Raw genomic sequence first — 230,686 nt, 5'->3', positions numbered from 1 at the left:
CGTTCTCGCCCAGCCGGCCCTCGAGACCGGAATCACCCGGCAGCTCCGGATCGCCGAAAGTGACCTCGGTATAGCCCAGCTCTTCGGCGAGCTTGCCGGTGAACGTGCGGCGCGCCGATTCTTCCGGCGTGAAGCCGTCTTGCACTCCCGCGTTGAAACTGTCCAGATTGTCGGTCAGCGCCCCGCCGTCGTACCACTCGTCCTGGATCGCTTCGACCCGGTCGCCGAGCTCGTTCATCAGATCCCGGAACATCTCCCGCCCGGACGGCGTGTCCGGACCGACGTTCACCTCGTAGTGGAGCACGCCGTGCTCGTCGACCCACCCCTTGATGCCGTAGGCGGTATCGCCGCCGTAGGTATTGATGTAGGTCGATCCGCCCGGCTCGGGTGGTCCGGCTGCCGGACGAGCGGACTGCCCGTCGGTCGACTCGTCCCGGGGCGGATGCGCGGAATCCCACGCCTCGCCGTAACCGTGCGCGTAACTCGCGCCGCCGTCGGGCGCATGATCACCCACTGCCGGGCGGATGGCGTCGACACCGGCCTGGTTCGCGATCCGGTCCAGTTCGGCGGCCCGCGCCGTCGCATCGCCCGGCAGGTCGTCGCGCGCGGCCGCCCGTTCGCGCGCCGCGGTGAACGCGTCGCGGTAGATCCGCTCCAGCGGACTCGTCGCGATGTCGTGGCCCGCATCGCGCAACTGGGCGAGCGCGTTGAATTCCATTGCGTGCGCGTCGGTTTCCTCGTCCACCATATGGTCGACGTATTCCTCGCGCGACATCCGATCGCGGTCGAGCACACCGTCGGCGGCACTGCGCTCGTGTGCCCGCTCGGCATGGATGGCGGCGTGGACCAGAGCGGCCATCTGCTCGCCGTCGGTGCCGCCGATATCGAGGGTGAGCCGGTTGCGGGCGGGCTCGTACCGATGACCGCCCCCGGAGTCGTGTTCGATGGTCACACCCCGGGCGTGCAGCGTGTCGACCGCCCAGGCGCCCACCGGCACATCGGCCAGTGTGCGCTCCAACTCGGTGACGATCGCCTCGGAAGCCCGGGCCGCGAGGTCCTGCGGCTCGACGGTTTCGGCCGGTTCTTCCCGGGCGGGCCCCGGTTGGTCGGCCCGCTCGTAGCGGATCTCGCCGTTGTGGCGGGTGTCGACGGTCAGGTATTCGGGCTCGACACCCGGGCGGGCCACTCGCTCCACGATCTCGGGCGGCGCCGCCCGCATGACCCGCTCGTGATCGCCGGGCCCCGCGGCGACCATGATCCGTTCCGGTTCACCGGGAATCATCGCGAAGTGGTCACCGAACACTTCGGCGCCCGGGGCATCGGCGATCATGTCGCCGAGCAGCCGGCGCGCGACGTCCGCGGCGGCGGTAGCCCGCAGCCGGTCGACCTCGGCCAGCGCGTTGTGATGCCGATCGACGAGATCCGACATCCGCCGCAGATCGTGGGCCAGCCGACGCAATTCGGCGCGGCGTTCGGGTGGCAGCCCATCGCGGCCGAGTTCGCGCTCGACGGTGCGCAGCTGATCGGAGATCAAGTGCTGCACCATATCCCGGCGCATCGTCGGGTCGTAGGGGATGCGATCGGCCACCCGGTCGGCGACGTGGGCCAGCTCCTGCGCATGCTCGTTCAACCGTACGGTGGCGATATGCCGCTCGAGTGCGGCCGAGCGGATGCGGTCGCGGACCATCGGATCGTCGGGCACGTAGCGGATGCTCTGATCGGTCGGAGTGCGGGCGCCGTCGTGCGCGCGATCCCAGATATCGCGGTAATGATCGGCGTAGGTTCGGCCACTGTCGTTCGGCGGGACGTGCTCGAGGTAGTTGCGCAGATGGTCGACCGCCACCTCATGTGCGATCTCGTGCGCTCCCGGCCCCTCGAGTCCGCGCAGCGCGCGCTCGTAGGCATGGCGGTAGGCGACCTCGGCGGGGTGTTCGGCGATGTCGTAGCCGAGTTCACGCAACTCCGCCGCCAGCTGGAAGCGGCGTCCGGAGGCCATCGCCTCCTCGTGCACCATCTCGCGCACATAGTCGTCGCGCGACAGCTCGAGGGGGCGATCGGCGGGGGATTCGCCGTTGAGATACCGCTCGGCGTGCACGCTCTCGTGCGCGAGGGTGAGTGCCTGAGCGATCTGGCCGCGTCCCTCGGCGTACAGGACCGCCGTGATGTCGCGGCGCCGGAACGACCCGGATCTGCCGTCGCTGTGCGACCCCTGATCGATGTGCTCGCGATAGCGGCGATCGGTGAGTTCGCCGAGAATCCTTCTGCCGGTGGGTGTTCGGAGCAGCAGTTCGTGCACGCGGCCGACGTTGTCGTCGAGCGCCTGCCGGATGCGCACGGCGGACGGATCCTGCTGCCGCGCAAGGGCTTCCCGATGTTCCGGGGTGAGCGGATGGATGGGGCGCCCGCGGTGGTCGAACAGGATCATGTGGGTGTCGTGCAGATCCGAAGGCACACTCGCCGGGTGGTCGGTCACCACCCCCGTACTCGGATCGCGCACCACGATCCGCCCGCCACCCTCGTGGACCATGACGTAGGCGTGCGCACCGACGACTCGGCGGCCGGGACCGGCGTGATAACCGTCGACCACCAGTGCCGACGCCCCCTTGCGCATCCGCGAGAGCCGCCGGGCGATCGCATCGTGGTCGCCGACCTTCACCATCCGGCCACCGGCGTCCGCCTGAACCTCCGCGGCCGTCATCCCTTCCGGTCCGACGGCGCGCTCGGCCAGCCGGATCGTCTTGCTGCCGGTGAGATCGCGAATCAGCTTCAGCGCCAATTCGGCACAGCGGCCGCGGGTCGACTCCGGCCGCGGGGTCGCCGGTTTCGCCGCCTCCGGAGCACCGGTGTGATCGGGCTGCTCGCTCCGCGCGGAACGCGCCGGCTGATGGTCGCCGACCGGCGCCGGCATGGGCGGGGCGCCCGGCACAATCTGGTCTTTGGGCCGGTCATCGCTCGTCTCGTCGCGGTCGTGCCGGGTGCCGCCTTCGCCCGCCTCGTGAACCGGTTTGCGCACCGTACCGTCGTGGTTCGCGTCGGCGGCGGGGCGCCGTCGTGGTCCACCCGGTTCCGCATTCGATTTGTCCTGCGCCGCATCGTGTTCGGATCGGGCCTCGTCCGGATGCGACGGGTCTCGCGCCGGATCGCCGGTGTCGTCGCGCGGCGTAGCCGCATCGTCGGCCGGGTCGTGCCGCACACCCGGCTCGTCCGGATGGTTCGAGACGCCCGAATCCGCGTCTCGGGGTACCGCCGCATCGGCGTGAACCTCCGAGTCGGCGTCCCGGAAGGCAACGGACTCGTCGGCCCCAGGTACAGCCCTGTCGGAATCGCGGGTAGGCGCGCGGTCGTCCAGCGGGAGGGCACCGTCCGAATCACGCGGACCGGCATGTTCGGCATCCCTCGGGCCGGCATGCTCACTGACCGGAGGCTCGGTGCTGTCGGAATCGCGCGGGTCGGACGCGTCGGTGTCACGCTGCTCGGGGTCCCGCCGGCCCGTCTCCTCCGTATCGCGCGGGGTGGAGGTGTCAGCATCGCTCTGCTCGGGGTCGCGTTGGACCGTCTCCTCCGTATCGCGCGGGGTCGACGTGTCGGCATCGCGCCGCTCGGACTCCCGTTGCGCGGGCTCGGTCGAATCGACCTCATGGCTCGTCGCGTCGTCACGCGTTCCGGCCTCGTCCGCATCCCTCCGCGGCGCGGGCTGACGTTCGGGTGCGCGTACCTCGTCGCGGGACGCCGGTCGGTCCGGCCGCTGCGCGGTGGGCTGCTCGGATTTGCCTGGAGTGCGGGTGTTTTCGGGACGGTCGCTCGCGCGTGTCGGTTCGGAACCGCGTGGCTGGTCCGTGCGCGGGCCGGCACCGGCGCGGTCTCGCGGCTGGGCGGAATCCGCGCGGTCGCGTGGCTGGGCGGTGTCCGCGCGGTCCGGTTTGGCGGTGACCCGCTCGCCCTCGCTCGCGCCGGGCCGGGTCGCGGCGCGCGGGCCCTCGGAGTCGCCGACTCGAGCCTGCACCCGCGGATCGGCAGCGGGGCGGGCCGCGGACGGGTCGGCCGCACCGGCTCTGCCCTGCGGCCGGGCATCGGTAGCGGAACCGCGGCCGAGATCGGAGGCAGCACGTCCGTCGATGCCCGCCTTGGCGTCGGGCGTGCGCACCTCGCCGGTCCGGGGCGCCTCGGCACCGCCGGACGCGGGTCCTCGAGCGTCGACCGGCGACGCTCCGGATGCGGCCGTGGAGCCCGTCGACGCACCGGCTGTCGTGCTCGAACCGGTCGACGCTCCGGTGCCCGTCGCGCTCGATCCCGACGACGCGCTCGATCCCGACAACGCGCTCGGCCCCGACGAAGCGCTCGATCCCGACGCGCTCGGCCCCGACGAAGCGCTCGGGCCGGACGATGCGGCCGGTCCCGAGGCGGCGGCGGAACTCGCCGACTCGGCCGGTCCGGACGATGCGGCAGGACCGGCGGCCGTACCCGCTTCGCTGCCGGCGGGTGCGGCCCCCGATGCATGGGACGCCGATTCGGAGGCGGGAGCCGTTGTCGGCGTGACGTTTTCGTGCGTACCGCCGCTCGGCGGCGCGGCGGTGCCCGCGGTCGTGGAATCGTGCGTGCCGCCCGGCACCTCGCTGCGAGCCGGCGGAGTCGGCGACGAGTCGGATACCGGTCCGGTGGATGTCGCGGATTCGGACGGCGAACTCGAGCCCTCCGACCCGGAACGCTCCGTCGGCGGAGTCGACGGTGTGGTCTCGGAGGTATCCGAACGATCTTGTGGCGCAGTCCGTTCCGGCGTACCACCGGCATCCGATGCCGTGCGCTCGTGAGTGCCGGCCGTCGTAGTCGGCGCACCCGCGTGGCTGTCGTGACCGTTCGTCACCGGCCCGCCGCGCACGGACCCGGAGGATCCCGGCTCGCCGTTCGCACCGGTAGTCGAATCACCGTGCGGCACAGATCCATTGCTGTTGGACAGGTCGACATGGGCGTTCGGCACGGTGCCGTCGTGGGTGGAGCCGTGCAGATCACCGATATTGCCCAGATCCGGCCGCGGCGCGTTCAGCTTCCAGAACGGCGAGTTCTCGAAATGGCTGTGCGCCATATTGTGATTCACCGCCGACGCCCCGCCGGTGATCGCTCCGGCGCTGAACATGCGCCAATCGACGTGCGTATTCTTCAAATTCTTCAGCGCGGTGTCCAGATCACCGTGCGCCAGATCGGAGGCGAACTGCCAACCGACCGACCCCCCGAAGGCCGCCGCCGAGTTGACCAGGCCTGATCCGGCGCCGATCCCGGCGCGGGTGAGATTGACACCCCACTTCGAGGTGACGTCGCCGACCTCGTTGCGGAAGGCGTTGCCGAACTTCTTGCCCATCGCCTCACCGAAGGCGCCGCCGGCCGCGCCACCGACACCCGCGGCGAAGGTGGTGACCTCGAGCTGCTGCCAGTCGATGCTCTTGCGGTGCCCCTCCCACACCTGCCACTGCTGCACCGCGAAATCCTGGATCGCGCCGAGGGCCGCATTCAGCAGCACATGGCGGAACATGAAGCGCACCAACGCGTTCTCGGCCAACCGGCCCGCCCAACCGGCCATCGCGTCGAGTACCCGGCGCATCATCATCCGCACGGCGACACGGGTTGCGACGATGATGCCCGCTTCCTCCGCGGGAGCCGTCGGCGGGAAGATCCACACCGCGGCGATATCGGCGGCGGTGATCACCAGCGTCGAATAGAACATCAGCTTGGTGTATTCGATCTGCGTACCGCCGCCGTAGACCGAATCCCCGACCTGATCGAAGTATCCCGCCAGCGCCTCCAGCGAATCCTTGCCGTGGCGCATGCTGTCGAAGGTGTCGATCATCTGCTGCTGGCCGTCGCCGGACGGGTACGCGGCCAGGGTCGCGGACTTGGCGTCGTCCATCAGGCTCAGAATGTCGCGCAGTTCGCCGGCGGCGGTGTGCCAGTCGCCTGCCAGCGACCACATATCGTCTTCGTTGCCGTGCGGCCACTCCATCCCGATGGCCGCACCCAGCCACTCGAGCCAGCTGGGAAACTCGATCATGCGCTGTTACCCCGGGTCACCAACTGGAGTCGGTGACCCGGCGTTCCGGTTCGACCGGATAGGTCTCCGCATCCGCGAACCGGAGCTCGTCCTCGCCGTAGGCGGCGGTTCGATCCGGTGAATCCGGCGGCGCCAGTGAGGGTTCCGGTGCGGTCGGCAGGCGCATATCGGGCATGCCCTCGATCAGATCGGTGAGTTTGGGCAACCGGGCCCGGCGTTCCTGCAGCGGCGCCACCAGTTCCCGATGCCGCTGCGCCAGATTCTTCGACGCCTGCTGGGCAGCCTCGGTCACCGCCCGAGCGATCTCGGAATAACTGAGATCCTCGATTCCGGCGCCGAATTTGGTCTCGATGACGGTACCGTCGGCATTCACGCTGACCGTCACCCGGTTCTTGCGCACCGACGCGGTGCCGGTCAATTCCGCACGGTCACGCTGGATTTCGGCGATCACGCGCAGTTGCTCTTTGGCCTCGCCGATGATTCCCGCCAGCTCGGCCTTCATATGCTCGTTCGTCATGGGCGCTCGATCCGCGGCTGTTCGATCACTTGAAGCCGTAGGTGTTGCCGTGCTCCATGGTCTCCAGATAGGTGGCACTGTCGTTCTGGCCGTCGGAGAACTTCTCGAAGGCGGTGGAGAAGTTGCGCGCGCCGGTGACCATGTTGTCGTGTGCGGCGAGGTAGCCGTCGCCGCTGCCGGTGCCGGCGAACTGCTTGCCCAGACTGTCGTCCCCCCAGCAGTTTCCGTAGCCGGTGGTCTTACCCTGCAGTTTCGTCAGCACCTGTTCGATGTGGTCACGCACATCCTGCGTCTTCCCGGCGGCCGTGCGGAGTTTCGCCACCTCGACCTCGATCTCGTCCGCCATCGTCCGTCCCTCCATCGCACTGCCGGCCGGCGCCCGTCGACGCTGGTCTTCGACGATGGCAGTCCCGGGAGAATCATCAGTGGCGCCGACGTGAACTCCGGGTGGCCGGTCCCGAAAGCCACCGCGAAACCCACCGCGGCGGCCGGTATCCGATGATGGAGGGCATGCGAATCCTGGTACAGCGCGTCAGCTCGGCCCGGGTCACGGTCGACGACGAGGTGGTGGGCGAGATCGACCCGCCCGCGATGGGAGTGCCGCACGGCCTGCTCGCCCTGGTGGGCGTCACCGGCACCGATACCGCCGCGCTTGCGAAGACGCTGGCGGACAAGTTGTTTCGCCTGCGCATTCTGGAGGGCGAGCGCTCGGCCGCCGACCTGGGCGCGCCGATCCTGGTGGTCAGCCAGTTCACCCTCTACGCCGATACCGCGAAGGGCCGGCGGCCCTCCTGGTCGGCCGCAGCACCCGGATCGGTCGCCGAACCCCTGGTCGGCGAATTCGCCGCCGCACTACGCGATCTCGGCGCCACCGTCGCGACCGGCCGCTTCGGCGCGCACATGCAGGTGTCACTGGTGAACGACGGGCCGGTCACGCTCCTGCTCGAGGCATGAGCGGCGCGCTCACTCGTCCACCTCCTGATAGTCGTTCATCCGCTGCACGATGTGCTCGGCCTCGGTGTCGATCCAGTCGGCCAGTCCCGCCGAGCCCATCCCGACGGCCACCGGCGCCGGTTCCTCCAGGGGAATCACATAGCGACCGTCGTCGGGCAGATCGCGCCACAGCCGGGCCACCGAGATGCGGCCGCGGGGACCGAATTTCGATCTGCCCTGGGTCAATCGAACGGTGCCGGTGTGGGTCGCGGGAATGTCGAAGAAGGCCGCACTGGTGAGCCCGCGGTAGTCGTCATCGTCGTCGGCGACCATCGAACCGCCACCGGAGGACCGGCCGGTGCGCTCGCCGATCTCGATCTCGATCGGTCCACGCCGACCCGGTCCGGCCGCCGGCAGCAGTCCGACGACCGTCTCACCGAGCGCCCGCGGATCGCAGGCGGTGATGGTGAAACCTTCGGCGTGTCTGAGGGTTTCGCCCGGCAACTGCACCACGACGAACCCGCGGGAGCCGAGCCGCCCGGCATAGAAGCGCACCCGCTTGTCCGGATTGTCGAAATCCGAATCCTCCCACGCCTCACCGCCGACCAGCACCTCCGGCAGCACCATGGTGTCCACGATCGCCTCGAAGGCGCTGTCACCGCGGTTCTCCAACTCCGCTCGGATGCGACGCCATTCGCGCTCGTAGTCGTCCAGATACGGGATGCGGCTGGTGATGCTGAACATCGACGGCACCAGACCGAAGAATCGGGTGTCGCACAACACCTTGAATTCCAGGTCCGTCAGGGTCCACCTGTTCACATTTCCTCGTTCATGGTTCGATCACCGGCTTGACCCGGAACGGGGTGTCGCCCATCGCGTCGTCGAGCCAGTCCGTGGACGTCAGGTATTTCGGCCGCCGGTGCTGACCCTGCGGTCCGGAATTGCCCGCGCTCGACGCCGGGGTACCCGCCATACCGGGCTGGCCGGGTTGTCCGGGCTGACCGGCCTGCTGATCGTACGAATCATGGTGTCCGGCACCATAGGTGGAGACGTCCGCCGGTAGCGATGCGCGCGGGAACTTGTCCGGTTGCCGCGGTTGATCGAGTTGCTGGGGCGGTGTCGCATCGTCGGGCCCGACACCGCCACCGGCTCCACCACCGTCACCGGCTCCACCACCGGCGTCGGCGCCTCCCCCGCCGGCGCTGTCGCCGCCGGGGTCCAGTTGTGCCGCGATATCCGACAGACCCTCCATACCCGGGGTGTGGCTGAGGTCCCGCAGCCGTTCCGCCAGCGAGTGCAGCGGATCGGTGTCGCCCGTACCGGCCAACAGTTGATCCAGGCCGGGAATCCCGGAAAGCAGGTGACTCAGATCCGGATTGCCGGAGAGCAGTTGGTCCACCCCGGTCGATCCCGAGACCAACTGGTCCAGACCGGGGATACCGGACAGGAGATGACGCAGATCCGGATTGCTCGCCAGCAACTGGTCGAATCCAGGAATGCCGGAGAGCAGTTGCCCCAAGCCGGACAGGCTGTCGTGGGCCGTCTGCCCGAGCTGGTTCAGTGCCTGTTCGCCGCCCGAGAGCAGCGATTCGAGCGGATTGGAGCCACCTGTGCTCCCTCCGAGCAGCGACGCGAGCGGGTTCGAGGTGCCCGTCCCGCCGGATAGCAGCGACTCCTGCGGATTCGCACTTCCCGTCGTCGCCGAATTACCGAAGGACGGCACCGTCTGACCGGCGCTGTCGCCGGTGGTGCCGGTTCCGGCCTCCGTATTCTGTTCTCCCGCAAGGCCGGACAGGAGATCGTCGAGTGACGGCAGCTGCTGCTGACCGTTCTTGGCCGCGCCCGCCCCGGACTGCTGGGTCTTGCCGAGACTCGACGGAATCGACGACGAACCCGTCCCCGAGGTGGATCCGGTGCCGGTCGACGAGCCGGTGCCACTGCCGGTCGGGCCGGAGTACGGCGTGCTGCTGGGACCGGAACTGCCACCGGAGGATCCGCCGGTGTCGCCGAGTCCGGCGGAATTGAGCAGGTCGCTCAGATTCGGGAGTTGCTGGTTGGACTCGCCGCTGCCCGGCATGCTGTCGTAGTTGCTCGGCATCGGCGAACTCTTGCCGGTGCGACCCGAACCCGAGCTCGCCCCGGATCCGGCGCCGTAACCGCCGCCCGTACCACCTCCGTAGCCGCCGCCCGTGCCACCTCCGTAGCCCGAGCCGTAGTCGGAACCGCTGCCGTAGCCCTCGCCGCTGCCATAGCCTTGGCCGCCGCCATAGCCCTGGCCACTCCCGTAGCCGTCGCCACTGCCGTACCCGGATCCGCCGCCGTAACCGGAACCACTGTCGTAGCCCGAACCACTGCCGAAACCGCCTCCGTAGCCGGAGCCACTGCCGGAACCCGAACTGTGCGAACCCTCTTCGTATCCGGCCTGGTAGCCCTGCTGGTAGGCCTCCTGCAGCTGCTGCGATGTGGCGCCACTACCCGACCCACTGCCGTAACCCGAGCCGCTGCCATAACCCGACCCACTGCCGTAACCCGAGCCGCTCCCGTACCCCGAACCGCTGCCGGAGCCGTAACCCGAACCGCTGTCATATCCCGAGCCGCTGCCGGAGCCGGATCCGCTGCCGTAACCCGAGCCGCTCCCGTATCCAGAACCGCTGCCGTAACCCGAACCACTGCCGTATCCAGAACCGCTCCCATAGCCCGAACCACTGCCGTAGCCCGAACCCGAACCACTGCCCGAACCACTGCCGGAACCCGAGCCCGAGCCGCTGCCCGACCCGGATCCACGACCCGACGTGCTACCCCCGCTCGCCTGGCCCGGAATGGCGATCGTCGGAATCGTCGAGATCGTCGATTTCATCGGTTCCGCGTAGTACTTCTTGTAATTCGCGCGGTATTCGTCGGTGTGGTGATGTTTGCAGCCCGTCTTCTCCGGCTGTCCGGGAGTGGGCATCGACTTGCGCGTGGCCTCGAGCCAGTCGCTGGTGTACCGCAGACTGGCACCGGTCACCTTGATGGCGTCGATCAGATCCTGCGTACTGTCCCTGTAATTGCGCACGGCGGTCACCGCCGCGGCCGACGCGGTACCGGTCCAGCTGGCCTGCAACTTCGCGATCTGGTCCGCGTAGGTTGCCATATTGCTGGAGAGCAGCTTCGACATCGAATCCCAGAATCCGGACAGATCCATCGGCGGCTGGGCGTGAATCGTCTGCCCCAGCTGGATCATCTGGTCCCAGTCCAGACTGTCCGGGTTCTCGATATTGATGGTGACCGAATCGGTCTTACCGCCGTAGCCCTGGATCGCCTCCGGGAAGCTCGGCATCGACCAGCTGTCGTCGACGAGATCCTGATTGAGGTCGGCGACCAGACTCCCACCGTTCGAGGAGAGTTTCGGCGGCGTCACATTGCTGGTGACGTCCTTGGGTTTGGCCAGCGTGTCGAAATTGAACGTCGAACTGTGCTCGTGCGCCGCGAAGGTCTTCCCCGCGGCGACGAAGGTGTCGAACTGATCGCGGACCACATTCGCGTGGGTCATCAGCGAGTTGTACAGTGCCGCACCGTGATTGCTGTAGACACCGGCCAGATCGCGGCTGGACTGCAGAATACTGAAGGCGCCGACCTCGTGCGCGCGGGTGTCGTGGACCGATTGCGCCAGTGCTTCCAGATTGGCGATCAGCTGCGCCGCGGCATCGGTGGCGGCCTTGATGTCCTTCGTATCGAACTGCAGCACACCGGAATTCGCCGCACCCAGAATTTGGGTCCATTCGGTGGTATCCGCATTCGGCAACGTCATGATCAGCCTCCGAGGCCTTGGGTCGAACCTTGTTCGGCGGCTCTGAACTGGTCGGCGGCCGACCGCTCACCCTCGGCGAATTGGAACAGGGCATCGGCCATGCTGTAGCCGCCGTCGACCATATTGGCCCGCGTCGCCTTGTATCCCTTGTCGCCGTCGGCGAACTTCTTGCCGGACTTGTCGTTTCCCCACGGCTGGTTGGTGGAGTCGTTCTCGATTCCGGCCAGCGTGCTGTGCAGGGTGTCGATCACGCCCCGAACCTTGTGTGAGACTTCCTCGGGCAGGTCGGCGGCTCTGGTCAGCGCGTCGACATCCACCTCGATCTTCTCCGCCATTGTCAGTCCCTACCTGTGTGCCTACATCTGGAACGGCTTGTCGACATTCGGGTCGCCCCCACCCGGATCGCTCGCGCCCGGATCGTCCGAGGCCGCCGCGCGCGGCGCGGGCGGAGGATCGGCCGCGTCCAGCCACGCTTCCTCGCCCGGTGCGTCCGGGGCGTCGTAATGCGCCGGCATCGGACCGATGTCCGGCACCTTCTTCGGCCGCGACTTCGCGCGATAATCCTTGCCCGGCCCCAACGGCCTCCCCGGATCCTTCGGCTCATCCGGGTCAGCGGGCGGGGGCGGAGCCGGCGCCGGACGCGACGGGGTCATGTAATTCGGGTCCGACGGGTCCCGGAAACCACCACCGACCGGCGGCGCCGGTGCGGGACGCGACGGCGTCATGTAATTCGGATCCGACGGATCCCGGAAAACACCACCCTGCCCACCATTCACCGGCGGCTGCGGCGCCGGACGCGACGGAGTCATATAGTTCGGATCCGACGGATCCCGGAAGCCACCGCCCTGCCCTCCGGTGGAGGGATTCGACACCGGGGCAGTCGGCGGGCCTTGCTGTGTGAACGGTCTGGAAAAGTTCGGCGGGCCACTCGGATCGCCCGTCGAATTCCCCACCGGCGCAGCGTGAACCGGCGCCGACGACGAGCTCACCGGCCCGCCCCCCGACCCACCCGGCTGCGTGAACGGCCGGGAGAAATTCGGCGGATTGCTCGAATTAGCCACCGGCGCAGCGTTGATGGCAGGCGCCGGGCGAGAGCCGGGGGCCGCGCCCGCGGAATTGCCGATCGGATGCGGCACCGATCCGTCACCACCGCTTACCGGCGGGGCGGGGGCCGGGCGCGACGGCGTCATGTAGTTCGGATCCGAGGGCGAACGGAAACCACCGCCCCCCTGCCCACCATTCACCGGCGGCTGCGGAGCGGGACGCGACGGCGTCATGTAATTCGGATCCGACGGATCCCGAAAACCACCACCGCCCTGCCCACCATTCACCGGCGGCGCAGGAGCCGGACGCGACGGCACCATATAGTTCGGATCCGACGGATCACGGAAACCACCACCACCCTGCCCACCATTCACCGGCGGCTGCGGCGCCGGACGCGACGGCGTCATGTAATTCGGATCCGACGGATCCCGAAAACCACCACCCGCTGTGGACGTCGACTGATGCTGTCCACCGAAACCCGCTGGGCCCGAATGCGTTCCGCCCGTTCCTGATTGTCCGCCCGCCCCCGCTGCGTGCGTCGGCGGTGCGGGGGCCGGGCGCGACGGCACCATGTAATTCGGATCCGAGGGATCCCGGAAACCACCACCTTGCTGTCCGCCGTTCACCGGTGGCTGCGGCGCCGGACGCGACGGCGTCATGTAATTCGGATCGGACGGATCCCGGAAACCACCACCTTGCTGGTGGTTTCCGCCGTTCGTCGTCGAGGTATTCGTCGTCGACGCCGCCTCGGTCTGTCCCAGCACCGGTCGCGGCGTCAGCGGATTGTTCGTGGGTGGCGTCTTCGGCGGGGCCCAGGGCGCCTTCGCATTCATCCAGAGGTTGAATCTCGGGTCGCCCTCGGTATTGGTGGTCGTCTTCGTTCCCAGACCGCGCATACCGCCGACCATTCCGCCGCGGGCCGCACTACCTACCCAGCCTTCCGGTCCCGCGAACGCGCCCGCGATATCACCGGTCACCGCACCCGCGCCGATATTGCCGAATATGTTGCCGAAGACACCGGCCGTGGCACCGATCGTCGCACCTTGCAGGAACATTCCGGACCGGAACGGCATATTGGTGATCGCACCGCCGAATTTCTTGTCGAGATTGCCGATCCCGAAGCCCATGTACCGGCCGAGTTCGCGGCTGGGAATGGTGCTCAACGCCGAGGCCGCCCAGGAGGCGCCGAATTCCTTCCAGTTGAATCCGTGCCGCTTACCGTCCGCGATCTGCGCGCCCTGCACGATCGCATTGGTCACCGGAGCCCAGAGCGCGCCCTCACCGAATTTCAGCGTATAGACGCCCATGCCCTTGGCCGTGGGCAGAATCGTCTTGGCCTTGTACTTCCAGGTCTGCCCCTTCATCCCCTTCCAGGTATCGGCGGAGAGGATGTGCTTGAACCAGTACCGCGAGGCGCCGTTGAGTTCGCCGCGGGTGGCGAATCCCAGTTTCGCCCAGGCACGTTCGAGCGCATTCTGCAGTGCGTCGGCGATGAATTTCACGATCGATCGGGTGGTGCCGATCGCGGCGGCCTCCACCGCCGGCGCGGTCGGCGGGAACAGCCACGCCCAGGCGATCTCGACCAGCAGAATGCACAGCGAGACGATGATGTTGATCTTCGCCGACTGCAGTTCGGTGCCGACGTCGAAGGTCGAATCGCTGATGGTCTTGAACGATTCGGCCAGCGTCGCGAGCGACTGGTCACCCTGCAGAAAGGCATCGAACAACTTGCCGATCTGATCGGCGGCATCCCCGGCCGGAAATGCCGCCATCGCCGCTGTTTTCGCGCTCTCGATACCGGGAACCTGCGCCGCGAGATCCTTGGACGCCTGCTCCCAGGCCCGCGAAACCGCCCACATCTTGTCTTCGTCACCGTCGGGCCAGCTGGCGCCGGCAACCCAGGCGATCGGACGTACGGGCGGGGGCAGGTACAGGCTCACGGGGGATCAGTCCTCGTCGGACACCATCGAGCGGTGCGCGCTGCCGTCTACCGGATGCGCGGGCGGAACGTCGCGATAATCCTCGATCCGGGTCGGCGCCGGTGGCGCGGTCGGCATCATCTGCCCGAGATCCGGTGCGCCCTCGACGAATTCCGACAATTTCGGCAATTGCAGCTTCCGCTCGCGCAGCGGCTGCATCAGTTCGGCGCCGAGTCGCAGCACCTCCGCCGCGGCCTGCTGCACCGCCGCGGTCATCCCCGCGGCGATCTCGTCATAGGTCAGATCCGCGATATCGTCGGCGAACTTCGTGTCGATGAGCAGTCCGTCGGCATTGACGGTCACCTGGATTCGCTGCTCACAGGTGTTCGCCGTGGCCGTCAGCCGGGAGCGTCGCAACTGGATCTCGGCGATGCCGCGCAATTGCTCGTCGAGCCCCTCGAGCACCGTCATCATGTCGGCATGGAGCCGTTCGTTGACCACTGCCACCTCCACCGTCGACGCGCGCAGTAGCAACAACAGCACACCAGATTGAATATCCGGTGGCGCCCAAGGAAATTCAGTGTCGGCTACCGCCGTGCACCCGGGTCGGGCGGGCGACGGCGGCGCCGGGTAGCTGTGGCACACCCGCAGCGCCTCGCCGCACCGCTTGTGAGATGTCCAATGCGCAACCCGGAACGGAACGATCGGACCGGCCCGAGAGTTAGGTTCTCGACCAGCAGATATTCATCCCCACGTGCGGTCTCGACTCCGTGCGCCGACTGTGAGGAGGGCCCGTGACCGAACGCAGTATCGCCATGAACCCCGGAATGCACGAGGTTCTCGACTACTTCGGCAAATGTCCCGAATGCGGTTATCCCGCACGGGCTTCCGCCGATTTCGCCGGGGCGCCCACCGTCGTCGCCAGTTGCGACCGCCCGTGCGGCTGGACCGGCGTGGTTCCGCTCACCACCATGACGGGACGCACGGCGTAACAGCCCGCAGACAGCACGACGCACCCGCGCCGACGAGGCCACGGGTGCGTCGCGAAACGAATTACTCGGGTCGAACGGTCAGGATCCGCGGACCGTCCTCGGTGACCGCTACCGTGTGCTCCCAGTGCGCGGCGCGACTGCCGTCGGTGGTAACGACGGTCCAATCATCGTCCAGCACAGTCGTTTCCGTGGTGCCGAGAGTCAACATCGGCTCGATCGCCAGCACCGAACCGACCACGAGTTTCGGGCCACGTCCGGGCGCGCCCTCGTTGGCGAGGAACGGATCCATATGCATCTGGCGGCCGATGCCGTGTCCGCCGTACCCGTCCACGATGCCGTAGGCGCGGCCGTGCTCCTTCTCCGCGGCGCGCGTCCCCAGCTCGATCGCGTGCGAGACGTCGGTCAGGCGATTGCCCGGCAGCATGGCCGCGATACCGGCGTCCATCGACAGCCGGGTGGCCTCGCTGAGCAGCCGATCGGCCTCGATGACCTCACCGATGCCGAACGTCCACGCCGAATCGCCGTGCCAGCCCTCGAGAATCGCGCCGCAGTCGATGGAGACCAGATCGCCCTCGGCGAGCACCTCGTCCTTCGACGGAATCCCGTGCACCACACGGTCGTTCACCGACGAGCAGATCGATCCCGGGAAGCCGTGATAGCCCTTGAAGGACGGGACGGCGCCCGCCTCGCGAATGGTCTGCTCGGCGACTTCGTCCAATTCCCAGGTCGACACCCCGGGCTTGGCGGCCGTACGCACGGCAACCAGCGCACGGCCGACGATCGCGCCGGCCGCGGCCATGGCATCGAGCTCACCGGCGGTGCGGAACGGCACCACCTTCTTCTGCTTGAGGCCGAAAACCATTCGCCTCAGCGACCCAGAACGTGGAGCACGCGGGCGTTGACCTCGTCGACCTCACCCACGCCGTCGATCGAGACGACCAGGCCGTCGTAGTGCTGCAGCAGCGGTTCGGTCTCGTCGCGGTACACCTGCATCCGGTTGCGGATGACTTCCTCGGTGTCGTCGGCGCGGCCGCGGCCGCGCATCCGCTCGACCACCACATCGGTGGCCACCTCGAAGCTGATCACGGCGTCCAGCGCGTGACCGGACTCCTTGAGCATCTTCTCCAGGGCCTCGGCCTGGTCGACGGTGCGCGGGTAGCCGTCGAGCACGAATCCGTTGACGGCGTCGGGCTCGGCGATGCGGGACTCCACCATGCGGTTGGTCACATCACTGGGCACCAGGTTGCCGGCGTCGAGGTACTTCTGCGCCTCGCGGCCCAGCGGGGTCTGCTGGGAGATGTTCGCACGGAACAAATTCCCCGTGGAGATGTGCGGAACACCCAGCTTGTCCGACAGCAGTTCGGCCTGTGTCCCTTTACCAGCACCCGGCGGTCCGAGCAGTACGAGTCTCACTTGAGGAACCCTTCGTAATTTCTGTTCATCAGTTGGCTCTCGATCTGTTTGACCGTATCGAGGCCGACGCTCACGACGATCAGCACCGACGTGCCTCCGAACGGCAGGAAGTTCGAACCGCCACCGCCGGCACCGATGTGCAACAGCAGGTTGGGCAATACGGCAACAGCACCGAGGTAGATCGAACCGGGGAGGGTGATTCGGCTCAGTACATAGTTCAGATAGTCGGCGGTCGGCTTACCCGGACGGTAACCGGGAATGAAGCCACCGAACTTCTTCATCTCGTCCGCGCGTTCCTCCGGGTTGAAGGTGATCGCGACGTAGAAGTAGGTGAAGAACACGATCAACGCGAAGTAGATCAGGACGTACACCGGGTTACCCGGGTTCACCAGATACTTCTGGATGATCTTCTGCCACCAGCTGTCGGAGTTGGAGGACTGGGTCAGCTGGGCGACCAGATTCGGCAGATACAGCAGCGAGGACGCGAAGATCACCGGGATCACACCGGCCTGGTTGACCTTCAGCGGTAGATAGGTCGACGACCCGCCGTACATCTTGCGGCCGACCACGCGCTTGGCGTACTGCACCGGTATTCGGCGCTGGCCCTGTTCGACGAAGATCACGCCGACGATCACCACGAAGGCGGCGACACACACCAGCCCGAAGATCAGGCCGCCCTTGCTGTCGAGGATCTGCTTGCCCTCGCTCGGGATGCGGGCGGCGATACCGGCGAAGATCAGCAGCGACATACCGTTGCCGATACCGCGCTCGGTGATCTGCTCGCCGAACCACATCACCAGCGCCGCGCCGGCGGTCATCACCAGCACGATGATGATCATGCCGAAGATGCTGGTGTCGGCCAGGATCTCGTCGGGGCAGCCGCGCAGCAGCTGGCCGCGCGAGGCGAGCGCCACCAGACCGGTGGCCTGCAGAATCGCCAACGCGATCGACAGATAACGCGTGTATTGCGTCATCTTGTTCTGGCCGGACTGGCCTTCTTTTCGCAGTTCCTCGAACCGCGGAATGACCACCGTCAGCAGCTGGATGATGATGCTCGCGGTGATGTAGGGCATGATCCCGATCGCGAACACCGACAGCTGCAGCAGCGCACCACCGGAGAACAGATTGATCAGCTGGTAGATGCCGGCATTTTCACCGCCGGAGACGACGTCGATGCAATGGCGGATCGCCTTGTAGTCGACGCCGGGCGACGGTAGCGAGGCGCCGACGCGGTACAGCGCGATCAGGCCCAGCGTGAAGAGAATCTTCCGCCGCAAGTCCGGGGTCCGGAAGGCCGACACGAAGGCGGAAAGCACAGATCCTCCTGGCTGACGACACGGGGGTCACGCCCACTTCCGTCACCTCGGCACATACCGGTGCCCTACAGGGCAGGGCCGGTCCTGTGCCACGACGACGGGGCAGACTGGTTGGCAGACAACACTTGAACTCTAACAGCGACGCCGGACGGGCTCTCACCCGTCCGGCGCCCCGACTGTATTACCAGTAACTGTCAGCCCAGTTCGGTGGCGGTACCACCGGCGGCGGTGATCTTCTCCTTGGCGGAGCCGGAGAACTTGTCGGCGCTGACCTGAACGGCCACACCGATTTCACCCTCGCCGAGCACCTTCACCAACTGGTTCTTGCGCACAGCACCGGCAGCGACGAGCTCGTCCTTGCCGATGGTGCCGCCCTGCGGGAACAGCCGCGCGATATCGCCGACGTTCACGACCTGGTACTCGACGCGGAACGGGTTGGTGAACCCCTTCAGCTTCGGCAGGCGCATGTGGATCGGCATCTGGCCGCCCTCGAAACGGGCCGGCACGTTCTTGCGAGCCTTCGTACCCTTGGTACCGCGACCGGCGGTCTTACCCTTGGAGCCTTCACCGCGACCCACACGGATCTTCTCGGTCTTGGCGCCCGGGGCTGGCCGCAGGTGGTGGAGCTTGATGGGGGTCATGCGGTTTCCTCCTCAACGGAAACGAGGTGGCGCACGACGTTGATCAGCCCGCGGTTCTGGGCGTTGTCCTCGCGGACCACGGTCTGGCGGATACCGCGCAGGCCGAGGGTGCGAAGCGACTCCCGCTGATTCTTCTTGGCGCCGATCGTGGACTTGATCTGGGTCACCTTGAGCTGTGCCATGTCAGACTCCCTGTCCGGCACGCGCACGCAGCATGCCCGCCGGGGCAACGTCCTCGATCGGCAGACCGCGACGAGCGGCCACCTCCTCCGGACGCTGCAGCATCTTCAGGGCAGCGACGGTCGCGTGCACGACGTTGATGGCGTTGTCGCTACCGAGCGACTTGGCCAGGATGTCGTGGATACCGGCGCACTCCAGCACGGCACGCGCCGCACCACCGGCGATCACACCGGTACCGGGCGAGGCCGGACGCAGCATGACGACACCGGCGGCAGCCTCACCCTGCACCGGGTGCGTGATGGTGCTGCCGATCATCGGGACGCGGAAGAAGCCCTTGCGAGCTTCCTCGACACCCTTCTGGATGGCCGCGGGAACTTCCTTGGCCTTGCCGTATCCGACACCGACCAGGCCGTTGCCGTCGCCCACGATCACCAGGGCGGTGAAGCTGAAGCGACGACCACCCTTCACGACCTTGGAGACGCGGTTGATCGCGACGACGCGCTCGAGCTGGTTCTTCTCGGCGGCATTGTCGCGACGGTCACCGCCGCCGCGACGGTCGCGGCCACCGCCGCGCTGATCGCGCTCGTTGCTGTTCTGTCCGGCGGGTCCGCTGCCGCCGTCACGCCGCTGACGTCCCGGCATCAGACGTTCCTTCCGTTCAGGGTCATTCGGTCCATGAGCTGAATCTGCATCAGAACTTCAACCCACCTTCACGAGCGGCATCGGCCAGAGCGGCGATGCGGCCGTGGTAGTCGTGGCCACCGCGGTCGAACACCACGGCCTCCACACCGGCGGCCTTCGCGCGGGCGGCCAGCAGCTCGCCGACCTTCTTGCCCTTCGCCGACTTGTCACCGTCGAGCGCGCGCACATCGGCCTCGATCGAGGACGCGGAGGCGACGGTCTTACCGACGGAGTCGTCGATCACCTGGGCGTGCAGATGCCGCGAGGAGCGGAACACGACCAGACGCGGACGCTCGGCGGTGCCGAGGACCTTCTTGCGCAGACGGAAGTGCCGACGGGTCTTCGACACCCGGCGACGAGTCGACGCATCCTTGCCGACCGGCTGGCGGGCGGCTTTCTGAGCTTCAGTTTGTGCCATGGCTTACTTACCCGTCTTTCCGACCTTGCGGCGAACGACCTCACCGGCGTAGCGGATGCCCTTGCCCTTGTACGGGTCGGGCTTGCGCAGGCCGTGGATCACTGCGGCGATCTGGCCGACCTTCTGCTTGTCGATGCCGGACACCGAGAACTTGGTGGGGGCCTCGACCTGGAAGGTGATGCCCTCGGGGGCCTCGATCGGAACCGGGTGGCTGTAGCCGAGGGCGAACTCGAGGTTCGAACCCTTCTGCTGCACGCGGTAACCGACGCCGAAGATTTCCATCTTCTTCTCGTAGCCCTGGGTCACGCCGACGATCATGTTGTTGATCAGGGTGCGGCTCAGGCCGTGCAGCGAGCGGTTGCGGCGCTCGTCGTCCGGACGGCCCACCTCCAGCTCACCGTTCTCGGCCTTGGTGACGGTGATCGGCTCGGCGACGGTGTGCGAGAGGGTGCCCTTCGGACCCTTCACCGACACCTGCTGGCCGTCGATTGTCACCTCGACGCCGGCGGGAACCGAGATCGGCTTCTTACCGATACGCGACATTGTTCCTACCTCCCTTACCAGACGTAGGCGAGGACTTCCCCGCCCACACCCTGCTGCTTGGCCTGACGGTCGGTGAGCAGGCCCTTCGACGTGGAGATAATTGCCACGCCCAGACCGCCCAGCACCTTGGGCAGGTTGGTGGATTTCGCGTACACCCGCAGACCCGGCTTCGAGACGCGGCGCACACCCTGCAGGCTGCGTTCCCGGCTCTGGCCGTACTTCAGGTCGACGATCAGGGTCTGGCCGACGGGCGCATCCTCGGTGCGGTAGTCGGCGATGTAGCCCTCGCGCTTGAGGATCTCGGCGATGTTCGCCTTGAGCTTCGAGTGCGGAGCCTTCACCTGATCGTGGTACGCCGAGTTGGCGTTGCGCAGACGGGTCAGAAAGTCTGCGATCGGATCAGTCATGGTCATGTGTTGACCGTTACCTTTCTCGCCGCGGTTCCCATACAGCACCGTCACGCGGGGCGGTCGTGGGCCTACGACAATTTCGGCTGGTCCGGCCGACACCGTTGCCGACCGGATTGGAATGCTGTCACCCGGAGCAACGCGCACGCATATGGGCACGAGGGTGCCCGAGCAACCGGTCTAGTGTAGGCGAGCGGTATGAGCGGGCAAAATCGGGGTGACCACCACCGACTTCGTCACAGCGCGCCGCACTCCGCCGCGCTTCGGCTCGGGTCAGAACGGTGCGAAGCTCGGCTGAATCGCCCTGTCGGCGATCAACTCCGCCACATCCTCCGGCTCCAAGAACGTCAACTCGTCGGGACCGGCGACGTCCCGGGGTTCGGGATTACGCAGCCGGTCGACGAAGCGAAGCACGAATCCGGTGAACGGTCCGTCGAAGACCTCGGTGCCGACCTCGTGCACCATCGTCACGACCTTCCAACGCTCCGGGTCCGGATCACAGGGCAGGAAGAAATGTTCGTCGCCGCTGTGGTCGTAGCCCCAGGAAATGAGACCCCCCGGCTCGGGGTGAATCGGATACGGCACGTCGTCGGGATCGTCTTCTCGCAATTCGCCGAACGTTTCGTGGATGAGCTGCATGCGCTCCAGCAGCGGACTCGGTCCCTGCGGATGAAAGACGGCAAGCTCTCCGGAAATCACCCCGCTGCCGTAGGCATCGAGAAAAGCCTTGAAGTCACTGGGCAACGCGGCGCCCACATACTTCTCGACCTCCGCCCAATCGCCGGCCGCGCGCCGCGGCGCCGGAGCGCCCAGCAACTGCACGAGTTCATCGAATTCCGTCACGCACTTCCCCATTCCATCGACAGCCGAGCGGTGGACAAGGTAGCCGTGCGATATGAACTGCGTCGGCGATTCGTTGCCAGCAGTGAGAAGGACGCGAACGGCATTGATAAACCGGGACTTTCGGCCCCACTCTCCTCAACAGCAACAGGCAGACAGATCTCACAACATTGAAAAGCTCTCCTGGACAACGGTTTCGACACCGAAGCCGATATCAGCGACGTTGCGTCCGGCGCGGCACCGGTCGCGACGGATCCGAAACCCGGGTGTCGCCTTGTGGACTCGCCAGCCTCCGTTCGAGAGCAGTGAATGCAGTGATCGCCTCGGGTGCTTCGAAGGCGCGATTACGGCGGCCCACGGTCACCTGCCGTAGGATGCCTGCGGCGACGAGGCGCTCGATGGCGGCGTTCGTGGCGGGAAAACTCCGTCCGATCAGCGATGCCGCAGTGGTGGTCGTGAGGATCGGCATCCCGATCAATCTGCCGAGGAGCAAATCCAACGCGGAGTTCGCTCGCACGGGAGCCACTCGCGCGCGCCACGACTGCTGGAGGTCAGCGGCCGACGCCTCGAAAAGCGTGGCATCCGCGGCCGCCCGGGAACAGGCCGCCGCAAAACGCGCGACCCAGATGTTCAGACCCGATACAGCCTGCGCCGACTCAGGGGAACCGATATACCGGAATTTCGTCAGCCCGTCGACGTAACTGTCGCTCCAGGTGGCAAGCACCAATGACACCGGGGCGACCACCTGCTCTGCGACCCCGCGGCGACGCAGGATCAGGTGGATCAATGCTCGGCCGGTTCTTCCGTTTCCATCGATGAACGGGTGGATCGTTTCGAACTGAGCGTGCGCGATCGCGGCCTGCGCGACAGCCGGCAGATCATCTGTATTGCAGAAGTCGATCAGATCCTCGATCAATCCAGGGACGTATTCGGGCGGCGGGGGAACGAACACCGCCGAACAGGGATTGAATGAGCTGCCACCGATCCAGTTCTGCATCACGCGCAACTGCCCGCCGTGCGATGCGAGAGTGGTTCCAGCGAACAGACGGCGATGAACCTTCAGAAGTATGTCCTGGGTAATCGGCTCACCGGGTTCGACAGCATCGGCCGCCACCGCCATGGCATCGATATTGGCCAGCACTTCGACAGCCGTCACATCACCGGAAGCACCCTCCAATTGCCGGGCCGCGTCGGCTCGCAACAGTCGACGAGCCCCGATCTCCAATCCTTCGATCCGGGACGACGCGATGGCCTCCGCTCTCAGTAGCAGCCGCGACAACACCTCCGTTTCGACGAGTGCGCTGGCCTCGGAATCGAGGCGGCGGACAGCGACTTCCGCGTCGACAACATCAGCGGCGGTGTCACTTTCGAGCACAATGGACCGGCCGACCAAACGATCGGGCACATACGCCTCATAACTACCTGAGCTGCGATCTCGGCGAGACAAGCCGGCATCGAGATTGCCGGTCCAGTGTTGCCGAACAACCTTGGCCATTGCACCTCCTTATTTAAGGTTAGCCCATAACCTTAAATAAGGAGCGTTCATGTTCAATGTCTGCCAGACTCTCGTGTGCGAAGACGAAGTCCTCCAACGCAAGAAAGGGTACGGACTCGGATGAGTCCGTACCCTTTCTCGATTCGATTGTCGCGCTCAGCGCGGGCGCTGCGTCAGCAGCGCCGGCTCACCAGGAGCTCTTGTGCACGCCCGGCAGCTCGCCGCGGTGCGCCATCTCACGGACGCAGACGCGGCACAGGCCGAACTTGCGGTAGACCGCGCGGGGGCGGCCGCAGCGCTGGCAGCGGGTGTAGCCACGCACGGCGAACTTCGGCTTCGCGGCGGCCTTGTTGACGAGAGCTTTCTTAGCCATGTGCTCAGTTCTCCTTGAACGGGAAGCCGAGGTGCTTGAGCAGGGCGCGGCCCTCCTCATCGTTGGTCGCGGTAGTGACGACCGTGATGTCCATACCGCGCGGACGGTCGATGGAGTCCACGTCGATCTCGTGGAACATCGACTGCTCGCTCAGGCCGAACGTGTAGTTGCCGTTGCCGTCGAACTGCTTCGGCGACAGGCCGCGGAAGTCGCGGATACGGGGCAGCGCGATGGACACCAGGCGGTCCAGGAACTCCCACATGCGGTCGCCGCGCAGCGTGACGCGCGCACCGATCGGCATACCCTCACGCAGCTTGAACTGCGCGATGGACTTGCGGGCCTTGCGGATCTCCGGCTTCTGACCGGTGATCAGGGCCAGGTCGTTGACGGCGCCGTTGATCAGCTTGGCGTCGCGGGCGGCGTCACCGACACCCATGTTGACGACGACCTTCACCACGCCCGGGATCTGCATCACGTTGGCGTAGTTGAACTCGTTGTTCAGCGCGTCCTTGATCTCCGCGCGGTAGCGCAGCTTCAGGCGGGGCTGAATCTTTTCAGACGTGGTCATGCTCAGATGTCCTTCCCGTTGCGACGGGAGATGCGCACCCGCTTGCCGGTCTCGTCGGTGCGGTAACCCACCCGGGTCGGCTTGCCGTCGGAGTCGACAACCATCACGTTGGACACGTGGATGGGCGCCTCCTGGGTCACGATGCCGCCGGAGCTGGCGCCGCGCTGGTTCGCGGAGTTCGCGACGTGCTTCTTGATCCGGTTCACGCCCTCGACCAGGACCTTGTCGGTCGCCGGGTAGGCCTGGATGACCTTGCCCTTGGCGCCCTTGTCCTTACCCGAGACGACGATCACGGTGTCGCCCTTGTGCACCTTCATGTCAGAGCACCTCCGGGGCCAGCGAAACGATCTTCATGAACCGCTTGTCACGCAGCTCGCGGCCGACGGGGCCGAAGATGCGGGTGCCACGCGGATCGTTGTCCGCCTTGATCAGCACCGCGGCGTTCTCGTCGAACTTGATGTACGAGCCGTCCGGACGACGACGCTCCTTGACGGTGCGCACGACGACCGCCTTGACGACGTCACCCTTCTTGACGTTGCCGCCGGGGATGGCGTCCTTGACGGTGGCGACGATGACGTCGCCGATACCGGCATAGCGACGCGACGACCCGCCGAGCACGCGGATGCACAGAATCTCCTTGGCACCCGTGTTGTCGGCGACGCGCAGTCGCGACTCCTGCTGAATCACTTCAGCTCCTCCTAGACCTGGACGTAATGCACGCCGGATTACCGACCCGACGGGCATGGTCAGTTGCCCTTCGACGGACCTTGACGGCCCGCTCCCGCAAGCTCAGCGGGGCAGCGCCTGCCAGCGGTTTTGCATGATCGGAAGGATCAACCACTGTGGGTTCGCGGCCGAAGTGCGGGCACAATACCCGCAGGCAACCCGACAAGTGTAGCGAAGCCGCAGGTCGCGCCCAAATCAGGGTCGAACGGGGTCCGGCACGGCCACCCCACGGGTGGCGGCCGAACTCAGCCGAGTCTCAGCAGGTTCGGTTAGCCTCTCACGGACGCAACCGGCCCGGCCTCCGCGTGGAGCCGCCGTGACGGTCGTCGCGCAGGTGCACGATGAGTCGGGGAGAGGATTTTCTGTGACATCGTCCGGTCGCCAGGTCCGCCTGGGTCGCCGCTCGTTCCTGATCGCCCTCGGCGCGGTGCCGGTGGCCACCGCCCTGGTGGCGTGCAACAGCGACGACGCGAAGCCGAAACCCCTCACCGGCCCCGATCTGTCGGGCGTCGATCCCGCGGTGCGGCCGCAGGACGATCTGTACCGCAATATCAACGGCGCCTGGCTGCGCACCTACCAGCTGCCGCCGGACAAGGTCTCCTACGGCACCTTCGCCGAGGTGTCCGATCGGGTCGAAGGGCAGCTGCGCGAGGTCATCGACGGAATCCACGATCCGAAGGACGGATCGGAGGGCCAGCAGATCCGCGACCTCTACGACGCGCGGATGGATCTCGACACACTCGAGAAGCTCGGCACCACCCCGCTGCAACCGCTGTTCGCGCGGATCGACGGGGCGCAGACCAAGGCCGATCTCGCGAAGGTCATGGGCGCGCTGCCGCTGGGCGGCCTGATCGGGCTCGGTGTGAGTATCGACCGCAAGAATTCGAATGCCTACATTCCGTCCGTGGGCCAGTCCGGTCTCGGAATGAGCGAGCAGTACTACCGGAAACCCGAATTCGCGCAATATCTTTCGGCGTACCAGACGCTGCTGCACAAACTGGCGACCGGCGCCGGCCTGCCCGATCCGGACGGCGCCGCCGAACGCACACTGGATCTCGAGAAGCGCATCGCCGCCGGTTACTGGGACAACGTGCGCACCCGCGACTCCGATGCCACCTACAACCTCCTGGCGTGGAACGAGATGACCACGCTGGCACCGGGTTTCGACTGGGAGCCGTGGCTGGCCGGCAGCACCGACCGGCCCAAGGAGCTGTTCGGGAAGATGGTCGTCGGCGAACCGTCGTTCGTCACCGCGGCCGGGCAGCTGTGGACCGAGGTGGATATCAACACCTGGCGGGAATGGCTGAAGCTCAGCCTGCTGCGCAAATACGCCAAGTACATGAACAAGGACCTGTCGGACGCGAATTTCGATTTCCTGAAGGCCACCAGCGGGATCGAGCAGCGCCCGGAGCTGTGGAAGTCGGCGGTCGCGGTGGTCGACGCCAATCTCGGTGAGCAGCTGGGCAAGTTGTACGCGGCGAAATACTTTCCGCCGCAGGCGAAGACGCGCGCCAAGGAGCTGGTCGACAATCTGCTGGCCGCCTACCGCGACAACTTCCGCAACTCGTCGTGGATGTCGCCGCGGACCCGCGAGGCCGCGATCGCGAAACTGGACAAGATCACGGTCAAGATCGGCTACCCCGACAAGTGGGTGGACTATTCGAAGCTGAAGGTCACCCGCGGCCGGCTGGTCGAATCCCTGCTCGCCATCGAGGCTTTCGAGGCGAAGCGTTCGATGGACAAGCTGGGGACGCCGGTGGACAAGGCCGAATGGGGTATGTCGCCGCAGACCGTCAACGCCTACTACGAGGCAACCTCCAATTCCATCAACTTCCCGGCCGCGATTCTGCAGGCCCCGTTCTTCGACACCGACGCCGAACCGGCGGTGAACTACGGTGCTATCGGCGCGACCATCGGCCACGAGATCGGGCACGGCTTCGACGACCAGGGCTCGAAGTACAACGGCGACGGCAATCGCGAGGACTGGTGGACCCCGGAGGACCGGGCCGCCTTCGAGGCCAAGACGAAGCAGCTGATCGATCAGTACAACGCCCTGGTGCCCGAGGGACTGCCGCCCAGCGATCACGTCAACGGCCAGCTGACCGTCGGCGAGAACCTCGCCGACCTGCGCGGGCTGATGATCGCGCTGGCCGCCTTCCGCATCGAGGAAGCCAAGAACGGCCGCAACACGCCCGACTACACCCCGATGTTCCAGTCCTGGGGCCGCAATTGGCGGGAGAAGCAGACCCAGCAGTCGCTCGAACAGCAGGTTGCCACGGATCCGCACTCCCCCGGCGAATTCCGTTGCAACCAGGTGGTGCGCAATCTGCCGGAGTTCTACGCGACCTTCGGCGTCCAGCCCTCGGACAAGCTCTTCCTGCCCGAGGACCAGCGCGTAAGTCTGTGAGGTCAGTGGGTGATCAGCCGCCAATCCTCGGGCAGGTTGGCGGCGGTCACCTGCTCACCGTCCACCGCCAGATCCACCGCCGTTCCGCCGAGGCGCAGATCGGTGAGCTCTACCCTGCCCCAGCGCGCGGGGACGTGCGGCAGGACGGTCACCGTGCGGTGCGGCACGTCGGGTTCGAGCCCCAAGAACGAACGGACCAGCAACAGCGGCGCGGCGCTGGCCCAGGCCTGCGGGGAACAGGAGGTCGGATACGGCACCGGCGCCGAGAAGCGGGAGCGCTGAAAACCACAGAACAACTCGGGCAGCCGGCCGCCGAAAGCGGTTGCGGCGTCGAGTAATCCGTTGGACAACCGGGTGGCCAGCCCGACCGCGCCCGGGATGTGGCGGTAACGCAGCAGACCGGCGACCGCGATGGCGGTGTCGTGCGGCCAGACCGAACCGTTGTGATAGCTCATCGGATTGAACGCGCCCATCCCGGAAGACAGTGTGCGCAAACCGAATCCGGAGTCCATCTCCGCGGTCGCCAGATGGTGCACAAGTTGTTCGGCGTGGTCGTCGGTCACGATGCCCGACCACAGGCAATGCCCGACATTGCTGGTGAGCGCATCGACGCGGCGCTTGTTACCGTCCAAAGCGACCGCATACCAGCCCTTTTCGGGAATCCAGAAGGCTTCGGCGAATTTCGTGCGCAATTCGGCGGCATGTTCGCGCAGCTTCTCGGCCTTGTCCGACTGCCCGAATTCCTCGGCCAGTTCGGCCCGGGCCAGGATCGCCGCGTAGACGTAGCTCTGCACCTCACACAGCGCGATCGGCGCCTGGGCGAGATGTCCGGCCGCGTCGTTGATGCCGTCGAAGCTGTCCTTCCAGCCCTGGTTGATCAGGCCGCGGTCGGTCGCGCGCTGATATTCGACGAAGCCGTCACCGTCGCGATCGCCGAAGTGCGACATCCAGTCGAGGGCCGCGTCCGCCGCCGGCAGCAGCGTCTGCACCGCCTCCGGCGACGCACCCCAGCGCCGGGTCTCGGCCAGCAGCATCACGAAAAGTGGTGTGGCGTCGACGGTTCCGTAGTACACCTCCCCGCCCAGGGCCAGTCCGCCCGCCGGGCCGCGGCGGATCTCGTGCATGATCCGGCCCGGCTCCTCCTCGGTCAGCGCGTCGACCTGCTGGCCCTGCATTTCGGCCAGCTGCTGCATGGTGCCGAGTGCGAGCGAGGAGTCCAGCGGCAGCGCCATCCACGCGGTGAGCAGCGAGTCGCGGCCGAACAACGTCATGAACCACGGTGCGCCGGCCGCGACGAAGGTGCGATGCCGGCGTTCCTCGCGAATCTGCAGTGCGCCCAGATCGCTTTCGGTGCGCTGCAGAATGGCGGTGAGCTGCGGATCACCGGTGGTGAGTTTGGTGGCGGTGTCACGCCAGGCGGCCATCTTGCGGCCCGGTTCGCTGCTGCGATAGTGCTCGCCGGGGCGCAGGGCGACATGCACCCGCTGATTGGCCACGGTCGGCTGCGCGAGTATCTCGGTCTGCCAGCGCCCGGTGGCGGGCACGACGATGCGCCAGGTCAGCGAGCCGGGCAGCACGGTCGGAAGTTCCGAGGAGGACACCGCCAGGCCGCGTGCGCGATCGGAGCGGTCGTTGAGCAGCAGTTCGTTGTCGGTGACCAGTATTTCGGCGCGTCCGTGCCCGGCCCGGCCCTCTTTGACGGCGAACAGATCCACGAAGTCGGCGTCGGCGCGCAGCTCGAGCACCACGGCCGTGGGTTCGCGGCCGAGATTCTCCAGGATGACCGTTTCTCTCATCCCGTCGGCGACGAGTCGTTCGCGCACCACCAGCAGACTGGAATCGGCGGCCCCGGACCGCGGCGGCCGCCGCAGAATGAAACGCGCGGTGAATGCCTCGGGGCTGAGCACCGACAGCGGTTCCAGCCGCTGCCCGTCCACCCGCAGCTCCCAGCGCGACACCACCCGGGCGTCGCGATAGAACAGGCCCTGCGAGGTTCCCGATTCCACATCGCCGACCCGGTCGGACAGGCAGAAGGTGCTGCCCTCGACCAGCGTCACCGAACCGTTCAGCAGGGCGGGTTCGCCGCCGTTGAGAGGTGAGGGCCCGGTCATCGCGCATCACCCCCTCGGGGGTGATGCGGCGCCGCGGTAGGCACGGTAGATCGTTTCGTCGACTCGAACATCACCATCGCGAACGGCTCCTCCCTGATCACCGGCGACACCCGATCCGGCTCGAGGTTTGCGTGGGCCTATCCGACAACGTTCGCACGAGAACGTCTCGATCATCGAGAGTAACCGCTGAACGGTGCTCGGCACGGCCAATCCCTCGACCAGGCCGCAAATCCGCGCTGTGGCACGGCACGGCGAATCGCCGAATAACTCAGCGCGAGCGCTCGCCGGTCCCCTCGATCGGCTGCTTGCGCCGCGTTTTGACGTTGACCAGGCCGAGGTCACCGCCGTAGTGGGCCAGCACGCGAGGATCGATCACGGCGCGCCACAGCGGCGGCACCGCGGCCAGCAGGACCATCCCGGCATAGCCCATCGGAAGCTGTGGCGCCTGCTCGACGCTGCGCAAGGTCTGGTAGCGGCGTCCCGGATTCGCGTGGTGGTCGCTGTGGCGCTGCAGATGGAACAGGAAGATGTTGGTGACCAGACTGTCGCTGTTCCAGCTGTCGCGCGGCGAGCAGCGCCCGAATGTGCCGTCGGCGCGGCGCGCGCGCAGCAGGCCGTAGTGCTCGACGTAGTTCACCGTCTCGAGCAGACCGGCGCCGATCAACGCCTGCAGGGCCAGCCATGGGATCACCCGCGGACCGAAGTACAGGATCATGGCGCCGAACAGCACGACGCTCATCGACCAGGCCTGCAGCAGATGATTCTCGTAGGTGAACCACCGCTTGCCCCTGCGTGCCAGCCGATCCCGTTCGAGCCGGAAGGCCGAGCGGAGCCCGCCGAACATGCTGCGCGGCAGAAACACCCACAGGGACTCGCCGAAGCGGGCGCTGGCCGGGTCCTCCGGGGTCGCGACGCGGGCGTGATGGCCGCGGTTGTGCTCGACGAAGAAGTGCCCGTACGCGGACTGCGCCAGGGCGATCTTCGACAGCCACCGTTCCAGATGCTCGGACCGGTGGCCGAGTTCGTGCGCGGCGTTGATCCCGATGCCGGACACCACCCCGAGTGTGATGGTGAGGCCGAGTTTGTCGACGAACGACAGCCCCGTGTCCACCCACAGATAGCCCGCGATGCACAGGCCGAGGAATTGCATCGGCAAGAACAGGTAAGTGCACCAACGGTAGTAGCGGTCGTTGGAGAGCGCTTCGTAGTCCTCGTCGTGCGGATTACTGCCGTCGTTGCCAATCGCCCAGTCCAGCAGGGGGATGACCACGAAGACGATGATCGGCCCGATCCACCAGAACACCGGTGAGCCGGTGACTACCACCAGCGGTCCGGGGAGCAGGGCACAGGCCGGTGCTATCAACCCCAGCATCCAGAGGTAGCGCTTGGGGTCGCGGGCATGGGTGTTTTCGAAGATCGCCATGTACTTCTCGCTATCCAGGAGTGACACCAGATGGAGAATGCGGCCGCGTGATGCGGCGTAGGCCTGAGATATTCAGCGTAGCCGTTCGTGCCAGGCTGTCCAGAGATCGCCGAAAAAGACCTACCGACGTGCAGATACCCCGAAATCACCAAGGTATGACAGCGATTTCCGGGTTTTTCCGCCACGAGACGACGCGACGCCGCCCACCCCGATCGGCGGGCGGCGTCTGTCGGGTTGTGGGCGCAGCTCGCTACGGCAGAGCGCCGCAATTACTCGGCGCGGGCAGACCGGCCAGCCGATCGGTCATCCACGAATGCGCCGTCGCCAGCGACGGGAAATAGGCCAGGTCGTGGGTGCCCACGATGCCGGTGATGGCGGGCAGCTGCGGATTCGCGTCCAGCTGAACCGGAGTGCCGCCGGCGCACCAACCGGCGGCCACGGCGCGAACCGGTGGATACGGTGTGCCTTCGTCGTTCACGGCCGAGGCGATGAGCACGGGCATCGTGGGCGCGATGGTTCCGATGCGCTGCTCGTCGAATGCCGCTTTCAGCGCCGGCGACCGGTCGATGACAGCGGTGAGAGGTTCTCCGCTATTGGTGATTTGCGTTATTCGCCGTATTTGAATGTCGACTGACGCGGCGATGGCGCACTTGTCCAGCGCGTCGCGCATCAACCCTTTACCGGCGTCGTTGATTTCGGCATCGAGGATCGGCCGCGTTTCGGGATAGTCGGCGGCGATACCGTTGAGGGTGAACGGCGCGGCGGATCCGACACCGGGCTGGCCGTAGTTGTAGCCGATGAAATTCTCGGGGTCGACGATCGGGCCGCCGATATAGGCCCCACGCACGTTCAATTCGGGCGCGTAGCTCGATTGCAGTTCGGCGGCCCCGGCCGAGGCCATACCGCCCTGGGAGTAGCCGAACAGGATGACCGGCGAATGCGGATTCAGTCCGGTGCCCGGCAGCTGCAATGCGGCACGCGCGGAATCGAGTACGGCATACGCCTGGGCTTTCCGGTTGAGGAAGTCGTGCACATCGGGCGTGCCCAGTCCGTGATAATCGGTCAGCACCACGGCCATACCGCGGGCGAGCAGCGAGACCAGCGCGATGACGTCGTATTCGGCGATGACGTCGTACGGCGGCCGGAACTGGGCCAACTGCGGCAGCACCTTCGACGGCGCGCACTGATCGCCCTGGCCCTGAGAGCCGACCCCGTAGGCGACCAGCGGACGTTCGCCCGGGCCGGTCCACGGCACCATCGGCTGCAGATACGTCGCCACCACCGCGGTCGGGGCATCGTGAGTATCGCTGCTGAGATACATCATTCGCGTCGACGCCGCCGGTACGACACCCGGCTGGCCGGGTGCCGACATCACCAGCGCCGCGGGTTGGGCACGAAGGATCGCGCCCGGCGGCATCGGCGGTGGCGGCGGCGGTACGTAGAAATCATCGGCGGCGACCTGCGTAGCCGGTTGCGGCGACGCGGGTGGCGCCGATATCGCCGCGCCTGCGATGACGACGAGCGAGCCGAACAGCACTGCGTTCCATCTGCGGATCAAGCCCCTCACGATCGATCCTTCCCTGCGTCTTCGGCGGATATACATCGAGCGTCGAGCGATCGAACATCGGTGGCCCGGGTGGGCGTCTGCGGCCCCTCCGGGCACGGCGGCCGCTACGGCAACGCGGCGCAATTGCTCGCCGCGGGTGCCGCCGCGAGCCGATCGGTCAGCCACATCTGCGAGGCCGCCAAGGACGGGAAGAAGGCGAGATCGTGGGTGCCGACGACACCGGAAATCGGCGGAAGCTGGGAGTTCGCGTCGATCTGCACCGGGACGCCGCGACTGCACCACGCGGCGGCCACATCTCGGATGGGCGCGTACGGCGCGCCCTCGTCGTTCTTCGCCGAGGCGATGAGCACCGGCGCCGACGGCGTGCCGCCACCGATGCGCTGATCGGCGAAGGCCTGGCTCAACGCCGGGGACCGATCGATCACCGTGGTGAGTGGCTGTCCGCTGGAAGTGAACTGGGCCGTCTGCCGCTGCGGATTGTCGATCGATACCGCGATGGCACATTTATTCGCGGCGTCGCTCAGCAGCGCCTTGCCGGCATCGTTGAGTTCGGCGTCGAGTTCCGGGCGCGTCTCGGGATAGTCCGCCGCGATGCCGTTGAGTGTGAATCCGACCGCCCCGGAAAGGCTCGGCTGGCCCTCGTTGAAGCCGATGAAGTATTCGGGATCGACCACCGGCCCGCCGATGTAGGCGCCGCGCATATTCAGCTCGGGCGCATAGCTCGGTTGCAGTTCGGCCGCACCGGCCGAGGCCATACCGCCCTGGGAGTAGCCGTACACGATGACCGGCGGCTGCGGCCCCAGGCCGTTGTTCGGCAACTGCTCCGCGGCCCGCGCCGAATCGAGTACCGCATAGGATTGCGCTTTCCGATTCAGGAAGTCGTGCATTTCGGGTGTGCCCAGTCCGTGGTAATCGGTGACCACGACGGCCATACCGCGCGACAGCAGCGAATACAGCGCCAATACATCGTATTCGGCGATGACGTCGAACGGCGGCTGGTATCGGACGAGCTGCGGGAGCAATTTCGAGGGCGCGCACTGGTCGCCCTGTCCCTGCGTGCCGACCGCGTACGCGACCAATGGGCGGTCACCGGGACCGGTCCACGGCAGCATCGGCTGCAGATACGTTCCCGTCACCGCGGTCGGCGCGTCGTGCGTGTCGTTGCTGAGATACATCATGCGTGTCGAGATCGCCGGGACGACGCCGGGTTGTCCCGGCGCCGAGAACATCAGCGATGCGGGCTGAGCTCGCACGATGGCTCCCGGAGGACCGGGGGGCAGGGGTGCCGGCGGAAGGTAGAAATCATCATCGGCGGCGGCCTGCGCCGGAGGCTGCGTCCAGGCATGCGGCGCGGAAACCATTCCGCCCGCGACGGCGATGAGAGCTCCGAACAAGACAGCGGTACAACTGCGTATCCGGCTCCGCACGATTCGTCCTTTCCTGAGCTTCGGGATGCCTATCGGAACGAACAAACGGATCTCGACAGTACCGAAAAAGACGGATCGATCTTCGGTGAATCAGAATGACACTCGGCGTGTCTCGCTAATGACGGGCTAATGGCTTGTCCGGAGGCGGAAGATGGGTCAGCTCTGGGCGGCGCGACGGTAGCCGCGAATGGCCACGGCGCCGAAAACCACCATCAGACCCACCGACCACGCCACGGTCTGCAAAACCGGAACCAGCAGCGGACCACCGAGAGTGAAGTCGCGCATCGCCTCGATGGCGCAGCTCATGGGCTGAGCCCGCACGATCGGTTGCAGCCAGCCCGGATAGTTCTGCACCGGCACGAATCCGGAATTGAAGAACATGCCGACCAACACCACGATCGCGAACAGCTGCACCACCTTGTCACCGGCGCTGCTCACCCCGACCGCGATGACCAGCGGGGTGAATCCGGCGATCACGATCACCGGTACCAGCAGGACGCCGATCGCACCGGCCCAGCCCTGTTGGAACCGCAGGCCCAGCGCCATGCCGACGGCGACGACCACGACCGTCGCCGCGAGCGCGCGGGCGCATTCGGCGGCCAGCCGGCCGGACAGTCCGGCCCAGCGATGCATCGGAAGCACCCAGAATCGGCGCAGCAGACCGCTTTCCCGCTCGGCGTACAACGACATGCCGGTACCCATCGCGCCGTACATCGCCCCGGCGACGGCGATCATCGGCACGAACCCGTAGATCGGGTCGGCCCCGCCGGCGGCGCCGAGGGATTTGTCGAGCACCAGGTCGTACATGAGCAGCAGCAGAATCGGCAGCACCAGCGTGCTGGTGATCACCTCCGGCTGCCGTGACCAGCGCCGCAGCAGGCGACCGGTCTCGATCCGGGTCTGCGACCACAGATCACCGATCCGGGTGCCGAGCACGGGAGAATTGTCCATAACGGTCGCACTCATCGCCGGTGCCCTTCCGCTCGCACTGCCAGGACCACGGCGACCACCAGCAGCACCGCGATCCAGATCGCGGCCACGCCGAGTTCGGCGGGGTACTTCCCCGCCGCCAGTCCGCGCAGCGCGTCGGTGATCTGCGAGACCGGCTGATTGCGTACATACGGCTGGATCCAGCCCGGAAAACCCTGCACCGGAACGAACCCGGTGGAGGTCATCACCAGCAGCAGTTGCGGGCCGAACAGGACGGTGCCGCTGAGTTCGCTGTTGCGGGTGATGGTGCCGAGCGCGTCGGTGGCGATTACGAGCGTGGCGCCGAACGCCAGCACCACCAGCACGAAGACCAGCGTGGAATCCGCGCCGTGGAATCGGAATCCGAAGATCGTGCCGATGATCAGCGCCCCGGCGAAGGCGGCGACGGCGCGCACCAGATTCGCCGACATCCGAGCGGTCACCGGAACCCACGGCGGCACCGGCATCGCCCGCAGCCGGGTGGCCATGCCGCCGACGACCTCTCGCGCCGCCCGGTCACCGGCGAACATGGAGGTGAAGAACATGGCGAAGACCGCGATCAAGGGCAGCAGGTACTGCGCGTAGTCGATACCACCGGCCTCCATCGAATGCCGCAGCGGCACGTAGAAGCAGACGAAGAACACCACCGGCGCGGCGAAGGCCAGCACCAGATCGCCCTCGCGCAGCGCGGTGCGAATCATGCGGCCGCTCAACGCCGTCCATTGCAGGCCGGCCGGAACCCGGAACAGTTCGGGGGTTTCGGTGCTCGCCGCGGTCATGCCGGGATCTCTTCGGCCGGTTCGGTCAGCTGGATGAAGACCTCGTCGAGGGAGGGACGGCGCAAGGCGATGTCGATCAATTCGATTCCCGCGCTGTTGATCCGGTCCAGCGCCTCCGACAGCGTCACCGCGCCACCGGGCGCGGGAACCGACACGCGGTCCTGCGATTCGGCGATCGTGACCTCCCCCAGGCTCGCCAGCGCGGCGGCCACGGCCGGCACATCGCCGGCATCGACCGGGACGACCTCGCAGTAGCTGTCGCCGGAGCGGGCCTTGAGCTGATCGGCGGTGCCCTCGGCGATCACGGTGCCCTTGTCGACGACAATGATGTTGTCGCTCAACGCATCCGCTTCCTCGAGGTACTGCGTGGTGAGCAGAATCGTGACGCCCTGTTCCTTGAGCGAGCGCACCAGCGCCCATAGGCTCTGGCGACTGACGGGGTCCAGGCCGGTGGTGGGTTCGTCGAGGAAGACCACGCGCGGCGGCCGGACCAATCCGCAGGCGATATCGATGCGCCGGCGCATACCGCCGGAGTACTGGCCGACCCGTCGTTCCGCCGCCTCGGTGAGCGCGAACTGCTCCAGGAGTTCGTCGGCGCGCTGCGCGGCGGCCTTGCGCCGCAAGCCCATCAGACGGGCGAAGAGCACCAGATTTTCCCGGCCGGTGAGCATTTCGTCGAGCGCCGAGTACTGGCCGGTCAGCATGATCGAGGACCGGACCTGCGCGGCCTGGGTGACGACGTCGAAGCCGGCTACCCGCGCAGTACCGGCATCGGGACGAATCAGCGTCGACAACACCGATACCGTGGTGGTCTTACCCGCGCCGTTGGGCCCGAGCACGCCCAGCACACTGCCCGCGGGGGCGCTGAAGCTGATGCCTCGCAACGCGCGCACCGCGCCGAAGGTCTTCTCGACACCGTCGACGACGATCGCGTTGTCCGTATCCGCCGGACTACCCATTGAATTCGACACCATGCTCTCCGTCCGAGCGCCCGCCCAGTTACTTTGGTAAGGCTAACTTGATAATTCGATGAACTCCACCGCCTCGGCCTCAACCGAGCAGCGCCACCACCTCGTCGAGGGAGGCGCCGCCGAGAATGGCGGTGACCGGGAGATCCCGCCGCAATTCGGCCTCGACCCGCTTGCGGAGGTCGAGCGCCTGCAGCGAATCCAGGCCCAGCGCCACCAGCGGGACCGATCCGTCGACGGCCTCGCTCGGTTCCAACCCCATCACCACCCGCAGGGCATCGCGCACGGTGTCGGCGGTGCCGCGCGGCGCGGCGGCCGTATCGGCGGCGGGCTCGGGTTCGGCCACCGGTTCGGCAACCGTGGCCGCCGCCGGCTCCGGTTCGTCGTCGGGTAGTTCGGCGAACAGCGGCGCGAAACCGAAGACCGAGAACAGATCTCGGATGCGACCCCACTGGGCGGCGGCGACCAGCACAGTGGCCGCACGCGGCGCGAAGCCGGCGGCGACCGCCACCGCCGGGTCCATCGGCAGCAATCCGGTGCCGCTGATGCGGGCCAGCGCTTCGGCATGGTCGGCGCCGACCGCCCGCCACAGGCCCCACTGCACCGACGAGCATCGGATGCCTTCGGCCCGGTAGTGCGCGGCCTGGGCGTCCAGCATCCGGTTGATCGCGGAGTAGACCATATGTCCGCGCCCGCCCAGTGTGGCCGACAGCGACGAGCACACCACGATGCGACCGTCGTCGGTGCGCGGGAAGATACGCGTGAGGTTCTGCAGCACGACGGATTTGGCGTTGGCGGCCGCGCGAATGGCCGCCGGATCCGGATCGGCGGCCGCGGCGTCGTAATCCACGGCGGCATGCACGACGAGGGTCGCCGGGCTCGCGGCGTAGTCCGCCGCGAGGTCGGCGAGTGCGTCTGCGTCACCGGCGTCGCAGTGGCGCACCACGATCTCGGAATCGTGCCGGGCGCCGATCTCGGCGATGCGCGCCGCGGCGGCGGCCGAACCGCCGGACCGGCTGATCACCGTGATCCGGCCCGCGCCCGCGGCGGCGAACTGCTCGCAGAGGTCGAGCCCCACCTTGCCGGTGCCGCCGACGATGACGACCTCGCGCAGTTCCTCCCCGTGCGGCGGAATATCACCCGTGGTGTCGTCGAGGATCAGCCGTTTCGCGTAGTAGCCGCCGTCGCGCACGGCCAATTCCGGCTCCCCCGCGATATGGATCGCGCCGAGCAGCGCCTTCGCCGCCGCGGCGGCATCGGTCCCGGCGCCGAGATCGGCGTGCCGGAAGGCGACGCCGACGTGTTCGGCTGCCAGACAACGGAATCCGGCCTGTGCGGCGGCATGGAACGGATCCGGCAGATCGGCGTCGACGACCTGTTCGCCGCCGCTGGTCACCAGCCAGATATCGCCGATGCCGTCGAGTTCGGCCAACCAGCCGCGGACGCCGAGGAATTCGGACACATCGCGCACCGGACCGTCCGGCGACGCGGGCGGGGCCAGCACCACCAGGGTGTCCGGCCGCACGCCGGTACCCGGCTCGATCACCGTGGCGCCCTGGCGGGGCGCGGCCGCGCGGACGGCGGCCGCGAGTTCGGCATAGGCGCCGCTCGGATCGACCACGGCGAGGGTCCGCGGCGGCACCATCGTGCGCCGCTGCAATCTGGTCCAGGTTTCGAGCACCCGCTGCGGCGCGACCGTGGAATCGTCGGAATCGCCTCCGGCGGTGCTTTTTTCGGCAGTGCGAGCGTAATCGAACGGCGCCCACAGCGATTTGGCGTTCATCTGCGTATTGGGGAAATCGAGCAGCGGCAGCGCGGGCACGCCGCCGTCGCCCGGTTCGCGCAGCGCCTCCCACCGATAGTTCGCGTCGTGCACCGCGACGGTCGCCAGATTGCGGGTGAACTCCCGCAGATCCTCGGCGGTGCGGCGCGAGGTGCCCAACGTCTGAAATTCCCGCTGCCCCGGAATTTCCGCCAGATTCTCCTGAATCGCGAGCATCAGCGTCGGATGTTCGGAGATCTCGATGAAGGTGCTCGCCCCGGCCTCCACGGCTTTCCGGATCGCCAGGTCGAAGCGCACCCGGTTACGCAGGTTCAGATACCAGTAGTCGACGATGGACAGACCCGGATGGAGGCGGTCGCCCATGGTGGCGCCGATACAGTCGATCTCGGTGTCGATGAAGGCGTGGTTGTCCATTTCCGGACCGACCGTGGCAGCCAGCAATTCGCGCCCGGCACTCACATAGGAGGTGTGCGCCGGATATCGGACGCGAATCTCTTTGGCGAATTTCCCTGCGGCATTGAGCGATTCGATGATGCCTACGACGGCGTCGCGTTGTCCGGAGATCGCGATGATGTGGCGGGAGTTGATCACCGACAACTCCACGAAATCGGCCTGGCGTGCGATCAGGTCCTCGCACTCGTCGCGGTCGATGCCCAGCACCGCCATGGAATAGCCGCTGAGCTGACGGTCGTCGACGATCCGCGCCCGGGTGGTGACGATCCGGACCGCGTCCCGCAGGGTCTGCGCCCCGCTGACGTAGGCGGCGGCGATCTCACCCTGCGAATGCCCGACCGTCACACCCGGTCCGACCCCGGCGGCCTGCCACATCGCCGCCACACCGACCATCTGCACGAACAGCGCAGGTTGCACGGTCAGCGCCTTGTCGTCGGCCTCCTGCCCGGCCTCGAGCAGATAGGCGCGCGGCGACCAGCCGTAGAGATCGTGAAAGACCTTGTCGCACTCGTCGACAGCATCGCGATAGGCCGACGAGTGCTCGTAGAGCATCGCGCCCATACCGGGGTGCTGGCTGCCCTGGCCGGGAAAGACGTAGGCCACGCGCTGCGCGGTCGCGGCGCGCTCCGATCGCACCACCGCCGGATGCGGGCGGCCGTCGGCGACGGCACGCAGCGCGGCGATCACATCGGTCTGCGCATCCGCAATCACCACAGCGCGATGGCGGCGCGGTGAGCGGGTGCGAAACAGCATGTCGGCCAGGCGGTCCGGAGTCACCTCGGAATGGTCGGCGAGGTAGTCCGCGACGGCGGCCGCCTCCCGTCCCAGCAGATCCGGGTTGTCGCTGGACAGCAGGATCGGGACGCTGCCGTCGGGCAGGCGGTAGCTAGACATGACTCTCCCCTTCGGCCGGAATGGCCAGCAGCGCATGGGCATTCGTGCCCGACACCCCGAACGACGACACCGCCCCGTAGCGCACGCCGTCGTGCGGCTGCCAGTCCTCGAGTTTCGCCGCCAGCCGCAAGCCGGTCGCGTCCCAATCCACCTTGCCGGTCGGATTGTCGGCGAAGCGGGTCGGCGCGATCTGTCCGTGCAGACCACTGAGCAGCACCTTGATCAACCCGAGCATGCCCGCCGCCGCCTGTGCGTGGCCCAGATTCGATTTCACCGAGCCCAGGCGCGCGGAGCCCGATCCGTAGACGCGGTCCAGCGCCTCGAGTTCCAGCGGATCGCCGACCGCCGTCGCGGTGCCGTGGCCTTCGATCATGCCGACGACCTCGGGTGAAATATCCGCTGCCGCAACCGTCGCGCGGATCAGTCGCTCCTGCGCGCGGCTGCTAGGCACGGCGATCGGCGCTCCGGCGCCGTTGTGGTTGACCCGGGTGGCGAGCAATCGGCCGTAGATCCGGCGACCGGCCGCGCGGGCCCGCGATTCGCGTTCCAGCACGACCACCCCCGCGCCCTCACCCCAGAGCGTGCCGTCGGCGGCATCGGAATACGGTTTGCACTGCCCGTCCGCGGCCAGCGCGTTGTTCTTGGAGAATTCGAAGAACGCGGCGGGCGAACCCATTACACAGACCGCACCGGCCAGCGCCCAGTCACATTCCCCGGCGCGGATCGCCGCCGCCGCCATATGCAGCGCAGACAGCGACGAGGCACAGGCGGTGTCGACCACGATCGACGGGCCGCCGAGGCCGAGGCAGTTGGAGATCCGCCCGGCCACCGCTCCCAGCGCCGCACCGGCCGCACGATAGCCGGAATAGTCGTTGACCTCGGCACTGTGCGGACCGTATTCGGTCGGCGAGGCGCCCATATAGCAGCCCACCTCGTCACCGTCGATGGCCGCGGGATTGATGCCGGCGTTCTCCAGCGCCCGCCAGGCCACCCGCAGCGCCACCCGCTGCTGCGGATCCATCGCGACCGCCTCGCGCGGTGTGATGCCGAAGAACATCGGATCGAATTCCGCTGCGCGATCGAGGAATCCGCCCGCGTCGCGGACCGCGGCCCAGCCCTCGTGGCGTGACAGGTTCAGCAGTTCGGCGAGCGGCCAGCCGCGGTCGCGCGGGAACGGCCCGGTCAGATCGCGGGCCTGCGACAGCGCCGCCCAGTACTGGCCGGGGGTCTCGATGCCGCCGGGCGCCTCGACGGCGAGGCCGCTGACGACGATGGGATCCGCATCACTCACGCTGTTGTCTCCATCTCGGCGACGAGCAGCTCCGCGATGCCCTCGACGTGGTCGTGCAGATAGAAGTGGCCACCGTCGAATATCGATACCGACAGCTGCGATTCGGTGTGCTGCTGCCATCCGTAGAGGTCGCCCATGGTGACGTACTCGTCGTCGCTGCCGCCCATCGCCTGCACGGGAGCCTGCACCCGCACGTCCGGCGGGCAGGTATAGCGGTCGAAGGCGGCGTAGTCGGCCTTCAGTGCGGGCAGCGCCATCCGCATCAGGTCGCGATTGCCGAGCAGATCCGAGCCGGTGCCCTCCAGTCCGGCCATATGGTCGAGCAACTGTTCGTCCTCGGTGGGATGGTTGGGCATCTCGGCCACCCGCGACGGGGGAACCGCACCCGAGACCGCCAGCAATCGCACCGGCACGCCTTCGGATTCGGCGATGCGGACGAATTCGAAGGCCACGATCGACCCCATACTGTGGCCGAGCACCGTGATCGGCTGGTCGCGGTTCCACGGTGAGAGCGCGAACTCGTCGAAGGCACCCTCGGCGATCTCCGGCAGCGTCCGCAGCGCGGCCTCGCGAGCGCGGTCCTGGCGGCCGGGGTACTGCAGCACACCGACGTCGAAATGGTCGCGCAACTGCTTCGAGAAGGGCCGGTAGGTCGATGCGCCGCCGCCCGCGTGCGGGCAGATGATCAACGGTGCGCTCGCCCCGCGCGGTGCGTGGAACTGCCGGATCCAACCGGGTGCTGCTGCCATGCTCGTCTGACTCCTCATATCTGTCACTGCCACATCCGCCGCATCACCAGCAGGCCCTGATCCTCGTCGTCGAGCACGGTGGTGTCGGCGACGGCGCGGTCGGGCTGTTCGGCGATGGCGCGCAACGTATTCCGGAACGCGGTCTCGATGATGCGGGCGTCGTCGGCTTCGAAACTGTCCTCGGCGTAGAACACCACTGCCTGCACTCCGTCGCCGGGCAGCAGGGAATTGGCCGGGAAGATCATCAGCAGCAGCGCGTTGTCGGTGGCGCCGCCGCCCTCGAACGACACCAGCTCCAAACCGCCCTCGCGCAACGAGGTTTCCAGTTCGTCGCGGCCCGGCGGATAGGACTGGAAGACGAACATGCTGTCGAACAGCTTGCGCGCCGCCGGGCCCGACCGTCCCGCCGCCCGCATCGCCGAGGTGAGCCGGTACTGGTGGTACTCCATGAGATCCACCCGATGCCGCTGCATCTCGGCGAGATGGTCGCGCCAGGTCCGGTCGCCGGCCAGGTCGATCGCGACCGGAACGGTGTTGGCGAAGCAGCCGACCGCATGGTCGACGCCGTCGAGGTCGGCGGGCCGGCCCGACACCACCTCGCCGAAAACCGTTGCCTGGTCGCCGGTGACGTATCGCAGCGCGTTGGCCCAGGCGAGCTGGCAGACCAGGCTGAAGGTGGCGCCCTGCTCGGCGGCCAGTTCGGTGGCACGCGCGACCGTGTCGTCGTCGAGAACGAACGTGCGCCCCTCCGGTACGCCGCCGCTGTCGGGCGTGCGGGCCGGGGCGACGAGGCACGGTCGCACCTCCTCGAGGTAGTTCTGCCAGGCCGCCGCGGTGGCCTCCTCCCGGTCCCGGGTGAGGCGCAGGAAGCGCGCGAAGGTATCCGGATCGCCGAGCGGCTCGCCCCCGTGGCCGGCGTATTCGGCGAAGATCTCCCGCGGCAGCAGCTGCCCGGACCAGCCATCGGTCAGCAGATGGTGCGAGGTCAGCACGACCGTGTGCCGGTTGCCGGGCAGATGCACCACGGTGACCCGCAGCAGCGGGCCCTGGGTGAGGTCGAAATGTTCGGCCTGGTCGGCGTGGAAGAAGTCGTGCAGCCGCTCCTGCGCGTCCGGCAGGTCCGCGAAGTCGATCTCGCGCACCGGGATGCTCATGTGGTCGGCGACCACCGCATAGGGCTGTCCCGCATGCGACACCGAAATCGACACGCGCAGATTGGGATAGCGGTTGAGCACGGTGTCGAAGGCCGCGGACAGCCGCGGCAGGTCGAGTTCGCCGCGGACCCCGATGAGCGTCTGCACGTTGTAGACGTCGTTGCCCGCGGAGCCGAGCGCGGTGAAGTACAGACCGGCCTGCAGCGGGGCCAGCGGGTAGATGTCCACGCAGCCGGGATACAGCGCCTGCCAGCGGTCCAGATCCGGCTGGGTCACCTCGTCGGCGACCACGTCGCTGGGCGTGAGGCGGCGAATCGGGTTGTCGCGCACCGACTTCACGAGTTCGCCCAGGCCCTCGGTCCACAGCTGGGCCAGTTCGCCGGCTTCGTCCTCGGACAGCGGGCCCGCCGGGAACCGGAAGGAGGCGTGCAACCGCACACTGTCGCCGTCGGCCAGTGCCACGGTGTTGACGTCCAGCAGCGCCGGGGCCGGCATGGCCGGATCCGCATGTCCACCCAGGTAGCCGAACTCCGGTGCGGCGTCCCAGGTTCGGACCGATTCGCGGTCCGCGGCGGATTCGGCGAATCGGCCCATGTAATTGAAACTCACCTGCGGCGAGCGTGAACCGGCCAGCTCGGCGCGGGTCTCCGGGTTGAGCCGGCTCAGCAGTCCCCAGCCGATCCCCGATTCGGGCACCGCGAGCAGTTGCTCCTTGACCGCCTTCACCGCCGATTCGGCCTGCTCGCCCGCCTCCGGAATGCGCAGCGAGACCGGGTAGGTGGTGGTGAACCAGCCGACGGTGTTCGCGAGATCCACTCCGCTGAAAAGGGTTTCGACCCGGCCGTGGCGTTCCATCGTCACCGCGACCGCATCCGCGTCCCGGTCGCGGCGGCGGCGGAAGCGATGGATCGCGACCGCGAGCGAGGCGACCTGGATGTCGAGAAAATCGCAGCCGAAAGCCGTTGTGGCCGTGCTCATCAGGAACGCGGTGTCGTCCGCGTCGAGGGTGGCGGTGACCTCGCGCACGGTCGCGACGGTGTCGACGGCCGGATCCAGGGCGCGACTGCCGAGCAGCGGATCCACCGCCTCGGCGGCCGCGCGCCAGTACGGCAGCGTCGTGAGGACGGCGTCGCTGTTCGCCACCTGCGCCAGGCCGGTGTTCCAGGTCTTGACCGAGGTCCCCGGCTGCGGTTCGACCGTCGTGGCCGCGACACCCCACAGTCCACGCAGATCGTCGTGCAGCACACGCCAGGACACACCGTCGACCACCAGGTGGTGGACGACCAGCAGCAGCCGGCCCTGCGTTCCGTCGGCGGAGTGCACCCAGGCGGCGGCGAGCATGCGGCCCGCGCCGGGGTCCAGCTGCGCGCTCAGCTCGGCCAACTGCGCATTCAGCTGCGCACCCGCGGTGCGGTCCCAGTTCTCGGCATCGATCACGACCTCGGCGAGGGTGGGCGCGACGGTCGGCTCGTCCGGTTCCGGGACGTAATAGGCCGTGGCGCCCAGGGGGTCCGTGCCGAGCCGGGCACGCAGCATCGGATGGCGTGCGGCCAGCGCCGAGACGACCTCGGCGATCTGCTCGCGAGTGCTGTGCGCAGGCGCCACGACCGCGGTGGCCTGGGTATAGGAGCGGTAGTCGTCGGATTGTTCGGTGAGCAGGGCCGCGATGGGATTGAGCGGGATCCAGCCGGCCGGGCTCTCCGCCTCGACCAGGGCCCGGCCGCTCATTTCGACGATCGGCTCGCACGCCGCGGCGATGCGGGCGATCGTGCGCGCGTCGAACAGAGCGCTCGTGGTGATCAGCAATCCGTACTTCTTCAACGCCGACGCCATCCGGATCGCGCTGATGGAATCGCCGCCCAGGGCCAGGAAATCGTCGTCGGCCGCCAGCGCGGTGGTATCGCCGAGGTGCAGCACCGCGCGCACCACCTCGGCGACCGCGGTTTCGGCGCCCGCGCGCAGTTCCCGCCCGTGCCCGGTGCTGCCACCCAGATCCGGCTGCGGCAATGCGCGGCGGTCGAGTTTGCCGTTGGCGGTCAGCGGCAGTGCCGCCAATTTCACCAGTGCCGTGGGGATCATGTATTCCGGCAGGCGTTGCGCCAGTGCGGCTTTGATGCGTTCCGTGTTCTCGGCGTCGCCGGCGGTGGCAAACTCCGAGTTCGCCTCGGGCACGTAGTAGGCCACCAGCGCCAGGTCGTGGCTCGGCTCGCCCTGCGGCACGGTGATCGCGACGGCGGAGGCGATACCGGGCACGCGGCGCAGCACGGTGCCGATCTCACCCAGCTCGATGCGATGTCCGCGCACCTTGACCTGATCGTCGACCCGGCCCAGATATTCCATGCGGCCCTGCGAATTCCAGCGCACGATATCGCCGGTGCGATACATCCGGGCCCCGGGCTCACCGGCGAACGGGCATGCCACGAAGGCCCCGGCGGTCAGATCGGGGCGGCGATGGTAGCCCTGAGCCAGCTGCACGCCGCCGAGGTAGAGCTCACCGATCACACCGGGCGGCACCTGCCGCAACCGCTCGTCCAGCACGTAGACCGACGAATTCCATTCGGGCAGGCCGATGAGCGCCGGTTCGAGCGCGGTGCCGGCCGTCCCCTCGGTGTTCGTCCGCCCGGCGAAGTCCTCGTGCATGAGGTCCATCGACCCCTCGGTGGGGCCGTAGAGACCGAGCACAGTACCGCCGAAAAAGCGGCTCGATTCCTCGACCAGCGCCGGCGGCACCGCCTCGCCGCCCAGGTACACGTAGCGCATGGATTGCAGCCGCGCCGGGTCCGGCCCGGCATCGATGAAGGCGCGAACCACACTGGGCACCAACGAGATCTGCGTGATGCGGTGCCGGTGGATGATATCGGCGAGCGCCTCCACATCGGCCTGCCACCACTGCGGCGGCGGCAGCACCGTCGCCGATCCGGTGCACAGCGCGTTCACCAGCTCGAAGACCGAGACGTCGAAGCCGATCGGCGCCTTCTGCAGGATGCGCTCCTCGCCGAAGCCGAGGTAGTCGCGCATCCACTGCACATGGTTGGCGATACCGCGGTGGTGGATCACGACGCCCTTGGGGCGGCCGGTGGTGCCGGAGGTGTAGAGCAGATAGGCGGGGTCGAGCGGATGCAAGGGCCGCGGCAGCTCGACCGGCGACAGCTCCGAGCCGTCCAGCGCGGACAGCCGTTCGATCACCGACGTATCGCTGAGATCGATTGCCGCGACATGGGTTTCGAGATCGATCTCCCTGTCGGCCGACATCAGCAGCAGCGCCGGCTCGGCATCGCCGAGCATGTACTCGATGCGGTCGAGCGGATAGCTGGGGTCGATCGGGAAATACACCGCGCCGACTCGCAGCACCGCCGCGAACGCGATCGGCAGCCGCTCACTGCGTTCGGCGTAGACGCCGACTCGGTCGCCGGGCCGCACGCCCTCCGCCAGCAGCAGGCGCGCGAGCCGGTTCACCCGGGTGTCGAATTCGCGATAGGTCAATTCGATATCGCCGAACACCACGGCCGTACGGTCCGGGTAGGTCCGCGCGGAGGCGCGGATCATCGCGTCGGCGGTCTCCGCCTCGATCGGCACCGCGGCGCCGTGCGACCACTGCGCCAGCGCCTTACGATCGGTCGGCGACAACGTGGCGAGCTCCGATATCTTTCGGTCGGCGGTCGCGGCAGCGAGCACGAGGTCGATGTATTCGTGCAAGCGATCGATCGTGACGGGATCGAAAAGATCGGTGCGATAGGTGATCTGGACGTCGGTCCGATCACCGTGCATGAAGGTCTCCACCACCAGCGGCAGCAGGGCCGCGCCGTTGTCCATCAACTCCCAGCTGGTGGTGGCGCCCGGCAGCTGGGGGCCGTCGATCTTCTGGTGCAGGAACAGCACCATCGTGTCGAACAGCTGGGAGCCGACGTTGCCGGTCGCGGCATTCACCGCGCGGACGATGCCTTCCTGCGGAAAATGCTTGTGTCCGAACGCGCCGGTGATCACGCCGCGCACCTGCTCGACCAGCTCGGCGAAGCGCTGATCGTCGCGGCCGGCGATGCGCAGCGGGAGCATATTGCCGAGATTGCCGATCAGCAGTTCCATCCCGGACTCTTCGCGGTTGGCCACGGTGGTGCCGATGACCATGTCGGTGCGCCCGGTCATCTCGCGCAGCGCGACATAGTAGGCGGCGAGGAACACCGAGAACGGGGTGGTGCGCAGGTCGGCGGTGAGGCGGCGCAGCGTCGCGTCGGCGGCCGCGCTCAGCGGGCGATCGCGGCGGGCGCCGCGTTCGGTGGCCGCGACCGGGCGGCGATCGTAGGGCAGCTGCAGTTCCGGCAGTTCACCGTCGAAGCTGGTGCGCCAGAAGCGAATATCCTCGCCATGGTCGTCGGCGGCGAACCGGTCGGCCTCCCATTCGGCGAAATCGGCGACCTGCAACCGCAGCGGCTCCACCGTGACCGGGCCGGTCAGTGCCTGCCGGTAGAAGTTCTCCACGTCCCGCGAGAGCGCGGGCAGTGTCATACCGTCCCACGCGATGTGCTGAATCACCACCACCGCGACCAGTTCACCGGCGGATATGCGAACGAAGGTCACCCGCAGCGAGGACTCCGATGTGAGATCGAAGCTTTCGCGGGCCGCGGCCTCGGTCAGCTCACGCAACCGCTGCCGGGCCTGCTCCTCGGCGAGACCGGACAGATCCTCCTCCACCAGCCGGGGCTGCAGATCGGAATGGATCCGCTGATAGGGCTCACCGTCCTCATCGGTGTGATAGGTGGTGCGCAGCACCTCGTGCCGCTCGACGAGCGCGGCGAAGGCCGTGCGCAGGGCACCCACATCGATCGGCTCGGCGCCCGCCGCGCCCTCGAAGGTCAACGCCAGGCACAGGTTGTAGGCGGCGCTGCCGGGCGAAATCTGCTGATGCGCCCACACGTAACGCTGGCCGAACGACAACGGCGCCCGTTCCGGATTCCGGCGCACCGGCACGGCCGCGGCGGTGGCCAAACCCTCCTCGGCGAGCCGAGCGGCCATCGCTACCTGCAGGTCTTCCAGCGAACGCATCTGACGAACCAATCTCTGTCTACAACGAAAACTCGGGGCCTGTGCTGCGGTGGCTCAGTTCCCCGCCGAGGCGAGAGCCGAATCGGCCTGTGTCGAATCAGGCTGGGGCACCGGCACTTCGGCCAGCTCCAGCAGGATTCGCGAGACCTGAGCCAAGCGACCCGGGATGGTTTCGCCGGCCTGCAACTGCGCGGCGATGCGGCGCACCGTCCGGCCGGCGAATACCGCGGTGACACCGAATTTCTCGACCGCGAGCAGTCCGCGCACCTTGGCGGTCAGCGTGGTGGCCAGAATCGAATTGCCGCCGACCTCGAAGAAATCGGTTTCCACACCGACGGTGTCGACACCGAGAATCTGCGCCGCGATATAGGCCAGCGCCGCCTCGACCTCGTTCGCCGGCGGCACCGCGGATGCGCCGGCATCGGGCGCGCCCGCCTCCACCAGCCGCCGGATCGCCGCCCGGTCCAATTTCCCGTTGGGAGTCAGCGGAATCTCGGAGACGGTTTCGATCAGGTCCGGAATCATGTGGGCGGGAAGCAGATCCCGCAGCGCGGCCCGCATTTCGTCGGCGGTGACCGCCGCGCCGGCCCGCACCGCGGCCGCCAACCGGCCGGAACCGGTCACCAGCGCGACGGCCTGCTGCACGGACGGCAGTGTGGTCAGGGCGGTTTCGACCTCGCCGAGTTCCACGCGGTAGCCGCGGATCTTCACCTGATGGTCGGCGCGACCGAGGAAGTCGACGGTGCCGTCGGGCAGATAGCGGGCCAGATCGCCGGTGCGGTACCACCGCAGGCCGCCGTACTCGACGAAACGCTGCGCGGTGCGTTCCGGATCGCCGCGATAGCCGTCGGCCACACTGGTTCCGCCGATCCACAGTTCGCCGACGACCCAGTCGGGGCAGTCCTCGCCGCGCTCGTTCACCACGCGCATCGCCACATTGGCCAGCGGCGTGCCGTAGGGCACCGCGGCGCGGTCGGCCGGGAAGTTCTCGGTCACTTCGCAGACGGTCGAATGAATCGCGGCCTCGGTGGCTCCACCCAGACCGGCGAAACGCAGGCCGGGCACCAGGGCGCGCAGGCGATGGGCGAGTTCGGCGTCGACCCGGTCGCCGCCGGTGACGACCACCCGGAGGCTGCGCAGGTCCTGCGCGTCGGCGGAGTCCAGCAACATCCCGATCAAGCCGGGCGCGCAATTGAGCACGCTCACTTCGTGTTCGGCGATCAGCCGGGCCCACGCCCGGGCGTCCCGCTCGATCTCGGCGTCCACGCACACCAGCGCACCGCCCAGCGCGAGCGGAGCGAAGATGTCGAAGACCGACAGATCGAATTCCAGCGACGACAGGCCCAGCAGGCGAGCGTGCGCGTCCAGGCCGAAATACGCCGCGAGGGCGTCGACGGTGTTGGCGGCGGCCCGATGGCTGACCTCCACACCCTTGGGCTCACCGGTGGATCCGGAGGTGAACAGCACGTAGGCGACGGCATCCGGATCGCTGGCATAGGCGCGATCGAGGCGACGCCCCGCCAGCGCGGTGCTCAGTGCGATCGGGGTGACATCGGCCGGCAGCTCGAGCGCCGCATCGGTGAGCGCGACCCGGGCGCCCGCGCGGGCCAGAATGCGGTCGCGCCGCGCGGGCGGCTGACCGGTGCCGATCGGCACGTAGGCCGCCCCCGCGGCCAGCACACCGAGTACGGCCGGAATCTGCCGATGCCCCTTGGGAACGATCACCGCGACGGTATCGCCCGGCCGCACGCCGGCATCGGTGAGCGCGGCGGCCACCGCGAGCGCCTGATCGGCCAGGTCGCCGTAGTCGCAGGCGCCGCCGCGCCGGCGCAGGGCCTCGGCTTCCGGCTTGCGGCGGGCCCGGTCGAAGAACTCACCGTGCAGGGTGCGCGCCTGCCAGTCGGTGAAGGTGTCGTTCACCCGCTCGCGCACCGCGCGCTGCCGCACCGGCAGGTCGATCGACAGCGGTGCGTTCCAGTCCGCGCCCGGCTCGGCGAGGGTCAGCAGCAGGCGGCGGAATTCGGCGAACATCGCCGCGACCACTCCCTCGGGCATGGCGTCGCGGCGCACATCCCAGTTGACCAGCAGTCCGCCGCCCAGTTCGGCGACCTGCGCGTCCAGATCGACCTGCGGGCCCTGCGACAGAATCCACACCGGCTCGCCGAACAGCGCGGTGACCCGATCGGAGAAGAGCTCACCCAGGTCCAGCCCCGAGGTGAACACCACCGACGGCGTCACCGGACCACCACGCGACCGGCCGAGATCACGCAGCACATCCAGGCCCTCATAGACGGAATGCACGGCGCAGGTGTGCAATTCGCGCTGCAGGCGCTTGGCGCGGGCGACCATCGATTCCGGCTCGCGGGCATCGACGTCGACCAGCACCGAGTTCGTGAAATCACCTACCACGCGGTCGATGTCGTCGTGCAGCGGCTCCCGGTCGAACAGCGGGACGTTCAGCAGGAAGCGCTGCCGCGCGGACCAGCGCGCGATGGTCTCGGCGAACACCGTGGCCAGCGCGACCGCCGGGGTGACGCCGTGGCTGTGGGCGAGTGTGTCGAATCCGGCCTTGGCCTCGGGTTCGAACCAGTGGTGCAGCCGGATGCTGCGGCTGGGATCGGTGCGCTCGTCCTCGGCCAGGACCGGCAACGACGGGATATCGGGCAGGTCGGCGAGCCGCCGCTCCCACCAGGCCTTGGCGGCCGAATTGTCCGGCGCGTGGCGCGTTCTGGCGTCGAGATATTCGCGGAAGGTGTAGCCGACGGTGTCGGCCGGATCGGCGTCGCCGTCGTACAGCGCGGCCAGATCGTCGAGAATTCGCCGATAGCTCAACGCATCCGCGGCGAGCATGTCCACATCGACGTGCACGCGGTGGGCGCCGTCGGGCAGCAGAGTGAGGGTGATGTCGACGACCTGACCGGATTCGACATCCATCCGCTGATGACTCTTGGCCTGGCGCAGGCGTTCCAGTTCCGCGTCCGGATCGTCGGACGTGCGCAGGTCCTCCACCCGGAACACCGGGAGCAGCGGCTCGGGCAGCACGCGCTGTGTGCCGGCGTCGGTGAACTGCACCCGCAACTGCGGATGGCGGCGTACCAGGCGGCCGACCGCGCGGCCCATCCGATCGGCTTCCAGGCCCCGGCCGTCGAATTCGACGTAGAGATGGGCGGCGACACCGCCGAGCTGCTGGTCCTGGCGGCGACCGACCCAGTAGGCGTGTTGCATGGTGGCGAGGGCGAATTCCTCGCCCTCGATGAATGTCGCACCGTCGGTGGCAGAGTCGGCACCACTGTCGGCGGCGGCCGGTTCGGGGGTGGCGTCGAGCAGCTCGGCCCATGCCGAGATCGTGGGTGAGAGCGCGAGTTCGGAACTGCGGACCTCGTGGCCCTGTTTGCGCCAGCGACCGGCCAGTCGCATCAGTTTCATCGAATGCATGCCCAGGCCGACCAGATCGTCGTCGTATCCGATCGATTCGGGTTGGATCCCCAGCTCCGCCGCCACGATGTCACGAACGTCAGCCTTGCCGAGCATCAGACAAACTCCTCACCGGCCGGAAATCGGGCCTCACCACCTACTTCAAAGGCTAGGCTTGCCTAACCTGCAAGCATAGTAGCCCACCGGCCCCATCTGCCGTAGGGGTGTGGTTTGGCTAACCTAACCCAGCTACCCTAACCCCATGGGCAAAGGCATCAACGGCGTCATCCTCAAGGCACTGCGCGCGGACGACTACCGGCTGACCGTCACCTCGGTGCGGCAGATCGGCGACAAGTACCTGCGGCTCGGCTTCACCGGCGGCGGGCTGCTGGCCGACCATCCCGTCCATCCCACGCAGTGGATCCGCATCTGGTTCCCCGACGACAACGGCGACCTGCAACAGCGCGGATACACCCTCGTCGATCCCGATCCCGGCAACGACGCATTCGATATCGAATTCGCGCTGCACGGCGGCCCGGCCTCGCAGTGGGCCGCGCGGGCCAGGGTCGGCGACGAGATCGACGCCACCGTCATGGGCTCGAAATTCGCAGTGCCCGAACCGGTTCCGTCGGAATTCCTGATCTTCGGCGACAGCGCCTCACTGCCGGCGATCAATTCGCTGCTGGACGCGATCGGCGAAACGCCGGCCCGGGTATGGCTGGAATGGCAGGAGGAGTCCGAGCAGTCGCTGCCGGTGCGCACCGGACCGAAGACCGAGGTGACCTGGGTACAGCGAGTCAACTACGGCCAACTGCTGCGGCAGGCGGCCGACTCGGTCACCTGCTCCCCCGATGCCTTCGGCTGGGCCGCCTGCGATGCCGCCACCACGCGCGCGATCACCAAATCACTGAAAGCCAAACTGCCGAAACACAATATCGCCGCCCGCGGCTACTGGCGGTGACCCGCACCCGGCCACCGGGCGCCACCACGCACCGGGCGGCGGTCACGGCATAGGTGCGTGACCGCCGCCCGTTCGGCGCCGAAACCTCAGGCCGACACCAGATGCCAGCCGGTCGCGCGAGACCGCTCCGACCAGAATCCGGCATAGCGGCCGCCGAGTTCGAGAAGTTCGGCGTGCGTGCCCCGTTCGACGATCCGGCCCGCCTCCACGAACAGAATCTGATCGGCGTGGGCGATGGTGTCGAGCCGATGCGCCACCACGACGACGGTCTTGTCCCGCGTCAGTTCGTGAATGCCGCGCACCACCGCCGCCTCGCTGTGCGGGTCGAGGGCGCTGGTCGCCTCGTCGAGCAGCACGATCGGCGCGTCCTTGAGCAGCGCACGGGCGATCGAAACCCGTTGGCGCTCACCGCCGGACAGTGCAGCACCGCCCTCCCCCACTGCCGAATCCCAGCCGTCGGGCAGCCGGTCGACGATCTCGTCCACCCGGGCGATCTCCGCGGCCCGGCGCACCTGCTCGGCACTGGCGTCCGGATTGCCGACGCGGATGTTGTCGGAGATGGTCTCGTTGAACAGATAGACGTCCTGGAAGACCAGCGACACCTGGCGCAACAGGGTTTCCGAGGGCTGCCGGCGGACATCGTGACCGCCGACGGTGATGCTGCCGGAACCGACGTCGTAGAACCGGGAGGCCAGCTTCAGCAGCGTGGTCTTCCCGCCGCCGGACGGGCCCACGATGGCCGTGGTGGTGCCGCTCGGCACGGTGAAAGATACGCCGTCGATGACCTTTTCACCCTCGCGGTAGCCGAAGTCGACGTTGTCGAAGACGATCTCCGGCGCGCCCGGCGTCACGGGTTCGGCAGCCTCGGCCAGATCGCGCTCGGCGAGGAAGTTCGTGATCCGGTCGGCGGCGTCGGCGGCGCTGCGGATCGCGGTGCTCAGCTGTGCGGCCCGGTTGATCGGCTCGATGAACCGGGAGGTTACCGCGATCAGCGCGATCGTGGCCGGGATGGAGAGGTCGCCGCCGGTCCCGCGGGCGACCACCACCGACACCACGATCAGGAAGACGATCTGCACGCACAGCGCGAACACCATCAGCCCCGGCACACTGGCGACGATCATGCGCTTGGCGGCCGCCTCCTGTTCGCGCAGTGCCCGGGTGAGTGCCCGGTTGCCCGCGCCCACCGCACCGAAGGCCCGCAACACGGGCTGTGCCTGCGCGAACTCCACGACCCGCGAATTGGCCTCGGCCGCAGCGGCATCGAGTCTGCGGTCGGCGCGGGTGTAGCTGGTGTTGGCCCAGCGGCTGACCAGCAGCAGTACCGGCAGGCTGACCAGCATCACCAGCGCGATCCGCCAGTCGATGAAGGCGACCCCGATGGCGACACCCACCGGAACCAGTACCGCGGTCAGCACGGGTGCGAGCAGATAGTTGACCACGCTGAGGATTTCGCGCACGCCACCGACGACCATCCGCGAGAGGGATCCGGCGTTGGCGGTGGCGAACCAGCCCAGCGGCAGCGTGCTCAGATGATCGCCCAGCCGGGTCTGCACGCCGCGCAGCATGCCCACGCCGATTCGCAGGCCCACCAGCAGCTGCTGGTACGAGCACACCGAGGCGACGAGCACCGCGAGCGCCAGCCAGGCGGTCCAGCGCCACGCGCGGCCGAAGTCGCCGTCGAACAGCGCCTGCAACACCGGAATCAGCAGCAGATAGGCCGCGATCTGTCCCAGCGCGCCCGCGCCGATGAGGGCCACATGGCGCGGCACGTAGCGGCGCAGTTCCGGCGGAACGAGGGCGAAGATCTTCCTGATCACCGCAGTTCTCCTTCGGAGTCGGAACCGGTCGCCGCGGCATCGGCGCCGGGCCGGGTCAGCGCGCCCACCGATGCCTGATTCTGTTCCCAGAGGCGCTGATAGAGCCCGCCGGCGACCGACAGCGTCGCGTGGTCGCCCCTTTCGGCGAGTTCGCCGTTGTCCAGCACCAGGATTCGGTCGACTCCCGTGATGGTGTGCAGCCGATGCGCGATCACCAGCACCGTGCGGCCGGCGACCAGGACGGCGAGCGCGTCCTGAACCGCGGCCTCGGATTCCGGGTCGGCGAAGGCCGTGGCCTCGTCCAGCACCAGCACCGGGGTGTCGGCCAGCAGGGTGCGGGCGATCGACAGGCGCTGCGCCTCACCACCGGACAGCACCGCGTCGACGCCGATCTCGGAGTCGTAGCCGCGCGGCAGTTCCAGGATCCGATCGTGGATCTGGGCGGCGCGCGCGGCGCGCTCGACGGCGGCCGCATCCGCATCGGGCCGGGCCAGCGCGATGTTGTCGCGGATCGTCCCGCGAATCATCCGCACGTCCTGCAGGACGAAACCCACGGTTCGGTAGAGCTCGGCGGTGGAGTACTCGCGGACGTCCTTGCCGCCGATCGTGATTCGCCCCGCGGTCACGTCGTAGAAGCGCGGCAGCAGCCGGGCCAGGGTCGACTTGCCGGAACCGCTCGGGCCGACCAGTGCGGTGATGGAACCGGGAGCGAGTTCGAAGTCGACCTCACGCAGCACGGTTCGATCGGCGCGATAGCCGAAGCTCACCTGCTCGAACCGGACCGTGAGTCCCGTCGCGACGCCGTTGCCGGCCACATCCGCAGCCTCGGCGTCGCCGTCGGCCCGCACCTCGAGTTCGGGTGTCTGCTGCAGTTGGTGCAGGCGCAACGCCGCCGCACCGCCCTCGCGCAGCGCCTGCCCGCCGAAGCCGATGCCCAGCAGCGCACTACCCAGCCCGATGCCGAGCAGCAGGAACGGCAGGATGTCGACCGGATCGGTCCAGCCCAGATCGGCGAAGGCCACACCGGCCACCACCACGACGAGCATGAGCAGCACCGGGGTCAGCAGGATCTCGGCGGCCGACTGCAGTTTGGTCATCGGCGTCTTCCAGGCCAACAGGCTCTCGGCGGTGTTGTCGACCGCGCGCTGGAAGGTGCTGTGCGCCTTACGAGCCCGGCCGAACGCCCGCACCACCTGAATGCCGTCGACGAATTCGATGATGGACTGTTCGATGGCGCGTTCGTTGGCGTCGAAGACGGCGAAGCGCTCCTGATGCGCCTTACCCATCATGGCCGCCAGGCCGCGCGTGTAGAGCACCAGCGGAATCAGCAGGATGAGGGTCAGCCGCCAGTCGACGGTGAACAGGTAGATCAGCGCCACCACCTGCACCGTCACCGCGCCGACGAATTCGAGCCGGGCGTGCGCGACCAGATAGTGCAGGGCCTCCACATCGTCCTGCAGGAACTTCTTCACCTCACCGGAACTGCGGTCGGTGAACCAGCCCAGCGGCACCCGGGTCAGCTTGGCCGCCAGCAGTTGTCGCAGCGTGAGCTGAAACTTCGCGTCGACCATATGGGTCCAGACCAGCGCCGCGGCCTGCAACAGTCCGCGCAACACCAGCACCACGACCGCCGCGATCACCAGCGTCCACACCCGATCCGTGTCGATCGGAGCGGACAGCAGTTCGCGGCACGCCTCGACGATCAGGATGAACGGCACCACGGCGCAGATCGAGGAGGCCACGACGACCAGGCTCGCCAGCGACAACGCACCGTTCACCGGCGCCAGCACCTGTTTGCGGGCCAGTCCGTCGGCGCGGCGCTGCTGTTCGATCGCGACCCGGTCCGGTTCCAGCGGTGCGTCGGGCGTGGTGAGCGGCACCGGCGCTGCCTCCGGCTCGGCCGGATCCACGGTCTGAACCGTCATCAGTCCTTCCCTCCCATAGCTGTCACCCTGCCTGTCGCTGGGCGTCGAATTCGGACATTCCGGCGGCGAAATCACACAGTATGGTGCGCCAGCGCTCGGCGCGCGCGTCGGCCCCGGCCTCGTCCAGCACCGCGGAGTTCACGTCGATATGCGCGACCAGAACCGGGCGCGAATCCTTCGGAACCACCGCGGTGTTGAGGTCGATCGTGAAGCGCAGCGGCAGATCGGGATGTCCGGCCGCACCGAACTCGGCGGTGAGGTCCGGCAGCGGCACCGGCGTCCACGGGCCGCTGCCGAACTGCAGCACATCGAAGCGACCCAGGTGGTTGAGACGAATCTGCCCGCGCGCATACAGGGTTCGATCGTGGACCGGCGCACGGCCGGCCGCCGGAGTCCAGGTCTCGAGTTCGGCCGCCGATACCAGTGCCGTCTCCTCGACGGTGAACCAGCCGACGCGGCGGGTGTCGTCGCCAGGCTCGCGGCCGTGCGATTCCCGGGTGACCGCGATGCGACCGGTGGCGTCGGCGGTATCGGCGACCAGCCGGGCGCAGGCGGCCAGCAACAGATCATCCAGGGGCACATCGCTTTCCGCACACCGGGCGAGCAGGGCCTCGGTGTCGTCGGGGCCGAGTTCCACGATCCGCCGGATCGCCTTGCCCGCCCGGTCGCGGCGTGAATCGGTGTAGCGGCCGCCGAGCGGGGTGCCCAGCGTCGGTGGAGCGTCGGACCGCGTCGGGATCGGATCCGACTCCGGCCGATCCTCGTTCATCGGTTGCTCGCCCTGTTCCAGTCGGCGCAGGTCGTCGACCAGGATGAGCCAGGACACCACATCCACGGCGAGGTGATGGATGGACAGGACGAGCCGCGGTTGCTCTCCGCGCAGCAGCGTGGCCGACATCATCCGTCCGGCGCCGGGGTCCAGGCGTTGCACAGTATCAGCGAGATAACTTGCCGCACCGTGTCTTTCGGTACCATCGGCGACGGTGAGCAGTTCGGCAACGCCGGATTGCTCCTGCGCGACGAGCACAGCGCGGCCGTCGTCGGTGACCAGCCGCGAGCGCAGCGTGGGATGGGCAACCGCCAGGGCCTCCAGCCGTTGGACGACCGACTCGGGAGTGACCGCCGGATCGAGCGAGAAGACCTGGGACTGGGCGAGATAGCGGTAATCGCCGTGTCCGAGGATCTCCCGAGCCAACGCGGTGAGCGGCAGCACCGTGCCCGCCGGCGTCACCTCGGCATTCCCGGGAGCGTCCCCGGACGGATCGTCCAGACGCTCGGCGAGATCGCGAAGATCGGCCGCGGCCAGCACTTCTCGCGCCGAGATGCGGTAACCGGCGCCGCGCAGCCGCGACACCAGATCGATGACGCCGATGCTGTCGATACCCAGATCCACCAGGCTGTCCAGGATGCCGATCCGCGTCCCCGCGCCGGCGCTCATCGCCTCGATCAGCGCCAGCAGGGTGCGTTCGGTCTCGGTCCGCGGTTCGGCGCGGGCGGCGGTCTCGGCCGGGCCGGTCAGCAGTTCGGTCGCCACGTGCACATCGAGTTTGTCGTTGCGGTTCAACGGAATCTCGTCGACGAACGCGATGCGGGTGGGGACCAGGAATTGCGGTAGCCGGCGGGCCAGATCCGAGCGCAATCCTGCGACGGTGCCCTCGCCGACCACCAGCGCACCCAGCCGGGTCCGCCCGTTCTCGGTGAAAGCCAGCGCCGCGGCGTGGCGTACGCCGTCGAGTTCGCGCAGCACCACGCTGACCTCGTCGGGTTCGACGCGGTATCCGTTGATCTTGACCTGCCGGTCGACACGGCCTTCGTAGGCGACGGTGCCGTCGTCGGACCGGCGCACGAGATCGCCGGTGCGATACCGCCTTTCGCCCGCCTCACCCGCGACGAAGGCGGCCGCGGTGGTGGCGGGCCGCCCCAGATACCCGAGCGCGAGTTGCGGCCCGGAAAGGTAGAGCTCGCCCTGCCCGCCCGGCGGCACCGGCCGCAGCCGATGGTCGAGCACCTCGGCGGTCAACCCGTCGAACGGGCGGCCGATGGTCGGCGCGGCGTGATCGTGCACGTCGGCCATCAGTGCCTCGACGGTCGCCTCGGTCGGACCGTAGAAGTTGATGACACGAGTGGTCGCCAATCCCTGCAGGCGCCGCCAGGTGTCCGGACCGATCGCCTCACCACCCAGCGCGAGCACGGCCAGCGGACAGCGCTCGGATCCGGTCTCGGGATCGGTGCGGAACAGTCCGGCGGCGATCAGCCGGTTCAGCATCGACGGCGACGTGTCGAAGATGTCGATCCCGAATTCGCCGATGGCACCGACGATGCGCTCGGCATCGGTGCGCACCTCGTCACCCAGCAGAACCACGGTGTGACCGCTCAGCAGCGCGACCGTGGGCTGCCAGGCAGCGTCGAATCCGGTGGACCAGCCGTGGCCGATCCGCAGCGTGCGCCCGGTGGCGGCGGCGATGGGCGCGAAGATCCGCCGCTCGTGATTGCCCCAGTGGTTGAGCAGTGCGCGATGCGATACCGCGACCCCCTTGGGCCTGCCGGTCGTGCCGGAGGTGAACACCACGTAGAACGCGGCATCCAAATACTGCTGCGGCACAACATCTTTCGCGTGGACGGACTCGCCGTTCCGTTCCGCCGCCGGTACCCTCGGCACACCACGGTCGCCCGCCGAAACCGCGACGATGCCCGGGAATTGGAGGCGGCCGTCGCTGTCCGTGATCCCGTGGCGGCACTCCGCCCCTTGGGCGCGGACCTCGGCCAGCACCTCGGCGCGATCCGCCTCGGCGAGGACGATCCGCGCGCCGCTGGTGCTCAGCAGATAAGCCACACGATCGGCCGGGGTGGCCGGATCGATGTGGACACACGTGGCACCGGCGAGACCGATGGCGAAGGGAGCGTGGAGGACTCGGCGGTCACGGGGCAGCATGACCGCCACCGCGTCGCCGCTGCCGACCCCGGCCGCCCGTAGCTCGTCGGCCAGTGTGCGTACCGCGAGACCGAGTTCGCCGAAGCTGTGCTCGCCCGCCGCGTCGACTACCGCCACCCGGTCGGCCGCCGCATGCGCCGCAAGCAGCAATGCCTGGGGAACCGTCGTAGCCTCCACGGCCGGCACAGCGGGCAGCGCCTGCGCGGGCTCGACGGAAGCCGGTACGCCGGGCACATCGGACGAGACCCTGGCGGTGCCGGAATGTGTTGGGGGATCGGTACTTTCAGCCTCGAGCGCGGCGGGCTCGTCGTCGAGCAGCACGTCTACCGCACTACACTGCCGCGCGTCCACGATCCGGGTGGCGACCGCGAGCAACCGGCGCGCCATCCGGTCGGGGTCGAAGGTGGTGAGCAGGTCGGGGCGGGTTTCGACGCGGCAGATCAGCTCACCCTGCTCCAGCACCGGGACGACGGCGATCGGATAGTGGCTCGGGGAGTCGACGCGGCGGGCTGTCATGGTGGCGCCGCCGCCCATCGGCATGCGCGGCGCGACCGCGCCGACCGGGGAGTTCTCGAAGACCAGCAGGCTGTCGAACAACTGCCCGGCCCCGGCGTGCCGCGTGATCTCCGCGATGCCCAGATACTCGTGCGCCCGCAACTGCGCCACCGAACGCTGCAGTTCGGCGCCGATCCCCGCCGGCGTGCGCTCGTCGATCCGGACCCGCACCGGAATGGTGGTGACCAGCGCGCCTACGAGGCGTTCCGCATTCGGCAGCGAGGCATCGCGGCCGGAGGTGGTCTGGCCGAAGACCACGTCGTCGCGGCCGGTGAGCCCGGAAAGAATTCGGGCCCAGGCCATTTGGAGCACGGTGTTCAGCGTGAGGCCGTTGGCGCGCGCCCAGCCGACGAGCCGGTCGGTGCCGGCGGGGTCCAGGCGCGCCTCGCCCACCACGGGTAGGTCGAGATCCGCCGGGGCCGGCGGCCCGAGCATCGGCATCGGCGCCAGACCGTCGAGCGCCGCGGCCCACGCCCGTGCCGAGGCCGCGGTATCGCGGCTCGCCAGCCACGCCGCGTGCTCGCGCAGCGGCGGAGCCGGCGGCAGCGCCGCGCCCTCCCCGCGATGCAGGGCGATCAGATCGGAGAACAACAGTGGAATCGACCAGCCGTCGACGACGATATGGTGTGCGGTGCACACCACTTCGTAATCGCGCTCGCCGACGCGCGCCGCGACCACCCGGAACAGCGGGCCGCGGTCCAGATCGAGCCGCCGGCGCGCCTCCTGCCAGTAGAGATCGCGCGCCGCAGCCTCGGGATCGCGGGCCGAGCGCAGATCCACCTCGCGCCAGCCGATTCGCCCCTCCGAGGTGATGACCAGCACCGGATGCGGCACATCCTCGGCGAGTACGGCCGCGCCCAGATGCGGATAGCGTCGCAGGACGCCGGCGAAGGCCGCACGCAATGCCGCCGGATCGGCCAGATTCTCCACTCGTACCGCGAAGGTGACGAGGTAGGGATCGATGCCCTGCGCCATCGAACTGACCGAATACAGCCCGCGCTGCAGCGGTGACAGCGCGACGACGTCGAGAATCTCCACCTCGCTCACCGCGCGGCGAACTTCTTGCCGAGTGCCGCCAGCGCGGCCGAGTCCAGTCCGGAGGCGCTCATCGGCGCGACGGGTGCGCTCTGTTCGGCGGCCGGGGCCGCCGCGGCCTCGGTCAGTTGTGCTGCCATCTCGTGTACGGCCGGGAATTCGAACACCTTCTGCACGTCCAGCACATAACCGCGCTCGCCGAGCAGGGTGACCATGCGCAGCGCGGCGATGCTGTCACCGCCGAGAGAGAAGAAGGTGTCGGCGCGGCCCACCTCGTCGTCCGCGTCGAGTTCGAGCACCTCGCGAATGGTGTCGGCGATCAGCCGTTCGGCATCGGTGCTGGGCTGTCCGCCGAGCCCGGTGCCACCCGGGTAGGCCGCGGCGCGTTCGAACACCGTCGGAAGCTCGCCGTCGGGAAGCGCGGTCTCCGGCTCCGCGAGATTCACCAGCAACCGCTCGAGACCGCTTGCGAGCGCATCGATTTCGGTGCGCCCGGCCAGTGCCGCCGGGAATTCGAAAATCACCGTTACCTCTTCGCCTCCGGTGACGACATCGGCGACGATATCGACTCCGTGCGGCCGCCCCACCCGCCGGGCGATCTCGCGCGCGTTCGCACCGATCACCTCGGTTCGGACCGTGACCAGCGCTTGGAACGGCGCACCGGCGGCGACGGCGACGGCGCCACGCAGCTGATGCGTGATCCGCTCGATCCGGGCCGCGGCGTGGGCGCGGGCGGCGACGGCCAGCTCCGTGACCTGCTCCAGCAGCGCCCGCGCGGTGGACGCCGAGCCGGTATCGATCCGCAGCACCAGATGGTTCGCATACGCACCGAGCGCCGAATCAGCTTGTGCCTCGGACCGTCCCGCATCGACGATGGCGACCGGCACATCACCACCGAGACCCGCCGCGCCCAGCACTGCGGCCAGCGCGGCGACCACGGACAGTTCGGCGTCGCGGTCGCCCAAGGCAGCGGCCGGAATCCGCAGTGTGCGGGTCGCGGACGCGGCGGCGGCCGGATCCGATTCCGCGCCGGGATTTCCGGCCACTGCCAGGGTTGCCCGTTCCGGCAGATCGGCGAGCCGGTCCAGCCAGTACCCCAGGTCGGGATCGGCGGCGGCATCGGCGACCAGCGACTTCATCTGCGCCATCGCGTAGCCGCGGTACTGCGTCACCTGCTCGGCTGTCGTTTCCCCGAGCAGTTCGGCCGCCAGCAGCTCGAGACTGCGGTCGTCGGCGGCTACGGGATGAGCGGTGAGGGACAGGACGTCCCGATCGGGCGTGCGGTGCAGTCTGATTCGGATCGGCAGCTCGCGCACCGGGTCGATGCGGTGCGCGGCATCGGAGCGCAGCGCGGCGTCGAGTTCCGACGACGTGGTCTCGACCGTTTCGACCACCGTCTCGGGTGCGTCGACGACGCGCTGGTACGGAATGCGGCGATCGTCCGGATAGACCGTGCGCAGAATCTCGTGCCGGCTCACCGCGGCCACCGCGGCGCGGTCGAGCGCGGCCGGTTCGAGGTCGCCGGTGATCTCCAGGGCGAGAACCAGATTCGTCGCCGCGACGCCGCGCAGTCGTTCCGGCAGCAGCGCGGCCTGCTGGGCCGGGGACAACGGAATGCCACGCCCGCCCGTTCGCGACTCCGGCGCGGCCGCAGCGTTGTTCGGAGCAGTCGTGGCCGGCGCGGTCGTGTTCGGCACGGGCGAATCAGACATGGGTCATCAGTCCTTACTTGCCGACGGTGGCGAGCGTCGGTTCGAGCTTGTCGAGCAGATACGGCACCGACAGTGCGGTCGGCTGGTTGATGGCGTTGATCGTGATCATGTCGACGAACGAGATTCCGCCCTGGCGCACCGACGGCAGATCCGCGTAACCGGGCAGCTGGGTGAACTTCTCCTGCAGGCCCGGCGCCGCGCCGCACACCAGCAGATCGGAGGTCAGATCCCCGAGCCGTTCCGGCGACAGCGCCAGCCGGCCACCCGAGGGGGCCTCGGCGACCAGTTTCGCCGGCATGGTCATCCCGAGCCGCGTGAACACCTGGGCGGAACCGTCTTTCGGATCAGCCAGCACCATCAGCTGGGTGGGCGTGGTGAGCATGCAGGTGAGGAAGCTCTTGCCCTTCAGGCCCGGATGCTTCGCGGCGACCGCGTCGATCCTGCCGTGCACGTCGGCGACGACCTTGCCGGCCTGGTCCTGCTTGTGCAGCGCCTTACCGAGCGCCTGGACCTGGTCCTCCCACGGATCGATCTGGGCCGAAGTCAGCGGACCGATGGTCGGGGCCAGCTTGGACAGCTTGTCGTACATGGCCTTGTCCATCAGGTAGCCCGGCGCCACGATGAGATCGGGCTCGAGTGCCGCGATCTGCTCGACGACGTCGCCGCCCATGTTCAGCGCCTTGGACTGCTGCGGCAGCGACTGCGGCAACCACGGCACGGTCATCCCCGCCCCGGCGCCGGGCACCAGATAGCCGACGGGGGTGACCCCGAGGGATACGGCCGCGTCCAGCCAGGCCGGGCCGAGGGTCACCACGCGCTTGGGCGTGCCGTCGACGGTGGTTTCCCCCATGCTGTGCTCGATCGTCACGGCCGCACCGGAATCGGTGTCGTCCGCGCCGGATCCACAGGCGGCCACGGCCGTCACCAGCCCCAGGATCAGCGCCAGCAACGTGGTTCGCAGCACCGCGGCGCGTGCGCGGACTCCGCGACGCGCGGATGTTCGACCTGGGTTCATTGCACAGCTCCTTGTACTTCGCTCCGGGCGACTCGCGAGCCCGGCCCTCTCGGAATCGTAGCTTAGGCTAAGCTAACACTGGCCGTCGATGCTTCGACTCGGGCCGCCAATCCGGCCACCGTCGGAGTGTCGAACAGCGCTCGCACACCGATCCGTACGCCGAATTCGGCTCGGATCCAGGCCAGTAGCCGCACCGCCAGCAGGGAATGACCGCCGAGTTCGAAGAACGAATCCTCGGCGCCGATCCGCTCGCGGCCGAACATCCGCCCGAACAATTCCGCGATCCGGGTCTCCACCGCGGTATTCGGCTCCCGATACGGCTCCACCGGCGACCGCTGTGGCACCGGCAGGGCACGGCGGTCGAGTTTTCCGTGTTCGGTCAGCGGAATCTCGTCGATGATCGCGAAGGCGCCCGGCACCATGTACGGCGGCAGCACCGCCGCGGCGTGTGCTCGCACCGATTCCGGATCGACTGCGGCGCTCCCGTTTTCGCTGCGCATCGGCACGAGGTAGGCGGCGAGTACCGTGCCGAGCACGTCGTCGGTCACCGCAGCTGCCACACAGTGCGCGACATCCGGATGCGCGCCGACGGCGGCCTGGACCTCCGCGAGTTCGATGCGGTGGCCGCGCACCGTGACCTGTTCGTCGGCGCGGCCGAGAAATTCGAGCTCACCGTTTCCGTTGCGGCGCGCGAGATCTCCGGTGCGATAGAGCCGCTGTCCGGGGGCGAACGGATCGGCCACGAAGCGGTCGGCGGTTGCGGCGGCGCGGCCGAGATAGCCGCGCGCCAATTGCGCACCGCCGAGGTAGATTTCGCCTGCCACGCCGGTGGGCACCAGTTGCAGCCGCTCGTCCAGCAGATACAGGGCGACGTTGCGGTTGGGACGGCCGATGGGCACGATCCGGGTTCCCTGCGGGCCCTCCACCGTGTGATGGGTGGCCGAGACGACCGCCTCGGTGGGCCCGTAATGGTTGCGCAGCTCGGCCTCGAAGATGCCGGCGAAGCGGTCGGCGACCTCACCGTAGAGCGCCTCGCCGCCGACCGGCACATGGCGCAGCGCACGCCACCGGCTCACCTCCGGCAGCATCAGCAAGGTGCTGAGCATGGACGGCACCATATGCAGCACGGTCACGCCGCAGCGCGAAATCAGTTCCGCCACATACGGTATGTCGTCGAACGCGTCCACCTTCGGAATCACCAGGCCGGCGCCGAGAGTGAGGGGTACGAAGATGTCGAGCAGCGAGGCGTCGAAGCTGATCGACGAGGACTGCAGCAGCCGATCCTCGGCATCCACCCCCCACTGCGCACAGAACCCCACGAGATGTTCGGCGATCGCCGCGTGGGATACCGCGGCCCCCTTCGGCATTCCGGTCGAGCCGGAGGTGTAGATGACGTAGGCGAGATCGGCGGGCCGCAGCGGACGCACCCGATCGCTGTCGCGCGGATCCTGCTGCGGCGATGTGCGCGCGGCCCGTTCCGCGGCCCGCAGACCCTCGGCGTCCAGGACCAGCGCGGGCCGCGCATCGGCGATCAGGAATTCCACCCGATCCGCCGGATAGGCCGGATCGATCGGCAGATAGGCCGCACCGGCCTTCAGCACCGCGACAACGGCGACCACGAAATCCACGGAGGTACTCAGCCGCAGCGCTACCACGTCCTCGGTGCCGATACCCTGCCGAATCAGCTGATGCGCCAGGCGATTCGCGCGCCGGTTCAGGTGGTCGAAGCTCAGCTCGCGATCTCCGTCGCGGGCATCGACGAGTGCGACCGCACCGGGATCCGCCTCCACCCGCCGCTCGAACAGATCGACCAGCGTGGTGGGCGCGACGGGGACGAGTTCACCGTGGGACTGCTCCAGAATGTCCGCGCGGTCGCGGACTCCGAAAATGTCCAGCTCGCCGATGCGACGCTCGGGTTCGGCGGTCGCCACGGTGAGCACGCGTACATAGTGGGTGAGGAACTGCTCCAGGATACGGGCATCGAATTCGTCTTCCTGATAGACGATTTCGACGCGCTCGGGCACATCGCCGGCGGTGATCACGGTGAGCGACAGCGGCATCCGGGTCGTCGGGCTGCCGACATCGACCGCCGTGGCCGCGATGCCGTCCAGGGTAAACGACGCGGTCCGGCGGATCCCGAATTCGATGCGGGCCACCTGCTCCAGCCCGTCGCGCCCACTGCCGCGCTCGGGGTTGAGGTCGGCGATCACCTGATCGATCGGCGTGCCGCGGTGCCCGAAAGCCGTTGCCGCACGGTCGTTCACCGCACGCAGACAATCGAGGAAGCCGTCCGCGGGGTCGACCGTCGTACGCAGCAGCAGCGTATTGCCGAAGTATCCGATACCGGTGTCGTCGGCGCTCCGCACGGTGGCCGGTACGCAGACCAGGAAATCCGTTGCGGCGGTGTAGCGGTGGATCAGCGCGTCGAAGGCGGCGAGGAGCACCGTGAACGGTGTGGCGCCCTCCCGTTGGGCGAACTCCGTCACCCGCGCGGCCACGTCGGCCGGCAATTCGGCGCGGATCCGGGCGGTGCGCAGCGAGGGCACGGACACGGCGACGCGGCCCGGCAATTCCAACGGCTGCGGCAAGGGCGAGAGCGCGTTTCGCCAATAGCTGCGACCGACCTCGGTCGCCGGCGCGGGGGCGCCACTGCCTTCGGCATCACGAAGGCTGCGCACACGGTCGTCTCCGCGACTCGCCGGTGCGGCCGGAACCGTCGCCGCGTCGTAGCGCGCACCGACCTCGTCGAAGAAGATCTGCCAGGAGTCCTCGTCCCACGCGATCGTATGGACCACGAGAGTGAGGAGGTACCGCCGCTCGCCCGTGCGAATCAGCAAGCAGCGCAAGGGTGTTTCGGACGACGGATCGAACGGTCGCCCCGCCTCGCGGCGGATCAGCACCTCGGCCCGGCGCTCGCGACTGGCATCGGCGAGATCACGAAGATCCACCTCCTGCCAGGACGGCGTCGCGTCGGATCGCACCACGGCCCGCGGCTCGTCGTCCTCGCCGACGGTGTAGATCGTGCGCAGAATATCGTGCCGCGCAATGGTTCCGGCGATCGCCGAGCGCAACCGATCCGCGTCCACGGCACCGTCGAGCCGGTAGACCGCACAGCAGTTGAGAGTGGTGTCCTCCGGATCACGGGTCTGCAGGAACCAGATCCGGCGCTGCCCCGCCGACAACCTCCCCGCGGCCGGCTCCTGCGCCGACAGCGCGGTCATCGCGGGGCGTCGGTGAGATAACCACCGCGAGCGAAGAATGCGGCGCCGTCGTGTTCGATGCCGTCGGCGGTGCGCACCCGGGTCACGAGCAGACCCGGATTGCCGCCGCGATGTGCGTCCGGCCCGCAGATCACCACGCCACCGCCCTCCTGCACGACGACTCGGCCCGGGGTTCCGCCGTAGCGGGCCTGCGACAGGGCGGCGGCGGTGATCTCCACCTTCTCGCCCCGATAGTAGGAGAACGCCCGCGGGTACGGCTCGGACAGCGCGCGCACGAACCGCTCCAGATCCACTGCGTCCCAATGCCAGTCGATGCGGCTGTCACGCTCGGATCGCTTGTGGAAATAGGTGCGCTCGGCCTTGTCCTGCGGCCGCCAGACCGCGGTGCCGGATTCGATCGCGCTCAGCGCCTCCCGCAGCGCTCCCGGAATCAATTCCATTCCGGCGAGGACGAGTTCGGTTCCGGTGGCGGTCGGGCCGATCGGCAGCGAACGCTGCACGATGATGTCGCCGGTGTCGAGCTGTTCGTCCATCCGGTGCACGGTCAGGCCGAATTCGGTTTCGCCGCTGATCAGCGCCCACAGCACGGGCGAGAAGCCGGTGAACTTCGGCAGCAGCGAATCGTGCAGGTTCAGCGTGCCGTGCGGCGGCATCAGATACAGCTCCGGCGGCATCCAGGTGTACCAGCTGTTGACCACGATGATGTCGGGCTCGGCACGCTTGACCAGATCGATGGTCTCCGCATCGGCCCGCTCGGTGAGGTGGACCGGAATGCCGTGTTCGCGGGCGAGCTCCTCGACCGAATCGGACCAGATGCCCTTGTAGGCATGTTCACTCGCGGGATGGGTGACCGCGAGCACCACCTCGTGTTCCGAGTCGATCAGAGCCTGCAGCGTGGTACGACCCCAGGTCTGATAACCGAACGACACGATACGCATGAACCGAACCTCTTCCCTTTAACTAAGGGTAGCCTAGCCTACCGTTTGCTCGGTGATCATTCCGGGCGCCGACCGGCCGCGACCCGGGCCGCCACGACGGCCGCGCGGGCCGGCACCTCACCCAGCACGCGATCCGAAAGCTCGCCCAGGCAACTGAGATTCGGAAATCCCGGCCCCTGCGCCATCCCCGCGAGATTCGGCAGATAGAGCTTGGCGTCGAGGCCGGACACCGCCAGATCGTGGCCGATCGCCGCCTCCAGCCGGGCATGGGTGATGGGCCCGCCCACCGCCAGTTCCACCAGATCCGAGGTATCGGAATCGAACAGATCCAGGAACCACAGCGGCTGGCCGCCGGTGGCGTCGACCACCAGATCGAAGGCATGCATCTGGTCGGGGCGCAGTTCGTTGCGCAGCGTGAGCGCCACTCCTTCGCCGCGCTCGGCGACCCGGACCACGCGGCCCTGGAGATGATGAACGCGATTGTCCGCCAGCACGTTCTCCTGCACGCGTACCGAGAACACACCACGGTCGGTGCGGCGGATGACGTCGCGGCGCTCCTGCAGGCTCAGCGCCCGCCACTTCGCCGGATCACTGAACAGCGAATTCTCGAAATAACTTTCACCGCGGGTGTAGATGGTGGCCGCGGGCGAGATCACCGAGACCGTGAGGACGTCGTGGCGGACCAGTTCGTCCACCGCCGAGCCCGCGGTCTCACCGCCGCCGATCACCGCCGCCCGCGAGGAGACCGGTAGCCGGCGCTTACCCGCGAGATCCCAGAAGTCCGCGATACTCAGCACCTTCGGATGTTCGGCCAGCGCGCGGCGGCTGTCGCCCGGTCCGGTGATCATCAGTCCGTCGCAGTCGATTTCGGTCTCCACGCCGGAACCGTCGGCCACCGAGACCAGCCAGCCGTCGGCACCGGGGCGGATCCGGCGCACCGCGCCCACGACCATCTCGACCTCGGCCTTGCGCGCGACCCACTGCAGATAGTTGGCCCAGACGTGGTGGTGCGGATTGGGCCGGCCCCGGTCGACCCATTCGGCATAGGTGCCGTTCTCGACCAGGAAGGAATTCCAGCTGTAGGCGATCATCGCCCGGTCGATCGCGCGGTTGTGGCCGCGCGCCCAGGTGGAGTGGTACGGGAAGCCGACGTCCTTCTCGGGGCTGGTGCCGAGCCGGTGCTGGCCGTCGGTCCATCCGCCGCTGGGCAGCCAATTGCCGCCCACCGCATGGGGTTCCACCACGACCACGCGCGGAGCGGGTAGCCCCAGGTCCCGCAGCACCCGGGCCTTCGCCGCCACTGCCATCGCTTTCGGCCCGGCTCCGACCACGAGAAGCGTCTTCACTGGTACTCCCGTTCTGTGATTCCAGCCACCGCTCAGCCGGGCGCCGGGGCGTTCAGCTGGGCAGATCCGACATATCGGGAAGAGCGGATCCGCCCGAAGTCGACTGAGTACTACCTACCTTTGCATAGGCTTACCTTATATTGCTTAGTGGTGCCAGCCCTTGCGGAACGATTGCGAGGCACGGCACTCCTGTCCCACAACTGATCGGATACGACCATGATCAAGATCAAATCCCGTGCCGTTGCGGCGTTTTCGCTGGCCGCCGTGGTCTTCGCCGGCGGCGTCGCCTCCGTGACCCCGGCCGTCGCCGCGCCGATCGCCGCCCCCGTCCACGCCGCCGCCCCGGGCGTCGGCGAGTTGCAGAGCAAGCTCGAGCTGGTGCTCGACCCGAACGGTTCGCGGTCCGCCCGCGCCAACGAGCTGGAGGCCGGCGAGGCCGGGCTGGGCCTGGTCGACCAGGTCGGCGGCGTGATGGCCACGGTGCCCGGATTCCAGTGGCAGGCCGTCGCGCCCGTGAACGTCCAGGGCGACACCCTCACCCACAACCTGCAGATCAACGTCCCCGGCTTCGATGCCATGTACATCGAGCTGAAGTGGAAGGACATCGACGGCACCTGGAAGCTGACCCGCGAATCCGAGTGCACGATCGCCTATTACGCGAACCTGCCCTGCACCGTCTAGTGCGGCACGCGCAGTGCCGGTCCCGGATGCGGCCGACGCGCACTCCGGGAACCGGCGCCGGCGCGATGACAGCCCGGGCAGGATCCGTCGCCACGCGGCGGCCGACGCGGCCCCCGATCGCGGCGGTGACTAGGGTCGATGTGTGCGACGCCGGCAACAGCCGCCGCTGCCCAAGCGCCACGGACTCGATCCGGCGCGGCTGCGGTTACCCGAAGACGGAACCTGGGCGACCATCCGCGACCATCTGGTCCATCGGCTCCCCCGGGTCCCCGCCGCGCGCATCGACGAGATGCTCGCCGATGGCGACATCGTCGATCTCGACGGACCGATCGGGCCGGACGCACCCTATGTGCCCGGGGGCGCGGTGTGGTTCCACCGCGATCTCCCCGACGAGACACCGGTGCCGTTCGACGTCACCGTGGTGCATCGCGACGACCACCTGCTCGTCGTCGACAAACCGCACTTCCTGTCCACGATTCCACGCGGTCAGCACATCCTCGAGACCGCACTCGTCCGGTTGCGGCGCGATCTGGACCTTCCGGATCTGGTGCCCGCGCACCGGCTGGACCGGACCACGGCCGGACTGATCCTGTTCATCGTCGATCCGGCGCGGCGCGGGGCGTATCAGACTCTGTTTCACAAGCGCCGGGTGCACAAACAGTACGAGGCGATCGCACCCTACGATCCCGGACTCACCCTCCCCCGCACGGTGCGCAGCCGGATCGTCAAGGAGCGCACCGTACTTCGCGCCTTCGAGGTCGAGGGCGAGCCCAACGCGGAAACGCTGGTCGAGCTGATCGAACACCGCGACGGCCTCGGCCGCTACCGGCTGAGCCCGCACACCGGCCGCACCCATCAGCTGCGGCTGCACATGAACGGGCTCGGAATCCCGATCCTCGGGGACGACTTCTATCCCGACCTCACCGATCGCCCCGTGGACGATTTCACCCGGCCGCTGCAACTGCTGGCCGCACGGCTCGCCTTCACCGACCCGATCAGCGGGGCCGAGCGGGTCTTCGACACCACGCGGACGCTGCAGGCGTGGACGGACTACGCGGGCTGGAGCGCCGGAGCGACCGGATAGCGGCGACTCGTTCCGCCCGCGAGCCGCGACCGGCGGCGCGGCGATCGTGACCCGCCGAACACGGCACACCCGCCCGGATGAACGTAGACTGGCGACGATGTCTCGAAACGATAACGGGGTTGCGCAGTCCTCGGCCCCGGTCGGCCCGGGGCGCCGGTTACACGCCTACCTCGACGTCGCCGTCGTGGTAGCGGTGCTCGCCGGGACGAATCTCATCGCGCATTTCACCTCGCAATGGGCCAATATCGCGACCGTTCCCGCGGCCGCGGTGATTCTCGTGCTGCTGATGCGACAACGCGGGCTCGGCTGGGCGGAATTGGGACTTTCACCGCGGCAGTGGCGCCGCGGAACGCTCTATGCGCTCGGCGCGGTCGCGATTGTCGTTGGAGCCGTGGTGATCGGCGCACTACTGCCGATTACGCGGCCGTTCTTTCTCGCGAATCGATATGCGACCTTGTCCGGGGCATTGATCGCCTCGATGATCGTGATTCCGCTGCAAACGGTGATTCCGGAGGAACTCGCCTTCCGCGGCGTACTGCACGGGACACTGGATCGGGCGACCGGCGCGCGCGGCGTATTCATCGTCGGCTCATTGCTTTTCGGCTGCTGGCATATCGCCTCGTCGCTCGGCTTGACCAGCGGGAATCGCGGATTGAGCACACTGTTCGGCGGCGGTGTCGGCGGGCAGATCGTCGGAATCGCCCTGGCCGTCCTCGCGACCGCGGCCGCCGGTGGGATCTTCACCTGGTTGCGCCGGCGCAGCGGAAGTCTGCTGGCGCCGATCGCACTGCACTGGTCCCTCAACGGCGCGGGCGCACTCGCGGCGGCCATTGTCTGGCACACCGCTGTGCACTGAAATTCCGCTGTCCCAGCCGAATTCGGAATCGCCGAGCCGAACAGCCCATTTGCATATTCACCCGAACTGATGTTCGGTGAAAGCGTTGACCGCGCCGATGGTCGGCGATTACTCTCTCACCTCGATCACACATATGTTCGAGTACTCGGGTAATCGACCTCGGTAGCGCGGCCGCTGCCGGGAAAGGCACGCCATGCTCGACGAGCAGTCGACCACCACGACCGCCGTCCCTCCGGCGGACTCCGCGCACCTTCCGCTCCGCGACACGGAACGGACCGGCGCAGACGCACACTTCGGGGAGATCTCCGTGGAGGAACCATCGAAGGGCGCGGCCCGGCGCCGGCGCACCCCCGAGCATTCCCCGCAGGCGGAGCTGAACGCGTTGGCGCGGCGGGTGGCGACCGCGCGGGGCAAGCTGCCCCTGCAAGCGGACCCGGCGCTGTTCGCCGAACTGTCCGATCGGGAGATCGCCGCCGAACGCGATCTCGCCGAATGGATTCGCACACAGCGCCGCCGGCAACGCAAACGCGCGGTGACGGCGCAGCTGTCGGCCGAGAAGCGTGATCGCCGCGTCGCCCTGGCACTGCGCCGGGCCGACGACGCGGACGCCCGCTGGCACCGGCGCGCCCGCGCGGCCCGCATGCGGGTGTCGAATCCCGATGCGCGCCTGGCCCAACTGTTCCGCCGCGCCGAATGGTCCTCGCGGGCGCTGATCGGCGTCGTCGTGCTCGGCATGGTCTGGGCGGGCGTGAACGTCCAGCACAACCTCGTCCCCAGCGGCGACATGTCGGATCCGCTGTACTGGCTCAGTTACGGCTTCGAGGCGATGATCTCGATCCCGATCATCACGATCATGGTCGTCGCCACGACCGCTGCCCGATGGGGTCGCGACATCGACCGCGGCAAGGTCGTATTCCTGGAAACCGCACTACTCGGCGTCACCATCGCGCTCAACGCCGGCCCGCATCTGGTCGCGGGCGAACCGGCACGCGCCGCCGAAGCCGCCGTCGCCCCGGTCATGGTCGGCGTCGTGATCTGGTTGCACGCCTGGGTTTCCGCGCGCTATGCGCAGCTCATCGACGACATCCCGATGGAGGACATCGACTCCGATCTCCCGCCGACCGGCTACCGCCCGAGCTACCGCCCGGACGATCTTACGGAGTGGGCGGAGGCACATCCGCTGCCCGACAGCGCGGGGTCCGTGGAATTCCCCAGCTATCCCCAGCTCCCGTCGACGACTGCACCGCAACCGGTTTCGGTGGCGGGATGGGATGCCGCGCTGCGGCTCGCGGACGCGGTGGAGAACGGCCGGCCGCCGGCTGCGACCGTGGCCGCTGCTGCCGCCGTGCCCCCAGCGAAGACACCGTCGACCACGGAGGCCGCGTCTCCCGTCGAACCTGCCGCGGCATATGAGGTCGTCACCGAGGCGACGGCGATCGACGACTCTTCCGACGCGGCACCGGCAAAGACCACGGCACCAACGGAATTCGAGGAGGCCGAGGCGCCCGCGCGATCCGATGAGCGGTCGGGATCGCACGGCGCCGGGCTGCGGATCGTCTCCGACGAACCGCACAAGACGCGCACGCGGCGAGCCGTGGACGATGCCGTGCAGTTGGTACTGGGTGAGCCGGTCGCCGAAGCACCGCGACCGGCCGCGGCCGACGCCGACCCCACGACAACACCGGACGAATCCACCGACCTTCCCGGCGTCGCGGAGGTGGCCGAGGTGGACGAGGCCGAATTCGCCGATGTCGAATCCATCGCCGTCGATTCCGCCGCGATCGATGCCGCGGAGGAAGAGACCGGCGAGGTCGCCATCCGGTCGGTCGCGCACGAGATCCGCCGTCGCGGCCTGTCCAAGCTGTCGGTCGACCAGCTCGCCGAAATCCTGACCCTCACCGACGAATCGTGGACCCCCGCCGCGATCGGTGCCGCCATCGGCCTGCCGGGCTCCCGGATCCTGGGAATTCTGGAGGCGGCGCGCCGCATCACCATGCCGGTGGCAGTCGGCGGCTGAACGCCGATTCGCACCGCCGCCACCAGGCGGTTCAGGCGCCTCGAAGGGGCTGATAAGGAACCTCACAGGCTCGGTCGTAATCATGGAGTGCGACGACCGACTCGAGGAAGCAGATGATCGAGACCTTTCCGCGAGCGCATTCGTCGGCGACCTTGCTGCGCGACGGACGGTGCTCCTGCCCACGGATCACGGCACGATGAGTACGGCGACTGCGACATCGGTCCGCGGTAAGCCCACCACCGTCACGACCGAATCGGGGGCGGCCGGGCAGCCTCAGCCGTCGCGGCCCTACCTGCATCAGGTCAACCTGTTCCGGATCCTGACCTTCGCCTGTGTGATCGCCGTCCACGTGATCGACAGATCCAGTGACCCGAACAATGTGTCGGCGAACGGGGCCATGGTGCTGCTGCACTTTCCCCGCGAGGCCTTCTTCACGCTGACCGGATTCGTGCTGATCTACCAGTACGCCGACCGGTCCTTCGATGCGCCGCACTTCTGGCGCCGGCGCTTCGCGCTGGTCGGCATCCCCTACGTCGTCTGGTCGGTGTTCTACTGGGGCTATTCGGTGGTCGCCGGCATTCATCAGGAGTCCGTGGCGGGCGCGATACGCCGGTTGGCGGTCGAACTGGCGACCGGTGAAGCCTGGTATCAGCTGTACTTCCTGCTGGTGTCGATGCAGATCTACCTGCTGTTCCCGCTGTTGCTCCGATTCGTGCGCTGGACGGCCGGCCACCACAGGTGGGTGCTGGGGACGAGCGCGCTCGTGCAACTGGGCATGCTGTGGGCGCTGACGCATCCGCCGACACTCACCGGAATGCCGGCGCAACTGTGGAATCACCTCTACGTGACGGTACTGCCGTACCAGTTCTACATTCTGTTCGGCGCGGTCGCCGCATGGCATATCGGCACCGTCGACCGTGCCGTGCGCCGCTTCGGCCCGCTGCTGATCGCCGGCACCCTCCTCGGGGCGGCGGGCGCCGAGTGGTTGTATCGGCGCGCGGTCGCGGGCGGCACCACACCGTGGCAGGCCGACAATGTCTTCAACCCCTATATGGCCGTCTATTTTCTCGCGCTGATCGTCGGTCTCTACACCGTGAGCACCTGGTGGTCCTGGCTGCGCCCGAAGTACCGCATCGTCGGCCGTATTTCCCGCTACGGCGCCGATCGCTCCTTCGCGGTCTTCCTGATGCATCCGATCGTGCTGGAACTGCTGATCCCCCTTTATCCCCGGCTGCACGACGCGGTCGGCGCGGCGGGTGCGACGGTGCTGTTGTTCGTCGCGGTCCTGGCGGTCACCCTCACGGTCGTCGGCGCGGTGCGCCACGCACCCGGCAGTATCTATCTCACCGGCCGGGCACGGATCGACGGCCCGATCCCGCTCGTTCGCCGATTGCGGTCGATCGGCCCGGCATCGCCGCGGCGTGTGACCGCCCTCGGCACCGGTCACGCACTCTCGGAGTCGTACGGACGGCAGTCGTCCGCCGAGGCGCCGGCGGCGTAACGCGCGGCGGCGTCCGGGACGGCGGGAACAGAGCCACTGGTGTGGCGGTACGCATCGGCCAGGGCGGCGAGTTCGGCGGCGGTGAGAACATCCTCGATCCGATCGAAGCCGTTCGGCGCCCGCTGCGCCACGGCGTGCAGGACGCGGTCCATGGGCATATCCCGGTTCGCCAGCACGATGGTGTTCACCGCCTCCCGCCGGACCTGTTCGTATCGCGCGAGCCCGGCGATCGGGTCGGCGGCCGCTGCCAGCTCGCAAGCCACGGCGCGGGCGTCGAGAATCGCTTGCGACCCGCCGTTGGAACCGACCGGATACATCGGATGCGCGGCGTCACCCATCAGCGTCACGCGTCCGGAACCCCAGCGCGACAAAGGGTTCCGGTCGACCATCGGATATTCGAGCACTTCGGCACTGGCGCGCAGTAGTGCCGGAACATCGACACCGGCCAGGTGCCAACCTTCGTAGTGCGGCAGCACATCCGCCAACCGCCCGGCGCGATTCCAGTCGGGGTTCTGTACCCCGGCATCGTGGACACGCACCTCGGCGACCCAGTTCACCAGCGCACGCCCACGCCGGTGCGCACGACCCGAGATCGGGTACATCACGAATTTCGCGGCGCGATTGGAACCCGCGAGCACCATCGTCCGCCCGTCCAGGAACGGACGAATCTCGCTGACTCCGCGCCACATTCGAATGCCGTTCCACAACGGCCGCCCCTCCTCCGGATGCAACTGCGCGCGGACCGTGGAATGCAGACCGTCGGCGCCGATCAGCACGTCGGCGGTCTCCTCGACGACGGTGCCGCCGGCACGGTCGAGGAACCGGCAACGCACGCCGTCGGCATCCTCGGCGAACGATTGCAGCACCATTCCTTCGCGCACGGCATCGGACCCGAGTCGACGGCGCACCAGATCCAGGAGCAGGCCCTGCAATTCGCCGCGGTGCACCGAGTATTGGGGCCACTCGTGCCCCGCGGCGAGACCGCGCGGCTCACTCCAGATGTGATTTCCGAACCGGTCGAGATGCACCGCGGTGGAGGTGGCGATCGCGCAATCGTCCAGTGCCGCACCGAGTTCCAGTTCGTGCAGCTCCCGCACCGCATGCGGGAGCAGATTGATTCCGACGCCGAGCGGGCGAAGCTCACCGACCGCGTCCAGCACGACCGCCTCGATCCCCACCCGGTGTAAGCATGCCGCCGCGGCCAATCCGGCGATTCCGGCGCCTGCGATCAGAACCCGCATCACCGCACCCCCGGCTCGTCGACGGCCGGCGCCCCACCCACGATTCCGCTCCTCCCGACGACCCGAATCTACCGATTCGCGGTACGCGATGCAGAGCGGTCGTTCCCCGGCGGTGGAAATGCCGCGCACTCGGCACCACTGTTCCTCGACCCATTCGAGGTATTCGATATCGGCATCGCCGCTACCCCCGCGGTGGAAGCAGACGCCCGGTGAACCCGGCTGCCACCAGCCGGTCGTATGCGGCGCGAACCTTCTCCGGAACGTCCTGCTCGATCGCCCAGCCCTCGGTCGCGTACCGCCACACACGTTGCGTATCCCCCACCAGCATCGTGACCACCCGCTCCACATCACCGATCCGCGCCACATAATCGTCGAGCGATTCCGGCAGCGAACCGCACACCACCTCGACCTCCGGCCACCGCATCCGGCAGGTCGCATAACTGCGCCGCTGTTGATACGGCCGGCAGATCAGCATCACCGACTCCACCGCGCGACCCGAGTCGCGCAGCAACGCACGCGAGAAGTCGATGTTCTCGGCGGTATTCGTGGCCCGTGGCTCGACGAGGATGTCATTCGCCGAAACACCCAGCGCCACAGCATGTTCCCGATAGTGCACCGCCTCGCCTCGCGGAAAGGTCACCACCGTAGTGGGTGCGGTGGCACCGGTGAACACGACCGCTGGGAATACGCCCCGACGAAACAGTTCAGCCGCGTATGTCGCCACTCCGATATCGTGGCTGCCCAGCCCGATTCCCACATCCACCGCTCGCACCTCGTGGCCCATCCGGTTGTAGTCCCACAGCGTGCGGACATCGACGTGAAGGTCAGTGGGGACGCCTGCCAGCGAGGACACCTGCACCTCCTCGTTCGGGTCGAATCAGCCACGACGCTGTTCAGCTTGCACCACCCCCGCTACATCGACATACGAGCCCGGCGATCCGCAAGGCGGATCGCGGAGGATTAGCCGCCGCTGCGCTAGGTTCGGACCGTGACCAGCCCACCCCCGGAGAGCGCTGCGGCGGGTACCGCCCGGCCCGCGAGCATTCGTCGGTGGCTGCGCCTGGTAGCAGGAGTTCTGCTGGTGCTGCTCGGCGCGTTCTTGACCGTCGCACCGTTCTCGTCGCTCGCGGTGCTGTGGTGTGTCGCGATCGCCGGACTCGTCGGCTCGGCCGTGTCGGGACTCCTCCGAGCCCGTCGCCGGAGAGATGTCCGAAGGTGGGTCGAGTCGTCCGTCTGCCTGGCCGCCGCGCTGCTGGCGCTGTGGTGGCCGGGGATTACCACAGAGGTGCTGGCCGTTGTGGTCGGTGTCGCGCTGATCGTCGCCGGTCTTACCGGTCTGCCCCTCGTGTGGCGCGAGCGCGGTGCTACCCGATTCGACGGCATTGTCGGCGGGGCTACCTCGGTAGTATTCGGCATGTTGGCGCTCGCCTGGCCGGATGTGACCGTGTTGGTCGTCGCCGTCTTGTTCGGCGCCGCCCTGATGGTGATCGGAGTGCGGCAGGTCATCGCAGCGATCGGCGGCGATCACCGACCGCTGGGTGGAACAGCGCCTCCGCGGACGCCGCGCGGCGGACGGTGGCGGGTGGCCGGCACCGTGATGGGCGCGACAGTGGCGCTGGTTCTCGCTCTCGTCAGCGTCGCGTTGCATCGCGACTCCCCGGCTCCCGACGAGTTCTACATCCCGCAGGCGTCCGTGCCGGATCGGGCCGGGCAGCTGTTGCGCACCGAGCGATACGACAATCCCGAGGTTCCGACCGGCGCGCTGGCCTGGCGCATCCTCTACACAACCACCCGCGATCACGGGCAGCCCGCGGTGGCCAGCGGGCTCGTCATCGCCCCGGGGAGTGCGGCCACCACACCGAGTCCTGTGATCGCCTGGGCGCACGGGACCACCGGCGTCGCGGTCGGGTGCGCGCCGTCGATCCTGCCGAACGGCCTCAGCGCCGGCGCGATGATGGTGCAGGACAAAGTGATTCACCAAGGGTGGACGATAGTGGCCACCGACTACATCGGTCTCGGCACCGCGGGAACTCATCCGTACCTCATCGGGGAGGGTGAGGCCCGCTCGGTACTGGACGCTGTTCGCGCCGCCCGGCAACTGCCGGACATCCGGCTAACCGATCACGCCGTCGTATGGGGACACTCGCAGGGCGGACACGCCGCCTTGTGGACCGGAATTCGCGCACCCCGGTACGCGCCCGAACTCGTCATCGACGGCGTCGCGGCGCTGGCACCGGCGAGCAACCTGCCGGCGCTGGTGGACAGCCTCGGCAGCGTCACAGCGGGCGAAGTGTTCGCTTCCTACGTCATCACCGCTTACGCCGGCACCTACCCCGACACCCGCTTCGACGACTACATACGCCCTGGTGCGCGCATCATCACGCGGGAGATGGCGCAGCGATGTCTGGCCGAGAAGAGCGTGCTGGTCTCTGTACTCACTTCACTGTTCCTCGACAAGCCGATCTGGCGCGGCGATCCGGATCGCGGCCCGCTGCTCGACAACTTGCGGCGCAACGTCCCGTCCGCCGTGATCCCCGCGCCCGTGTTCATCGGTCAGGGCACCGCGGATACCCTCGTCGTCCCGTCGGCACAGGACGGCTATGTCGCCCAACGCTGCCGAGCCGGTTACGCCGTGGACTATCGCACCTACCCGAACCTCGGGCACCTGCAAGTGGTCGAACCCGAATCACCGGCCATCGCGGACCTGATCGCATGGACGGCCGAACGCTTCGCGCGCCGCCCGGCCGCGAACACCTGCTGATGTGCGGCCCGACCCGTCGACCGCCTGCGATGGCCCGCGGTCACCGGTCGAGATGATCCGGAAACACACGAAGGCCCGCTTCCCAACCGGGAAGCGGGCCTTCGCGATTCGACTACACAGCCGAGGCGGAGAAGAGGCTTACTTCGCCTTCTCCAGAACCTCCACCAGCCGCCACCGCTTGGTGGCCGACAGCGGACGGGTCTCCATCAGCTGCACGCGGTCGCCGACACCGGCGATCTCGTTCTCGTCGTGCGCCTTCACCTTCGAGGTGGTGCGGATGATCTTGCCGTAAAGCGGGTGCTTCACACGATCTTCCAGCTCGACCACGATGGTCTTGTTCATCTTGTCGGAGACGACGTAGCCGATGCGCACCTTGCGCGAGCCACGCTCCTCCTGCTTGGCCGGCGTCTTGGCCGGGCCCTTGGCGTCACTCATGCCGCGTCTCCCTTGCCTTCAGGACCGGAGGCCAGGCCGAGCTCGCGCTCACGCATGACCGTGTAGATGCGCGCGATCTCGTGACGAACCACACGCAGGCGCCGGTTGTTCTGCAACTGGCCGGTCGCCATCTGGAAGCGCAGGTTGAACAGCTCTTCCTTCGATTCACGCAGGCGGGCGACGAGCTCGTCCTCGTTGAGCTCGCGCAGGTCTGCGGCCGGAGTTCCGGTAGCCATCAGAACTGCTCCTCCCTGGTCACGATCCTGCACTTCATCGGGAGCTTGTGCATCGCGCGGCGCAGCGCCTCGCGAGCGGTCTCCTCGTTCGGGTAAGACATCTCGAACATCACGCGACCCGGCTTGACATTCGCGACCCACCACTCCGGCGAACCCTTACCGGAACCCATGCGGGTTTCGGCCGGCTTCTTGGTCAGCGGGCGATCCGGGTAGATGTTGATCCAGATCTTGCCGCCACGACGGATGTGGCGGGTCATCGCGATACGCGCCGACTCGATCTGCCGGTTGGTGACGTACGCCGGCTCCAGAGCCTGGATGCCGAAGTCACCGAACGCCACCGAGGTGCCGCCCTTGGCCATACCGGTACGACGGGGGTGATGCTGCTTGCGGTGCTTGACCTTGCGGGGCATCAGCATGGGTCAGCCCTCCTGGTTCTCTGCCGGCGGCTCCGCCACAGCGGTGGCGGCCCGACCGGCCTCAGTGCTGGTCGCGGTGGTGCCGGACGAACCGGACCGCCGCGGACGGCTCGGCCGCTCCCGACGCTCGCGACGCTCGGGCTGCGCGGCGGCGGCGGTGACCTCACGCTTGCCGCCGACGATGTCGCCCTTGTAGATCCACACCTTCACGCCGATCCGGCCGAAGGTGGTGCGAGCCTCGTACAGGCCGTAATCGATGTCGGCGCGCAGCGTGTGCAGCGGCACCCGACCCTCACGGTAGAACTCCGAGCGCGACATTTCGGCGCCGCCGAGGCGGCCCGAGCACTGCACTCGAATGCCCTTGACGTTCGGCGAACGCATGGCCGACTGGATGGCCTTGCGCATCGCGCGACGGAACGCCACACGGTTGGACAGCTGCTCGGCCACACCCTGGGCAACCAGCTGCGCATCCGACTCGGGGTTCTTGACCTCGAGGATGTTCAGCTGAACCTGCTTGCCGGTGAGCTTCTCCAGCTCGGCGCGGATGCGGTCGGCCTCGGCGCCGCGACGGCCGATCACGATGCCCGGACGCGCGGTGTGGATGTCCACCCGGACGCGGTCACGAGTGCGCTCGATCTCGACCTTCGAGATGCCGGCCCGCTCCATACCCGTGCTCAGCAGCTTGCGGATCGCTACGTCTTCCTTGACGTATTCCTTGTACTGCTTGTCGGCGTACCAGCGGGACTTCCAATCGGTGGTGATACCGAGGCGGAAGCCGTGGGGATTGATTTTCTGTCCCATTTACTTAGCCCCTCCCTTCCGGCGGCTACGAGCCGGGGCGGCGCTGGCGACGCTCTCGACCTCGATCGTGATGTGGCTGGTGCGCTTGCGGATCCGGAACGCGCGGCCCTGGGCGCGCGGCTGGAAACGCTTCATGGTCGCGCCCTCGTCGACATACGCCGTCGAGATGACCAGGGTGTCGGGGTTCAGGCCGAAGTTGTTCTCGGCGTTCGCCGCGGCGCTGGCCACGACCTTGGCGACGGGTTCGCTGGCGGCCTGCGGCGCGAAGCGCAGGATGTTCAGCGCATCCTCGACCCGCTTGCCGCGGACCAGGTCCACGACGCGGCGAGCCTTCATCGGAGTGACGCGAACGTGCTTCGCGGTCGCGCGCGCGGTCGGGTTCTGAAGCGTGGTGTCTTGTTCGCTCATCGCCGCTTGCTCTTCCGATCTTCCTTGACGTGGCTCCGGAACGTCCTGGTCGGCGCGAACTCACCGAGCTTGTGCCCGACCATGTTCTCCGAGACGAACACCGGCACGTGCTTGCGGCCGTCGTGGACCGAGAACGTGTGGCCGATGAAATCGGGGATGATGGTCGAACGACGCGACCAGGTCTTGATGACCTGCTTGGTGCCCTTCTCGTTCTGGACGTCCACCTTCTTGAGGAGGTGTTCGTCGACGAACGGGCCCTTCTTGAGGCTGCGTGGCATCTTTAACCTCCTCCTTAACGCTTCTTGCCGCGGCGGCGGACGATGAGCTTGTCGCTCGGACGGTTGGGCTTACGAGTACGGCCTTCGGGCTTACCCCAGGGCGAGACCGGGTGGCGACCACCGGAGGTCTTGCCCTCACCACCACCGTGCGGGTGGTCGACGGGGTTCATGACGACACCACGGACCGTGGGGCGGCGACCCTTCCAGCGCATACGGCCGGCCTTACCCCAGTTGATGTTCGACTGCTCGGCGTTGCCGACCTCGCCGACGGTGGCGCGGCAGCGCACGTCGACGCGGCGGATTTCACCGGAGGGCATACGCAGGACGGCGTAGGCGCCTTCCTTACCCAGCAGCTGGATGCTCATACCGGCGGCACGAGCCAGTTTGGCGCCACCGCCCGGACGCAGCTCCACCGCGTGGATGGTGGTACCGGTCGGGATCGAGCGCAGCGGCAGGTTGTTGCCGGGCTTGATGTCGGCGCCGGCGCCGGACTCGATCCGCGTGCCCTGGGCGATGCCCTTGGGCGCGATGATGTAGCGCTTCTCGCCGTCTGCGTAGTGCAGCAGGGCGATGTTGGCGGTCCGGTTGGGGTCGTACTCGATGTGAGCGACCTTGGCCGGGATGCCGTCCTTGTCCAACCGGCGGAAGTCGATCAGACGGTAGGCCCGCTTGTGACCGCCACCGCGATGACGGGTGGTGATCCGGCCGTGCGCGTTACGACCACCGGACTTGGTGAGCGGGCGCAGCAGCGACTTCTCGGGAGTGGACCGGGTGATCTCGGCGAAGTCCGAAACGGACGACCCGCGCCTACCCGGCGTAGTCGGCTTGTACTTACGGATTGCCATGAGTTCTTCTCTGCTTTCTGAAGATCCGACCGCTTACGCGACCGGGCCTCCGAAGATCTCGATGGGCTTGCTGTCGGCCGAGATGGTCACGAGCGCGCGCTTGGTGCTCTTGCGCTGGCCGTAACCGAAGCGGGTCCGCTTGCGCTTGCCCTGACGGTTGGCAGTGTTGACGCTGGTGACCTTGACGCCGAAAACCTTCTCGACGGCGATCTTGATCTGCGTCTTGTTCGAGTCCGGGTGCACCAGGAAGGTGTAGGTGCCCTCTTCGATCAGCCCGTAGGACTTCTCGGAGATCACCGGCGCGAGCAGAATGTCGCGGGGGTCGGCGATGGTGGTCACTTGCTTTCCTCCTGTGCAGACTCGGCCGGGCCGTGCACGAACGCGTTGAGCGCCTCGACGCTGAACACGACGTCGTCGCTGAGCAGCACGTCGTAGGTGTTCAGCTGGTCCGGCGCGATCGGGTGCACACCCTGCAGGTTCGCCACGCTCTTCCACGCGGTGACATCTTCGCGGCCGACCACGACCAGCACCTTCTTGCGGTCCGACAGCTCGGCCAGGAAGTTCTTGGCGGCCTTGGTGGACGGCGTCTGGCCGGAGACCAGTTCGGTGATGACGTGGATCCGCTCGTTGCGGGCCCGGTCCGAGAGGGCGCCACGCAGCGCGGCGGCCTTCATCTTCTTGGGCAGACGCTGCGAGTAGTCGCGCGGCTGCGGGCCGTGCACGGTGCCACCGCCGGTGAACTGCGGCGCGCGGGTCGAACCCTGGCGGGCGCGGCCGGTGCCCTTCTGGCGGTACGGCTTCTTACCACCGCCGCGGACCTCGCCGCGGGTCTTGGTGGCGTGCGTGCCCTGGCGAGCCGCGGCCTGCTGGGCCACGACGACCTGGTGCATCAGCGCGATGTTGGCGGTCGCGTCGAAGATCTCCGCGGGGAGCTCGACGGTGCCGTTGGTCTTGCCGCCCGGCTCTTTCACCGGAAGCGTCAGGTTGGTCTTAGTGTCGGTGCTCATGCCCGGGCACCACCCTTCGCAGCACTCTTGACGATCACGATGCCGCCCTTGCGGCCCGGGATCGCGCCCTTGATCAGCAGCAGGCCGTTCTCGGCGTCCACCTTGTGGACCGAGAGGTTCTGCGTGGTCACGCGGTCGTTACCCATCCGGCCGGCCATCCGCATGCCTTTGAAAACACGGCCAGGCGTCGAACATCCACCGATGGAGCCCGGCCGGCGGTGCACAGCCTGCGCACCGTGGGCGGCGCCCTGACCCTTGAAGCCGTGACGCTTCATGACACCGGCGTAGCCCTTGCCCTTGCTGGTGCCGGTCACGTCGACGTAGGCACCCTCTTCGAAGACATCGGCCGACAGTTCCTGGCCCACCTCGAACGAGGCGGCGTCGGCGACGCGGATCTCGGCGACGTGGCGACGCGGGGTGACACCGGCCTTGCTGAACTGCCCGGCGACGGGCTTGGTCACCTTGCGCGGGTCGATCGCGCCGAAGGCGAGCTGAACGGCGGAGTAGCCGTCGCGCTCCTCGGTGCGGATCTGGGTCACGACGTTCGGTCCGGCCTTGACGACGGTCACCGGAACGACGCGGTTCTTCTCGTCGAACACCTGGGTCATGCCGAGCTTGGTGCCCAGGATGCCGGCCGCCGGCCTGTTCTTGTTGTCAGTCATATCTGCAATCCCCGTCACTGAATGTTGACGTCGACGCTGGCCGGCAGATCGATGCGCATGAGCGCGTCGACCGTCTTCGGCGTCGGGTCGAGGATGTCGATCAGCCGCTTGTGCGTGCGCATCTCGAAGTGCTCGCGCGAGTCCTTGTACTTGTGCGGCGAGCGGATGACGCAATACACGTTCTTCTCGGTCGGCAACGGCACCGGCCCGACGACGCGGGCACCGGTGCGGGTCACCGTCTCGACGATCTTGCGTGCAGACGCATCGATCGCCTCATGGTCGTAGGCCTTGAGCCTGATGCGGATCTTCTGTCCCGCCACGCTGAGTGTCCTTTTCTCCGCTTACGTTGTGACCCAGGAGCTTTCGCTCCCGAACCACCCTCATTTGCACAGCCCGAACACACGAAGACGCATCAGCCACCAACACGACCGGGGCGCACCCGATCCATCGCCGCTGTTCATCTGTCATGGTTCTTCCGGTCCACGCGGTCGGGCGTGTCGCCTCTCCGCTCATTCTTCGACCCCGGGCATATTTCACCTGTTGGGTCTCGGAACTTCGTCCCGGACGTACCCGCGCCGGACTCGACGCCGATACTCAGTGGGTCCTGCTCACCTACCGGCGATGGACGCACACCACCGCTGCAGGCAACCCGAACAGTATGCCCGAGCCCCCCCACCCGCTCCAAATCGGGGGTCGTCCGCCCCGGCGGACGCGCCGCGGCCCTGGTCGGACGGTACCGGACCGCGCGGCGGCGCGTCGAACTTACTCCAGAGTAAGGTATTGCCATGACCACAGAGACCGCTACCTATCGCGGCTGGAAGAAGCTCCCCGACAACCGCCTCGGACATGCCCTGTTCTCGGTCGGCATGATCGCCCGCGTCCCCTACTTCGGCACCGTCGTGCCGAACGTCGTGCGGCTGGAACCGGGATTGTGCGAGGTCACCGCGCCCAAGTGGTTCGGGATCCACAATCACCTGGGCACCTTCCACGCGATCGCGGCCTGCAATCTGGCCGAGGTCGCGATGGGCATGCTGAGCGAGGCGACGGTTCCGATCACCCACCGCTGGATCCCCAAGGCGATGAACGTGCAATACCTGGCCAAGGCGGAATCCGGCCTGCGCGCGGTCGCGAAGCTCGACCGGATTCCGGACTTCGCGACCCTCACCGAAGGGACGGAAGTGGTCGTCCCGGTGTCGATCTACGACAAACACGGCGTCGAGGTCGTGCACGCCGACATCACCACCTGGGTGACGCCGAAGTAGCCGATCGGCCCGGCTCAGCAGGGCGGGGGCGGCGGCGCGCCGGCGACAGCGGCCGTGATCTCGGCGATCGCGCGCGGATTCGACAGCAGTTCGTTGTGGCTGACCGCCAGCGCCGGGCACCCGTCCTGGATCCAGATATTGCGGTTCTCGCCTTGCGGATCGGCCAGCAACGCGGTCGCCGCCGGGGTGATCACCTCGTCGGTGCGGCTCGCGATCGCGGTGTAGCGGATCCCGGGCTCGGTTTCGCCGTCGGCGTTGAGCCGGGTCAATGTCGGCGTGCCCGGAACCTGCTCGGCGCCTGCGGGACCGAAGACCTGGGCCGCGGTCTGCTCGCCGTCCATCCCGATGGCCCCGTAGAACGGGAACATTTTCGGCAGGCCTTCGAAGGTCGAACCCCGGTAGGGCGTGCCGACTGTGACCACGCTGTCCACCACGCCGGGGTGGCGGCGCACATACTCCCGAATCTCGGTGCCGCCGGTCGAATGCCCCACCATCTCGACCTTCGGCGCGCCGGTCACCCCGCGCACCATGGCGACGAACGCGGCCAGTTGCACCGCTTGTGAACCGATATCGGCCACGCCGTAGACGACGTTGCCCTGCACGGCCGCGGCGACCGGGCCCAATCCCGGCCAGCCGGCATCGGAGACACCGTTGAGGCCGAGCGTCGGCAGCGGTACCCGTCCCACATCGGCGGCGAAGACGCAGTAGCCCTGGCTGCGCAGCGCGGGGGCCAGCGCGCCGAAGCTGCGCTGGGCGTCGGTCGCCGCACCGTGCGCCAGGATCACCGGATATGGCTTGTCACGGGTCGGGCGACAGGAGAAATCGTTCGCGCCGGCCAGCGGCGGAACGTCCATCGCGAAGGCGTGCGCTCGCGGCGCGCGGCCGGCCGCGACGGCGATCAGCGCGCACAGGAGCACGGAGATCGTGGCGAACCGCACCGCACTCATGGCAGCCCAGGGTAGCGGAAGGATTGCTCGCCGCCGTCCGGCCACACCTGGGCGCCCGGTGACGAATCAGCGCCCTCAGCAGGGCGGGGGCGGCGTGCCCGCGACGGCGGCGGTGATTTCGGCGAGCGCGCGCGGATCCGACAGCATCGCGTCGTGGGCGACGACGAGGGTGGGGCATCCGTCCTGCAGCCAGATGTTTCGGTTGCCGCCCTGCGGATCGCTCAACAGGGCCGTCTCCGGCGGGGTGATGACCGTATCGTCGCGGCTGGCGATGGCGGTGTAGCGGATTCCCGGATGGGTCTCACCGTCGGCGTTCAACCGGTTCAGGGTCGGCGTTCCCGGCGCCTGTTCGGCTCCGGCGGGTCCGAAGACCTGCGCCGCAACCGCCGGTCCGTCCATGCCCAGCGCGCCGTAGAAGGGGAACATCGCCGGCAGCCCGGCGAAGGTCGATCCGCGATACGGCGTGCCGACGGTGACCACGCTCGCCACCTGCTCGGGGCGGTGGCGCACGAATTCACGAATATCCGTGCCACCGGTGGAATGGCCGACCATGACGACCTTCGCCGCTCCGGTCGCATCCAGGACCCGCGCGACGAAGGCACCCAATTCCGTTGCCTGCGTGGCGATATCGGCCACGCCGTAGATTCCGTTGCCCTCCACCGCCGCGGCCGCCGGACCCAATCCCGCCCATTTCGGATCGGGCACACCATTGGCGCCCAGATTCGACAACGGCAGTCGTCCCACATCGGCAGCGAAAACACAGAAGCCGAGCCGGTGCAATTGCGGTGCGAGTACCGCGAAACTGCGCCCGGCGTCGGTGGCTGCGCCGTGGGCCAGAATCACCGGATAAGGCTTGTCCGCGGTGGTCCGGCAGCCGAAATCGTTGGCGCCCGGCAAATACGGCACTTCGGCCGGGAAGGCCGCGGCCTGGGGCGCACGGGCGCCGGCCCAGGCGATCAACGCCCCCAGGACCAGCGCGAGTATCGCGCGCGCAGTGGGATTGCGATCGCCGCGCATCGGTTACAGTCCCAGGCCCGAGGCCAGCACCGGCCACGATTTCTTCAGGTCGTCCTGCCAGTAACCCCAGGAGTGCGTGCCGGTCGGCCGGAAGTCATAGGTGGCGGGGATGTTCAGCGAGTCCAGCCGTGCCTGCATGTTGTGTGCGCAGTAGTTCGTCGCCGATTCGATGATGCCGCCGAGCACGAGCTGATTGGCGTAACCCCATTCCCCGGGCAGCGAGTATTCGCCGTTCAAGGTGTCGTAGGGCCCGGGCAGTCCGCTGCCGTTCGCGATGTAGATGGCCTTGCCGCGCAGGCCCTCCGCGTGTACGTAGGGATCGTTGCCGACCCAGTCCGGATCGCCGGGCGGTCCCCACATGTTCTCGGCATTGCCCCATCCCCACGTCTCGACCGTGAGCCGGACGAATTCCTGTCCGACCGGATCGGAGGTCTGCGCGCATCCGCTGTAGGAGCCGACCGCGGAGAACAGGTCTCCGGTGGTCGCCGCGAGCGCCAGGGTCGTGGTGGCCGACATCGAATAGCCGGCAATTCCGTTGCGGCCGTTGGCATCCAGATACGTGTTCAGAAGCGGCGGCAGTTCCTGCGTCAGGAAAGTGCGCCACTTGTTGTGACCCAGGTGCGGATCGTCGCGCTGCCAGTCGGCGTAATAGCTGAACATGCCACCGATCGGCGTCACCACGTTGACGTTCTTGTCGGCGAGGAATTTCAGCGCATCGGTTTTCGTCGCCCAGGTCGAGCCGTCGAGACCGCCGCCGGCGCCGAGCAACAGATACAGCACCGGACGCGGGGCGCTCGTATCGGCGGCCCGCTGCACCTGCACTTCGATGTCCTGCCCCATCGCCGCGGAGTGCACGAACAACGACTGATGGCGCGGATCGTCGGTGCGGACGCGGACGATCGCCGAGTCCGAGCCGGTCGGACCGGGCGCCGGCGCGGGATCGGCCGCACCGTTCCCCTGGCACATCAGCAGGGCGGCGGCGGCCACCACCGCCGTACTCATCATCCGCGGCATGGATCTGTGCCGCGGAGCCCGCCCCGTGTCTCGAAACCTTCGCATATCGTTCTCCCTGGCCACCAGCAATCGGCGAGCACCCCCGACGGCGCCCGTGGTCTCAGGTTATGAACTGCCCCAACGTATTTCACGACGCGAATTGCTACGCCACGAGTTTTCGGGGCGTAACATCCACGGCCCCCGCGGCGATGCGGGGCCGGGCTGGGAGAATGCGGCCATGAGTGCGCAGCATGTCCGTCGAGCCGATCTGTGCGTGGTCGGGCTCGGGCCGACCGGCCGTGCCGTCGCGCACCGCGCGATGCGGGCGGGGCTCGACGTGGTGGCGGTGGACCCGCGGCCCGAGCGGCTGTGGCCGCCGACCTTCTCCTGCTGGGTCGACGAACTTCCCGCGTGGCTGCCACACAGCGCGATCGCCCAGCGCATCGAGGCGCCCACCGTCTGGACGCAGACGCCGCATCGAATCGAAAGGCCGTACTGCGTACTCTCCAAGCCCGGGCTACGCGATGCGCTACCTCTAGACGATGCCACCGTGCTGGCCGGTCGCGCTACCTCTGTCGACGCTCATCGCGTCGACCTGCAGGACGGCAGCACGATCACGGCCGCCACGGTGGTGGACACCCGCGGGCTCGCGTCGCCGGGGGCGCGGCGCACCGCCAGCGCGCACGGCATCTTCGTCGACGCCGAACGGGCGGCGCCGATGGTCGGCGACGGCGAAGGGCTGCTGCTGGATTGGCGTGACGAGAACGGCGCGGGTCCGGACGAGCCGCCCTCGTTCCTGTACGCCGTCCCGCTCGGCGACGGCACGGTGATCTTCGAGGAGACCAGTCTCGGCCAGCGCGGCGGCATGCCGCAACACGAACTGCGCCGGCGCACCCTGCATCGGCTCGCCGCGCACGGCATCCGGCTGCGCGGTGACGAGCCGTCCGAGGCCGCGCACTATCCGCTGGATCAGCCACCCCCGCCGATGCGTGGTTCGGTGCGCGGACACGACCCGGTTCCGTTCGGCTCCCGCGGCGGAATGATGCATCCGTGCACCGGCTACAGCGTCGCCGATTCGTTCGCCCTGGTCGACCCGCTGGTCGATGCGGTGCGCACGGGTTCCGATCCGGTCGCGGCGCTGTGGCCGTGGCAGGCGCGGCTGGTGTATTGGATGCGGATGCGCGGCCTCTACGGCTTGGGGCGGTTGACGACCGCGCAGTCGATCTCGATGTTCGAGGCCTTCTTCACCGCCTCCCCGCGCCAGCAGCGCGCGCTGTTGTCGGCGCACGACGACTACGCGGCACTGGGCGCGGTGCTGTTCATGACGGTGTCGCGGACCTGGCCGTTCCGCTGGCGATACGACCTGGTCGGCTGGGCGAACCGCAACCGCTGGGTGGGCTACGACTATCCGGCGGCGACGCCGGACCAGACGCTCGACGCGGCTCTGGACGCGGCGCTTCCGGAGGACGGGAGCGCGGGCGGCTAGCCACCCGGGCAGCGACGCCATCGAACGCGCTCGGTGACCGAGTAGGTGGCCGCTGGTTCGGCTCGGGCTTCCTAGTGCGCGAATACCGCTTTGCGCTTGCCCAGCATCGCCGCGGCGCCCTCGGCGAAATCGGGTCCGCGCAGCAACTCGGCCTGCCCGGCCTTCTCGGCGGCGAGCGCCTCGTCCAGCGAGGCCAGCGCGGCGCGGTTGAGGGTGCGCTTGGTGAGTTCGAGGGCGCGGCGCGGGCCGTGGGCGAGTTTGGCCGCCACGGCTTCGACCTTCGCATCGAGTTCGCCGGCGGGCAGGACCCCGGCCAGCAGCCCGCGCCGGTACGCCTCGGTGACGGGCAGCCGCTCCCCGAGCAGCGCCAGCTCCGCCGCCAGCGCCCGCCCGGATGCCGCGGCCACCAGCGCGGCGGCGCCACCGTCGGGCATCAGGCCGATGTTGATGAAGGCCTGCAGCAGATAGGCCTCCTCGCTGGCATAGGTGAAATCGGCGGAAAGCGCCAGCGCCACACCGATTCCCGCGGCGGCACCACGTACCCGCGCGATGACCGGCACCGGCGCGTCGATGATCGAGCGGACCATGCGGTTCGCGCCGTCCATGGTCATCTCCGGTGTGATGCCCCGCTCCTTCTCGGCGGCCGCCGCGGCCAGATCGGCGCCGGTGCAGAAGTCACCGCCCGCCCCGGTCAGCACGACCACGCGGATCGACGAATCCTGCGCCACGTTGCTCAGCGTGTCACCGAGAGCGATCATCGCGTCGTAGCTGAGAGCGTTCTTGCGACCGGGATTGTCGATGGTCACCCGCAAAACGCGATCGTCCCGCACGATGGTGAGGCCGGGGGTGTGGTCGTGATCGCTCATGGTTACTCCCAGGTGGGCCGCCGCCGGTGGCGACGATACGAGAATGATGGTTAACTTTGCGAATTGTGGTTAACTTATGTTGACTTGTCCGGCGCTGTCAACCAGTCGGCGCCGTCGACGAGCCGAAACGCAGAAGGAGAGGTGTATGGTCGCGGATCGCAGCGAGGCCGGGCTCGCATCCGCGCGACCGGGTACCACCACGACGCCCCGGCGTCGGCCGAAGAATCGCAAGGCACAGATCGTGCGGGTCGCCGCCCGCGCCTTCAGTGAACGTGGCTATCACCCGGTGGGCGTCGACGAGATCGCCGCCGAGGTGGGCATCTCGGGGCCGGCGCTGTACCGCCACTTCGCCAACAAGTACGCACTGCTGGTGGCCGCCGCCGAGGCCGGCGCCCAGCAACTGCTCGACGCCGCCAAGGCCGCCGACGAACCCGGGCTCGATCCGAAAACGCGCCTCACCGCGCTGATCCGCGCTCTGGCCGAGCACACCATCGATGTCCGCCGCGAGGGCGGGCTGTACCGCTGGGAGCGCCGCTACCTCGAGCGGGAGGACCGCGCCCGCATCCGGGTGATCTACGACGAACTGCAGGATCTGATCGAATCCGCGGTCGCCGCGCTGCGACCGGATGCGCCGCCCGCCGATGTCGAACTGCTGGCGACCGGCATGCTGGGCGTGATCGGCAGTATCACCGCCCATCGCACCGCCCTGTCCAACGCGCGGCTCACCGATCTGATCCTCGATATGTGCTGGTCGCTCCTGCACACCGAACTGCCGCCGCTGCCGGATCCGGCGGCCACCGGGACGCCGGTGCGCGGGTTGCCGCTGAGTTCCAAACGCGAACAGCTGCTCACCGAGGCGATCCGCATCTTCGGCCGCCAGGGCTATCACGAGGCCAGTATCGAGGAGATCGGCGCCGCGGTCGGGATCAACGCGTCCAGCGTCTACCGCTATTTCGCGAGCAAATCCGATCTGCTGGCCGCCGCGTTCCACCGCACCGGCGAACGCGTCGCGATCGCGAATTCCGAGGCGCTGGCAGAGGCGACCAGCCGCTCCGACGCCGCGCTGCGCATCGCCGCCCGGTTCGCGCGGCTGACCTTCTCGACGCCGGAGATCCTGCCGGTCTACTTCGCCGAATTCTCGAATCTGCCCGCGGCCGAACAGCAGAAACTGCGTTCGGTGCAGCGTCAGAACGTGCTCGAGTGGGCGCATCTGCTCGACGACGACCCGGCCGAGGCGCGCTGCCGCGTCCATGCCGCCATCGCCCAGGTGGTCGATGTCGGGCGGCGGGTGCGCTTCGAGAATCGGCCGGAACATGTCGCCCGGGTGTGCGCGCTGATGGAAGCGGTTCTGCTGGGCTGGAATTCGCCGCCCGAGACGGCGCATGGCGAACAGGTCCAGGCCTAGCGGTCCAGGCGTAGCGGTCCAGGCGGGGCGGCCGCGGCTAGAAGCGGCTGTGACGAATCCGGAAGATCGCCCGGGTCAGCCGCAGATGGCGCGGGTGCCGGTCGAAACTCGACAGATCCACCGGCGCCCGATAGCGCTTCTCCGCGATCGCCAGCGTCCGGCTGAATTCGCGCAACCCGGCCTCGCCGTGCGTATGTCCCTGCCCGTACTCGCCGACACCGCCGAAGGGCAGGGCCGGATTGGCGGCGTAGGCCATGGTCGAATTCACCGTCACCACACCGGTTCTGATGCGTTCGGCGAAGTCGGCGACGCCCCGCACGTCGCGGGTGAACACCGAGACCGCCAGTCCTTGATCGGCGGCGTTGATGCGGTCGATGGCCTCGTCGATATTCGCCACCCGATTCACGATCAGCACCGGCCCGACCGCCTCCGCGGTGATCGCCTGGCTGTCCTCGGGCACGTCGGTGAGCACGATCGGCTCGATATACGGTTCGCGAATCGACTCCAGACCGCCCACCACGGCCCGGCCACCGCGCGCGATCGCGTCCTTGACCTGACGACGAACCACGTCGACCTGGGCATCCATGATCATCGGCCCGTAGGAGGCCTTGCGGTCGCCGCCGGGACGCAGCGAACGCGCCCGGGCGACGACCCGTTCCAGGAACGGTTCGTAGACCGAGTCCGCGACGTAGGCCCGCTGGATACCGGCCGGGCTCTGCCCCGCGTTGGACATGGCACCGAACACCGCCGCTTCGGCCGCGGTGTCGAGTTTGGCGTCGACGTGCACGATCATCGTGCCCTTGCCGGCCTTCTCGACCACGACGGGCGTCAGGGTGGGTGCGCACAGTTCGATCACCTCGCGCGCACCGGCCTCCGAGCCGGCGTAGGCGATCTTGTCGACCCGAGCGCGGCACAGTTCGGCACTGGTAGCGCTGATTCCCGTGATCGCCTGCAGGACGGGTTTGTTCGGCGCCAGTGCCGCCCAGCTGTCGGCCAGCCACACGCCGACACCCGGGGTGAGCTCACTGGGTTTGAACACCACCGCGTTGCCGGCGGCCATCGCATAGGCGATCGAGCCCATCGGCGTGAAGACCGGATTGTTCGGCGAGCCGAGCACCCCGACAACGCCCAGCGGCAGGTAGCCCACCGACGCGCGCTGATTGCGGGTGAGCCAGGTCGAGGCGAGTTTGCTTCGCCCCAAAAGCTTTTCGGCATTGCGCGCGGCCCAGTTCAGATGTTCCACGGCGAGCATGATCTCGATCGCGGCATCGACGCGCGGCTTACCCGACTCCATGCAGATCAATTCGGCCAGCTCGCCGGCATTGCGGGCGATACTGCGCTTCCATTCCAGCAGCCACCGCTTGCGCCCGGCGAATCCGATTGCCGCCCACCAGGTCTCGGCCGAGCGGGCGGCGCGCACGACGTCGGTGACCGCGGCCGCGTCCAGGATCGGATATTCCCCGATGAGCTCGCCGGTGCGTGGATCGTGGGACTTCAGCATCTCGGCCATTGGCCACCCTCTCGCCGGCGGAGACCTCGGCAATCGTTCGACGTGTGCACCAGCAGCGGGCGGGCGACGATGCCGCAGGAGGGTGCGGATGAATCGGATACCGCTCCCCTGGTCGTCAGACTATGGTGCCCTCCGGGCGGGCGACAACAACCGCGAACATCCTACGAACCATCCGGTCCGCGTCCGGACCAGCGACAATGGTGATCGGAGCGGATTGAGCACCGGAAGTGTGACCAACGCCACAGATTACGGGCGCTGCCGCATTTCGACTTCACCACGTTTCAGATCGCGGTAGAACCTACCGCGATGGAAAAATTCGGGACCGCGAGCGGCGTCCCGAGCTCGCGGCACCGACAGCCGCGCAGCCGGACGAAGTAACATCGCGCCCGGTGGAAGGTATCCATCATCCGGGACAAAGATCAGCGTTCCGGACAATCCGGTCGCGGCCCGGCCGATAGTGGAGAGTTGATGCCGAGTTTGGACAACGCAGGATCGCACACACCGCGTGAGGATTCGGGCGCTACCGACGCGGCAGCGTCTCAGGCCGGTACCGACGCGGTAGCGTCCCACGCCGACACCGGCGCGGCAGCGTCCCGGGCGGGTACCGGCGCGGCAGCGTCCCGAGTAGGTACCGGCGCGGCAGCAACGCGGGCCGGTTCCGACGCCGCCGGCGGTGCCGATACCGCGGTGCGCGTATCGGGTGCCGATCCGGCCGTCGTGGTCGACGATGTGCGCAAATCCTTCGGCGAGGTGCAGGCCCTGCAGGGCATCAGCTTCACCGCCGCCCGCGCCTCGGTGCTGGGCATCCTCGGACCCAACGGCGCCGGCAAGACCACCATGGTCAAGATCCTGTCCACCCTGCTGCGACCCGATTCGGGCAGCGCCTCGGTGGCCGGGCACGACGTGGTCGCCGATGCGGCCGGGGTGCGGCGCTCGATCATGATGACCGGGCAATACGCGGCGCTGGACGAGAATCTCTCCGGCCGCGAGAACCTCGAACTGTTCGGCCGGCTGATGGGTCTGCCCAAGAAGGACGCCCGCCGCCGCGCCGACACCCTGCTCGAGGAGTTCGATCTGGTCGGCGCCGGTAAGCGCGCGGTCCGGCACTACTCCGGCGGTATGCGCCGCCGCGTCGACATCGCCTGCGGGCTCGTCGTGCGCCCGGAGGTGGTCTTCCTCGACGAGCCGACCACCGGCCTCGATCCGCGCAGCCGCCAGGGTGTCTGGGATCTGGTCAACGCGCTCAAGGAGCAGGGCATCACGGTGCTGCTGACCACGCAGTATCTGGAAGAGGCCGACGTCCTCAGCGACAACATCATCGTCATCGACAAGGGCACGGTGATCGCCGAGGGGACCGCCGACGAACTCAAGGAGAAGACCGGCGGCAGCTACTGCGAGGTGGTCCCGCTGGATCCGACGCAGCTGCGCAAGGCGGTGACCGCCCTCGGGGAGCTGGTCCCCGAGGCCCTGCGGCACGAATTCGCCGGCGACCGGATCTCCATTCCGGCCCCCGACGGGGCGAGCACCCTCGCCGAGGCGGTACGCCGCCTCGACGCCGCGGGCCTCGAACTGGCCGATATCGCGCTGCGGCGGCCCTCGCTCGACGACGTGTTCCTGTCCATCACCGGTCATTCCGGCGGACATCAATGAGCGCGCCGGTGGCCGCCGAGGCCCGCCTCTTCGCGCAGATGCCCGAGGCGCGGATCTCCAGCTTCGCCCAGTGGCGGGCGCTGACCGGGCGGATCGTGCGCACGATGGCGACCAAGGGTGAACTGGTCGTCGCGGTGATCACGCCGCTGGTGTTCACCCTCGGGTTCTATCTGCCGCTGCGGTATGTGATGCAGTTCCGCGGCATCGACTACGCGCAGTTCGTGATGCCGATCATCGTGCTGCAGACCATGTCGTTCACCATGATGTCGAATGCGCAGATCGCGGCCTTCGAATCGATGACCGGTCTGCACACCCGCATGCAGACCATGCCGATCGGGCCGATGGTTCCGCTGGTCTCCCGCATCTGCGCGGGCCTGGTGCGTTCGGTGACCTCACTGATCGCGGCCTTGATCTTCGGATACATGATCGGTTTCCGGTTCACCGCCGGACTCGGCCAGGCCGTGCTGTTCTGCGCGTTCTCGCTGGCCGTCGGGACCGTGCTGGCGATCGGCGCGGACGCGCTGGGCAGTTTCACCAAGAGTCCGGAGGCGCTGAGTCAGGCGCTGACGCTGCCGACGCTGATTCTCGGCATGCTCTCGTGTGGCTTCGTGCCGGAATCCGGATTCCCGGCGTGGATTCGTCCGTTCGCCCGCAATCAGCCGGTCTCCCAGTTCTCCTTCGCCCTGCGGGATATGGCCGCGGGCGGAGTGAGCTGGCATGTGCTGTGGGTGCCGCTGGTGTGGTTGATCAGTCTGACGGCGGCCTTCGTTCCGCTGGCGGTGTGGGCGAGTGTGAGGCGATCGTGAGCAGTCTGACCATCGATGCCACCGAGGCGTCTCCGGAAACTCTCGGCTGGAAGACGCCGCTGCCGAGGGTCGCGGCTCGATCGGAGCGGTCGGTCGCGACCTGGGCACGGCACAGCCTGATCCAGTGCAAGCGGTTGCTTATGGTGTGGGCGCGCGACCCCGCGACCACCATCCAGACGCTGATCTACCCGGCCCTGACCCTGCTGATGTTCCGGATCGTGCTCGGCGATTCGATCACCGCGGCCACCGGCATGCCCAGCGTCTACGGCACGGTCCCCCTGATCACCCTGGTGGCGGCGATGTCCGGAGCGGTGGTCAGCGCGCTGGGCTTCAAGACCGAGAAGTACACCGGCCTGCTGGGCCGCTTCTGGACGATGCCGATCCACCGGGCCGCGGGACTCACCGGGCGACTGCTCGCCGAGGCGCTGCGCGTCCTGGTGACCACGCTGTTCGTGATCGCGGTCGGCGTCTGCATCGGCTTCCGCTTCTGGAACGGTCCGCTGGCCTCCCTGGCCATGATCGGCATCCCGGTGCTGTTCGGCGTGGGCTTCGCGGTGATGGTCACCGCCCTGGCCACCGTCTCCGAGGGCGTGATGCTGGTCAACATCGTCAGCATCATCAACACCCTGCTGATGTTCTTCAACTCCGGCTTCGTCCCGGTCTTCGCCTACCCCACCTGGCTGCAGAAGGTCGTCGAGAACCAGCCCATGAGCACCGCCATCGACGCGATGCGCGGACTCTGCTGGGACGGCCCCGTCGCCGAACCCCTGTGGAAGACCGTCGCCTGGGTCCTCGGCATGATCGTGGTCTTCGGCTACCCGGCCGTGCGAGGCTACCGCCGCGCCGCAGAGACGGGGGCGTAAGGCCGGCGTGGGGAACTCCGGCGGTTGTCGCTACGACGCCGGGCGGGCGCAGCCGCGTAGTTCGCCGATGTAGGTGGTCATGGCGTCGCGGTTGCGGGTGAGCAGGTCGATGCGCTGGGTCAGGCGGTCGCGCTGATGTTCGAGGGTCGCGATGATTTCCGGTGTGGCGTCGGCGAAATGGATGTCGCGCGGATCGTCCAGGCAGGGCAGGATCTGCTTGATGATCCGCGTGGGCAGGCCCGCGTCCAATAGTCCGCGGATGTGCAGGATCTGATCGACCAGGCGCTCGTCGTAGTCGCGATAGCCGTTGGCGCAGCGGCGCACCCGGATCAGCCCCTGCTCCTCGTAGTAGCGCAGCAGCCGCCGGGAGGTATCGGTCCGCTCCGCCAACTCACCGATTCGCATATGCTCTACCTCACAACGACTTTCGGTTGACCTTCACATCTATGTCAAGGTCCGACGATACCGGCATGAGCACGGACATCACACTGTACGACTACTCCCCGATCACCGAGCGCGAGCCGATCCACTGGCCCGACGGTAAGCGAGTCGCGTTCTACGTCGGCCTCAATATCGAACATTTCTACGTCGACCTGCCGGGTACCGCGACCTACGAGGGCACCACCGCACTGACGCCGGACGCGCTGAATTACGGCTGGCGCGACTACGGCCCGCGGGTGGGCATCTGGCGCCAGATCCAGCTGCTCGACAAATACGGGATTCGCGCCAGCGCGCTGCTGAATTCCGATGTGGGCGAACGGTATCCGCAGATCATCGCGGCCGGGAAGGAACGCGGCTGGGATTGGCTCGCGCACGGCAGCAGCAACAGCCACCTGCACACCGGACTGTCGCTGGAGGAGGAGCGCCGCGTTCTGACCGACATCGTCTCGACCATCGAGAAGACCACCGGCCGCCGTGCGCGGGGCTGGATGGGTCCCGGACTCACCGAAACCTTCCACACGCCCGGGCTCCTGGCCGAACTGGGGCTGGAATACGTCCTCGACTGGACCAACGACGATCAGCCCTATCGGCTGAATGTGCCGGGGATGCTGAGCGTTCCGTATTCGGTGGAACTGAACGACATCGGCATCTTCGTCAGCAAGGGCCTCACCGGACCCGATTTCGTCCGCATGGTCCGCGACCAACTCGACCAGCTCTACGCCGACTCCGCCGACAGCGGCCGGGTGCTGGCGCTGGCCCTGCACCCGTTCGTCACCGGTCAGGCGTTCCGGCACCGCTATCTGGACGAGGCGCTCGAGTACGTGGTGAACCATCCGGGCGTGTGGGTGACCACCAGCGACGAGATCGCCGCACACTATCGACGGACGACGGCCGCTAGCGACCGGCCACGGTCAGATAGATCAGCAGCAGGTTCAGCGCGCTGATCACGGCGGCGATCAGCCACGCGGCCACGGTGGTCGCCCGATGATTGGCGTCCGCGCCCATCAGGCTGCGATCACCGGTGAACCGCACCAGCGGGATCAGCGCGAACGGGATGCCGAAGGACAGCACCACCTGCGAGACGATCAGCGCGCGGGTCGGGTCCACACCGGCGGCGAGGATGAGCAGAGCGGGAATCAAGGTGACCACGCGGCGCAGCAGCAGCGGCACCTTGCGGCGCAGCAGCCCGTCCATGATCATCGCGCCGGCGTAGGCACCCACCGAGGTGGAGGCCAGCCCGGAGGCCAGCAGGGCCACGGCCAGCAGCAGCGCGGCCCAGGGGCCGAGAACCTCCCGGACCGCGGCGTGGGCGGATTCGATCGAGTCGACATCGCGGCCGCCGAGCGTGGCGGCGGCCATCAGCAGCATCGCGAGATTGACCGCGCCGGCGATGATCATGGCCAGGCCGACATCCATCCGGGTCGCGCGCAGCAGGCGACTGCGGCGCGGGCCCGGCTCGGTGCGGCCGTGCCGGTCGCGGGTCAGTCCGGAGTGCAGATAGATGGCGTGCGGCATCACCGTGGCGCCGATCATGGCGGCGGCGAGCAGGACGCTCTGCGCCCCGTCGAAACGCGGCACCAGCCCGCCGGCCACCCCGGAGGGCGAGGGCGGCGAGATCACCACACCGGCCAGGAACCCGATCGCGATCACCGCCAGCAGGCCGATGATCACGCGCTCGAACGGCTGTTGCCCGCGGCGGTTCTGCACGGCCAGCAGGGCCATCGACACCACGCCGGTGATCACGCCGCCGAGCAGCAGCGGCAGGCCGAACAGCAGGTTCAAGGCGATCGCGCCACCGACGACTTCGGCGAGATCGGTTGCCATCGCGGTCAATTCGGCCTGACCCCAATAGGCCAGCCGGACCGGGCGCCCGGCTCGTTCGCGCACGATCTGCGGTAGCGAGCGGCCGGTCACCACCCCCAGTTTCGCCGACAGGTACTGCACCAGCGCGGCCATCACATTCGCCATGACGACCACCCACACCAGCAGATAGCCGTACTGCGCGCCGGCGCTGATATTGGAGGCCACATTCCCGGGATCGACATAGGCGATCGCCGCCACGAAAGCCGGGCCCAGCAGCACCACGAGCGAACGCAGCCGATTCCGGCGCGTGGGCCTGGCCTCGACGGTGATCGCATTCATGAAAAATAGTTTACGGCCAACCGAACTTTTTAGTGAGACAGCCCGCGGAAAATGGCGAATCCGCCCCGATCGCGATGGCGATCGAGGCGGATTCGGTGGTTCGTTCGGGCCGGTCAGATGCCCAGACCGCGGGCCAGCACCGGCCACGAGTCGAGGAAGTCGTCGTGCCAGTAGCCCCACGAGTGGGTGCCGGAGTTACGGAAGTTGTAGGTCGCCGGAATGTTCAGCGAGTCCAGCTTGCCCTGCAGGTTGTGGCTGCAGTAGTTGGTCGCGGCCTCGATGACGCCGCCGATGACGAGCTGGTTGCCCAGACCGTAGGCGCCGGGCAGGGCGTAGGGGCCGTTGAGGGTGTCCCACTGGCCGGGCAGGCCGTTACCCGAGGAGATGTACAGGTTCGCGCCGCGCAGCTGATCGGCGTGCAGCAGCGGGTCGTTGTCCTGCCAGGCCGGGTTGTCGTCGTCGCCGTACATGTTGCGCACGTCGCCGCCGCCCCAGGTGTTGACGGTGAGCTTCACCGCTTCGCGGCCGACGTCGGTGCTGCTTTCCGCGCAGCCGGAGTAGGCGGCCACCGACTTGTACAGACCCGGCTTGGCGATCGCCAGGTTCAGCACCGAGGTGCCCGAAGTCGACAGGCCCGCAATGGCATTGACGCCGTTGGTGCCCAGCGCGCCGTCGATCAGCGGAGGCAGCTCCTCGGTGAAGAAGGTCTTCCACTTGTTGCGGCCCAGGTTCGGGTCGTCCTTCAGCCAGTCGGTGTAGTAGCTCCACTTACCGCCGATGGGCTGCACGACGTTGACGTTCTTGTCGGACAGGAAGCCGTTGACGATGTCGGTCTTCTTCTGCCACGACGCGTCGTCCTCGCCGCCGCCCGCGCCGTTGAGCAGATACAGGGTCGGGCGCGGCACCGACGCGTCGGCGGGGCGCTGCACATCGACCGGGAAGGTGCGGTTCATCGCCGCCGAATGGACGTACAGCCGGATGCTGCGGTCGTCCTTGTAGGTGGCCTTCTCGATACGCGATCCGTCGGGCGACTGCGGGTCGGCCAACAGGGACTTCGAGGCGATGACCGGATCGTCCGCCGAGGCGGACGTTGCGCCGACTCCGGCCACGACGCCTGTGAGGACCCCGGTGGCCGCGAGCACGGCAGCAGCTCTCAGGCCACTACGCCGGAAGTGTCGACGAATCAATGTTCACACCTTCGCTATCTGCTCGAATTCGGTTTCAGCTCTTCCGTGGGGCGCCCGGCGAGGCGCCACCCCGGACGGTCGAGAACTCGCCCGACCCTACGGCCTATCTAGTCGTCTGACCAGACCGGTCCGTTACGTATGCGCCGCCCCATCATGCCGGAGACGACCCGTCCGGGCGAGGACCGCCCCCGCGCGCCAGTACCTGTGCCAGCACCGGACCGAGTTCGGCCAGCGCCGGCGGCGAGGTCATCTGGTCGTGCGAGACGCCGACCGGATGATCGGCGATCTCGCCCTCGACGTAGGGCCGCCAGTTCTGCGCCGCCGTTTCGTGGCCGGCCGCGCTGAAATAGTCCAGGCGGCCACGATATACGTCCGGCCGATGTTCGGCGATCAACTCCGCCGAGCGCACCGCGCTGCGGTAGATGCGACGGACCCGGTCCGGCGTCAGCACGGCCATATCCGGCGGGATGGTGGCGTGCAGTGCGGACACCGCCTCCTCGCTGAGGTCGTGGATGTCGCCGTTGCCGACCAGGGCCTCGGCGCCGATCCCGATCTCCGCCAGCGCTTCTCGGATCGCGGTCCGGAAATCGGCGACGTCGATCTCGGCGTGGCTGTCGAGCATGCTCACCGAGCCGACCTGCTCGCCCGCCGCCTGCAGGGTGGTCGCGACGGCATGGGCCAGCACACCGCCCAGCGACCAGCCGAGCAGGTGGTACGGGCCGTGCGGCTGCACCGCGCGAATCTCGGCGACGTAGCGATCTGCCATCTCCTGCAACGATTCCGGCAGGTAGCCGTCCTCCGACAACGCCGGCGACTGCACACCCAGAATCGGCCGGTCCGCGACGTACCGGGTCAGACCCGCGTAGCACCAGGACAATCCGTACATCGGATGGATGCAGAACAGTGTCTCGCCCTCGCCCTGCGCCCGGATCGGCAGCAGCACACCCAGAGCCGCATCCGATTCCAGGTCGTAGTCGTGCTCGTCGCTCATCGCCGCGACGATGCGCTGCGCGAGTGCGGCGACGGTGGACCCGAGGAAGAACCACTGCACCCGGACCTCGACACCGGTGAGCGCGCGCAAGCGGCTCACCGCACGGGTCGCGACCAGGGAATTGCCGCCCAGATCGAAGAAGTCGTCGTCCAGGCCGACCCGGTCGGCGCCCAGCACCTCGGCGAAGACGCCGGCGATCGCCTCCTCCAGCGATGTCGACGGCGCCCGGTAGGGGCGTCCGGAGAACTGCGGCACCGGTAGCGCCTTGCGATCGAGTTTGCCGCTGGCGTTGAGCGGCAGCGCGTCGAGTACCACCACAGCCGCCGGAATCATGTACGCGGGCAACGATTCCCGTGCGTAGGCCAGCAGCTCTGCTTCGTCGATCGCGCCCGCGTCGGGCACCACGTAGGCGACCAGGCGGTCACCCGACGAGCTGCGCACCAGCGACACCACGGCGTGGCGCACCGGCGCGAAGCCGGCCAGCACCGCCTCGATCTCCCCGAGCTCGATGCGCTGACCACGCAGCTTGATCTGGAAATCGCTGCGGCCCAGGTATTCCAGTGCCGCGCCGGCGCCGGTTTCGCGCCAGCGCACGATATCGCCGGTGCGGTAGAGCCGCTGCCCGCCCTCGTGGGCGACGAACCGTTCGGCGGTCAGCGCCGGTGCGCCGAGATATCCGCGGGCCAGCTGCACACCGGCCACGTAGAGCTCACCGGGCGAGCCCGGCGGCACCGGCCGCAGCTGCCGATCCAGCACGTACACCCGGGTGTTGGCCACCGGTGTGCCGATCGGGACCGCGACGCCGTCGCTGTCGCCGGCGGGCCAGGCCGTGACCACGGTGGCCTCGGCCGGACCGTACCAGTTCACCAGCTCCGCGTCCCCGAGCGTGGCGCGGAATCGCTGCGCGGTCTCCCCCGACAGCGCCTCACCGGCGGCGAAGACCCGTCGCAGCGACGGATAACCGCGCGTCACCGCCGCATTCGCGGCCGGATCCAGGAACGCGTCCAGCATCGAGGGCACGAAGTGCACGGTGCTGACCGAGCGCTGTTCGATCACCTGCGACAGATACGCCGGATCGCGGTGGCCGTCCGGCTCGGCGATCACGATCGCCGCACCGGTCTGCAACGGCCAGAACAACTCCCACGTCGAGATGTCGAAAGTGATCGGCGTCTTGTGCAGGACGACATCGCCGGTGTCGTGCGGATAGGTCCGCTGCGCCCACCGGAACTGGTTGGTCATCTGCCGGTGCGTGATCACCACGCCCTTCGGGCGGCCGGTCGAGCCGGACGTGTGGATGACATAGGCCACCGCATCCGGATGGACGTACGGGAACCGCAGCGCCGCAACCGATTCCGGCTCACCATCCAATCCGGCGATATCGACGACCGGGACTCCGCTGTCGGTGGCGAAGCCGTCGCGGCCCGTGGTCAGCACGCACACCGGGCGGGCGTTGGCCAGCACGAACTCGTTGCGTTCGGCCGGGTGATCCGGGTCGACGGGGACATAACCCGCACCCGTCCGCAGGACCGCGTAGATGCCGACCACCAGGTCGATCGAACGCCGCATGGCCACGGCCACCAGCGAATTCGGTTCCACTCCGCGGCCGAGCAGTTCGGCGGCGAGGGCACGCGACCGCAGATCCAGCTCGCGGTAGCTCAGCGTCACGTCGCCGAAGTGCAGCGCCGGCGCCTGCGGGGTGCGGGCCACCTGCTCGTCGAACAGGCTCAGCAGGGTCGCCTGATCGCGCAGCTGCGGCACATCGGTGGCGTTGCGGGCCTCCAGTGCGGCGCGCTCGCCGTCCAGCAGCGCGTCGACATCGGCGACCCGAGCCTGCGGTGTATCGGTGAAGCGGCCGATGAGCGCCGCGAGCCGCTGCGACAGCGCCTGGGCCGCCGCTTCGTCGAAGACGTCGCGCAGATACTTCAGGCTGATCCGGAGCTGGTTGTCCAGCACCACGATCACCGTCACCGGATAGTGCGTGCCGTTGACCGCGCCGATGCCGGTGACGTGCATACCGTCGATCGAGCCGACCCGGTCGAGTCCGTCGCGATCGACCGGGAAGGATTCGAACACGACCAGCGAATCGAACAGCCCTTCCACTCCGACGGCCTGCTGGATATCGCTCAGGCCCAGGTAGTGGAAGTCCAGCAGCGCCGCCTGTTCGGCCTGCAACTGGCTCAGCAGTCCGGCCAGCGTGTCGGTGGCGCCCAGACGCACCCGCACCGGAATGGCGTTGAGGAACAATCCGACCATCGTCTCCACACCCGGCAGCGCGGGCGGGCGCCCGGATACCGTGGCGCCGAAGACGACGTCGCCGCGATCGATGCTGCGGCCGATGAGCAGACCCCACGCCGCCTGCACCACGGTGTTGACCGTGACACCGAGCCGGGCGGCGAGCCGGGTCAGCTCGGTGGTGTCGGCGACCGACAGCTCGAAGCCGATTTCGCCCACACCCGCGGAGATCTCCCGGCTCGGGTCGACCGGCGCCAGCGGTGTCGGCTCGGTGATCCCGTCCAGCGCCCGCTGCCACTGCGCCCGCGCGGCGGCCGGATCCTGCGCGATCAGCCAGCGCAGATAGTCACCGTAGGATCCGGCCGGCGGCAGTTGCCGCGACCGCGCGCCCACCGCGTACAGCGTGAGCAGATCCTGCATGAGCAGCGGCGTCGACCAGCCGTCGATAAGGATGTGGTGGCTGGTGACGAGCAGCCGGTAGGCGTCGGCGCCGAGCCGGAACAGGGTGAACCGCAGCAGCGGCGCCCGGTCCATCGCGAACCGCCGGCCGTAGTCGAGTTCACACATCCGGACCGCTTCGGCCTCGGCGGCCTCGGGTGCCAGATCGGTGAGATCGATACCGCGCCATGGAACGTCGACGTGATCGAGCACCACCTGCACCGGATTCCCGGCGGCATCGGCGGCGAAGGCGACCCGTAGGTTGTCGTGCCGGTCCAGCACGGCCTGCGCGGCCGCGCGCAGCCGCCGCTCGTCCACGGCACCGCCCAGATCCAGGGTGAACTGGGTGATGTAGACGTCGGTCGAGGTGTCGGCCAGCAGGGCGTGGAACAGCATGCCCGACTGCAGCGGCGTCACCGGCCAGACATCGGCCAGATCCGGGTAGTCCTGCGACAACTTCGCGATATCGGCGGTTTCCAGGCGGACCAGTTCGAAGTCGGACACGGTGAAACCGCCGGCGTCGGCGTGGGTTCCGTGCTCGGCGAGGCCGCCCAGCGCGCGCACCCACAGTCCGGCGAACTCCTTCACCTGGTCGACGGTGAAAACGGCTGCCGCGTAATCGAATCGCGCGAGCAGTCCGTCCTCGGTGGCGTCGACGGTGATGTCGAGCAGCAGGTCGGCCGCGGGCAGGTGCGGATACGGCCGAGCCGGACGCAGATCGCGGTAGCGGAACGCGGTGCGACCCTGCGGCGCCGCGGCCAGCGCGGGCGCGGTGTCGGCGTTGAGATACCGCAGCAGACCGTAGCCGACACCCGAATCGGGCACCCCGCGCCGCAGTTCCTTGATCTGCGCGATCGCGTCGCCCGCGGCGCGGTTACCGAGCAGCGCCTGCTCGACATCGATATCGGTGAGGCCGACCAGCAGCGGATAGGTGGAGGTGAAACCACCGACCGTACCGGCGGATTCGGCGCCGGCGACCGCACGGCCGTCGGCCGCCAGCTGCACCACGGTGCCGATCAGATCACCGGCATCGGCGCGGGCGCCCCGCTCCTGCGCCAGCGCGAACGCGGTGAGCAGCACATCCTCGATGGTGGCGTGATAGGCGTGCGCGACCGCGTCCACGGCGGCCGCGCCCTCGGCGGTGATGACCAGCGAGACCCGGCCGCGCGCCGCCAGATCGATGCCCTCGACCGGAGCGTCGGCGGGCGCGTCGGCGAGATGACGCTGCCACCAGTCGAGCTGCGCCATGGTCTCGGCCGCGACGGCACTCGCCGCGAGCGCGCGACCCACGCCCAGCGGACCGGCATCGACGGCCGCGGGCGCGGAATGTCCGCCCGCCCACGACTCCGACAGTTCGTCGACGACGATGCGCCACGAGGTGTCGTCCACCACCAGACCGTTGGCGGCCACGACCAGAGTCGTTGCGGCGCCCGCGGATTCCCCCGTGTCGGGGGGCGCGATCAGCGCGAAGGCGATGGTGCGCCGGTCGGCCGGATCGAGCTCCTGTGCCAGCGATCGCACCGCCAGGTCGACGGCGTCGGGGCCCGGCGCGAACTGCCGCAGGATCGCCGGGACGGGAGTTTCCGGAATCACCAGGGCGCCGGCCTCGACATCCAGGCGAGCCGACAGGACGGCATGCCGGTCGAGCACCCCGGTCACTGCCGCCCGGATCCGCTCGGGATCGCAGTCGGCCGGAATATCGAGGGCGATCGCCCGGAGTTCGCGGCCGGAGTGGTCGAGTTCCAGCGCGCGAATCGCGGCCGGCGGCAACGGCATCGGCCCGGACTGCTCGGCGGCGGCCGGCGCCTCGACGGTGGCCGCGCGGGCCAGCGCCTCGACCGTGCGCGCGGTGAACACGTCGCGCGGGGTGAAGTGCACACCGCGCGCCCGCGCCCGGGACACGACCTGGATGGAGACGATGCTGTCGCCGCCGAGGGCGAAGAAGTCGTCGTCCACGCCGACGCGATCGACGCCCAGCACCTCACCGATCACCTCGGCGACCACCTGTTCGGTGGCGGTCTGCGGTGCGCGGTAGCGCTTGGCCTCCAGGACCGGTTCCGGCAGGGCCTTGCGATCGAGTTTGCCGACCGGGGTCAGCGGAATCTCGTCCAGGACCACGATCGCGGTCGGAACCATGTACTCCGGCAGCCGCGCGGCGAGTTCGGCGGTCAGCGTCTCGGTATCCAGCGGTAGACCGGCCGCCGAACGCACATAGGAGACGAGAATCGTGGTGCCCGTGGCGGTGCGATGCCCCACGGTGACCGCGAAATCGACACCGGGCTGATCGATCAGCGCACTGTCGATCTCGCCCAGTTCGATGCGCAGACCGCGGATCTTGACCTGGAAGTCGTTGCGGCCCACATATTCCACCACCGGCTCGCCGCGACGCCAGCGCACCACGTCGCCGGTGCGGTAGAGCCGCTGCCCGGGCGGGCCGTACGGATCGGCGACGAACCGGGCGGCGGTGAGGCCGGGCCGGTCGTGGTAGCCGCGGGCCAGCTGGATGCCGCCCAGATACAGTTCGCCCGCGACGCCTTCGGGCACCAGCCGCAGCCGCGAGTCGAGGATCAGCGCCCGCATGCCGCGGATCGGCCCGCCGATGGTCACCACGTCACCGGGCGAGAGCGGATCGCTGATGTTGGTCATGATCGTGGTCTCGGTGGGCCCGTACCCGTTGTGGAACCGGCGGCCCGAACCATCGGGCGCGCCACCCCATTTCGCGACCAGATCGGCCGGCACGGCCTCACCACCGGCGACGATGGCCTGCATCGAGGCCAGCGCATCCGAATCCAGCGAGGCCAGGACCGACGGAGTGAGGAAGGCGTGCGTGACCCGCTGACGGCGGATCACCTCGGCCAGTTCCTCACCGCCGAAGGTACGTGGCGGCACGATCACCAGCGCCCCGCACGCACCGATGGCCAGCAGCAACTCCAGCATCGAGGCGTCGAAGGACGGCGAGGCGAACGCCAGCGCCCGCGAATCGCGATCCAGCCGGTAGCGCTCCCGCTGTTCGGCGCTGAAGTTCGCCAGACCCGCATGGGTGACCACGACGCCCTTGGGCAGACCGGTGGAACCCGAGGTGTAGATGAGGTAGGCGGTGTTGTCCGGGCGCAGCGGGACCAGGCGTTCGGCATCGGAAACCGGTGTGCCGGAGAGAGAATCGACGTCGTACGCGAAGTTGGGGTCGTCGAGCACGATCCAGCCGCCCGCGGTATCCGGCAGGTCCGCGACCTCGGCCCGCACGGTGACTCCGAGGTCCGCGCGGCAGTCGGCGACCATGTGCGCGATGCGGTCGTACGGATACGTCGGGTCGATCGGCACGAACGCCGCACCGGACTTGGCGACCGACCACAGCGCCACCACACCCTCGAGCGAGCGCGGAATGGCCACCGCCACATGCTTGTCCGGCCCGGCGCCCAGTTCGATGAGCCGGCGGGCCAGTTTGGTCGAGGCCAGATCCAGCTGGGCATAGGTGAACGCGCGCCCGCCCACGACCACCGCCGGACCGTCCGGATTCGCCGCGACCGCGGCCGCCATCAGGTCCGGCAGCGTGGCGGGCGCCACCGCGGGCAGTCCGATGCGAGCGGCGAGATCCTCGGTTTCGGATCCGACCAGGATGTCGAGATCGCCGACCGCGATATCGGCGTCGCGCGCGACCGCGGCGAGGATCCGGCCCAGCCGCCGGCCGAAGTCGACGACCGTGTCCCGGTCGAAAAGATCGGTGGCATAGGTGAACTCGCCGAAGATGCCGGCCTCGCCGCCGGATCCGGTGCGCTGTTCGCGCAGCGTCAGCAGCAGGTCGAATTTCGCGGTGTCGGCGGCCGGATCCAGGGCGGTGAAGCTCAGGCCCGGCAGTTCGAAACTGGTTCCGGCCAGATTCTCGAACGACAGCGCCACCTGGAACAGCGGATGCCGGGCGGTGGAGCGCTCCGGGTCCAGCGCCTCGACCAGCCGCTCGAACGGCACGTCGGCGTGGGCGAAGGCGCGCAGATCGGTTTCCCGGTTGTCGGCCAGCAGTTCGGCGAAACTGCGGCCCGGCGTCACCCGGCTGCGCAGTACCAGCGTGTTGACGAACATGCCGATCAGATCGTCGAGTTCGGCCTCACCGCGGCCCGCGATCGGCGCACCGATGGCGATGTCCTCGGTACCCGACATGCGGGCCAGGAAGACCGCCAGGGCGGTGTGCACCACCATGAACACCGTGGAATTGTGCCGCTGCGCCAGTGCGGTGAGGCCGGCGTGCACCTGCGAATCGACGGCGAAATCGACCTTGGCGCCGGCGAAGCTCTGCACCGCGGGCCGCGGCCGGTCCGCGGGCAACCGCAGCTCGTCCGGCAGATCGGCCAGTTCCTGTGTCCAATACGACAATTGGGCGCTGACCAGGGATTCCGGATCGTCCTCGGCGCCCAGTGCGGCGCGCTGCCACAGCGCGTAATCGGCGTACTGGATCGGCAGCGGCGCCCACGAGGGCGCCTGGCCGGCGGCCCGGGCCACGTAGGCGGTCATCAGATCCCGGGTCAGCGGGCCCATCGACCAGCCGTCGGCCGCGATGTGGTGGGCGACGAAGACGAGGACGAACTCGCTCGCCGAGAGCTGGAACAACCGGATCCGGAACGGGATCTCGGTGGTCACGTCGAATCCGCTGGCGACCTGACGCCCCACCTCGTGGGCCACCCGCTCCTCACCGATCTGCACCGGCTCCAGATCGATGCTCACCGCGCCCGGTGCCAGCACCTGCTGCACCGCGCCGCCGGACTCGGATTCCGGATAGATGGTCCGCAGCACCTCGTGCCGGGCCACCAGATCCGCGACGGCCTGCCGCAGCGCGGCCACATCCAGCGCACCGGACAGCCGGATGGCGACCGGGATGTTGTACACCGTTGCGGCGGTGTCGAATTGGTTGAGGAACCACATCCGCTGCTGGGCGTAGGACAGCGGAACGGCGTCCGGACGCGGGCCGGCGACCAGCGGCAGCCGCGGCCGTTCGGTTCCGGTGCGCTCCACCCGGGCGGCCAGTGCGCCCACGGTCGCCGCCTCGAACAGCGCGCGCACCGGCACGCGCACCTCGAGCGCGGCGCCGATCCGCGCGGCCACCTGAGTGGCCAGCAGCGAGTTACCGCCGAGGGCGAAGAAGTCGTCGTCCAGGCCGACCCGGTCGATACCCAGCACCTCGGCGAAGGTGCCGGCCACGATCTCCTCCACCGGAGTCGAGGGCGCACGGAAGGCGGTGGTCTCGAATTCCGGCTCCGGCAGGGCCTTGCGGTCGAGTTTGCCGTTCACGGTGAGCGGCAGCGCGTCGAGGACCACGAAGGCCGCGGGCACCATGTAGTTCGGCAGCGCCGAGGCGAGTGCCGACTTCACCTGTGCCACATCGAGTTCCCGGTCCGCGGAGACCAGATACGCGACAAGCCGATCGCCGGTGCGCGGGTCGGACTTCGCCACCACGACCGCCTGGGCGAGCTGCGGCAGACGCAGCAGCGCCGCCTCGATCTCCCCCAGTTCGATGCGGAAACCGCGCACCTTGACCTGGAAGTCGGTGCGGCCGCGGTACTCCAGCTCACCGTTCGCCGTCCAGGCCACCAGGTCGCCGGTGCGGTACATGCGCGAACCGCTGCCGAACGGGTCGGCCACGAAGCGATCCGCGGTCAGATCCGCCCGCCCGAAATAGCCGCGCGCCAGCTGCGCACCGGCCAGATAGAGCTCACCGGAGACGCCCACCGGCACCGGGTGCAGGCGCGAATCCAGCACGTAGACACTGCTGTTCCACTCGGGTGCGCCGATCGGCACCGACAGTTCGTCGGCCGCGCCGACGCGGTGCGCGGTGATCGAGACCGCGGCCTCGGTCGGACCGTACAGGTTGTAGAGCTCGACCTCGGGATGGGCGGCGGCGAACCGCTGCGCCAGCGCCGCGGGCAGCGCCTCACCGATGGCGAGGACTCGCCGCAGCGGGCTCGTCGGCTCGGGTGCGGTATTCGTCCGGGCCTCGGTGAGCAGGGCGTCCAGCATCGACGGCACCACATGCAGCGTGGTGACGCCGGTGCGCCGGATCAGATCGTTCAGGTAGGCCGGATCGCGATGTCCGTCGGGTGCGGCGATCACCAGCCGTCCGCCCGATACCGCCGCGGACCAGAACTCCCAGACCGACAGGTCGAAGGTCGCGGCGGTCTTCAGCAGTACCGCGTCGTCGACGCCGAGATCGAATTCGGCCGTCTTCCACACCAATTGGTTGACGATCGCGCCGTGCGGCACCGCGACGCCCTTGGGGCGGCCGGTCGAACCGGAGGTGAAGATCACGTAGGCCGTGTGCTGCGGCAGCAGCGGTGCGATCCGGTCGGCGTCGGTGACCGGCCGCGCCGGCAGGCCCGACAGATCCAGCTCGTCGAGGCGCACCACGTCCTCGCGCGCCGCGGACCGGCCGGAATCGGCCAGCGCGGGCATGGACTGCGAGCGACCGCGCCAATCCCGGGTCGCCGCGGCGGCTGCCGAGGGTGCGGTACGTCCGGGCAGGTTCGGAATATCCGAGGTGGTCAGCACGCACACCGGGTCGGCGGAATCGAAGATGTAGCCGACGCGTTCGGCGGGCTGATCCGGATCGAGCGGCACGTACGCGCCACCGGCCACCGAGACGGCGTACATCGCGACCACCAGATCGACGCCGCGCCGCAGGGCCAGCGCGACCCGAGATTCGGGGCCGACGCCGAGCGAGATCAGATGCCGGGCGAGGCGGTTGACGCGCTCGCCGAGTTCGCCGTAGGTGAGCTCGGCGGGCGTACCGCCGAACTGCTCGTCGGCATCGGCCGTCAGAGATACCGCGTGCGGCCGTGCGGCGATCGTCGCCGCCAGCAGTTCGGGCAGCGTCGCGGCAGCGACCGGATGCGACGCGCCGGTCGCGGCGCGTTCCAGCGCGGCCCGCTCGGCCGAGGTCAGGATGTCGAGATCGCCGACCGCAGTGGCGGCCTCGGCGACCACACCGGCCAGCAGCAGCGACAGCCGCTCGACGATCGATTCGGCGGTCGCGGCGTCGAACAGATCCGTGGCGTAGGTGAGGAAACCACCGATGCCGTCCGGATTTCCGTCCGCGTCGTACGCGTCGGCCACGATCAGATGCAGGTCGAACTGCGAGACGTCCAGATCGGCGTCCACACCGGCGACACTCAATCCGGGCAGTTCCAGTTCGGTGCGCGCCAGGTTCTGGAACGACAGGCCCACCTGGAACAGCGGGTGGTGCGCGGTGGAACGCGGCGGGTTCAGCACCTCGACCAGCCGCTCGAACGGAATGTCGGCGTGGGCGAAGGCCTGCAGATCGGTTTCGCGCTGGCGGGCCAGCAGCTCGGTGAACGGCTCGCCGCGCTCGACACGGGTCCGGAAGACGACGGTGTTGACGAACATGCCGATCAGATCGTCGAGTTCGGCCTCACCGCGACCGGCGACCGGGCTGCCGACGGCGATGTCGTCGCCGCCCGACAGCCGGGCCAGCAGCAGCGCGAACGCCGAATGCACGACCATGAACAGCGTGGCGCCGTGGGCGCGGGCCAGGTCGACCAGGCCCGCGTGCACCTCGGGCGCGATCGACACGTCCACGCGCGCACCGGCCAGCGTCGCCACCGGCGGACGCGGGCGATCGGTGGGCAGCTCCAGCACGTCCGGCAGACCGGCCAGCTCGCGCTGCCAGTACGAAATCTGCTGGGCGGCAATGGAATCCGACTGCGACTCCGAGCCCAGGACGGCACGCTGCCACAGCGCGTAATCGGCGTACTGCACGCGCAGCGGCGCCCAGTCCGGCGCGGCGCCGCAGGTGCGGGCGGCGTAGGCGGTCATCACGTCGCGCACCAGCGGGCCCATCGAGGACGCGTCGGCGGCGATGTGGTGCACCACCACGGCGAGCACGTATTCGCGTCGCGAACCGGGGGCGAGGTCGGAGATCTCCAGTAGCCGCACCCGCAGCGGAACCTCGGAGGTGACATCGAAAGGCGTTGCGGCCAGGGCATATACCGCATCGGCGACCGCGGCGGCGGCGGTGCGTTCCGGCCGCAGGCCCAGCCGGGTGTCGGCCGGCAGGATCACCTGCACGGGACCATCGGGAGTCTCCGGGTAGACCGTGCGCAACACCTCGTGCCGCGCGACCACGTCGTCGAGGGCCGCGCCCAGCGCCTCCACATCCAGGCTGCCGGTCAGCCGCAGCGCGAAGGGCAGGTTGTAGGCCGCCGAACCGGAAGGCGCCGCCTCCTCGGCGGTTTCGGCCTGGTCGAAGCGGTTGAGGAACCACATGCGCTGCTGCGCGAGCGAGAGCGGCAGCTGTTCCGGACGCTCGATCGAGCCCAGTTCCACGCCGCGCCGGATGTGGGTCTGGGAATCGAGGGTGGCGGCCAGTCCGGCCACCGTGGGCGTCTCGAACAGCGACCGCACCGGCACGCGGCCGCCGACCGCCGCACCGAGCCGGGCCACCACCTGCGTGGCGATCAGCGAATTGCCGCCGAGGGCGAAGAAGTCGTCGTCGGCGCCGACCCGGTCCAGGCCGAGCACGGAGCCGAAGACCTCGGCGACGATCTCCTCCACCGGAGTACTCGGCGCCCGGAATTCGCGGCTGCTGAAGGTGGGTTCGGGCAGCGCCTTGCGGTCGAGTTTGCCGCTCGGATTGAGCGGGAAGGCGTCGAGAACCACGACGACCGCCGGAACCATATAGGCCGGAAGCGAATCCTTGACGCCGTTGCGCAGGCGCTCGGGATCGAGGGTGGTGCGCGGCTGGGCGACGACATAGGCGACCAGCTGATCGCCCAGTGCCGAGCCCATCACCAGCGCGACCGCCTGGCTCACGCCCGGCAGCGCCAGCAACGCGGTCTCGATCTCGCCCAGCTCGATGCGCTGGCCGCGGAACTTCACCTGGAAGTCGGTGCGGCCGATGTAGTCGAGCCGGGCGGGCCGGGTCTCGTCGGCGTCGCGCCACAGCACCAGATCGCCGGTGCGGTACATCCGCTCGCCGTGGCCGAACGGGTTGGCCACGAACCGGTCCGCGGTCAGGTCGGGGCGGCGCACATAGCCGCGGGCCAGCTGGTCACCCGCGAGATACAGCTCACCGGGCACGCCCACCGGCACCGGACGCAGGCGGCCGTCGAGCACGTAGACGCGAGTGTTCCACTGCGGCAGGCCGATCGGCACGGTCGGCCGGTCGTCCTCACCGACCGGCCAATACGTGACCGACACCGCGGCCTCGGTGGGCCCGTACAGGTTGTGGATGCGCGCATCGCACACCGCGTGCACGGCATCGGCGGTCTCCGGCGGCAGCGCCTCGCCGATCACGAAGATGTCCTGCAGGCTCGGGCAGCTGCCCGCCGCGATGTGCGCGGCGAAGACGGTGAGCATCGACGGGACGAAGTCGGTGACCGTAACCCCGTGCGCGGCAATGGTTTCCGCCACGTACAGCGGATCGCGATGGCCGTCGTGGGTGGCCACGACCAGTTCCGCGCCCGCCCGCAGCGGCATGAAATAGCCCCACAGCGAGACGTCGAAGGTGGTCGCCGTCTTCTGCAGATAGACGTCGCCGCTGCCCAGCGGGTAGGCGGCCAGCATCCACTCGATCTGGTTGTTGATTGCGGCATGCGAGACCGCGACGCCCTTGGGCCGGCCGGTGGAGCCGGAGGTGAAGATGACGTAGGCCGGATGGTCCGGCCGCACCGGCGCGAGCAGTTCGCCGGGCCGGATCGGGCTCGGATCGAAACCGCCGAGATCCATGGTGTCCAGCCGCAGCACCGGAATACGCGCGGGCACCGCGACGGTATCGGCGACGGTGGTCACGACGCAGACCGGCTGGGCGGTATCGAGGATGTGCGCGATGCGGTCCGCCGGATGATCGGGATCCAGCGGCACATACGCACCACCGGCCGCCACGATCGCGTACATGCCGACCACCAGATCCAGCGATCGGCGGATCGCCAGGCCGACCAGGGCATCCGGGCCGACACCGCGCGAAATCAGCAGGCGCGCCAGCTGATTGACCTGCGCGTCGAATTCGGCGTAGGTCAGCTGCGCACCCTCGTAGGTGACCGCCACCGCGTCCGGATTGCGCAGCGCCGTGCGCCGGTAGCCGTCGAGCAGCAGCTCCGGTTCGACCCGGTGGGCGGTGTCGTTCCAGTCCTGCAGGATGCGCAGGCGCTCGGCCGGATCGAGCAGCTCGATATCGCCCACGGCAGCCGCCGGATCGGCGACGATGCCCTCCAGCACCCGCACCAGCCGGTCGGCGTAGGTGGCGACGGTCGGCTCGTCGAACAGATCCAGCGCGTAGGTGAACATGGCCGATACGCCGGCCGGGGCACCCGCGTCCGTTCGCGGTACGGCGGTGAGCTGCAGATCGAATTTCGCCACCGCGCCGTCGAATTCGACCGTTTCGGCGACCAGTCCGGGCAGCCGCAGCTGCGGCTTCTGCATGTTCTGGAAGAACAGCGCGGCCTGGAACAGCGGATGATGCGCCTGCGACCGCACCGGGTCGAGCACCTCGACCAGGCGCTCGAACGGCAGCTCGGCGTGCGAGAAGGCGCCCAGATCGGTGCCCTTCACCGCCGCCAGCAGTTGCTCGACCGTCGTCGCGGCGTCGATGCGGGTGCGCAGCACCAGGGTGTTGACGAACATGCCGACCAGAGCGTCGAGTTCGGCCTCACCGCGCCCGGCCACCGGGGTGCCGATGGTGATGTCGTCGGTGCCGCTGGAGCGGGCCAGCAGGATCGCGAACGCCGCATGCACCACCATGAACAGCGAGGTGCCGGTGCGCTGGGCGAGTCCCTCGAGCCGGGCGTGCAGCTCGGGCGCGATGTCGAAGGTGTATTCCGCGCCGCGCCCCGAGGCGATCTGCGGGCGCGGGCGATCCGCGGGCAGATCCAGCCGGTCCGGGATGCCGGCCAGAGCGGTGCGCCAGTAGTCGATCTGCTGGGCCGCAAGGGAGTCGGGATCGTGTTCGTCGCCGAGCAGCGCCCGCTGCCACAGCGCGTAGTCGGCGTACTGCACCGGCAACGGCTGCCAGCTCGGCCGGGCGCGGTTGCGCCGGGCGAGGAAGGCGGCCAGCAGATCGCGCATGAACGGCGCCACCGAGGCGCCGTCGGCGGCGATGTGGTGGACCACGACCGCCACGACGTGATCGTCGGGCGCCAGTTCGGCCACCGCGATGCGCAGCGGCACCTCGGCGGCGACATCGAATCCGGCGAGCAGATATCCGGCCAGCCACTGCGGCAGTTCGTCCTCGGTCACCGGCTTCGGCGCCAGATCCGGAACCGATTGCGACGCGGGCAGAATCACCTGGTGTCCGGCGCCGTCCGCGGACGGGTAGACGGTGCGCAGGGTTTCGTGGCGCTCGACGACGTCGGCAACGGCCGCCTGCAGCGCCTCCACGTTCAGCGCGCCGGTGAGCCGGATCGCGAACGGAATGTTGTTGGCCGCCGATTCCGGATCGAATTGGTTGAGGAACCACATCCGCTGCTGGGCCAGCGAGAGCGGAATGCGTTCCGGACGCGGCATCGGCGCCAGCGCCAGGCGCCCACCCGCACCCTTCAGCGGTTCCAGCCGCTGTGCCAATTCGGCGACCGTGGCCGCCTCGAACAGCAGCCGGGCCGGTACCCGCGCCGAGATCTGGGCGCCGAGGCGGCCCGCGACCTGAGTGGCGATCAGCGAGTTTCCGCCCAGTTCGAAGAAGTCGTCGTCGGCGCCGACCGGCCCCGGCGGGTCGAGCAGATCGGTGAAGACGGCCGCCACCATCTCCTCGAGCGCACCCGAGGGCGCGCGGAATTCGCGGGCGGCCAGGACGGGTTCCGGCAGCGCCGCGCGGTCCAGTTTGCCGACCGGGGTCAGCGGAATCGCGTCCAGGACCATGATCGTCGTCGGCACCATGTGGGCCGGAAGACTCTGTCCCGCATGCTCGCTCAGCTCGTCGGTGTCGACCTTCGCACCGTCGGCGGCGTGCACGTACGAGACGAGAATCGTGGCGCCGCTGTGCAGGGTGTGGCCGACGGTGACGGCGAAGTCGACCGAATCGTGGGCGGCCAGTACCGCGTCGATCTCGCCGAGCTCGATCCGGAAGCCACGGATTTTGACCTGGAAGTCGTTGCGGCCCAGATACTCCAGTTCACCGGCGGCCGTCCAGCGCACCAGGTCACCGGTGCGGTACAGCCGCGAACCGTTGGCGTCGAAGGGGTTGGCGACGAAGCGCGCCGCGGTCAGGCCGGGGCGCAGGTGGTAGCCGCGCGCCAATTGCGCACCGGTGATGTACAACTCGCCGACCGCGCCGCGCGGCACCCGCGCCAGCTGTTCGTCGAGCACGTATTCGGTGATGTTGCGCACCGGCGCGCCGATGGTGACCGTCTCCCCCGGCACCAGCGGCGCGCTGATGTTGGTCATGATCGTGGTCTCGGTCGGGCCGTACCCGTTGTAGAACTCGCGGGTGCCGCCCTCGATCGCGATCGCCCAGCGCCGCACCAGTTCCGGCGGGCAGGCCTCACCACCGGCGACCACGACGCGCAGGTCGTCCAGTCCGGCCGGATCCACCGAGGCCAGGGCGGCGGGCGTGACGAAGGCGTGGGTGACGCGTTCGCGCCGTAGCAGATTCGCCAGCTCGTCGCCGCCGAGTACCGACGGCGAGGCCACCACCATGGCGGCCGCACCGCCGATGGCCAGCAGCAGTTCCAGCACCGAGGCGTCGAACGAGGGCGATGCGAAATGCAGGGTGCGCGAGTCGTTTCCGACCCGGTACCGCTCGCGCTGTTCGTCACAGAAACTCGACAGCCCGGCCTGGGTGACCACGACACCCTTAGGCTTGCCGGTCGAGCCGGACGTGTAGATCACGTAGGCCGGATGTTCGGCCCGCAACGGCCGCAACCGATCGGCATAGGTGACCGGATCGCCGGAGAACTCCTCGAGCCGCGCGGCGAAATCAGCGGTGTCGACGGTCAGCCACTCCACCGAATCGGGCAGGTCCTCCCGTACCGGCGACACCGTGAGACCCAGTTTCGCACCGGAGTCGGAGACCATGTGCGCGACGCGATCGGCCGGATAGTTCGGATCCACCGGCACGAATCCGGCGCCGGTCTTGGCGACCGCCCACACCGCGACCACCGATTCCACCGACCGGGGAATACCGACGGCGACCAGATCCTCCGGGCCGATGCCGCGGGCGATGAGCAGCCGGGCCAGCCGGGTCGAACGCTCGTCGAGCTCGGCGTAGCTGAGTTCGGCCAGCGTGGTGGTGGCATCGGCGAACACCAGGGCCGTACCGGTCGGATCCGCCTCGACCGCGGTGGCCATGAGCTGGGGCAGGGTGGTGACGCGTGGCCGGCGAGTGCGTGTCGGCCGGACCCGAGCGGGGCGCGTCATGCCGTCACTTCCAGCGCGTACTGTCCGCTGACCACCCGTACCACCTATCTCATCCTGCCTGTCGTCGCCGCATGCGCCTGCACGCAGGCCACCCTTGTCCATCGATTCCGGCCGCGGCGGGCGTTACTTTCCCGCGATCGTGCCACCGGTTGCTCAGCGAAGCACATTGTCCGGCAGCAGTACCAGCCCGGCGGAACCGAAGGCCGCCGGCGCCGGCCCGTCCTCGAGCACCACGGCCCGCAGGTCTTCCAGCGGTTCCGGATCCAGCCGGTCCAGACCGGCGCGATCGGTGAACAGGTGGGTGACCCATTCGTCGGCGAGCCCGTCGGTGCCGACCTCGACCGGCAACACCATCGACGCACCGGTCGTCCCCGCGCCGACCACCTCGAGCAGTGCGGCGACCCCGTCGGCCCGGCCCTGCCGGAAGGTGCGAGATTCGAAGTCCAGCTCGGTGCGGGCCCGCAACCGGTCGACCGCGGCGGCCAGCGCGTCGTAACTGTGGGTGCCCTCCGCGCCGACGAAGGCCGGATCGGCGCCGCGCAGCGCCCGGGTGCGGTTGGCGTAGGTCACCGGCCGCGCCGATTCACCCGCGATCTCGGCGGCGACCGCCGCATCGTCGAGGACCAGCCAGTCGATACCGTTCGGCCCCGCCTTCGGCCGGGCCGCGGCCACGGTGACGCCGGTCTTGATCTCCAGCTCCGACGGCAGTTCGCCGCCGTCGACGACCGGGACCAGTGCGGCACCGGCCTTGAGCACCGCCCAGGCCGCGACCGCCGACTCGATACCGCGCTCGAGCCGCACCGCGACCCCGCTACCGGGACCGCAGCCGCGACCGATGAGGGCCCGGGCCAGCCGGGAGGAGCGGGCGTCGAGCTCCTGATACGAGACCGCCTCCTCGCCCCAGGCCAGCGCGGGCCCCTCGGGGTCGTCCTCGACGGCGGCGGCCAGCGCCTGCGCCAGCGCGGTGCCGACGGTGGAGCCGGTCTCGGCCGGTTCGGTGCGGGCCGCCTCGACCACAACCTCCGACTCGTCGTGCAGGTCGATCGCGCCGAGCAGGATCTGCGGGTCGGCGGCCACCGCCGCGAGGATGCGTTCGAACCGATCACCCAGGGTGCGCATCGTCGCGGGATCGAACAGTTCGCGCGCGTAGGTGAAGACCGTGACCAGTTCCGCCGGTGAGCCGTCGGATTCGTGGCGCGGCTCGACCGTGACCTGCAGATCGAACTTCGCCGCCACGGCATCGGTGTCGAGTGCGGCGATGGACAGGCCCGGCAGTTCCAGCGACGGCTGCTGCGTGTTCTGGAACGACAGCACCACCGTGAACAGGCTCTGCGCACCACCGCGTCCCGGAGCCACCACCTCGGCGACCCGTTCGAACGGGATATCGGAGTTCGCGAAGGCCGCCAGATCGGTGTCGCGGGCGGTTTCCACCAGCGCGTCGAAGGTGTCGGTGGTGTCGACACCGGTGCGCAGCGTCAACGTGTTGACGAACATGCCGACCAGATCGTCGAGTGCGCGCTCGCCGCGGCCCGCGATCGGCGTGCCGACCACAACATCGGCGGTACCGGACTGCCGGGCCAGCAGCACCGCGAGCGCGGCGTGCACCACCATGAACAGCGACGAATTGTGTTCGCGCGCAATCCGGACCAGGCCCTCGTGCACCGCGGCCGGGATCGCGAAACCGATCGATTCGCCACGCATCGACGGCACGGCCGGGCGCGGATGATCGGGCGCCAGCAGCGGCGAACCGGACACTCCGGCGAGCCGATCCCGCCAGTAGGCGAGCTGCTTCGCCGCCACCGAATCCGGATCGTCGTCGGTACCGATGGCCCGGCGCTGCCAGATCGCGAAATCGGCGTACTGCACTTCCAGTGGCGCCCAGCCCGGTTCGCGGCCGCCGGTGCGGGCCACATAGGCGGTCATCAGATCGCGGGCCAGCGGGGCCATCGAGGAACCGTCGCCGGCGATGTGGTGGATCACCAGCGCCAGCACCTGGTCGGACCCGCTGCGCAGCAGCAGGGCGCGCACCGGAACCTGTTGGGTCACATCGAATCCGGTCTCCATGAGCGCGGCGATGCGGTCGATCGGCTCGGCGGTGGCCTCGACCGGCAGGCCCTCCGGCAGCGCCTCGCGGACCGAGAGGATCTCCTGATACGGCAGCCCGCCCGGCCCACCGGCGGGATAGCGGGTGCGCAGCACCTCGTGCCGCTCCACGACATCGGCGACCGCCTGGCGCAACGCGTCCACATCGAGATCGCCGGTGAGCCGGATCGCCAGCGGAATGTTGTAGGCCGGCGATTGCGGATCGAGCTGGTTGATCACCCACATCCGCTGCTGGGCCGGCGACAGCGGAATCCGCTCGCCGCGCGCGGCCGGCTCGAGGCGCGGGCGCACCGCACCGGCGGCCGCACCGGGCACGATCCGCGCCGCGAGCGCTGCCACGCTCGAGGCCTCGAACAGCTCCCGGACCACGAGGTTCGCGTCGAGCGCCTCGTTGATGCGAGCCACCGCACGGGTCGCGAGCAGCGAATTGCCGCCGAGGGCGAAGAAGTCGTCGTCGAGGCCGACACCGGTCGTCTCCGCACCGGCGACACCGAGCAGATCGGCGAACACGTCGGCGACGGCCTGTTCGATCGGCGTACTCGGCGCCCGGAAGGCGGCCGCGCTGACGATCGCCGGTTCGGGCAAGGCACGACGATCGAGTTTGCCGTTCGGCGTCAGCGGCAGCGCGTCGAGCACGACCACGACGTCGGGCACCATGTAGCCGGTCAGGAAGGCGCCGACCTCGGCGCGCAGCGCGAGCGGATCGAGCGACGAACCAGCCTCGGGCACAACGTAACCCACCAGCCGCTCACCGGAGTGCTCTGCGGCGCGGACCATCGCCACCGCCTGCGCGACACCGGTGCAGCGCAGCAGCGCGGCCTCGATTTCGCCGAGTTCGATGCGGAAGCCGCGCAGTTGCACCTGCTGATCGCTGCGTCCGGCGTATTCCAGCGCAGCCTCGCCGTCGAAGCCGGCCCAGCGGCCGATATCGCCGGAGCGGTACATCCGGGAACCGGGCGCACCGTGCGGATTGGCCACGAACCGCGCCGCGGTCAAGCCCGGACGGCCGAGATAGCCGCGCGACAGTTGTTGTCCGGCAATGTACATCTCACCGGCCACGCCGACCGGCGACGGATGCAGCCGGTCGTCGAGCACATAGGTCTCGAGGCCCGGCAGCGCCCGGCCGATGACGCTGGCCGGATGGTCGGCCAGACCCTCGTCCAGCGCCAGGAACGACACGTGCACGGTCGTCTCGGTGATGCCGTACATGTTCACCAGCTGCGGGGTGGTGGAGCCGTGCCGCTCGTACCAGCGCGCGAGCTGCCGCAGATCCAGCGCCTCACCGCCGAAGACGATGTAGCGCAACGCGAATTTGGCCGCGACCGTCACCGCGGCGTCACCGGTGTGGCTGTGCGCCGCGCGGTCGGCCTCGGCGAGCTGATAGAACGCCGAGGGCGTCTGGTTCAGCACGGTGACCTGTTCGCGAATCAGCAACTCGCGGAACAGCTCCGGCGATCGCGAGGTCAGGTGATCGACCACCACGACCGCACCGCCGTTGGCCAGCGAACACCACAGTTCCCAGACCGAGAAGTCGAAGGCGAAGGAGTGGAACAGCGTCCACACGTCGGTTTCGTCGAAGTCGAACAGCAGCTGGGTGTTGGCGAACAGTTCCAGCACGTTGCGGTGGGTGACGCCCACTCCCTTGGGCACACCGGTGGAGCCCGAGGTGTAGATGACGTAGGCCAGATCCGCCGGTCGCAACGGAGCGAGCCGCTCGGCGTCGGTGATCGGACCGCCGGCGAAGTTGCCGGTCTCCTCCAGCAGCACCGTCGCCAGGCCGGCGGCGGGCACCGCCTCCCGCAGCTCGGCGGTCGTGAGCACACATGCCGGCGCGGCGTCGCCGAGCATGAATTCCAGCCGCTGCACCGGATAACCGGTGTCGATGGGCAGATAGGCGGCACCGGCGAGCAGCACGCCGAGCAGCGCGACCGGCAGTTCCTCGGTGCGCGGCACCGCCACGGCCACCAGCGATTCCGGACCGACGCCCTGGGCGATCAGCGCCCGGGCCACCTGGCTCGCGCGCTGGTGCAGATCACCGAAGGTGAGCGTGGTGTCACCGAAGCGGACCGCCACCGCACCCGGCCGGCGCCGGACCTGCGCGGTGATCAGATCCACCAGGGTCACCGGCGGCACCGGCGCGCCGGGTGAATTCCATTCGTGCAGAACGAGTTCGCGCTCGCCGGGGGCCAGCACATCGATATCGCCCACCACGGCCGCGGCGGCGGCGGCGACGGCATTCAGGATGCGCGTGAACCGATCGGTGAAATCGCGCACCGTCGCCTCGTCGAACAGGTCGGTGGCGTAGCTGAAGGCGGCCGAAATACCCTGCGGCACACCATGTGCGTCGATCCGCTCGGCCATCGCCAGCTGCAGATCGAACTTGGCCAGCTCGATGTCGAGGTCGACACCGGAAACCGCCAGCCCGGGCAGCTCCAATTCGGTGCGGGCCAGATTCTGGAAGGTCAGCATCACCTGGAACAGCGGATGCCGCCCGGCTGAACGCGCCGGATCCAGGATCTCGACCAGCCGCTCGAACGGCACATCGGCGTGGCCGAACGCCGCGACGTCGGTGCCGCGGACGTCGGCCAGTACCTGTTCGAAAGTGCGCGCCGGGTCGATCTCGGTGCGCAGCACCAGGGTGTTGACGAACATGCCGATCAGCTCGTCCAGCGCCGCCTCACCGCGCCCGGCGACCGGGGTGCCGATCGCGATGTCGCGGGTGCCCGACAGCCGGGCCAGCAGCACCGCGAGCGCGGCGTGCACCACCATGAACAACGTCGAATGATGTTGGTGCGCAAGGCGGTTCAGCGTCGCGTGCACGTCCGGGGCGATCTCGAAGTCGAGCGTGGCGCCGCGATAGGACGCGACCGCCGGACGCGGCCGGTCGGCCGGCAGGTCCAGCTGTTCGGGCAGCGCGGCGAGTTCGCGCCGCCAGAAGTCGATCTGCGCGGCGAGCACCGACTCCGGATCGTCCTCGCTGCCCAGCGTTTCCCGTTGCCACAGGGCGTAATCGGCGTACTGGACGGCGAGCGGCGTCCATTCCGGATGACCGCCGCGCACGCGATCGAGGTAGGCGGTCATCAGATCGCGGGTCAGCGGGGCCATCGAGAAACCGTCACCGGCGATGTGGTGCACCACGCACACCAGGACGTGTTCGGTCTCGCTCGCGCGCAGCACCCGCAGGCGCACCGGCGGCGCGGCCGTCACATCGAAGCCGCCCGAGACGGTTTCGGCGACCAGGGCGGCCACGTCGTCCTCGCGGGCTTCGACCAGGGGAATCTCGGGGATCGCCCGGGGATCCGAGACGGGCAGCACCCGCTGGTAGCCCTCGCCGTCGAGTTCCGGATAGATGGTGCGCAGCACTTCGTGGCGCTCCACCAGATCGCGCACCGCGGACCGCAGCGCGTCCACGTCGAGGCGTCCGCTCAGCCGCACCGCGACCGGGATGTTGTTGACCGCGCCCGCCGGGTCGAAGCGGTTGAGGAACCACATCCGCTGCTGCGCATAGGACAGCGGGATGCGTTCGGGCCGCGGCATCGGCCGCAACCGCTCGCCGGTGTCGGTTCCGGCGTGCCGTTCCACCTGTTCGGCCAGTGCGGCCACGGTCGATGCCTCGAACAACAGCTGCACCGGCACCCGGGCGCCCAGGGCGGAGCCGATCCGGGCCGCCGCCTGCGCGGCCAGCAGGGAGTTGCCGCCGAGTTCGAAGAAGTCGTCGTCGGCGCCGACCCGGCCGGGATTGTCGCCCTCGCCGGGAACGAGCAGAGCCGCGAACACCTCGGCGACGATCTCCTCCACCGGGGTGGCGGGAGCGCGGAATTCGCGGGCGGCGAAGGTCGGTTCCGGCAGCCGGGCGCGGTCGAGTTTGCCGACCGGGGTCAGCGGAATCTCCTCCAGCGGCATGATCGCCGCGGGAATCATGTAGGCGGGCAACGAGGCCGCCAGGAAATCGTCGAGGGTCGCGATATCGAGCGCCGCACCGGGACGCGGCAACACGTACGACACCAGCGCCGTCGCGCCGGAGGGCAGCGTGCGGCCGATGGTGGCGGCGAAATCGATATCCGGATGCGCGGTCAGCGCGTTGTCGATCTCGCCCAGTTCGATGCGGAAGCCGCGGATCTTGACCTGGAAATCGGAGCGGCCCAGATATTCGACGGTGCCGTCGGACTCGTTGCGGCGCACCAGGTCGCCGGTGCGGTACAGCCGGGCGCCGGGCCTGCCGGTTTCGGCGCCGAAGGGACTGGCCACGAACCGTTCCGCGGTGAGCCCCGGGCGGCCCAGATATCCCTGTGCCAGCGCCGGACCCGCCAGATACAGCTCGCCGACCACCCCGGCGGGCACCGGTCGCAGCCGCGAATCCAGCACGAACGCGCCGACGCCGGCGATCGGGGTGCCGATCGTGATCGGCTCGCCGGCAATCATTTCCGCGCTGGAGGTGGCGAGGATCGTCGCCTCGGTCGGGCCGTAGCCGTTGTAGAAGCGCCGCCCGTCGCGCGCCCAGCGGCCCACCAGCTCCGGGCCGAACTTGTCGCCGGCCACGACGACGGCCTCGAGGTCGGGCAGTCCGGCCGGGTCGACCGACTCCAGCGCGCCGGGGGTGATCAGCATGTGCGAAACCTGTTCGCGGCGCAGCAGATCGGCCAGCTCGAAACCGCCGAACACCTCCGGCGGCGAGACCACCAGGGTCGCACCCGACGAGAAGGCCAACAGTAGTTCCAGGACGGAGACGTCGAAGTTCGGCGAACAGACGTGCAGGACACGGGAATCCTCGGTCACGCCGTAGTGCTCGCGCTCGGCCGCGACCAGACCGCCGAGTCCGGCATGGGTCACCACGACGCCCTTGGGACGACCGGTGGAGCCCGAGGTGTAGATCACGTAGGCCGGGTGATCCTCGGTGAGCGGGCGGACCCGGTCGGTGTAGGAGATCGGATGGGCGGGGCGCGCGCCGATTCGCTCCGAGACGACCGGATCGTCGAGTTCGAGCCAGTACACACCCGTCCCCAGCGCCCGGCGATGGGCTCCGGTGGTCAGGCCGAGTACCGCGCCGGAGTCGGCGACGATATGCGCGATGCGCTCGGGCGGATAGGCCGGGTCGACCGGAACGTAGGCCGCGCCAGCCTTGGCGACCGCCCAGACCGCGAGGACGGATTCGATCGAGCGGGCGATGCCGATAGCCACCACGTCGCCGGCGCCGATGCCGCGGGAGATGAGTTCCCGGGCCAGGCGCGACGATCCCTCGTCGAGCTCTCGATAGGTCAGCTGCCGAGCGTCGGCCGGATCATCGGTCGGCGCGAACCGGATCGCCACCGCATCGGCGGCGGATTCGACCGCAGCGGTCAGCAGCTGGCCGAAAAGGGGGCTGCCCGACCTGCGGCGACGACCTCCACGAGCGGAACGGCGGGCAGTATCCATTCGAGTGTCTTCACCTCTCGCGTCCAGCAGGTCCGCACGGTCGAACACCCCCTCGCGCGGTCCGAGCAATCATATAAGTATGGCGAGCACGGCGTGATGCGCCGGATCGAACTGGTGACCCGCCGGTACTCCTAGTACTCATCGCTGCCAGGGTGCCTCGATGTTGCGCTTCGTGTCGACTTCCGTGGCACTGGTCACAGTAGGTCCCCAGCTTGTCACAGCCAGCCGCGGCGGATCGCCTGCACGCCGGCCTGGAACCGGGTGCTGGCACCCAGTCGCTCCAGCAGGCTCGCGGTCCGCCGCACCACCGTGCGCCGGGACATGCCCAGCCGCCGGGCGATGGTGTCGTCCGTCGCGCCCAGGCCCATGAGGGTCAGAATGGCCCGGTCGCGTTCGTCCAGCGGCTGGTCCGGATTCACCGAGATCGGCGCGGCCAGCGACCACAACACCTCGAAGGTGTGCACGATCGCGTCCAGCGTCGGGCAGGCCGCGATGCGCAGCCCCATCGGATCGCCGCGGCGTTCGTCGTGGTGCAGCATCAGCGCCGCGCGATCGTCGTCGGCGATGATCACCTTGAAGGGCGGATCGGGCAACGTGCGCGCCTGCGCCCCGGCGGTATTGGCCTGCAGCGCGAAGCGCAGCCGATCGGGATCCTGATAAATGGTGTCCTGATAGAGCGTCTGGTAGCGCACGCCCGCCGACATCCGCGCCGAGCGCAGATCGAACAGCCGTGCGGCGCGTTCACCCTCGCACAGATACGGACCCCGGTCGATCATCCGGATCCGGCTGCGCGCGGCACGCTGCAGATCCTCGAATTCGGCGACCACCTCGCGGGCCTCGTACATCGGCACGACGGTGCCGTCGCCGCGGGTGGTGCGGCGCACCGAGCGGAAGGTCTCGCCCAGCCGGGCCGCGGCCTCGTGCATGCGCGTGGTTTCGGCTTGGCGGCGGCGGGATTCGGCTTCCGACAGGGCCTCGGGGGCATGCGCGTCCCAGCGGACGGAGTCACCGATTTCGATGCGGACCACGGCCTGCATCTCACAGAGTTCGTCCAGGGCCGCCGCGACGGACTCGCGGGAGCACTCCAGATATTGCGCCAGCTCCGACAGGCTGGACCGCGGATGCTGCACCAGAGCCGTATAGGTGCGGCCGTGCACGGATCCGGAGTCGAACAGCTCGTACAAACCAGTCAATGCATCAACCCCCCGCGGCCGGCCGAGCCGGGCGGCCGACGACAGCGCGGGCGCTATTCGCCCGCCCCCCACGACTGCTGGGACAGGACGACGCCCTTGCTCGCCAGATAGGGAGCGGGATCGATCTTGACGTCGCTGGGATCCCAGATCTCCAGATGCAGGTGCGGGCCGGTGGAGTTGCCGCGGTTGCCGACGGTGGCGATCACGTCGCCGGCGTTCACCCGCTGGCCGACGTGGGTGAGGATGTCGTTGACGTGGCCGTACACCGCGGTGGTGCCGTCGTCCTGCTTCACCCGGACCCACAGCCCGAAGCCCGAGGCGGGACCGGCATCGATCACCGTGCCGTTCTCCACCGAATGAATAGGAGTACCGATCGCGTCGGCGAAGTCGACACCGTAGTGCATGGCACCCCAGCGGGATCCGAAGCCGGAACTGACGACCCCGGCCACCGGTCGCACGGCCTGGGCCGGTGCGAGCTGCTGCTGAATACCCTTCAGCACCTCTTCGGCATGCGAGAGCGGACCGGCGACCTCCGGCGGCAGATTCTGCAGACCGAACGGCGCGGGCGCGGCCACCGGCTGGGCCTGCGGCGCGGCCGGCGTCTCGGCGACGACCGGGGCCGCGACGGGCGTGGCCTGCTGTTCGGCCTCGTGCGCGGGTTCGGAGGCCGACTTCAGTGCGACCGGCTCGGGAGTGTCGTTGTGGCCCCCGGGCAGCAGCGGCGCGGCGTGCGCGAACTGAGTGGCGGTGCCGATCAGCGCGCCGGTCGCGACGGCGGCGCTGGCGGCGAGCTTCATCCGGTCGCCCGTGCGCGGCTGGGCGCGGTGGCGGGTGGGACGCTCGGCAGCGCCGTCACCGGCGTAGATGTCACCGAGGAGGTCCTGAACGGATACGGAACTGGATGTCTCACGGTGCTGCGGCAAGGCTCGTCCTAGCGTCGATCAACTCGGTGGCGGCGCCGGGTCGAAACCTCGCATTCGGTAACGATTCGGCATCTGTTGTGACGGAAACTGTACTCCGTCGTGACCTTTTCGCAACCTCCTCGGAGGAATTCGCAGGTGGAAGGCTGATCTTGGTGCCGTGGGCGCCGTTACCGAGGACCACGGCCGGGTTCAGACTGAGGAGGTGATCCTCGACAACGTGCGCACCCCGATCGTGCTGGCGCCGATGGCCGGCGGCCCGTCCACCCCGGAACTCGCCGCCGCTGTCGGCGATGCGGGCGGCCTGGGATTCCTCGCCGCCGGATATCTGAGTGCCGCCGATACCGCCGCGCGCATCGCGGCGCTGCGCGAGCTCACCGAGACGCCCTTCGGCGTGAACCTGTTCGTTCCGGGCGCGCCCACGCCGCCGGAACACTTCGCGGCCTACCTCGACCGGCTGAGCCGCCGCTTCCCGCTCGGCGAGGCACGTTTCGACGCCGACGCCTGGGACGAGAAGCTCGACCTTCTCACAGCCGAGCCGGTGGCAGTGGTCTCGTGTACCTTCGGCTGCCCCTCGGAGGCCGAGATCGAGCGCCTGCATCGCGCCGGATCCGAGGTGTGGGTCACGGTGACCTCGGTGCCGGAGGCCCGGGTCGCGGCCGAGACGGGTGCCGACGTCCTCATCGCCCAGGGCGCGGAGGGCGGCGGACATCGGGGCGGTTTCGCCGACCGGCCCGAGGAGGACGGCGCCGATCCGCTCACCACCCTGGCATTGGTGCAGCTGGTGCGCGCAGCGGTCGAGACGCCGGTGGTCGCGGCGGGCGGCATCGCCACCGGCGCGGGCATCGCCGCGGTCCTCGCCGCCGGCGCAGCGGCCGCACAACTGGGCACGGCATTCCTCCGGTGTCCGGAGGCGGGCACCTCGGCACTGCACCGCGATGCGCTGGAGATCGAGACCCCGACCATGCTCACCCGCGCCTTCAGCGGCCGCCGAGCCCGCGGCCTGCGCAATCAATTCATGCTCGACAACCCCGACGCGCCCGCGGCCTACCCCGAAATCCATTACGCCACCGGACCGTTGCGAGCCGAGGCCCGCGCCGCCGACAACCCCGACGCGGTGAATCTGTGGGCCGGGCAGGCACATACCCTCGCGGAGGCCGTTCCGGCCGCCGACCTGGTACGCAAGCTCACCGAGGAAACGAAAGCCGCTCTGCAATCGGCACTTTCGCGGCCATTCCCGTCTTGTTGACAACGTTTTTCGTTTAGACTCGTGGGACATCACCCGCCATCCCACGAGGAGAGCGTCATGTCATTGGATGTCCCAGCCGCACTGCTCGAACGCGCCGAAAGCGGTCCGGTCAGCGACGAGGAATTCGTCGAATGCGTTCGCACCTCACTGCCGTACGCCTACGAGGTCGTCAGCCGAGTGGCCGCCGACTTGCGTTCCGGCACAGCAGAATTCGCGGACAACCAGGTACCCCCGCCGGACGAGACAGCCCGCGGCCAACTGCTGCGCGCGATGGCGTCGGATTCGATTCGTGGCAGCCTGGAGCGGCATTTCGGCATCAAGCTGGCCTTCCAGAACTGCCATCGGGTGGCGGCCTTCCCGCTGTCCGCCGTCGGCGGCGACACCTACTCGACCTTCATCTCCACCCGCGCTCAACTGCTCAATCAGAGCCCGGAACTGCGTAACTGCTGACCCGTACGGTTCCGGCGCCGGTCCGTCCGGCGCCGGAACCGGCGTTACGCTTCGCCGCCTGCTCCCCATTCCCGCAGCAGGCGCTTGAGGACCTTTCCGGTGGGGTTGCGCGGCAGCTCGTTGATGAACACCACCTCGCGAGGGACCTTGTAGCGCGCCAGGTTCGACTTCACATGCGCTTTGATCTCCTCCGCGCCGAGGGTTTCGGTGGTGCGGACGACGAAAGCGACCAGCCGGGCGCCGTATTCGTCGTCGGGCACGCCTATGACGGCCGCCTCTCGCACGTCCGGATGCGCGTCGAGCAATTCCTCGACCTCGGCCGGGAACACGTTCTCCCCGCCCGAGACGATCATGTCGTCGTCGCGGCCGTCGATGAAAAGCCTTCCGGCGAAATCGAAATGACCGACATCACCGGTGGACATCAGCCCGCGGATCTGCTCCTTGCCGCCGCCACCGGTATAGCCGTCGAAGGGAATCGCATTGCGGACGAAGATCCGCCCGGTGGTCCCCGGCGGCACCGGCTCGCCCTGCCCGTCGAGGATCTCGACCACCGCGCCCGCCACCGGTGAGCCCACACATCCCGGTTCCTCCGCCAGATCCTCCGGCGTGGCGACGGTGGCGTAAGCGACCTCGGTGGATCCGTACAGGTTGTAGACGACCGGCCCGAAGGTGGCGGTCACCCGCCGGCACAACTCGGCGCCCAACTGCGATCCGGCGACGAAAACGATGCGCAGCGCCGACAGATCCCGCTCGCTCACCGCCTCAGGCCCCAGTTCGACCATGCGCGCGAGCATCACCGGCACCACGATCAGCGCGGTCGCGTAATGTTCGGCCATGCTGTCGATCACCCGCTGCGGATCGAATCGCCGCCGGATCACCAGTGTCGAGCCGAAACCGATGGCCAGCAACGACATCGCGAAGCCGAGGGTGTGGAACAGCGGCGCCGGGCATTCGGTCACCTCGCGGGTCCGGAACGGCACCTTGCTGAGAATCGCGCCCAGCGGTTCCAGCGAACGCGGCTCCGACCGCGGCGCGCCCTTGGGTGTGCCGGTGGTGCCGCTGGTCAGCAGGATGATCTTGGCGCCGGAGCGCGAGAACGGGGGCGTGGCGGGCGAGCCGGCGGTGATCAGCGATTCCAGGCTGGAGGTGTGCCCCGTCTGCGACCAGGCCCGATACGCTCCTCGCTCGGGGCTCAGATCGCCGAGGATGGATTCGTACTCCTCGTCGTACACCAGCAGATCCGCCCCCTCCCGGGCGGTCACATCGCGTAGTTGCGGCCCGGCGAAGTCGGTGTTCAGCAGGATGATCCTGGCCCCGCATTTGGCCGCGGCGAAGACCGCGTCGAGCAGCCCGCGGTGATTGCGGGCCAGAATCGCCACGCCCTCGCCGGTGCGCAATCCGCGCTTGCGCCATTCGTTGGCCAGCCGGTTGGAGCGGTCGTCGAGTTCCCGATAGCTCAGCGTGCCGAGGTCGTCGATCACGGCGGCGCGATCGCCGTAGCGGCCGGCGGCGAGCCGCAGCAGCGCGGGCAGCGCACCGTGACGCAGTAGCGCGTCGCCCGCGGACAGCAACGTCAACGGCGAGTCGATGCCGACCACGCCGCTGCCGACTGCCAGCCGCAGATAATCCAGCTCGGACCATGCCCGTGCGATCACCGTGCGTAACAGATTCACCGTCATGCTCGAATCCCCCTGCCGCGCCGACTGTCTCGCATCGGATGGCGGTGCACGCCCATGACCCCGGACCTCTCTGTCCCCGCCCGGTGGAGCCGGAGGTCCGCGAGGAGGCTACGGCTGCGTGGCCACGCGGGCTCCCCTGTCGGGCGCATACAACACCGCCCCTTCGACGGTACGCGCCCTCACCGTAACCCCGCCGCGCACGATCGGTCGACCGCAGCCGTGCGGGCGGAGTCGCTCCTGCCGGACTTCCTACTTTCCGTGTGCGCGCAACTGGTAGAGCCCGCGGGTCTCGGCGACGACCACGCCGTCGGCGTCGGTCACCGTGGCCTCGAGGATGAAATCGGCCTTACCGTTGGCCTCGGCGTCGGCGATCACCCGCGCGATCTCCTCCTCCGACAGCGAAGCCTCGGCGCGCACATCGGTTTTCGCCGGCTTGCGGAAGAAGATCTGCAGGTCCTTCACCAGCGGGTAGTACTTGGCGTTGTCGAAGGTGGCGATCGGAATCGCACCGCCGAGAATCTCCGCGACGGTGAACAGCACGCCGGCGTACATGACGCCGAAGTGGTTGCCGTTGCCCTCGATCGGCACGGTGGTGGCCGCGAATCCGGGCCGCACCTCGAGCGCCTTTACACCCATCTTGTGCGCGATCGGGATGGTGAACTCCAGCGCGCCGTTCACCACATCCGCGAACGCGGGGGTGTCGTTGTTCGTCTCGGCGCTGCTCGTCTCGGTCATCGCCAACCCTTTCTGCACGTGATCGGACGCCCACCGGACGTCGGTGCTCAGCCTACGACACCTTGTTGACATAGCGCCAACAGGTTCGGTGATCCCCCGCCGACCGGCACAGGCGGGCACCACCGGCCCCGCTCACGCCGCAGCCGCGGCCGGATGTTCCGGCCGCGGCTGCGGGATCGTTCAGAGCGTCGGGACGCTCTGTGTCACAGCGTCGGGACGCTCAATGTCACAGCATCGGGACGCTCAATGTCACAGCGTCGTGACGCTCAATTCGCCGTCGGCGTAGCGCGCCCGCAACCGCTTCTTGTCGAATTTTCCGACGCTCGTCTTGGGCACCTCGTCGATGAAGGTCCAGTGCTCGGGCAGCTGCCACTTGGCGAATTTGTCCGCCAGGAAATCCCGCAGCTCGGCCGGTTCGGCGCTCGTGCCCTCCTTGAGGACGATGGCGACCAGCGGCCGCTCGTCCCACTTCTCGTCCGGTACCCCGATCACCGAGGCCTCCGCGACGGCCGGATGACCCATGATCGCGTTCTCCAGATCCACCGAGGAGATCCATTCGCCGCCGGACTTGATCACATCCTTGGACCGGTCCACCAGGGTGAGATAGCCGTTGGGCGTGATCTTGCCGACGTCGCCGGTGCGCAGCCAGCCGTCGTCGAATTTGTCGGGGTCGACGGACGCGCGCTCCGGTGAGTAATAGGCCCCGGCGATCCACGGGCCGCGCACCTCGAGTTCGCCCACGGCCTCGCCGTCGTTGGGCAGCACCGAGCCGTCGTCGCCCACCAGGCGCGCCTGGACCAGGGCCGGGAACCGGCCCTGGGTGTAGCGGTACTCCCATTCGTCCTCGCCCGTCACACCCTTCGGCGGGTGCGCGACGCTGCCCAGCGGCGAGGTCTCGGTCATTCCCCAGGCGTGCAGCAGTCGCACCCCGTGCTTTTCCTGGAAGGCCCGCATCATCGACGGCGGCAGCGCGGACCCGCCGACGACCACCTCGCGCAGATGCCGGATGTCCTGCGGCTTCGCGTCCAACTGCGCCAGCACGCCACCCCAGATGGTCGGCACCGCGGCGGCGAAGGTCGGCTGCACCGCGGCCATCATCTCGAGCAGCGGCGCCGGCTGCAGGAAGCGGTCGGGCATCAGCACGCTCGCCCCCGACAGCATCGCGGCGTACGGCAGACCCCAGGCGTTGGCGTGGAACAGCGGCACGATGGCCAGCACGGTGTCGGAGGAGGTGAATCCCATACTCGCGTTGGTCAGCACCTGCATGGCGTGCAGGACATTGGACCGGTGCGAGTACACCACGCCCTTGGGGTCGCCGGTGGTGCCGGAGGTGTAGCACATGCCGGCCGCGGAGCGTTCGTCGACGACCGGGAAATCGTAGGTATCGGGTTGCCCCGCAAGCAGTTCCGTGTAGGAGTGCACCTGCACGCCCTCGGGCGCGGTCAGATCCGCGGCATTGCCGTTGGCCACGATGACGTGGCGGACGGTCTTCAGCGTGGGCAGATAGTTGGCGAACATCGGCAGCAGCGAGCCGTCGACGATCACGACCTGATCCTCGGCGTGATTGGCCACGTAGGTGACCTGCTCGGGGAACAGCCGCAGGTTCAGCGCGTGCAGCACGGCGCCCATCGCGGGCACGGCGGCGTAGGCGACCATATGTTCGTTGTTGTTCCACATGAACGTGGCGACGCGGTCGCCCACGTCGATCCCCAGCCCGCGCAGCGCATTGGCCAGCCGCGCCGATTCCGCGCCCAATTCCCGATAGGTCATGGTCCGAACCCCGTCGCCCGTCCAGGTCGACACCGTGGCATCGCCGTGGAACGTGGACGCATATCGCAGCAGAGTGGCCAGCGACAGTTGCTCGTCCTGCATCGTGCTCAACATCAGTAACCGCACTCCTTCACCGGTGAACGACGTCACACCTGCCGCGAGGATAGCCGAAACCGGACGTAGCGATTATCGGGCCGACCAGATGGTCCACTTTTCCCGCGACACGCGGCGCGAACAGCGCGGGCATGGGGATGAATCGGCTGCCCGTGGCGAACCCCTGATCGCCACGGGCAGCCGTCCCTGCCGTCCGGGTGCACCCGGATACGGCAGATCCGTCCCGAATGGCCGCCGGACGCGCGACGACACCCCCTGCAGCGCCGTCGAAACGCCAAATACCCACCGGGACAGGCTTTTTGAAGAGGAACTGGTATAGATAGTAGGTTCGGCGAACCGGAACTGTCCAGCGGAGTCACCTGTCCGGTCCGACGCCGCAGCCGCGGCGTGGCCGGAAATATTGATTCATTGGCCGCTGATCTCTCGGAACCGACCGCCCGGCGCTCTACTCTTCGACTATGACTGCCACGCCGTCCATCGTGATCATCGGCGCCGGATTCGCCGGCCTCGGCATGGCGCTGGAATTACAGCGCGCCGGTATCGACAACTTCACCATCGTCGAAAAGGCCGCCGATCTGGGCGGCGTCTGGCGCGAGAACACCTACCCGGGCGCGGCCTGCGATGTGCCCTCGCCGCTGTACTCGTGGTCGTTCGAACCCAAATCCGATTGGCCCCGCCGCTTTTCGCAGCAGCGCGACATCCACGCCTATATGCGCGCGGTCGCCGAGAAGCACGACCTGCCGCGCAAGATCCGCTTCGGCATCGAGGTCACCGATGCGGAATTCGATCCGGCCCGCGGCGTCTGGCAGGTGCGCACCGCGGACGGTGAGACCCTCACCGCCGACGTGCTGATTCCCGCGGTGGGCCAGCTCTCGCGGCCGGCGATGCCGAATATCCCCGGCATCGACACCTTCACCGGTCCCGCCTTCCACTCCGCCGAATGGGACCACAGCGTCGATCTCACCGGCAAGCGGGTGGCGTGCATCGGCACCGGAGCCAGTGCGATCCAATACATTCCGGCCATTCAGCCGACGGTCGGGCACCTCACCCTGTTCCAGCGCTCCGCCGCCTGGGTGCTGCCGAAATTCGACACCGAATACACCGGCCTGCATCACGCGCTGTTCAAGTACTTTCCGCCCAGCCGGTGGGCCGAACGCTTCGCCATCTGGACCTTCTTCGAGGTGATGGCGCTGGCGCTGACCGACGTGCCGTGGATCAAACACCCGGTGGTCGCGATCGCCGACCGGCATCGCGCCAACGCCGTGCCCGATGAACAATTGCGCGCCAAGCTCACTCCGGACTACGCCGCCGGCTGTAAGCGCGGCCTGTTCTCCAACGAGTATTTTCCCGCACTCGCCCAGCCCAATGTCAGCGTGGAGACCACCGCGATCGAGGCGGTCACGGCGAACGGAATCCGCACCGCCGACGGCGTCGAGCATCCGGTGGACGTGATCATCTACGGCACCGGATTCAAGGGCACCGAATTCCTCGCGCCGATGAACATCTACGGCCTCGGCGGTCGCAAACTGTCCGACGAATGGGCGCCGGAGGGTGCGCGGGCATTCCTGGGCATGTCGGTGCCGGGCTTCCCGAATCTGTTCATGATGTACGGGCCCAACACCAATGTGGGGTCCGGCTCCATCATCTACATGCTGGAATCACAGGCCCGCTACATCCGGCAGGTGGTGGAGTATCTGTCCGCCAAACCCGGACATTTCCTCGCCGCACAGCCCGCTGCCGAACAGGCCTGGGACGACTGGCTGCGCAAGCGCCTGGCCGATACACCGTGGAACTTCTGCTCCAGCTGGTATCGCAACGCCTCGGGCCGCATCACCAACAACTGGCCCGGCGCCACGCTGCTCTTCCGATGGAAGACACGGCGTTTCGACCCGGCCGACTATGCCGAAGGCGTGGCCGGAGCCTGATTCGCCGGCGCGGTGTTCACAACCGGAGGGTGGTGAACACCGCGACCGTACTGTCCTGGCGGTAGTAGATGTCGGCCGGTGCGTCGCCGATATGCGCATCGGGTAGCCGGCTGTAATCGACCGCCCGGAGAGTGAGCGGTCCGGCCGGCGCCGTGAGTTGGATATCGACCCCTTCGGCGGGCGGCGCGTAGAACCGGACCCCCTGGGCGGGCACCGGGTTGATGTCGCGTCCCGCGACCGTGAGTGCGCGCACCGGCCCGGAATACCGCAGCGCGACGGAGGTGGCCCCACGGGTGGATCGCAGCCGCAGCCGCACGGTGCGCAGATCCGCCTCGGTGCGGTCGGAAAGGACTTCGGCGACAGGACCGGGGAGATCGTGCGCCGGGGCGGCGCCGGCGGATGCCGCGTCGGTCCACAACTGCGCGAATGCCCCGGGCGGCGAACCGGATTCGACGAAACGGCGGGTCCATCGATCCGGAGCCTCGGCGGAAATCCACTGCGCCTCGCGGCTGTTCGCATCGAGCGCATAGGACAGTTGCGACATCAGCGGATGCCGCGCGTCGAAACGGTCGACGACCGTCCCGGCCGCCGCGAGCGCCACCGTGAGGACCACCGCCGCCGCGGGGATGAGGACGCCCCGACGGCTCGGCCACGCGTGGGTCAGGGTGAGGGTGAACAAGCCGCCGAGTATCAGCACCACGGGCGCGGTGAGATACGCGGCGGCGGCGAGTCCGGTCTGCAGCGCCGCGTACGCGGTGCCGCCGGCGAAGACCGCCGCCGGGACGAGGAACAGGGTGAGCACCGGCAACCGCAGGCGGTCGGGCACCGCGAAGGTCAGCGCGACGCCGACGACGGCGGCGAGGGCCGGAACCACCACCATCACACCCGCCGCCGGCGCCAGCGCCGTGACCACCGCACCGATCGCCGTCACCGCGCACAGCACGCCCACCGCGGTCGCGGAGGGCCCGAACAGCCGACGCGACAGCGCATACCAGGCGGCGAGTACCGCCACACACGCCATCACCACGGCCGCGCCGTAGAACTGCGGCCGGTACGGATCGACGAACAGGGCGCGATACTCCGGGCGGATCGCGGTGATCGCTTTCCACAACCCGTAGACGACGCCCATTCCGATCGGAACCGCCACCAGAGCGGTTGCCGCCGCGCCCAGAGTCCGGCCGATCGTCGCCTCACCGGTCCGGCGGATCCGCCACACCACCCAGGCCGCGAGCAGCACCGAAGCCACCGCCGCCACGACCACCAGCCACAGCGGCAGCACCACCAGCTCACCGAACGGCAGCGGAAAGTACGCGCGATTCGGCTGATCGGCCGCGGCCCGCAGATCCCGCGCCGCGAATTCGCGCGCCGCGGCGGTGGTGTTGTCGCCGAATTGCTGCACGGTGGCGAGGTCGACGTGGTCCGGGTCGTCGAACGGATTGTGGTAGTAGGCGTTCCGACCGGCGAAGGCCCAGTCGAGCACCCGGAAGCCGTGGGGGTCCAGCGCCGCGAAATCGGTATTGCTCCCGGTCTGATCGCCGCCCAGGGTCGTGGACAGTGAATCGGTGTTCGGATGCGGTACTCCGGTGACCACACTGATCAGCCCGGCGTCGGGGTGACTGATCCGCCACAGCATCGGCGGACCACCGGCGCCGCGCGCCTCGTGATTGATCACCACTCCGCCGCGCGGGTCGGCGCCGCCGGAGGTCGCGAAGGCCTCGGCGCCGAGCAGACCCACCTCTTCGGCGTCGGTGAGCAGCACGACGAGATCGTTGCGCGGTTGCAGTCCGCTCGCCCGCAGCGCACGCACCGCTTCCAGAACGGTGGCGACACCGACCCCGTCGTCGTTCGCACCGGGACCGGACGGCACCGAATCATAATGCGCGACAAGGTAAATAGTTCCCGTAGCGCCGCGTCCCGGCCAGCGGGCGACGATATTTCCGGTCTGCCCGAGCACCGCTACCGCACGATGCGGATCCACCGGATACTTGCCGACTCCATAGCGAACATCGGTGTCCAGCCCCAGTTCTCGCAGCTTGCCCACCAGATGCTCGCGCACCCCGTCGTGTTCGGCGGTGCCGACAGGGTGTGGCCGCGAGGCGATCTCCCGGATCGTCGCCAGCGCACGCGCGGCACTGAATTCCGCAGCAGGGGCCGCGGCGTCGCGATATCCGTGCGGTTGTTGGTCCCAGGCCGTCGCGATCGCGATCAGGACCAGGACAGCGAAGGCCAGCACACTCGATACTCGACGCCCCATCGTGCGATGGTAACCCGGCAAAACCGCAAAAATCGGACAGGCCGAGCGCCCGAGACGCGCAAAGGGCAGCACCGCAACGGTTTCGATCCGTCCGAGCACAACGGTGGGATCGCCCGATGCACGCACTAGCCTCGATCCGATGAGTCTTTCAGTTCCGATCGGGGTTTCGGTCTGGCCGCGGCCCGATGCGGCCAACGACGTCGACGAGGTCCTCCGGCTCGCCACGCAGGCGCAGCGCACGGGTGTGCGTTCGGTGTGGTTCGGACAGAAATTCGATCTCGATGCGCTGACCCTCGCGGCGGTGGTCGGGCTCGCCGTACCGGAGATCGGGGTGGGCACCTCCGTGGTGCCGATCAATCCGCGCCATCCGCTGGTCGTCGCGTCGCAGGCCCAGACCGCACAGGCCGCGTCGGGCGGCCGCTTCCGCCTGGGCATCGGATTGGGCGCTCCCCCACTGGAATCGGCGGCGTTCGGCATCCGCGAGGACAAGCCGGTGCGGCGGCTGCGCGAATATCTGATCGCGCTGCGCCAGGCCATCGAGGACGGCACCGTCGATGTACAGGGCGAGCGGGTGTACGCCCGCCCGCCGATACCGACGACAGTGCACGGCGGCAGCGATATCCCCCTGCTCGTGGCAGCCATGGGGCCGCAAGCGTTGCGGGCCACGGGCGAATCGGCCGACGGCGTATTGCCGTACCTCGCCGGGCCGCGCACGCTGGAATCGCATATCGTGCCTACTTTGCAGCAGGCCCGCCCGGCGAATCCGGTGCGGACGCTACAGGTGGTCGCCGGTGTGGTCGCGATCGTCACCGATCGCGCCGAGCAGGTACGGGAGACCGCGGCGCACGCGCTGGCGTTCTACGAACAATTCGATTCCTACCGCGCGGTTCTCGACCGCGAGGGCCTCGCCCACGCGGTCGACGTGGCGCTGGTCGGCGACGAAGACCATGTCACCCGCGGCCTCCAGGCGTATGTCGATGCCGGTGCCACCGAACTGCTGATCCACCAGACGGATCTCGCCGGCGAGGACGATCAGCTGCGCACCTGGAAGTTGCTGGCCGAGCTCACCGCCTGATCATTCGCTCCGGGGCCGGGCGATGATGATCGGGCATTCGACGCTGTGCATCAGCGCCTGACTGGTAGAACCCAACGTCATTCCGGGAAATCCGCCCTTACCGTGACTGCCGACCACGACGAGCTGTGCCGCGGCGGATTCGTCGAGGAGGCGCCGCACCGGCCGATCCTCGACGACGACCCGGCGCACCGCAATCGGTTCGTCCGGATCCTCGTGCGCGGCCAGGGCGGCGTCGAGGAGCCGATTTCCCTCCTCTTCGAGGGCCGCCGGGGACGGGTAGTCGCCGAACCGCTGCCAGGTGTGTACGACCACCAGATCGGTCTGCCGCCGTCGCGCCTCGTCGACGGCGATCGCGAGAGCCTGTGCGCTGCACGGGGAATCGTCGTAGCCGACGAGCACCGGCCGCTCGGACCCGAGCAGCGGATCCGCCGGCACCACGGCGACCGGGCCGCGAGCGTGCCGCACCAGTGCGGTGCTGACCGAACCGAGCAGGCTGCGCTGATAGGCCCCGAGTCCCCGCGCGCCGACCACCACCAGACGAGCCTCGTCGGCTTGGGACAGCAGCGCGGGAATGATCGGCGCATCGATGACGGCGGTGTCGATATCGATCTTCGGGGCGATATCGGCCGCCACCCGAGCGGCCGCCGCGACCGCGCGCTGGGCCTGCTCGCGGGTACGCTCGTGGTAGGCGCACACGCCCTCGTCGCCGGCGCGGTCCTCCGGAACCGGCGGCACCGCCGAAACCACTTCCAGCGGAACCCGGTGCAGCGCCGCATCATCGGCGGCCCAGCGCGCGGCCCGCAGCGCATCGTCGGAACTGTCGACTCCCACCACCACGGGCGCCTTCGAGGCCATGCGTCCCACCTTCCGAGCGGTTCACGAGCGTTCCAGGGCGAAGACACCCCCACCCTACCGGCCGGGATGGTGACAACTGCGATACTGGCGATACTCCGACGAATGCACCCGACGAAATATCGCTCTGGGAGGCATCATGCAGCACGTTCCCGACCGCTCGACGATCGTCGCGGCCCTGCAGTTGGCCGCCCGCGCCCCGTCCGTGCACAACACCCAGCCCTGGCGCTGGGATTTCGACGGCACCCGGCTGCACCTGTTCAGTGATTCCACCCGGCAACTGAAGGTGGCCGATCCGAGCGGGCGCCAGGAGCTGATCAGCTGCGGCGCCAACCTGCACCACGCCCGGATCGCCTTCGCCGAGCAGGGGCATCCCATCGCGGTGTCCTATGTGCCCGAGGAAGGGCTGCACGACCTGCTGGCCGTCGCCGAATTCGAGCCGCCCCGCGCGCCTTCGGATCGCGAACGCGCCCTCGCCGCCGCGATCCGCGCGCGCCGCACCGACCGGCTCCCGATGTCGGCGCCGGACCGGCCGGAGCTGGTGCAACAGCTGCGTGAGGTGTCCGAGGTGGACGGTGTGCACCTGAACGCCGTCGACGATTCGGTGCGGCCCCGGCTCGCCGCCGCTTCCGAGCAGACCGCCGCCCTGCAACAGTTCGACACCCCTTACCAGAACGAATTACACTGGTGGACAGGAAATTTCGATCTTCCCGAAGGGATACCGTCCTACGCTCTGCCCACCGCCCGCGAGGCGGCACTGGTCGACGTCGGCCGCGACTTTCCCGTCCCGCCCGGAGACCCGCACCGCACCGGCGAACCCGATCACGCCACCCTGGTGGTGCTCAGCACCGCCGAGAACACTCCGCACGAATGGCTGGCGACCGGCGAAACCCTGTCCACCGCCCTGCTGTCGGCCACAGCGGCCGGACTGGCGACCTGCCCCCTCACCCATATCACCGAAATCCCGGCGGCCGTCCGCGCGATCCGCACACTCCTCCCCGACCCGGATCGGATCCCCCAGGTACTCATCCGCCTGGGCACCGCACCCCACGACACCTTCGTCCCGCCCACCCCGCGCCGCCCGGTCGAGGATTTCCTGTCCTTGCCGCATTGAGGCGCCGGAGACCGGTCGCCCCATGGCGGGGTGGCCACCGGCCCGCCACACGCTAGACTGACCACGCCTGATCGTCACCCCCGGGAGGCACAGGCATCGTGGACCACTGCGAGGCAGGTGCGAATTCCGTTGCGAAACGGGGTTTTCCACATTTCCGCGCACGGTCCGCGCCCTCGTAGCTCAGGGGATAGAGCACCGCTCTCCTAAAGCGGGTGTCGCAGGTTCGAATCCTGCCGAGGGCACATATCGGTTCGGTCTGTTCAGGTTTGCCGCTGCCCAGGAAACCGAAATATTTACGGACCCGCCAACCCTGTCGAATGTGGCGGCCGGACATTCGAAACAGGTTGATTCGGCAACTTTTGCATTCGGCGGAAACGCGTAGAATTTCACCAGGTCGGGACAGCTATCTGGAGCCCATCATGATCAAGAAAAGGAATTCACACTCGAAATTCGCCCGGTTGGCAGCAGCAGCCGGAATAGCCGCAGTCGCTGCGGTTCCGGTCGTCGCAGCCGCGACACAAGCATCCGCCACCGAAGCAACGACGTCGACATCCGCGACTCAATCCGTCGACAATCCCGGCTGGGGCCACGGCAACGGCTGGGGCCACGGCAATGGCTGGGGCCACGGCAACGGCTGGGGTTGGGGAAATGGCGGCGGCTGGGGTAACGGCGGCGGCTGGGGTAACGGAGGTTGGGGTAACGGCGGTTGGGGTAATCCCGGCTGGTGGAACCCATTCGGCGGCGGCTGGGGAAGCTTCTAGTGCCGATGACCGAGCCCGGACACGCACAGCGTGCCGGGCTCGGCCGCGTCCGATACCGATCATGTGATGCCGGGATAGACCGACCGGGCCGGAACTGGTGACCGAATGAAAATCGTATGTGTCGGTGGCGGGCCGGCCGGACTGTACTTCGCCATTTCGATGAAGCGGCGCGACCCGGGCCATGCCGTCACGGTGATCGACCGGGATCCGCCCGGGTCCACCTACGGCTGGGGCGTCGTCTACTGGGACGATCTGCTCGACATCCTGTATCGGAACGACCCCGACAGCGCACAGACGGTGCGGGCCGGATCGGTGCTCTGGCGGGAACAGGCGATCCACGTCGGCGACGACGGGACCGCATATTTCCCGGGCTACGGATTCAGCATGGGGCGAGCGGCATTGCTCGATGTGCTGTCGCAGCGGGCCACCGACCTCGGCGTCGATGTCCAGCACGGCCGGGAAATTCACGATCTGTCCGGCTTCGACGACGCCGATCTCGTCATCGCTGCCGACGGCGCGAACAGCCGGGTGCGGCAGCTGGAGGATCATCGCTTCGGAACGTCGGTGAACCTCGGCGAGAATCGATATATCTGGCTCGGCACCGACAAGGTCTTCGACCGATTCACCTTCGCCTTCGAACACACGCCGGCCGGTTGGATCTGGTTCCACGCGTACCCGTCGATCGCCGGAAAGATCAGCACCTGCATCGTGGAATGCCAACCGCGGACGTGGCGCGAATCGGGATTCGATTCCCTGGACGGCGCCGCGAATGTGCGTCTTCTGGAAAAGATATTCGCGCGCGTTCTCGACGGTCACTCGTTGATCAGCAAGACACGAGGCGAATTCGCAAGGTGGAGTTGCTTTCCCGAAGTGACCAACAAAACCTGGTATCACGACAATGTGGTGCTGGTCGGCGATGCGGCGCACACGACGCACTTCACCATCGGTTCGGGCACGCGGTTGGCGATCATCGACGCCATCGTGCTCGCCCAGAGCCTGTACGAGCACGGCGAGATCGCCGATGCACTGGAGAATTACGATGCGCAGCGGCGCGCGGCGATGCGCCCGATCCAGGCCGCCGCCCGTGCCAGCATGACCTGGTTCGAACACGCCGACCGGTATCTCGACCGCAACGCCGTGCAGTTCGCCTATGCGATGGCGGTTCGGCACGGGCTGCAAATGCCGTGGCGATACCAGATGCATCTGCTCACACAGGTTCCCGCCGTGCGCAGGATGCGCAGGGGTATCGATTCCGGGCAGCGGTGGTGGCGGGCGGCGCGGCGGGGCGAACTCGCGATGCCGCGGCGCTGATCTATTCGGCGCTGATCTATTCGGCGGCGCGAGTGCTCTCGTCGCGATGCAGCACCCAGGTGCCGCGGCCGGCGGCCTTGGCCCGGTACAGGCCCACGTCGGCATCGTTCAGCAGTTTCTCGGCATTCGCGCCCGCCACCGGGGCGACGACGGCGCCGATGCTGGCCGACATCGCCAGCAGATCGGTGGGACCGACCGGGACCGGTTCCCGCAGGGTCGCGAGCATGGTCTCGGCGGCGGCGTGCGCCGCCTCTTCGTCGCAGGGCGGTGCGAGCAGCGCGACGAACTCGTCTCCGCCGATGCGGGTGACCGTGACCGCCGGTGAGGTCATCATCGCGTCGAGCCGGCGACCGACCTCGGCCAGCACGCTGTCGCCCGCGCGGTGGCCGTACCGGTCGTTGATCAGCTTGAACTCGTCGAGGTCGAGGAAACACAAACCGATGTGGTCGGCGGGACCGGCCGTCGCGACGATGGCCTCCAGCTGCTCGAGCAGGCAGTGTCGGTTGGGCAGACCCGTCAACGGGTCGTGGCGCGCCTGCCACCACAGTTTCCGCTCCATCGCGCGCCGTTCGGTGATGTCCTCTCCGACGGCGAGCAGCCGCAGATCGCGCCCACCTGCTCCGCGCACCAGCGTCATCGTCCAGGCACCCCAGCAGACGGTGCCGTCGGGACGGCAGAAGCGGCCTTCGAAGTGCACGGTGCCATACCGGCGCTGGTACAGGTCGACGACCACCTGCTGAAGTTTGTCGCGATCCTCGGGATGCATCAGATCCAGACCAGCCACGCCCGGCAGTTCCTCCGGCTTCATCCCGACCATCCGTGCCGTGGTCCGGTTGGCTTCCAGCGTGATGCCGTTGCTGTCGTAGAGGGCGATCGCCACGGCCGCGTTGTCGAACACCACGCGGAAGCGCTGGTCGGCAATCTCGCGGCTGTCCGCGTGGACCTTCAACAGTTCGGCGCTGTAGCCGCGGCCGAGTTCGCCCAGGAGCGCGCCGAACCGCCGCGTGCGATCCGGCCGCTGCGACCGTTCCAGCAAACCGGCCAGCACCGTCGCGGACGGGGTCATCAATGCGGGGTCGGTCAGCTTCCACCGCACCATCTCGACCCCGACGCGGTATGCGGGCGACGTATCGAACGGCTCGGCCGACATGGCAGCGTCCAGTTCGACGATCCACGTGGTCAACTGCTCGACGCGCGGCAGACACGTCGGCACGCCACCGCAATCGACCAGGGCCGCCGACCAGTCCCGCGCCATCTCGGCAACCTCGCGCCTGTCCATCCGCGAGGACCTTCCTCCATCGCCGGACCCGCGAGGCCCGGCACCAACGACCCTCCCCATTCGCTACCAACGAGCATACGAAACAACCGCTCTGCCGTGTGGGTGACGGCGCGAACCGGCCGCATTACCGACGCCCCCGGTCGAGCCGGCATCCCCTGCACACGGGACGCCCGCACGACGACGCGAGGCAGCTGCCCGATCCACTCGGGAACTACCCCCGATCGCCGGAGAGTAACGCCCGCGGTCCCGCGTCGAGATGTCCGGTATGCACCGTTCACGCACGGCTCGACCGCCGTAACCCGGTGGCGTGGCCGGTGGCCGAAGCCCTCGATGGCGCTCACCGACGCCGCCGCTCGGGACGTGCGTGCGAGAGCTCGAGCCGAGAGCCCCTGGCGACCGATCGCACCACATCGAAAAGTGCAGCACAGCAATCGATTTCGAGGGCAATTCGCGAAGATCCTTGACGGGCTGTGGCATACGGCGCAGAATAGCGGGCGGGGACGGGGACGGGGGCAGGTCGCCGGGCGATATCGGGGGAGGATTCGCAACAGGCCCGAAAATCCTTGCGGGATAGCGACTTACATCTGGAACGACATGTTCGTTCGGACCGGCAGCACGGGGGGACTGATCAAGTGCGTCGAATTTCCGGCGCGATCCGCTTCCTCGAATCCACGACTCCATCAATTCTCGGTTGCACACGTCCGAGTCGAACAGAACGACTCGGAATGAGACCGCCTCCAAGGGGAGTGCGAGGAAAGGAAGGAAAGTGAAGATGGAGAACACGGCAGACAGCTCGGACAAGAGGATCTACGAGAAGCCGGTGATCGCCAAATGCGGCGATTTCCGCAACCTCACCGGGGGCGTTTTCACCACGGAATCCGACCTGCTGGTCGGACGCCGCGGAATGATCTGAGCCGTCACCACCGAGCTCGAATCATAGGGGGTTGAAGGATGACTGGCGATGCTCGGACAGGATTTGTCGTTCTGCCCGACCACGGGGCGGCAGTGAGCATCGCCAGGCGTCTCCTCCCGTGGGCGCGGGTGTTGGCAGAGCACCGTTCGGGACGTCCGATGGTCGTCGGAGATTGCCCGGACCGGCCGGTCATTCACGCGAACGGCCGTGCGGCGCAGGTGGTGATCCTCGGCCACGCTCTGATCAGCGAGCAGGCCGTCCTCGACTATGCGATGTCGACAGGTTCACCGGCTCGATGGCGAGTGATCCTGGACGCGATCGACGGATCGTTTCACTCGATCGTCGAGGTGAACGGCGACATCCACCTGAACGGTGCCGCATACGGATCCCGCGGCCTGTACCGCGCCCGCGTGGACGGCATCGACATCGCCGCCGATACCGTGCACGCCCTGCGGCACCTCGTCGGCGGCAAACTCGACGCCGGTGCCCTCGCCGCACATCTGCTCGAACCCGTTCCGCATCACCTCGCACAACGTCCGCTGCTCACGGGAATCGAACCGCTCGCCCGCGGTACCGGGTTGGTGATCACACCGACCGGAACGTCCCGGATGGTGCGGAGCGCGAGTGAAAGGACCGCCGTCCGGAGCCTCGAGGAGGGCGCACACGAGGTACGGAGCCGACTCGAGGCGGCGGTACGGGCTCGGACCGCGGCGGGTGGCACGGTTACCTGCGAACTTTCCGGCGGTTACGACTCGACGTCGATCAGTTTTCTCGCCGCCCGCGGACCGGCGGAGATCACGCTGCTCACGGCACGCGGACGCGATTCCGCCAATGAAGACCTCGAATGGGCCCTGCTCGCCGCCCGGCACCTGCCGCACGTGCGGCACACGATCCTTCCCGATTCCGAACTACCTTTCACCTACGCCGGCCTGGAGGACGGGCCGACCTGGCTGAACGAGCCCTCACCGCTCATCGCCGGCAGAAGCCGGGTAGGTGCGCTCGCGGCACTGGCGGCAACCTTCGGTCCCACCGTGCACCTGACCGGCCACGGGGGCGATCACCTCTTCACCGGACTGCCGACGCTCTACCGCGATCTACTGTGGCGTCGCCCGCTCACCGCATGGCGGGGACTGCGCAGTTTCGGCGCCCTCGGCGGTTGGCGATCACGAGATCTCGTGCGCGGCGCGGTCGAGCCCGCGGATTTCCGGGCGTGGTGGAAAAGGAATTCTGTACCGATCGCCGGTGTGCCGGAACGGCGCAAACCGATGCTGGGCTGGGCCCTTGTTCCGTCCATGCCGGTGTGGGCCACGGCAGCGGCGAAAGATGCTGTGCACGATGGAATCTCGTGGATGGCGGCCAATGCCGAACCGCTGGCGCCCGCTCGTGGGCGCCACGTCGAACTGGAGTCGATTGTCGAGGGGGCCCGGACGGTGGCCGTGTTGAACCGCATGTCACTGGCATCCGGCGGGCCGCCCCTGTCCGCACCCTATTTCGATGACCGAGTTATTTCCGCTGCCTTGTCGGTGGCGGTTCCGGATCGGGTCAGCGCCTGGACGTACAAGCCTCTGCTCAGGGCCGCGGTCAGCGGAATCGTGCCCGACGAGGTACTGCGCCGGCAGACCAAGGACAGCGGATCACACGACGTCGAAGTGGGCTTGCGCAAGCATCGCGACGAACTCGTGGCTCTGTGGGAGAGCTCGCGGCTCGGCGCCATGGGCCTGATCGACTCGAAGCGACTGAAGCATTTGTGCGCCAGCCCCAGTTCGTTCGAACTGGAAGACGGAACGATGTTCAGCACCATCGCCTGCGAACTCTGGCTGCGCGATCTGGAACGGAATTTTCTCGATCCGCGGGACAGTAGCGCGCGGAAAGCCTGAGGAGTGGGAGGGACTATGGACACCACGACACCGAGGCCCGGCTTGTCTTTCGTGCGAACGGAATACGGGGGCGTCGTTCTCGATCTGAAACAGGGCGAGTATTGGCGGCTCAATCCGGTCGGAGCGGAAGTGTTCGCCTCGCTCCTCGCCGGCGACGCCGCCGATCCCGTTGCGGCAGTGCTCGATCGGTTCGACGTCGATGCCGTTACCGCGCAGCGAGACGTCGCCGAACTGGTGAGCCACCTCCGAGCAGTGGGGCTGGTGCCGTCGTGAGCCACCAGATGGCGCTCGGGACCGACTTCGAGGCGGACGGACGCAGGGGTGAGCGCTCGGCCGCGGCCTGGGCCGTTCGCGCCGCGAGGGTCCTCGTCAGGTTGCCACCGCGACGGATCGAATGGATCCTGAAGCAGTTACACCGAGGAAGTCGTCCGGCCCCGTTCGACGATGCCGAGCGATGGCGACGCCGGGTCGTCGAGGTGAGTCCCGACGCCGCCGGAAGATACGGCTGCCTGACGAGGTCCGTGGCGACGACGCTGCTGAGCCGACGCTACGGTGCGTGGACAACCTGGTGTGTCGGCGTGCGCACCGAATTGCCGTTCGCCGCACACGCATGGGTCGAAGCAGACGGAAAGCTTGTCGGGGAGGCGGGAGACATGACGACATTCAGTCGACTGATCGTGGTCGGCCGGCATGTGAACGTGGGTGACGATGTCAGCTGACGACGGTGGGATTCGAGAGCGCGAGTCCTGGCCGCGCCGGGTCGGCGCGCTGCTGAGAATTCTCGCACCACAACGCAATTCGCTGCTCGCGGCGACGGCACTGCTTCTCGTCGGCACCGGTTTGTCGCTGGCGCAACCGCTGCTGGCCGGACAGGTGGTCCGCGATGCCTCGGCGGGCGCGACGATCGCGTGGTCGCTCGCGGCGTTGGTGGGGGCCTATCTCCTGTATGCCGTCGCCGATACCGGCGGCAATTACATACTCGAGCGATCCAGCGAATCCGTACTCTTGTCCGTGCGTCATCGCCTGGCCGGGCATCTGCTGCGGCTGAGAATTCCCACACTGGAGTCACAGCGGGTCGGCGATCTCATTTCCCGGGTCACGCTCGATTCGACCGTGATCCGCAACGCCGTGGGGAGCAGCCTCGTCCAAATACTCACGGGCGCAATCACACTCGTGGGCACCGTGGCGGTGATGATCTATCTCGACTGGCTGTTGTTCTCGATCGTCTTCGTCACCGTGGGCGTCGCCGCGGCTGCGATGTTGCTGGTCATGACGCGAATCGAAGCGGCTTCGGTGCGCTTGCAGGAGAGCGTCGGCGCGTTGTCCGCGGATATCGAGCGCGCGCTGAACGGCGTGCGCACGGTGAAGGTCAACAATGCCGAGGACCGCGAACACGAGCGGTTGTCCGAACTGGCCGGTGCCGCGTTCGCCGCCGGCCTGCGCGCGGCCCGATTGAAGGCGCTGGGAAATCCCGCCATGCACCTGGCGGTGACCGGGTCGTTCGTGGTGTCATTGCTGGTCGGCGGCGTGCGGGTGGCCAATCATCAGATGGAGTTGAGCAGCCTCGTCACGATGATGCTCCTCGCGATGAACCTGCTCATTCCGGTCGGCGATCTGTTCAACGGCTCCGTCGGATTGCAGAAGGCATTGGGCGCGCTGAGCCGGATCGAATCGACGCTGGGTTTGCCGGCCGAGGACGTCGACGAGATTCCGCAGGTCGGCGTCGACAGTGGTTCGGCGATCGAGACCCCGTCGGAGAACAGGCATCCCGCATTGGAATTTCGCGAGGTGCGTTTCTCCTACGACGAGCGGCCGATTCTCGACGGCGTGAGTTTCTCGGTACCTCCGCGGGGACATGTGGCCCTGGTAGGGCACTCGGGCGCCGGGAAATCCACCGTATTCTCCCTGGTGAGCCGGTTCTACGATCCGGACGGCGGCGACATTCTGCTCGGCGGCCGGTCCTACGCCGGTCGACCGCGGCGGGCGTGGCGCTCGGAAATCAGCCTGCTGGAGCAGAACGCGCCGCTGCTGTTCGGCAGCCTCCGGGACAATCTGACCTACCGGCAGCCGGGCCTCGGCGAAGACGATCTGCGGCGCGCGACAGAGCTCGCCGGGCTGGCCGATCTCGTCTCCCGGCTCCCCCGCGGGCTGGACACTCCCGTGGGCGAGCACGGCGTCCTGCTCTCGGGCGGCGAGCGTCAACGCGTAGCACTGGCCCGAGCGCTGATCCGCCGACCCGTCCTGATGATGCTCGACGAACCCACCGCGATGCTCGACGCCGAAACCGAGAAGGCGCTGAACGTGACCATCCAGAACGTGCGACAAGAATGTGCCCTCCTGGTGATCGCCCATCGCCTGTCCACCATCCGCGAGGCCGACATCGTCATGTTCCTGAAGGACGGGCGGATCGTCGACAGCGGGCCCCACGACGAACTGGTCGCCCGCAACGCCGACTATCGACAGCTGGTCGGAGCGACGGTGTGAATCCGGCGCGGGCCCGACGGATGGTTCCGATGATCCGTCAGCTCGACAGGGTCACCACCGCGGCCGGATCGAACAGGTCCTGGATTCGGTTCCACGGGAGCTGAACCGGGTAGTAGTCGCCCCGCGCGTGCGCGACGGAGAAGTAGACGGTGAGTCCCTCCGGGGAGGGGACCCAGTTGGCGAAATCGTCACTGCCGGGAGCGTGTGTGAGCAGGGTGGGTCCGTCCGCGGGCACCAGGCTCTGGGCGGTCGTGGCGAGGGCGTTCCAGCTCTGGGCCGGGTCGCGCAAGGCCGTCGGCAACATGACCGGTTGCACGGTTCCGGTGTCGATCACCACGGTGCCGATCTGGTTGACCGGATGCGGGCCGCCCTCCCACGTGTGGTCGGTGATCAGCACGCCCGCAACGACCTTCGTCCCGATCCGGGTGACGCGGCTGGTTTCCCCGCAGCGCAGCCGGGCGTCGTGCAGCGCACCGTTCGCGTCGCCGCCGCTCGTATCGGCCAGCGAGGCGCGCATCGCCGCGTTGAACCGATCGCGCACTGCCTGCTCACCGCCCTCGAGTTGCGGCAGCGTCACGTCGGTCGTCAGCGTCGCGGTCTGTTCCCGCACCGGCACGGTGGTGGCGGTGTACGGCCCTGCCGAGGCCGCGGGCGACTGCGGGCACCCGGCCTGCTGATCCGGCGATCCGGTGACCTGCTGAGCAACCGGTTCGGAGGAGGCCGAGGCCGGTCCATCAGCGGCATCGTCCGTACCGCACGCCGAAAGCGCCGCCACGCCGAACCAGATTGCCACCCACACTGCTCTTTTCACTGGGTACTCCCCCCGACTGTCACCGGCGAACGGCAGCATACAACCTGGACCTCACATTTCGGCGTGCTGTTTCGTCCAACAGTGGAAGGACCTGTACCGAACGAGGGAGCGAGATCATGACCGATCCGGAAGCGAGCGTGGTGGTGGGTGAGCGGCGGGCGCTGATCAACCTCGCCTACCGGCTGCTCGGCTCCCTCGCGGAGGCCGAGGACGTGGTGCAGGAGACCTATGCGCGCTGGTACGCCCTGTCCCCGGAACAACAGCAGGCCGTCGAGGCGCCCGGTGGCTGGTTGCGGACCGTGGCCAGCCGCATCTGCCTGGATCTGCTCGGTTCGGCGCGGGCTCGCCGCGAGCGCTACGTCGGTGAGTGGATTCCGGAGCCGGTCCCGGACCGCAGCGAGTGGGGCACGCCCGCACCGGCCGATCCGGCCGACCGGGTGACGCTCGACGAATCGATCAGCATGGCGTTCCTCGTCGTACTCGATTCCATGACGCCGGCCGAGCGTGTGGCCTTCGTCCTGCACGATGTCTTCCGGTATTCCTTCGCCGAGATCGCCGATATCGTCGGCCGCACTCCCGCGGCCTGCCGCCAGCTGGCCTCCTCCGCGCGCCGTCGTATCCAGACCTCGGCACGTCCCTCTCGGGACGAGCGTGCCGAGGTCGTCCGAGACTTCAAACGCGCGTGGGAGACGAAGGATATCGAGGCACTGATCGAGATCCTGGATCCACGGGCAGTCGCGACGGCCGACAGCGGCGGCCGGGTGGTCGCCTTCCGTCATCCGATCACCGGTGGCGAGCAGATCGCTCGAGCATGGATCGAAATCGCTTCCCGCGCCGCGGAAGTCACACTTCTCGAGCGCACCGTCAACGGCCAGCCCGGCCTGGTGGCACAGATCGACGGCGCCATCGCGACCGTCTACGCCTTCGATATCGCCGACGGCCGGATCACCCGGATCTGGGCGATCCGCAATCCGGAGAAGCTGCGGCAGTGGACGGAACACCGACTGTCGCCGCAGTGACCATGAAAGTGGTTCGGGCGGAACGATTTCTACGCGAATCGGGCATCCGCGGCTCGGCCTGATTTTCGGTACTTTGGATACGGTCACCGTCAGGACCGGTCCGACACCGGTGGGGAGCGCCGATAGGCGCCGGTAGCAGGGAGCACAGCATGGCCGACGCCGAGGTTTCCGAGCAGATCGAACTGGTGGAAGACGACTTCCACGACGATCCGCACAAGTACTACGAGCGCTGGCGGGCCCGGGGGCCTGTGCACCACGTGCGGTTCACGCACGAGCGCGGTATTCCGTGCTGGGTCGTCGTCGGCCATGCGGAAGCGCGGGCGGCACTGGCCGATCCGCGCTTGCGCAAGAACTCGGCCGGCACCTTCGAACTGTTCCGGCGCAAAGGCTCTGCGGTGCTGTCGAATTCGGATGCGCAGGCGTTGAGTACCCACATGCTCAATACCGATCCGCCGGAACACACGCGACTGCGGAAGTTGGTGAACAAGGCCTTCACGCCACGGCGGGTGGCGGCCTTGCGCCCGCGCATCGAGGAGATCACCGCCGGATTGCTCGACGAAGTGGCCGCGCACGACGAGGTCGATCTGCTTCATGCGTTCGCTACTCCGCTACCCGTCACCGTGATCTGCGAACTGCTCGGCGTTCCCTTCACCGATCGCGACGATTTCCAGCTGTGGACGAAGATCCTGGTGGGGGCCGCCGGAGATCTGGCGGACCGCGACCGCGCATCCGCCGATATGGGCAGATATCTGACGGCGCTGCTGGCGGACAAACGCGTTCGGCCCGGCGACGACCTGCTGTCGGGCCTTGCCATCGAACAGGACGAAGGCGACCGCCTCACCGATCCCGAATTGGTGGCGATGGCTTTCCTGCTGCTGGTGGCCGGTCACGAAACGACGGTGAACCTGATCGGCAACGGCACCTTCGCCCTGCTGCGCAACCGGCCCCAATTCGATGCGCTGCGGGCGGATCCGGACGGTATCCCCGCCGCCGTGGAAGAGTTTCTGCGACTCGACGGCCCGGTCGGCTGGGCCACGGTCCGGTACACCGAGGAACCCGTCGACATCGGCGGAATCGTCATCCCCGCAGGCGAATTGGTTTACGTCGCGCTCTCGGCGGCCGATCGCGATCCCGATCGGTACCGTTCACCCGACGAACTCGATATCGGTCGGAAGCCGTCCGGACATGTGGCCTTCGGCCACGGAATCCACTTCTGCGTCGGCGCTCCCCTGGCCCGGATGGAGGCCGCCGTCGCCTTCACCGCTCTGCTGGATCGCTTCCCGAAGCTGGCCCTGGCGCCGTCGTTCACCCCGCGGTGGCAGCCGAGCCTGCTCATGCGGGGACTCACCGAACTGCCGGTACGCCCCCACGGATGAGGTGAACCCGCCGGATCATCCGGTCGGCAGCGCGGTCTTGGCCGCCACTACGCGCAGCGCGGTGCGCAGCCCCCGGCGCGAACGAGACGGTGCGCCCTCGGCGGCCGCGAACAGGCGGTATCCGAGAAACTTCCGCTCCGACGCGGTTTCCGGGGCGTCGTCGGAGGTCGCGGTGAGAAAGCGATCCGGCAGCGCCAATTTGTGGATCGTCCGGAGGGTGAGCGCATACTGCCGCAGCAGAGGACCCGTCGTGTACGGCAGATCGAATTCTTCGCACAGCGCACGCACGCGGGCGGCGATATCCCGGTACCGGTTGCTGGGCAGGTCCGGGAACAGGTGATGTTCGATCTGGTAGCACAGATTGCCGCTCATGAAGGCCTGAACCCGCCCGGCATCGAAGTTCGCCGTGCCCAGCATCTGGCGCAGATACCATTCCGCCTTGGTTTCCGACTCCAGCACCGACGGAGTGAATTTCTCCGCGCCGTCGGGAAAATGGCCGCAGAAGATCACCAGGTACGCCCACAGGTTGCGCAGCACATTGGCGCCGAGATTGGCGAAAAGCGTTCGCCGCCATCGCTTTCCGCTCAATGCGGGGAACAGCACATAATCCTTGCCGGCCTGCCGGACCAGTTTTCCGAGCAACGCCCGGGTCTGGCCGGCGCGCTCGGCGGTATCGGTCACCCGATCGTGGACGGAGTCCAGGTCGTGCCAGGCGATACCCCATTCGAAGGTCGCCGCCAGCAGCACATTCTGTAATGGTTGCAGCAGCAGGCGCGGCCGCCAGCGCTGGTCTCTGGTCACCCGCATCACGCCGAAGCCGATATCGTCGTCCATTCCCAGCACGTTGGTGTAGAGGTGGTGGCGGACATTGTGTGCGTAGCGCCACTGCGCGGACAGCCCGGCCATATCCCACTCCCAGGTGTTGGAGTGAATTTCCGGGTCGTTCATCCAATCCCATTGACCGTGGGAGACGTTGTGTCCGATCTCCATATTCTCGACGCTCTTGGCCGTCGCCAGGCCCGCCGTGCCGAGCACCCAGGCGAACCGGCCACGACCGGCGAGAATGACCAGTCGCGCGGCGGCGTCGAGGGTGCGCTGAAAAACGATCGTGCGGCGAATGTAGTTCGCGTCACGAGTACCCCGGTCGGCCTCTACATCGGCGCGAATCCGGTCGAGCTCACGCCCCAGCGCCTCGATATCGGCGGGACTGAGATGTGCGTACGCGCCGATCTCGGTAATAGCCATGACCTACATCCTCGGATTGGTGTGTGGTGGCGCGAACGCCCACCGACGAGGACATATGCGGAGACCCGCCGATCACCCGAGCCTACCCGTCCTCGATGAACAGTCCGCGAGACGACCGCAGCCGACCGCGCGGCCGCGTGTTCATTCCAGCCACGCGTCGCTGCGAGCCGCCCACGGGTTGCATTCGTACAGCGAGGGTGCAGCGGCGGAGGCCGGGTCACTGCTCGGGTGCATTCCCCACCCGAACCAGTTGGCGACGTTCTGGTTGGTCCCGTGCCAGCGTCGTTCGCCCGGCCGGTCACCCGCGCCGGCGTTGTTGGCGTAGGCCCGGTCGGCCAGGCCCTGGGTGATGGCACCGCGTCCGGTATTGACGCCGTAGAACATCCCGGAGAAACACCACGCCTGCAGCTCCAGCCGACGGTTGAGCAGGTCGACCTCCGGCCCGGTCCAGTTCAGCGCCGAGGCCCTGGCTTGGAAGGCGGCCATGATTCCGGTGAGCTGTTGCACGTGGTGTTCGTATTCGTGCGAGAGCACCGCGAGCACGTTGCCGACGCCGTAGCCGATGACCGGCGCCATGGTGTCGAACGGCATCACGATCATCCGGTCGGCCGCACAGTAGAACGCTTCCCGATTACTGCCGGTGGAACTGCACGCACCGTGGTAATCACCGATTCGGGCGCCCGCCCAGAGCGCGGGCGAGGACATGGGGATCCGGAAGTGTGCCAGGGTGGGCGCCCATGCGGCGTCGTGGCAGCTGATCGCGGCGCGGTAGTACGCCTCCGCACCATCCGGAGTGTTGCGCCAGCCGGGCAGTCGACAGTCGACACTCGACAGGCCCACGCCTTGCTCGCTGAGCACCGGATTACTGCCGAGTTCCGGGTCGGTTTTCACCGGGCCGGTGCCGGTGTGCTGACGATTGCCGGCTACCGGCGTCGCGTCGGGCGTCGACCGCGCCGTAGCCTGCGGCATGGCCGGCGAGCCGACGGGGTCCGGCGAGTGGGCCGTCGCACAACCACAGAGAAGCAGAGCGGCGACAGCTGAAAAGATCCCCCCACGAAGCAATTTCACGTCCTACTTGTACCAGAGCTCGCCCTCGCAGAGCCGCCGGCGAGGAGTGCGCGGCCGGTCAGCTGCCGAGTTCGGCGGCGGAGTCCGCGCCTGCGGTACCGGTCTGCCGGAGGAAGTCCGCGATCACCTCGAGCTCTGGCTCCGAGTACCGGTCGAGCACCTCGTCCATGCGCCGGTTCATGCCCGAGAACACGTGGAACAGTTCGGAATTGCGCTCGCGGACGGCGCGCAGGGTGACTGCGCGCCGGTCGCTCGCCTCGGGGTCGCGTTCCCGGACGATCCAGCCGCCCTTCTGCAACCGGTCCAGGACACCGGTGAGGGTGGCCGGGTGCAGGCCGGTGAGCCCGGCCAGGGCGGTCGGCGAGACGGGGCCCCGCCGGTTGATCAGGTCCAGGCAGGTCCAGTCCACGTCGCGGAGTTCCACCCGGCCGCCGAACCGGCGATTCAGCAGGGCGAGCTGAATGTTCAAGTCGCGCAACGCATCCTTGACGTCGACGGCCAGCCGGCGCCGTTGCTGCGCGGCCGCGCGATCCGCCTCCGAGCTCATCGGCACCCTCCGGTCGATTCATACGATTTTCATATGATATCCCCGGCGCGGACGAACCCGGCAGGTCAGTGCGGTTCGACCCGGAACACCGCGATGCGCTCGGCCGCCGCCGCCACTCCGTCGGGAGTTCCCACCTCGGCCAAACCGGTTGTGACGAAACGGTTTCCGACACTGGCGGGCCCGGCTCCGACCAATTCCCGCAGCAGCGCCCCGCGCTGCTCGACCGGAACCTCGACCAGTCGCGCGGTCGAGGATTTCCGTCCGCGCGTCAGCGTGACCGAATCGGCCGCCCGCACGTTGGCCACCCAGGCCGCCCGCGGATAGGCCTGCACGATGTAGTGCGCCCCACTCAACTCGTTGACCGCGATCGGGAAGGTGCGCGGTTGCCCGCTGCGCCGACCGGCGACGGTGAGCAGTTGCATCGGACCGAAACCGATTCCCAGCCGTTGCAGCCCGACCACGAGCGGATTGACCCGATTGACCATCCGCCGATACCGCTGCGCATCCATTCCGGCACCTCCAGTACTCCCGAAACCATATTCTATGATTTTCATATCATATCTATACAGTATCGTCTTGCGATAGTCCCGAACGTCCGGATTCGTCCGATAAACCTGTCAAGGGCCATAGGTCCCCAAGGTGGCGCAAGTGCGCCAGAACACACCTCCGGTTCGATGTCCATCAGGCGACACTCCGGCAAACCCCGTGCACACACCCCGTGAACCTGTGTCACCTGCACATTTGCCGGACGGCGAGAGAGGTCGGCCGCACCCGGATACGAACGGGCGCGAGTAACGACCATGAGCAATGTGAACTATCGTCCGGTCACGAATCGATAACCCCTCTTTCGCTTCGGGAGACCTCGTGCTCGAGCTCGACCACTTCAGCCACGGCTGGGTAACCCCGGTCCTGGCCTATGTCATGTCCTTCATCGGATCCGTTCTGGCGCTGCGCTGCGCCACCCACGCCCGGGCCTCGCGCTGGCCGGGCGGCTGGTTGATCGCCGCGGCCGTCTCGCTCGGCGGCGCCGGCATCTGGGTCATGCACTTCACCGCCATGCTCGGTTTCTCGATCCACGGCGCGAACATCCGCTACGACGTGCCGATGACGCTGCTCAGCGCGGCCATCGCGATCGTCGTGGTGTGGGCCGGACTGTCGATCGTGGTGCGCGGGCACCGGGAGGTGATCGCACTCCCCCTCGGCGGCATGATCACCGGATTCGGCGTCGCGGCCATGCACTACCTCGGCATGCATGCCATGAACGCCGGCGCACACATCGAATACAGCACCGGACTGGTGGCCCTGTCGCTGCTGATCGCCGTGGTGGCCGCGACCGCGGCACTGTGGTTCGTCCTGCACGTGCGCGGGTTCGCCGCCACCATCGGCGCGGCGGCCATCATGGGCCTGGCGGTCTGCGGAATGCATTACACCGGAATGGCATCCATGACGGCGCACCGCATGGACAACATGGCCGAGCCGACCGGCGGTGTCGACTCGGTGCAGCTGCTCACCCCGCTGATCATGGTGGTCACGCTCGTCACCATCATGCTCGTGGTGCTCGTCGGACTCGCCGAGGTCGACGGACCCTCGCGACGCGACGATGCCGATGACACGAACGATCTCGATCTCGCCGACAGCGGCCGCGCGTGGCCGCGCGCCTACACCGAGGAATCTCCCGCACCCGATCAGCCCGCACCGGCATTCAGCCTGCAGGCGATTTCGAAGCGGCAGTCGACCCGTCGATAGCCGGGTGATACGGACGATCGGCCGAGCGAACGCTCAGCCGATCGTCCTCCGGATCCATTCTTCCGCAGCGTTTTTCGCCTCCGCGACCGATCGCGCGCTGACCTCGCGCAACATCCGGCCGTCGGCGGTTTCGATACGCCAGGCGCAGGTGGTCAGCGTGGTCGGCTTCACCAGACCGCGCGCATCGCCGAACGCCTTGACCAGCCACCAGCGGGTGCCGTCACCGGCCAACTCCCAGCCGTCGACCGCATCCGAGGGGCGCACCGGCCCGAACGGCTCGTCGGCATTCGCCCGAGTCTCGGCCACCGGCCCCCTCCTCCGCGATTCACGTTGCAGTCCAATGCTGGTCGATCTCGATACTCGATCTCGATGCACATTGTCGCGCAACATATCCTCGCGGCGGATTCGAACCCCTGGATCGGCGAGCCGCGGGGCGCACCCGCCGGCGGCGTCAGAAGCGGCGGGCGCCGGTGACCGGCATCTGCGCGATCGCCGATCGGATGACACCCTCACCGCTCGTCGCGGCGTGCACGACCGTGCCGTCACCCGCGTAGAGAGCGGAGTGTCCGCCGCCGTAGAACGACACGAGATCGCCCGGTTGCAGCGCATCCAGGTCGACCGGCGTGCCGGCGGTCAGCTGGTCGTAGCTCGTCCGCGGCAGGTCCACCCCGACCTGCCGGTACGCCCACTGCACCAGACCCGAGCAGTCGAACGCATCGGGACCGGTGGCACCCGAGCGGTAGGCCGAGCCGATCTTGGACTCGGCGGCCTCGAGCGCCCGCTCACCGACCGATTTCATGGGCTCCGGCGGGGCCGGATGGATTTCCGGGAAGAGCCCGGGAATTGTGAACTGCGGCGGTAGTGGAATTCCCGGTACGACCGGGGCGGGTATCGGCGAGCCGGCGTGTGCGGGGCCGGCGGTCGCCACCATCGTGTCCGCCGCGCCGAACAGAACGACCAGCGTTGCCGCGGTCGACCAGGCCCTACGACCCGGAAAGCGGGTACATCGACCCGCCTCGGTTCCTGCCATGATGCGTTCCTCCGAATCTCGTAGCGAGAGCAGATTTCCGAAACACCACGGTGATCAGTCGATCGTTGGATCCGGGGAGCAATGATTCGCCACGGTCGGGGAGAAACCAAATACCGAACGCGCCAATTCGAATAACAAAACGATAAATTCGCGAAATACCTCAGATATCGCTGGTATCTCGATACAATCCCTACGGCCGTCCGGCGGGGGTCGCGGACGCATCCGGGCCGGTCGCCAGCAGAGAATGGCGGCGGCTGTAGGTCAGGTAGACGATCGCGCCGACGGCGAACCAGACGGCGAAGCGCAACCACGTCACCGGTTGCAGGTAGGTGATCAGCCACATCGAGAAGCCGATGCCGAGCAGGGGCACCACCGGCATCCCCGGCGTGCGGAAGCCGCGCGGCAGATCCGGACGGCGATAGCGCAGCACGATCACCGCCGCACAGACCACGATGAAGGCCAGCAGGATGCCGATATTGGTCAGCTCGGCGGCCTGGCCGATCGGCAGCAGTCCCGCGATCACCGCCGAGGCGACACCGACGATCCAGGTGATCCGCGTGGGCACCTGGCGTACCGGGTGGGTTTTGGCAAACCACTGGGGCAGCAAGCCGTCCCGGCTCATCGAATACCAGACGCGGGTGACGCCGAGCATGAAGGTGAACAGCACCGTCATGATGCCGACGATGGCGCCGGCCGCGATCAGACTGCCCAGCCCGGGCAGGCCGACGGATTCGAAGGCGGTGGACAGCCCGCTCTCCGGGTCGATGTCGGTGTAGTGCTGCATTCCGGTCAGGACCAGACAGACCAGCACATAGAGCACCATCGACACCGCCAGCGACAACAGAATCGCCTTGGGCAGATGACGTTTCGCGTCCACCGACTCCTCGGCCGCGGTCGACATCGCGTCGTAGCCGAAGACCGCGAAGAAAACGGTCGCCGCCCCGGTGACCGCGCCGGACATGCCGAACGGGAAGTACGGGTGGTAGTTGGCGGAATCGATGTGGAAGAACCCGACCGCGATCACCACCACGACGACCACGATCTTCAGGCCCACCACGAAGGTTTCGAATCGCGCCGCGGCCCGGATACCCAGGTTCAGCAGGGCGGCGATGAGCAGGCACAGCATCGCGGCGAACAGATCCACCACATGGCCGTGCCCGGTTCCCGGCGCACCCAGCATCCACTCGGGGAGCTCGATATCCAACTGTCCCAACAGGAATTGGATGTAGCCGGAGATGCCGATCGCCACCACCGACACGATCGCGGTGTATTCGAGCAGCAGATCCCAGCCGATGAACCAGCCCACCGGTTCGCCGAGTACGGCGTAACCGTAAGTGTAGGCCGAACCGGCGCGCGGAATGAGTCCCGCGAATTCGGCGTAGGACAGCGCGGCGGCGGCGCTCGCGACGCCGGCGATCAGGAAGGAGACGAGGACGGCCGGGCCGGCGGTCTGATTCGCGACCGCACCGGCCAGCGTGAAGATGCCGGCGCCGATGATGCCGCCCACCCCGATGGCGGTCAGCTGCCACAGGCCCAGCGTGCGGTGCAGGGTGGTGGCGGATTCGTCCTGGATCTGGTCGATCGGCTTGCGCCGGAAGAACTCTCGCAGAGCGGGACCGGTTCGCATGGGCGCTCCTTGTCCGACGGGCGGCGCTGGTCAGCCCACAGTACCGATCTCACCGGCGGGTCGCCCGGTATCGGTCCCGGTGCGCGAGCGGCGGACCGCTACCGATGAAACAAGTTCTAGACATACTCGGCTATTTGTCTTACCGTCGACACATGAGCACAATGATGTCTCACGAGGCACGCTTCACCTTGCGTTCCGGCGACTCCTGGCGCGACCCCTGGCCGATGTACGCCGCCTTGCGGGAATCCGATCCGGTGCACCACGTCGTCCCCGAGAACCGCCCGCACGAGGACTACTACGTCCTTTCGCGCTACGCCGACATCTACGCGGCGGTGCGCGATCCCGAGACGTTCTCCTCGGCTCAGGGTCTGACGGTCGACTACAACAATCTCAGCGAGATCGGGCTCGGCGAGAACCGGCCGTTCGTCTTCACCGATCCGCCGGACCACACCGTCTTCCGGCGCCGCGTGGCCAAGGGGTTCACGCCGCGGCAGGTCCAGGAGATCCGGCCCGCGGTCGAGGCGTTCGTGATCGAGCGGCTGGAGAAGCTGCGCGCGGCCGGTGGCGGTGACATCTCGGTGGAGTTGTTCAAACCGCTGCCGACCATGGTGGTGGCGCATTATCTCGGGGTGCCGGAAGAGGACCGGGCACAGTTCGATCGCTGGAGCGAGGCGATCGTGGCGGCCTCGGCGACCGGCGGCATCGAGCATGCGCAGGAGGCGGTCGGTGAGCTGACCCAGTACTTCATCGCGATGATCGAGAAGCGCAAACTCGAACCGGCGGACGACACCGTCGCCCATCTGGTGGCCTCGGGACTCGGCGCCGACGGCGACTTCGGCGAAATCCTGCAGATCATCGGTTTCGCGTTCACGATGATCACCGGCGGCAACGACACCACCACCGGAAATCTCGGCGGCGCGGTGCAATTGCTGACCGGCTACCCCGAACAGCGGCAGCGCCTGCTCGACGATCCGAGCCTGATCCCGGGCGCGGTCGACGAATTCCTGCGCATGACCTCGCCGGTGCAGGGTCTGGCCCGCACCACCACCCGCGACGTCGAGATCGAGGGCGTCACCATTCCGGCGGGACGGCGGGTGCTGATGCTGTACGCGTCGGCCAACCGGGACGAGCGCGAATACGGTTCGGACGCAAGCGAACTCGATGTGACGCGGAATCCGAAGAACATCCTCACCTTCGGCAACGGCAACCACCACTGCCTCGGCGCGGCCGCCGCCCGCATGCAGGCCACCATCGCGCTGCGGGAACTGCTGGCCCGGTGCCCGGACTTCTCCGTGGATCCGGACGGCGTCCGATACACCGAGGGCAATTACGTGCGCTGGCCGGTCAACGTCCCCTTCGTCCCGGCATGAGCGACTGGCTGGCGCATCCGCGCTCCCTGCAGGCGGCCGAGCGGATCCTGGATGCCGCCGCGAGCCTGTTCTCCGAACGCGGCGTGAACGCGACCCAGATGGGCGATATCGCCAAGGCCGCCGGCTGCTCGCGGGCGACGCTGTACCGCTACTTCGACAGCCGGCAGGCGGTGCAACTGGCATACGTGCATCGCGAGGCACGGCGGGTGGGCGCCCGCGTCACCGCCGAGATCGGGACGATCGCCGACCCCGGCGAACGCGCCGTCGCCGGAGTGCTGGCCAGTCTCCGCGCGGTGCGTTCGGACCCGCTGCTGATCGCCTGGTTCCGGCCCGACGACGCCGGAGCGACCCTGCAGATCGCCCAGACCTCCGAGGTGATCGAGGCCATCGCCCGCTCGCTGTTCACCGCGGAAACATCCTCGGCACACGATGATTGGGCGCGGCTGGCCCGCTGGCTGACCCGCATCATCGTCTCGCTGCTCACGGTGCCCGGCCGGGACGAGGCCGAGGAGCGCGACATGCTGGAGCGCTTCATCGCCCCCCTCGTCGCCCGGGCCGGCTGAGCCCACTTTCCCGGCGCACACCGTCCCGGCGCACCCGCCCGGCCCGACGGCGCCGGACATGCCACGCGGGAGCCGTCGCGCGGCGCCACGCCCGCGCACCTTGCGCGCGCGGGCGTTGCCCAGCAGGCTTGGGATATGGATTCGCTCATCTTGTCCGCTCGCGACCTCGATTTCCTGCTCTACGAGTGGCTCGACGTGACCGGGCTGACCGAGCGCGAGCGCTATCGGGAACACAGCCGCGAGACCTTCGATCAGGTGCTCGCGCTGAGCCGGGAGCTGGCCGAGAAGTACTTCGCCCCGCACAACCGCCAGGGCGATCTGCACGAGCCGACCTTCGACGGCGAGAAGGTGCACATCATTCCGGAGGTGGCGACGGCGCTGTCGGCCTTCGCGGAGGCGGGATTCGTCGGTGCCGCGATGGACGAGCGCGTGGGCGGTATGCAATTGCCGCATACGGTCTTCACCGCGTGCATGGCGTGGTTCTACGCCGCCAATGTGGCGACCGCCAGCTACGCGCTGCTGACCATCGGCAACGCCAACCTGCTCGCCGCGCACGCGGATTCGGAACAGCTCGACCGCTTCGTGCGGCCGATGCTCACCGGGCGCTACTTCGGCACGATGGCGCTGTCGGAACCCCAGGCGGGTTCCTCGCTGGCCGACATCACCACCAAGGCCCTCCCGCAGGACGACGGCACGTACCGGCTGTTCGGCCGCAAGATGTGGATCTCCGGCGGTGACCACGACCTGTCGGAGAACATCGTGCATCTGGTCCTGGCGCGCATTCCCGGATCGGATGCCGGAACCCGCGGCATCTCGCTGTTCATCGTGCCGAAATACCTGCCCGCCGAGGACGGTTCGCTCGGCGAGCGCAACGATGTGGTGCTGGCCGGCATCAACCACAAGATGGGCTGGCGCGGCACGGTGAACACGGCGCCGGTCTTCGGCGACGGGGCGTTCACACCCGGCGGCGCACCGGGTGCGGTCGGCTATCTGGTGGGTGAGCCGAATCGCGGCCTGACCTACATGTTCCACATGATGAACGAGGCGCGCCTGGGCGTCGGCCTGGCCGCTACCGCGTTGGGGTACACCGGCTTCCTCAAGGCCCTCGACTATGCCCGCAATCGGCCGCAGGGCCGCCCGGTGACGGTGAAGGGCGGTGCGAGCGCGCAGGTCCCGATCGCGCAGCATCCCGACGTTCGCCGAATGCTGCTGGCGCAGAAGGCCTATGCCGAAGGCGCGCTGGGCCTGCAGTTGTACTGCGGCACCCTGATCGACCGCCAGCGCAGCGCCGTGGACGCCGACGAGGCGCAGCGCGTCGCCCTGCTGCTGCGCGTCCTGACCCCGATCGCGAAGAGCTGGCCGAGCCAGTGGTGCCTGGCCGCCAACGACCTCGCCATCCAGGTGCACGGCGGCGCCGGATACACCCGCGACTACGACGTCGAACAGCATTACCGCGACAACCGCCTCAATCCGATTCACGAAGGGACACACGGCATTCAGAGCCTGGACCTGCTCGGCCGGGCGGTGGTCGCGGACGGCGGCGCGGCACTGACCCTGCTGCTCGACACCATGGGCGAAACGGTCGACCGGGCTCGCGCGACCGGCGACGCGGAACTCGGTGACTTCGCCGATGCGCTGGCCGCGGCCGCCGGACGCATCGCGACCACGACCGCCACGGTGTGGCGCGATGCCGATCCGGAAGCGGCACTGGCGAATTCGTCCGCCTACCTCGAGGCGTTCGGACATGTGGTGCTTGCCTGGATCTGGCTGGAGCAGGCGGTGGCCGCCGCGCGCGGATCCGAGGACTTCCACCGCGGTAAGCGGGTCGCGGCCCGGTACTTCTTCCACTGGGAATTGCCCCGTACCGCACCGCTTTTCGATCTGCTCGACGCGATGGATCGCACCACGACCGACCTCGACGACGCCTGGCTCTAGCACACCGGGCCGGGCGGCGCCCACCCCTCCTGGCGATATTCGGCCATCGCGCCGCGGACTAATCTGGCCCGGTGGAGACGCACCCGGTGGAGATGGGCTGGCAGCAGCTGGCGCAGCAGTTCCTCGTCGACGAGGACGAGGCGATCATCGCGCTGAACAAGCCCGCCGGGATCGCCGTGACCGGGGAACGCCACGACACCGATCTGGTCGAGCTGGCCGCGGCCGAGGGAATCACCCTCTACCCGGTGCACCGCATCGACAAGGTCACCTCGGGCCTGGTGCTGTTCGCCAAGGATCTGGCCGCACACGGCGGACTGACCAGGCAGTTCACCAAGCGCACGGCCGACAAGCGGTATCTGGTCGTCACCGCCGCCACCGATCTGCCCGACACCGGCGTCATCGACCTGCCGTTGAGCGTCGGGCGCAAGAATCGGGTGCGGATCGCGGCACCGCGCGACACCATCCGGCGGGAGGGGCAGATGTGGACGGTCGCCGAGAGCGATCTGCTGGCCGGTAAGAACTATCCGTCCCGGACCGAGTTCACCACCGTGGCGCGGACCGATCGGCACACGGTACTGCTGGCCCGGCCGATCACCGGGCGGCGGCATCAGATCCGGGTTCACCTGGCCTGGATCGGCTATCCGATCGCGGGCGATCCGCTGTTCGACAAATCGGGTGAGTACGCGCGCACCCATCTGCACTCGCTGTCGTTGCGGGTGGAGGCACCCTGGCGTGTGGATTCCGAACTCACGTTGACCGCCGTACCGGGTGCGGATTTCTTCTCGACGGGATCGAGCCCGATCATCGACGATCCGGCCGCCCTGCTCGAGCGGATCGCTGCGGAATAGCGGCTCGCCGTTTCCGGCATTTTCCCATAGCTTTCTGCTATAAAAGGTGGCATCCGTCACGCAGACGGCGCGCTGAGGACCTTCTACTCTGGACAAGTGCCGTATCGGCACGCATGCGGCCGAAGCGATCACACCCGGGGGCCGATTCCACACGGGCTCGCACAGGTCGTTCCCGGCGACGGGCGCAACGGTGCGATCCCACGAGAAAGCGGACGCCATGATTCTGTTGGCACAGCTCAGCGATACCCACTTCGACCTGGATTCGCGCAACGCCGAACGAGTCGCCGCCGTTCTCGGCTACCTCGACCGATTACCGCGCCGGCCCGACGCGATCCTCGTGACCGGCGACCTCACCGAATCCGGGACCCTCGCCCAGTACGAACAGGCGCGCAAAGCGCTGACCACCGATATTCCGCTGTACGTCCTGCCCGGCAACCACGACGACCGGGCCAATCTGCGGCGGACGCTCCTCGACGGCGCCGCCGAGGAGGGACCGATCAATCAGGCCGTCTATATCGGCGGGCTCACCGTGGCACTGCTCGATTCCACGATTCCCGGTTCGGGCGGCGGGGAGCTGGGCGAGCGAACCTACGCGTGGCTGGACCGGTTGCTGGCCACCACGCCCGCGGACGCCTCCGTGCTGGTGGCGATGCACCACCCGCCGGTGCCGATGTACTCGACGGTGGTCGATCCCATCCGGCTCGCCGATCCGGAACGGCTGGAGCGCACCGTCGCCGGTGATGCGCGGATTCTCGGCGTGCTCACCGGACATATGCACGCCATGGGCACCACGCTGTTCGGTGGGCGGCCGCTGGTGGTGGCGCCCAGTGTGGCCTCGGCCATCGGCGGGGCGTGGGAGGTCGAGGAGCCCGGCGACGTTCCGATCGACTACGCGCCCGACCCGTCCGTGGTGCTGCATGCCGTCGCGGACCGGCGGCTGACCTCGATCGTCCGCACCGTGCCGATGGGCGGCCGGATCCGCGTACAACCGCGCTGAGCAGGGTTTCCGGAACGGGGTTCGGAGGCGGCGGCACGCGCCTACAGTGGAGATACTGTTCTCGATTCGAGGAGCGCGCGCATGCCCGCTACCAAGCCGTCGGTCATCATCGTCGGAGCCGGGTTCGGGGGACTCGGCGCGGCAATCGAGCTGCAGCGCAACGGTTTCGACGACCTCACGATTCTGGAGCGGGCGAACGACCTGGGCGGGGTGTGGCGGGAGAACACCTATCCGGGCGCGGCCTGCGACGTGCCCTCACCGCTGTACTCGTTCTCCTACGAACCGAAGCCGGATTGGCCGCATCGCTACTCCGGTCAGGCCGAGATCCTGGGCTACCTGCATGCGGTGGCGACGAAACATCGGTTGCTCGAGCGGATCCGATTCGGCGCCGAGGTCACCGAGGCGAGCTTCGACGAACACGCCGGGCGCTGGACGGTTCGCACCGCCGACGGCGACATCCGATCCGCCGACGTGCTGATCAGCGCGGTCGGGCAGCTGTCGCGCCCGCGGATGCCCGAAATCGCGGGCATCGAGACGTTCGCCGGGCCGTCGTTCCATTCCGCGCAGTGGAACCACGATGTCGATCTCGCCGGCAAGCGGGTCGCGGTGATCGGAACCGGCGCCAGCGCAATCCAATTCGTACCCGCCATCGCACCCGAGGTGGACCGTCTGACGCTGTTCCAGCGGACCGCTGCCTGGGTGGTGCGGCGCACCGACCGCGAGTACCGGCCGATCCATCACGCCCTGTTCGCACACGTGCCCGGTCTGCGACTGGCCCAGCGCCTGTGGGTGTGGTGCTTTCTGGAGTTCTTCTCCCTGGGCTTGACCGCGATCCCGCCGATCCGGCGCATCGCGACCTGGTTGGGTACCAGCGCGCTTCGCCACGACGTGCCCGATCCGCGATTGCGCGCGAAGCTGACCCCCGACTATCCGGTGTTGTGCAAACGGGTGCTGTTCTCCAACGAGTACTACCCGGCGCTGATGCGGCCGAATGTGGACGTCGTGACCGAGCCCATCGCCGAGGTGGTGCCCGAGGGCGTGCGCACCGCGGACGGAACCGTGCACCCGGCCGACGTGATCGTCTACGGCACCGGCTTCAAGGGCAGCGAATTCCTCTGGCCGATCCGGATATTCGGTCGCGACGGCGCGGAACTGGAGAAGGTGTGGGCCGAGGGGGCCCGCGCATATCTCGGGATGACGGTGCCGGGATTTCCGAATCTGTTCCTGATGTACGGACCCAACACCAATCTGGGCACCGGCTCGATCATCTACATGATCGAATGCCAGGCCCGCTACATCCGGCAGGCCGTGGCATATCTGAGCGAACATCCGGGATCCTGTCTCGAGGTGAAGTCCGAGACCGCGGCGGCCTTCGATGCGCAGACCCAGCGCCGGTTGCTGCGCACGCCGTGGACCGCGTGCTCGAGCTGGTACCGCAATGCCGCCGGGCGGATCACCAACAACTGGCCCGGTACCGTCACCGCGTACCGCTTGCGCACCCGGTCTCTGAATCCGGACGACTACGTCCTGCGCGCACCGGAACCGGTCCATACGTCATGACCAGCCGACGCGGTCCGCGTGCTGCCTCCGCCCCGGCGAGGGCCGTCACGCAGTCCGCCGGTGCTGGCAGACTTGAGCCGTGACCGCGCCTCCTTCCGCCGGCGCCGAGCCGCGAATCGCTCACGGCCCGCTGCGCCCCGTCGAACTCGCCACCGCGGCGGTCCTCGGTGGGGTGACCGTCGGGCTGGTGACCATCGGCTCGGTGGTGCCCTACGCGGCGGCCCTCAATCTGGTCGCCGCGGTGCCGATGGGCCTGCTGGCGCAGCGCTACCGGCTGCGCGCCGTCCTGGGCGCGACCGTGGCCGCGACCCTGGTGAGCTTCGTCGCCGCCGGCCTGGTGCCCGCGGCCACCGTGGTCAGCGCGGCGACCATCGGCGGCATCATCGGCACCGTCAAACGGCGGCGACGCGGACTGATCACCGTCCTGTTCCTGTCGTCGCTGGCCGGATTGATCTGGGCGGCCTTCTCGGTCGGCATGCTCTACCTGTTCGCCGCCTCGCGCCGGCTGGTCTTCGACAACGTGCGCAATATCGCCCAGGGCATCGATCACATGCTCTCCCGGCAGCCACAGCTGGAATCGCTGGGCAACGGTGTCGTCTCGGTCACCGACAGCGTGCTGAGCTGGTGGTGGCTCTACATCGGCGGCGGTGTATTCCTGGGCGTGGTCATGACCGCCGTCTTCTCCTGGTTCGTCCTCGGCTCGGTCCTGGATCGGCTGGAGTGGCTGCCGGGGCGGGATCGACTGGACGCGCCGGCCGATACCCGCGCGGTCGCACCGGTGCCGGTCCGGTTGCGCGGCGTGTCCTTCCGCTATCCGGGTGCGCGCGCCGATGCGCTGAGCGATATCGACCTGTCCGTCGAGATCGGCGAATTCGTCGCCGTCGTCGGCCACAACGGATCCGGCAAGTCGACGCTGACCCGGCTGCTGGCCGGCCTTCCGCCCACCGGCGGCACGGTCGAACGTCCCGGTTCGGCGGGGCTCGGCGTGATCGGTGGCACCGCCCTGGTGCTGCAGCGGCCCGAGAGTCAGACGCTGGGCGTACTGGTCGCCGACGACGTGGTGTGGGGGCTGCCCGCCGAGGCCGCGCGGGCGGTCGACGTGGAGGCGTTGCTGTGCGAGGTCGGGCTGAGCGGGCTCGGTGGCGCGGAGACCGCGACCCTGTCCGGCGGCCAGCAACAGCGCCTGGCGGTGGCGGCGGCCCTGGCTCGCGATCCCGCACTGCTCGTGGCCGACGAGGCGACTTCGATGATCGATCCGGACGGCCGGCGCGAACTGGTCGCGCTGCTCGCCGGATTGCCCGCCCGGCACCGGATGGCCGTCGTCCTGGTCACCCACCACGAGGCCGACGCGGCGGCGGCCGAGCGGGTCATCCATCTCTCCGGAGGTCGCCAGGTCGACCATCTGCCGGCCTGGCCGCGTCCGGTGCGCAATCTGCGACGCTCCCCGATCGGCGAACCGCTGCTGGAGCTGCGGGATGTGCGCCACACCTACAACCGCGGCACCCCGTGGGCGGCGACCGCGCTGCGCGGGGTGAATCTGACCGTCCATCGCGGGGAGACACTGCTCGTCGTCGGCGGCAACGGGTCGGGAAAATCCACCCTGGCCTGGATCATGGCGGGACTCGTCGTGCCGACCACCGGCAGTTGCCGGCTGTGCGACTACACCGGGTCGCGGCCGGTGCACAAGCGCATCGGCGCGGTCGAGCTGGCCTTCCAGCACTCCCGGCTGCAACTGCAGCGCCAGACCGTCGGCGCCGAGATCGAGGATTGGGGCGGGCACGGCACCGGTTCCGGGGCGGTGGGCCGCGCGCTCGACGCGGTCGGGCTGGACCGGGCGATGGCCTCCCGCTCGATCGAGGAATTGTCGGGTGGTCAGGCCAAGCGAGTGGTTCTCGCCGCGATCGTCGCCAGTCGCCCGCAGGTCGTGGTGCTCGACGAACCCCTGGCCGGACTCGATCCGGAGGGCCGCGCGGAGGTGGTGGAACTGCTCGCCCGGCTGCGGGATTCGGGACTGACGCTGATCGTCATCTCGCACGATGTGGCCGATATGGAGAGTGTCTGCGACCGGACGGTCCACCTGCAATCCGGTCTCATCCTGGAAAGCCTGCCTGCCGTCGCGGCCGCCGCCGACAGCTCGGCCGATGCCGCCGGCGCCCCGGCGGTGGCGCCCCCGGGGCCGGCCGAACCCGTACTCGGCCCGCCGGCCGACGGCGACGGGCGCGGGGAAACGGGGATCGCGGGCCCGCGGTCCGAACCGATGCAGCCCGGGACGAACGGCGCGACGGACGGCGGCCGGCCCGAGACCGATCGAGCCCGGGGCACACAGCGCCGCAGCCGCGGCCGGCACGGCGACGCCCTCGGAGGTGCGCGATGAGTATGGTGCTGCTGCGCGAAGTGCCGGTCGACAGCCCGATCCATCGGCTGTGGGCCGGGACCAAGATGATCGTCGCCTTCTTCATCAGTGTGCTGCTGATGTTGCAGCCCGCGTGGCCGGTCCTGGGAGTGGTGGTCGCCTTCCTGATCGCGATCGGCCTGATCGCCCGGCTGCCGCTGGGCACGCTACCGCGGCTGCCGTGGTGGTTCTGGGCACTGATCGTGCTCGGCGGGCTGATCACCATCCCGACCGGTGGTGCCGCCGTACTGCGGTATGTCCAGGTCACGCTGTTCGGGCTGGTGTTGCTGACCACATCGTTCCTGATCGCCTGGACGACCCCGATGAGCGAGATCGCTCCCGCCCTGGCCAAACTCGGTGCGCCGCTGCGTGTTCTGCGGATTCCGGTGGACGAATGGGCGGTCGTCGTGGCGCTGACTCTGCGCGGACTGCCACTGCTGATGGACGAGATCCGGGTGTTGCGCGCCGCCCGCCGGCTGCGTCCGAAGGACGGGTCGATGGCGCGCGGAGCCGCGAATCCGCTCGTGGACATTCTCACCGCGGCCATGGCCGTCGCCACCCGTCGCGCCGGGGAGTTGGGTGAGGCCATCACGGCACGCGGCGGGACAGGTGAATTGACCGCGCATCCGGCCGGACCCCGCCGGGCCGACTACCTCGCTCTCGTCCTGTCGGTGGTGGTGTGCGGCGGCGCGGCGGCGATCGGCGTGTTTCTGTAACTCGCCGAAGCAAATCTTCAGCGATCTCATGTCGAAACCGGCAAACTCATTTCGCTTTGTGAAACACGAAGTCAGCGGATCGAATTCGCCCCACTTTGCGGCCGAGTGAAGGTACGGTTACTTCCGTGAGTTAGCCGGACCGCGGCTCCACGCGCAGGGGTTGAGATACGTCGGGGGTATTGGGTTCTCAGCGCGCGTCGTTTTCGGCTGCCGAATTTCTTCCTGATGGAGATTGGAACCGGAATGTTTCTGCGCAAGTTCGCCGCTCTTGCCCTTCCGGCAGTAGTGGCCGTCGCCCTCGGGGCAGGCACTGTCCATGCCGATACCGGCGCACCCACGGTGCGCTACGAAACCCATCTGACGGGCAATACCGTCGAAACCACTCTCGACGGCGGCTTTTTCCGCGTCGACGCCGACGGACGCACCGTCGACGTCACCGACGCCGACGGCCGCGCGCTCGTCACACTGCCGCTGTCTCTGCGGCAGGACGGTGTGGAATACCCTCTGCCCCACCAGGTGCGCGACGACGCCCGGGTCCTGGAATTGACCGTGGTGAAGGACGCCGCGGCGGCGCGGCCCGCGCCGGTGACCCCGGTGGCGTCGCCGCTGGAGAATCAGAGCGCGATGAACGCGTTCGCAACCCAATTCGGGCTCGGAACCGCGATCGGCAGCTTCATCGGTACCGCCATCGGCGGAGTGATCGGCTTGGTCGTCGGCGCCGCGGCAGGCGGTATCGGGGCGATTCCGGGATTCATCACGGGTGCCACTGCGGGCGCGATCATCGGCTCGCTGGTGGTCGGCGGACCCACGCTGGTCGTGGCCGCCATCGATCTCATCAGCACGCTGAGCGCTCCGGCGGGCACCACGAAGTGGTACACCGCCACCACGAACTGACTCGCCCAACCGAACATCCCGAAGGGTCCGGCGCCCATACCTCGTGGCGCCGGGCCGTCGGGCCACAGCACGAGAACGGGTCGGTCGCGCGGGAAGCCGGCCCGTTCGGAAGGCCGAAACCGGTTGTGGCGGAACCTACTTCTCGTCCGGCACCCACGCCGGATGCCACAGCCGCCCGGATTCGGTCCAGTTCATGTACCGCACCGTGCCGGGGATTTTCGGCGTCGCCCAGACGGCATCCTTGCGTTCGTCGGCGGTCAGCTCGTTGGCGAAGGGACTGGTCTTGCGGCGGAGGGGGCGCAGGCGCGCGGTCAGCCCCGACATCTCGCGGTCGCTGAAGCCGGTACCCACCCGGCCGATGTAATACAGCTCGCCGTCGTAGCGGACGCCGACCAGCAGGGAGGCGAATTCTCGTGCGGCACTGCGACGCCAGCCACCGATGATCACCTCCTGGGTGCGCCAGTTGCGGGTCTTGATCCACGACTGGCCGCGCTTGCCGGGCAGATAAACCGAATCCTTGCGTTTGGCGACGACTCCCTCGAGCCGATGCTCACGGCTGTATTCCAGAGCGTCCGCACCGGAACCCTCCAGCCGCGGCGGGACGAGCAGCGAAGGCACGCCCTCGGCCAGCGCCTCCAGCACCTGCCGCCGATCCGCGTAGCGCTTGCGCAGCAGCGAGGTGCCGTCCAGATACAGCACGTCGAAGGCGACCAGTTCCGCATGGGCCGGATCCGCCTGCAACAGGGCCAGATTCGACGAACCCTCGGCATCGAAGACGACCGCCTCCCCGTCGAGCACGATCCGATGCCCCCGCAGTTGCCGCCCCAGCTCGGCGATGCGCGGATAGCGGTCGGTGACGATATTGCCCGCCCGGCTGCGGATCACCACGTTGCCGTCGTCGATTTCCGTGATGACCCGGAACCCGTCCCATTTGGTCTCGAAGACCCAGTTCCGGGCGCCGAGTTTTGCCACCTCCCCGGAGGTCGCCAGCATCGGCGACAGACCGCGCGGGAACTCGGCTCCTCCCGACCCCGTCTCGGTCCGGCTCGAGATGCGCGCTGCGACATCGTGTTCGGCGACGCCGTTTTCGTCCCCGCCGGAGCCGCCGCTACGTCCGGCAACCCCTTGCGGGTCGCCGCGGTGACCGTCGGCCGAATCCCCTTGCTCCGCCTCCTCTTCCGGCTCGGCGACCTGCGATTTCATCAGGTGCATCAACCACTGCTTGCCGTCGGTGCGGATGAAGGCGTAGCGGCCGCTGAGACGCTCGCCGTGAAACTGGACGATCACCTCGTCCGCACGCCACTTCTCGGTGTCGTAGGTGCCGGTGTCCCAGATCGTCATCTGCCCGGCACCGTATTCACCGCGCGGGATGGTGCCGTGGAAATGCAGGTATTCCAGGGGATGGTCCTCGGTGTGCACGGCCAGCCGGTTCTGCGACGGCGAGGTCGGCGGCCCCTTCGGCACCGCCCACGACACCAGCACACCGTCGCGTTCGAGTCGCACATCCCAGTGCAGTCGCCGAGCGTGATGTTCCTGCACCACGAAGCGATCACCCGCACCGGGATCGGGCGGCCCGGGCGGAACCGGTTCCGGCGTGCGGGCGGGGTCGCGCATGGACCGGTAGGTCTGCAGCGGATCCGCCGCACCGGCCCCCAGGGGCGGATCCAGACCCGCCAGCAGATCCCCGTCGGAACGCCACCGCTCGAGTACCTCGTCGAAGCGCAACTGCCGCAGGCGCTTTCGGTCGGCGATCTCGTCCCAGCTGCGCGGCGCCGCGACCGTCGGCTGCTCACGCCCGCGCAGCGAATACGGCGCGATGGTCGTCTTCGCCGGGTTGTTCTGGCTCCAGTCCAGGAAGATCTTGCCCGGCCGCACGGCCTTCGCCATCGTCGCCGTGACCAGCGCCGGATGCAGCTTCTCCAGCCCGGTCGCCAGCTGTTTCGCCACCGTCGAGGCGCCACCGGGACTCAGTACCCGGTCCAGCGGCACATAGATGTGAATGCCCTTGCTGCCGCTGGTCACCGGATAGGCATCGAGACCGGCGTCGCGGACGGTATCGCGAATCCACAACGCCACCGTCGCGCAATCGGCCAGGTCCACTCCGGGCCCGGGATCGAGATCGAAGACGATGCGGGTGGCCGGACCGCGCGATCCGCCGACGAAACGCCATTGCGGCACATGGATTTCCAGCGACGCCTGCTGTCCGAGCCAGGCCAGCCCGGCTACCGAGTCGATGACCGGATAGTTCACCCGGCGATCGGAATGATCCATCGGCCGGCGCTGAATCCATTTCGGCGCGTGCGAGGCCAGATTCTTTTCGAAGAACGAGGATTCGCGCACCCCGTTGGGCCAGCGCTTACGCGTCACCGGACGGTCGGCGATATGCGGCAGCAGAGCCGGTGCGATGGCGGTGTAGTAGTCGATTACCTCACCCTTGGTGGTACCCGTCGCCGGATACAGCACCTTGTCGAGGTTGGTCAGACCGACCTCGATGCCCCCGAACTCGCGGCGCGCCGCCATAGTCGCAGTGTAAAGCGAAAACGGGCCCCGCCGGAGGAGTGAACCTCCGGCCGGTGCCCGTCCTCGATCGGCGAGTGAGCCCGGTGGTACCGGGCGTCCCGCCTCGTGCTCAGCCCTCCGGCGGCTGCGGCGCCTGCGGCGGGGTGGCGGGCGGAGTCTGCGGGGGCGCGGCGGGCGGCTCGGGAGCCGGCGGCGGGGTCTTGCCGCCCTGCTGGGGGATGTTCTTCTTGATGGCCTCGGTGCCCTTGTCGATGTGATCGGAGTACTTGCCACCGGTCTTCTCTTTGACGAAGCCACCGGCCTTGTCGACAGCGCCGTGGACCTTCTCCGCGTTCTGCGAGGCCACGTCGCGGCCCTTACCCACCAACCCTTTGAGCGTATCCATCAAACTCATGAAGCCCACTCCTTCACTCGTCGACTGCGTTTCTAGCGCACATCCTCCCACCAGGAGACCTGCGGTGATACCGCATTGGTATCGATCCGCCCGCCGGGAAGCGGCACCGCTACCCGGGTACCCGCTGCACGCGCCGCCGCAACAAGTCTGTGGACCGGCTCGGACCAGCCGTGGAAAGCCAGGTTGAACGTGGCCCAGTGAATCGGCACCAACATGCCGTATTCGGCCTCCCCGACACACACGTCGGCGTGGGCGCGCACCGCCTCCTCGGGGTTCATGTGCACATCGGGCCAATGCACGTCGTAGGCACCGATCGGCAGCAGCGTGAGATCGAACGGACCGTGAGTCGCGCCGATTTCGGCGAACGCCTTCGTGTACCCGGTGTCACCGCCGAAGTAGGCCCGCCGCCGCGGCCCCGCGAACACCCACGACGCCCAGAGCGTGGTGTTGCGGGTGAGGCCGCGCCCGGAGAAGTGCCGCGCCTCGGCGCAGGTCACGGTGAGCTCACCCAGTCCGGGGCGGGTGATGGAAGTGGACGTATTCCAATCCAATTCGATGATGCGGGCCTCCGGCACCTGCCATTTGCGCAGATGGGCGCCGATCCCGATCGGCACCACGAACGGGGCGTCCTGATCGGCCACCAGCGCGCGCACGGTCTCACGATCCAGGTGGTCGTAGTGATCGTGCGAGATGACCACCGCGTCCAGCGCCGGCAGCGAGGACAGCGGCGCCGGGACCGGATGCAGCCGGGCCGGCCCGATCAGCGGCGACGGCGAGACCCGCTCACTCCAGACCGGATCGGTGAGGATGCGGTAGCCGTCGACCTCGATCAGGGCGGTGGCGTGGCCGAACCAGGTCACGGCCAGATCTGCCGCCTGCTCCGGATGTTCGGTGCTCGCCAGCGGGATTTCTGCCGGTGGCCGCCCCACATCGCGCCGGGTCAGTGCCGACAGCAGCAGGGATGCGCCGGATCCGGGCGTGATCTGACTGCTGGGTTCGGTGTTGTGGAACTGCCGGTCGCGGTAGCTCGCCGACCGTGTCGCCAGCGGTGCGATGGCGGCCGCGGAAGCCCCCATTTCGGCGGGAATCCGCCATGCCGCGCGGGCCACCCAGCGCAATCCGACCAGCCCGGCCGCGGCCAGGGCCGCTCTGCGGGCGGCCGCGACGATCTCGGTGCCGGCCATCAGCGCCCCACGAACTTCGCCGCGCGCTTCTGTTCCCGCGCCAGCCGCGCCTCCTCGGCGTCGGCGCTGCGCCAGGCGGCCTCCAGGGCGGCGCGCTGCTCGGGGGTGTCCTCGCCGCGGGTGCCGTCGTCGTTGAACACCAGCTTGAGGTGGCGCAGCGAGAGCGGGGCGAGCTGGGCGATCGACTTGGCCCACTCCTGCGCGTCGGCCAGCGTGCCGAGGCGGTTGGCGAAGCCGAAAGTGTATGCGTCGGAAGCGGACACGCTCTCGGCGCCCATCAGCACGGTCCGCGCCGGGCCGCCGCCGATCAGCGAGACCAGGCGGCGCACCGTCCAGCGGTCCACCGAGATGCCCAGCTTCGCGGCCGGAATGGCGATATAGGAATCCGGGCTCATCACCCGCAGGTCGGAGGCCAGCGCCAGCTGCACCCCGGCGCCGAGCGCGCCGCCGTTGATGGCGGAGATCACCGGCACCGGGACCGTTTCGATGGTGTGCAACAGACCGAGCAGTCCGTCGAGGAAATCCGACGAGTAGACGCCGGACAAATCGGCTCCGGCGCTGAAAATCGGCCCCTGACCGGTCAGCACGATCACCCGCGCGTCGGCCGCTGCGGTCGTGACGGCCTCGCGCAACGCTGCCACCAACTCGTTGTTGAGGGCGTTGCGCCGCTGCGGGCGCTGTAATTCGATGGTGACCACGTCACCATCCCGGCTCACTGCGAGCATCTGACCTCTCCCCATTCGCGCGGTTTCTCTTCCGGGGGCACACCTCACCGCACCCGCCGGTCGGTATCGACTCCACTGTATGCGGCGGACAGTTACCGCAGCGCACCCGACGCGTACTGTGACGGCGGTGACCGCACCCGATTTCGAGATTGTGGTGATCGGCGCCGGCCAGGCCGGACTGTCGGTCGGCTATCACCTGCGGCGGCTCGGATTGACACCGGGAACCGACTTCCTCATCGTCGACCACTCCCCCGGTCCCGGCGGGGCATGGCAATTCCGCTGGCCCTCACTGACTTTGAGCACCGTGAATCGCGTGCACGACCTGCCGGGGATGTCGTTCACCGAAACTCTGCCGCCCGGCTCGGATTCCGTACCCGCCGCGACCGCGGTGCCGCACTATTTCGAGCTGTACGAGAAGCGTTTCGACCTGCGTGTTCGCCGGCCGGTGTCGGTACGGGTGGTATGTGATCGGGCAACCACCGCAACATGTCCGGGGACGTTGGTGGACGGGCTGTTGCACGTCGAGACCGTGGTCGGCGAAAACCTCTCGGCCGCAGAAATTTCCGTCGTCGCACCGCCCGAGTTACCGGGTGTCGGCGACCGGACCCTCCGGGTTCGCGGAGTGATCAACGCGACCGGCACCTGGGAAAAGCCGTTCATTCCGTACTATCCGGGCGCCGAAACCTTCGCCGGGCGGCAATTGCACGCTCATGACTACCGCAGCGCGGCGGAGTTCGCCGGTCAGCACGTCGTGGTGGTCGGCGCGGGAATTTCCGCGGTCCAGCTGCTGGACGAGATTTCCCAGGTCACCGGCACGACCTGGGTGTCGCGGACGGAGCCGCGCTGGCGGGAGGGGCCGTTCGGTCCCGACGAGGGCCGCCGGGCGGTCGCGATGGTCGAGGACCGGGTGCGTCGCGGCTTACCGCCGCGATCGGTGGTGTCGGTAACCGGGCTGCCGGTCGACGACCGGATTCGCGCCGCCCGTGCGCGCGGCGCGCTGACCTGGCATCCGATGTTCGCCCGCATCGAACCGGACGGCGTGCGCTGGCCCGACGGCAGCTTTCAGGCCGCCGACGTGATCCTCTGGGCCACGGGCTTCCGCAGCGCGCTCGACCACCTGGCGCCGCTGCGACTGCGCGGGCCCGGCGGCGGCATCGCGATGACGGGCCGGCTCGCTACCCAGGTAGCCGCCGACCCGCGCATCCATTTGATCGGTTACGGGCCGTCGGCCAGCACCATCGGCGCGAATCGGGCAGGGCGCGCCGCAGCGGTCGAGCTCACGCGCTACCTGGGTCTGCAATAGGGGCCGGCAACGCGTCAGTCGAGCCCCATCGCGAACGTATCGGGATCGGGGCCGACGCGGCTGCCGGTGTCGAGCGCATTGAGGGTGGTCATCTGTTCGACGTCGAGTTCGAAAGTGAACACATCGAAGTTCTCCCGGATGCGCTCGGGATTGACCGACTTCGGAATGACGATATTGCCCAGCTGCAGGTGCCACCGGATCAGAACCTGGGCGGGCGTGCGGCCGACCTGTTCGGCGACCGCGCCCACGGTCGGATCCTTCAGTTCCGCGCCCTGGCCGAGCGGACTCCACGCCTCGGTGGCGATGCCGTGCTCGGCGTGGAAGGCACGCAGCGTGTTCTGCGCGAGCGCCGGATGCAGCTCCACCTGGTTCACCGCCGGCACCTCACCGGTCTCCCCGATCACCCGCCGCAGATGTTCCGGCTGGAAATTGGAGACACCGATCGAGCCGATGCGGCCCTGCGTCTTCAGCGACTGGAACGCACGGAACGTGTCCACGTAGCGATCCGCGCTCGCGACCGGCCAGTGGATGAGATACAGATCCAGATACTCGAACCCCAGCCGCTCCATACTCGCGTCGAACGCGCGCAGCGTCGAGTCGTACCCCTGGTCGGCATTCCACAGCTTGGTAGTGATGAAGACCTCGTCGCGCGCCAGCCCCGATTCGGCGATCGCCCGCCCCACCTCGGCCTCGTTCCCGTAGGCCGCCGCGGTGTCGATGCTGCGATACCCCGCCTCGAGCGCGGCGGTCACCGTGTCGAAGGTCTGTCCCTCCGGCACCTGGAAAACCCCGAAGCCCAGCCTCGGAATCAGATGGCCGTCGTTGAGAATCACCGACGGTACTGTGCTGCTCTCGCTGCGAAAGGTCACCGTTCCGACCGTAGAAGCGGTTTGCCGAGCCGTCAACGACGCGCACCTGCGTGTTCGGATCCTGTGCGCCTACCAGGCGGAACCTCGGACCTCAGCGCTCGGTTGCCCGTCCGAGGTGGAGGTCGATCTCGAACGCGACGCGCACTCGCAGCCGATCGTGGTGGATGCCGGTGAGCGCGTATTGCGGTCGCGTTCCTCGGAATCGGGCGGACGGGTGGACCCGCACGCACGACGAAGGCGGCCGGAGCACGGAACCGCATATTCAGCCGGGAACGCCCAGCCGGCGGTAGCGGCGGTGGCGAAGGACGCGCAGATCGGCTGTCGGTCGGGTCCGGAGACTCGCCAGTTCCCCGGCGACGGCGGCGACCATACGGCGGGAGAAGTCGATCGGTTCGTGGGCGGCGTCGGGGTGCTCCGGGACGATGCGGTCGACGACGCCGTCGGTGCGCAGGTCGGCCGCGCCGACTCGTTGGGCGGCGGCCAGTTCCGGCGCATGGTCCGTATCGCGGAAGACGATGGCGCTGGCGCCTTCCGGCGGGAGTGGCGCCAGCCAGGCGTGAGTCGCGGCGAGGACACGGTCGGCGGGCAGCAGGGCCAATGCCCCTCCGCCGGTGCCCTGGCCGAGCAGTACCGACACGGTCGGCGTGTCCAGGGTGACCAAATCCGCTAGGCAGCGGGCGATTTCGGGCGCGAGGCCGCGCTCCTCGGCCTCCTGGGACAGCGCGGCGCCCGCGGTATCGATGACCAGGACCAGCGGGAGACGGAGTTCGGCGGCCAGGTGCATACTGCGGCGGGCCTCGCGCAATGCGGCCGGACCCATGGTGTTCTCGCCGGTCTGGCCGGCCCGGTCGTGGCCGAAGATCACGCACGACTCGCCGCGCAGCCGGGCCAGGGCGTGGACGACGGTACGGTCGGATTCGCCTTGGCCGGTGCCGCTCAACGGCACCCGATCGGTCGCCTGCCGCAACAGCTCCCGGATGCCGGGACGCCGCGGGTCGCGGGAGATCAGCACCGACTCCCAGGCCGATGAAGTGGTTCGGTCGGTGTCCGGTGAATCAGCGGTATCGGCCGAACCTCCGGCAATGCCGCCGTCGCCGGGCGGGACCACCGGCAAATCCTGCGCTGACGTAGCGATGGATAGCGAATCAGGCTGTCCCGCAACCGAAGTCGTCACATTCAACACCCGGTGCGCGATCCGGCGGAAGAACCGGACCGGCACGACCCCGTCGATGACCCCGTTGCGATACAGATTCTCGGCGGTCTGCACGCCTTCCGGAAACGGCCGGTCGTAGAGGGCCTCGTACACCCGGGGTCCCAGGAATCCGATCAGCGCCCCGGGTTCGGCGAAGGTCATGTGCCCCAACGAACCCCAGGACGCGAAAACGCCGCCCATCGTGGGATTGCGCAGATACACCAGGTAGGGGTGGCCGGCCGCTTTGTGGGCGGCCACCGCGCCCGCGATCTTCACCATCTGCACGAAGGCGACCGTGCCCTCCTGCATCCGGGTTCCGCCGGAGGTGGGCGAGGCGAGCAGGGGCAGACCCAGCTCGGTGGCGCGTTCGACGGCCGTGACGATGCGCTCGGCGGCCGCCACGCCGATCGATCCGGCCAGAAAGCCGAATTCACACGCGATCACCGCGACGCGCCGCCCGCGCAACCGTCCCTCACCGGTCAGCACCGATTCGTCGGTGCCGCTGCGTTCGACCGCGGCGGTCAGTTCCGCGCGATACGCCGGCGACGTGGCGACCTCGATCGGTTCTCGATCCCAGCCGCGATACGAACCGGGATCGAGCACACCGTCGAAAAACTCACGCGCCGAGATCTTCACGCTCCGAGCGTAACCGCGCCGGACCGGGCGATCGGCGGTCGTGGTGCCGCCGCGCGCCGACGCGGCCGCGTCGTGCGGCCGGTCGTCGGCGTATCAGTAACCCTGAACCACTTTGCGCAGCGCGTACTCGGTGACCGAGACCAGCGCCTGCTTCACCGGCTCGCGGCGGCGCGCGTCGATCGACATGATCGGCACGTCCGCCGGGACGGCCAGCGCCTGGCGGATGTCCTCCAGGGGGTACCGCGGTGCGTCGTCGAACTCGTTGATGGCCACCAGGAACGGCAGCCCACGAGCCTCGAAGTAGTCGACGGCGGCGAAGGAATCCTCCAGCCGTCTGGTGTCGATCAGCACTACCGCCCCGATGGCGCCGCGAATCAGGTCGTCCCACATGAACCAGAAGCGGTACTGGCCGGGTGTGCCGAACAGATAAAGCACCAAATCGTCGGCGAGGCTGATCCTGCCGAAGTCCATGGCCACCGTGGTGGTGGCCTTCGTCGGCACGGCGGTCAGGCTGTCAACGCCCACACTGGCGTTGGTCACCAAAGCCTCGGTGCGCAGCGGAACGATCTCCGATACAGCACCGACCAAGGTCGTCTTACCCACACCGAAGCCACCGGCCACCACGATCTTCGCGGAGGTCGGCTTGGCGTTGCGGGTATCGACCTGGGCCGTCGAATCAAATACGCCGGAGTCCACTGAGAACCCTTTCGATCAGCTCGCGACGTTCATCGTCGCTCGAATCGTCTTTCAAAGTCGCCGAAACTCGAACATGTCCCGCCTCGATGAGGTCGGCGACGAGCACTCGAGCCACCCCGATCGGAATACCCAGTCGGGCAGCCAGTTCCGCGACAGATGGCGATTCTCTGCACAACTCCACGATTGACGTCTCGATGTTGGTCAGTTCGAACTGCCGCTCCAGGGCGACCGGATGCGATGCGACGAGCGCCTCCAATGCCAACTCCACCGTCGGCCGCGTACGACCGGCGGTCAGCGAGTACGGACGGACGAGGCTGGGCTCGGCGCTCCCCACGTGCTGGTTGTCTATGTCCATCCCACCATCAGGAACCCATCGTGACGCGAGGTGTGGCCTGGACTGTCTGGCCCACCCGCTCGACCAGCAGAGCCATCTCGTAGCCCACCTGGCCGATATCGCAGGACGTGTTCGTCAGCACGGCCAGATAGGACCCGTCACCGACTGCCATGAGCAGTAGGTAACCGTGTTCCATCTCGACCACGGACTGCAGTACCGTGCCGCCTTCGAACAGGTTCGAAACGCCGACAGAGAGGCTCGCCAAACCTGCGGTCACGGCGGACAGCTGTTCGGCTCGGTCGACGGGCAATTGAGCGCTCGCGGCCATCAACAGGCCGTCCGCCGAAACCAGCACGGCATGAGCGACGCCCGGGACCTCGTTGGCGAAGTTCGAAACCAGCCAATCCAGCTGACGGTTCGTACCACCTAGATCGGGGTTCATCGGTCTCCTTTATCTCCGGTTAGGTTCATTGCTCCCATTGCGCGGCCATCCCGGACGCCCTGCTGGTGACGACTCAGACTTGACCTGATCGACTCTGGGTCGCGGCTCGGCGCCCGGTCGGCGCGCCCGATGACACCACCGGGTACCAGCCGATTGCCGGGATCACGCTGCGGCAATCCGGCTGCCGTCCGCTTCTCCGACGAGGTTTCCACCGCTCGTCGGGCAGCCTGCCAACCTTCGTCACCTGGGGATTCGAAGGAGGCGGCGACTTGGGACCGGTCCGGGTTGGGGTCCGCGAGCCACGCCGACATCATCTCGGCGAAGATCGGACTTCCCCCTTCCGACGGGCCGGGGTCGGCTGCGGGTTGCAGCCGGGTCTGGAAGAACGATGCCGTCTTCTGCGGATTCGACCGGTAGCTGTGGCGGCCGCGTTCGCGACCCTCACCGGATTCCGCATTCGCGTCCGCGGCGGAGCTGTCCCGCTGCGGCGCATGACGTCCGGGCAGGCTCAGGCCCGGGGTGGGTTCCGGCCGCGGCGGCAGACCGGCGCCCGGCTGCCGCTGGGGCAGGCCGCCCGCGGCCGGGGCACGCTGCGGCAGACCCTCATTCGACTCTCGTTGCGGCAGGCCGCTACCGGCATCGCGCTGGGGCAGACCGCCGATGCCCTCGCGCTGCGGCAGACCGCCACCGCGCTGCGGCAGACCGCTGCCCGAATCCCGTTGCGGGAGGCCACTACCCGCGTCCCGCTGCGGCAGACCGGCGCCGGCGTCCCGCTGCGGGAGCCCGCTGCCGGCATCGCGCTGCAGACCGGTGGGCGCACCCTCGCGCGACGGCGCGCCGTTGGAACCCGGAGTCCGCTGCGGCAGGCCTCCGGCACCGCGCTGCGGCAGCTCGCCGTTGGACGACTCCCGCTGCGGCAGACCACCGTTCGCGGACTCCCGCTGCGGCAGGCCACCCTCGCGCGCCGGGGCACCGTTGGTGCCCGGCGTCCGCTGCGGCAGGCCGTTGGCGCCGAGTTCCCGTGCCGGCAGGCTTGCCGCGGGCCGGTCCTCACCGGCAGGCCCACGCTGCGGCAGGCCGGACCCGCCGCGCTGCGGCAGACCACCCTCCCGCTGCGGCAGGCTCGAGCCCGAATCACGCTGCGGCAGACCACCTTCGCGCGGCGGCAGGCCGTTACCGCCGCCCGGCGGCCGCTGCGGCAGTCCGGTGGGACGGCCCGGTCGCGGCGGCTGACCCGCCGCACCCGGCTGACGCTTGAGCATATTGGCGGCCAGCCCCGAGGTCGGCTGCGCCGGAGCGGCGCCGCCACGCTGGGGCAGATTCGCGTTCGGCTGTGCCTTGGGCGACTGCGGTCCGTTGGCACCCGGCTCGCGCTGCGGCAAGCCCGTGCCCGGCTCGGCATCGGCGAGCGGATGACGCGCGGTCGGCCCGTTGGCGCCCGGCTGCCGCTGCGGCAGCCCGCCCGGAGCCGCACCGCCCGGCTGGCGCTGCGGGAGTCCACCCGCGGCCGAACCGTTCGCCGCGGCGGCGGCGCCGTTGGTGCGCACGGTGCGATCGTCTCCGGCATCCGCGGCCGGCGTGATCGGGATCGGCCCGCTCACTCCCGGGTCCACGGTGACCATCATGTTGCCGCTCGGAGTGCGGGTGACGCCGCGCATCTGCATCGACGACGCCGCGGACGGCCGCTGGGTCGGCACCGACATCTGCTCACCGGACTGGTCCGGCAGCGAGACCGTTCCGCCCGAGGGCGCCACGATGATCGCCTTGGGCACGTGCACGGTGACGGTGACGCCCGGGTCGCGGGCGGTGTCGAAGGTCGGGCGCAGGCGCACGTTGAGGCCGTGCCGCTCGGCCAGCCGGCTGACGACGAACAGACCCATGTGGCGCGCGGTGTCCGCACCGACCTCGGCGGTCGTTTCCAGGCGCCGGTTGATCGATGCCATCTCCGCGGGCGGCATACCGATACCGCGGTCGGCGACCTCGATCAGCAGACCCTGATCGTGGGCCTGGGCGAAGGTGAACTTGACGTCGGTCTCCGGCGGCGAGGCGCGTAGCGCGTTGTCGAGCAGCTCGGCGAACAGGTGCGCCAGGTCGGAGGCGGCCGGTTCGGTGATGGCGCCGCGCGGGGTGGCGCCCAGCTTCACGCGCTCGTAGTCCTCGACCTCGGAGATCGCGGCACGCAGCACGTCGGCGATCTCGACCGGCGCGGACTTGCTGCGCCGCTGCCGGGTACCGGCCAGAATCAGCAGGTTGTCGCCGTTTCGGCGCATACGGGCGGCGAGGTGGTCGAGCCGGAAGAGGTTCTCCAGCAGGCGCGGGTCCTTCTCGTCGTACTCCATCGCCTCGATCAGCGAGAGCTGATGGTCGACCAGCGACTTCGACCGCCGCGCCAGGGTCTCGAACATATCGTTGACCTGGGTACGCATGGAGGCCTGATCGGCCGCCAGGCGCAGGGCCTGACCGTGGATGTCGTCGACCGCGCGAGCGAGCTGGCCGACCTCTTCCTCGGTGTGCACCGGCATCGGCTCGAGCGGCACATCCTCGGGGCTGGCGCCGTCACGCAGTCGCGAGACCTCGTAGCCGAGGTCGTGTTCGGCGACGCGCAGCGCGGCCAGGCGCAGCTTGCGCAGCGGCACGATCATGGCCCGCGCGACCAGCACGGCGAAGATCAGCGCGGCCAGAATCGTCAGGACGACGATGACCGCGTACTGGATCGCGCCGGCCCGGGCGTTACCGGCCAGGTCGTTCACTCGGGACGTGATGTCCTGAGTCGAGGAACCGACGATCTTGGTGTAGCCGTTCAGGCTGTCGACCAGCGACTGCTTGATATCCATCAGCGGCAGCTGGCCGACGTCGACGTTCGGCCCGCTGGTCATGGCGATCCGGTTCTGCAGCAAGCCGTTCAGCTCGGCGATCGTCGGATCGTTCTCGGGCAGACGCTTGGCCAGCAGGTCCAGCATGTACTTCTCGGTGTTGCCCGCGACCTGGAAGTCGTGCAGGCCGCCCTTGGCGTCACCGGTCAGGGTCTTGGCCGAGGCCGCGATCTCCTGGACCATCACCGCGCGGGTGTTCAGCGAGTCGACCAGGCGCAGCTTCGCCGCGTCGACGCCGGGGTCGGAGATGGTCGAGACGATCTCCTCGACCGTGCGGACGCTGTTCTGGCGGATCGCCTCTTCCTGGGCGATCGCGTCGGCGAGGACCGGCGAGGGCTTGGTGCCCTGATCGCGCACCGCCTGGGCGCCCCTGATCATCTGCTCGATCGCATCGCGCGCACCCGGGACACCGTCCAGCTTGGCCGTGGCCTTCTGCGCGGTCTGGATGGCGCCGTCCAGTCGTGTCAGGTCCGCGTCCTGAACCAGCGACTGGGTCGGGCTGATCGCGGCCATCTGGCCACCGGCGACCGTGGCCGCGGCACCACTCAGGCCGGTAACAGCCGGAATCGCCTCGACGTGCTCGACCGCCTGGTCCAGGTGGCTCGAGTCACTGAACTCGGACGCGATCCTGGAAGCACCGAGCACCACCGCGACGAGCAGCGGCACGGCCAGCACGGCCGTAACCTTCCAGCGCAGGTCCCAGTTGCCGAGCGCCCAGCGCTTCCCAACGGGCCTAGCGGCGTCACGCATCTCCAACTCACTTTCCAAACTGGCCCCAGCCACGCGCCATCGGCGAGCCTCCACGATCGCACGCGCGGCTCGATAAGCAGAACGGGCCGGGAACTGCGGCTGGCCGAGAAATTGCGTCCATGACGGCCGAAATAGGTGACATGCGATTCTAACGGATCAATAACTTCTTGTGTGACCTCTTGGCAACCACCAGCCGTTGACCTGGCTGTTCCAGCCAAAATCAAAGGTCGCGGCGGCCGCCCGGACGTCGCGTGAAGTCTGCCACAATCAGGCTGATCTATCGAGGCGGGCATCGATGCGAGGCAGGGAGTCATACGGTTGAACGCGAAGCAGGAGTACCGGCCCACCTACCAGACCAGCCTGGTCGACCCGTCGGACTTCTGGCGCAGTGCGGCCGAGGCGATCAGCTGGGACGTTGCGCCCGAACAGATTCTCGACACCACGGCACGACCGACGGCTCGGTGGTTTCCCGATGCTCGCCTCAACACCTCCTACAACGCCCTCGATCGGCATGTGCGCGATCTCACAGCGGAACCCGCCTCGACGAACGACGATACCGATACCGCCGTCGAAACGGGCATTTCCGAAAAAACGGGCGGTCGCGCGAACCAGCCCGCATTAATATATGACTCCGCTATGACGGGCGCCACAGCCGTCTACACCTACGCCGAGTTGCTGGCGGAGGTCGCCCGGTTCGCCGGCGCCATGCTCCGGCTCGGGGTGCGCACCGGCGATCGCGTCGTGATCTACATGCCGATGATCCCCGAGGCCGTGATCGCGATGCTGGCCTGCGCGCGGATCGGCGCGGTGCATTCGGTGGTCTTCGGCGGATTCGCCGCCCACGAACTGGCCGCGCGCATCGACGACGCCGAACCCGTTCTGATCGTCACCGCCTCCGGCGGCCTGGAACCGAACAAGCGGATCGAATACCCGCCGATCGTGCTGCAGGCTCTCGACCAGGTGCAGACCACCGCGCCCCGGAATGTGGTGGTGAAGCAGCGCGAGGGCTTTGCGACCATCCGGTTCGCCGCCCCGCAGCCGGCCACCGACACCCTGCCGGATTCCACCGCCACCGTCGCGGCCCGCTGGCTGGACTGGGAGGACATGGTCCGCGACGCGGAACCGGCCGATCCGGTGCCGGTGGCCGCGACCGATCCGCTGTACATCCTCTACACCTCCGGCACCACCGGAAAGCCCAAGGGCGTGGTGCGCGACAACGGTGGCCACGCGGTGGCGCTGGCCTGGTCGATGCGCAATATCTACGACGTCTCCCCCGGTCAGGTGATGTTGACCACCTCCGATATCGGCTGGGTGGTCGGCCATTCCTATATCGTCTACGCCCCGCTGCTGGTCGGCGCGACGACCGTCCTGTTCGAAGGCAAACCGATCGGTACGCCGGACTCCGGCACCTACTGGCGGCTGGTCGAGCAGTACGGGGTGCACGTGATGTTCACCGCCCCCACCGCATTGCGCGCGATCCGCCGCGCCGATCCCGAGGCCGCGCTGGCCCGCCGCCACGATCTGTCCTCGCTGCGCGCGCTGTTCTGCGCCGGCGAACGGCTCGACCCCGCCACCTACGAGTGGACCCGGGAGACGGTGCTGGCCGATCTGCCCGACTGCCCGGTCGTGGACCACTGGTGGCAGACCGAAACCGGCTGGCCGGTGTGCGCGAACCCGCTCGGTTTGCAGGAGCTGCCGATCAAACCCGGCTCGGCCTCGGTGCCGGTGCCCGGCTACCGGCTGCGCGTCCTCGATTACGAAGGCGATGCGGTGGCGACGGGCGCGGAGGGCAACATCGTGATCGGCCTGCCGCTGCCCCCCGGCTCGCTGACCGGCCTGTGGCGCGACGACGAGCGCTTCGCCCGCTCCTATCTCTCGGCCTACCCCGGGCACTACCTCACCGGCGACTCCGGCTATTTCGACGAGGACGGCTATCTGTACGTGCTCGGCCGCAGCGACGATGTGATCAATATGGCCGGGCATCGGCTCTCGGCCGGCGGCATCGAGGGCGCGATCTCGGGACATTCGGCGGTCGCGGAAACCGCGGTGATCGGCGTGCCCGACGAACTGAAGGGTCAGCTCCCGATCGCCTACGTGGTGCTCAAGAACGGGGTCGACATCGAGTTGGCGCAGTTGCGCGCCGAGATCATCGCCCGCGTCCGGGAGCAGATCGGCGCGATTGCGACGCTGCACGATGTGACGGTGGTACGGGCCTTGCCCAAGACCCGATCCGGGAAGATCCTGCGCCGCACCATCCGCCAGATCGCCTCCGGCGAGAACTGGGAGATGCCGGCCACCATCGAGGATCCGGCGGTGCTGATCGCGCTGGAGGATCAGCTGCTCGCCGGGACCGATCCGACCGCCGACACGGCGGCCGAGAACACAACCGATCCGGCGGCGACCACGAACGGCTCGAGTATCGGTTCCTGATCGGGCCACCCGGAGTGGGGTGCGCGGTGTGAGCAGCCGGTTCAGAGTCTTCTCAGAATCGGTTCACCTACGCCCCAGACTCCGGCGATACCGTGCCGGACACGTACGTGCCGACGCACAGGGAGAGAGAATCATGCGCATTCGCGGATTTGCCGCAACCACGCTCACCGCTGCGGGCCTGGCCGCCGGGGCCGCCCTGCTGGTCCCCGCCACCGCATCGGCGGGCCCGACCGAACTGGTTGCGCCGCTGCTGAATTCGACCTGCAGCTTCGCCCAGGTCGACGCCGCGTTGCACGACAAGGCGCCGCAGCTGGCCTCGATCCTGGACAACAACCCGGACCAGAAGGCCGAGCTGAAGGCCAAATTCGATCAGCCGGTGGAACAGCGCCGCGCCGAATTCCAGCAATACCTGGCTCAGCACCCGGACGAGGCGCAGCGCGCCCAGCAGGACCCGCGGGCCGCCGGCCTGAGCTCGACGATCCAGGAAGTCGCCGATTCCTGCCACAACTACTGATCCGGCCACCGGATCGGCAACTCGCGCGAGCCTCGGGCCACCCCCGGGGCCGCGCGGTCAAATTACACTGCACACCGTGGCGAGCAGCGAGAATCCGACGGTGCTGGTGGTCGACGACGACGAGGATGTGCTGTCCTCGGTGGAACGCGGCTTGCGACTGTCCGGATTCCGGGTGGTCATTGCCCGCGACGGGGCCGCGGCGTTGCGCAGCGTGGCCGAACAGGCGCCCGACGCGATCGTCCTCGATATGAACATGCCGGTGCTCGACGGCGCGGGCGTGGTGACCGCGCTGCGGGCGATGGGCAACGAAGTGCCGATCTGTGTGCTCTCGGCACGCAGTTCGGTCGGCGATCGGATCGCCGGACTGGAATCCGGGGCGGACGACTATCTCGTGAAGCCGTTCGTCCTCGCCGAATTGGTGGCGCGGATCCGGGCGCTGCTGCGCCGGCGCACCGATACCGCACCCGCCGCGGCGCCGGGCTCGATCACCGTGGGTCCCTTGGAAATCGATGTGGCCGGCTATCGCGCCCTGCTGCACGGTAACGAAATCGAGCTCACCAAAAGGGAATTCGAACTGCTGTCCACGCTGGCCCGCAATGCCGGAGTGGTGTTGAGCCGGGAACGACTGCTGGAGCTGGTGTGGGGTTACGACTTCGCCGCCGACACCAATGTGGTGGACGTCTTCGTCGGCTATCTGCGCCGCAAACTGGAGGCCGACGGCACGCCCCGGCTGCTGCACACCATTCGCGGCGTCGGCTTCGTACTGCGGATGCCGAAATGACCGGCGTCCACGCCGAATCGATCCGTGCCGGTGCGGGATGACCGGACCGCAACGGCGACGCTTCGGGCTGCGTCACTCCTATTCGCTGCGCACCAGGGTCGCCGGGGCGGCGGCATTGGGCGCGATCATCATCACCGCGGTCTTGAGCTGGGTGTCGGTGGTGGCACTGGGCCGCAACAATCTCGCCCAGGCCGACCAGGAACTGGCCATCGCCTCGCGCATCGTGCTGATGCAGCCGCTCATCGCGGTCGGGGTGCTGTCGCTGGTGACCCCGAACAAGGATATTGCGGTGACGGTCCGCGACCACGGTGAGATCATCGCCTCCACCAGCGTGCGCCTGCCGGCCGAGGACCCGGGTTCGCATACGGTCACGATGGAGGGCACCCCTTTCCGGGTGCTGACCACGACCGAGAATCAGCCCGAGGGGCGGACCGTATCGATCGCGATCCCGCTGACCGACGCCTATCACACCATGTCCGAGCAGCGGCGCTGGGTGCTGTTCGCGGCCGGCCTGGCGGTGGCCGCGGCGGCCGGGCTGGGCTGGGTGTTCGGTGGCGGCGCGGTGCGCCCGATCCGGGATCTCACCCGGCAGGTCAGTGCGCGCAGTGGCACCAGCACGGCCGAGGTCCGGGTGGACGGATCCGGGGTCTTCGAGGCCGAAAAGCTATCCGAGGCAGTGAATTCGCTGTTGGAGCGGGTGCAGTTCGCCCAGGCCGAAACCGCGGCGGCACTCGAGACGGCCCGCGATTTTGCCGCCGTCTCCGCGCACGAACTGCGCACCCCGCTCACCGCGATGCGCACCGACCTCGAGGTGCTGCGTACCCTGGACCTCGACGAGCAGCAGCGCGCGGAGATCCTCGACGACCTCCAGCGCAGTCAGGGCCGGGTGGAGGCCACGCTGGCCGCGCTGGAACGGCTGGCCGCGGGCGAACTGACCGATGAGCGCGACCATGTCGAAACCGATGTCGGTGATCTGGTCGACCACGCCGCCCACGACGCGATGCGCCACTTCCCGGAACTCACCGTCCGCATCGAGACCGATCCCGAACTCGTCACCCGCGGCCTGCCGACCGGCCTGCGCCTGGCCGTCGACAACGCGCTCACCAATTCCGCCCGTCACGGCGGCGCGACGCAGGCGCTGGTATCCGCGCATCGCCGCCCCGACGGCTGGATCGTGATCTCGGTCGACGACAACGGTGCGGGCATTCCGGCCGAGGAACGGCGCAGTGTCTTCGACCGCTTCATTCGCGGTGCCAACGCCACCAAGGGCGGCTCCGGCCTGGGCCTGGCACTGGTCGCGCAGCAGGCCCAATTGCACGGCGGCCGAGCCTATTTCGACGACGGCACCCTGGGCGGCGTACGCCTGGTGCTGGAATTGCCGGACCGTCCGATGCGGGCGGCGCCACCGCCGCAGAACTGAATCGTCCGCGATCCCTCACAGAACCCTCAGATATACGCCAGTACTTGCGCATTCACCGCCGCTACCGTCGAACGGCGTGGCAGGTAGACGTTTTCGCTGGACAGTGCTCGGTGTGGTGACCCTGGCGGTCGCCGGTGCGGTGACGGGTGGGGTGATCGCCGCCACCCGCGATGGCGCCGCACCGACCGATATCGCGATCGTCAACGCGGATACCGGGCCCGCCGGGGCCCGCATCGTGAAGGCACTCCAAGCCGAGAGCGACACCTGGACCGTGGCCGAACCCGGCGCACGCACCGGCGACCACGCCGCGGTGATCACCCTGCCCGCCGACCTCAGTGCGTCGCTGGACACCCTCGCCACGGCGCAGCCGCATCGGGCGCAGCTGACCGTGGCCGCCGACGAGCACGCGGACACCGCCGCGGTCGACGATGCGGTCGCGGCGGTGACGCGGCGAATCGCGGCCGCGGGCGTGGATCAAACCCTGGCCGCGGTCGCGAACGCGCGCGGTTCGATGCAGCAGGCGGCCTTCACCTCTCAGCTGCTCGACGCGGGCGTGCGGACGGCCTCCGACGCCGCCGGACAGTTCACCGGCGGCGCCCAGCAGATGCTGGGTTTCCTGGATTCCGCGAAATCCGGTGCGGCCACGCTGACTTCGCAGCTCGGCCAGGTACACAACACCCTGGGTCAGGCGACGAATCAGGCCGAGAACATGGCCGACGCCTTCGATGCCACCGGGCTGACCATCGGGCAGATCAGCTCCGGTGCGAAGGCGATGAGCAGCGGACTCGACCAGGTCCTGCCGCTGCTGCGCGCGCTGCCCGTGGCGGCGGATCCTCAGGTCACCGACATCATCGGAAAGCTGGAGGCGCTGCGCTCGATCGCCGGCCAGACCGATACCCAGCTGGCGGGCGTGGCCCAGCTGACCGGTAGCAGTACCGATCCGAACACCGGCCTCGGGACCATCCTGCGCGATGCCGCGAACCGGCTGACCTCCGCCGCCGCCCAGCTGGACCAAGGCGCCGCCCTGGCCGGACAGATTCCGCAGCTCGCCGATCAGGCGACCGCGCAACTGCAGGGTGCGCTGCAGGCGGTGACCGGCGGGGTCACCCAGATGCAGCAGATTTCGACGAATCTGACCGATCAAACCGGCAAGGCCCTCACCGCGTTACCGGCGCACAGCACATCCCAGCAGTCCGTCCTGGCGACGAATCTGTCCGATCCGGTCGAGATCGTCCGGCAGTGATCGGCGACTACTCCACGACGTTCAGCAGATCGATGACGAAGATCAGCGTCTTGCCCGACAGCGGGTGGCCCGAGCCCTCGGGACCGTAGGCCAGCTCCGGCGGGATGGTCAGCTGGCGGCGGCCGCCGACCTTCATCCCCGGAATACCTTCCTGCCAGCCCTGGATCAGGCCGCGCAGCGGGAAGGTGATGGATTCGCCACGGTTCCAGGACGAATCGAATTCCTCGCCGGTGTCGTAGGTGACGCCCACGTAGTGCACCTCGACGGTGCCGCCGGGTACGGCCTCGGCGCCCTCGCCCTCGACCAGATCGTGCACTTCCAGCGTGGTGGGCGCGGGGCCTTCCTGGAACTCGACTTCCGGCTTGGTCATGCGTCCTCTTCCGTTGCGATGGATAAATCGTTCTGCGGATAAACCAATAAAGAGTTCACCATAGCGTTGCTTGCCAAACCGTGTTCCACACGACAGTTGGATCGGCCGAATTCGGAGCCAGGGTGCAGGATAGGTTGCCGTGGCCCACGTGATCGATATCGTCGACCCCGGCGACCCTCGGGTCGCCGACTTCCGCGACCTCAACTCGGCCGACCGGCGTCCCGACCTCCCGGGCGGAAAAGGCCTGGTCGTGGCCGAGGGCGTGGTGGTCGTGCAGCGCATGCTGGCCTCGCGTTTCCAGCCGTTCGCCCTGCTCGGGGTGGGCCGCCGCTTCGATCAGCTCGCCCCCGACCTCGCCGGTGTGGACATCCCTTACTACCGCGTCGGCGCCGAGGTGATGGCCGAAATCGTCGGATTTCATCTCAATCGCGGCGTACTTGCCGCCGCCTCCCGCCCGCCGGAATTGCTGCCGGAGGAGATCTTGCGGACCGCGCGCACGGTCGCGGTGCTCGAGGGCGTCAACGATCACGAGAACATCGGCTCGATCTTCCGCAATGCGGCCGGACTCGGCGCCGACGCGGTGTTGTTCGGCGACCGCTGCGCCGATCCGCTGTATCGGCGCGCGGTGCGGGTGTCGATGGGCCACGTGCTGCGGGTGCCCTTCGCCTCGCTGCCGACCTGGCCCGACGGCCTGCACACCTTGCGCGAGCTGGGCTTTCGGATCATCGCGCTGACGCCGAATCCCGAGGCGGTGAATCTGGCGACCGCGATGACCGGCGACCGGGTGGCGCTGCTGCTCGGCGCCGAAGGCCCCGGCCTGACCGAGGCGGCGATGCGCGCCACCGACATCCGCGCCCGGATTCCGATGACCCCCGGCACGGATTCGCTCAATGTCGCGACCGCTGCCGCGATGGCCTTCTACGAAAGGGTGCGGACATCGTGAATCGACCGCTCGGCCGCCCGGACAGCGAGCCCACGCCGTGGGCGGCGGGGATCGCGGTGTCGGTCTTCGTCGCCGCGCTGACCGCCGCCGGGGTGTATTCGTTCGGTGTCGCACTGGCACATGTTCATTGGACGCTCGCGGTAGCGGTGAACGTGATCGCCGTCGCCGGTACCGCACCGACCGCGTGGCGCTGGCGCTACACCCCGGTCACCCGCTGGGTGCTCGCCGGACTCGGCGCCGGGGTACTGATCGGCTGGGTCGTTCTACTGATCGATGCCGCGTCCTGACGCCTCGCGTCCTGACGTCTCGACGAATTTCACGATCACAACACGCGGTCGCGGCCACGCAACCAGCCGAACCAGCGCTTACTCGCCGGAATCGTCACCGACGTCGCCCGTGTCGCCGGTGCGGGCGCCTGCCCCGCGGGGTAGAGGCTGAAGCCACACACCTCGATCCGGTCCGGATGCAGGGCGTCGTCGGAAGACCCCGCCCGATAACGGAATCCGAGCCACTCCTCGTTCGCGGCGTCGGCGAATTCCGGCGGGTCGAACGGCAGGATCTGGGGATCGGGAAAATCACCGGGCCGCAGCCGGACCGGATGGTCGCCGGCCCAGTACGAGCGCTCCCACACCAACGGCAGCCCTTCGTCCTCGACGATGTTCACCCGCGTGGCGCTGAAGGCGCGACGGAATTCCCCGCGCTCCCAATGCGCGAACGCACCCCAGCCCAGTGGGACGTCGTAGGACACCAGGTAGGTGTGCTCGGAGGCCAGCGGCCGGATCAGCAGTTCCGGCAGCCGGGTCGGATGGCTGCGCGCCGCCTGCACGGTGCAGACCACGGTGACCCCCGGATAGCAGCCGATGTACATCGAGCCGGGATCCGGCCCGGCCCAGACCTTCAGGGTGCCGGAGGCGGCGGGCACCACATCGTGGCCGGGATTGAGCTGTTTGGCCAGGGCGAGGGCGGCCTCCGGATCGGGATCGGGGTGTGAGCGCAGGACCGCCGCCGGGTCGGGGTCGTCGACGTACCAGATCGACGAGGCTGTGGATGGCACCTGCGACACCTCCCGAGCTCGGACGGGTAAGCGTGGTTACTCCCGAGCAAACGCGGGAGCCGAAGCACATCCGCCGCCGCGGCCTGCTCGCTGTGCGCCCGACGAGAATCGGGCGCATACGAAAAATCTACTCCCCCAACAGCGGAAACATCGCCGCTTCTGACTTCTGCCGCGCGTGTCAACCCCCGTTTCACACATTCCGGCGGCGACACGCCCGAACGAGGGTGAGCAGCGAACCGCCGCACGAACTTCGCGGCGGAGACCGGTGGCCTCCGCCGCGAACTCGACGTGGTTGCCGGGATTCGGTGCCCGGCCGCGGATTCGGTGCCCGGAGGGCTCAGTGCCCGGAGCTACGGACGCCGAGCAGCACATCCTCCCAGGACGGCATCGGCGCCTTACCCCGCTTGGCCCGGGCCGGCTTCTGCGCGGCGGGCTTGGCGGCTTCCGGCTTGGCGCTCGCTGCCGCAGGGCTGGACTTCGCCGCCGGCGCAGGCTCCGGCTCCGGCTGGGCGGCAGGCTCCGGATCCGCGGCGGGAGCGGCGGGTTCGGACAGCTCGGCCGGGGCGGTGGGAGCCGCGGCGGCCGGTGCCGCCGGCAGCGCCGGGGTGGCGGCCGCGGGTGTCGTGCTCGACGGATTCGCCGCCACGGTGCTCTTGGCACTGACCGGAACCGCGGTGCCGCCCACGGCGGCCCGCTGCTCGAAGTACTCGTCGAGACCGGCCTGGCCGGTCTCGGCCACCGCGGTGGTCTGGACGGGCCCGGCCGGCACCGGTTCCACCACCGGCGCGGGCTCGGGGGTCGGCTCCGGCAGGATGGTGGCCAGTCCGCGCAGGGCGCGACCGAAATCGGGATCGATCAGATCCGAGGCCGGATCGTCGAGTGGCACCACCGAGCCGCCGTGCGCGTCCGGCTGGTAACGCCAGTGCGCGGCGATCACCGAACGGCCCGCCTGCCACTGCAATTGGGCGACCCAGTAGTTCTTCTCGTCCTTCCAGGCGTCCCATTCGGCGATATCGATGTTGTGCCCACGCTCGGCGAAGGCGGCCGAGACGATCTCGATCAGCGTCTCCACCGCCGGACCGTCCTTGCGCACCGGATGCGCCTTCTGCGCCAGCTCGGCCGCGCGCGCACGCTCGAGCAGCACGGGGTAGGCGAAACGCTCCACCCGGCTGGCCGGCATGCCGGACTCCTCGGTGACCTGCTCCACCGACGCACCGGCACGGATCCGAGCCTGGATATCGCGAGGACGCATGGTCGCCTCCGTTTCGATCTCGATCTGGCCGAATCGGGCAAGGTCTCCACGCGCGGCGGCACGCAGCTTCTCGTCGGCGGCGAGCCGGTACTTCTGCCCGGTCTCGGCATCGACGCACACGATGTGCGCGGAATCGGGCGTCAATCCGATCACTCGAAGTTCACGCACCGTTACCTCCTTATCGCTGCGTCGATCACAGCTGCGCCGAGCACCAACTAGCTCGCGACACCGCCCACGTTCTGGAACAGTAGTGCACTTCTGAGATTCGTGTGGCAAGACACGCGGCTTGAAATCTACCGCCGCGGTACCGGGGACGACTAATCTGCTCTGTTTCCACGCTCACCGGCCCACGCCCCGGCAAACTTCCGGCACGATTTCGGTTGGCGCGCACCACAACAGCGTAAACGCGAAAGCCGCGGATTTCGGTGACGAAATTCCGCGACTTTCGCGAGCTTTTATCCGAGCGTTGTCGTGATCAGGCGCTGATCTGCTGCACCACCCAGTCGATGCAGCGGGTCAGCTGCGACACGTCCTCGGGGTCGATCGCCGGGAACATGCCGACGCGCAGCTGGTTGCGGCCCAGCTTGCGGTAGGGCTCGGTGTCGACGATGCCGTTGGCGCGCAACACCTTTGCGACCTGCGCCGCATCCACCGACGGGTCGAAGTCGACGGTGCCGACCACCTGCGAGCGGTGCGCCGGCTCCGCGACGAACGGCGTGGCGAATTCGCTGGACTCGGCCCAGGAATACAGCCGCGACGAGGAATCGAGGGTCCGCTTGACGGTCCAGTCCAGACCACCGTTGTTGTTCATCCACTCGATCTGATCGGCGAACAGCAGCAGCGTGGCCAGCGCCGGGGTGTTGTAAGTCTGGTCCTTGGTGCTGTTGTCGATCGCGATCGGCAGCGACAGGAATTCGGGGGTGTATCGACCCGAATCCTTGATTTCGGAGACTCGTTCCAGAGCCTTCGGGCTCATCAGCGCGACCCACAGGCCACCGTCGGAAGCGAAGCATTTCTGCGGCGCGAAGTAGTACACATCGGCGTCGGCGATATTCACCGGCAGACCGCCCGCGCCGGAGGTGGCGTCGATGGCGATCAGCGCGTTGTCCGACCCGGCGGGCCGCTGCACCGGAACCGACACACCGGTGGAGGTCTCGTTGTGCGCCCAGGCGATCACATCGGCGACCGGATCGGAGACCGGCTCGGGCGCGGTGCCCGGATCCGAGGAGACCACGATCGGATCGCCGATGAACGGGTTGCGCTTGGCCACCGCGGCGAACTTCGAGGAGAACTCACCGTAGGTGAGGTGCAGCGAACGATCCCGGATCAGGCCGAAGGCCGCGGCGTCCCAGAACGCGGTGGTGCCGCCGTTGCCGAGCACGACCTCGTAGCCCTCGGGCAGCGAGAACAGGTCCCGCAGGCCCGAGCGGACGCGTGCGACGACGTCCTTGACCGGCTTCTGACGGTGGCTGGTGCCCATCACGGCGGCGCCGACCTCGACGAGGGAGCGCAGCTGTTCGGGACGGACCTTGGACGGGCCGCAGCCGAACCGTCCGTCGGCGGGCTTCAGATCGTCGGGGATGCTCGGAAAGGCAGCGGTCATGGGCTCAAGCCTAGAGCGTGATGTGGGTCTCGCGCGTGGGTGGGTCGGGGTTGCGCGGACGGATGCGACAGGCTTGCCGAAACCGCGCATATGTCCGTATCACCATGTCGGCGCCCGGCGGACCGTTACCGTTGGGCAATGAGTATGGCAGGGCGGGGGATACCGGACTCGACGGGCATCTCCGCCGCATCCGCGGCACCCGGATCGACCGCGGTCCCCTCGGCCGGCGCACGCGGATCGGCCCGGTCCGGCAGCGGCCGGTACGGTCTGCGCGCACGCCTGGCCACACGGCTCGAGCGGGCCGGGAACATGCTGCGTACCGGCATGCTCTCCGATGGAGCACGGCACGAGTTGCTGCTGCGCGGCCTGCCGGGAACGGCGACGATTCTCGGGGTCCGGCCCTGCCGCACTTCCGCCTCCGCGGCCTCCCGCCTCGACGGCCTGCGAAAGCGAGCGGATGCCGCGGGCCGGGTAGAACCCGGCTGTCGCTTCTGGGTCCGCATCCAACTCGACGGCGTACCACCGTACGAGGCCCGGATGCGGCAACGAGTGAGCGACGCCGAGCGGGAGTCGATGCAACCGGGCGACGTGGTCGGCTGCCGCGTCGATCCGGGTGATCGCGAGCGACTGGTGCTGTACGTGCCCGGCGTCGCTGAGGCGACGCGGGTGAGCATCGCGAAGATTCTGTCCGCGGGCCGCCGCGCCGACGCGACCGTGCTGGCGGCCACACCGATCGCCGCCGACTACTCGGGGCGCGACGATCCGGTGCTACGGCTGGATCTGGAACTGCGCGCCTGGGACGAACCGCGGCCGTGGCGCGTACGGATCGTGCAGCCGGTGCCGTTGCCGGCGATCGAACTGGTCGATCTGGGCCGGCATCTCGAGGTCGCGTTCTTCGCCGTGGACCGCGGCGAGTCGGTGGCGGTGGACTGGGAGGCCTCGGCCGAACTCTGAATCCGGTTCGAACGGCCCGCTCAGGGCAGTTTGACGAATTCGAAACCGCGCGAACGCAATACCGGCAACACCACCGACATCCCCTCGGCGGTACCCGACTTCGGGCGGTGCATATGGGCGATCGAGATCGCCCCGGGCTCTGCCGCCGACATCGCGGTGCGAACCTGCGCGGCCGTGAAGGTCGCACCGGCATCGGCGTTGATGCTGAAACCGACCGGCGTCTCCCCCAGATCCCGCACGATCGCGACCGACACGTCGTCGTAGTGTGCGGTGCCCGCGCGGAAGAACCGCGGCGGATGTCCGAGCAGCCGGGTGAGCCGCTCGTGATTGCCCCACACCTCGTCGATCGCCTGCTGCGGGGACGAGGTGCCGGCGATGCCGTAGGCGGCGTGGCCGGTGACCGAGAGCGGACAGTGCCGGGTGCCGTGGTTGGCGAGTTCGAACAGCGGATTGGCGGCCAACTGCTCGGCCCTGCCCGGGTCGGCGTCGATCCAGCGCTTGTTGAGAAACAGCGTCGCCGGAATGTTGTGGGCGACGAGGTAATTCATCAACTCGGTGTTGATCTCGTCGTTGTCCGGCCCGCCGCAGGCGTCGAAGGTCAGCGCCATCTGCTTACCCTGCGCGGGGATCGAGGTGATGATGCCGGGCAGGTCCATTCCCCATCCGGCGGGCTGCCGACCGGCATAGCGCGCGGCCACGGCCGCCGGATCCGGCTGTGCCGGTAGCGACGCCGATGCCGGACTCGCCACCGACGGAACCGATGTGCGGGCCGGTGCGGGCGGCGCCGTGGAGATGATCGTCTTGACCGACGAATTCCCTTCGGCCGTAGCACATCCCGAGGCGGCGAAACCCGCGGCTACCGCCGCGCCCACTGCCAGAAGCCGACGTCGCGACAGTTCTGCTCCAACCACGCGAGCAGATGCTACGGCAGAGAAGCGACGAGCGCCTCCGCAGCGAAAACTGCGAAGGCGCTCGAACGGCGACGGGCCCGGACTACCGGACGACGGTCTCCCATCCCGGCACGGATTCCGCGGTGCGCGGCGCCGGTCCGGTGTAGATCGCGGCCGGGCGCACCAGCTTGCCCAGTTGCTTCTGCTCGAGGATGTGCGCGCACCAGCCCGCGGTGCGGCCACAGGTGAACATCGCCGGCATCATGTGCGCCGGCACCTCGGCGAAGTCCAGGATCACGGCGGCCCAGAACTCGACGTTGGTCTCGATGGCGCGGTCGGGGCGACGCTCGCGCAGTTCGGCCAGCGCGGCCTGCTCGAGCGCGGCGGCGACCTCGTAGCGCGGTGCGTCCAGCCGCTTCGCGGTGGCGCGCAGCACCCGGGCGCGCGGGTCCTCGGCCCGGTAGACCCGGTGGCCGAAGCCCATGAGCTTCTCCTTGCGATCGAGGATGCCCTTCACCAGAGCGCGTGCGTCGCCGGTCTTTTCGACCTCTTCGATCATCGGCAGCACCCGCGCGGGGGCGCCGCCGTGCAGCGGGCCGGACATGGCGCCGATCGCGCCGGACAGGCTGGCGGCCACGTCGGCGCCGGTCGAGGCGATGACGCGCGCGGTGAACGTGGAGGCGTTCATACCGTGCTCGGCGGCCGACACCCAGTAGGCGTCGATGGCCTCGACGTGACGCGGATCCGGGTCACCCTTCCACCGCTTCATGAAGCGTTCGGTGATCGTGCTCGCCTCGTCGATCTCCTTCTGCGGCACGGCCGGCTGGTAGATGCCGCGCGCGGACTGCGCGACGTAGGACAGGGCCATCACCGACGCGCGCGCGAGGTTCTCGCGGGCGGTGGCGTCGTCGATGTCCAGCAGCGGCTGGTAGCCCCAGATCGGGGCGAGCATCGCCAGACCGGCCTGCACGTCGACGCGCACATCGCCGGTGTGCACCGGCAGCGGGAACGGCTCGGCGGGCGGCAGTCCCTGCCCGAAGCGGCCGTCGACCAGCAGCGCCCAGACGTCACCGAAGGTGACGTGGTTACCGACCAGGTCCTCGATGTCGACACCCCGGTAGCGCAGCGCGCCGCCGTCCTTGTCGGGCTCGGCGATATCGGTGGTGAACGCCACCACGCCTTCCAGGCCACTGACGAAATCGGGGGGTACGGCCGGACCAGTAGGAGCCGGAGCGCTGGTAGTCATGTTGTGACTCTCCTTGCAAATCGGGCCGCACGATCTGTGGGCGGCCACGCGATGGTGCTTTCCCGGCTCGGCCGGGGCGGTGCTTTCCCGGCTCGGCCGGGGCGGTGCTGTGCGGCCGTATGCCACTCCGGCCGATCACCTGCAACCTTATCCCCCCAGTACTGGGGAGTAACGTTTGGACCATGCGCGAGGAGCAGAATTCACCGGGCTCAGCGGGGGGCGAAACGGGTCTTGCGACCGCGAATTCATCGACTTTGCCGGATCGCTTCGGCGCCGTCCCGCGCGTCGATGTCGACATCGCCGCGATGCGAGCCGAATACGGCGGCGATCCGGACCTGACCGAGAGCTGGCCGGCCGACGGCTGGGAACCGTTGCTGCGCAACTGGATCGAGCTCGCCACCAACGCCGGCATCACCGAACCCAATGCCATGGTGCTGGCGACGGTCGAGCTCACCGACGCCGGCCCGCGTCCCGCGTCGCGCACGGTCCTGTGCAAGGGAGTGTCCGCCGAGGGTGTGACTTTCTACACGAATTACGACTCCGCGAAGGGTGATCAACTCCACGCGGTGCCGTATGCGTCGGCCACCTTCGCCTGGCCGAAGGTGGGCCGGCAGGTGACGCTGCGCGGCCGGGTGGACCAGGTCTCCTCGGAGGTGACCACGGCGTACTGGCGCTCGCGTCCGCGCAATTCGCAACTGGGGGCATGGGCCTCGCACCAATCCCGCCCGGTGGCCTCGCGGGACGATCTGGATCGGGCATTGGTCGACGTCACGGCCCGTTTCGACGGCGTGGAACAGATTCCGGTCCCGGCCAATTGGGGCGGCTACATCCTGCGTCCGGAACAGATCGAATTCTGGCAGGGCCGACGCAGCCGGTTGCACAACCGCATCCGGGTGACGCTGCCGGACGGACCGGCCGCGATGGGCTCGGCCCGTATCGAACGCCTGCAACCCTGACCCGGAATCCCCGCCACGACGGGCGATATGCCCGAGTCGCGGATCGGCCGCTACCGGCTATATTCATGGGATGATTTCTCGAAGACGGCCGCCGGCCGGATCGTCCACGCGGACCGGCGCCGCGCCATGGTGAAAGCTCGGCCATGGTGAAAGTGCTCGCCGATGTCGCACCGCTGCGCGACATCGATTTCCGGCGGCTGTGGGTCACCAATATCGTCACCGTCATCGGAGCCCAGCTCTCGGTGGTCGCGGTTCCGCAGCAGATCTACCAAATCACCGGCAGCTCCGGATATGTCGGGCTGGCCGGCGTCTTCGGCCTGGTGCCGCTGATCGTCTTCGGCCTGTGGGGCGGGGCGGTCGCCGACGTCATGGACCGGCGCACCCTCCTGCTGATCACCAGCGTCGGCACCGGGCTGACCTCCGTGGCGTTCTGGTTGCAGGCCGCCGCCGGGGTGAACAACGTCTGGCTGGTGCTGGGGCTCTTCTCGGTGCAGCAGGCCTTCTTCGCGATGAATCAGCCGACCCGCGCGGCCATCATTCCGCGACTGCTGCCGGGTGACCTGCTGCCGGCGGCCAACTCGCTGAACATGACCGTCATGCAGTTCGGCGCCATCGCCGGGCCGGTGCTCGCGGGTGCGCTGATTCCGGTGACCGGACTGTCGACGCTGTATCTGATCGACTCGATCGCCCTGCTGGCCACGCTGTGGGCGGTGTGGCGACTGCCCGCCGTCCCGCCGACCGGAGTCGCCCGGAAGGCCGGATTGGGCACGGTCGTCGAGGGTTTCAGCTACCTGTCCACCCAGCCGATCCTGCTGGCCTCCTTCGCCGTCGACATCATCGCGATGGTCTTCGGCATGCCGCGCGCTCTGTTCCCGCAGATGGCGCACGACACCTTCGGCGATCCGGTGACCGGCGGTGTGGCCCTCGGCCTGCTCTTCGCCGCGATGTCGGCCGGTGCCGTCGCCGGCGGCGTGTTCTCCGGGTGGCTCGGCCACGTACGGCGCCAGGGCATGGCAGTGGTGGTGTGCATCGCGCTGTGGGGCGCGGCGATGATCGGCTTCGGACTCGCCGTCGGCGCGACCGGCCATCGGTTGAGCATCGGGGTCGGCCTGTGGATCGCCTTGGCGTGCTTGGCCTTCGGCGGTGCGGTCGACATGTTCTCCGCGGCGCTGCGGACCAGCATGTTGCAGGAGGTGGCCACCGACGACATGCGCGGGCGGCTGCAGGGCGTGTTCACCGTGGTCGTCGCAGGTGGGCCCCGGATCGGTGATGTTGCCCACGGTTTCACGGCAGCGGCCATGGGTACTGCCGTGGCGGCGGCCGGTGGTGGGGTTCTGGTGGTGATCGGCGTGCTGATCGCCGCGGCCGTCTTCCCCGCCTTCGTCCGCTACCGCGTTCCCCGCGTCCACGCCGAGATTCCGGCCGAACAGCACTCGTGAGCACCCGCGCGAGCCCCTAGCACGATCGGGCCCGCGAGCTCACATCGCACACAGGTGACCGTGAGGTAGCAGATGACGACCCTCACGGATCGACGCTACCGGTGAGCGGCTAGCGTTGAGGTAAGTGCGCCGGACGCCGACCGCGCCCGTCGCCTACGGTTCTAGCCTGAGAGGGATCCTTCCGTGCCCGCTGAGAACATCAAAGTCGCGCAAACGCCTTCGGACGCCAACGGCGCAGGCGACGCCAAGCCGGTACTTTCCTACCCTGGCGGCGAATACGCCATGACTGTCGCCCAGGCCGTCGAGGGCAACGACGGAATCGATCTGGGCAAGCTGCTGGCCAGCACCGGGTACGTCACCTACGACCCGGGCTTCACCAACACCGCGCCCACCAAGTCGGCGATCACCTACATCGACGGTGAGGCCGGCATCCTGCGCTACCGCGGCTACCCGATCGAGCAGCTCGCCGCGAGCTCGAACTTCATCGAGGTCAGCTACCTGCTCATCTACGGCGAGCTGCCGACCCAGGCACAGCTGGAAGACTTCACCGACCGGATCCGCCGCCACACGCTGCTGCACGAGGACCTCAAGCGCTTCTTCGACGGCTTCCCGCGCAACGCGCACCCGATGCCGGTGCTGTCCTCGGCGGTCAACGCGCTCTCGGCCTACTACCAGGACTCGCTGGACCCGCGCGATCCCGAGCAGGTCGAGCTGTCGACCATCCGCCTGCTGGCCAAGCTGCCCACCATCGCGGCCTACTCCTACAAGAAGTCGGTCGGCCAGCCGTTCCTCTACCCGGACAACTCGCTGAGCCTGGTGGAGAACTTCCTGCGCATGACCTTCGGCTTCCCGGCCGAGCCCTACGAGGTCGACCCCGAGGTCGCCGCCGCGCTCGACATGCTGCTGATCCTGCACGCCGACCACGAGCAGAACTGCTCCACCTCGACCGTGCGCCTGGTCGGCTCCTCCGACGCCAACCTGTTCACCTCGGTATCCGGCGGCATCAACGCGCTGTGGGGGCCCCTGCACGGCGGCGCCAACCAGGCCGTGCTGGAGATGCTGGACGACATCAAGGCGAACATCAACGGCGGCACCGTCGATGCCGCGGTCAAGGACTTCATCCGCAAGGTCAAGAACAAGGAAGACGGGGTGAAGCTCATGGGCTTCGGACACCGCGTCTACCGCAACTACGACCCGCGCGCGACGATCGTCAAGAAGACCGCCGACCAGATCCTCGGCAAGCTGGGCGTGCAGGACCCGCTGCTCGATATCGCCAAGGCGCTGGAAGAGGCCGCGCTGACCGACAGCTACTTCGTCGATCGCCGCCTGTACCCGAACGTCGACTTCTACACCGGCGTCATCTACCGGGCGATGGGCTTCCCGACCCGCATGTTCACCGTGCTGTTCGCGATGGGCCGGCTGCCCGGCTGGATCGCGCACTGGCGCGAAATGCACAGCGAGCCTTTGAAGATCGGCCGCCCGCGCCAGATCTACACCGGCTACGGTGCGCGCGATTACGGCGATATCGCCGGTCGCTGAAGTACCTGATCCGAAGCCCGCCCCCTTCCGAGGGAGGCGGGCTTCGTGCATGTCGGGGGCCTGTGCACCGCAAAGGGTTTCACGTGCTCCGCACTGGAGAGACTGTGCGGCACCGCAATTCGCACCCCCTTACAAGCGCACGTTAAGCGACTCGCCGGCGCCGCCCGGCACCATCATCGTCGTGGCGCGGAGGCGACACCGGGCCGCCGGAATCCGGGCCTGCCTCGGAGGGGACGGCAGGCCCGGATTCGCAATTTCTGCCTTCGCTTCGCTTCGGCGGGGTTTCGGCCCCTGGGCCGAAACCCTCAGGGTGCACCCTCGCGGAGGAGGTTCAGCACTGTTCGGTACGACTCGAGCGGTAGCGGTACTTGCGGCTACAGCCTGGTATGGCCCGTCAGGAAAATCCGGGTGCGCAGGGTCCTGCCCGCGTGCGATGGTCGAGGTATGGCGATCGCAGCAGAGGTCACGCTCAGGCCCGCGACCGAGGACGACCTCCCCGGTATCGGGCTGCTGTTGTCGAACGCTTTCGGCGCGTCGCCCCGGGAGGATCCGGTCGTCACCGCGCAGCGGCTGAAGCTGTTCCCGCTCGAGCGCGCGCTCGTCGCCGTGGAGGGCGACCGCGTCGTCGGGCACACCCGGGACACCACGATGACGCTCACGGTGCCCGGCCCGCATCCCGTCGAGGTCTGCGGCGTCGCAGGTGTCGCGGTGGCGCCGACCCATCGCCGTCGCGGCATTCTGCGCGCGATGTACACCGAACTGCACGAGCGCACCGAGGCCGCGGGGCTGCCGCTGACCATCTTCACCGCCAGCCGCGCCACCATCTACGGACGATTCGGGTATGGGCCGTGTGTCGTGGAGAACCGCGTCACCATCGACCGCCGCTTCGCCGAATTCCGGCCCACCGCGCCCGATCCCGGTGGCGTGACACTGAGCTCGCTCGACGATGCGATCACCGTGGTGCCCGCCATCTACGACCGCTGGCGGCGGCTGGTGCCCGGCGCCCAGGCGCGCCCGCATTCGGCGTGGTTGATCCAGCTGGTCGGCAGTGGGGGCCAGGCCGCCCTGTTCGCGCTCACCCATCCCGACGGGTACGCGCTCTACCGCTACGACAACTCAGAGCCGCGCACACTCACCGCCGAGGTGGTGGAACTGCGCGCGGTCACCGCCGAGGCGCATGCGGCGCTGTGGCGTGCCCTGCTCGGTCTGGACCTGGTGTACACGGTCACCGCCACCATCGGCGACGACGACCCGCTGCCCCACCTGCTCACCGACTCCCGCCTGGTCCGCACCGTCAGCCGTCACGACGGCCTGTGGGCACGGCCGATGGACGTCCCCGCCGCCCTGTCCGCCCGCGACTACGAAACGGATCTGGATGTCGTTGTCGCCGTGGACGACCCGTTCCGCCACGCCGGAGGCACCTTCGCCCTGCGCGTGCGCGACGGGCGGGCCGAATGCGAACCCACCACCCGCGCCCCCGACCTCGAACTCGGCATCGACGTCCTGGGCAGCCTCTACCTCGGCGCCTACTCCGCCCGCACCTTCGCCGTCGCGAACCGAGTGCGTGCGAAGAGCTCCCGGATCGTCGCGGATGTGGACCGCGCTTTCCGGGCCGAGCGCGAACCCGTGCTCGGCTGGTTCTTCTGAGCGGCTCGTCCACACGCGCTCAGTTCACGTCTGGTGGGTACGGCACCGCCCTGGCATGCTGGATACGTGACCCTCATCCGGTTCGTACTGAATGTGCTCTGGTTGATTTTCGCCGGGTTCTGGCTGGCGGTGGGTTATTTCCTGGCCGGAATCCTCTGCTGCATCCTGATCATCACCATCCCGTTCGGGATCGCGTCGTTCCGGATCGGGGCCTACGTGCTGTGGCCGTTCGGCCGGGAGGTGGTGGCCAAGCCGGGCGCGGGGGCTCCCTCGCTGATCGGCAACATCATCTGGGTGATCTTCGCGGGGTTCTGGCTGGCGATCGGGCACCTGGTCACCAGCATTCCGCTGTTCGTCTCCATCATCGGGATCCCGTTCGGCTGGGCGAACCTGAAGCTCATCCCGGTCTCGCTGATGCCGCTGGGGCGCGAAATCGTCTCCAGTGAGCACGCTTTCGTGGCTTGAGCGCCGGACGTTCTACTCCGAGTCGGCGACCAACTGCTTCATGATCGCGACCGCGTCGTCGAGCACCCGCAGCTGATCGGGGGTCAGGCCGGACAGCTGATCGAACATCCAGGCCTCGCGGGCGTTGTTCTCGTCCTGGATCAGCGCCTTGCCGGCGTCCGAGAGCGAGACGATGACCTGGCGGCCGTCGGTGGGATGCGGATCGCGCTTGACCAGCTGCAACTCCGAGAGCGAGGCGATCACTCGCGTCATCGACGGTGGCTGCACCCGCTCCTTGGCGGCGAGTACGCCGGGAGTCATCGCCCCGTCTCTGGCCAGGGTCGCCAGAGCCGACAGTTGGGTGAGCGAAATCTGCGCTTCGGCACGACGGCCGCGCAGATGGCGCGTCAGCCGCACGACCGCCAGGGACAGTTCACCGGCGAGCGCACGGATATCGGATGGCGTTGTCACAGAGCAAAACGATACGTGACACCACATATGTGGTCCGCCGTTCCCGCCGCTATCGTTGACTTCGTGACCCCCGAGGTGCCCGAGATCCCGCCGCGGCTGACCGATCCGCGTCCCGTTCTGGCCGTCGGCTCGCTGGTGTGGCTGGTGGCGACCGTCGTGGTCTGGTGCAACGACAGCTGGGCCGACGCGCGGCCGATCTGTTTGATGGGACTGGGAGTCGGACTGCTCGGCTACAGCATTTTCGTCATTCAGCGCCGCGGCGCCCGCAGGGGTGACAAAGGCGCGCAGAAAGGGCTGTGACACCCGGCCGACCCGCGCCACGCCGAGCGCGCCGACTTTACAGTGTGCGAATTGACTCATCGCGTCCTGGCGGCTTAACTCGCTTCCGTGTCCTCCCGATTGAGCGTCGAAGAACGACGAGCCCACCTCATCGAGGCCGCCATCGGCCTCGCGGAGAAAAAGGGCGTCGCCGGGGTAACTACACGCGATGTCGCGCAGGCGGCCGGGGTATCGCTCGGTGTGGTGCATTACTGTTTCGAGAACAAAGATGCGCTGATGACCGAACTGGTCAAAGCATTGGCGATGGAATTGCGCGATTCCGTCGAGACCAATGAAACGGTCTGGCAGGAAGTCGGAAGTGGAAAAGAATCCCTTCAAAATTTGGTTCGCGCCAGCCTGGAACTGCTCTGGCTGAACATCGAATCCACACCGCAACGGCAACTGCTCACCTACGAAACCACCACCTACGCTCTGCGTGAAAGTGAGCAGACCCCAGCGAAACTCGCGATCGCGCGCGAACAGTATCTGTTCAACGACGCCACCGTCGCCGATGTGCTCGAGCACGGGCGCGTGGCCACCGGAACCGAATGGCGAATTCCGGTTCAGACCTTGAGCCGATTCACCCTGAACGTCATCGACGGAATCGTTTTGCGCTGGCTCGTCGACGACGACAGCGCGGCGGTCCGCACCCAGCTCGACGTGCTCGCGGAAATGATCACCACCTACGCGAAATAACCGCGCCGCGTATCACGAACTCGGCTGCCGCTGCACGTGGGTGGTGTCGCCCGCGCGCCACCACGGCACGCCCACGGTGGCCTCGTAGGCGCCGGTGAGCCGGACTTCCAGCCGATCGTGCAGGACCAGCTCACCCGCCAGCGGCGGCAGGCCGAACTGCAGCCGCAACAGCACACCCAGCGGTTCGTCCGCCCAGGTCGTGCGTTTTCCAGTGCCGAGCACCTCGGCATGTACCGCCTCGGAGGCAGCGGCCACGTCGAGCAGCGTGGCCAGTTCGCCCGCATGCTCGATATCGCCGGCGACCAGGCGATCCGGCGGCAGCGCCAGACCGAGCCAGGGCCGGTCCAGAACCAGCGCCCGATCCGGATCGATCACCGCTCCCGAGAGCGCACGCACCCGCTCCGGCACGCCGATCTCGTCGAGATCCAGATGCGGCACGGCCGCGGCGAGCCGGCGATGGGTTTGCGAAACCGCTTCCGGGGTGGGCTTTTTCGCAGGATCGGCCAGTGCCTCGAGCAGGGCCACGGCCAAGTCGGCGGTGATGTTCGCGGGATCGGCGAGCACGGCGTCGAGGGCTGCCGAATCGGCCGCCGTGAAGCCCGGGAGCTCGGGCAGCAGGTCGGCGAACACCTGATCCGATCCGGCCTGATACACCCCGAGTGGGCGATCGCCGACCCGCGCGTGGCGGCGCAACCACCAGGCGGTGTAGCCGTCACGGTCGGTGAGCAGACGGCGGGTGGCCGGTTCGGCCAGCAGCAGTCGCAGCGCCCGCGGCCAGGCGTCGTCGGCGACCAGATCCAGATCCCGGACCGCGGCGAACTCCGGCGGATCCTCCGGCAACCCCTGCCACCAGCGGTCCTCGTCGTCGAGGTCGTGGTCGGGACCGGTCGGGTCGGTTTCGGTGACGACGGTGAAACCCCAGCCGACGCCGATCGCGCGCAGGGCCGCCGCCGGATGCCGCTGCGCGACCGCGGGGTCGAGCGTACCGAACGGGGAATCCGCGATCAGCACCTCGGCCAGCGGGGCATCCGGGAGCAGAAGTTCGTCGGCCGGGCGCAATTCGCCGGTGTCGTCAGGCAATTCGAGGGCGCCGAGCCAGGTCGGCAGGGTGGTGTCCGGCGGCAGGTGGGCGGCCAGGCCGAGCACCGCCTCGCGCAGTTCCTCGTCGTCGGACCGATAGTCCAGTTCGGCGCGCAGCGCGGTATCGGTCAGCAGATCCTCGACCCCGGCCTGCTGCGCGCCGAGCCGGCCGAGCAGTTCGTGCGCGGCCTCCGGGTGGACCAGCCGCGCCCACGGCACCGCGACCGCTTCCTCGAGCTGATCGTCGAGCACCACCGTGCGCGGGCCGGTGACCAGGCGGCCGTCGGAGAGCGGCACGGCCAGCGCGCCCAGTTCCTCTGCCGCGAGCGGATCGGTCACGAACGGTTCCAGCGCGTCGTAGAGCGAGTACCACCACTGCGGCGGGCGCTGCACACTTCCGGTCAGTTCGGCCACGCGAGCCAGGCCGATGCGATGCACGTCCAGCACACCCAGCAGTTCGGCGCAGGCGCGACCGGACAGCTCCGGGATCACCAGCGGGCCGAGCAGACCTGCCAGCAGATCCGCCAGTTCGGTTGTGACGCCGAGGAATACGCTGGCCCGATTCGGCGCCGCGTCGGCGCGCCGCGACCCGGCAGTGGACGACAGCCCGGCGACGTCAGCAGGCAGCGGCGCCACACCGGTACGCATCACGTCATCGATATCCGGCGGCGTGATCGTCGCGTCGACATCGGCGGGCGCACTGTGGAGATCGGTGAGCACCGGAAGCCAGGGATGTTCGCGCAACTCGTTCACCAGGGCCTCGCGCAGCAGACCGTCGGCCTCGCTGCGGGCGAAACCGGGCGCCGGAACCAGCACCAGGCGGTCCTCCGGTGGCAGGGCGCGGGCGAAATCCGCATAGCCCTCGGCCAGTTCGGCCACCCGGGCGCCGGGCATCAGGCGGCGCCGATCCGGTTGCAGGGCGATGTCGGCGATCACCAGGGCGGGCAGGGAGAGTTCCTCGTCGGTGCGGGTCGGTGCCCGCAGCACATCGGCGGGCGCCGCGACGGCCCGGCCGTCGCGCAATGGGAGCAGCCAGCGCGCCCGCGCGGTGGTGTACTGCCACCACCGGAAGTCCTCGCCGGACGGGGCGGTGATGCTCACCTGCTGCAGGCCGTTGCCCGCATCCTCCACCGCACGCCAGGATTCGTCGTCCTCGATCCGGATGGAGTGCAGGCCCGGCAGTTCCAGCAGCAGATCTACCGCCTCGGCCCGCATGGCCGCGAGCAGTTCCGCGGCGTCGACGTCCTCGCGCAACCAGACCACGATCTCGGTGTCGAAACCGGTTTCCGGGGCGACCGCCACCGACCAGGCCAAGCGCAGTACCGGGACGGCGGGGCCGTCCGCACCGGCGGGAATGTCGATACCGTTGTCGCGCAGTTCGATCAGAGTCTGAGCACGAGAGAATCGCACAGACCCGGTGGTCGAGCGGAATTCCACCTCGTCGCCGGCGGAGAGCACCGCCGTGAACCCGACACCGAACCGGCCGACCGCTGTACCCGTCTTGCCCGACGCCCGCAAGGCCGTCAGCGCGTGCACACCGGAAAGATCCAGCGGGGCACCCGTATTGGCGATATGCAGGGCGCGGCCGCGCAGCCGTACCGACACCCGGCCGGAGACCCCGGCCTTGACCGCGGCGTCGGCGGCGTTCTGCGCCAGTTCGGTGAGCAGCCGATCGCGATATCCGGCCCGGACCAGATCCGCCTCGGTGGCGGCGTCCTCGCGCAGCCGAGTCGGCGAATTCCGCCATGCGGTAAGTACTCCCGCACGCAAGTCCGCGGTGCCGAACGGATCCTGTGTCACCCCTACGGCTCCCCCGCTCGCGCTGGTCAGTTCTCCTCCGCCGCCCCGGTCTCACCCGGCTGCACCCGCACCGCGGACACCGCCCAGGCATCGCTGTAACGCGTGACACCGGAAATCGCGTCACCGGAATCACCGAGCGGCGCAGCCTCTCCCGCGTTGTCCGCGGTCCCGGCGTCGGCCTCCGCGCCCGCGTGCCCGGTGCCATCGTCCCCGGCCGCCGCGCTACCGCCGGTCTCGGTGCCGGCGCTCTCGACAGCTTCGGCGGCGGGGCGGTCTGCGGCAGCGCCCACCTCGCCGGTCGTGGCCGCGGCCTCCGAATCGCCGGTCGCGGAGGGACTCTCGGCCTCACCATCGACCTCGCCGGACTGCCCGGCAGCCAGCGCAGCGGAGCTTCCGGCGGACCCGGCATCCGTATTTCCGGCAGGGGCCGTGTCGATGCTCTCGGCGGCAGTGCCCACCTCAGCGGGCCCGCCCCGAGCATTCGAATCCGCCTCGGCCACGGCGGGATCCGCTTCGGCCTGCTCGCGCCCCGCAGTCGCGTTCGCAGCCGGAGCCGATTCGGCCGGCTCGCGCACGGGCTCCGCGGTCACGTGTGCGGTTGCCGCGTCGGCGGCAGCGTGCTTGGTCGCGGTCTCGGCTGGAGCATCCTCGGCCGTCTCGGCCGACGGTGCCACAGCCATGTCAGCGGAAGCGTTCCCGGCGGGGTCCGCAGGCGCACCCTCAGCGGTATCAGCAGCGGGAACGGCACCGGATTCGGCGGGCTCGGCGACAGCTGCGGTCGAAGGTTCTTCGGCCGCAGCGGTTTCCGGAGCGGCATCGGCTGCGGGCGTCCGGTGGGCTGCCGCGTCGACAGTCGGCACCTCGGTGGCGGCCCCGCTACCGCCGGTCGCGGAGACGTCGTTCGCGGCGTCCGACTGCGATTCGACGGTGTCCGAAATACCCTCGGCGGCAACGGCTTCCGGTACGGCAGCGGAGACGTGTTCGGAGTCGCCCGCACTGTCCGCTACATCCGAAGACTGGTTGTTTCCGGCTTCCGAAGCCTCGCCGCCCTCGACGCCATCCGACGCGCTCTCGGCGGCGGCGTCTTCAGCGGCGGCCGTATCGGGCTCCGTCGCGGCGAGGTCCGTCGACGCCTCCGCGCCTGTCGACGCCTCCGGAGCGATGGTCGACGGTGCCGCGGCCTCGGCGGAACCGTCGCGCGCGTTCAGTTCCTCCGCCGGGACGACCTCGATCGCCGCATCGTCGTAGGCCTCGTAGAGCGGGGAGCCGGCACCGGTGGGCAGTTCGGTGTCGGAGTGGGCGCCGCAGCCGTATTCGACGTGGACCACCCGGCCGTCGGCGCCCATCGCGTTGGCGCAGACGCCGAAGGCGGCACGCAGGGCACCGGCGAGGGGCACGAAGAATCCGCACACTCCGCACGTTCCGGGGGCCGAGCGCGCCATCTCGGTGTCGGGGCCGAATTCGGAGTACCAGCGCTCAGCGGCCTCCACGCGACCCTCACGGCTGAGGACCTGGCGGCGGCCGAGGCCGACCTCCTCACACACCTCGTCGACCACCGGGTCGCCGGTCTCCAGATATCCGGGCACCAGGCGCGGATCGTCGACGCGCGGGGCGAGCAGATCACCGGGCGCGAGATCGCCGGGGCGGATGCGCTGGTCCCATGGCACGAATTCCGGCGCCACCAGTGCGTCCGGCCCGGGTAGCAGCGCGGATTCGCTGACCGTCGCGTACTCGGCATCGGGCGCGGCCGCGACCACGACCTCCCACCGCCAGCCGCGGTACCCCGGCAGGGTCGCCGCGAAGTGATGGGTGGCCGCACACTCGTTCTCGCCGGTGACGCCCAGATGTTCGCCCACACCCGTGGGCTGCAACTCCAGGAGCGCACGGCGAGCCAGGTCGACCGCCCCCGCCAGGATCGGTCGCACGCCGGACTCCGAAACAGACACTGCGCTCACGTCCTACATTTTGCCGTATGAAATGCCAACGCCGTGCGGCGGCCGCAGCAGTGCTGGTCGCGGCGTCCACAATGCTGTCCGCCACGGCCTGTGAGCGCGACGACAACACACCGCGCCTGCGGGTCGAGGTGGTCGCCACCCGCCCGCACGACCGCACCGCGTTCACCGAGGGGCTCGAGGTCGACGGCCCGGTGATATACGAGAGCACCGGGATGGAAGGCGACTCCGGACTGCGGGCGACCGACCTCGCCACCGGCGCGCCGATCGCCACCGCGAAACTCTCCGATGCCTACTTCGGCGAGGGCATCACCCGTGCCGGGGACACCGTCTGGCAACTCACCTGGAAGAACGGGACCGCCTTCGCCCGCGATCCGCGAACGCTCACCGAACGCCGCCGCGTCCACTACGACGGCGAAGGCTGGGGCCTGTGCACCCGCGGCGACCGCCTGGTGATGAGCGACGGCAGCGACACCCTCACCTTCCGCGATCCGACCACCTTCGCGACCACCGGCACGATTCGGCTCACCAGCCATCACGACGCCCGGCTCAACGAACTCGATTGCGCCGCAGACGGTTCGATCTACGCCAACGTCTGGCCGACCGAGCAGATCCTGCACATCGACCCGGTCGGCGGCGCGGTACTCGCCGAGATCGAGGCCGGCGGCCTGTTGCGCCCCACCGAGCGCACCGGAGCCGACGTCCTCAACGGCATCGCCCAACTCCCCGGCACCGACCACTTCCTGATCACCGGAAAGTACTGGCCGACCACGTTCGAGGTCCGATTCGTCCCGATGTGAGCGCGGCGGCCACCGCGACGGCGGCCGACACGCATCGGATCACAGCCCGGCCGATGTCCACGCGCCGACCGAGTGCGAGAGAATCGACATGTGACTGCCTCCCGCGAACCCTCCGGCACCGAACCCGGTCCGTGGGACGGCGAGGAGTATCCCGCTACCCGGCGGCATCCCGGCTACGACCGTTACCCGCCGCCGAACACCCCGTCGTCGCACGCCCCGTCGTCCGCGCCCCTGCCTCCGCTGCCGCGCCGCGGCGGTGAACCGGACGTGCCCGAGTTCGTGACCCGGCGCATGGCGACGGGTGAGCCACCGCGGGCCCTTCCGCCGCGCGAATCGCACAGCGACGACCGTTCCGGCGAGGCTACCGAGGCACCGAGCGCAGCCGAGCGCCCCCGACCCAAGGACGCGAAAATCGCCGAACGCCAACGTGTCCCTCGCAAGATGACGGTGACGCGCGTGCTGGCGATGCGCACCAGGGACCTCACCGAGAAGGGTTTCCACACCTTCCAGCGCGCGGCGCGAGCCGACGGCGCGGGCGAATCCGGGCTCACCGCACTCGTTTACGCGACCATGGCCAACTTCGCCCTCGACGCCGCGATCGCGGTGGCGCTGGCCAATACGCTGTTCTTCGCCAGCGCCACCGCGGAATCCAAGACCAAAGTGGCGCTGTATCTGCTGATCACGATCGCGCCGTTCGCGGTGATCGCGCCGCTGATCGGCCCGCTGCTGGACCGGCTGCAACGCGGGCGCAGACTCGCGCTGTCGACCTCGTTCGCGATCCGGGTGGTCTTCGCGATCCTGCTGATCTTCAATTTCGACAGCTGGGCGCTCTATCCGCTGGCGCTGTGCATGATGATCTCGAGTAAATCGTTCGCGGTCCTCAAGAGCGCGGTGACGCCACGGGTGCTGCCGCCCGGTATCGATCTGGTCCGCACGAATTCCCGGCTCACCGTATTCGGCCTGGTCGGCGGGACGCTCGGTGCGGGCGCGGTGGCCGGAGCGGTCGCCGCGGTGGCCGGATCCGTCGGCGCGCTGGTGTTCGCGGCGCTGATCGCGGCGGCCGGGGCCTATCTGAGTCTGCGGATTCCGTCCTGGGTCGAGGTCACCGAGGGCGAGGTGCCGGCGACCCTCGGCTACCACAGCCACAGCGGCACCGAAGTGCTGGACCGCGGCGAGAAGTCCGCGGTGAAACCCGGTCGGCGCCGGCAGCCGCTGGGCCGGTCGGTGGTCACCGGACTGTGGGGCAACAGCGCGATCCGGGTGCTGACCGGCTTCCTCACCTTCTATGTGGCCTTCGTCGCGAAATCGACCGAACACCGCCCGGTGCAGCAGGCCGCGATGCTGGGACTGGTCGGCGCGGCCGCGGCGATCGGCAACTTCGTCGGCAATGCGACCGGCGCCCGGCTGAAACTGGGCCGGCCCTCGCTGATCGTGGTGGAGTGCACCACGGCGTGTACCGCCGTCGCCGTCGTCGCGATGCTGCTCGACAATCTGGTCGGCGCCGCGGTCGCAGCGCTGGTGGCGGCCTGTGCCAGCGCGCTGGCCAAGGTCTCGCTGGACGCCTCGATCCAGGACGATCTGCCACCGGAATCGATCGCCTCCGGATTCGGGCGCTCGGAAACGGTGCTGCAGCTGTCCTGGGTGGTCGGCGGCGCCGGCGGCGTGCTGCTGCCGACCGTGTACTGGGAGGGCTTCGCGGTGGTCACCGCGGTCCTGGCGCTCGGATTGGCGCAAACCTTCGTGAGCTACCGTGGGCATTCGCTGCTCCCCGGATTGGGCGGTAACCGTCCGCAGCACGTCAAACAGGAAGTCCCCCTAGCGACAGGAAAACAGCCACAGTGACCAAGCCCAGCACCCGCACGATCCTCGCGCTGGCCCTGGCGGCAGTTCTGGTCGTCGCCGCGGCCGTCGCCGGCATCGTGGCGGTGGCGGTGCACAACTCGCACGAGGCAGATCCCACGGTCACCGCCTACGCGCACGGCAAGACCGTCACGGTTCCGCCCTATCTGTACTGCACGATCGGCGAACCGGATCCGCACGGCCGCGTCTCCCCCGACTGTAAGCGCACCGAGATCACCGCGGAACTGAATCCACCGCTGGGCTATCCGGTGCAGCTGTCGCTCCCCCGGCACATCGCCGACGCGCCCTGGGTGATGGTGCTGGAGTACCAGCAGATCGACAATCCGGGCAAGACCGTGCAGCACCTGGCGTCCTACCGCGACTACCCGCAGGGCACCCTGGCCGTGACGGTGGACAGTCATCCCGAACCGAACCTGCGCCTGATCGGCGTCGAGGTGCAACTGCTGCTGCTCGTGCGTGACGAGGCCGGCAACGAAGCGTTCTCGCCGTATCAGGCGTGGTCGATCAGGGCGGCGTGACCGCGGTTTCCTCGCGAATCAGGCGCTCGCGAACTCAGTGATCGAGTTCGCGGGCCACCCCGCGCACCACTTCGGCGATGCGCTGCGCGGTCTTGCGATCGGGGTACTTGCCCTTGCGCAGCTCCGGCTGCACCGTCGCCTCCAGCAGGGTGATCATGTCCTCGATCATCCCGTGCAGGTCGTCGGGCGCCTTGCGCGGATGGGCCGGAGCTTCCTTGCGGACCCGGTCGTTGCGACCCTGCGCGTTGCGCACCGAGGGCAGCGGATCGAGCAGCTTCAGGCTCAGCGCCTGCGGGCCGCGGCGACCGGCGGCCATTCCGAACTCCACGCGCTGGCCGGGCTTGAGCGCCTCGACACCCTTGGGCAAGGCGGACGACCGAACGTAGACGTCCTCACCCTCATCCTGGGAAAGGAAGCCGAAGCCCTTGTCGACGTCGTACCACTTCACCTTGCCGGTCGGCACTGCGCTCACCCGTTCGTCATCGTTGTCCGGTCCGTCCGAATCCAGCGGGGTCACGAACGACCCCGGACACGGACGTAGGTTCCGGCGAAACGCCGGAACCTATCTCTGTGCGAAAAGAACGCGCCCCACACAGCTATGCAGGACGCGATTGGTTCGAGTCTACCCCGGTGGGGATAGGGCGAGCACATCCGTTTTACGGTGCACCCATGCCGGACTCCTCCTCGCCCCGCGCGCCCCGGGGCTCCAGCGACGTGCTGTTGCGCGTGGCCGTGGGCCTGTTCGCGGTCGGCGTGCTCGCGATCGTCGCCATTTTCCTCACGCCGATCCTGACCGACGCCGACCCGCCGCTGTGGCTGTATCTGGTGGCGATGGCGGCGACACCGCTCGGCCTGCTGCTCGCGATCGCGTTCGCGCTGTGGTCGGGGCGACGCGCCCGCTGACTGTTTCCCCAACACGCCGGGCAATTACACGTGTGACCTTCGTCACATAACGACGCGATAACGCCGCGGTCACGACCTGCACTCGGCGGAGACACGCCGCACTCACCTGCACAGACGCCGATTCGGAAGGTCTTGCGGCACAGCGCGACCGGCCATACACGCCGGTTACCAAATAGTGATTTTTCAGCCGGATCGTCGTACCGTCTATCGCAGCCGGGACATCCCGGCACCACCGGCCCGCCGCACCGAGCCTCGCCCCGCGGGTACGGACCCCGACGGAACCAGGGGCGAGGGCGGGGAACCCACGTTCCCACAGAGGTTTTCGGAGCTCAACCGAGTTTCGAAGCCTCCGCAGGAAGCGGGAACGGCCGGCAACGACCGATCCCTTGGGGTGAAGTCCCGGCGAGCCGGGACCGGACGGCCTCTCAGTCCGAACCCGACAGCTCACCTCGCAGGCGCGTACGAGACGCGTACGAGAGGAAGACGACCCGATATGAGTGGACGCCATCGCAAGCAGACCAACACCGGTCGCACCGTCGCCAAGGTCGCTGTCTCCACCGCGATCATGGGTGGCGCGGGTGTGGCTCTCGCTGGACACGCCGCCGCGGCTCCCGATTCGGAGTGGGACCGCCTCGCACAGTGTGAATCCGGTGGTAACTGGGGCATCAACACCGGCAACGGCTACCAGGGCGGTTTGCAGTTCTCGCAGTCGACGTGGGCCGCTCACGGCGGCACGCAGTACGCCCCCTCCGCCAACCAGGCCAGCCGCGACCAGCAGATCGCGGTCGCCGAGAAGGTGCTCGCGACCCAGGGTTGGGGCGCGTGGCCTTCCTGCTCTTCCAGCCTCGGCCTGCACGGCAGCGCCACTCAGCGCGAGGTGCCGGCTTCTCCCGCTCAGTCCCCGCGCTGGCAGCCGGGTGCCGCCGAGAGCGAAGCCTCGACCCAGGCACCGGCCGATGGCAACCAGCAGGTGTTCTCCGCCGTCGACAAGGCCGTCACCGCCGCACAGGCGCAGGGCGTTCAGCTGCCGCAACCGGCGCTCGACGCGTACAACGCCTTCAAAGCCAGTGGCGCCAAACTCGATCCGTCGATCGTGAACTTCTACGAGGCGAACAAGGGCCTGCTGCCCAACTAGACCGCTCACATAGTTTCCCCTGCAGGGAAGGCCCGCATCTCGCGATGCGGGCCTTCCCTGCGTTTCCGGGGACATGGGGTGTGCATGCCGGCCGACGGCCTGTCTGCGACGCGAGCTCGACGATGTCCGCCCGGATAGGAAGCCCGGATACGAAAAAGACCCGCCTTCCGATTACAGGAACGCGGGCCTTCTTCGTGTTCGCGTCAGCGGTTGACCACCGTGTGCGGATGCACGTAGGGCAGGGTGTCAGCCGGCACCGGAAACTCGGTGTCCTCACCGTAGGGCGAGAGGCCACCGGAACGGGTCGACGACAATTCGGTAACCGCGTGGTCACCGTGGTCCACCTGGGGCCAGCCGTTGTCGACGTAGGGTTTCTTCGATTTGTTCACCACGGCCTCATTCTGGCATGTTCGCTCGCCGTAGTCTGGATTGGATGACCACGACCGATGCCCGAGCCTCCGACGACGGCGCCGGGACGCATTCCGGGGCCGACGCCGGACCCGCCGAGCTCGGCACACTCACCGACTGGCTGAGCTCCCGCAGCGACGACGATCTGGTCCGGCTGCTGGGTTTGCGCCCCGACCTCGCCGTGCCGTTGCCCGGTTCGATGACCGTACTGGCCGCCCGCGCGGAACAGCGGGCGTCGGTGCTGCGTGCGGCCGACGATCTGAACACACTCGAGTTCGCCGTGATCGAAACTCTCGCCGCGCACGACGCATTCGGCGGCGGCCGCCAGGAACGCCCGCTGCCGCGCCGGCGCCTGCACGAATTGCTCGCCGATCGGGTATCCGCCGCCGCCGTCGACGCCGCGCTCGCGCGCCTGATCGAGCGCGCGTTGGTGTGGGGCACCGACGAACTGTTCGTCGTGCCCGCCGCGCCGGAGGCCCTGCCGTGGCCGATGGGGGCCACCACGGAACTTCCCGACGCACTCACCGAGCCCGAGATCGAGACGGCGCTGCGCGAGATCGGCGGCGCCGAACGCGCTCTGCTCGACAAGCTCGCGACCACCGGCCCCCGCGGCCGCACCCGCGACGCCGCGCCCGGCACCGATCCGGAGCGGCCCATCCAGCGGCTACTGGCCCGCCGGCTGCTGATCTGGATCGACGACGAGACCGTCGAACTCCCTCCGGCCGTCGGCCAGGTGCTGCGGCGCGAACCGGTCACCGAGCCCCACGTGCTCACGCCCCCGCAGCCGCAGACCCGCGAGCACTCCGCCGCCGACGTGAACGCCGCGGCGGCCGGTGAGGTCGGCGAGTTGCTGCGCCACGCCGGCGACATCCTCGAGGTTGTCTCCCAGGTGCCGGCGCCGGTGCTGCGGGCGGGCGGCCTGGGGGTGCGAGAACTGCGGCGCATCGCCAAACAGACCGGACTCGACGAGGCGCGGGTAGGGCTGCTCGTGGAGGTGCTGGCCGCAGCCCGGCTGCTGGACAAGGGAATTCCCGAGCCGCCGCCGGACAACGACGCCGGTGAGGATTTCTGGGCCCCCACGATCGCCTCGGACGGCTGGGTGGAGGGCCCGGCGGCGCGCCGGTGGGCGGTGCTCGCGCACGCCTGGCTCGAGTTGGACCGCTTCCCGTGGATGATCGGCCTGCGCGATGTGAACGACAAGCCGCTGGCCGCCCTCTCGGCGGAGCTGCGCACCGCGCACGCGGTCCCCGATCGGCGTGCGATCCTGGCGGTGACCGCGGAGTTCCCGCCGGGTACGGCGATCACGGCCGCCGATGTGGCGCGGGTGCTGAGCTGGCGAATGCCGCGGCGGCGCAGGCATTTCCGCATCGAGGCGGTCGAGCGCACGCTGTCGGAAGCGGCGGCGCTGGGCGTGGTCGGCCGCGGCGCGCTCACCTCCGCGGGCCGGGCGCTGCTGCACGGCACCGTCGCCGACGCCGAGGCCGAAATGGACGCGGCCCTGCCCGAACCGGTCGATCACGTGCTGGTGCAAGCCGATCTGACCGTGGTCGCCCCGGGGCCGCTCGTGCCGGAACTGCGGGAGCGTATCGCCCTGGCCGCCGATATCGAATCGGCCGGCGCGGCAACCGTCTACCGCATCGGCGAAGGGTCGGTGCGGCGCGCGCTCGACGCCGGCATGACCGCCGCCGAACTGCATCAGCTGTTCACCGCCCATTCGCGCACCCCCGTCCCGCAATCGCTGACGTACCTGATCGACGACGTGGCACGCAGGCACGGGCGCTTGCGCGCCGGGATGGCGCAATCGTTCGTGCGCAGTGAGGATCCGGCGTTGCTGGCCGAGGTGCTGGCGGCACCCGTGGCCGGACAGCTGGCATTGCGAGCCGTCGCGCCGACGGTGGCGATCTCGCAGGCGCCGCTGGGTGAGGTGCTCGAGCAGCTGCGCGCGGCGGGGTTCAGTCCGGCCGGTGAGGATTCGTCGGGGGCGATCGTGGATCTGCGCCCGCGCGGGGCGCGGCTGTCAACCCGGCCGAACGAACGCCACGCCTGGCGGCCCACCCCGCCCAGTGCCGAACAACTGCGGCTGCTGGTGGGCGAACTGCGCGCCGGGGAGAAGGCCGCCCGCAGCCGGTCCGGGCAGCGGGTGCGCAGCGACGGCACCCGCACGAGTACCGCGGCCACACTGGCGCTGCTGCAACTGGCGGTGCGGGTGCGCCGCCCGGTGCATATCGGTTATGTCGACGCCCAGGGCGTGGCCACCCAGCGCATCGTGGAACCGGTGCGGGTGGCCGGTGGCCAGCTGGATGCCACCGATCCGGACACCGGCGCGATCCGGCACTTCACCTTGCACCGGATCGCGTCGGTGGCCCTGGTCGAGCCGTGAACCGCGGCTCGTAGCGGCCTCAGCTCTTGGGGTTGGCCAGACAGAACGTGGTCTTGGGCTCCGAGAGCGTCAGGAAGGTCGAATTCGAATCGCAGAGGAATTCGTCGTTCTGACCGTCGACCCGCTTGACGACCTTGACCGTCGCGTCCGCCGAGTCGCAGTCGGCGTAGGAGTATCCGGTCGTCTTGTCCTCGTGATAGCAGCTGCCCTGTTTGAGGTTGGGCGCCAGGCACAGGAATGCGGTGGTACCGCCGTTGAAGGTCTCCTCGTACGAGGAGTATTCGGCCCCGCAGTCCTGCTTCTTGTCGGAGGTCGATTTCACCGTGTAGACGGCCTTGGCCGAGGAGCAATCCACCGGCTCGGTCTTGGAATCTGCGGGCGATCCCTCCAGCACGTTGATGCAGTCACCGACCTTCGCGCGGGCGGTGTCGGATTTTGCCGCATCGGAAAACATCGAACAGCCGGTCACAGTCAGGGCGGCGACCGCCATGAGCGCCAGCACGAGACCCTTGAGCGGTCTCGGTCCTGCGAACTTCACCTACGAAAACCTTTCTCGCCGAGCCGTTCACCAATGGCGAACGTGGTGGGGAGGATACCCGCCCGCCCTGCCGGGCGGGTCCCGCCTCACATATGCAGCGAGTGCAGGCCGTACATACCCATCAGCGAATAGTTGACGATGCTGGGCAGCAGGTGGTTGAGAAGCAGGAGCCCGAAATAATTCACGATCCGATACACCTTTCGAATATCCGCGAGTGCAGCCGCACACGCGCGATCTGTAGTCGATATCCTCGCCCGAATCGTTACGCTCTGCAGCATGAAGCTCGAGCAGACAACCGCAGAGCTCTATGCCCTCGACCCCGCCGAATTCGTGGCCGCTCGCGACGAAGCGGCCCGCACCGCCCGCGCGAACGGCGATAAACAGCTGGCCACGGCGATATCGCGGCTGCGACGTCCGACCGTCGCGGCGTGGGCGGTGAATCTGCTGGCGCACAAGGCAACCCAGGAATTGGGGGCACTGCTGGATCTCGGCGAGGCGTTGCGCGAGGCGCAGCGCACCCTGTCCGCCGACCGGATGCGCACCCTCGCCGACCAACGCCGCAAAGCGGTGAACGCGTTGACGGACAAGGCCGCTCGCCTCGCCTCGGACGCGGGGAAGAAGCTCACCGAGCCGGTGTTGCGCGAGGTCGCGCAGACCCTCAATGCGGCACTGGCGGATCCGGAGGTCACCGATCAGGTCCGTGCCAGCGTGCTGACCGCCGCGGTCGACTACGCCGGTTTCGGCCCGGCCGGGCCCGCCTTGGCCGCCGTTCCCGACGAGCGGACGGAGGAACCGGCCGACACCGGCGCCGAGGAGGAGCTGGCTGCCACCCGGGAAGCGCTGGAAGCCGCTCGGGCGGAACGGGATTCGACGGCGGCCGACCTCGAACGGCAGCGCTCCGACGTGGCCGCGCTGGACGAGCGGATCACCGCGCTGCGCGACGAACTCGCGCAGGCCGAGGAATCCCGCCGATTCGCCGCCGCCGGGGTGACATCCGCCGAAGCGGCCTTGCGACGAGCCGATACGGAACTGGAGCGGGCGCAGCAGCGCGTGGACGAACTGGACTGAGAACCGCGAAAGAGGTTGCCGCCGAGCACCTTCGGCGGCATCAGCGGATCAGCCGCGCAGCGAACCCGGGTACAGGTACTCGTCCGGCGGCGGGGTGGTGGTGTCGAGCCAGGCGGCGAAGAATCCGCCGAGATCCGTCGTGGTCTTCGTTTGGATGAAGCTGCGGAATTCCGGCATGGAAGCGTTGCCGTACGCGTGAGACCGCACGAATTGCGCCACGGCGGGAAAGAACACGTCGTCACCGAGTTCGTGGCGCAAGGCGTGCAGGAACAGCGGTCCGCGCGAATACACCGTGGTGAATTCGTTTCCGGCGCCGGGATTCTGCAGCGGAATCTCCCAGTAGGCGGGCTTGTCGAGGGTTTTGGCGATCGTGCGGCGATAGAGGGCGTCGACATCCTTACCCTCTTTCCGTTCCGGCCACAGATAATCGGCGGTATAGCTGGCGAAGCATTCGTTGAGGCACACATCCGACCAGTTCCGCACCGACATCGAATCACCCCACCACTGGTGGGTGTTCTCGTGGACAACGGTGTTGAAATCGGTCCACGGCGCGTAGATGGGCCGGGTCTGGGTCTCCAGCGAGAAGTGCAGGTCGGTGTCGACGTAGATACCGCCGCCGCTTTCGAACGGATACGGGCCGTAGAGGGATTCGAGGAAATCGAGCACCTCCGGCAGCCGCTGCTCGAGTGCCCTGCCCTTGTCCGCACCCGGCGCGAAGGCGCTGATCAGCGGTGTGCCGTTCGCGCGGCGCTGTTCGAGGAAATCGAAGTGGTCGATCGCGACGGTGGTGAGATAGCCGATCGAGGGATGTTTCGAACTCCACGTCACGGTGCGCTTGTCGCCGGCGACGGTATCGCTGATTCGCAGGCCGTTCGAAACCGCTTGCCACTCTTGCGGAATCGTCACCTGCAAGTCGAAAGTCGCCTTGTCCAAGGGTGTGTCGTTGAGCGGGTACCAGGTGGTCGCCGAATGCGGCTCACCGGCGGCGAAGGCACCGCCGCTCGGTGAGATGGTCCAGCCGGAATCGGGGTCGTCGGATTCGTTACCCGCATAGTCGACCGTCACCGTGAACGGCAGCCCGGGCAGCACCGGCAGCGCCGGTGTGACGGTCAGTTCGTGTTCACCGCCGGTGGTGAAGCCCGCCGGCAGGTTGTTCACCGACACCTTGGACACCGCGGGCCCGGCGTAGTCGAGGTTGAACGCGCGCAGCGGCTGCGTCGACACCGCGTCGATCCGCGCCGTACCGGCGAGATGCCTGCTCGGCGGGTCGTAATCGATGGCGACGTCGTAGTGCTGCACGTCGTAGCCGCCGTTGCCGTCGTCGGGATAGTAGGGGTCGCCGAGGCCGGGCGATCCGGTGAACGGATCGGCGGCGGGCTGGGCCAGCGCCGGGATCGGTTGCACCTGAGCGGGGAGCACCAGCGCCACCCCGCACAACGCTCCCGCCGTGAGACACCGTGCCCAGGCATGCGACTTCATCGACCCTCCACCCCTTTCGCGGCACGGTGTGCCGACCATCAGCCGATGCTAGTCGGCCCCGCTGCGCGCCGGAACCGCCACACGCGTCACCCGCGCAGTTCCTCGGGCAGTTGCTGCGGATCCAGCAGCAGCCGTTGGGAATCGACGCGGCCCACTTTCTCGGCGAGGCCGAGATTGTCGGCCAGCAATTTCCACTCCACATCGCTGATCGAGGTCCGGGCGCGCTCGATCACGCCCAGGTCGCGGGTGCCCCAGGCGATCGGCATGGCGCTCACCGCTTGGCGCAGATCGCCGACCGACCGCGGCGCGCGATCGGCCCGCACGGTCACCGCCGGAACCTGCTCCCCCGCGTCGGTGTCGTGCCCCGGCAGGGCACGTACGACGCGGGTGATCAGCGCGTAGCGCGGCACGGCGCCGGGTTTGGCGAGGTTCACCAGCGCGAGCAGCGTGATCCCCTTCGGGTGCCGTCCCGACACCACGGCCGGGACCAGCTCGCCCTCGGCGTACAACTTCTCGATGCGCGAGCGGTACGGCGTCCACAGCGCCACGAACAGCGCGGTGATGGTCGCCAATGCGAAGGCCACCGCCAGGAGGAACGAATACGGGTGATTGAGCCAGATCAGCCCCGCGGTACCGAGGCCGAGCACGATGGCCGCGGTGAAGGCCAGGATCCGCAGCCGCCGGATATCGCGGACGACTTCGTTCACCGCCCGGGCATGTTCGCGGTCGACCGCGAATTCGAAGCGTCGCACGTGTCAAATCCTCACATCTGTCCGGCAGCGGTAACCCAGCGGCGCGCCCACCGTGGCCCGATCGGCTGCCCTACCCGATCGCCGGGCCCAGCAGATCGTCCGCATCGGTGATGCGATAGGCATACCCCTGTTCGGCAAGGAAACGCTGGCGGTGGGCCGCGTATTCGGCATCCAGCGTGTCACGTGCCACCACCGAGTAGAAATGCGCCTGACCACCGTCGGACTTCGGGCGCAGCAGCCGGCCCAGACGCTGGGCCTCCTCCTGACGGGAACCGAAGGTGCCCGAAACCTGCACGGCCACGGACGCTTCCGGCAGATCGATGGAGAAGTTCGCGACCTTGCTGACCACGAGGACCGGGATTTCACCGTTGCGGAACGCGTCGAACAGCGCCTCACGCTCCTTGGTTCGGGTCGAGCCCTGAATGACGGGCGCGTCGAGGTGTTCGCCGAGTTCGTCGAGCTGATCGAGATAGGCCCCGATCACCAGGCTGGGCGCGTCGCGGTGCCGGGCCAGGATGGATTCGACGACGGGAAGTTTGGTGCGCGCGGTGGAGCAGAGCTTGTAGCGTTCCTCCGGTTCCGCGGTGGCGTAGGTCATGCGTTCGGCTTCGGTGAGGGTGACCCGTACCTCGATGCAGTCGGCCGGCGCGATCCAGCCCTGGGCCTCGATGTCCTTCCACGGCGCGTCGTAGCGCTTCGGGCCGATCAGCGAGAACACGTCGCCCTCGCGGCCGTCCTCGCGCACCAGCGTCGCGGTGAGCCCGAGCCGGCGCCGCGACTGCAGGTCGGCGGTCATCCGGAACACCGGGGCGGGCAGCAGGTGGACCTCGTCGTAGATGACCAGGCCCCAGTCGCGGCTGTCGAACAGTTCCAGGTGCTTGTATTCGCCCTTGGTCTTGCGGGTGATCACCTGATAGGTCGCGATGGTGACCGGGCGGATCTCCTTGCGCTCGCCGGAGTACTCCCCGATCTCGTCCTCGGTCAGCGAGGTGCGGGCGAGCAGTTCTCGCTTCCACTGCCTACCCGCCACGGTGTTGGTGACCAGGATCAACGTCGTCGCCTGGGCCTTGGCCATCGCGGCGGCGCCCACCATGGTCTTGCCCGCCCCGCAGGGCAGCACCACCACACCGGAACCACCGGCCCAGAACGAGTCGGCGGCCAGCTCCTGATAGTCGCGCAGATGCCATTCGTGCGTGGCGAAGTCCAGATCGATGCGATGGGCCTCGCCGTCGACGTAGCCGGCGAGGTCCTCGGCGGGCCAGCCGATCTTCAACAGCATCTGTTTGATCCGCCCGCGCTCGGACGGGTGCACGACGACCGTGTCGTCGTCGATGCGGGCGCCGAGCATGGGCTGAATCTTTCTGTGCCGCAACACTTCTTCCAGCACCGCGCGATCCAGGCTCACCAGCATCAGGCCGTGGGCGGGATGTTTGACCAGCTGCAACCGCCCGTAGCGGGCCATGGTCTCGACCACGTCGACCAGCAGCGGCTGCGGCACCGCATAACGCGAATAGCTGACCAGCGCGTCGACGACCTGTTCGGCGTCGTGCCCCGCCGCCCGCGCGTTCCACAGCGCCAGCGGCGTGACCCGGTAGGTGTGCACGTGCTCGGGTGCGCGTTCGAGTTCGGCGAACGGCGCGATCGCCTGCCGGGCCGCATCGGCCTGCTCGTGGTCGACCTCGAGCAGCAGGGTCTTGTCGCTCTGCACGATGAGCGGTCCGTCCGTCACGGCACCTCCTCCAGATTCTCGGGCCGGCCCCCTGCGCCCCCTGCGCACGAGGAATACGTCCCACATTGTTGCCGGGACCCCCGACAAACCTTCATCAACCCTACGCGAGCTGGGCAGATGTTCGCTGTGAGCGCACTCGCAGCCGGACGCGTCAGAGCGCCGATCCGGACCCGCGCAGGGGCGGCCAGTCGGTGGCCGGCTCCGGCGGGTCGCCGGCCAGCCGCCCGGCGACCCAGGAATCCCTGCGCACGCCGCGTTGCACAGCCGCCCCGCGCAGCAGCCCTTCGTAGTGGAAGCCGGTCCGCCGCACCACCGCGGCGGAGGCGAGGTTGCCGACGAACGCCCGCCACTCGATCCGAGTGAGGCCGAGCCCCTCGGCGGCGAAAGCGAAATCACAGACCAGCCGGACGCTGCGGGTCATCAACCCGCGCCCGCGCACCGCGTCGCTGAGCCAGAAGCCGATCTCGGCGGCCCCGGGCTGCGGCCCGGCCTCGAGGCCGACCATGCCGGCCACCGGCCCCTGCGCTGCCGTGCGCACGGCCCAGACCGGACTGCGGGCCGCCCACCCGGGTGCGACGATATCGGTCAGGAATCCCACCGCGTCGGCCCGCCGATACGGCACCGGCACCGTCGTCCACTCCGGGATCGACGGCTGCCGGCAGCACGCGACGATCGCGTCGATATCGGCCTCGGCCGGGCGCGACAACCACACCGTCCCGTCGGTCAGTTCACAGTCCTCCACCGCTTCATGCTGGCACGCAACCCAGCGGTGGCCCAGCGGATTTCCGGCGACCGTAGAATCGGACCAATGGTTGCCGCGTTGCTCGCCGATTTGTTCGAATCTCATCGGGCGCATCTGCTCTCGGTGGGCTATCGGCTGACCGGCAGCGTGGCCGACGCCGAGGACGCGGTGCAGGAGAGCTGGCTGCGGCTGGCCACCACCCATCAGTCCGAGATAGAGGACCTGCGCGCCTGGCTGACGACCGTGGTCAGCCGGATCTGCCTGGATCGGCTGCGCAGCGCCGCTGTCCGACGGGAAAGCTATGTGGGACAATGGCTTCCGGAGCCGATCGTGACCCGCGTGACGCCCTCCAGCCTGCCGGATCCGCTGGAATCGGTGGTGCGCAAACAGGATTGCCGTTTCGCCGCGCTGGTGGTCCTCGACACCCTGACGCCGCCGCAGCGGGTGGCCTTCGTATTGCACGACGGGTTCTCGGTGCCGTTCGACGAGATCGCCGAACTGCTCGAGGTGACGCCCGAGGCGGCCCGCCAGCTCGCGGTCCGGGCCCGGAAATCCCTGGCCGCGGCCCCGGAACCGGTATCGGACACCGAACATCTGGCCGCCGTCCAGCGGCTGCTCGAGGCGCTGTATTCCGGCGATGTGGCGGCGGTCGTCGCGGCCCTGCATCCGGATTCGGTGTTCATCGGCGATACCGGCGGCACCGCGAAGACGGCGGCGCGGGCGATCGTCGGCGCGGACAAGATCGCGCGGTTCGTCCTCGGCCTCATCCGGATGTATCAGGTGGAACAGGCCGAACTCTCGCCCACCGGTTCCGATCGATTCGAATTCGTCGGCGTCAACGGCCAACTCGGGTTGCTGCTGCACGAGCGCGGCCCGCGCAACGGTGCGCCGGGATCACCCCCGCGCGTGGTCGGTTTCACCGTCCGCGACGGATTGGTCTGGGGCACTTACGATGTCGCCAATCCCGCGAAGCTCGGCGGCATTCGCCTGCCCCGGGATCCGGCGTAGCCGCCGGAACGCATCGAGCGTCCCGGCGGCTCGTGACTACGGAGTGGACGAACCGGTCCACATGTCCGGGGTGCTCGAACCGAGTCCCCAGTTGCCCGTGGACGATCCGGTACCCCAGTTCGGCGTCGAGGATCCCCAGCCCCAATCGTTGCTGAAGATGTTGTGCAGGGTGTCGTTGATGTATCCGAGGACCGTTCCCGCCGCCGGATGCAGCAGAAGGTCGAGATAGGAGGCCATACATCGCCCCTTTCGAGCCACCACCGAAGTGGTTGTGAGATAGAACACGGGGAGGCTAGCTGTCACCAGGAAACCGCACAACCATGCAGGTCAGAAGCCCGAATGAAATGTGAAACATAGCCTTTCGCTATCGCACCGCAACCGTAGCGAACGGGCGGCAAGCATCGCCCCGGTCCCCGGCCCGGGGTGTGCGCCGCGGGCACGACGGCGGTATCGCTACGTTGGGACCATGCCAGCCATCCCCACCGTCGCCCGCCTGCGCCCGTTCCGCGCCACGATCTTCGCGGAGATGACCGAGCTGGCCGTGCGCCACGACGCGATCAACCTCGGCCAGGGATTCCCCGATTCGGACGGCCCGGCCGCGATGCTGGAGGTGGCCCGCACCGCCATCGCCGACGGGCTGAACCAGTACCCACCCGGGCGCGGGATGCCCGTGCTGCGCCGGGCGATCGCGGCGGACCGGAAGCGCCGCTACGGGGTGGACTACGACGTCGAATCGCAGGTCGTGGTCACCGTCGGCGCCACCGAGGCGATCGCGGCGGCGGTGCTCGGCCTGGTGGAGGCCGACGAGGAGGTGGTGCTGATCGAGCCGTACTACGACTCCTACGCCGCGGTGGTCGCCCTGGCCGGCGCCACCCGCCGCACCGCGCGGCTGGTGCCGGACGGCAACGGATTCGTCCTCGACCTGGACAGCCTGCGCGCGGCGATCACGCCGAAAACCCGTATGCTGCTGCTGAATTCGCCACACAACCCGACCGGCGCGATCCTGTCCCGGGCCGACCTCGAGGCGATCGCGGAGCTGGCACGCGAGCACGACCTGATCGTGGTCTCCGACGAGGTGTACGAACATCTCGTCTACGACGGCAACACCCACATCAGCATCTCGACGCTGCCCGGCATGGTCGAACGCACGATCGTGATCTCCAGTGCGGCGAAGACTTTCAGCGTCACCGGCTGGAAGATCGGCTGGGCGTGCGGCCCGGCACCACTGATCGACGGGGTGCTGGCCGCCAAGCAGTTCATGAGCTTCGTCGGCGGCGGGCCGTTCCAGCCGGCGGTCGCCTACGCCCTCGAACACGAGCAGCAGTGGGTCGCCGATCTCCGTGACAGCCTGTCCGACAAGCGCATTCGGCTCTCGGAGGCACTGGCCGATGCCGGATTCCGGGTCAAGCGCAGCGATGCGACCTATTTCGTCTGCGCCGATATCAGCCCGTTGAGTTCGGCCGACGCACTGGTCTTCTGCCGGGAGCTGCCGCAGCGGCTCGGCGTCGTCGCGGTCCCGATCGAGGTGTTCGCCGACGACCGCGAATCGTGGAACCGCCTGGTGCGCTTCGCATTCTGCAAGCGGGACGACACACTCGACGAGGCGGTCCGCCGTCTGCACGCGGCCCACGTGTGATCGGCGCGGCGCACGATCGAGCGGTCACCTTCGCCCCGAGCCGCGAACGAAGGCGACCGCGAGACTGTCTCAGCCGCGGCGCCGGGCCACCGCGTCGGCGAGGCGGTCCAGCTGCGCCGCCGTGGTCTCCCAGTCCAGGCAGGCGTCGGTGATCGACTGGCCGTAGGTCAGATCGTCGGCGTGGCCGAGGGTGAGGTCCTGACGGCCGGCGACCAGGAAGCTCTCCATCATCACACCCACCACCGCGCGGTCACCCGCGGCGATGCGCTCGGCGATATCGGTGACCACGTCGACCTGCTTGTTGTGGTCCTTGTTGCTGTTGCCGTGGCTGGCGTCGACGACCACTCGCTGCGGCAGCCCGGCCTTCTCCAGGCGCAGGCAGGCCTCGGCGACGGAGGCGGCGTCGTAGTTCGTGCCGGCGCTCCCGCCGCGCAGGATCACGTGGCAGTCCGGGTTGCCGCTGGTGCGGATCAGCGCCGAGCGACCGTCGAGGTCGGTGCCGGGGAAGACGTGGCTGGCCCCGGCCGCGCGCACCCCGTCCACGGCCACCTGCACATCACCGTCGGTACCGTTCTTGATCCCCACCGGCATCGACAGCGCGCTGGAGAGCTGCCGGTGCACCTGGCTGGCCGCGGTGCGCGCGCCGATCGCACCGTAGGAGACCAGATCCGCGATGTACTGCGGCGTGATCGGATCGAGGAATTCGCAGGCCACCGGCAGGCCGAGACCGGTGATGTCGACCAGCAGCCGCCGCCCCAGTCCGAGACCGGTGTTGACGTCGAACGAACCGTCCAGATGCGGATCGTTGATGAGGCCCTTCCACCCGAGCGTGGTCCGCGGCTTCTCGAAGTAGACCCGCATCACGATGTGCAGGCGATCGGAGAGTTCGGCGCTCTTGGCAGCCAGACGGCGCGCGTAGTCGAGAGCGGCCTCGGGGTCGTGCACCGAACACGGACCGACGACGACCATCAGGCGGTCGTCGGCGCCGTCGAGGACTTTCACGGTGGCGGCGCGGCCGGCCCGCACGGTGTCGGCGAGCGCATCGTCGATCGGATGCTCGCGGCGAACCTCGGCGGGCGAGAGCAGGGGGCTGATACTCAGCGTGCGCTGATCGTCGAGGTCACTGTGTGAGGCATCGACGTCGGCTGCGGTGGTCATGATGGGTTCCTTTTCTCAGGCCGACCCACCGAACGAGATCCCGTGGAGCCGGTCTGCAATCCGGCTCGGGGTGGGAGAAGGTCAGCGCGGGTCACCGACCGACCCACCCGGGGCCGGCTTGGTAAACCAGAAATACGCGCGCTGCACGAGGGTGACTGTACCAGGGGCGCGGCGCGAGTGGATTCGGCCGGGTGGGCGGACGTGACGGTCCCCACAGACGCGGCGGACGCGACGGGGCCCGGCCGGGATCGAACGATCCTGCGCCGGGCCCGAATTCGCGTGCGGCGGTCAGAACATGCCGGGCTCGTAGGTGCCCGCCGGGGTGCCCGCGATGACGTTGAGCCGGTTGTAGGCGTTGATCAGCGCGATCAGCGAGATCAGGGCGCCGATCTGCTCGTCGTCGTAGTGCTTGCGCACCTGCTGCCAGGTCTCCTCGCTGATGCCCCGGTGGACATCGGCGAGGCGGGTGCCTTCCTCGGTCAGCGCGAGCGCGGCCCGCTCGGCGTCGGTGAACACGATCGCCTCTCGCCACGCGGCGACCAGGTTGAGCCGCACCGAGGTCTCGCCCGCGGCGGCCGCATCCTTGGAATGCATATCGGTGCAGAAGCCGCAGCCGTTGATCTGGCTGGCGCGCAGCTTGACCAGTTCCTGCGTCGCCTTGGGCAGCGGCGAGTTGTCCACGACCTGGCCGGCGTTACCGATCCGCTTGACGAACTTGGCGGCGATCTCGTTGCTGAACAGAGCGAAACGGGGTTCCATGACCATCCTTACCTTTCTTTCGTGGTGATAGAGCCCGCAGCCATCGGGTTCCGAATCACCTGGGAGCGGTGGGTTTGGCTTCATGGTCGTTGCCGAGGTTCA

Annotated in this window: 177 protein-coding genes, 1 tRNA gene and 1 riboswitch (1 of these 179 cut by a window edge); of the genes, 67 read left to right on the top strand and 111 right to left on the bottom strand. The window is 68.5% G+C overall.

Annotated elements, in window-relative coordinates:
- The 3 genes in view from IG65_RS34330 to IG65_RS0103850 are tightly spaced (at most 25 nt apart) and all read right to left on the bottom strand, a layout consistent with a single transcriptional unit that may run on beyond the window.
- A protein-coding gene (locus IG65_RS34330) for a hypothetical protein (RefSeq protein WP_036523092.1) crosses the window boundary here: on the bottom strand, positions 1–6,040 show its 5' portion. Its footprint begins 12,692 nt before the window's first position; 6,040 of the gene's 18,732 nt are visible here — the first part of the coding sequence; it begins with the start codon at positions 6,038–6,040; its stop codon lies off the left edge, out of view.
- Between the two features lie 16 nt (positions 6,041–6,056).
- Positions 6,057–6,557, bottom strand: coding sequence for a YbaB/EbfC family nucleoid-associated protein (locus tag IG65_RS0103855; protein WP_030513417.1), 501 nt, complete (start codon positions 6,555–6,557; stop codon positions 6,057–6,059).
- 25 nt (positions 6,558–6,582) lie between these two features.
- Entirely contained in the window at positions 6,583–6,903 is a 321-nt protein-coding gene (locus tag IG65_RS0103850; RefSeq protein ID WP_146098677.1) for a hypothetical protein, read from the bottom strand.
- Between the two features lie 164 nt (positions 6,904–7,067).
- On the opposite strand from IG65_RS0103850, the gene dtd reads away from it, so the two are divergent.
- Complete coding sequence (dtd, locus tag IG65_RS0103845) at positions 7,068–7,511, top strand: D-aminoacyl-tRNA deacylase (RefSeq protein WP_030513415.1); 444 nt, start codon at positions 7,068–7,070, stop codon at positions 7,509–7,511.
- Positions 7,512–7,520: 9 nt separating this feature from the next.
- Here dtd and IG65_RS35685 read toward each other — a convergent pair whose 3' ends face one another.
- From IG65_RS35685 to IG65_RS0103820, 5 genes are read right to left on the bottom strand one after another with little or no spacing between them, the layout of a single operon-like run.
- Positions 7,521–8,309 (bottom strand): ESX secretion-associated protein EspG, encoded by a 789-nt coding sequence (locus IG65_RS35685; RefSeq protein WP_051755297.1) that lies wholly within the window; start codon positions 8,307–8,309, stop codon positions 7,521–7,523.
- A 10-nt stretch (positions 8,310–8,319) separates the two neighbouring features.
- Positions 8,320–11,280 (bottom strand): PPE domain-containing protein, encoded by a 2,961-nt coding sequence (locus IG65_RS35680; RefSeq protein WP_051755294.1) that lies wholly within the window; start codon positions 11,278–11,280, stop codon positions 8,320–8,322.
- 2 nt (positions 11,281–11,282) lie between these two features.
- Positions 11,283–11,615, bottom strand: coding sequence for a hypothetical protein (locus IG65_RS0103830; RefSeq protein WP_030513412.1), 333 nt, complete (start codon positions 11,613–11,615; stop codon positions 11,283–11,285).
- Between the two features lie 21 nt (positions 11,616–11,636).
- Positions 11,637–14,264 (bottom strand): hypothetical protein, encoded by a 2,628-nt coding sequence (locus IG65_RS0103825; protein ID WP_030513411.1) that lies wholly within the window; start codon positions 14,262–14,264, stop codon positions 11,637–11,639.
- Positions 14,265–14,270: 6 nt separating this feature from the next.
- The gene (locus tag IG65_RS0103820) at positions 14,271–14,786 is read right to left on the bottom strand and encodes a hypothetical protein (RefSeq protein ID WP_051755293.1); all 516 of its coding nucleotides are present in this window, start codon (positions 14,784–14,786) and stop codon (positions 14,271–14,273) included.
- Positions 14,787–15,037: 251 nt separating this feature from the next.
- On the opposite strand from IG65_RS0103820, the gene IG65_RS0103815 reads away from it, so the two are divergent.
- Positions 15,038–15,235 carry a hypothetical protein gene (locus tag IG65_RS0103815; protein WP_030513409.1) on the top strand — a complete coding sequence of 66 codons (198 nt, stop codon included), beginning with the start codon at positions 15,038–15,040 and terminating at the stop codon, positions 15,233–15,235.
- Between the two features lie 61 nt (positions 15,236–15,296).
- Here IG65_RS0103815 and map read toward each other — a convergent pair whose 3' ends face one another.
- The 15 genes from map to rplN all read right to left on the bottom strand — a co-directional run bounded on the left by map (position 15,297) and on the right by rplN (position 24,797).
- Complete coding sequence (map, locus tag IG65_RS0103810; RefSeq protein ID WP_030513408.1) at positions 15,297–16,097, bottom strand: type I methionyl aminopeptidase; 801 nt, start codon at positions 16,095–16,097, stop codon at positions 15,297–15,299.
- Between the two features lie 5 nt (positions 16,098–16,102).
- Positions 16,103–16,648 (bottom strand): adenylate kinase, encoded by a 546-nt coding sequence (locus IG65_RS0103805; protein ID WP_030513407.1) that lies wholly within the window; start codon positions 16,646–16,648, stop codon positions 16,103–16,105.
- The gene (gene secY / locus IG65_RS0103800; protein WP_030513406.1) at positions 16,645–17,964 is read right to left on the bottom strand and encodes a preprotein translocase subunit SecY; all 1,320 of its coding nucleotides are present in this window, start codon (positions 17,962–17,964) and stop codon (positions 16,645–16,647) included. The genes IG65_RS0103805 and secY overlap by 4 nt, the downstream gene beginning before the upstream one ends.
- Before the next feature lie 194 nt (positions 17,965–18,158).
- Positions 18,159–18,605, bottom strand: coding sequence for a 50S ribosomal protein L15 (gene rplO / locus IG65_RS0103795; protein WP_030513405.1), 447 nt, complete (start codon positions 18,603–18,605; stop codon positions 18,159–18,161).
- Positions 18,602–18,787 carry a 50S ribosomal protein L30 gene (gene rpmD / locus IG65_RS0103790; protein ID WP_030513404.1) on the bottom strand — a complete coding sequence of 62 codons (186 nt, stop codon included), beginning with the start codon at positions 18,785–18,787 and terminating at the stop codon, positions 18,602–18,604. The genes rplO and rpmD overlap by 4 nt, the downstream gene beginning before the upstream one ends.
- A gap of 1 nt (position 18,788) precedes the next feature.
- Entirely contained in the window at positions 18,789–19,427 is a 639-nt protein-coding gene (gene rpsE / locus IG65_RS0103785) for a 30S ribosomal protein S5 (RefSeq protein WP_030513403.1), read from the bottom strand.
- Between the two features lie 49 nt (positions 19,428–19,476).
- Complete coding sequence (gene rplR, locus IG65_RS0103780) at positions 19,477–19,884, bottom strand: 50S ribosomal protein L18 (RefSeq protein ID WP_030513402.1); 408 nt, start codon at positions 19,882–19,884, stop codon at positions 19,477–19,479.
- Between the two features lie 3 nt (positions 19,885–19,887).
- Positions 19,888–20,427 (bottom strand): 50S ribosomal protein L6, encoded by a 540-nt coding sequence (gene rplF, locus IG65_RS0103775; RefSeq protein ID WP_030513401.1) that lies wholly within the window; start codon positions 20,425–20,427, stop codon positions 19,888–19,890.
- Between the two features lie 14 nt (positions 20,428–20,441).
- Entirely contained in the window at positions 20,442–20,840 is a 399-nt protein-coding gene (gene rpsH / locus IG65_RS0103770) for a 30S ribosomal protein S8 (RefSeq protein ID WP_030513400.1), read from the bottom strand.
- Between the two features lie 267 nt (positions 20,841–21,107).
- Positions 21,108–21,677, bottom strand: coding sequence for an SMI1/KNR4 family protein (locus IG65_RS0103765; RefSeq protein ID WP_030513399.1), 570 nt, complete (start codon positions 21,675–21,677; stop codon positions 21,108–21,110).
- A gap of 211 nt (positions 21,678–21,888) precedes the next feature.
- Positions 21,889–23,169, bottom strand: coding sequence for a Fic family protein (locus IG65_RS0103760; RefSeq protein ID WP_030513398.1), 1,281 nt, complete (start codon positions 23,167–23,169; stop codon positions 21,889–21,891).
- Between the two features lie 187 nt (positions 23,170–23,356).
- A complete protein-coding gene (locus tag IG65_RS0103755) occupies positions 23,357–23,542 on the bottom strand; it encodes a type Z 30S ribosomal protein S14 (protein ID WP_025347225.1) in 186 nt (61 codons plus the stop codon).
- Between the two features lie 4 nt (positions 23,543–23,546).
- Entirely contained in the window at positions 23,547–24,110 is a 564-nt protein-coding gene (gene rplE / locus IG65_RS0103750) for a 50S ribosomal protein L5 (RefSeq protein WP_030513397.1), read from the bottom strand.
- A gap of 2 nt (positions 24,111–24,112) precedes the next feature.
- Positions 24,113–24,427: a 50S ribosomal protein L24 gene (gene rplX / locus IG65_RS0103745; RefSeq protein WP_030513396.1), complete on the bottom strand. Its 315-nt coding sequence runs from the start codon at positions 24,425–24,427 to the stop codon at positions 24,113–24,115.
- A gap of 1 nt (position 24,428) precedes the next feature.
- A complete protein-coding gene (rplN, locus tag IG65_RS0103740; protein WP_030513395.1) occupies positions 24,429–24,797 on the bottom strand; it encodes a 50S ribosomal protein L14 in 369 nt (122 codons plus the stop codon).
- 403 nt (positions 24,798–25,200) lie between these two features.
- Between rplN and IG65_RS0103735 the strand changes: the two genes are divergently transcribed.
- Positions 25,201–27,243, top strand: coding sequence for a M13 family metallopeptidase (locus IG65_RS0103735; RefSeq protein ID WP_051755291.1), 2,043 nt, complete (start codon positions 25,201–25,203; stop codon positions 27,241–27,243).
- Positions 27,244–27,245: 2 nt separating this feature from the next.
- Here the strand turns inward: IG65_RS0103735 and IG65_RS0103730 are convergent, their stop codons facing one another.
- From IG65_RS0103730 to IG65_RS0103675, 12 genes are all read right to left on the bottom strand, one after another.
- Entirely contained in the window at positions 27,246–29,354 is a 2,109-nt protein-coding gene (locus IG65_RS0103730; protein WP_030513393.1) for a glycogen debranching N-terminal domain-containing protein, read from the bottom strand.
- 268 nt (positions 29,355–29,622) lie between these two features.
- Positions 29,623–30,726 (bottom strand): alkane 1-monooxygenase, encoded by a 1,104-nt coding sequence (locus tag IG65_RS0103725; protein ID WP_081879268.1) that lies wholly within the window; start codon positions 30,724–30,726, stop codon positions 29,623–29,625.
- A gap of 301 nt (positions 30,727–31,027) precedes the next feature.
- On the bottom strand, positions 31,028–32,344 hold the full coding sequence (locus IG65_RS0103720) for a lipase family protein (protein ID WP_195073098.1): 1,317 nt from the start codon (positions 32,342–32,344) through the stop codon (positions 31,028–31,030).
- A gap of 104 nt (positions 32,345–32,448) precedes the next feature.
- The gene (locus tag IG65_RS0103715; RefSeq protein WP_231509042.1) at positions 32,449–33,597 is read right to left on the bottom strand and encodes a lipase family protein; all 1,149 of its coding nucleotides are present in this window, start codon (positions 33,595–33,597) and stop codon (positions 32,449–32,451) included.
- A gap of 330 nt (positions 33,598–33,927) precedes the next feature.
- Positions 33,928–34,737, bottom strand: coding sequence for an ABC transporter permease (locus IG65_RS0103710; RefSeq protein ID WP_231509041.1), 810 nt, complete (start codon positions 34,735–34,737; stop codon positions 33,928–33,930).
- Positions 34,734–35,519 carry an ABC transporter permease gene (locus IG65_RS0103705; protein ID WP_030513388.1) on the bottom strand — a complete coding sequence of 262 codons (786 nt, stop codon included), beginning with the start codon at positions 35,517–35,519 and terminating at the stop codon, positions 34,734–34,736. The genes IG65_RS0103710 and IG65_RS0103705 overlap by 4 nt, the downstream gene beginning before the upstream one ends.
- Positions 35,516–36,493, bottom strand: coding sequence for an ATP-binding cassette domain-containing protein (locus tag IG65_RS0103700; protein ID WP_231509040.1), 978 nt, complete (start codon positions 36,491–36,493; stop codon positions 35,516–35,518). The genes IG65_RS0103705 and IG65_RS0103700 overlap by 4 nt, the downstream gene beginning before the upstream one ends.
- Before the next feature lie 76 nt (positions 36,494–36,569).
- Positions 36,570–39,617 carry a nocobactin polyketide synthase NbtC gene (gene nbtC, locus IG65_RS0103695; protein WP_030513386.1) on the bottom strand — a complete coding sequence of 1,016 codons (3,048 nt, stop codon included), beginning with the start codon at positions 39,615–39,617 and terminating at the stop codon, positions 36,570–36,572.
- Positions 39,610–40,908, bottom strand: a complete 1,299-nt coding sequence (locus IG65_RS0103690; RefSeq protein ID WP_030513385.1) for a polyketide synthase — start codon at positions 40,906–40,908, stop codon at positions 39,610–39,612. The genes nbtC and IG65_RS0103690 overlap by 8 nt, the downstream gene beginning before the upstream one ends.
- Positions 40,905–41,657, bottom strand: a complete 753-nt coding sequence (locus tag IG65_RS0103685) for a thioesterase II family protein (protein ID WP_030513384.1) — start codon at positions 41,655–41,657, stop codon at positions 40,905–40,907. The genes IG65_RS0103690 and IG65_RS0103685 overlap by 4 nt, the downstream gene beginning before the upstream one ends.
- A gap of 23 nt (positions 41,658–41,680) precedes the next feature.
- Positions 41,681–47,851: a non-ribosomal peptide synthetase gene (locus tag IG65_RS0103680; RefSeq protein WP_030513383.1), complete on the bottom strand. Its 6,171-nt coding sequence runs from the start codon at positions 47,849–47,851 to the stop codon at positions 41,681–41,683.
- Between the two features lie 54 nt (positions 47,852–47,905).
- Entirely contained in the window at positions 47,906–51,382 is a 3,477-nt protein-coding gene (locus tag IG65_RS0103675; protein WP_036523083.1) for a non-ribosomal peptide synthetase, read from the bottom strand.
- 145 nt (positions 51,383–51,527) lie between these two features.
- Here IG65_RS0103675 and IG65_RS0103670 point away from each other — a divergent pair, with 145 nt between their 5' ends.
- Complete coding sequence (locus tag IG65_RS0103670; RefSeq protein ID WP_030513381.1) at positions 51,528–52,226, top strand: siderophore-interacting protein; 699 nt, start codon at positions 51,528–51,530, stop codon at positions 52,224–52,226.
- Between the two features lie 86 nt (positions 52,227–52,312).
- Here IG65_RS0103670 and IG65_RS0103665 read toward each other — a convergent pair whose 3' ends face one another.
- The 8 genes from IG65_RS0103665 to IG65_RS0103630 all read right to left on the bottom strand — a co-directional run bounded on the left by IG65_RS0103665 (position 52,313) and on the right by IG65_RS0103630 (position 68,683).
- On the bottom strand, positions 52,313–54,043 hold the full coding sequence (locus IG65_RS0103665) for an ABC transporter ATP-binding protein (RefSeq protein WP_030513380.1): 1,731 nt from the start codon (positions 54,041–54,043) through the stop codon (positions 52,313–52,315).
- On the bottom strand, positions 54,040–55,968 hold the full coding sequence (locus IG65_RS0103660) for an ABC transporter ATP-binding protein (RefSeq protein ID WP_063833533.1): 1,929 nt from the start codon (positions 55,966–55,968) through the stop codon (positions 54,040–54,042). The genes IG65_RS0103665 and IG65_RS0103660 overlap by 4 nt, the downstream gene beginning before the upstream one ends.
- Before the next feature lie 22 nt (positions 55,969–55,990).
- Complete coding sequence (locus IG65_RS0103655; protein ID WP_231509039.1) at positions 55,991–60,502, bottom strand: AMP-binding protein; 4,512 nt, start codon at positions 60,500–60,502, stop codon at positions 55,991–55,993.
- A complete protein-coding gene (locus IG65_RS0103650; RefSeq protein WP_030513377.1) occupies positions 60,499–62,202 on the bottom strand; it encodes a condensation domain-containing protein in 1,704 nt (567 codons plus the stop codon). The genes IG65_RS0103655 and IG65_RS0103650 overlap by 4 nt, the downstream gene beginning before the upstream one ends.
- Positions 62,203–62,215: 13 nt before the next feature.
- Complete coding sequence (locus IG65_RS0103645; protein ID WP_030513376.1) at positions 62,216–63,217, bottom strand: ABC transporter substrate-binding protein; 1,002 nt, start codon at positions 63,215–63,217, stop codon at positions 62,216–62,218.
- A gap of 62 nt (positions 63,218–63,279) precedes the next feature.
- Positions 63,280–66,438 carry a non-ribosomal peptide synthetase gene (locus IG65_RS0103640; protein ID WP_051755284.1) on the bottom strand — a complete coding sequence of 1,053 codons (3,159 nt, stop codon included), beginning with the start codon at positions 66,436–66,438 and terminating at the stop codon, positions 63,280–63,282.
- Positions 66,435–67,376 carry a methionyl-tRNA formyltransferase gene (locus tag IG65_RS0103635; protein WP_030513664.1) on the bottom strand — a complete coding sequence of 314 codons (942 nt, stop codon included), beginning with the start codon at positions 67,374–67,376 and terminating at the stop codon, positions 66,435–66,437. Before IG65_RS0103635 ends, IG65_RS0103640 begins: the two co-directional genes overlap by 4 nt.
- 56 nt (positions 67,377–67,432) lie before the next feature.
- On the bottom strand, positions 67,433–68,683 hold the full coding sequence (locus tag IG65_RS0103630) for a SidA/IucD/PvdA family monooxygenase (protein ID WP_081879241.1): 1,251 nt from the start codon (positions 68,681–68,683) through the stop codon (positions 67,433–67,435).
- 255 nt (positions 68,684–68,938) lie between these two features.
- Here IG65_RS0103630 and IG65_RS0103625 point away from each other — a divergent pair, with 255 nt between their 5' ends.
- The 5 genes from IG65_RS0103625 (at position 68,939) to IG65_RS0103605 (ending at position 74,861) form a co-directional block, all read left to right on the top strand.
- Entirely contained in the window at positions 68,939–69,403 is a 465-nt protein-coding gene (locus tag IG65_RS0103625; protein WP_030513373.1) for a hypothetical protein, read from the top strand.
- Between the two features lie 142 nt (positions 69,404–69,545).
- A complete protein-coding gene (locus tag IG65_RS0103620) occupies positions 69,546–70,487 on the top strand; it encodes an RluA family pseudouridine synthase (RefSeq protein WP_030513372.1) in 942 nt (313 codons plus the stop codon).
- A 97-nt stretch (positions 70,488–70,584) separates the two neighbouring features.
- Positions 70,585–71,343, top strand: coding sequence for a CPBP family intramembrane glutamic endopeptidase (locus IG65_RS0103615; protein ID WP_030513371.1), 759 nt, complete (start codon positions 70,585–70,587; stop codon positions 71,341–71,343).
- Positions 71,344–71,650: 307 nt separating this feature from the next.
- The gene (locus IG65_RS35675; protein ID WP_156055472.1) at positions 71,651–73,360 is read left to right on the top strand and encodes a hypothetical protein; all 1,710 of its coding nucleotides are present in this window, start codon (positions 71,651–71,653) and stop codon (positions 73,358–73,360) included.
- 196 nt (positions 73,361–73,556) lie between these two features.
- Positions 73,557–74,861 carry an acyltransferase gene (locus IG65_RS0103605; RefSeq protein WP_197039779.1) on the top strand — a complete coding sequence of 435 codons (1,305 nt, stop codon included), beginning with the start codon at positions 73,557–73,559 and terminating at the stop codon, positions 74,859–74,861.
- On the opposite strand, the gene IG65_RS0103600 is transcribed toward IG65_RS0103605, so the two are convergent.
- Together IG65_RS0103600 and IG65_RS0103595 are read right to left on the bottom strand one after the other, a co-directional pair.
- Positions 74,804–76,102, bottom strand: coding sequence for a flavin-dependent oxidoreductase (locus tag IG65_RS0103600; RefSeq protein ID WP_051755278.1), 1,299 nt, complete (start codon positions 76,100–76,102; stop codon positions 74,804–74,806). The genes IG65_RS0103605 and IG65_RS0103600 overlap by 58 nt on opposite strands.
- 181 nt (positions 76,103–76,283) lie before the next feature.
- The gene (locus IG65_RS0103595) at positions 76,284–76,955 is read right to left on the bottom strand and encodes a YdcF family protein (protein WP_036523208.1); all 672 of its coding nucleotides are present in this window, start codon (positions 76,953–76,955) and stop codon (positions 76,284–76,286) included.
- Positions 76,956–77,090: 135 nt separating this feature from the next.
- On the opposite strand from IG65_RS0103595, the gene IG65_RS0103590 reads away from it, so the two are divergent.
- A complete protein-coding gene (locus IG65_RS0103590) occupies positions 77,091–78,863 on the top strand; it encodes a lipase family protein (RefSeq protein ID WP_063833532.1) in 1,773 nt (590 codons plus the stop codon).
- A gap of 138 nt (positions 78,864–79,001) precedes the next feature.
- Here the strand turns inward: IG65_RS0103590 and rpsQ are convergent, their stop codons facing one another.
- From rpsQ to rpsJ, 11 genes are read right to left on the bottom strand one after another with little or no spacing between them, the layout of a single operon-like run.
- Positions 79,002–79,298 (bottom strand): 30S ribosomal protein S17, encoded by a 297-nt coding sequence (rpsQ, locus tag IG65_RS0103585; RefSeq protein WP_030513365.1) that lies wholly within the window; start codon positions 79,296–79,298, stop codon positions 79,002–79,004.
- Complete coding sequence (gene rpmC, locus IG65_RS0103580) at positions 79,295–79,534, bottom strand: 50S ribosomal protein L29 (protein WP_025347181.1); 240 nt, start codon at positions 79,532–79,534, stop codon at positions 79,295–79,297. Before rpmC ends, rpsQ begins: the two co-directional genes overlap by 4 nt.
- On the bottom strand, positions 79,534–79,950 hold the full coding sequence (gene rplP, locus IG65_RS0103575) for a 50S ribosomal protein L16 (protein WP_030513364.1): 417 nt from the start codon (positions 79,948–79,950) through the stop codon (positions 79,534–79,536). The genes rpmC and rplP overlap by 1 nt, the downstream gene beginning before the upstream one ends.
- A 3-nt stretch (positions 79,951–79,953) precedes the next feature.
- The gene (gene rpsC / locus IG65_RS0103570; RefSeq protein WP_030513363.1) at positions 79,954–80,751 is read right to left on the bottom strand and encodes a 30S ribosomal protein S3; all 798 of its coding nucleotides are present in this window, start codon (positions 80,749–80,751) and stop codon (positions 79,954–79,956) included.
- Complete coding sequence (rplV, locus tag IG65_RS0103565) at positions 80,752–81,159, bottom strand: 50S ribosomal protein L22 (protein WP_025347178.1); 408 nt, start codon at positions 81,157–81,159, stop codon at positions 80,752–80,754.
- On the bottom strand, positions 81,156–81,437 hold the full coding sequence (rpsS, locus tag IG65_RS0103560) for a 30S ribosomal protein S19 (protein ID WP_030513362.1): 282 nt from the start codon (positions 81,435–81,437) through the stop codon (positions 81,156–81,158). Before rpsS ends, rplV begins: the two co-directional genes overlap by 4 nt.
- Positions 81,438–81,451: 14 nt before the next feature.
- Positions 81,452–82,282, bottom strand: coding sequence for a 50S ribosomal protein L2 (rplB, locus tag IG65_RS0103555; RefSeq protein ID WP_030513361.1), 831 nt, complete (start codon positions 82,280–82,282; stop codon positions 81,452–81,454).
- Between the two features lie 33 nt (positions 82,283–82,315).
- Positions 82,316–82,621, bottom strand: coding sequence for a 50S ribosomal protein L23 (gene rplW, locus IG65_RS0103550; RefSeq protein ID WP_030513360.1), 306 nt, complete (start codon positions 82,619–82,621; stop codon positions 82,316–82,318).
- The gene (gene rplD, locus IG65_RS0103545) at positions 82,618–83,289 is read right to left on the bottom strand and encodes a 50S ribosomal protein L4 (protein WP_030513359.1); all 672 of its coding nucleotides are present in this window, start codon (positions 83,287–83,289) and stop codon (positions 82,618–82,620) included. The genes rplW and rplD overlap by 4 nt, the downstream gene beginning before the upstream one ends.
- A complete protein-coding gene (gene rplC / locus IG65_RS0103540) occupies positions 83,286–83,951 on the bottom strand; it encodes a 50S ribosomal protein L3 (RefSeq protein ID WP_030513358.1) in 666 nt (221 codons plus the stop codon). Before rplC ends, rplD begins: the two co-directional genes overlap by 4 nt.
- 14 nt (positions 83,952–83,965) lie before the next feature.
- Entirely contained in the window at positions 83,966–84,271 is a 306-nt protein-coding gene (rpsJ, locus tag IG65_RS0103535; protein ID WP_003938093.1) for a 30S ribosomal protein S10, read from the bottom strand.
- A 465-nt stretch (positions 84,272–84,736) separates the two neighbouring features.
- Here rpsJ and IG65_RS0103530 point away from each other — a divergent pair, with 465 nt between their 5' ends.
- The gene (locus IG65_RS0103530) at positions 84,737–85,213 is read left to right on the top strand and encodes a hotdog fold domain-containing protein (RefSeq protein WP_030513357.1); all 477 of its coding nucleotides are present in this window, start codon (positions 84,737–84,739) and stop codon (positions 85,211–85,213) included.
- 14 nt (positions 85,214–85,227) lie between these two features.
- Here the strand turns inward: IG65_RS0103530 and IG65_RS0103525 are convergent, their stop codons facing one another.
- The 3 genes from IG65_RS0103525 to IG65_RS0103515 all read right to left on the bottom strand — a co-directional run bounded on the left by IG65_RS0103525 (position 85,228) and on the right by IG65_RS0103515 (position 88,179).
- A complete protein-coding gene (locus IG65_RS0103525; protein WP_030513356.1) occupies positions 85,228–86,160 on the bottom strand; it encodes a triacylglycerol lipase in 933 nt (310 codons plus the stop codon).
- 75 nt (positions 86,161–86,235) lie between these two features.
- Positions 86,236–87,177 (bottom strand): triacylglycerol lipase, encoded by a 942-nt coding sequence (locus IG65_RS0103520; protein ID WP_081879239.1) that lies wholly within the window; start codon positions 87,175–87,177, stop codon positions 86,236–86,238.
- A 3-nt stretch (positions 87,178–87,180) separates the two neighbouring features.
- Positions 87,181–88,179 carry an alpha/beta hydrolase family protein gene (locus IG65_RS0103515; RefSeq protein WP_231509038.1) on the bottom strand — a complete coding sequence of 333 codons (999 nt, stop codon included), beginning with the start codon at positions 88,177–88,179 and terminating at the stop codon, positions 87,181–87,183.
- A gap of 229 nt (positions 88,180–88,408) precedes the next feature.
- Between IG65_RS0103515 and IG65_RS0103510 the strand changes: the two genes are divergently transcribed.
- Positions 88,409–89,656 (top strand): lycopene cyclase family protein, encoded by a 1,248-nt coding sequence (locus IG65_RS0103510; RefSeq protein ID WP_030513353.1) that lies wholly within the window; start codon positions 88,409–88,411, stop codon positions 89,654–89,656.
- 71 nt (positions 89,657–89,727) lie between these two features.
- Here IG65_RS0103510 and IG65_RS0103505 read toward each other — a convergent pair whose 3' ends face one another.
- Complete coding sequence (locus IG65_RS0103505; RefSeq protein ID WP_030513352.1) at positions 89,728–90,522, bottom strand: enoyl-CoA hydratase; 795 nt, start codon at positions 90,520–90,522, stop codon at positions 89,728–89,730.
- A 145-nt stretch (positions 90,523–90,667) separates the two neighbouring features.
- Between IG65_RS0103505 and IG65_RS0103500 the strand changes: the two genes are divergently transcribed.
- Positions 90,668–91,927, top strand: a complete 1,260-nt coding sequence (locus IG65_RS0103500) for a TetR/AcrR family transcriptional regulator (protein WP_051755270.1) — start codon at positions 90,668–90,670, stop codon at positions 91,925–91,927.
- 37 nt (positions 91,928–91,964) lie between these two features.
- Here the strand turns inward: IG65_RS0103500 and IG65_RS0103495 are convergent, their stop codons facing one another.
- A complete protein-coding gene (locus IG65_RS0103495; protein ID WP_030513350.1) occupies positions 91,965–93,428 on the bottom strand; it encodes an aldehyde dehydrogenase family protein in 1,464 nt (487 codons plus the stop codon).
- Positions 93,429–93,905: 477 nt separating this feature from the next.
- Here IG65_RS0103495 and IG65_RS0103485 point away from each other — a divergent pair, with 477 nt between their 5' ends.
- The 3 genes from IG65_RS0103485 to IG65_RS0103475 are packed head-to-tail and all read left to right on the top strand — an operon-like array spanning position 93,906 to position 96,756.
- A complete protein-coding gene (locus IG65_RS0103485) occupies positions 93,906–95,087 on the top strand; it encodes an ATP-binding cassette domain-containing protein (RefSeq protein WP_231509037.1) in 1,182 nt (393 codons plus the stop codon).
- On the top strand, positions 95,084–95,893 hold the full coding sequence (locus tag IG65_RS0103480; protein WP_030513348.1) for an ABC transporter permease: 810 nt from the start codon (positions 95,084–95,086) through the stop codon (positions 95,891–95,893). The genes IG65_RS0103485 and IG65_RS0103480 overlap by 4 nt, the downstream gene beginning before the upstream one ends.
- A gap of 5 nt (positions 95,894–95,898) precedes the next feature.
- Complete coding sequence (locus IG65_RS0103475) at positions 95,899–96,756, top strand: ABC transporter permease (protein WP_369801464.1); 858 nt, start codon at positions 95,899–95,901, stop codon at positions 96,754–96,756.
- A gap of 30 nt (positions 96,757–96,786) precedes the next feature.
- Here IG65_RS0103475 and IG65_RS0103470 read toward each other — a convergent pair whose 3' ends face one another.
- Positions 96,787–97,161 carry a MerR family transcriptional regulator gene (locus IG65_RS0103470; protein WP_030513346.1) on the bottom strand — a complete coding sequence of 125 codons (375 nt, stop codon included), beginning with the start codon at positions 97,159–97,161 and terminating at the stop codon, positions 96,787–96,789.
- A 65-nt stretch (positions 97,162–97,226) separates the two neighbouring features.
- Here IG65_RS0103470 and IG65_RS0103465 point away from each other — a divergent pair, with 65 nt between their 5' ends.
- Positions 97,227–98,141, top strand: coding sequence for a polysaccharide deacetylase family protein (locus IG65_RS0103465; protein ID WP_051755267.1), 915 nt, complete (start codon positions 97,227–97,229; stop codon positions 98,139–98,141).
- Here the strand turns inward: IG65_RS0103465 and IG65_RS0103460 are convergent.
- From IG65_RS0103460 to IG65_RS0103435, 6 genes are all read right to left on the bottom strand, one after another.
- Positions 98,092–99,294: an Nramp family divalent metal transporter gene (locus tag IG65_RS0103460; RefSeq protein WP_228796414.1), complete on the bottom strand. Its 1,203-nt coding sequence runs from the start codon at positions 99,292–99,294 to the stop codon at positions 98,092–98,094. The genes IG65_RS0103465 and IG65_RS0103460 overlap by 50 nt on opposite strands.
- Positions 99,295–99,452: 158 nt before the next feature.
- On the bottom strand, positions 99,453–100,481 hold the full coding sequence (locus tag IG65_RS0103455; protein WP_030513343.1) for an alpha/beta hydrolase family protein: 1,029 nt from the start codon (positions 100,479–100,481) through the stop codon (positions 99,453–99,455).
- 196 nt (positions 100,482–100,677) lie between these two features.
- The gene (locus IG65_RS0103450) at positions 100,678–117,639 is read right to left on the bottom strand and encodes an amino acid adenylation domain-containing protein (RefSeq protein WP_369801455.1); all 16,962 of its coding nucleotides are present in this window, start codon (positions 117,637–117,639) and stop codon (positions 100,678–100,680) included.
- Between the two features lie 51 nt (positions 117,640–117,690).
- Positions 117,691–125,052: a non-ribosomal peptide synthetase gene (locus tag IG65_RS0103445; RefSeq protein ID WP_030513341.1), complete on the bottom strand. Its 7,362-nt coding sequence runs from the start codon at positions 125,050–125,052 to the stop codon at positions 117,691–117,693.
- Between the two features lie 215 nt (positions 125,053–125,267).
- Entirely contained in the window at positions 125,268–126,245 is a 978-nt protein-coding gene (locus tag IG65_RS0103440; RefSeq protein ID WP_030513340.1) for a LuxR C-terminal-related transcriptional regulator, read from the bottom strand.
- 53 nt (positions 126,246–126,298) lie between these two features.
- A complete protein-coding gene (locus tag IG65_RS0103435) occupies positions 126,299–127,168 on the bottom strand; it encodes a M23 family metallopeptidase (protein ID WP_030513339.1) in 870 nt (289 codons plus the stop codon).
- A 202-nt stretch (positions 127,169–127,370) separates the two neighbouring features.
- Here IG65_RS0103435 and IG65_RS0103430 point away from each other — a divergent pair, with 202 nt between their 5' ends.
- Together IG65_RS0103430 and IG65_RS0103425 are read left to right on the top strand one after the other, a co-directional pair.
- The gene (locus tag IG65_RS0103430; RefSeq protein WP_030513338.1) at positions 127,371–128,414 is read left to right on the top strand and encodes a nitronate monooxygenase; all 1,044 of its coding nucleotides are present in this window, start codon (positions 127,371–127,373) and stop codon (positions 128,412–128,414) included.
- A gap of 57 nt (positions 128,415–128,471) precedes the next feature.
- On the top strand, positions 128,472–128,864 hold the full coding sequence (locus IG65_RS0103425; protein WP_030513337.1) for an SCO5389 family protein: 393 nt from the start codon (positions 128,472–128,474) through the stop codon (positions 128,862–128,864).
- Positions 128,865–128,908: 44 nt separating this feature from the next.
- Here the strand turns inward: IG65_RS0103425 and IG65_RS0103420 are convergent, their stop codons facing one another.
- The 3 genes from IG65_RS0103420 to IG65_RS0103410 form a co-directional block, all read right to left on the bottom strand.
- Positions 128,909–130,543 carry an acyl-CoA synthetase gene (locus IG65_RS0103420; protein WP_030513336.1) on the bottom strand — a complete coding sequence of 545 codons (1,635 nt, stop codon included), beginning with the start codon at positions 130,541–130,543 and terminating at the stop codon, positions 128,909–128,911.
- A gap of 249 nt (positions 130,544–130,792) precedes the next feature.
- Positions 130,793–131,278, bottom strand: a complete 486-nt coding sequence (locus IG65_RS0103415; RefSeq protein ID WP_030513335.1) for a PaaI family thioesterase — start codon at positions 131,276–131,278, stop codon at positions 130,793–130,795.
- A gap of 249 nt (positions 131,279–131,527) precedes the next feature.
- On the bottom strand, positions 131,528–133,162 hold the full coding sequence (locus IG65_RS0103410) for a long-chain fatty acid--CoA ligase (protein WP_030513334.1): 1,635 nt from the start codon (positions 133,160–133,162) through the stop codon (positions 131,528–131,530).
- Between the two features lie 458 nt (positions 133,163–133,620).
- On the opposite strand from IG65_RS0103410, the gene IG65_RS0103405 reads away from it, so the two are divergent.
- A complete protein-coding gene (locus IG65_RS0103405; RefSeq protein WP_030513333.1) occupies positions 133,621–135,087 on the top strand; it encodes an NAD(P)/FAD-dependent oxidoreductase in 1,467 nt (488 codons plus the stop codon).
- Positions 135,088–135,103: 16 nt separating this feature from the next.
- On the opposite strand, the gene IG65_RS0103400 is transcribed toward IG65_RS0103405, so the two are convergent.
- Positions 135,104–137,341, bottom strand: coding sequence for a M20/M25/M40 family metallo-hydrolase (locus IG65_RS0103400; protein WP_156055471.1), 2,238 nt, complete (start codon positions 137,339–137,341; stop codon positions 135,104–135,106).
- A gap of 139 nt (positions 137,342–137,480) precedes the next feature.
- On the opposite strand from IG65_RS0103400, the gene IG65_RS0103395 reads away from it, so the two are divergent.
- On the top strand, positions 137,481–138,416 hold the full coding sequence (locus tag IG65_RS0103395) for a TIGR03564 family F420-dependent LLM class oxidoreductase (RefSeq protein WP_030513331.1): 936 nt from the start codon (positions 137,481–137,483) through the stop codon (positions 138,414–138,416).
- Here IG65_RS0103395 and IG65_RS0103390 read toward each other — a convergent pair whose 3' ends face one another.
- The gene (locus tag IG65_RS0103390; protein ID WP_030513330.1) at positions 138,417–139,271 is read right to left on the bottom strand and encodes a universal stress protein; all 855 of its coding nucleotides are present in this window, start codon (positions 139,269–139,271) and stop codon (positions 138,417–138,419) included.
- A gap of 136 nt (positions 139,272–139,407) precedes the next feature.
- Between IG65_RS0103390 and IG65_RS0103385 the strand changes: the two genes are divergently transcribed.
- From IG65_RS0103385 to IG65_RS0103375, 4 genes are all read left to right on the top strand, one after another.
- Positions 139,408–140,382, top strand: coding sequence for a hypothetical protein (locus tag IG65_RS0103385; RefSeq protein ID WP_030513329.1), 975 nt, complete (start codon positions 139,408–139,410; stop codon positions 140,380–140,382).
- Positions 140,383–140,551: 169 nt separating this feature from the next.
- Positions 140,552–140,624, top strand: a tRNA-Arg gene (locus tag IG65_RS0103380).
- Positions 140,625–140,801: 177 nt separating this feature from the next.
- Complete coding sequence (locus IG65_RS36635; RefSeq protein WP_081879237.1) at positions 140,802–141,143, top strand: hypothetical protein; 342 nt, start codon at positions 140,802–140,804, stop codon at positions 141,141–141,143.
- A gap of 105 nt (positions 141,144–141,248) precedes the next feature.
- The gene (locus tag IG65_RS0103375) at positions 141,249–142,454 is read left to right on the top strand and encodes an FAD-dependent monooxygenase (protein ID WP_030513328.1); all 1,206 of its coding nucleotides are present in this window, start codon (positions 141,249–141,251) and stop codon (positions 142,452–142,454) included.
- A gap of 16 nt (positions 142,455–142,470) precedes the next feature.
- Here IG65_RS0103375 and IG65_RS0103370 read toward each other — a convergent pair whose 3' ends face one another.
- Entirely contained in the window at positions 142,471–143,733 is a 1,263-nt protein-coding gene (locus IG65_RS0103370; RefSeq protein WP_030513327.1) for a diguanylate cyclase domain-containing protein, read from the bottom strand.
- A gap of 772 nt (positions 143,734–144,505) precedes the next feature.
- Here IG65_RS0103370 and IG65_RS37565 point away from each other — a divergent pair.
- From IG65_RS37565 to IG65_RS0103345, 5 genes are all read left to right on the top strand, one after another.
- Complete coding sequence (locus IG65_RS37565) at positions 144,506–144,646, top strand: lasso RiPP family leader peptide-containing protein (RefSeq protein ID WP_156055470.1); 141 nt, start codon at positions 144,506–144,508, stop codon at positions 144,644–144,646.
- Positions 144,647–144,804: 158 nt separating this feature from the next.
- Complete coding sequence (locus IG65_RS0103360) at positions 144,805–146,523, top strand: asparagine synthase-related protein (protein WP_051755261.1); 1,719 nt, start codon at positions 144,805–144,807, stop codon at positions 146,521–146,523.
- 15 nt (positions 146,524–146,538) lie between these two features.
- Positions 146,539–146,796, top strand: coding sequence for a lasso peptide biosynthesis PqqD family chaperone (locus IG65_RS0103355; protein WP_030513325.1), 258 nt, complete (start codon positions 146,539–146,541; stop codon positions 146,794–146,796).
- An 8-nt stretch (positions 146,797–146,804) separates the two neighbouring features.
- Positions 146,805–147,242, top strand: a complete 438-nt coding sequence (locus tag IG65_RS0103350; RefSeq protein WP_051755260.1) for a lasso peptide biosynthesis B2 protein — start codon at positions 146,805–146,807, stop codon at positions 147,240–147,242.
- Positions 147,232–149,007, top strand: coding sequence for an ABC transporter ATP-binding protein (locus IG65_RS0103345; RefSeq protein WP_030513323.1), 1,776 nt, complete (start codon positions 147,232–147,234; stop codon positions 149,005–149,007). Before IG65_RS0103350 ends, IG65_RS0103345 begins: the two co-directional genes overlap by 11 nt.
- 37 nt (positions 149,008–149,044) lie before the next feature.
- Here IG65_RS0103345 and IG65_RS0103340 read toward each other — a convergent pair whose 3' ends face one another.
- On the bottom strand, positions 149,045–149,800 hold the full coding sequence (locus tag IG65_RS0103340) for a hypothetical protein (RefSeq protein ID WP_156055468.1): 756 nt from the start codon (positions 149,798–149,800) through the stop codon (positions 149,045–149,047).
- 134 nt (positions 149,801–149,934) lie between these two features.
- On the opposite strand from IG65_RS0103340, the gene sigJ reads away from it, so the two are divergent.
- Together sigJ and IG65_RS0103330 are read left to right on the top strand one after the other, a co-directional pair.
- Positions 149,935–150,837: an RNA polymerase sigma factor SigJ gene (sigJ, locus tag IG65_RS0103335; RefSeq protein WP_030513321.1), complete on the top strand. Its 903-nt coding sequence runs from the start codon at positions 149,935–149,937 to the stop codon at positions 150,835–150,837.
- A gap of 149 nt (positions 150,838–150,986) precedes the next feature.
- Complete coding sequence (locus tag IG65_RS0103330; protein WP_030513320.1) at positions 150,987–152,213, top strand: cytochrome P450; 1,227 nt, start codon at positions 150,987–150,989, stop codon at positions 152,211–152,213.
- A 15-nt stretch (positions 152,214–152,228) separates the two neighbouring features.
- Here the strand turns inward: IG65_RS0103330 and IG65_RS0103325 are convergent, their stop codons facing one another.
- From IG65_RS0103325 to IG65_RS0103310, 4 genes are all read right to left on the bottom strand, one after another.
- A complete protein-coding gene (locus tag IG65_RS0103325; protein WP_036523071.1) occupies positions 152,229–153,458 on the bottom strand; it encodes a fatty acid desaturase in 1,230 nt (409 codons plus the stop codon).
- 141 nt (positions 153,459–153,599) lie between these two features.
- Positions 153,600–154,427: a neutral zinc metallopeptidase gene (locus IG65_RS0103320; RefSeq protein ID WP_081879234.1), complete on the bottom strand. Its 828-nt coding sequence runs from the start codon at positions 154,425–154,427 to the stop codon at positions 153,600–153,602.
- 157 nt (positions 154,428–154,584) lie between these two features.
- Positions 154,585–155,073, bottom strand: a complete 489-nt coding sequence (locus IG65_RS0103315) for a MarR family transcriptional regulator (RefSeq protein ID WP_030513317.1) — start codon at positions 155,071–155,073, stop codon at positions 154,585–154,587.
- A 65-nt stretch (positions 155,074–155,138) separates the two neighbouring features.
- Positions 155,139–155,582, bottom strand: coding sequence for a nitroreductase family deazaflavin-dependent oxidoreductase (locus IG65_RS0103310; RefSeq protein WP_030513316.1), 444 nt, complete (start codon positions 155,580–155,582; stop codon positions 155,139–155,141).
- Positions 155,583–155,937: 355 nt separating this feature from the next.
- On the opposite strand from IG65_RS0103310, the gene IG65_RS0103305 reads away from it, so the two are divergent.
- Positions 155,938–156,819 (top strand): MHYT domain-containing protein, encoded by an 882-nt coding sequence (locus IG65_RS0103305; protein ID WP_051755256.1) that lies wholly within the window; start codon positions 155,938–155,940, stop codon positions 156,817–156,819.
- Positions 156,820–156,852: 33 nt separating this feature from the next.
- Here the strand turns inward: IG65_RS0103305 and IG65_RS0103300 are convergent, their stop codons facing one another.
- From IG65_RS0103300 to IG65_RS0103290, 3 genes are all read right to left on the bottom strand, one after another.
- Positions 156,853–157,125, bottom strand: a complete 273-nt coding sequence (locus tag IG65_RS0103300) for a hypothetical protein (protein ID WP_030513314.1) — start codon at positions 157,123–157,125, stop codon at positions 156,853–156,855.
- Between the two features lie 145 nt (positions 157,126–157,270).
- Positions 157,271–157,750 (bottom strand): C40 family peptidase, encoded by a 480-nt coding sequence (locus IG65_RS0103295; RefSeq protein ID WP_051755254.1) that lies wholly within the window; start codon positions 157,748–157,750, stop codon positions 157,271–157,273.
- A 289-nt stretch (positions 157,751–158,039) separates the two neighbouring features.
- Complete coding sequence (locus tag IG65_RS0103290) at positions 158,040–159,476, bottom strand: amino acid permease (RefSeq protein ID WP_036523068.1); 1,437 nt, start codon at positions 159,474–159,476, stop codon at positions 158,040–158,042.
- A gap of 152 nt (positions 159,477–159,628) precedes the next feature.
- Here IG65_RS0103290 and IG65_RS0103285 point away from each other — a divergent pair, with 152 nt between their 5' ends.
- From IG65_RS0103285 to IG65_RS0103245, 9 genes are all read left to right on the top strand, one after another.
- Positions 159,629–160,846: a cytochrome P450 gene (locus IG65_RS0103285; protein ID WP_030513311.1), complete on the top strand. Its 1,218-nt coding sequence runs from the start codon at positions 159,629–159,631 to the stop codon at positions 160,844–160,846.
- The gene (locus IG65_RS0103280; protein WP_030513310.1) at positions 160,843–161,409 is read left to right on the top strand and encodes a TetR/AcrR family transcriptional regulator; all 567 of its coding nucleotides are present in this window, start codon (positions 160,843–160,845) and stop codon (positions 161,407–161,409) included. Before IG65_RS0103285 ends, IG65_RS0103280 begins: the two co-directional genes overlap by 4 nt.
- 135 nt (positions 161,410–161,544) lie before the next feature.
- Complete coding sequence (locus IG65_RS0103275; protein ID WP_030513309.1) at positions 161,545–163,344, top strand: acyl-CoA dehydrogenase; 1,800 nt, start codon at positions 161,545–161,547, stop codon at positions 163,342–163,344.
- Between the two features lie 71 nt (positions 163,345–163,415).
- On the top strand, positions 163,416–164,192 hold the full coding sequence (locus IG65_RS0103270; protein ID WP_231509036.1) for an RluA family pseudouridine synthase: 777 nt from the start codon (positions 163,416–163,418) through the stop codon (positions 164,190–164,192).
- Positions 164,193–164,409: 217 nt separating this feature from the next.
- Positions 164,410–165,189 carry a metallophosphoesterase gene (locus tag IG65_RS0103265; protein WP_030513307.1) on the top strand — a complete coding sequence of 260 codons (780 nt, stop codon included), beginning with the start codon at positions 164,410–164,412 and terminating at the stop codon, positions 165,187–165,189.
- A gap of 81 nt (positions 165,190–165,270) precedes the next feature.
- Positions 165,271–166,749 carry an NAD(P)/FAD-dependent oxidoreductase gene (locus IG65_RS0103260; RefSeq protein ID WP_030513306.1) on the top strand — a complete coding sequence of 493 codons (1,479 nt, stop codon included), beginning with the start codon at positions 165,271–165,273 and terminating at the stop codon, positions 166,747–166,749.
- 79 nt (positions 166,750–166,828) lie between these two features.
- Positions 166,829–169,123, top strand: a complete 2,295-nt coding sequence (locus tag IG65_RS0103255; RefSeq protein ID WP_081879232.1) for an ATP-binding cassette domain-containing protein — start codon at positions 166,829–166,831, stop codon at positions 169,121–169,123.
- On the top strand, positions 169,120–169,857 hold the full coding sequence (locus IG65_RS0103250) for an energy-coupling factor transporter transmembrane protein EcfT (protein WP_030513304.1): 738 nt from the start codon (positions 169,120–169,122) through the stop codon (positions 169,855–169,857). Before IG65_RS0103255 ends, IG65_RS0103250 begins: the two co-directional genes overlap by 4 nt.
- A gap of 225 nt (positions 169,858–170,082) precedes the next feature.
- Positions 170,083–170,751 (top strand): ammonium transporter, encoded by a 669-nt coding sequence (locus IG65_RS0103245; RefSeq protein ID WP_227463040.1) that lies wholly within the window; start codon positions 170,083–170,085, stop codon positions 170,749–170,751.
- Positions 170,752–170,886: 135 nt separating this feature from the next.
- Here IG65_RS0103245 and IG65_RS0103240 read toward each other — a convergent pair whose 3' ends face one another.
- From IG65_RS0103240 to IG65_RS0103225, 4 genes are all read right to left on the bottom strand, one after another.
- Complete coding sequence (locus IG65_RS0103240) at positions 170,887–173,271, bottom strand: ATP-dependent DNA ligase (protein ID WP_030513302.1); 2,385 nt, start codon at positions 173,269–173,271, stop codon at positions 170,887–170,889.
- Between the two features lie 109 nt (positions 173,272–173,380).
- Complete coding sequence (locus tag IG65_RS36415; RefSeq protein WP_030513301.1) at positions 173,381–173,665, bottom strand: antitoxin; 285 nt, start codon at positions 173,663–173,665, stop codon at positions 173,381–173,383.
- Between the two features lie 32 nt (positions 173,666–173,697).
- Positions 173,698–174,849 carry an MBL fold metallo-hydrolase gene (locus tag IG65_RS0103230; protein WP_030513300.1) on the bottom strand — a complete coding sequence of 384 codons (1,152 nt, stop codon included), beginning with the start codon at positions 174,847–174,849 and terminating at the stop codon, positions 173,698–173,700.
- The gene (locus tag IG65_RS0103225) at positions 174,849–175,574 is read right to left on the bottom strand and encodes an enoyl-CoA hydratase (RefSeq protein ID WP_030513299.1); all 726 of its coding nucleotides are present in this window, start codon (positions 175,572–175,574) and stop codon (positions 174,849–174,851) included. The genes IG65_RS0103230 and IG65_RS0103225 overlap by 1 nt, the downstream gene beginning before the upstream one ends.
- 79 nt (positions 175,575–175,653) lie before the next feature.
- Here IG65_RS0103225 and IG65_RS0103220 point away from each other — a divergent pair, with 79 nt between their 5' ends.
- A complete protein-coding gene (locus tag IG65_RS0103220) occupies positions 175,654–176,877 on the top strand; it encodes an NAD(P)-binding domain-containing protein (RefSeq protein WP_051755253.1) in 1,224 nt (407 codons plus the stop codon).
- 14 nt (positions 176,878–176,891) lie between these two features.
- Here the strand turns inward: IG65_RS0103220 and IG65_RS0103215 are convergent, their stop codons facing one another.
- The 6 genes from IG65_RS0103215 to IG65_RS0103185 form a co-directional block, all read right to left on the bottom strand.
- Positions 176,892–177,746 (bottom strand): aldo/keto reductase, encoded by an 855-nt coding sequence (locus tag IG65_RS0103215; RefSeq protein WP_030513297.1) that lies wholly within the window; start codon positions 177,744–177,746, stop codon positions 176,892–176,894.
- Positions 177,747–178,008: 262 nt separating this feature from the next.
- Positions 178,009–179,574 (bottom strand): carboxyl transferase domain-containing protein, encoded by a 1,566-nt coding sequence (locus IG65_RS0103205; RefSeq protein WP_030513296.1) that lies wholly within the window; start codon positions 179,572–179,574, stop codon positions 178,009–178,011.
- A 93-nt stretch (positions 179,575–179,667) separates the two neighbouring features.
- A complete protein-coding gene (locus IG65_RS0103200; protein ID WP_174553921.1) occupies positions 179,668–180,270 on the bottom strand; it encodes an ATP/GTP-binding protein in 603 nt (200 codons plus the stop codon).
- On the bottom strand, positions 180,251–180,625 hold the full coding sequence (locus IG65_RS0103195; RefSeq protein ID WP_025347064.1) for a DUF742 domain-containing protein: 375 nt from the start codon (positions 180,623–180,625) through the stop codon (positions 180,251–180,253). Before IG65_RS0103195 ends, IG65_RS0103200 begins: the two co-directional genes overlap by 20 nt.
- A gap of 7 nt (positions 180,626–180,632) precedes the next feature.
- A complete protein-coding gene (locus IG65_RS0103190; protein ID WP_011207200.1) occupies positions 180,633–181,046 on the bottom strand; it encodes a roadblock/LC7 domain-containing protein in 414 nt (137 codons plus the stop codon).
- Positions 181,043–184,669: an ATP-binding protein gene (locus tag IG65_RS0103185; protein ID WP_030513294.1), complete on the bottom strand. Its 3,627-nt coding sequence runs from the start codon at positions 184,667–184,669 to the stop codon at positions 181,043–181,045. Before IG65_RS0103185 ends, IG65_RS0103190 begins: the two co-directional genes overlap by 4 nt.
- A gap of 318 nt (positions 184,670–184,987) precedes the next feature.
- Here IG65_RS0103185 and IG65_RS0103180 point away from each other — a divergent pair, with 318 nt between their 5' ends.
- From IG65_RS0103180 to IG65_RS0103160, 5 genes are all read left to right on the top strand, one after another.
- Positions 184,988–187,099 carry an AMP-binding protein gene (locus tag IG65_RS0103180; RefSeq protein WP_051755250.1) on the top strand — a complete coding sequence of 704 codons (2,112 nt, stop codon included), beginning with the start codon at positions 184,988–184,990 and terminating at the stop codon, positions 187,097–187,099.
- 133 nt (positions 187,100–187,232) lie between these two features.
- Positions 187,233–187,613: a hemophore-related protein gene (locus IG65_RS35670; RefSeq protein WP_030513292.1), complete on the top strand. Its 381-nt coding sequence runs from the start codon at positions 187,233–187,235 to the stop codon at positions 187,611–187,613.
- Positions 187,614–187,689: 76 nt separating this feature from the next.
- Complete coding sequence (locus tag IG65_RS0103170) at positions 187,690–188,394, top strand: DNA-binding response regulator (RefSeq protein WP_036523064.1); 705 nt, start codon at positions 187,690–187,692, stop codon at positions 188,392–188,394.
- A 37-nt stretch (positions 188,395–188,431) separates the two neighbouring features.
- Positions 188,432–189,814: a sensor histidine kinase KdpD gene (locus IG65_RS0103165; RefSeq protein WP_051755248.1), complete on the top strand. Its 1,383-nt coding sequence runs from the start codon at positions 188,432–188,434 to the stop codon at positions 189,812–189,814.
- A gap of 76 nt (positions 189,815–189,890) precedes the next feature.
- Positions 189,891–191,057 carry a membrane protein gene (locus IG65_RS0103160; protein WP_030513289.1) on the top strand — a complete coding sequence of 389 codons (1,167 nt, stop codon included), beginning with the start codon at positions 189,891–189,893 and terminating at the stop codon, positions 191,055–191,057.
- Between the two features lie 7 nt (positions 191,058–191,064).
- Here the strand turns inward: IG65_RS0103160 and IG65_RS0103155 are convergent, their stop codons facing one another.
- On the bottom strand, positions 191,065–191,427 hold the full coding sequence (locus IG65_RS0103155) for an FKBP-type peptidyl-prolyl cis-trans isomerase (RefSeq protein ID WP_030513288.1): 363 nt from the start codon (positions 191,425–191,427) through the stop codon (positions 191,065–191,067).
- A gap of 139 nt (positions 191,428–191,566) precedes the next feature.
- Here IG65_RS0103155 and IG65_RS0103150 point away from each other — a divergent pair, with 139 nt between their 5' ends.
- Together IG65_RS0103150 and IG65_RS0103145 are read left to right on the top strand one after the other, a co-directional pair.
- Entirely contained in the window at positions 191,567–192,370 is an 804-nt protein-coding gene (locus IG65_RS0103150) for an RNA methyltransferase (RefSeq protein WP_030513287.1), read from the top strand.
- Positions 192,367–192,657, top strand: a complete 291-nt coding sequence (locus IG65_RS0103145; RefSeq protein ID WP_030513286.1) for a DUF2537 domain-containing protein — start codon at positions 192,367–192,369, stop codon at positions 192,655–192,657. The genes IG65_RS0103150 and IG65_RS0103145 overlap by 4 nt, the downstream gene beginning before the upstream one ends.
- A gap of 35 nt (positions 192,658–192,692) precedes the next feature.
- Here IG65_RS0103145 and IG65_RS0103140 read toward each other — a convergent pair whose 3' ends face one another.
- The 3 genes from IG65_RS0103140 to serC form a co-directional block, all read right to left on the bottom strand.
- Positions 192,693–193,424 (bottom strand): hypothetical protein, encoded by a 732-nt coding sequence (locus tag IG65_RS0103140; RefSeq protein WP_036523162.1) that lies wholly within the window; start codon positions 193,422–193,424, stop codon positions 192,693–192,695.
- A gap of 337 nt (positions 193,425–193,761) precedes the next feature.
- Positions 193,762–194,844, bottom strand: coding sequence for a septation protein SepH (gene sepH / locus IG65_RS39540; RefSeq protein ID WP_030513284.1), 1,083 nt, complete (start codon positions 194,842–194,844; stop codon positions 193,762–193,764).
- 307 nt (positions 194,845–195,151) lie between these two features.
- Entirely contained in the window at positions 195,152–196,279 is a 1,128-nt protein-coding gene (gene serC, locus IG65_RS0103130; RefSeq protein WP_030513283.1) for a phosphoserine transaminase, read from the bottom strand.
- A gap of 138 nt (positions 196,280–196,417) precedes the next feature.
- On the opposite strand from serC, the gene IG65_RS0103125 reads away from it, so the two are divergent.
- Positions 196,418–197,233: a hypothetical protein gene (locus tag IG65_RS0103125; RefSeq protein ID WP_231509035.1), complete on the top strand. Its 816-nt coding sequence runs from the start codon at positions 196,418–196,420 to the stop codon at positions 197,231–197,233.
- A gap of 20 nt (positions 197,234–197,253) precedes the next feature.
- On the opposite strand, the gene IG65_RS0103120 is transcribed toward IG65_RS0103125, so the two are convergent.
- Together IG65_RS0103120 and IG65_RS0103115 are read right to left on the bottom strand one after the other, a co-directional pair.
- Positions 197,254–198,144, bottom strand: coding sequence for a polysaccharide deacetylase family protein (locus IG65_RS0103120; RefSeq protein WP_231509034.1), 891 nt, complete (start codon positions 198,142–198,144; stop codon positions 197,254–197,256).
- Between the two features lie 82 nt (positions 198,145–198,226).
- Positions 198,227–199,369: a citrate synthase 2 gene (locus tag IG65_RS0103115; RefSeq protein ID WP_030513280.1), complete on the bottom strand. Its 1,143-nt coding sequence runs from the start codon at positions 199,367–199,369 to the stop codon at positions 198,227–198,229.
- Positions 199,370–199,674: 305 nt separating this feature from the next.
- On the opposite strand from IG65_RS0103115, the gene pdxH reads away from it, so the two are divergent.
- The 5 genes from pdxH (at position 199,675) to IG65_RS0103090 (ending at position 205,415) form a co-directional block, all read left to right on the top strand.
- Positions 199,675–200,325 (top strand): pyridoxamine 5'-phosphate oxidase, encoded by a 651-nt coding sequence (gene pdxH / locus IG65_RS0103110; protein ID WP_030513279.1) that lies wholly within the window; start codon positions 199,675–199,677, stop codon positions 200,323–200,325.
- A gap of 143 nt (positions 200,326–200,468) precedes the next feature.
- Positions 200,469–201,764 carry an MFS transporter gene (locus IG65_RS0103105; protein WP_036523061.1) on the top strand — a complete coding sequence of 432 codons (1,296 nt, stop codon included), beginning with the start codon at positions 200,469–200,471 and terminating at the stop codon, positions 201,762–201,764.
- A gap of 183 nt (positions 201,765–201,947) precedes the next feature.
- Positions 201,948–203,303 (top strand): citrate synthase, encoded by a 1,356-nt coding sequence (locus tag IG65_RS0103100; protein ID WP_081879230.1) that lies wholly within the window; start codon positions 201,948–201,950, stop codon positions 203,301–203,303.
- 444 nt (positions 203,304–203,747) lie between these two features.
- A complete protein-coding gene (locus tag IG65_RS0103095) occupies positions 203,748–204,950 on the top strand; it encodes a GNAT family N-acetyltransferase (protein ID WP_030513276.1) in 1,203 nt (400 codons plus the stop codon).
- A 75-nt stretch (positions 204,951–205,025) separates the two neighbouring features.
- Positions 205,026–205,415: a YccF domain-containing protein gene (locus tag IG65_RS0103090; RefSeq protein ID WP_169812471.1), complete on the top strand. Its 390-nt coding sequence runs from the start codon at positions 205,026–205,028 to the stop codon at positions 205,413–205,415.
- Between the two features lie 12 nt (positions 205,416–205,427).
- On the opposite strand, the gene IG65_RS0103085 is transcribed toward IG65_RS0103090, so the two are convergent.
- Positions 205,428–205,892 (bottom strand): MarR family winged helix-turn-helix transcriptional regulator, encoded by a 465-nt coding sequence (locus IG65_RS0103085; RefSeq protein WP_051755246.1) that lies wholly within the window; start codon positions 205,890–205,892, stop codon positions 205,428–205,430.
- Positions 205,893–205,928: 36 nt separating this feature from the next.
- On the opposite strand from IG65_RS0103085, the gene IG65_RS0103080 reads away from it, so the two are divergent.
- Positions 205,929–206,165: a DUF2530 domain-containing protein gene (locus IG65_RS0103080; protein WP_030513273.1), complete on the top strand. Its 237-nt coding sequence runs from the start codon at positions 205,929–205,931 to the stop codon at positions 206,163–206,165.
- Between the two features lie 87 nt (positions 206,166–206,252).
- Positions 206,253–206,879 (top strand): TetR/AcrR family transcriptional regulator, encoded by a 627-nt coding sequence (locus IG65_RS0103075; RefSeq protein ID WP_030513272.1) that lies wholly within the window; start codon positions 206,253–206,255, stop codon positions 206,877–206,879.
- Positions 206,880–206,891: 12 nt separating this feature from the next.
- On the opposite strand, the gene IG65_RS0103070 is transcribed toward IG65_RS0103075, so the two are convergent.
- Both IG65_RS0103070 and IG65_RS36410 read right to left on the bottom strand, forming a co-directional pair.
- Positions 206,892–209,759, bottom strand: coding sequence for a sacsin N-terminal ATP-binding-like domain-containing protein (locus tag IG65_RS0103070; RefSeq protein ID WP_036523058.1), 2,868 nt, complete (start codon positions 209,757–209,759; stop codon positions 206,892–206,894).
- A gap of 26 nt (positions 209,760–209,785) precedes the next feature.
- On the bottom strand, positions 209,786–211,714 hold the full coding sequence (locus IG65_RS36410; RefSeq protein ID WP_231509033.1) for a DUF3027 domain-containing protein: 1,929 nt from the start codon (positions 211,712–211,714) through the stop codon (positions 209,786–209,788).
- A gap of 17 nt (positions 211,715–211,731) precedes the next feature.
- Here IG65_RS36410 and IG65_RS0103060 point away from each other — a divergent pair, with 17 nt between their 5' ends.
- The 3 genes from IG65_RS0103060 to IG65_RS0103050 all read left to right on the top strand — a co-directional run bounded on the left by IG65_RS0103060 (position 211,732) and on the right by IG65_RS0103050 (position 214,889).
- On the top strand, positions 211,732–212,511 hold the full coding sequence (locus IG65_RS0103060) for a glutaminyl-peptide cyclotransferase (protein ID WP_030513269.1): 780 nt from the start codon (positions 211,732–211,734) through the stop codon (positions 212,509–212,511).
- Between the two features lie 90 nt (positions 212,512–212,601).
- Positions 212,602–214,353 carry an MFS transporter gene (locus IG65_RS0103055; RefSeq protein WP_030513268.1) on the top strand — a complete coding sequence of 584 codons (1,752 nt, stop codon included), beginning with the start codon at positions 212,602–212,604 and terminating at the stop codon, positions 214,351–214,353.
- Positions 214,350–214,889: a DUF2771 domain-containing protein gene (locus IG65_RS0103050; protein ID WP_030513267.1), complete on the top strand. Its 540-nt coding sequence runs from the start codon at positions 214,350–214,352 to the stop codon at positions 214,887–214,889. The genes IG65_RS0103055 and IG65_RS0103050 overlap by 4 nt, the downstream gene beginning before the upstream one ends.
- A gap of 34 nt (positions 214,890–214,923) precedes the next feature.
- Here the strand turns inward: IG65_RS0103050 and IG65_RS0103045 are convergent, their stop codons facing one another.
- Positions 214,924–215,352: a cold-shock protein gene (locus IG65_RS0103045; RefSeq protein ID WP_174553987.1), complete on the bottom strand. Its 429-nt coding sequence runs from the start codon at positions 215,350–215,352 to the stop codon at positions 214,924–214,926.
- Positions 215,353–215,558: 206 nt separating this feature from the next.
- Here IG65_RS0103045 and IG65_RS0103040 point away from each other — a divergent pair, with 206 nt between their 5' ends.
- Both IG65_RS0103040 and IG65_RS0103035 read left to right on the top strand, forming a co-directional pair.
- Entirely contained in the window at positions 215,559–215,792 is a 234-nt protein-coding gene (locus IG65_RS0103040) for a hypothetical protein (protein ID WP_030513265.1), read from the top strand.
- A 263-nt stretch (positions 215,793–216,055) separates the two neighbouring features.
- Positions 216,056–216,265: riboswitch (cyclic di-AMP (ydaO/yuaA leader) on the top strand.
- Positions 216,266–216,285: 20 nt separating this feature from the next.
- On the top strand, positions 216,286–216,927 hold the full coding sequence (locus tag IG65_RS0103035) for a resuscitation-promoting factor Rpf1 domain-containing protein (RefSeq protein ID WP_030513264.1): 642 nt from the start codon (positions 216,286–216,288) through the stop codon (positions 216,925–216,927).
- A gap of 203 nt (positions 216,928–217,130) precedes the next feature.
- Here the strand turns inward: IG65_RS0103035 and IG65_RS0103030 are convergent, their stop codons facing one another.
- Positions 217,131–217,319, bottom strand: a complete 189-nt coding sequence (locus tag IG65_RS0103030; protein WP_030513263.1) for a hypothetical protein — start codon at positions 217,317–217,319, stop codon at positions 217,131–217,133.
- Positions 217,320–217,360: 41 nt separating this feature from the next.
- Between IG65_RS0103030 and IG65_RS0103025 the strand changes: the two genes are divergently transcribed.
- Positions 217,361–219,715, top strand: coding sequence for a helicase-associated domain-containing protein (locus IG65_RS0103025; protein ID WP_030513262.1), 2,355 nt, complete (start codon positions 217,361–217,363; stop codon positions 219,713–219,715).
- 19 nt (positions 219,716–219,734) lie between these two features.
- Here IG65_RS0103025 and IG65_RS0103020 read toward each other — a convergent pair whose 3' ends face one another.
- Positions 219,735–220,253, bottom strand: coding sequence for a hypothetical protein (locus tag IG65_RS0103020; protein WP_030513261.1), 519 nt, complete (start codon positions 220,251–220,253; stop codon positions 219,735–219,737).
- A gap of 276 nt (positions 220,254–220,529) precedes the next feature.
- Here IG65_RS0103020 and IG65_RS0103010 point away from each other — a divergent pair, with 276 nt between their 5' ends.
- Entirely contained in the window at positions 220,530–221,321 is a 792-nt protein-coding gene (locus tag IG65_RS0103010; RefSeq protein ID WP_030513260.1) for a hypothetical protein, read from the top strand.
- 48 nt (positions 221,322–221,369) lie between these two features.
- On the opposite strand, the gene IG65_RS0103005 is transcribed toward IG65_RS0103010, so the two are convergent.
- From IG65_RS0103005 to IG65_RS0102990, 4 genes are all read right to left on the bottom strand, one after another.
- Positions 221,370–222,800, bottom strand: coding sequence for a M1 family metallopeptidase (locus IG65_RS0103005; RefSeq protein ID WP_030513259.1), 1,431 nt, complete (start codon positions 222,798–222,800; stop codon positions 221,370–221,372).
- Positions 222,801–222,886: 86 nt separating this feature from the next.
- Entirely contained in the window at positions 222,887–223,552 is a 666-nt protein-coding gene (locus IG65_RS0103000; protein WP_030513258.1) for a DUF3239 domain-containing protein, read from the bottom strand.
- A 70-nt stretch (positions 223,553–223,622) separates the two neighbouring features.
- Positions 223,623–225,281 (bottom strand): DNA repair helicase XPB, encoded by a 1,659-nt coding sequence (locus tag IG65_RS0102995; protein ID WP_030513257.1) that lies wholly within the window; start codon positions 225,279–225,281, stop codon positions 223,623–223,625.
- Positions 225,282–225,432: 151 nt separating this feature from the next.
- Complete coding sequence (locus tag IG65_RS0102990; protein ID WP_030513256.1) at positions 225,433–226,023, bottom strand: GNAT family N-acetyltransferase; 591 nt, start codon at positions 226,021–226,023, stop codon at positions 225,433–225,435.
- Between the two features lie 66 nt (positions 226,024–226,089).
- Here IG65_RS0102990 and IG65_RS0102985 point away from each other — a divergent pair, with 66 nt between their 5' ends.
- Positions 226,090–227,031: a sigma-70 family RNA polymerase sigma factor gene (locus IG65_RS0102985; protein WP_030513255.1), complete on the top strand. Its 942-nt coding sequence runs from the start codon at positions 226,090–226,092 to the stop codon at positions 227,029–227,031.
- Positions 227,032–227,067: 36 nt separating this feature from the next.
- Here the strand turns inward: IG65_RS0102985 and IG65_RS0102980 are convergent, their stop codons facing one another.
- Positions 227,068–227,268, bottom strand: coding sequence for a hypothetical protein (locus IG65_RS0102980; RefSeq protein ID WP_030513254.1), 201 nt, complete (start codon positions 227,266–227,268; stop codon positions 227,068–227,070).
- A gap of 229 nt (positions 227,269–227,497) precedes the next feature.
- Here IG65_RS0102980 and IG65_RS0102975 point away from each other — a divergent pair, with 229 nt between their 5' ends.
- Positions 227,498–228,667 carry a pyridoxal phosphate-dependent aminotransferase gene (locus tag IG65_RS0102975; RefSeq protein WP_030513253.1) on the top strand — a complete coding sequence of 390 codons (1,170 nt, stop codon included), beginning with the start codon at positions 227,498–227,500 and terminating at the stop codon, positions 228,665–228,667.
- Between the two features lie 69 nt (positions 228,668–228,736).
- Here IG65_RS0102975 and IG65_RS0102970 read toward each other — a convergent pair whose 3' ends face one another.
- Together IG65_RS0102970 and IG65_RS0102965 are read right to left on the bottom strand one after the other, a co-directional pair.
- On the bottom strand, positions 228,737–229,825 hold the full coding sequence (locus IG65_RS0102970) for a 3-deoxy-7-phosphoheptulonate synthase (RefSeq protein ID WP_030513252.1): 1,089 nt from the start codon (positions 229,823–229,825) through the stop codon (positions 228,737–228,739).
- A 288-nt stretch (positions 229,826–230,113) separates the two neighbouring features.
- Positions 230,114–230,584: a carboxymuconolactone decarboxylase family protein gene (locus IG65_RS0102965; RefSeq protein WP_030513251.1), complete on the bottom strand. Its 471-nt coding sequence runs from the start codon at positions 230,582–230,584 to the stop codon at positions 230,114–230,116.
- Positions 230,585–230,686 lie beyond the last annotated feature (102 nt).

Origin of the sequence: Nocardia sp. NRRL WC-3656, assembly GCF_000720265.1 — a bacterium.
GTDB classification, from domain to species: Bacteria; Actinomycetota; Actinomycetes; order Mycobacteriales; family Mycobacteriaceae; genus Nocardia; species Nocardia nova.
Note: the sequence above shows the minus strand (reverse complement) of the source record. Positions and strands in the feature narration are given on the sequence as shown.

Excerpts from the sequence above, each read along its gene's own strand:
- IG65_RS0103660 (WP_063833533.1), bottom strand. The coding sequence starts at position 55,968 with ATGACGGTTCAGACCGTGGATCCGGCCGAGCCGGAGGCAGCGCCGGTG.
- IG65_RS0103265 (WP_030513307.1), top strand. The coding sequence starts at position 164,410 with ATGATTCTGTTGGCACAGCTCAGCGATACCCACTTCGACCTGGATTCG.
- IG65_RS0103290 (WP_036523068.1), bottom strand. The coding sequence starts at position 159,476 with ATGCGAACCGGTCCCGCTCTGCGAGAGTTCTTCCGGCGCAAGCCGATC.
- IG65_RS0103470 (WP_030513346.1), bottom strand. The coding sequence starts at position 97,161 with ATGCGAATCGGTGAGTTGGCGGAGCGGACCGATACCTCCCGGCGGCTG.
- IG65_RS0103670 (WP_030513381.1), top strand. The coding sequence starts at position 51,528 with ATGGGCAAAGGCATCAACGGCGTCATCCTCAAGGCACTGCGCGCGGAC.
- rplC (WP_030513358.1), bottom strand. The coding sequence starts at position 83,951 with ATGACTGACAACAAGAACAGGCCGGCGGCCGGCATCCTGGGCACCAAG.
- IG65_RS0103185 (WP_030513294.1), bottom strand. The coding sequence starts at position 184,669 with ATGCGTGACGCCGCTAGGCCCGTTGGGAAGCGCTGGGCGCTCGGCAAC.
- rplP (WP_030513364.1), bottom strand. The coding sequence starts at position 79,950 with ATGCTGATGCCCCGCAAGGTCAAGCACCGCAAGCAGCATCACCCCCGT.
- IG65_RS0102965 (WP_030513251.1), bottom strand. The coding sequence starts at position 230,584 with ATGGAACCCCGTTTCGCTCTGTTCAGCAACGAGATCGCCGCCAAGTTC.
- rpsS (WP_030513362.1), bottom strand. The coding sequence starts at position 81,437 with ATGCCACGCAGCCTCAAGAAGGGCCCGTTCGTCGACGAACACCTCCTC.
- IG65_RS0103310 (WP_030513316.1), bottom strand. The coding sequence starts at position 155,582 with ATGGATGCGCAGCGGTATCGGCGGATGGTCAATCGGGTCAATCCGCTC.
- rplO (WP_030513405.1), bottom strand. The coding sequence starts at position 18,605 with ATGACCCCCATCAAGCTCCACCACCTGCGGCCAGCCCCGGGCGCCAAG.
- IG65_RS0103425 (WP_030513337.1), top strand. The coding sequence starts at position 128,472 with ATGTCATTGGATGTCCCAGCCGCACTGCTCGAACGCGCCGAAAGCGGT.
- IG65_RS0103855 (WP_030513417.1), bottom strand. The coding sequence starts at position 6,557 with ATGACGAACGAGCATATGAAGGCCGAGCTGGCGGGAATCATCGGCGAG.
- sigJ (WP_030513321.1), top strand. The coding sequence starts at position 149,935 with ATGACCGATCCGGAAGCGAGCGTGGTGGTGGGTGAGCGGCGGGCGCTG.
- IG65_RS0103350 (WP_051755260.1), top strand. The coding sequence starts at position 146,805 with ATGGCGCTCGGGACCGACTTCGAGGCGGACGGACGCAGGGGTGAGCGC.
- IG65_RS0103705 (WP_030513388.1), bottom strand. The coding sequence starts at position 35,519 with ATGACCGCGGCGAGCACCGAAACCCCCGAACTGTTCCGGGTTCCGGCC.
- IG65_RS0102985 (WP_030513255.1), top strand. The coding sequence starts at position 226,090 with ATGGTTGCCGCGTTGCTCGCCGATTTGTTCGAATCTCATCGGGCGCAT.
- IG65_RS0103360 (WP_051755261.1), top strand. The coding sequence starts at position 144,805 with ATGGTCGTCGGAGATTGCCCGGACCGGCCGGTCATTCACGCGAACGGC.
- rpsH (WP_030513400.1), bottom strand. The coding sequence starts at position 20,840 with ATGACCATGACTGATCCGATCGCAGACTTTCTGACCCGTCTGCGCAAC.
- pdxH (WP_030513279.1), top strand. The coding sequence starts at position 199,675 with ATGCGAGCCGAATACGGCGGCGATCCGGACCTGACCGAGAGCTGGCCG.
- IG65_RS0103025 (WP_030513262.1), top strand. The coding sequence starts at position 217,361 with ATGACCACGACCGATGCCCGAGCCTCCGACGACGGCGCCGGGACGCAT.
- rpsQ (WP_030513365.1), bottom strand. The coding sequence starts at position 79,298 with ATGAGTGACGCCAAGGGCCCGGCCAAGACGCCGGCCAAGCAGGAGGAG.
- IG65_RS0103190 (WP_011207200.1), bottom strand. The coding sequence starts at position 181,046 with ATGAACCCCGATCTAGGTGGTACGAACCGTCAGCTGGATTGGCTGGTT.
- IG65_RS0103760 (WP_030513398.1), bottom strand. The coding sequence starts at position 23,169 with ATGGCCAAGGTTGTTCGGCAACACTGGACCGGCAATCTCGATGCCGGC.
- IG65_RS0103710 (WP_231509041.1), bottom strand. The coding sequence starts at position 34,737 with ATGAGTGCGACCGTTATGGACAATTCTCCCGTGCTCGGCACCCGGATC.
- IG65_RS0103230 (WP_030513300.1), bottom strand. The coding sequence starts at position 174,849 with ATGGCCGGCACCGAGATCGTCGCGGCCGCCCGCAGAGCGGCCCTGGCC.
- IG65_RS0103830 (WP_030513412.1), bottom strand. The coding sequence starts at position 11,615 with ATGGCGGAGAAGATCGAGGTGGATGTCGACGCGCTGACCAGAGCCGCC.
- rplF (WP_030513401.1), bottom strand. The coding sequence starts at position 20,427 with ATGTCGCGTATCGGTAAGAAGCCGATCTCGGTTCCCGCCGGCGTCGAG.
- IG65_RS0103645 (WP_030513376.1), bottom strand. The coding sequence starts at position 63,217 with ATGAACCCAGGTCGAACATCCGCGCGTCGCGGAGTCCGCGCACGCGCC.
- IG65_RS0103165 (WP_051755248.1), top strand. The coding sequence starts at position 188,432 with ATGACCGGACCGCAACGGCGACGCTTCGGGCTGCGTCACTCCTATTCG.
- IG65_RS0103500 (WP_051755270.1), top strand. The coding sequence starts at position 90,668 with ATGGTCGCGGATCGCAGCGAGGCCGGGCTCGCATCCGCGCGACCGGGT.
- IG65_RS0103330 (WP_030513320.1), top strand. The coding sequence starts at position 150,987 with ATGGCCGACGCCGAGGTTTCCGAGCAGATCGAACTGGTGGAAGACGAC.
- IG65_RS0103730 (WP_030513393.1), bottom strand. The coding sequence starts at position 29,354 with ATGACCGGGCCCTCACCTCTCAACGGCGGCGAACCCGCCCTGCTGAAC.
- IG65_RS0103325 (WP_036523071.1), bottom strand. The coding sequence starts at position 153,458 with ATGGCTATTACCGAGATCGGCGCGTACGCACATCTCAGTCCCGCCGAT.
- IG65_RS0103320 (WP_081879234.1), bottom strand. The coding sequence starts at position 154,427 with ATGCCGCAGGCTACGGCGCGGTCGACGCCCGACGCGACGCCGGTAGCC.
- dtd (WP_030513415.1), top strand. The coding sequence starts at position 7,068 with ATGCGAATCCTGGTACAGCGCGTCAGCTCGGCCCGGGTCACGGTCGAC.
- IG65_RS35680 (WP_051755294.1), bottom strand. The coding sequence starts at position 11,280 with ATGACGTTGCCGAATGCGGATACCACCGAATGGACCCAAATTCTGGGT.
- IG65_RS0103530 (WP_030513357.1), top strand. The coding sequence starts at position 84,737 with ATGACCACAGAGACCGCTACCTATCGCGGCTGGAAGAAGCTCCCCGAC.
- IG65_RS0103630 (WP_081879241.1), bottom strand. The coding sequence starts at position 68,683 with ATGGCAGTGGCGGCGAAGGCCCGGGTGCTGCGGGACCTGGGGCTACCC.
- IG65_RS0103240 (WP_030513302.1), bottom strand. The coding sequence starts at position 173,271 with ATGGCGGCGCGCCGCGAGTTCGGGGGCATCGAGGTCGGTCTGACCAAC.
- IG65_RS0103060 (WP_030513269.1), top strand. The coding sequence starts at position 211,732 with ATGAAATGCCAACGCCGTGCGGCGGCCGCAGCAGTGCTGGTCGCGGCG.
- IG65_RS0103125 (WP_231509035.1), top strand. The coding sequence starts at position 196,418 with ATGAGTATGGCAGGGCGGGGGATACCGGACTCGACGGGCATCTCCGCC.
- IG65_RS0103725 (WP_081879268.1), bottom strand. The coding sequence starts at position 30,726 with ATGCTGGGGTTGATAGCACCGGCCTGTGCCCTGCTCCCCGGACCGCTG.
- IG65_RS0102975 (WP_030513253.1), top strand. The coding sequence starts at position 227,498 with ATGCCAGCCATCCCCACCGTCGCCCGCCTGCGCCCGTTCCGCGCCACG.
- IG65_RS0103515 (WP_231509038.1), bottom strand. The coding sequence starts at position 88,179 with ATGAGTACGGCGGTGGTGGCCGCCGCCGCCCTGCTGATGTGCCAGGGG.
- IG65_RS0103005 (WP_030513259.1), bottom strand. The coding sequence starts at position 222,800 with ATGAAGTCGCATGCCTGGGCACGGTGTCTCACGGCGGGAGCGTTGTGC.
- IG65_RS0103040 (WP_030513265.1), top strand. The coding sequence starts at position 215,559 with ATGCCGGACTCCTCCTCGCCCCGCGCGCCCCGGGGCTCCAGCGACGTG.
- IG65_RS0103355 (WP_030513325.1), top strand. The coding sequence starts at position 146,539 with ATGGACACCACGACACCGAGGCCCGGCTTGTCTTTCGTGCGAACGGAA.
- IG65_RS0103600 (WP_051755278.1), bottom strand. The coding sequence starts at position 76,102 with ATGCGGGTTCTGATCGCAGGCGCCGGAATCGCCGGATTGGCCGCGGCG.
- rplX (WP_030513396.1), bottom strand. The coding sequence starts at position 24,427 with ATGAAGGTGCACAAGGGCGACACCGTGATCGTCGTCTCGGGTAAGGAC.
- IG65_RS0103245 (WP_227463040.1), top strand. The coding sequence starts at position 170,083 with ATGGAGATTGGAACCGGAATGTTTCTGCGCAAGTTCGCCGCTCTTGCC.
- IG65_RS0103400 (WP_156055471.1), bottom strand. The coding sequence starts at position 137,341 with ATGGGGCGTCGAGTATCGAGTGTGCTGGCCTTCGCTGTCCTGGTCCTG.
- IG65_RS36635 (WP_081879237.1), top strand. The coding sequence starts at position 140,802 with ATGATCAAGAAAAGGAATTCACACTCGAAATTCGCCCGGTTGGCAGCA.
- IG65_RS0103465 (WP_051755267.1), top strand. The coding sequence starts at position 97,227 with ATGAGCACGGACATCACACTGTACGACTACTCCCCGATCACCGAGCGC.
- IG65_RS0103485 (WP_231509037.1), top strand. The coding sequence starts at position 93,906 with ATGCCGAGTTTGGACAACGCAGGATCGCACACACCGCGTGAGGATTCG.
- IG65_RS0103650 (WP_030513377.1), bottom strand. The coding sequence starts at position 62,202 with ATGTCTGATTCGCCCGTGCCGAACACGACCGCGCCGGCCACGACTGCT.
- IG65_RS0103675 (WP_036523083.1), bottom strand. The coding sequence starts at position 51,382 with ATGCTCGGCAAGGCTGACGTTCGTGACATCGTGGCGGCGGAGCTGGGG.
- rpsE (WP_030513403.1), bottom strand. The coding sequence starts at position 19,427 with ATGCCGGGACGTCAGCGGCGTGACGGCGGCAGCGGACCCGCCGGACAG.
- rplR (WP_030513402.1), bottom strand. The coding sequence starts at position 19,884 with ATGGCACAAACTGAAGCTCAGAAAGCCGCCCGCCAGCCGGTCGGCAAG.
- IG65_RS35670 (WP_030513292.1), top strand. The coding sequence starts at position 187,233 with ATGCGCATTCGCGGATTTGCCGCAACCACGCTCACCGCTGCGGGCCTG.
- IG65_RS0103605 (WP_197039779.1), top strand. The coding sequence starts at position 73,557 with ATGAGTACGGCGACTGCGACATCGGTCCGCGGTAAGCCCACCACCGTC.
- IG65_RS0103250 (WP_030513304.1), top strand. The coding sequence starts at position 169,120 with ATGAGTATGGTGCTGCTGCGCGAAGTGCCGGTCGACAGCCCGATCCAT.
- IG65_RS0103295 (WP_051755254.1), bottom strand. The coding sequence starts at position 157,750 with ATGGTGGCGACCGCCGGCCCCGCACACGCCGGCTCGCCGATACCCGCC.
- IG65_RS0103370 (WP_030513327.1), bottom strand. The coding sequence starts at position 143,733 with ATGGACAGGCGCGAGGTTGCCGAGATGGCGCGGGACTGGTCGGCGGCC.
- IG65_RS0103405 (WP_030513333.1), top strand. The coding sequence starts at position 133,621 with ATGACTGCCACGCCGTCCATCGTGATCATCGGCGCCGGATTCGCCGGC.
- IG65_RS0103420 (WP_030513336.1), bottom strand. The coding sequence starts at position 130,543 with ATGACGGTGAATCTGTTACGCACGGTGATCGCACGGGCATGGTCCGAG.
- nbtC (WP_030513386.1), bottom strand. The coding sequence starts at position 39,617 with ATGTCTAGCTACCGCCTGCCCGACGGCAGCGTCCCGATCCTGCTGTCC.
- IG65_RS0103505 (WP_030513352.1), bottom strand. The coding sequence starts at position 90,522 with ATGAGCGATCACGACCACACCCCCGGCCTCACCATCGTGCGGGACGAT.
- IG65_RS0103385 (WP_030513329.1), top strand. The coding sequence starts at position 139,408 with ATGCAGCACGTTCCCGACCGCTCGACGATCGTCGCGGCCCTGCAGTTG.
- IG65_RS0103225 (WP_030513299.1), bottom strand. The coding sequence starts at position 175,574 with ATGCTCGCAGTGAGCCGGGATGGTGACGTGGTCACCATCGAATTACAG.
- IG65_RS0103390 (WP_030513330.1), bottom strand. The coding sequence starts at position 139,271 with ATGGCCTCGAAGGCGCCCGTGGTGGTGGGAGTCGACAGTTCCGACGAT.
- IG65_RS0103010 (WP_030513260.1), top strand. The coding sequence starts at position 220,530 with ATGAAGCTCGAGCAGACAACCGCAGAGCTCTATGCCCTCGACCCCGCC.
- rpmD (WP_030513404.1), bottom strand. The coding sequence starts at position 18,787 with ATGGCACAGCTCAAGGTGACCCAGATCAAGTCCACGATCGGCGCCAAG.
- IG65_RS0102980 (WP_030513254.1), bottom strand. The coding sequence starts at position 227,268 with ATGGCCTCCTATCTCGACCTTCTGCTGCATCCGGCGGCGGGAACGGTC.
- IG65_RS0103510 (WP_030513353.1), top strand. The coding sequence starts at position 88,409 with ATGAGTGCGCAGCATGTCCGTCGAGCCGATCTGTGCGTGGTCGGGCTC.
- IG65_RS0103755 (WP_025347225.1), bottom strand. The coding sequence starts at position 23,542 with ATGGCTAAGAAAGCTCTCGTCAACAAGGCCGCCGCGAAGCCGAAGTTC.
- IG65_RS0103410 (WP_030513334.1), bottom strand. The coding sequence starts at position 133,162 with ATGTTGAGCACGATGCAGGACGAGCAACTGTCGCTGGCCACTCTGCTG.
- IG65_RS0103615 (WP_030513371.1), top strand. The coding sequence starts at position 70,585 with ATGTCTCGAAACGATAACGGGGTTGCGCAGTCCTCGGCCCCGGTCGGC.
- IG65_RS0103680 (WP_030513383.1), bottom strand. The coding sequence starts at position 47,851 with ATGCGTTCGCTGGAAGACCTGCAGGTAGCGATGGCCGCTCGGCTCGCC.
- IG65_RS0103625 (WP_030513373.1), top strand. The coding sequence starts at position 68,939 with ATGATCAAGATCAAATCCCGTGCCGTTGCGGCGTTTTCGCTGGCCGCC.
- IG65_RS0103195 (WP_025347064.1), bottom strand. The coding sequence starts at position 180,625 with ATGGACATAGACAACCAGCACGTGGGGAGCGCCGAGCCCAGCCTCGTC.
- IG65_RS0103095 (WP_030513276.1), top strand. The coding sequence starts at position 203,748 with ATGGCGATCGCAGCAGAGGTCACGCTCAGGCCCGCGACCGAGGACGAC.
- IG65_RS0102970 (WP_030513252.1), bottom strand. The coding sequence starts at position 229,825 with ATGACCACCGCAGCCGACGTCGATGCCTCACACAGTGACCTCGACGAT.
- IG65_RS0103085 (WP_051755246.1), bottom strand. The coding sequence starts at position 205,892 with ATGTGGTGTCACGTATCGTTTTGCTCTGTGACAACGCCATCCGATATC.
- rplE (WP_030513397.1), bottom strand. The coding sequence starts at position 24,110 with ATGACCACGTCTGAAAAGATTCAGCCCCGCCTGAAGCTGCGCTACCGC.
- IG65_RS0103115 (WP_030513280.1), bottom strand. The coding sequence starts at position 199,369 with ATGACTACCAGCGCTCCGGCTCCTACTGGTCCGGCCGTACCCCCCGAT.
- rplB (WP_030513361.1), bottom strand. The coding sequence starts at position 82,282 with ATGGCAATCCGTAAGTACAAGCCGACTACGCCGGGTAGGCGCGGGTCG.
- IG65_RS0103450 (WP_369801455.1), bottom strand. The coding sequence starts at position 117,639 with ATGGACAAGGGTGGCCTGCGTGCAGGCGCATGCGGCGACGACAGGCAG.
- IG65_RS0103155 (WP_030513288.1), bottom strand. The coding sequence starts at position 191,427 with ATGACCAAGCCGGAAGTCGAGTTCCAGGAAGGCCCCGCGCCCACCACG.
- IG65_RS0103495 (WP_030513350.1), bottom strand. The coding sequence starts at position 93,428 with ATGCTGAAGTCCCACGATCCACGCACCGGCGAGCTCATCGGGGAATAT.
- IG65_RS0103700 (WP_231509040.1), bottom strand. The coding sequence starts at position 36,493 with ATGGTGTCGAATTCAATGGGTAGTCCGGCGGATACGGACAACGCGATC.
- IG65_RS0103850 (WP_146098677.1), bottom strand. The coding sequence starts at position 6,903 with ATGGCGGACGAGATCGAGGTCGAGGTGGCGAAACTCCGCACGGCCGCC.
- IG65_RS0103685 (WP_030513384.1), bottom strand. The coding sequence starts at position 41,657 with ATGGCAGCAGCACCCGGTTGGATCCGGCAGTTCCACGCACCGCGCGGG.
- IG65_RS0103220 (WP_051755253.1), top strand. The coding sequence starts at position 175,654 with ATGCGGCGGACAGTTACCGCAGCGCACCCGACGCGTACTGTGACGGCG.
- IG65_RS0103285 (WP_030513311.1), top strand. The coding sequence starts at position 159,629 with ATGAGCACAATGATGTCTCACGAGGCACGCTTCACCTTGCGTTCCGGC.
- rpmC (WP_025347181.1), bottom strand. The coding sequence starts at position 79,534 with ATGGCTACCGGAACTCCGGCCGCAGACCTGCGCGAGCTCAACGAGGAC.
- IG65_RS0103640 (WP_051755284.1), bottom strand. The coding sequence starts at position 66,438 with ATGACCGCGCTGTCGGCGCAGGAGCCGGCCGCGGGGAGGTTGTCGGCG.
- IG65_RS0103345 (WP_030513323.1), top strand. The coding sequence starts at position 147,232 with ATGTCAGCTGACGACGGTGGGATTCGAGAGCGCGAGTCCTGGCCGCGC.
- IG65_RS36415 (WP_030513301.1), bottom strand. The coding sequence starts at position 173,665 with ATGAGTTTGATGGATACGCTCAAAGGGTTGGTGGGTAAGGGCCGCGAC.
- IG65_RS0103035 (WP_030513264.1), top strand. The coding sequence starts at position 216,286 with ATGAGTGGACGCCATCGCAAGCAGACCAACACCGGTCGCACCGTCGCC.
- IG65_RS0103445 (WP_030513341.1), bottom strand. The coding sequence starts at position 125,052 with ATGGATACTGCCCGCCGTTCCGCTCGTGGAGGTCGTCGCCGCAGGTCG.
- IG65_RS37565 (WP_156055470.1), top strand. The coding sequence starts at position 144,506 with ATGGAGAACACGGCAGACAGCTCGGACAAGAGGATCTACGAGAAGCCG.
- IG65_RS0103105 (WP_036523061.1), top strand. The coding sequence starts at position 200,469 with ATGGTGAAAGTGCTCGCCGATGTCGCACCGCTGCGCGACATCGATTTC.
- IG65_RS0103525 (WP_030513356.1), bottom strand. The coding sequence starts at position 86,160 with ATGAGTGCGGTGCGGTTCGCCACGATCTCCGTGCTCCTGTGCGCGCTG.
- IG65_RS0103315 (WP_030513317.1), bottom strand. The coding sequence starts at position 155,073 with ATGAGCTCGGAGGCGGATCGCGCGGCCGCGCAGCAACGGCGCCGGCTG.
- map (WP_030513408.1), bottom strand. The coding sequence starts at position 16,097 with ATGGTTTTCGGCCTCAAGCAGAAGAAGGTGGTGCCGTTCCGCACCGCC.
- IG65_RS0103480 (WP_030513348.1), top strand. The coding sequence starts at position 95,084 with ATGAGCGCGCCGGTGGCCGCCGAGGCCCGCCTCTTCGCGCAGATGCCC.
- rplD (WP_030513359.1), bottom strand. The coding sequence starts at position 83,289 with ATGAGCACCGACACTAAGACCAACCTGACGCTTCCGGTGAAAGAGCCG.
- IG65_RS0103520 (WP_081879239.1), bottom strand. The coding sequence starts at position 87,177 with ATGCGCGGCGATCGCAATCCCACTGCGCGCGCGATACTCGCGCTGGTC.
- IG65_RS0103280 (WP_030513310.1), top strand. The coding sequence starts at position 160,843 with ATGAGCGACTGGCTGGCGCATCCGCGCTCCCTGCAGGCGGCCGAGCGG.
- IG65_RS0103275 (WP_030513309.1), top strand. The coding sequence starts at position 161,545 with ATGGATTCGCTCATCTTGTCCGCTCGCGACCTCGATTTCCTGCTCTAC.
- IG65_RS0103415 (WP_030513335.1), bottom strand. The coding sequence starts at position 131,278 with ATGACCGAGACGAGCAGCGCCGAGACGAACAACGACACCCCCGCGTTC.
- IG65_RS0103635 (WP_030513664.1), bottom strand. The coding sequence starts at position 67,376 with ATGCGTATCGTGTCGTTCGGTTATCAGACCTGGGGTCGTACCACGCTG.
- IG65_RS0103395 (WP_030513331.1), top strand. The coding sequence starts at position 137,481 with ATGAGTCTTTCAGTTCCGATCGGGGTTTCGGTCTGGCCGCGGCCCGAT.
- IG65_RS0103375 (WP_030513328.1), top strand. The coding sequence starts at position 141,249 with ATGAAAATCGTATGTGTCGGTGGCGGGCCGGCCGGACTGTACTTCGCC.
- serC (WP_030513283.1), bottom strand. The coding sequence starts at position 196,279 with ATGACCGCTGCCTTTCCGAGCATCCCCGACGATCTGAAGCCCGCCGAC.
- IG65_RS0103260 (WP_030513306.1), top strand. The coding sequence starts at position 165,271 with ATGCCCGCTACCAAGCCGTCGGTCATCATCGTCGGAGCCGGGTTCGGG.
- rpsC (WP_030513363.1), bottom strand. The coding sequence starts at position 80,751 with ATGGGACAGAAAATCAATCCCCACGGCTTCCGCCTCGGTATCACCACC.
- rplV (WP_025347178.1), bottom strand. The coding sequence starts at position 81,159 with ATGAGCGAACAAGACACCACGCTTCAGAACCCGACCGCGCGCGCGACC.